The 183,748-nt window shown below is 31.5% G+C and carries 165 protein-coding genes and 3 pseudogenes; 153 read left to right on the plus strand and 15 right to left on the minus strand.

Annotated features, from left to right (window positions below; all coding sequences use genetic code 11):
* The first annotated feature begins 19 nt into the window (after positions 1–19).
* From HMPREF3131_RS08785 to HMPREF3131_RS08955, 35 genes are all read left to right on the plus strand, one after another.
* Complete coding sequence (locus tag HMPREF3131_RS08785; protein WP_070436685.1) at positions 20–154, plus strand: beta-class phenol-soluble modulin; 135 nt, start codon at positions 20–22, stop codon at positions 152–154.
* A 42-nt stretch (positions 155–196) separates the two neighbouring features.
* Positions 197–331 (plus strand): beta-class phenol-soluble modulin, encoded by a 135-nt coding sequence (locus HMPREF3131_RS08790; RefSeq protein ID WP_002488710.1) that lies wholly within the window; start codon positions 197–199, stop codon positions 329–331.
* Positions 332–456: 125 nt separating this feature from the next.
* Entirely contained in the window at positions 457–1,146 is a 690-nt protein-coding gene (locus HMPREF3131_RS08795) for a YjjG family noncanonical pyrimidine nucleotidase (RefSeq protein WP_002448764.1), read from the plus strand.
* A 380-nt stretch (positions 1,147–1,526) separates the two neighbouring features.
* Positions 1,527–3,140 (plus strand): bacillithiol biosynthesis cysteine-adding enzyme BshC, encoded by a 1,614-nt coding sequence (gene bshC, locus HMPREF3131_RS08800; RefSeq protein WP_049379535.1) that lies wholly within the window; start codon positions 1,527–1,529, stop codon positions 3,138–3,140.
* A 142-nt stretch (positions 3,141–3,282) separates the two neighbouring features.
* Positions 3,283–3,714 (plus strand): division/cell wall cluster transcriptional repressor MraZ, encoded by a 432-nt coding sequence (mraZ, locus tag HMPREF3131_RS08805; protein WP_017174536.1) that lies wholly within the window; start codon positions 3,283–3,285, stop codon positions 3,712–3,714.
* A gap of 14 nt (positions 3,715–3,728) precedes the next feature.
* Positions 3,729–4,664 (plus strand): 16S rRNA (cytosine(1402)-N(4))-methyltransferase RsmH, encoded by a 936-nt coding sequence (gene rsmH, locus HMPREF3131_RS08810; protein WP_017174537.1) that lies wholly within the window; start codon positions 3,729–3,731, stop codon positions 4,662–4,664.
* A 13-nt stretch (positions 4,665–4,677) separates the two neighbouring features.
* Positions 4,678–5,079, plus strand: coding sequence for a cell division protein FtsL (ftsL, locus tag HMPREF3131_RS08815; RefSeq protein WP_017174538.1), 402 nt, complete (start codon positions 4,678–4,680; stop codon positions 5,077–5,079).
* Complete coding sequence (locus HMPREF3131_RS08820; protein ID WP_048762358.1) at positions 5,060–7,306, plus strand: penicillin-binding protein; 2,247 nt, start codon at positions 5,060–5,062, stop codon at positions 7,304–7,306. Before ftsL ends, HMPREF3131_RS08820 begins: the two co-directional genes overlap by 20 nt.
* A 174-nt stretch (positions 7,307–7,480) precedes the next feature.
* Positions 7,481–8,446: a phospho-N-acetylmuramoyl-pentapeptide-transferase gene (mraY, locus tag HMPREF3131_RS08825; protein ID WP_017174540.1), complete on the plus strand. Its 966-nt coding sequence runs from the start codon at positions 7,481–7,483 to the stop codon at positions 8,444–8,446.
* Between the two features lies 1 nt (position 8,447).
* Complete coding sequence (murD, locus tag HMPREF3131_RS08830; RefSeq protein WP_017174541.1) at positions 8,448–9,794, plus strand: UDP-N-acetylmuramoyl-L-alanine--D-glutamate ligase; 1,347 nt, start codon at positions 8,448–8,450, stop codon at positions 9,792–9,794.
* Positions 9,795–9,812: 18 nt separating this feature from the next.
* A complete protein-coding gene (locus tag HMPREF3131_RS08835) occupies positions 9,813–10,958 on the plus strand; it encodes a cell division protein FtsQ/DivIB (protein WP_019835559.1) in 1,146 nt (381 codons plus the stop codon).
* A gap of 103 nt (positions 10,959–11,061) precedes the next feature.
* Entirely contained in the window at positions 11,062–12,495 is a 1,434-nt protein-coding gene (gene ftsA / locus HMPREF3131_RS08840) for a cell division protein FtsA (RefSeq protein WP_019835560.1), read from the plus strand.
* A gap of 29 nt (positions 12,496–12,524) precedes the next feature.
* The gene (ftsZ, locus tag HMPREF3131_RS08845; RefSeq protein WP_017174544.1) at positions 12,525–13,703 is read left to right on the plus strand and encodes a cell division protein FtsZ; all 1,179 of its coding nucleotides are present in this window, start codon (positions 12,525–12,527) and stop codon (positions 13,701–13,703) included.
* Positions 13,704–13,857: 154 nt separating this feature from the next.
* A complete protein-coding gene (gene pgeF, locus HMPREF3131_RS08850) occupies positions 13,858–14,688 on the plus strand; it encodes a peptidoglycan editing factor PgeF (protein ID WP_048685142.1) in 831 nt (276 codons plus the stop codon).
* A 62-nt stretch (positions 14,689–14,750) separates the two neighbouring features.
* On the plus strand, positions 14,751–15,425 hold the full coding sequence (locus HMPREF3131_RS08855; protein WP_017174546.1) for a YggS family pyridoxal phosphate-dependent enzyme: 675 nt from the start codon (positions 14,751–14,753) through the stop codon (positions 15,423–15,425).
* Positions 15,426–15,430: 5 nt separating this feature from the next.
* Positions 15,431–16,021 (plus strand): cell division protein SepF, encoded by a 591-nt coding sequence (gene sepF / locus HMPREF3131_RS08860; RefSeq protein WP_002455458.1) that lies wholly within the window; start codon positions 15,431–15,433, stop codon positions 16,019–16,021.
* A 22-nt stretch (positions 16,022–16,043) separates the two neighbouring features.
* The gene (locus HMPREF3131_RS08865) at positions 16,044–16,340 is read left to right on the plus strand and encodes a YggT family protein (protein WP_002455457.1); all 297 of its coding nucleotides are present in this window, start codon (positions 16,044–16,046) and stop codon (positions 16,338–16,340) included.
* 75 nt (positions 16,341–16,415) lie between these two features.
* A complete protein-coding gene (locus HMPREF3131_RS08870; protein ID WP_029376746.1) occupies positions 16,416–17,189 on the plus strand; it encodes a YlmH family RNA-binding protein in 774 nt (257 codons plus the stop codon).
* A 63-nt stretch (positions 17,190–17,252) separates the two neighbouring features.
* A complete protein-coding gene (locus tag HMPREF3131_RS08875; protein WP_049382509.1) occupies positions 17,253–17,933 on the plus strand; it encodes a DivIVA domain-containing protein in 681 nt (226 codons plus the stop codon).
* A gap of 219 nt (positions 17,934–18,152) precedes the next feature.
* On the plus strand, positions 18,153–20,903 hold the full coding sequence (gene ileS, locus HMPREF3131_RS08880) for an isoleucine--tRNA ligase (protein WP_070436687.1): 2,751 nt from the start codon (positions 18,153–18,155) through the stop codon (positions 20,901–20,903).
* A 196-nt stretch (positions 20,904–21,099) separates the two neighbouring features.
* A complete protein-coding gene (locus HMPREF3131_RS08885; protein ID WP_070436746.1) occupies positions 21,100–22,515 on the plus strand; it encodes an NAD(P)H-binding protein in 1,416 nt (471 codons plus the stop codon).
* Between the two features lie 192 nt (positions 22,516–22,707).
* Positions 22,708–23,502, plus strand: coding sequence for a VOC family protein (locus tag HMPREF3131_RS08890; RefSeq protein WP_017174552.1), 795 nt, complete (start codon positions 22,708–22,710; stop codon positions 23,500–23,502).
* A 4-nt stretch (positions 23,503–23,506) separates the two neighbouring features.
* Positions 23,507–23,983 carry a CHAP domain-containing protein gene (locus HMPREF3131_RS08895; protein ID WP_070436689.1) on the plus strand — a complete coding sequence of 159 codons (477 nt, stop codon included), beginning with the start codon at positions 23,507–23,509 and terminating at the stop codon, positions 23,981–23,983.
* An 84-nt stretch (positions 23,984–24,067) separates the two neighbouring features.
* Complete coding sequence (gene lspA, locus HMPREF3131_RS08900) at positions 24,068–24,544, plus strand: signal peptidase II (protein WP_048762366.1); 477 nt, start codon at positions 24,068–24,070, stop codon at positions 24,542–24,544.
* Positions 24,545–24,555: 11 nt separating this feature from the next.
* Positions 24,556–25,473: an RluA family pseudouridine synthase gene (locus HMPREF3131_RS08905; RefSeq protein ID WP_017174554.1), complete on the plus strand. Its 918-nt coding sequence runs from the start codon at positions 24,556–24,558 to the stop codon at positions 25,471–25,473.
* Positions 25,474–25,740: 267 nt separating this feature from the next.
* Entirely contained in the window at positions 25,741–26,268 is a 528-nt protein-coding gene (pyrR, locus tag HMPREF3131_RS08910) for a bifunctional pyr operon transcriptional regulator/uracil phosphoribosyltransferase PyrR (protein WP_017174555.1), read from the plus strand.
* Between the two features lie 224 nt (positions 26,269–26,492).
* Positions 26,493–27,806 (plus strand): uracil-xanthine permease family protein, encoded by a 1,314-nt coding sequence (locus tag HMPREF3131_RS08915; protein WP_048680024.1) that lies wholly within the window; start codon positions 26,493–26,495, stop codon positions 27,804–27,806.
* 25 nt (positions 27,807–27,831) lie between these two features.
* Positions 27,832–28,725: an aspartate carbamoyltransferase catalytic subunit gene (locus HMPREF3131_RS08920; protein WP_017174557.1), complete on the plus strand. Its 894-nt coding sequence runs from the start codon at positions 27,832–27,834 to the stop codon at positions 28,723–28,725.
* Between the two features lie 2 nt (positions 28,726–28,727).
* Complete coding sequence (locus HMPREF3131_RS08925; protein ID WP_070436691.1) at positions 28,728–30,002, plus strand: dihydroorotase; 1,275 nt, start codon at positions 28,728–28,730, stop codon at positions 30,000–30,002.
* Between the two features lies 1 nt (position 30,003).
* On the plus strand, positions 30,004–31,110 hold the full coding sequence (locus tag HMPREF3131_RS08930; RefSeq protein WP_017174559.1) for a carbamoyl phosphate synthase small subunit: 1,107 nt from the start codon (positions 30,004–30,006) through the stop codon (positions 31,108–31,110).
* Positions 31,103–34,276, plus strand: a complete 3,174-nt coding sequence (gene carB / locus HMPREF3131_RS08935) for a carbamoyl-phosphate synthase large subunit (protein WP_048762369.1) — start codon at positions 31,103–31,105, stop codon at positions 34,274–34,276. Before HMPREF3131_RS08930 ends, carB begins: the two co-directional genes overlap by 8 nt.
* Before the next feature lie 100 nt (positions 34,277–34,376).
* The gene (pyrF, locus tag HMPREF3131_RS08940; protein WP_017174561.1) at positions 34,377–35,069 is read left to right on the plus strand and encodes an orotidine-5'-phosphate decarboxylase; all 693 of its coding nucleotides are present in this window, start codon (positions 34,377–34,379) and stop codon (positions 35,067–35,069) included.
* A gap of 1 nt (position 35,070) precedes the next feature.
* Positions 35,071–35,679: an orotate phosphoribosyltransferase gene (pyrE, locus tag HMPREF3131_RS08945; RefSeq protein ID WP_017174562.1), complete on the plus strand. Its 609-nt coding sequence runs from the start codon at positions 35,071–35,073 to the stop codon at positions 35,677–35,679.
* Between the two features lie 14 nt (positions 35,680–35,693).
* On the plus strand, positions 35,694–35,918 hold the full coding sequence (locus HMPREF3131_RS08950) for a hypothetical protein (protein WP_231103763.1): 225 nt from the start codon (positions 35,694–35,696) through the stop codon (positions 35,916–35,918).
* A 319-nt stretch (positions 35,919–36,237) separates the two neighbouring features.
* Complete coding sequence (locus HMPREF3131_RS08955; protein WP_017174564.1) at positions 36,238–36,642, plus strand: VOC family protein; 405 nt, start codon at positions 36,238–36,240, stop codon at positions 36,640–36,642.
* A 61-nt stretch (positions 36,643–36,703) separates the two neighbouring features.
* Here the strand turns inward: HMPREF3131_RS08955 and HMPREF3131_RS08960 are convergent, their stop codons facing one another.
* A complete protein-coding gene (locus HMPREF3131_RS08960) occupies positions 36,704–38,407 on the minus strand; it encodes an Rqc2 family fibronectin-binding protein (protein ID WP_019835569.1) in 1,704 nt (567 codons plus the stop codon).
* A gap of 158 nt (positions 38,408–38,565) precedes the next feature.
* On the opposite strand from HMPREF3131_RS08960, the gene gmk reads away from it, so the two are divergent.
* The 4 genes from gmk to priA all read left to right on the plus strand — a co-directional run bounded on the left by gmk (position 38,566) and on the right by priA (position 43,275).
* Positions 38,566–39,189 carry a guanylate kinase gene (gmk, locus tag HMPREF3131_RS08965; RefSeq protein WP_002448723.1) on the plus strand — a complete coding sequence of 208 codons (624 nt, stop codon included), beginning with the start codon at positions 38,566–38,568 and terminating at the stop codon, positions 39,187–39,189.
* Positions 39,189–39,401, plus strand: coding sequence for a DNA-directed RNA polymerase subunit omega (gene rpoZ / locus HMPREF3131_RS08970; RefSeq protein ID WP_002448867.1), 213 nt, complete (start codon positions 39,189–39,191; stop codon positions 39,399–39,401). Before gmk ends, rpoZ begins: the two co-directional genes overlap by 1 nt.
* A gap of 257 nt (positions 39,402–39,658) precedes the next feature.
* On the plus strand, positions 39,659–40,867 hold the full coding sequence (gene coaBC, locus HMPREF3131_RS08975) for a bifunctional phosphopantothenoylcysteine decarboxylase/phosphopantothenate--cysteine ligase CoaBC (protein WP_019835570.1): 1,209 nt from the start codon (positions 39,659–39,661) through the stop codon (positions 40,865–40,867).
* Positions 40,867–43,275, plus strand: a complete 2,409-nt coding sequence (gene priA, locus HMPREF3131_RS08980; RefSeq protein ID WP_049420303.1) for a primosomal protein N' — start codon at positions 40,867–40,869, stop codon at positions 43,273–43,275. The genes coaBC and priA overlap by 1 nt, the downstream gene beginning before the upstream one ends.
* A 59-nt stretch (positions 43,276–43,334) precedes the next feature.
* Here priA and HMPREF3131_RS08985 read toward each other — a convergent pair whose 3' ends face one another.
* Entirely contained in the window at positions 43,335–43,538 is a 204-nt protein-coding gene (locus HMPREF3131_RS08985; RefSeq protein WP_002448731.1) for a TM2 domain-containing protein, read from the minus strand.
* A 176-nt stretch (positions 43,539–43,714) separates the two neighbouring features.
* Here HMPREF3131_RS08985 and HMPREF3131_RS08990 point away from each other — a divergent pair, with 176 nt between their 5' ends.
* From HMPREF3131_RS08990 to HMPREF3131_RS09030, 9 genes are all read left to right on the plus strand, one after another.
* A complete protein-coding gene (locus HMPREF3131_RS08990) occupies positions 43,715–44,203 on the plus strand; it encodes a peptide deformylase (protein WP_048762375.1) in 489 nt (162 codons plus the stop codon).
* Positions 44,196–45,128 (plus strand): methionyl-tRNA formyltransferase, encoded by a 933-nt coding sequence (gene fmt, locus HMPREF3131_RS08995; RefSeq protein ID WP_029376748.1) that lies wholly within the window; start codon positions 44,196–44,198, stop codon positions 45,126–45,128. The genes HMPREF3131_RS08990 and fmt overlap by 8 nt, the downstream gene beginning before the upstream one ends.
* Positions 45,125–46,432 carry a 16S rRNA (cytosine(967)-C(5))-methyltransferase RsmB gene (rsmB, locus tag HMPREF3131_RS09000; RefSeq protein WP_070436693.1) on the plus strand — a complete coding sequence of 436 codons (1,308 nt, stop codon included), beginning with the start codon at positions 45,125–45,127 and terminating at the stop codon, positions 46,430–46,432. The genes fmt and rsmB overlap by 4 nt, the downstream gene beginning before the upstream one ends.
* A gap of 1 nt (position 46,433) precedes the next feature.
* Positions 46,434–47,528 carry a dual-specificity RNA methyltransferase RlmN gene (gene rlmN, locus HMPREF3131_RS09005; RefSeq protein WP_017174571.1) on the plus strand — a complete coding sequence of 365 codons (1,095 nt, stop codon included), beginning with the start codon at positions 46,434–46,436 and terminating at the stop codon, positions 47,526–47,528.
* A 5-nt stretch (positions 47,529–47,533) separates the two neighbouring features.
* Complete coding sequence (locus tag HMPREF3131_RS09010) at positions 47,534–48,277, plus strand: Stp1/IreP family PP2C-type Ser/Thr phosphatase (RefSeq protein WP_019835576.1); 744 nt, start codon at positions 47,534–47,536, stop codon at positions 48,275–48,277.
* The gene (gene pknB / locus HMPREF3131_RS09015; protein WP_048762376.1) at positions 48,274–50,298 is read left to right on the plus strand and encodes a Stk1 family PASTA domain-containing Ser/Thr kinase; all 2,025 of its coding nucleotides are present in this window, start codon (positions 48,274–48,276) and stop codon (positions 50,296–50,298) included. The genes HMPREF3131_RS09010 and pknB overlap by 4 nt, the downstream gene beginning before the upstream one ends.
* Positions 50,299–50,596: 298 nt before the next feature.
* A complete protein-coding gene (gene rsgA, locus HMPREF3131_RS09020) occupies positions 50,597–51,472 on the plus strand; it encodes a ribosome small subunit-dependent GTPase A (protein ID WP_017174574.1) in 876 nt (291 codons plus the stop codon).
* The gene (gene rpe, locus HMPREF3131_RS09025) at positions 51,472–52,116 is read left to right on the plus strand and encodes a ribulose-phosphate 3-epimerase (protein ID WP_019835648.1); all 645 of its coding nucleotides are present in this window, start codon (positions 51,472–51,474) and stop codon (positions 52,114–52,116) included. The genes rsgA and rpe overlap by 1 nt, the downstream gene beginning before the upstream one ends.
* A gap of 4 nt (positions 52,117–52,120) precedes the next feature.
* Positions 52,121–52,762 carry a thiamine diphosphokinase gene (locus HMPREF3131_RS09030; RefSeq protein ID WP_017174576.1) on the plus strand — a complete coding sequence of 214 codons (642 nt, stop codon included), beginning with the start codon at positions 52,121–52,123 and terminating at the stop codon, positions 52,760–52,762.
* A gap of 51 nt (positions 52,763–52,813) precedes the next feature.
* Here HMPREF3131_RS09030 and rpmB read toward each other — a convergent pair whose 3' ends face one another.
* Positions 52,814–53,002 carry a 50S ribosomal protein L28 gene (gene rpmB, locus HMPREF3131_RS09035; protein WP_002448748.1) on the minus strand — a complete coding sequence of 63 codons (189 nt, stop codon included), beginning with the start codon at positions 53,000–53,002 and terminating at the stop codon, positions 52,814–52,816.
* A 269-nt stretch (positions 53,003–53,271) separates the two neighbouring features.
* Between rpmB and HMPREF3131_RS09040 the strand changes: the two genes are divergently transcribed.
* From HMPREF3131_RS09040 to rplS, 17 genes are all read left to right on the plus strand, one after another.
* On the plus strand, positions 53,272–53,646 hold the full coding sequence (locus HMPREF3131_RS09040) for an Asp23/Gls24 family envelope stress response protein (protein ID WP_002448841.1): 375 nt from the start codon (positions 53,272–53,274) through the stop codon (positions 53,644–53,646).
* 14 nt (positions 53,647–53,660) lie between these two features.
* Complete coding sequence (gene fakA / locus HMPREF3131_RS09045; protein WP_017174577.1) at positions 53,661–55,319, plus strand: fatty acid kinase catalytic subunit FakA; 1,659 nt, start codon at positions 53,661–53,663, stop codon at positions 55,317–55,319.
* Between the two features lie 583 nt (positions 55,320–55,902).
* On the plus strand, positions 55,903–57,954 hold the full coding sequence (gene recG / locus HMPREF3131_RS09050; RefSeq protein ID WP_070436695.1) for an ATP-dependent DNA helicase RecG: 2,052 nt from the start codon (positions 55,903–55,905) through the stop codon (positions 57,952–57,954).
* Between the two features lie 138 nt (positions 57,955–58,092).
* Entirely contained in the window at positions 58,093–58,662 is a 570-nt protein-coding gene (gene fapR, locus HMPREF3131_RS09055) for a transcription factor FapR (protein ID WP_070436697.1), read from the plus strand.
* Positions 58,655–59,641, plus strand: coding sequence for a phosphate acyltransferase PlsX (gene plsX / locus HMPREF3131_RS09060; protein ID WP_017174580.1), 987 nt, complete (start codon positions 58,655–58,657; stop codon positions 59,639–59,641). The genes fapR and plsX overlap by 8 nt, the downstream gene beginning before the upstream one ends.
* The gene (gene fabD, locus HMPREF3131_RS09065) at positions 59,634–60,560 is read left to right on the plus strand and encodes an ACP S-malonyltransferase (RefSeq protein ID WP_017174581.1); all 927 of its coding nucleotides are present in this window, start codon (positions 59,634–59,636) and stop codon (positions 60,558–60,560) included. The genes plsX and fabD overlap by 8 nt, the downstream gene beginning before the upstream one ends.
* Positions 60,553–61,287 carry a 3-oxoacyl-[acyl-carrier-protein] reductase gene (gene fabG, locus HMPREF3131_RS09070; protein ID WP_017174582.1) on the plus strand — a complete coding sequence of 245 codons (735 nt, stop codon included), beginning with the start codon at positions 60,553–60,555 and terminating at the stop codon, positions 61,285–61,287. Before fabD ends, fabG begins: the two co-directional genes overlap by 8 nt.
* A gap of 128 nt (positions 61,288–61,415) precedes the next feature.
* A complete protein-coding gene (locus tag HMPREF3131_RS09075; RefSeq protein WP_001830184.1) occupies positions 61,416–61,649 on the plus strand; it encodes an acyl carrier protein in 234 nt (77 codons plus the stop codon).
* 81 nt (positions 61,650–61,730) lie between these two features.
* A complete protein-coding gene (gene rnc, locus HMPREF3131_RS09080) occupies positions 61,731–62,462 on the plus strand; it encodes a ribonuclease III (RefSeq protein WP_002448736.1) in 732 nt (243 codons plus the stop codon).
* A gap of 69 nt (positions 62,463–62,531) precedes the next feature.
* Positions 62,532–66,101, plus strand: coding sequence for a chromosome segregation protein SMC (gene smc, locus HMPREF3131_RS09085; RefSeq protein ID WP_017174583.1), 3,570 nt, complete (start codon positions 62,532–62,534; stop codon positions 66,099–66,101).
* Positions 66,098–67,327 (plus strand): signal recognition particle-docking protein FtsY, encoded by a 1,230-nt coding sequence (ftsY, locus tag HMPREF3131_RS09090; protein WP_017174584.1) that lies wholly within the window; start codon positions 66,098–66,100, stop codon positions 67,325–67,327. The genes smc and ftsY overlap by 4 nt, the downstream gene beginning before the upstream one ends.
* Positions 67,314–67,646, plus strand: a complete 333-nt coding sequence (locus tag HMPREF3131_RS09095; protein WP_017174585.1) for a putative DNA-binding protein — start codon at positions 67,314–67,316, stop codon at positions 67,644–67,646. The genes ftsY and HMPREF3131_RS09095 overlap by 14 nt, the downstream gene beginning before the upstream one ends.
* Positions 67,647–67,666: 20 nt before the next feature.
* Complete coding sequence (ffh, locus tag HMPREF3131_RS09100; protein ID WP_002448737.1) at positions 67,667–69,037, plus strand: signal recognition particle protein; 1,371 nt, start codon at positions 67,667–67,669, stop codon at positions 69,035–69,037.
* Between the two features lie 261 nt (positions 69,038–69,298).
* Entirely contained in the window at positions 69,299–69,574 is a 276-nt protein-coding gene (rpsP, locus tag HMPREF3131_RS09105; protein ID WP_002448807.1) for a 30S ribosomal protein S16, read from the plus strand.
* 131 nt (positions 69,575–69,705) lie between these two features.
* A complete protein-coding gene (rimM, locus tag HMPREF3131_RS09110) occupies positions 69,706–70,206 on the plus strand; it encodes a ribosome maturation factor RimM (protein ID WP_017174586.1) in 501 nt (166 codons plus the stop codon).
* Complete coding sequence (trmD, locus tag HMPREF3131_RS09115) at positions 70,206–70,943, plus strand: tRNA (guanosine(37)-N1)-methyltransferase TrmD (protein WP_017174587.1); 738 nt, start codon at positions 70,206–70,208, stop codon at positions 70,941–70,943. The genes rimM and trmD overlap by 1 nt, the downstream gene beginning before the upstream one ends.
* A gap of 104 nt (positions 70,944–71,047) precedes the next feature.
* Positions 71,048–71,398, plus strand: coding sequence for a 50S ribosomal protein L19 (gene rplS / locus HMPREF3131_RS09120; RefSeq protein ID WP_002448843.1), 351 nt, complete (start codon positions 71,048–71,050; stop codon positions 71,396–71,398).
* A 74-nt stretch (positions 71,399–71,472) separates the two neighbouring features.
* On the opposite strand, the pseudogene HMPREF3131_RS09130 reads toward rplS, so the two are convergent.
* From HMPREF3131_RS09130 to HMPREF3131_RS09140, 3 genes and pseudogenes are all read right to left on the minus strand, one after another.
* A pseudogene (locus HMPREF3131_RS09130) lies at positions 71,473–71,946 on the minus strand (transposase); the annotation flags it as partial.
* 390 nt (positions 71,947–72,336) lie between these two features.
* Entirely contained in the window at positions 72,337–74,961 is a 2,625-nt protein-coding gene (locus HMPREF3131_RS09135; protein WP_049379254.1) for a YfhO family protein, read from the minus strand.
* Positions 74,951–77,557 (minus strand): YfhO family protein, encoded by a 2,607-nt coding sequence (locus tag HMPREF3131_RS09140; RefSeq protein ID WP_048682491.1) that lies wholly within the window; start codon positions 77,555–77,557, stop codon positions 74,951–74,953. The genes HMPREF3131_RS09135 and HMPREF3131_RS09140 overlap by 11 nt, the downstream gene beginning before the upstream one ends.
* A 255-nt stretch (positions 77,558–77,812) precedes the next feature.
* Between HMPREF3131_RS09140 and ylqF the strand changes: the two genes are divergently transcribed.
* The 43 genes and pseudogenes from ylqF to rny all read left to right on the plus strand — a co-directional run bounded on the left by ylqF (position 77,813) and on the right by rny (position 127,904).
* The gene (ylqF, locus tag HMPREF3131_RS09145; RefSeq protein WP_017174591.1) at positions 77,813–78,697 is read left to right on the plus strand and encodes a ribosome biogenesis GTPase YlqF; all 885 of its coding nucleotides are present in this window, start codon (positions 77,813–77,815) and stop codon (positions 78,695–78,697) included.
* Positions 78,681–79,448: a ribonuclease HII gene (locus tag HMPREF3131_RS09150; protein WP_017174592.1), complete on the plus strand. Its 768-nt coding sequence runs from the start codon at positions 78,681–78,683 to the stop codon at positions 79,446–79,448. Before ylqF ends, HMPREF3131_RS09150 begins: the two co-directional genes overlap by 17 nt.
* A 126-nt stretch (positions 79,449–79,574) precedes the next feature.
* A complete protein-coding gene (gene sucC, locus HMPREF3131_RS09155) occupies positions 79,575–80,741 on the plus strand; it encodes an ADP-forming succinate--CoA ligase subunit beta (protein ID WP_002448800.1) in 1,167 nt (388 codons plus the stop codon).
* Positions 80,742–80,762: 21 nt separating this feature from the next.
* Entirely contained in the window at positions 80,763–81,668 is a 906-nt protein-coding gene (gene sucD, locus HMPREF3131_RS09160; protein WP_037540990.1) for a succinate--CoA ligase subunit alpha, read from the plus strand.
* Positions 81,669–81,925: 257 nt separating this feature from the next.
* Positions 81,926–82,798: a DNA-processing protein DprA gene (dprA, locus tag HMPREF3131_RS09165; protein ID WP_019835580.1), complete on the plus strand. Its 873-nt coding sequence runs from the start codon at positions 81,926–81,928 to the stop codon at positions 82,796–82,798.
* Positions 82,799–82,936: 138 nt separating this feature from the next.
* Positions 82,937–85,006, plus strand: a complete 2,070-nt coding sequence (gene topA / locus HMPREF3131_RS09170) for a type I DNA topoisomerase (protein WP_017174596.1) — start codon at positions 82,937–82,939, stop codon at positions 85,004–85,006.
* A gap of 23 nt (positions 85,007–85,029) precedes the next feature.
* A complete protein-coding gene (gene trmFO / locus HMPREF3131_RS09175; RefSeq protein ID WP_002455420.1) occupies positions 85,030–86,337 on the plus strand; it encodes an FADH(2)-oxidizing methylenetetrahydrofolate--tRNA-(uracil(54)-C(5))-methyltransferase TrmFO in 1,308 nt (435 codons plus the stop codon).
* Positions 86,338–86,474: 137 nt separating this feature from the next.
* On the plus strand, positions 86,475–87,368 hold the full coding sequence (gene xerC / locus HMPREF3131_RS09180; RefSeq protein WP_070436701.1) for a tyrosine recombinase XerC: 894 nt from the start codon (positions 86,475–86,477) through the stop codon (positions 87,366–87,368).
* A complete protein-coding gene (gene hslV, locus HMPREF3131_RS09185) occupies positions 87,369–87,914 on the plus strand; it encodes an ATP-dependent protease subunit HslV (protein ID WP_002448739.1) in 546 nt (181 codons plus the stop codon).
* 66 nt (positions 87,915–87,980) lie between these two features.
* Entirely contained in the window at positions 87,981–89,381 is a 1,401-nt protein-coding gene (hslU, locus tag HMPREF3131_RS09190; RefSeq protein ID WP_017174599.1) for an ATP-dependent protease ATPase subunit HslU, read from the plus strand.
* Positions 89,382–89,402: 21 nt separating this feature from the next.
* Positions 89,403–90,179 (plus strand): GTP-sensing pleiotropic transcriptional regulator CodY, encoded by a 777-nt coding sequence (codY, locus tag HMPREF3131_RS09195; protein WP_017174600.1) that lies wholly within the window; start codon positions 89,403–89,405, stop codon positions 90,177–90,179.
* Between the two features lie 220 nt (positions 90,180–90,399).
* Positions 90,400–91,188 (plus strand): 30S ribosomal protein S2, encoded by a 789-nt coding sequence (gene rpsB, locus HMPREF3131_RS09200; protein ID WP_070436703.1) that lies wholly within the window; start codon positions 90,400–90,402, stop codon positions 91,186–91,188.
* Positions 91,189–91,448: 260 nt separating this feature from the next.
* Positions 91,449–92,327, plus strand: coding sequence for a translation elongation factor Ts (gene tsf, locus HMPREF3131_RS09205; RefSeq protein WP_017174601.1), 879 nt, complete (start codon positions 91,449–91,451; stop codon positions 92,325–92,327).
* 138 nt (positions 92,328–92,465) lie between these two features.
* Positions 92,466–93,188, plus strand: coding sequence for a UMP kinase (pyrH, locus tag HMPREF3131_RS09210; protein WP_017174602.1), 723 nt, complete (start codon positions 92,466–92,468; stop codon positions 93,186–93,188).
* 16 nt (positions 93,189–93,204) lie between these two features.
* On the plus strand, positions 93,205–93,759 hold the full coding sequence (gene frr, locus HMPREF3131_RS09215) for a ribosome recycling factor (RefSeq protein ID WP_017174603.1): 555 nt from the start codon (positions 93,205–93,207) through the stop codon (positions 93,757–93,759).
* A 185-nt stretch (positions 93,760–93,944) separates the two neighbouring features.
* The gene (locus HMPREF3131_RS09220) at positions 93,945–94,715 is read left to right on the plus strand and encodes an isoprenyl transferase (RefSeq protein ID WP_017174604.1); all 771 of its coding nucleotides are present in this window, start codon (positions 93,945–93,947) and stop codon (positions 94,713–94,715) included.
* Positions 94,716–94,718: 3 nt separating this feature from the next.
* Positions 94,719–95,501, plus strand: coding sequence for a phosphatidate cytidylyltransferase (locus HMPREF3131_RS09225; protein ID WP_017174605.1), 783 nt, complete (start codon positions 94,719–94,721; stop codon positions 95,499–95,501).
* A gap of 212 nt (positions 95,502–95,713) precedes the next feature.
* Positions 95,714–97,000: an RIP metalloprotease RseP gene (gene rseP / locus HMPREF3131_RS09230; protein WP_017174606.1), complete on the plus strand. Its 1,287-nt coding sequence runs from the start codon at positions 95,714–95,716 to the stop codon at positions 96,998–97,000.
* 16 nt (positions 97,001–97,016) lie between these two features.
* Entirely contained in the window at positions 97,017–98,717 is a 1,701-nt protein-coding gene (locus tag HMPREF3131_RS09235; protein ID WP_070436705.1) for a proline--tRNA ligase, read from the plus strand.
* Between the two features lie 168 nt (positions 98,718–98,885).
* Positions 98,886–103,196: a PolC-type DNA polymerase III gene (locus HMPREF3131_RS09240; RefSeq protein WP_141708538.1), complete on the plus strand. Its 4,311-nt coding sequence runs from the start codon at positions 98,886–98,888 to the stop codon at positions 103,194–103,196.
* 145 nt (positions 103,197–103,341) lie between these two features.
* Entirely contained in the window at positions 103,342–103,809 is a 468-nt protein-coding gene (gene rimP, locus HMPREF3131_RS09245; RefSeq protein ID WP_017174609.1) for a ribosome maturation factor RimP, read from the plus strand.
* A gap of 20 nt (positions 103,810–103,829) precedes the next feature.
* Positions 103,830–105,056, plus strand: coding sequence for a transcription termination factor NusA (nusA, locus tag HMPREF3131_RS09250; RefSeq protein ID WP_019835114.1), 1,227 nt, complete (start codon positions 103,830–103,832; stop codon positions 105,054–105,056).
* A 29-nt stretch (positions 105,057–105,085) separates the two neighbouring features.
* Positions 105,086–105,370: an RNase P modulator RnpM gene (gene rnpM, locus HMPREF3131_RS09255; RefSeq protein ID WP_002448835.1), complete on the plus strand. Its 285-nt coding sequence runs from the start codon at positions 105,086–105,088 to the stop codon at positions 105,368–105,370.
* Positions 105,367–105,684 carry a YlxQ family RNA-binding protein gene (locus tag HMPREF3131_RS09260; protein WP_017174611.1) on the plus strand — a complete coding sequence of 106 codons (318 nt, stop codon included), beginning with the start codon at positions 105,367–105,369 and terminating at the stop codon, positions 105,682–105,684. Before rnpM ends, HMPREF3131_RS09260 begins: the two co-directional genes overlap by 4 nt.
* 4 nt (positions 105,685–105,688) lie before the next feature.
* Positions 105,689–107,785, plus strand: coding sequence for a translation initiation factor IF-2 (infB, locus tag HMPREF3131_RS09265; RefSeq protein ID WP_019835113.1), 2,097 nt, complete (start codon positions 105,689–105,691; stop codon positions 107,783–107,785).
* 94 nt (positions 107,786–107,879) lie between these two features.
* Positions 107,880–108,230, plus strand: coding sequence for a 30S ribosome-binding factor RbfA (gene rbfA / locus HMPREF3131_RS09270; RefSeq protein WP_002448740.1), 351 nt, complete (start codon positions 107,880–107,882; stop codon positions 108,228–108,230).
* 211 nt (positions 108,231–108,441) lie between these two features.
* On the plus strand, positions 108,442–109,359 hold the full coding sequence (gene truB / locus HMPREF3131_RS09275; RefSeq protein ID WP_048762395.1) for a tRNA pseudouridine(55) synthase TruB: 918 nt from the start codon (positions 108,442–108,444) through the stop codon (positions 109,357–109,359).
* A 17-nt stretch (positions 109,360–109,376) separates the two neighbouring features.
* Entirely contained in the window at positions 109,377–110,348 is a 972-nt protein-coding gene (gene ribF / locus HMPREF3131_RS09280; RefSeq protein WP_002448787.1) for a riboflavin biosynthesis protein RibF, read from the plus strand.
* A 110-nt stretch (positions 110,349–110,458) separates the two neighbouring features.
* Positions 110,459–110,728 (plus strand): 30S ribosomal protein S15, encoded by a 270-nt coding sequence (rpsO, locus tag HMPREF3131_RS09285; RefSeq protein ID WP_017174614.1) that lies wholly within the window; start codon positions 110,459–110,461, stop codon positions 110,726–110,728.
* Between the two features lie 136 nt (positions 110,729–110,864).
* Positions 110,865–112,961, plus strand: a complete 2,097-nt coding sequence (gene pnp, locus HMPREF3131_RS09290) for a polyribonucleotide nucleotidyltransferase (protein ID WP_019835109.1) — start codon at positions 110,865–110,867, stop codon at positions 112,959–112,961.
* Positions 112,962–113,166: 205 nt separating this feature from the next.
* Positions 113,167–114,840, plus strand: coding sequence for a ribonuclease J2 (gene rnjB, locus HMPREF3131_RS09295; RefSeq protein WP_017174616.1), 1,674 nt, complete (start codon positions 113,167–113,169; stop codon positions 114,838–114,840).
* Between the two features lie 336 nt (positions 114,841–115,176).
* Positions 115,177–115,849, plus strand: a pseudogene (locus HMPREF3131_RS11645) (cell division protein FtsK); the annotation flags it as partial.
* 77 nt (positions 115,850–115,926) lie between these two features.
* Positions 115,927–117,600 (plus strand): annotated as a pseudogene (locus tag HMPREF3131_RS09300) (DNA translocase FtsK); the annotation flags it as partial.
* Between the two features lie 2 nt (positions 117,601–117,602).
* On the plus strand, positions 117,603–118,319 hold the full coding sequence (locus tag HMPREF3131_RS09305; RefSeq protein WP_048762400.1) for a GntR family transcriptional regulator: 717 nt from the start codon (positions 117,603–117,605) through the stop codon (positions 118,317–118,319).
* A gap of 93 nt (positions 118,320–118,412) precedes the next feature.
* Positions 118,413–119,612: an EF-P 5-aminopentanol modification-associated protein YfmF gene (gene yfmF, locus HMPREF3131_RS09310; RefSeq protein WP_371089566.1), complete on the plus strand. Its 1,200-nt coding sequence runs from the start codon at positions 118,413–118,415 to the stop codon at positions 119,610–119,612.
* A complete protein-coding gene (yfmH, locus tag HMPREF3131_RS09315; protein ID WP_070436709.1) occupies positions 119,612–120,898 on the plus strand; it encodes an EF-P 5-aminopentanol modification-associated protein YfmH in 1,287 nt (428 codons plus the stop codon). Before yfmF ends, yfmH begins: the two co-directional genes overlap by 1 nt.
* 2 nt (positions 120,899–120,900) lie before the next feature.
* On the plus strand, positions 120,901–121,605 hold the full coding sequence (gene ymfI / locus HMPREF3131_RS09320; RefSeq protein WP_019835106.1) for an elongation factor P 5-aminopentanone reductase: 705 nt from the start codon (positions 120,901–120,903) through the stop codon (positions 121,603–121,605).
* Between the two features lie 118 nt (positions 121,606–121,723).
* Positions 121,724–122,566 carry a DUF3388 domain-containing protein gene (locus tag HMPREF3131_RS09325; RefSeq protein ID WP_002448864.1) on the plus strand — a complete coding sequence of 281 codons (843 nt, stop codon included), beginning with the start codon at positions 121,724–121,726 and terminating at the stop codon, positions 122,564–122,566.
* 20 nt (positions 122,567–122,586) lie between these two features.
* Positions 122,587–122,979: a helix-turn-helix domain-containing protein gene (locus HMPREF3131_RS09330; protein ID WP_017174622.1), complete on the plus strand. Its 393-nt coding sequence runs from the start codon at positions 122,587–122,589 to the stop codon at positions 122,977–122,979.
* A gap of 32 nt (positions 122,980–123,011) precedes the next feature.
* Positions 123,012–123,587: a CDP-diacylglycerol--glycerol-3-phosphate 3-phosphatidyltransferase gene (gene pgsA, locus HMPREF3131_RS09335; RefSeq protein ID WP_017174623.1), complete on the plus strand. Its 576-nt coding sequence runs from the start codon at positions 123,012–123,014 to the stop codon at positions 123,585–123,587.
* A gap of 132 nt (positions 123,588–123,719) precedes the next feature.
* Positions 123,720–124,859: a CinA family nicotinamide mononucleotide deamidase-related protein gene (locus HMPREF3131_RS09340; protein WP_019835105.1), complete on the plus strand. Its 1,140-nt coding sequence runs from the start codon at positions 123,720–123,722 to the stop codon at positions 124,857–124,859.
* A 175-nt stretch (positions 124,860–125,034) separates the two neighbouring features.
* Complete coding sequence (gene recA, locus HMPREF3131_RS09345) at positions 125,035–126,081, plus strand: recombinase RecA (RefSeq protein WP_002448773.1); 1,047 nt, start codon at positions 125,035–125,037, stop codon at positions 126,079–126,081.
* Positions 126,082–126,344: 263 nt separating this feature from the next.
* On the plus strand, positions 126,345–127,904 hold the full coding sequence (gene rny / locus HMPREF3131_RS09350) for a ribonuclease Y (RefSeq protein WP_070436712.1): 1,560 nt from the start codon (positions 126,345–126,347) through the stop codon (positions 127,902–127,904).
* 73 nt (positions 127,905–127,977) lie between these two features.
* On the opposite strand, the gene HMPREF3131_RS09355 is transcribed toward rny, so the two are convergent.
* Positions 127,978–128,193, minus strand: a complete 216-nt coding sequence (locus HMPREF3131_RS09355; protein WP_002448781.1) for a hypothetical protein — start codon at positions 128,191–128,193, stop codon at positions 127,978–127,980.
* A 153-nt stretch (positions 128,194–128,346) separates the two neighbouring features.
* Between HMPREF3131_RS09355 and HMPREF3131_RS09360 the strand changes: the two genes are divergently transcribed.
* From HMPREF3131_RS09360 to hfq, 17 genes are all read left to right on the plus strand, one after another.
* Positions 128,347–129,141, plus strand: coding sequence for a TIGR00282 family metallophosphoesterase (locus tag HMPREF3131_RS09360; protein WP_017174625.1), 795 nt, complete (start codon positions 128,347–128,349; stop codon positions 129,139–129,141).
* Positions 129,142–129,250: 109 nt separating this feature from the next.
* Positions 129,251–131,011 (plus strand): 2-oxoacid:acceptor oxidoreductase subunit alpha, encoded by a 1,761-nt coding sequence (locus tag HMPREF3131_RS09365; RefSeq protein ID WP_070436714.1) that lies wholly within the window; start codon positions 129,251–129,253, stop codon positions 131,009–131,011.
* The gene (locus HMPREF3131_RS09370; RefSeq protein WP_017174627.1) at positions 131,012–131,878 is read left to right on the plus strand and encodes a 2-oxoacid:ferredoxin oxidoreductase subunit beta; all 867 of its coding nucleotides are present in this window, start codon (positions 131,012–131,014) and stop codon (positions 131,876–131,878) included.
* A gap of 146 nt (positions 131,879–132,024) precedes the next feature.
* Positions 132,025–132,645, plus strand: coding sequence for a poly-gamma-glutamate hydrolase family protein (locus tag HMPREF3131_RS09375; protein WP_017174628.1), 621 nt, complete (start codon positions 132,025–132,027; stop codon positions 132,643–132,645).
* Between the two features lie 63 nt (positions 132,646–132,708).
* Positions 132,709–133,005, plus strand: coding sequence for a thiamine-binding protein (locus HMPREF3131_RS09380; RefSeq protein WP_002448768.1), 297 nt, complete (start codon positions 132,709–132,711; stop codon positions 133,003–133,005).
* 184 nt (positions 133,006–133,189) lie between these two features.
* Entirely contained in the window at positions 133,190–134,734 is a 1,545-nt protein-coding gene (miaB, locus tag HMPREF3131_RS09385) for a tRNA (N6-isopentenyl adenosine(37)-C2)-methylthiotransferase MiaB (RefSeq protein ID WP_048681039.1), read from the plus strand.
* A 1-nt stretch (position 134,735) separates the two neighbouring features.
* Positions 134,736–135,104: a YlbF/YmcA family competence regulator gene (locus tag HMPREF3131_RS09390; RefSeq protein ID WP_017174630.1), complete on the plus strand. Its 369-nt coding sequence runs from the start codon at positions 134,736–134,738 to the stop codon at positions 135,102–135,104.
* Between the two features lie 20 nt (positions 135,105–135,124).
* Positions 135,125–135,613 (plus strand): energy coupling factor transporter S component ThiW, encoded by a 489-nt coding sequence (gene thiW / locus HMPREF3131_RS09395; RefSeq protein WP_017174631.1) that lies wholly within the window; start codon positions 135,125–135,127, stop codon positions 135,611–135,613.
* Between the two features lie 201 nt (positions 135,614–135,814).
* Complete coding sequence (gene mutS, locus HMPREF3131_RS09400) at positions 135,815–138,436, plus strand: DNA mismatch repair protein MutS (protein WP_017174632.1); 2,622 nt, start codon at positions 135,815–135,817, stop codon at positions 138,434–138,436.
* Positions 138,437–138,448: 12 nt separating this feature from the next.
* Complete coding sequence (mutL, locus tag HMPREF3131_RS09405; protein WP_049379243.1) at positions 138,449–140,473, plus strand: DNA mismatch repair endonuclease MutL; 2,025 nt, start codon at positions 138,449–138,451, stop codon at positions 140,471–140,473.
* A gap of 15 nt (positions 140,474–140,488) precedes the next feature.
* The gene (locus HMPREF3131_RS09410; protein WP_017174634.1) at positions 140,489–141,022 is read left to right on the plus strand and encodes a glycerol-3-phosphate responsive antiterminator; all 534 of its coding nucleotides are present in this window, start codon (positions 140,489–140,491) and stop codon (positions 141,020–141,022) included.
* A 250-nt stretch (positions 141,023–141,272) separates the two neighbouring features.
* Positions 141,273–142,091, plus strand: coding sequence for an MIP/aquaporin family protein (locus tag HMPREF3131_RS09415; RefSeq protein WP_048682785.1), 819 nt, complete (start codon positions 141,273–141,275; stop codon positions 142,089–142,091).
* A 95-nt stretch (positions 142,092–142,186) separates the two neighbouring features.
* Positions 142,187–143,686, plus strand: a complete 1,500-nt coding sequence (gene glpK, locus HMPREF3131_RS09420) for a glycerol kinase GlpK (protein WP_002448786.1) — start codon at positions 142,187–142,189, stop codon at positions 143,684–143,686.
* Positions 143,687–143,835: 149 nt separating this feature from the next.
* Positions 143,836–145,506: a glycerol-3-phosphate dehydrogenase/oxidase gene (locus HMPREF3131_RS09425; protein ID WP_017174637.1), complete on the plus strand. Its 1,671-nt coding sequence runs from the start codon at positions 143,836–143,838 to the stop codon at positions 145,504–145,506.
* Positions 145,507–145,711: 205 nt separating this feature from the next.
* A complete protein-coding gene (locus tag HMPREF3131_RS09430) occupies positions 145,712–146,647 on the plus strand; it encodes an alpha/beta hydrolase (RefSeq protein WP_070436716.1) in 936 nt (311 codons plus the stop codon).
* Positions 146,648–146,650: 3 nt separating this feature from the next.
* Complete coding sequence (miaA, locus tag HMPREF3131_RS09435; protein ID WP_002448817.1) at positions 146,651–147,649, plus strand: tRNA (adenosine(37)-N6)-dimethylallyltransferase MiaA; 999 nt, start codon at positions 146,651–146,653, stop codon at positions 147,647–147,649.
* A complete protein-coding gene (gene hfq, locus HMPREF3131_RS09440; RefSeq protein ID WP_002448741.1) occupies positions 147,603–147,845 on the plus strand; it encodes an RNA chaperone Hfq in 243 nt (80 codons plus the stop codon). Before miaA ends, hfq begins: the two co-directional genes overlap by 47 nt.
* A gap of 189 nt (positions 147,846–148,034) precedes the next feature.
* Here the strand turns inward: hfq and HMPREF3131_RS09445 are convergent, their stop codons facing one another.
* Positions 148,035–148,511, minus strand: coding sequence for a glutathione peroxidase (locus HMPREF3131_RS09445; protein WP_002448833.1), 477 nt, complete (start codon positions 148,509–148,511; stop codon positions 148,035–148,037).
* Between the two features lie 109 nt (positions 148,512–148,620).
* Here HMPREF3131_RS09445 and hflX point away from each other — a divergent pair, with 109 nt between their 5' ends.
* From hflX to glnA, 5 genes are all read left to right on the plus strand, one after another.
* Positions 148,621–149,859, plus strand: a complete 1,239-nt coding sequence (hflX, locus tag HMPREF3131_RS09450) for a GTPase HflX (RefSeq protein ID WP_017174638.1) — start codon at positions 148,621–148,623, stop codon at positions 149,857–149,859.
* A 25-nt stretch (positions 149,860–149,884) separates the two neighbouring features.
* Positions 149,885–151,123 carry a methionine gamma-lyase family protein gene (locus HMPREF3131_RS09455; RefSeq protein ID WP_017174639.1) on the plus strand — a complete coding sequence of 413 codons (1,239 nt, stop codon included), beginning with the start codon at positions 149,885–149,887 and terminating at the stop codon, positions 151,121–151,123.
* A 140-nt stretch (positions 151,124–151,263) separates the two neighbouring features.
* A complete protein-coding gene (locus HMPREF3131_RS09460; protein ID WP_049379239.1) occupies positions 151,264–152,238 on the plus strand; it encodes a tRNA dihydrouridine synthase in 975 nt (324 codons plus the stop codon).
* A gap of 224 nt (positions 152,239–152,462) precedes the next feature.
* Positions 152,463–152,831: a MerR family transcriptional regulator gene (locus HMPREF3131_RS09465; RefSeq protein WP_161800247.1), complete on the plus strand. Its 369-nt coding sequence runs from the start codon at positions 152,463–152,465 to the stop codon at positions 152,829–152,831.
* A gap of 20 nt (positions 152,832–152,851) precedes the next feature.
* Positions 152,852–154,192: a type I glutamate--ammonia ligase gene (gene glnA, locus HMPREF3131_RS09470; RefSeq protein WP_017174642.1), complete on the plus strand. Its 1,341-nt coding sequence runs from the start codon at positions 152,852–152,854 to the stop codon at positions 154,190–154,192.
* Between the two features lie 374 nt (positions 154,193–154,566).
* Here the strand turns inward: glnA and HMPREF3131_RS09475 are convergent, their stop codons facing one another.
* Entirely contained in the window at positions 154,567–155,592 is a 1,026-nt protein-coding gene (locus HMPREF3131_RS09475) for a threonine aldolase family protein (RefSeq protein ID WP_017174644.1), read from the minus strand.
* A 224-nt stretch (positions 155,593–155,816) separates the two neighbouring features.
* On the opposite strand from HMPREF3131_RS09475, the gene HMPREF3131_RS09480 reads away from it, so the two are divergent.
* The 6 genes from HMPREF3131_RS09480 (at position 155,817) to HMPREF3131_RS09505 (ending at position 160,967) form a co-directional block, all read left to right on the plus strand.
* The gene (locus HMPREF3131_RS09480; RefSeq protein ID WP_070436719.1) at positions 155,817–156,011 is read left to right on the plus strand and encodes a hypothetical protein; all 195 of its coding nucleotides are present in this window, start codon (positions 155,817–155,819) and stop codon (positions 156,009–156,011) included.
* 32 nt (positions 156,012–156,043) lie between these two features.
* Positions 156,044–157,525 (plus strand): cardiolipin synthase, encoded by a 1,482-nt coding sequence (cls, locus tag HMPREF3131_RS09485; protein ID WP_017174646.1) that lies wholly within the window; start codon positions 156,044–156,046, stop codon positions 157,523–157,525.
* A gap of 142 nt (positions 157,526–157,667) precedes the next feature.
* Entirely contained in the window at positions 157,668–158,546 is an 879-nt protein-coding gene (locus HMPREF3131_RS09490) for an ABC transporter ATP-binding protein (RefSeq protein ID WP_049379236.1), read from the plus strand.
* Entirely contained in the window at positions 158,539–159,273 is a 735-nt protein-coding gene (locus HMPREF3131_RS09495; RefSeq protein ID WP_070436721.1) for an ABC transporter permease, read from the plus strand. Before HMPREF3131_RS09490 ends, HMPREF3131_RS09495 begins: the two co-directional genes overlap by 8 nt.
* Positions 159,274–160,368 (plus strand): sensor histidine kinase, encoded by a 1,095-nt coding sequence (locus HMPREF3131_RS09500; RefSeq protein WP_070436723.1) that lies wholly within the window; start codon positions 159,274–159,276, stop codon positions 160,366–160,368.
* Complete coding sequence (locus HMPREF3131_RS09505; RefSeq protein WP_070436725.1) at positions 160,365–160,967, plus strand: response regulator transcription factor; 603 nt, start codon at positions 160,365–160,367, stop codon at positions 160,965–160,967. The genes HMPREF3131_RS09500 and HMPREF3131_RS09505 overlap by 4 nt, the downstream gene beginning before the upstream one ends.
* A 105-nt stretch (positions 160,968–161,072) precedes the next feature.
* Here the strand turns inward: HMPREF3131_RS09505 and HMPREF3131_RS09510 are convergent, their stop codons facing one another.
* Positions 161,073–161,264, minus strand: coding sequence for a hypothetical protein (locus HMPREF3131_RS09510; RefSeq protein WP_017174651.1), 192 nt, complete (start codon positions 161,262–161,264; stop codon positions 161,073–161,075).
* Positions 161,265–161,432: 168 nt separating this feature from the next.
* Here HMPREF3131_RS09510 and HMPREF3131_RS09515 point away from each other — a divergent pair, with 168 nt between their 5' ends.
* Complete coding sequence (locus tag HMPREF3131_RS09515) at positions 161,433–161,978, plus strand: thermonuclease NucI (RefSeq protein WP_049382339.1); 546 nt, start codon at positions 161,433–161,435, stop codon at positions 161,976–161,978.
* A gap of 51 nt (positions 161,979–162,029) precedes the next feature.
* Here the strand turns inward: HMPREF3131_RS09515 and HMPREF3131_RS09520 are convergent, their stop codons facing one another.
* The gene (locus tag HMPREF3131_RS09520) at positions 162,030–162,887 is read right to left on the minus strand and encodes a hypothetical protein (RefSeq protein WP_049382340.1); all 858 of its coding nucleotides are present in this window, start codon (positions 162,885–162,887) and stop codon (positions 162,030–162,032) included.
* Positions 162,888–163,205: 318 nt separating this feature from the next.
* Between HMPREF3131_RS09520 and HMPREF3131_RS09525 the strand changes: the two genes are divergently transcribed.
* Positions 163,206–163,787, plus strand: a complete 582-nt coding sequence (locus HMPREF3131_RS09525; RefSeq protein WP_070436727.1) for a hypothetical protein — start codon at positions 163,206–163,208, stop codon at positions 163,785–163,787.
* Between the two features lie 51 nt (positions 163,788–163,838).
* Here the strand turns inward: HMPREF3131_RS09525 and HMPREF3131_RS09530 are convergent, their stop codons facing one another.
* Positions 163,839–165,218, minus strand: coding sequence for an aspartate kinase (locus HMPREF3131_RS09530; RefSeq protein ID WP_070436729.1), 1,380 nt, complete (start codon positions 165,216–165,218; stop codon positions 163,839–163,841).
* Positions 165,219–165,417: 199 nt separating this feature from the next.
* Between HMPREF3131_RS09530 and HMPREF3131_RS09535 the strand changes: the two genes are divergently transcribed.
* Genes HMPREF3131_RS09535 through HMPREF3131_RS09550 form a run of 4 tightly spaced genes read left to right on the plus strand, consistent with a single transcriptional unit; the run spans position 165,418 to position 169,535 of the window.
* Complete coding sequence (locus HMPREF3131_RS09535) at positions 165,418–166,695, plus strand: homoserine dehydrogenase (RefSeq protein WP_070436731.1); 1,278 nt, start codon at positions 165,418–165,420, stop codon at positions 166,693–166,695.
* A 5-nt stretch (positions 166,696–166,700) separates the two neighbouring features.
* Positions 166,701–167,762, plus strand: a complete 1,062-nt coding sequence (thrC, locus tag HMPREF3131_RS09540) for a threonine synthase (protein ID WP_070436733.1) — start codon at positions 166,701–166,703, stop codon at positions 167,760–167,762.
* A 1-nt stretch (position 167,763) separates the two neighbouring features.
* A complete protein-coding gene (gene thrB / locus HMPREF3131_RS09545) occupies positions 167,764–168,681 on the plus strand; it encodes a homoserine kinase (protein WP_070436735.1) in 918 nt (305 codons plus the stop codon).
* 50 nt (positions 168,682–168,731) lie between these two features.
* A complete protein-coding gene (locus HMPREF3131_RS09550) occupies positions 168,732–169,535 on the plus strand; it encodes a Cof-type HAD-IIB family hydrolase (RefSeq protein ID WP_070436737.1) in 804 nt (267 codons plus the stop codon).
* Between the two features lie 83 nt (positions 169,536–169,618).
* Here HMPREF3131_RS09550 and HMPREF3131_RS09555 read toward each other — a convergent pair whose 3' ends face one another.
* Both HMPREF3131_RS09555 and HMPREF3131_RS09560 read right to left on the minus strand, forming a co-directional pair.
* Positions 169,619–169,933 carry a hypothetical protein gene (locus HMPREF3131_RS09555; RefSeq protein ID WP_070436739.1) on the minus strand — a complete coding sequence of 105 codons (315 nt, stop codon included), beginning with the start codon at positions 169,931–169,933 and terminating at the stop codon, positions 169,619–169,621.
* 136 nt (positions 169,934–170,069) lie between these two features.
* The gene (locus HMPREF3131_RS09560) at positions 170,070–171,518 is read right to left on the minus strand and encodes an amino acid permease (protein WP_019835492.1); all 1,449 of its coding nucleotides are present in this window, start codon (positions 171,516–171,518) and stop codon (positions 170,070–170,072) included.
* A 249-nt stretch (positions 171,519–171,767) separates the two neighbouring features.
* Here HMPREF3131_RS09560 and rpmG point away from each other — a divergent pair, with 249 nt between their 5' ends.
* From rpmG to HMPREF3131_RS09580, 4 genes are all read left to right on the plus strand, one after another.
* Positions 171,768–171,917, plus strand: coding sequence for a 50S ribosomal protein L33 (gene rpmG / locus HMPREF3131_RS09565; RefSeq protein ID WP_001265708.1), 150 nt, complete (start codon positions 171,768–171,770; stop codon positions 171,915–171,917).
* Positions 171,918–172,088: 171 nt separating this feature from the next.
* Positions 172,089–172,358 carry a 30S ribosomal protein S14 gene (gene rpsN / locus HMPREF3131_RS09570; RefSeq protein ID WP_070436741.1) on the plus strand — a complete coding sequence of 90 codons (270 nt, stop codon included), beginning with the start codon at positions 172,089–172,091 and terminating at the stop codon, positions 172,356–172,358.
* A 194-nt stretch (positions 172,359–172,552) separates the two neighbouring features.
* On the plus strand, positions 172,553–173,530 hold the full coding sequence (gene guaC, locus HMPREF3131_RS09575) for a GMP reductase (protein WP_017174662.1): 978 nt from the start codon (positions 172,553–172,555) through the stop codon (positions 173,528–173,530).
* A 14-nt stretch (positions 173,531–173,544) separates the two neighbouring features.
* Positions 173,545–174,570 carry a CAP domain-containing protein gene (locus HMPREF3131_RS09580; protein WP_170076286.1) on the plus strand — a complete coding sequence of 342 codons (1,026 nt, stop codon included), beginning with the start codon at positions 173,545–173,547 and terminating at the stop codon, positions 174,568–174,570.
* A gap of 205 nt (positions 174,571–174,775) precedes the next feature.
* Here the strand turns inward: HMPREF3131_RS09580 and lexA are convergent, their stop codons facing one another.
* Entirely contained in the window at positions 174,776–175,396 is a 621-nt protein-coding gene (lexA, locus tag HMPREF3131_RS09585) for a transcriptional repressor LexA (protein ID WP_002449099.1), read from the minus strand.
* Between the two features lie 143 nt (positions 175,397–175,539).
* On the opposite strand from lexA, the gene sosA reads away from it, so the two are divergent.
* The 7 genes from sosA to sbcC all read left to right on the plus strand — a co-directional run bounded on the left by sosA (position 175,540) and on the right by sbcC (position 183,684).
* Positions 175,540–175,773, plus strand: coding sequence for a DNA damage-induced cell division inhibitor SosA (sosA, locus tag HMPREF3131_RS09590; RefSeq protein ID WP_017174664.1), 234 nt, complete (start codon positions 175,540–175,542; stop codon positions 175,771–175,773).
* A gap of 185 nt (positions 175,774–175,958) precedes the next feature.
* Positions 175,959–176,198, plus strand: a complete 240-nt coding sequence (locus tag HMPREF3131_RS09595; protein ID WP_017174665.1) for a DUF896 domain-containing protein — start codon at positions 175,959–175,961, stop codon at positions 176,196–176,198.
* 101 nt (positions 176,199–176,299) lie between these two features.
* Complete coding sequence (tkt, locus tag HMPREF3131_RS09600; protein ID WP_070436743.1) at positions 176,300–178,288, plus strand: transketolase; 1,989 nt, start codon at positions 176,300–176,302, stop codon at positions 178,286–178,288.
* 231 nt (positions 178,289–178,519) lie between these two features.
* A complete protein-coding gene (locus tag HMPREF3131_RS09605) occupies positions 178,520–178,762 on the plus strand; it encodes a YneF family protein (RefSeq protein WP_037541068.1) in 243 nt (80 codons plus the stop codon).
* Between the two features lie 132 nt (positions 178,763–178,894).
* Positions 178,895–179,362, plus strand: coding sequence for a CcdC family protein (locus HMPREF3131_RS09610; protein WP_002449105.1), 468 nt, complete (start codon positions 178,895–178,897; stop codon positions 179,360–179,362).
* 160 nt (positions 179,363–179,522) lie between these two features.
* Positions 179,523–180,647, plus strand: a complete 1,125-nt coding sequence (gene sbcD / locus HMPREF3131_RS09615) for an exonuclease subunit SbcD (RefSeq protein WP_017174667.1) — start codon at positions 179,523–179,525, stop codon at positions 180,645–180,647.
* 1 nt (position 180,648) lies between these two features.
* Positions 180,649–183,684, plus strand: a complete 3,036-nt coding sequence (gene sbcC / locus HMPREF3131_RS09620; RefSeq protein ID WP_070436745.1) for an exonuclease subunit SbcC — start codon at positions 180,649–180,651, stop codon at positions 183,682–183,684.
* Positions 183,685–183,748 lie beyond the last annotated feature (64 nt).

Here is a 183,748-nt window from a genome sequence, read left to right on the forward strand (position 1 = left end):
AAAGAATGGAGAAATTCAAATGACTAAATTAGTAGAAGCAATTAAAAATACAGTAGACGCAGCACAAAGCCAAGATTGGACAAAATTAGGTACAAGTATTGTTGACATCGTATCAAATGGTGTAAGCATTCTAGGTAAATACTTAGGATTCTAATGTAATAACATTTAAAAATAAAAAAAGAATGGAGAAATTCAAATGACTAAATTAGCAGAAGCAATTGCAAATACTGTAACAGCAGCACAAAATCAAGATTGGACAAAATTAGGTACAAGTATTGTTGACATTGTATCAAGTGGTGCAAGTGTATTAGGTAAAGTATTTGGTTTCTAATACTTAATAGCAAGTATTCAACACTTAAGGATTAATCCTTAAGTGTTTTTATTTTTTGGCATTATTTAATGAATCATGACAAATCTGCTAAAATAATATACATATTATAATTTAGGAGTATAAAAATGAAATACGATACTATTTTACTTGATTTTGATGATACAATTGTGGACTTTTTTGATGCAGAAGATCGAGCATTTCATCAAATGGCACATCATTTCGGTCATTATCCAACTGAAGAAGATTTTCAATATTTTAAGAAAGTAAATCAAAATCATTGGGAAGCATTTCAAAAAAATGAACTATCTAAAGAAGAAGTATTAACACATCGTTTTATTAATTATTTTAAAGAGTATGGCATAGACGTAGATGGTAAAAAAGCCGATGTTTTATTTAGAGACGAACTAGCTAAAGCACCATTAAAATTCTTCAACTCTACTTTAGAAACAATTGATCGATTAAGCCAAGAATGTGAATTGTTTATTGTGACTAATGGTGTTACAGATACTCAAAAACGTCGTATTGCTCAATTAGAGTTTAAAGATATCTTATCTGGAGTATATATATCAGAAGAAACAGGATATCAAAAACCTATGAGTGAATTTTTTGATTATATCTTTGAGAGAATTGGTGAAGAAAAAAGAAAGACTTCAATAATAGTAGGAGATTCTCTTACATCAGATATACTAGGTGGAAAAAATGCTGGTATTACAACATGTTGGTTTAATTATCGTAATAAAGAAAATAACAGTGATATTGTACCGGATTATGAAATACAATCTTTGTATGAATTGGTTAATTTAGTGGAAGAATGATTAATAACAGACCTGAGCTAAATGGCTCAGGCTTATTTATGCAAATAGCGTTTATAGCTTAATGATTTGGAAACCATACTAGTATATTGAACCCTTATGCAAATCTTTATTATTAATTTCTTTTTCTTTAAATTCCTCAAATAATTCAACAGTTTTTTTAATTTATTTAAAGATGTTGAACTTTGCTCATGTTTTCATTATCATTTAAATTCTTTATATATATTGTATCGTCATTAATATACGATTTTCATTTAATAACATATTAATTACTTATAATCTGATAAAATGGATTTGAATTTCAATATTTAAGCCGTAAAATTGTCATCTAAGGATATAATCTTTATACTGAATAAGTAATGTTATATTGAAGGAGTAAGGGAATGAACTGTAAAGTAACTAATTTTCAAGAAAAAGATTCATTTATTACTAAGTTAGAAAACAGTGATGAAACATTATTGAAATTTTATCAATATAATCCAGTCAAACCATCTAGTTTTAATCAAAGAATGAATCGTCCTAATAATGGTAGAGAGCAACAACTTGCTCAAGTGATTAAATCATATATGTCAGATTTGAATATAACAGAAATTCAACAGACTCATCTTACTGCACTCAGTGAAGGAGCTAAAGTGGTAATTGGGGGCCAGCAAGCTGGTCTTTTTGGTGGACCTTTATATACGTTTCATAAAATTCTTTCAATTGTTAATTTAAGTCGTGAGTTAACTGAAACATACCAACAAACAGTTGTACCTGTTTTTTGGATTGCTGGTGAAGATCATGACTTTGAAGAAGTAAATCATACGTATGCTTATAATGCAAAAGACGCTCAATTACATAAAGTAAAATATCATACAATGACATCGCCTGAAACAAGCGTCTCTCGCTATATTCCAGAAAAGGAACAGATGATTGAAGCACTTAATCAATTTTTTAAAGAATTAAAAGAAACGAAACATACTAACGCACTTTATCAAGTATGTTTAGAGATTATAGAAAAGTACAATAATTGGACTGATATTTTTAAAGGGTTACTTCAAGAAGTATTTAAAGATTACGGTGTACTATTTATTGATGCTCAATATGAAAAAATTCGTGAATTGGAGAAGCCATTATTAAAAAATATTATTCAAAAACATAATGAAATTAACCAGGCGTTTAGAAAAACACAAAAATTAACTACGCAATCAGGTTTAAACAAAATGATTGAAACAGATACCAATGTCCATTTGTTCCTTCATGAAGATAGTATGCGTCAACTAATTATTAAAAAAGATGATGTATTCAAATTGAGTAAATCAGATATTACATATAATAAAGATGAATTGTTAAAATTAGTTGAAAAAGAACCAACTCGTTTTTCTAATAATGTTGTAACTAGACCAGTAATGGAAGAATGGCTATTTAATACGGTAGCTTTTATTGGAGGACCAAGTGAAATTAAATACTGGGCTGAATTGAATGAAGTATTTAAAATTTTAGATGTTGAAATGCCTATTGTTTTACCAAGAATGAAAATCACTTATTTACCAATTAGAATAGAAAAGCTAATTAATCAGTATAAGTTAAATGCTGAAAATGTTATTATGAACGGTATAGAAACGGATAGAGAAAACTTCGTTCGTAGCAAAGCCTCAGATACATTTATTAAAAAAGTAGAGTCTTTAAAAGAGAATCATGCCAAAATATACGAATTACTTCTTAAAGAAGTGAATGATAATCATGACAATATCAATTTAGTAAAGAAAAATTATGACATTCATAATAAACAATTTGAATATTTATTAAACCGATATTTACTTAACATTGAAAGAGATAACGATATAAGTATGAAACATTTTAGAGAGATTGAACATGTATTGCATCCAATGGGTGGTCTACAAGAAAGAATTTGGAATCCACTTCAAATGATGAATGAATTTGGGATAGATGCGTTCAGTCCCTCCACTTATCCTCCACTTAAATATACATTTAATCAAATAGTTATAAAACCTTAATTTGTAAGGGAGAGACCCATATTATTTAAATAGATAATATGGGTCTTTTTATGTCAAATTAAAGAATTTTAAGATATTTTACATAATTAGTGGAGGATAGTGGTGAGATGTGGTAAATTATTAATAAGGTGAGGTGGTAATAATGTTCATGGGAGAATACGAGCATCAATTAGATGCTAAAGGACGTATGATAATTCCATCTAAGTTTAGATATGACTTAAATGAACGTTTTATTATCACACGAGGCCTTGATAAATGTTTGTTTGGCTACACGCTTGAAGAATGGCAACAGATTGAAGAGAAAATGAAAACCTTACCTATGACAAAAAAAGACGCACGTAAGTTTATGCGTATGTTCTTCTCTGGAGCTATCGAAGTAGAGCTAGATAAGCAAGGGCGTATTAACATTCCTCAAAATTTGAGGAAATACGCAAATTTAACAAAAGAATGTACGGTAATAGGTGTCTCAAATCGTATAGAGATTTGGGATAGAGGAACTTGGAATGAATTTTATGAAGAATCAGAAGAAAGTTTTGAAGATATTGCCGAAGATTTGATAGATTTTGATTTTTAATGGAGGAATTTATAGTGTTTCATCATGTAAGCGTTATGCTAAAAGAAACAATAGATGAATTAGACATCAAAGAGGATGGCATATATGTAGATTGTACGCTTGGTGGAGCCGGTCATGCACTCTATTTATTAAATCAATTAAACGATGACGGTAGGTTGATTGCAATCGATCAAGATACTACTGCCTTAGAAAATGCTAAAGAAGTACTAAAAGATCACTTACACAAGGTCACGTTTGTACATAATAACTTTAGAGAATTAACTGATATTTTGAAAAATTTAGGAATTGAAAAAGTAGATGGTATTTACTATGACTTAGGTGTTTCAAGTCCACAACTTGATATACCTGAAAGAGGATTTAGTTATCATCATGATGCAAAGTTAGATATGCGTATGGATCAAACGCAAGAATTAACTGCATATGATGTTGTTAATGATTGGTCTTATGAAGCATTGGTTAAAATCTTTTATCGTTATGGAGAAGAAAAGTTTTCTAAACAAATAGCGAGAAGAATAGAAGCACACCGTGAACAACAACCTATTGAAACAACATTAGAGCTTGTAGATATTATTAAAGAAGGTATTCCAGCTAAAGCTCGAAGAAAAGGTGGTCATCCTGCTAAACGCATTTTTCAAGCGATAAGAATAGCAGTGAACGATGAACTATCTGCGTTCGAAGATTCAATTGAACAAGCCATTGAGCATGTTAAAGTAAAAGGTAGGATTTCAGTCATTACTTTCCATTCTCTGGAAGATAGACTATGCAAGCAAATTTTCCAAGAATACGAAAAAGGACCTGACGTGCCTAGAGGGTTACCAATTATTCCTGAAGCTTATACACCTAAGTTAAAACGAGTAAATCGTAAACCAATTACTGCTACAGATGAGGATTTAGACGAAAATAATAGAGCACGTAGTGCAAAATTACGTGTTGCTGAAATATTAAAATAAGGAGTAATTGAGGATGGCTGTAGAAAAAATTTACGAACCATATGAACACATTCAGCACACTAGCATACCGAAAGAACAACCAAAAACACAATCTGAGACGAAAACAGTAACTAAAAAGGTTGTTGTTCAACTTACGCGATTTGAGAAATTTTTATACATAACGCTTGTCACAGCAATTGCTGTTCTAGCAATCTATATGCTATCTTTAAAAATGGATGCATACGATACAAATGATAAAATTGCCGAGTTAGATCAAAAGATTGAACAACAATCTAATGAAAACAATGCAATTCAATCTGAAATTAAGAAAAATTCTTCTTATGAGCGCATTTACGATCAGGCTAAAAAACAAGGTATGAGCCTAAAGAACGATAATGTAAAGGTAGTGCGTACTAATGGCGAAGCGAAAAATTAAAATTAGAAAAAATAAATTAGGAGCAGTCCTCCTTGTTGGATTATTCGGACTGCTCTTTTTTGTATTGGTTTTAAGATATTCATATATCATGATAACTGGACATTCAGATGGACAAAATTTAGTGATGCGCGCTAATGAAAAATATCTCGTAAAAACGCAAGAACAGCCTGAAAGAGGGAAAATTTACGATAGAAACGGTAAAATTTTAGCCGAAGATGTTCAACGATATAAATTAGTAGCTATTATTGATAAAAATGCTGGAGAAGTTGGTGATACACCAAGGTATGTTAAAGATAAAAAGAAAACAGCAAAACAATTATCAAAAATTATTGATATGAAACCTGATGAAATTGAAAAACGTCTTAATCAAAAGAAAGCCTTTCAAGTTGAATTTGGACAGAAAGGGACAAATTTAACATATCAAGATAAAGTTAAACTCGATAAAATGGACTTACCAGGCATCACCTTATATCCAGAAACTGAACGATTCTATCCTAACGGTAATTTTGCTTCTCATTTAATTGGTATGGCTCAAAAAAATCCTGATACCGGGGAATTAAATGGTGCATTAGGTGTAGAAAAGATTTTTAATAGTTATCTAAATGGACAGAAAGGTTCGCTATCTTATATACATGACATTTGGGGTTATATTGCACCAAACAGTAAAAATGAAAAAGCGCCAAAACGTGGTGATGACGTTCATTTAACCATTGATTCAAATATACAAGTATTTGTCGAAGAGGCCCTTGATGATATGGTGAAACGATATGAACCAAAAGATTTATTTGCAGTGGTTATGGATGCGAAAACAGGAGAAATTCTTGCATATAGTCAACGTCCAACGTTCAACCCCGAAACGGGTAAAGACTTTGGAAAAAAATGGGCGAATGATTTATATCAAAATGCCTATGAGCCTGGGTCAACATTTAAATCATATGGATTAGCAGCTGCCATTCAAGAAGGTAAATTTAATCCTAAAGAAAAATATGAATCTGGTCATCGTGATATTATGGGTTCAAGAATTTCTGACTGGAATAAAACCGGTTGGGGAGAAATTCCAATGTCATTAGGTTTCACTTACTCATCTAATACATTGATGATGCATCTTCAAGATTTAGTTGGTGCTGACAAAATGAAATCTTGGTACGAGCGCTTTGGTTTTGGTAAATCAACAAATGGCATGTTTGACGGAGAATTAAAAGGAAATATTGCTTGGTCAAATGAATTACAACAAAAAACATCAGCATTCGGTCAATCGACTACAGTGACACCTGTACAAATGATACAAGCACAATCAGCTTTCTTTAATAAAGGAAATATGTTAAAACCTTGGTTTGTTCAAAGTATAGACAATCCAATTTCAAAGAAAACATTCTATAAAGGTGAAAAGAAAATAGCTGGAAAACCTATTACTTCAGAAACTGCGGATAAAGTTGAAACAGAATTAGATAAAGTAGTAAATAGTGATAAAAGTCATGCTTCCAATTATCGTATTGATGGTTATGATATTGAAGGGAAAACAGGTACTGCTCAGGTCGTTAATGAAAATGGTAGTGGATACGTTAAAGGAGCAAATCCCTACTTTGTAAGCTTTATGGGAGATGCGCCAAAAAAACATCCAAGAGTTATTGTTTATGCCGGTATGAGTCTTGCTCAGAAAAATGACCAAGAAGCATATGAATTAGGGGTAAGTAAAGCTTTTAAACCTATCATGGAAAATACACTTAAGTATTTAAATGTAGGCTCTAAAAAAGATGAGACTCAATCAGCACAGTATAGTAAAGTGCCAAATGTTGTAGGGCAACCAAGTCAAAAGGCACAAGATAGTCTTAAAGGAAAAGATTTACAACCTGTCATTATTGGTAATGGTAATACAATAAAAGCTCAATCTACTAGAGCTAATACAAAATTATTACCGAATAGTAAAGTGTTAGCAGTGACAGACGGCGATATTACTATGCCCAATATGAAAGGTTGGACAACAGACGATGTCCTAGCCTTCCAAGAATTAACTGGAATCAATGTTACGACTAAAGGCAGTGGATACGTAACAAAACAATCTGTAGCGAGTGGGTCAACACTCAAAAGTAATAATAAAATTGAAATAGAATTATCTACTGATGATCCTAATGATAGTACATCCTTAACTGATTCGAGTGGCTCTGATTCAAATAACACTTCAGATAATTCAACTGATACAACGTCTAATGATAAAAACGATTCATAAGAACAAATGACGTCGTTTTAAATGATAATAAATAAGGTGTCATATATTATGTATACCTTATTTATAATCTCATTTTCTTACATAATATATATAAAATTAGTTTGAAAATTGATAAGATTATAAAGGAAATAAAGTGAAAAACGAATAAATTTAAAATACATAAAGGAGATTACCATGCTTTTTATATTTGCGATTATCGCATTACTTATCACATTTATTTTAGTTCCTGTACTTATACCGACACTTAAAAGAATGAAATTTGGGCAAAGTATCCGCGAAGAAGGCCCTCAAAGTCATATGAAAAAAACGGGTACACCAACCATGGGTGGTTTAACATTTTTAATTAGTATTATTATTACATCTATTATTGCTATATTTTTCACAGATCATTCCAATCCCATTATTCTATTACTCTTTGTCACAATAGGATTTGGACTCATTGGCTTTATTGATGATTACATTATTGTAGTTAAAAAAAATAACCAAGGACTTACAAGTAAGCAGAAATTTTTAGCTCAAATTGCAATAGCAATTATATTTTTCATTCTAAGCGATGTTTTTCATTTAATAGAATTTTCAACAAGTATAAATATTCCATTTACTAATTTTGGAATTCCATTGTCGTTTGCGTACGTTATTTTTATTGTTTTTTGGCAAGTTGGGTTTTCAAACGCAGTTAATTTAACTGATGGATTGGATGGATTAGCAACTGGCTTATCAATTATTGGATTCACTATGTATGCAATTATGAGTTTCATGTTAAATGCCCCTGCAATTGGTACTTTTTGTATTATTATGATTTTTGCATTACTCGGTTTCTTACCGTATAACTTAAATCCAGCCAAAGTATTTATGGGAGATACAGGAAGCTTAGCATTAGGAGGTATTTTTGCTACAATTTCAATCATGTTAAACCAAGAATTTTCATTACTTTTTGTAGGTTTAGTATTTGTTATCGAAACATTATCAGTAATGTTGCAAGTATCATCTTATAAATTAACTAAAAAAAGAATCTTTAAAATGACACCAATTCATCATCATTTTGAACTTAGCGGATGGAGTGAATGGAAAGTTGTTTCAGTATTTTGGCTTGTGGGCTTAATTTCAGGATTAATTGGATTATGGATAGGAGTGCATTAGAATGCTAAATTATACAGGATTAGAGAATAAAGATGTTCTTGTAGTTGGATTAGCAAAAAGTGGTTATGAAGCTGCTAAGTTATTAGTTAAATTAGGTGCAAATGTAACTGTAAATGATGGGAAAGATTTATCTAAAGATCCCCATGCAAAAGACTTAGAAACATTAGGTGTGAAAATTGTTGATGGTGGTCATCCATTATCATTACTTGATAGCAACCCGATTATTGTTAAAAACCCAGGTATACCTTATACAGTTTCAATTATTGATGAAGCATATCAACGAGGCCTTAAAATTTTAACTGAAGTAGAATTAAGTTATTTAATTTCTGAAGCTCCAATTATCGCTGTGACTGGTACAAATGGTAAAACAACAACAACTTCTCTCATTGGAGATATGTTTAAAAAAAGTAGATTAACTGGAAGACTTTCAGGAAATATTGGGTATGTTGCTTCTAAAGTAGCTCAAGAAACGTCACCTGATGAATATCTAATCACTGAATTATCTTCATTCCAATTACTTGGCATTGAACATTACAAACCTCACATTGCCATCATTACAAATATCTATTCTGCTCATTTAGATTATCATGAGTCATTAGAAAATTATCAAAATGCGAAGCGACGTATTTACAAAAATCAAACAGAAGATGATTATTTGATTTGTAATTATCATCAACGTCATTTAATTGAAACTGAAAATTTAAAAGCTAAAACATTATATTTTTCTACTCAACAAGAAGTAGATGGCATCTATATTAAAGATAATTATATCGTTTATAATGATGTTAACCTTATTAATATTGATGATTTAGTTTTACCAGGAGAACATAACTTAGAAAATATTTTAGCTGCTGTTTTAGCTGCGATACTTGCAGGCGTACCAATTAAGGCTATCGTAGATAGTTTAACAACATTCTCAGGTATTGAACATCGATTACAATATATTGGAACGAATCGAACAAATAAATACTATAATGACTCTAAAGCAACCAATACATTAGCAACACAGTTTGCTTTAAATTCATTTAAACAACCTATTATCTGGTTATGTGGTGGTTTAGATCGAGGTAATGGATTTGATGAATTAATTCCTTACATGAAACATGTTAGAGTAATGGTAGTTTTCGGTGAAACTCAAGATAAATTCGCTAAATTAGGTAATAGTCAAGGTAAAGAAGTAATCAAGGCAGTTGATATAGAAGATGCAGTAAAAAAAGTTCAAGATGTCATTGAACCTAATGATGTTGTTTTACTTTCACCAGCATGTGCAAGTTGGGATCAATATAAAACATTTGAAGAACGCGGCGAAAGATTTATTGAAAGTTTCCGTGCATACCTACCATCTTAATTAAAGGATGTGAAGTAATTGGATGATACAAGGGGCAATAGAAATAAAAAGATTCGTTCTATCAAGCGTTCATTTGATAAAGACAAAACTGAATTAGAAAATGATAAAAATAAAAAAATTAAAGATGATGTTAAATCAAAAGATAGACTCCAAAAAGAAAAGAATCTTTCAAATGATAGAAGGTCAAATAAATCTTTAAATTCTTCGAAAAATAAAGGTGAAAATTTAAAGAAAGAAGTAAAAACAAGGTTAAGAGAAAAGCGCAATAAATTTCAAAATGATAAATATAGTCACTTAACGGTAGCTGAAAAACGAGAACAACAAAAGATAGATAAAAGAAAGCGACAAAAACGTATCCAATATATTATTGTTACTACTTTAATACTTTTAATTATATTATTTCTACTATATATGTTTACACCATTAAGTAGAATTTCTCATGTTAATATTAGTGGTAATCATAATGTAAGTGATAGCCAAGTTGAAAAAGAATTAAATATCAAAAAAGGATCACGCATTTATACTTTTAGTAAAAGCAAAGCTATCAATAATTTAAAGAAAAATTCATTAATCAAAGATGTTCAGATTAATAAACAGTTGCCTAATACTTTAAATGTTAAAATTATTGAAAATAATTTAGTAGGTATTGTAAAAGATAAAAATAAATATGTGCCAATAATTGAAGGAAATAAAAAATTAGACAATTATAATGGTGATATTGCGAATAGTGCACCTGTATTAGAAGATTTTAAAGGTGACAATTTAAATCGTATCACGAAAGCATTATCTAAAATGTCTAATGAAACGAGAGATATGATTTCAGAAATAAAATATGCACCTTTGCAGAATCAACAAAATCGAGTCCTTTTATATATGAAAGATGGCATGCAAGTAGTAGGAGACATCAATACTCTAGCTAACAAAATCGAGTATTATCCTCAAATGTCTCAATCTCTTGCAAAAGATAGTTCAGGTCAATTAAAAACACAAGGATATATTGATTTATCTGTAGGAGCATCATTTATTCCATATAATGAAAATAGCAGTATTAATTCTAAGTCCGATCAAAATGTTCGTCAAAAAACACAGCAAGAAACAGAAGCAAAAAATGAATTACAAAGTGCATTAAATAAAATAAGCGAACAATCGGATACAAATAATTAAAAAATTTCGATAATAATATGTGTTTATAGTTCACAAGCTAAACGACGTATTGTAAACTAAATATAGTGTATTTTAATAGTATTTTGTCAGGAGGTGCCTATCTATGGAGGAACATTACTATGTAAGCATAGATATTGGTTCATCAAGTGTTAAAACAATAGTAGGCGAAAAATTTCACAATGGTATTAATGTGATAGGTACAGGGCAAACCTACACTAGCGGTATTAAGAATGGATTGATTGATGATTTTGATATTGCGAAACAAGCAATTAAAGATACAATTAAAAAAGCTTCTATCGCATCAGGTGTGGATATAAAAGAAGTTTTCTTAAAATTACCTATCATTGGTACTGAAGTGTACGATGAAGAAAACGAAATTGATTTTTACGAAGATACAGAAATTAGTGGATCACATATTGAAACAGTATTGGAAGGTATACGTCAAAAAAATGATGTACCTGATACAGAAGTTATTGATGTGTTTCCGATTAGATTCATTGTAGATGGAGATAACGAGGTTTCGGATCCTAAAGAACTCATTGCAAGACACTCGTTAAAAGTAGAAGCAGGTGTTATTGCAATTCACAAGTCAATTCTAATTAATATGATTAAATGTGTAGAATCTTGTGGAGTAGATGTATTGGACGTCTATTCAGATGCTTATAACTATGGCTCTATTTTATCTGCAACTGAAAAAGAATTAGGTGCATGTGTAATTGATATTGGTGAAGATCTCACTCAAATCGCCTTTTATGAACGCGGTGAACTTGTAGATGCCGATTCAATTGAATTAGCTGGACGTGATATTACAGATGATATCGCAGAAGAATTAAACACTACATATGAAACAGCTGAAAAAATTAAACATCAATATGGACATGCTTATACACAATCAGCGTCTGATCAAGACGTTTTCAGTGTTGATCAGGTAGATAGTGACGAATTAGTAGAGTATACTCAAAAAGATTTAAGTGCAGTTATTGAAAGAACAGTGCAAGATATCTTTGATGAAGTATTTGATGTGTTGGTAGATTTAGGATTAACTAAAGTAAATGGTGGATTCATTGTTACAGGTGGTTCTTCAAACTTATTGGGCATTAAAGAATTACTAAGTACAATGGTTAATGAAAAAATAAGAATCCATACACCTTCTCAAATGGGAATTAGAAAACCTGAATTTACTTCAGCGATTTCTACAATATCTAGTAGTATCACATTTGATGAATTATTAGATTATGTTACAATAAATTATCAAGATAATGATGAATTTGAAGAAGAAGTCATTGAAAATGACGAACACAATCATACTTCAAAATCAGGTGGCTTTGACTGGTTTAAACGTAAATCTAATAAAAACGAAGACACTGACGAAAATCATCAGCCGGAAGTACGTGAAAAAGCGGAGAAACATGATGATTATGAAACGTATGATGAAAACAACCATCAAGATGGAACACATCATTATGATGATGAACATGAAAAATCTGATAAAGAAGAAAGCAAATTTAAAAAGCTTATGAAATCTCTATTTGAATAATTGGCCATTAAGACTAGGAGGAAAAATAAATGTTAGAATTTGAACAAGGATTTAATCATTTGGCGACATTAAAAGTCATCGGTGTAGGTGGCGGCGGTAACAACGCTGTTAACCGCATGATTGATCATGGAATGAACAATGTTGAATTTATTGCAATTAACACTGATGGGCAAGCTTTAAACTTATCTAAAGCAGAATCTAAGATACAAATCGGTGAAAAATTAACACGTGGTTTAGGTGCAGGTGCAAATCCAGAAATTGGAAAAAAAGCTGCTGAAGAATCACGCGAACAAATTGAAGATGCTATTCAAGGCGCTGATATGGTATTTGTTACTGCTGGTATGGGTGGCGGTACTGGTACAGGTGCTGCACCAGTAGTTGCTAAAATTGCTAAAGAAATGGGAGCATTAACAGTAGGTGTTGTAACTCGTCCATTTGGCTTCGAAGGACGTAAACGTTCTACACAAGCAGCAGCAGGTGTTGAAGCAATGAAAGCGGCAGTTGATACATTAATTGTTATTCCTAACGATCGTTTATTAGATATTGTTGATAAATCAACTCCTATGATGGAAGCATTTAAAGAAGCAGATAATGTTTTACGTCAAGGTGTTCAAGGTATCTCTGATTTAATCGCTGTATCAGGTGAAGTGAACTTAGACTTTGCTGACGTTAAGACAATTATGTCTAACCAAGGTTCTGCATTAATGGGTATTGGTGTATCTTCAGGCGAAAATAGAGCAGTGGAAGCTGCTAAAAAAGCTATTTCATCTCCATTACTTGAAACATCAATTGTTGGTGCTCAAGGTGTGTTAATGAACATTACAGGTGGAGAATCTTTATCTTTATTCGAAGCCCAAGAAGCAGCTGATATTGTACAAGATGCAGCAGATGAAGATGTAAATATGATTTTTGGTACTGTAATTAATCCAGAATTGCAAGATGAAATTGTTGTAACAGTAATCGCAACTGGATTTGAAGATAAACCAACATCTCAAGGACGTAAAGCGTCAAGTACTGGTTTTGGTTCAAGTGCAACTTCTAGTACATCAACTCAAAGTGCACCAAAAGAAGACTCATTCACACATAGTACATCTAATTCACGTCCTTCTGATGGTCTAAGCGAAAGAAGTCATACTACTAAAGATGATGATATTCCTAGCTTTATTCGTAATAGAGAAGAAAGACGTTCTAGAAGAACTAGACGCTAATATTAAAGTATAAATATAAAGAAAGGAGCAGTGATTTCTGAGGAGAATGCTGCTCTTTTTGTTTTGTTTAATTTAAAAAGAAATATGTTATATAATACATTTATCTACATCTTTTAATCGAAATGCTGATAAAATATAAAACAATAGTCTAGGTATGACTATTCTTAAAAGTGAAGGTGGTTTTCACAACGTGGAAAAATTTATAAAACAGCCACATTATTTGAGTTATACATCACAATATGATCAGTTAACACTTGGTTTTACTACACGCGAAGATGGAAAGAGTCCATATCCAAGAGATGCATTTAATATGGCACGTTATATTGATGATGAACCTAGTTATGTGACGCATCATCAAGAGATATTAGCTAATGCTATCAACTTTCCTACACAACAATGGGTTTTTCCTATTCAAACACACGAAAATAATATCGCTCACATTACTAAAGCACATTGTGGCGCTAATATTAAGACATTAGGTAATGAATTATATGGAATTGATGGTATGTATACTTATGATTCAGATATATTATTAACGATGTGTTATGCTGATTGTGTACCTGTATATTTTTATAGTGAAAAACATCATTTTATCGCTCTAGCTCATGCGGGGTGGAGAGGAACATATGGTCAAATAGTAGTAGAAATGCTTAAATATGTAGAATTTGACTATCAAGATTTAAATGTAGTCATAGGTCCAGCGACTTCTTCAACCTATGAAATAAATGATGATATTAAAAAGAAATTTGAAACATTGCCTATTAATTCTGACAAATATATTGAAACACGAGATACTGATCGACATGGTATTGATTTAAAATTAGCCAACGCTTTATTATTAATAAATAGTGGCGTACCAGCTGAAAATATTAACATTACAAAATATACTACGTCAGAAGACTTATCGCTTTTTTTCTCTTATCGTGTTGAAAAAGGTAAAACTGGCAGGATGCTAGCATTTATAGGTCAAAAAGGAGAAGTGTAGTGTAATGCAGTTATATCACTATAATCCTTTATGTCATTACAAAGTTAAGAGGTTGATATATAATGAAAGTGACAGAAAATTTAGAAAAAATACAAACGGAAATTAATCATCATCTTGAAAAAAGTGTGATTAAGACCGCTCCAAACGTGATTGCAGTAACAAAATATGTTACAATAGACCGAGCAAAAGAAGCGTATGATGCTGGTTTAAGACACTTTGGAGAAAATAGAGTAGAAGGTTTTCTAGAAAAAAAACAAGCCTTACCTAAAGATGTTACAATGCATTTTATCGGTTCACTACAGTCTAGAAAAGTAAAAGATGTGATTAATGACATCGATTATTTACATGCACTAGATCGTTTGAATTTAGCAAAAGAAATTAATAAAAGAGCAACTCACACTATTTCATGCTTTATCCAAGTGAATGTTTCTGGTGAAGAAACTAAACATGGTATTGCGCTTAGTGAAGTTAATGATTTTATTGAACAAATTAAAGCATTCGACAATATTAAAATTGTTGGATTAATGACAATGGCGCCTTATACCGATGATAAGGACTACATACATCAGTTATTTAAACAATTGAGATTAAAACGAGATGAAATTAAAAACCTTAAATTAAATTATGCACCATGTGAATATTTATCTATGGGAATGAGTAATGATTATACTATTGCTGTAGAAGAAGGTGCTACATTTATAAGAATAGGGACTAAACTTGTTGGAGAAGAGGAGTGAGCCCCGTGGCTATCAAGGATTTATTTAATAATTTTTTCCTAATGGAAGATGAAGAAGAAGTCGAAAGCCCTGCTGAAAGACAACAGCGTGTAACACAAAATGAAGAAAATCAAAATCGTAATATGCAACAGCAACCTATTGAAAGAACACAGAATAATCAAAATCACTTAAAAACTGTACCTCAAAAGAAAGTATCAAAAAATTACAATACTGAAGAAAGGAATTATCGTATGGGAAATACATCAAATAAGTCTAATTCAAAAAATGTTGTTACTATGAATCAATCAGCTGGTACAGGTTATAGTAATTACGAAAATTCAAAAATGTGCTTATTTGAACCTCGTGTATTTTCAGATACTCAAGACATTGCAGATGAACTTAAAAATCGTCGTGCGACATTAGTTAACTTACAACGTATTGATAAAGTATCAGCGAAACGTATTATTGACTTCTTAAGTGGAACAGTTTATGCCATTGGCGGAGATATACAACGTGTAGGTGCTGATATCTTCCTTTGTACACCTGATAATGTTGAGGTGGCAGGTAGTATTACCGATCACCTTGAACAGATGAATACACAACAACATTACGAATAATTTAAGGAGTAGAATATAATATATGGATGTTGGTATATTAGCTAGTATATTTAACTTTATATTATTACTAGTTCAAATTTATTATTGGGGAATGATTATTTATTTCTTTACTTCATGGGTTCCAACAATTAGAGAATCTAAATTTGGATCATTTTTAAGTAAGATATATGAACCTTTCTTAGAGCCATTTAGAAAGATTATTCCACCCATTGGTATGATTGATATTTCATCAATTGTAGCATTATTTGTACTTGTATTATTTCAATATGGATTGAAAAGTATTTTTGATATGATATTAAATTATTTAATACTAAAATAATTTTATAATAAGTTAGTAGAGCCTGTGATATGCATAATGTCTCAGGCTCTTTAACACTTAAAAGAGGAGGCGTTAATCATCGATATTTATCAGCACTTTAGAAATGAAGAACAACCACTTATTGATCAATTATTAGATAAATGTGAACAAGTTAATCAACAATATGCACCTGTATTGACTTCATTTTTAGATCCTAGAGGACAATATATATTAGAAGTCATCGTCGGTAGTTTTGAAGATATGAAAGTGAGCTATTTCGGTGGTCAATCGGCAGAAAGAAAGAGAGCAATTATTGCGCCTAGTTATTTTGAACCTACTGAAGGTGATTTTGAAGAAGTATTAATCCAAATTAATTATCCTGAGAAATTTGTGTCTATTCAACATCAACATGTACTTGGAACTTTAATGTCTTTAGGTATAGAAAGAGAACAAGTAGGAGATATACTTGTTGGTGATACGATTCAGTTTGTTTTGACAAAGCAATTGGAATCATATATTATGATGGAATTAACAAAGATTAAAGGTGCTACAGTCAAACTTGATTCTATTCCATTTAAAGATATGATACAATCAAAAGAGAATTGGAATATTCATCATAGTACAGTCAGTGCTTTAAGATTAGATGTCGTTTTAAAAGAAATGATTCGAAAATCTAGATCAATTGCTAAACAATTAATTGAAAAAAAACGGGTAAAAGTGAATCATACTTTAATCGATTCTCCCGATTTTCAACTTCAAAACAATGATTTGCTCTCTATTCAAGGATTTGGACGTGCTCGAATTATTGATATAGGTGGCAAAACTAAAAAAGAAAAAGTTCATATAACGTATCAAACACTATTTAAGTAAATGATATTGATTGATAAATAATAAAAACACCTTTATGATGGTTTGTTTTAAGGAGGATAACAGATGGCTTTTACACCTAATGAAATAAGAAATAAGGAATTTACAAGAGTGAAAAATGGTTTGGAGCCTGCTGAAGTTAGCGACTTTTTAACTCAATTAAGTAATGAGATTGAAAGACTTAAAGAAGAAAAAAAACAACTTGAAAAAGTGCTTGAAGAGAGAGATACTAATATTAAATCTTATCAAGATGTTCATCAATCAGTAAGTGATGCGCTTATTCAAGCTCAACAAGCTGGAGAACAAACAAAAATTGCTGCCACAAAAGAATCAGAAGCAATTATCTCTAAAGCAAAAGCGCAAGCTGATGTGATTGTAAATGATGCTATTGAAAAAGCACGTCATTTATCTTTCCAAACTGAAGATATGAAACGTCAATCTAAAATATTTAGATCAAGATTTCGTATGCTTGTAGAAGCACAGCTGGATTTATTGAAAAATGATGATTGGGATTACTTATTAAATTATGATTTTGATGCAGAACAAGTGACACAAGAAAATATACAGCATTTAAATCCACAAGATGTAAATCCAAATGCGAATAATGAAACTCCAACGAGTGAAACAACTGAGACAGTATCAAATGAGGAAAATCAGTCAATCAATTCTAATGAAACAACTAATACAAGTAAGTCTACATCTGAAAATAAGGATGTTTCAAGTAGCGAATCATCATCAAATAAATAGTTAATAAAATGTCAAACACGTAAAAAATAATAAACTTTTCACAGCGAGTTAGGAGACGGTGCAAGCCTAATATAAGTCTATTTTTTATATCACTGACATATTAAAATTTTATAATATTAAGAAGAGAACTCTAAGTTGAGTTAAGAAGGGTGGTACCGCGGATTTCCCGTCCCTATTAATTGAACTTAGAGTTCTTTTTATATTTAAGGAGTGGAAAATATGAATTACAAAGAAACGTTATTAATGCCAAAAACCGACTTTCCAATGCGAGGAGGTTTACCTAATAAAGAGCCAAAAATTCAAGAGCAATGGGAAGCAAATAATCATTATCAAAAAGCTTTAGAGAAAAATGAAGGAAATCAATCATTTATTTTGCATGATGGCCCACCTTATGCAAATGGTAATCTTCACATGGGACATGCATTAAATAAAATTATTAAAGATATTATTGTACGTTATAAAACGATGCAAGGATTTTACTCACCTTACGTTCCAGGATGGGATACACATGGTTTACCAATTGAACAAGCATTGACTAAAAAAGGCGTTGATCGCAAAAAAATGTCAATTGCTGAGTTTAGAGAAAAATGTAAAGAATTTGCTTTAGAACAAGTTGAACTTCAAAAACAAGATTTTAAACGTTTAGGTGTACGTGGGGACTTTAATAATCCTTATATTACTCTTAAACCTGAATATGAAGCAGCTCAAATTCGTTTGTTCGGTGAAATGGCTGATAAAGGATTAATTTATAAAGGTAAAAAACCTGTTTATTGGTCACCATCAAGTGAATCTTCACTTGCTGAAGCTGAAATTGAATATCACGATAAACGTTCAGCATCTATTTATGTAGCCTTTGATGTTAAAGATTCAAAAGGTACTATCGATGAGGATGCTCAATTTATTATCTGGACAACTACACCTTGGACATTACCTTCTAACGTAGCAATTACAGTTCATCCAGATTTGAAATATGGTCAATATAATGTAAATGGTAAGAAATACGTGATTGCTGAAGCTTTAGCTGAAAGTGTTTCTGAAGCATTAGGCTGGGATAAAGATACTATTCAATTGGAAAAAGAATTTACAGGGAAAGAATTAGAGTATGTTGAAGCACAACATCCTTTCTTAGATCGAGTGTCATTAGTCATTAATGGTGGTCATGTAACAACTGATGCTGGTACTGGTTGTGTACACACTGCCCCTGGTCACGGGGAAGATGACTATATTGTAGGTCAAAAATACGATTTACCTGTCATCAGTCCTTTGGATGATAAAGGTGTCTTCACAGAGGAAGGCGGACAATTTGAAGGTATGTTCTATGATAAAGCAAATAAAGCTGTAACAGACCTTTTAACTGATAAAGGTGCCTTATTAAAATTAGACTTTATTACGCATAGTTATCCGCATGATTGGCGTACTAAAAAACCAGTTATTTTCCGTGCAACACCTCAATGGTTTGCTTCAATTAATAAAGTGAGACAAGATATCTTAGATGCGATTGAAGAGACTGATTTTAAAGTGGATTGGGGTAAAACACGTATTTATAATATGATTCGTGACCGTGGTGAATGGGTGATTTCTCGTCAACGTGTATGGGGTGTACCATTGCCTGTATTTTACGCTGAAAATGGCGATATTATTATGACAAAAGAAACAGTCAATCATGTAGCTGATTTATTTGAAGAATATGGCTCAAATGTTTGGTTTGAAAGAGAAGCTAAAGATTTATTACCAGAAGGATTCACACATCCTGGAAGCCCTAATGGAGAATTTACTAAAGAAACAGATATTATGGATGTTTGGTTTGACTCTGGTTCATCTCATAGAGGCGTGTTAGAAACTCGTCCAGAATTGCATTTCCCATCCGATTTATATTTTGAAGGTAGTGACCAATATCGTGGTTGGTTTAACTCTTCAATTACTACAGCAGTTGCGACTAGAGGACAAGCACCTTATAAATTCTTATTGTCACATGGTTTCGTAATGGATGGCGAAGGTAAAAAAATGAGTAAATCTTTAGGTAACGTTATCGTTCCTAATCAAGTAGTAAAACAAAAAGGTGCAGATATTGCACGATTATGGGTAAGTAGTACAGACTACTTAGCAGATGTACGTATTTCAGATGAAATTTTAAAACAAACGTCTGATGTTTATAGAAAAATCAGAAATACTTTAAGATTTATGTTAGGTAATATTAATGACTTTAATCCTGAAACAGACAGTGTACCTGAACATGAATTATTAGAAGTAGATCGTTACTTATTGAATCGCTTACGTGAATTCACTGCTAGTACTATTAATCACTATGATAACTTTGATTACTTAAATATTTATCAAGAAGTTCAAAACTTTATCAATGTTGAATTAAGTAACTTCTATTTAGATTATGGTAAAGATATTCTTTATATTGAACAAAAAGACGCACATAAACGTCGTAGTATGCAAACAGTGTTGTACCAAATTTTAGTAGATATGACTAAATTACTTGCTCCTATTTTAGTACATACTGCCGAAGAAGTATGGTCTCATACACCACATGTTAAAGAAGAAAGTGTTCACTTAGCAGATATGCCAAAAGTTGTTGACGTTGATCAAGAATTATTAGATAAATGGAATCAATTTATGTCATTACGTGATGATGTAAACCGTGCATTAGAAGCAGCACGTAATGAAAAAGTTATCGGTAAATCTCTTGAAGCTAAAGTAGTGATTGGAAACAATGATCACTTTAAAGCTGCAGAATTTTTACAACAATTTAATGACTTACAACAATTATTTATCGCCTCTCAAGTTGAAGTGACTGAAAAAGTAGACAATGGAAATGAATACCAACATGGTGACATTCGTATTGAACATGCTTCAGGTGAAAAATGTGAAAGATGTTGGAATTATAGTGAAACATTAGGATCTGTTGGTGAACTTGATCATTTATGTCCACGTTGTCAAGAAGTCGTAAAAACTTTAGTTTAATTCAATAGAGATAGAACGCTTGTAACCTAATTAAGGGTTACGAGCGTTTTTTTATAAAGTATATAAATATTAAATAATAATAATTTGAAAATATATCTGAATAGAGTGTCAAGTTTAGATAAAAACGGATGAGGTTATATCAAATAATAAGTGATAGAATGTTTCTCGTAAGTAATATAGGAAGAGAGATAAAATGATGGGTAAGATTTTACTAACAGAGGCTTCTGGATATATTGGTAGTCACTTAAAAGATAAATTAAAAGTTAATCATGAGATTATCGCAATATCAAGAAATGCTCAAAATAAAAAAAATGAAAAAAATGTAACTTGGAAATCAGCAGATTTATTTGATTTAGATGCTATAACTGAAGTAATGAAAGGTATAGATACTGCGATTTATCTTGGTCATTCAATGAAGACAAGTGCTAAACTTACACAGGCTAATTTTGAAGATATGGATGCACTACTAGCTGATAATGTTGGGCGCGTAGCGAAAAAACATGGGGTCAAACACATTATATTTATGAGTGGTATTATCACGAATGATAGTCATTTGTCACTTCACTTAAAAAGTCGGTTAGAATGTGAAAAAATATTAAGATATTATGGTGTCCCTGTAAGCACATTACGTGCTGGGTTAATTATAGATTCAAACGGTAGTTCATATCCTATTTTTAAAAGAATGATAGAGCGTTTGTCAGCAATGATTCTACCGAACTGGGCTTACAATATGATTGCGCCAGTATCTATGGATGATGTTATTGATAAATTAGCTATGTTAGTCGAACGTTCTCCTAAAGAAAATGAAGTATTTAATATTACAAGGCCTAAGGTAATGAATTATCAAGAATTATTTGAACGTATAGCGACTACTCTTGATAAACGTTTGTTTATATTGCACTTACCAACCATCCTTATTCGGTTAAGTCGATGTTGGATTAAAGAGAAAATGAATGGTAAAGAAAATGTGAAAAAAGCACTTAAAGAAAAACAAGATGAACAACAAATAATAACTACAAAACAATCTAAATCTAAATCAAATCAAAATAAGAGAGATGAAGTTAAAGATGTTAGAGCAATGACGCGTTTTAGAATTCCGGAAAGTTATTCGATACAGGATGTAACAAGAGAATATGCAGAATTTATTAATAATATCACGCTCCATTTAGTAAATGGTACCATTAATGAGCATGAATTTAATATTCAATTACCATTAATAAGGAAATGTATTTTAAAAATGAAAAGAGATAATCATGATTCTATTAATGAAATGAGTGTGTATAAAATTGTTGGTGGAGATTTAGCTATGGTTAAAGACAGTAGTAATGCACGATTTGAATTTAGACGTATATTAGATACCAACGAAGGTATTGCAGCGTTGCAAGGATATGAACCAACATTACCATGGGGAGTTTATAAGTTTACTCAAGCCATTGCACATAAGTTTGTGATGGGTGTATTCAAACAGTATATGAATCATTTAGCTAGTTATGAAAAAGATAAACAAGATTTCGTTAATAAAATTTTTACTAATCTTGCTATGACTACTGGTGTAATGTTTGGTGCATGTGTTGGTACAAGAATCTACAATAAAGTTTTAGCTAAAAAATAATGTACTTTATATATATTTAAAAGTTTTCGATGGAAACGCAATGAAGTTCTCTCTATCGAAAGCTTTTTTAGTCTAAATAGTTGAATATTACGCATTAAGACTGATAAAATTTTAAATATTTTATTATAGAATAATCATTAATCATAGCTTTTTTAAATTGAAAGAGAGATTTTAAAATTTAGGAGGTGTCCTATGTTTCATGATAATGATGCACATTTTATTAATGGTATCACTTTAAATGTAAGAGATTTACGTACTTTACAACCGTTCTATGAAGAATTATTAGGGTTTAAAAAAGTGGAAGAGACATTAACCGCTGTCAAATATCAAGTTGGAGACAGTCACCATTATATTACTTTAAGAGAGATAAAGTCTGGACGAAATCCTTTATCTCAAGAAGCTGGTTTATTTTATATAGGAATTCAATTATCCAATAAACAACATCTGGCAGATCTAATTGAAAAGTTAAATGATTATGAGTTACCAATTAATGGTGGAGAACAAAATGTATGTACATTTATTTTTGTCGAAGATCCAGAAGGTCATATGTTTAAATTTTATGTTGATAAAGCGATTTCTGATTGGAAACAAGAAAGTGAATGGATTAGACTCAATATTAAGCCGCTCGATGTTTCTTCATTATTACCATATGCATCCACCATCGGATGGCAAGGTTTACCTAATGATAGTAAAATTGGGAATATTAGTTTAAAAACCATTCGATTAAATGAAGTAAGAGAGTATTATTTAAACCATTTTGGACTAGTACCTTCTGCATATTTAGATGATGAATCGTTTTATTTAGCTTCTGAACAATATTATTGTCATCTTTCAATGAATCAATGGAATTCAAAAATAAAGCGAATAGATAATGAACATACTTATGGTTTATCTATCGTTGACTTTCATTATCCAGAAACACATCATATCAATATAAAAGGTCCAGATGGTATCCAGTTTAGATTTAATTTTATAGAGGTAGAGTGATGAAATGAAAAAATGGATTTTTTTAATGGTGTTTGTGTGCATGATATTTACGGCCGGTGCAGTTTTTGATGGTCTAGACAATCAAGATATGACTGAACCTACAATTCATTTTTGGGAAAAAAATCCTATGAAATATAACACATACGCTAAAGGTCAATGTACTTACTATGTATTTGATCGAGTAAAAGAAGACCATCATTTAATAAGTAACCAATGGGGTGACGCTAAACATTGGGCAAATAAGGCTAAGAAACAAGGGTATACAGTCAATGAAAATCCAACTAAGGGTTCTATTTTACATTATCCAAAAGGAAAACATGGACATGTTGCTTATGTAGAACAAGTCAATAATGATGGCTCTTTAATAGTCTCTGATATGAATTTCAGAAAACCTTACGAAATTACAACACGTTTTGTAGATGTTGATCAAGTCAATCAATTTAATTATATTCATCCTAAAAGTAACACAAATATGACATAGAAGATTGTAGCTTTTTTTATACTAAGTAGTAGGCTATAATGTAGAGTGTTGTCAAAGAGTTGAGGGCTGAATGGAGGCACATGAATGAAAAAGAAATATTATATTGGTTTATCTTTAATAGTAGCCATCGTGATTTTAATTATAGACCAATTAACTAAAAAAATAATTACAGCAATCATGAACATTGGTGATTCTTATGAAGTGATTCCTCATTTTTTAAATATTACATCACATAGAAATAATGGTGCAGCATGGGGGATTTTAAGTGGTAAAATGGGATTTTTCTATATTATTACTCTTATTATTTTAGCTGTACTTATTATATTTTATATTAAAGAAACTAAATATAATGCGTTTATGCAAGTTGCAATTAGCTTATTATTTGCTGGTGCATTAGGTAACTTTATCGATCGTTTATTCAATGGTGAAGTTGTTGATTTCATTGATACAAATATTTTTGGATATGATTTTCCAATTTTTAATATCGCAGATTCAAGCTTAACAATTGGTGTTATTTTTGTCATTATTGCATTGGTTAAGGATGCAACTAAAAAAGAATAGGAGGGCACGTAGTGGAAACGTATGAATATAAAATAGAAGATGAAGCACTCGTAGGTCAGCGTATTGATAAATTATTATCTGATTTCAATAGTGAGTGGTCTAGAAGTCAACTTCAAGATTGGATTAAAAATGATTTAGTCACTGTTAATGGTAAAATAATCAAATCAAATTATAAAGTTAAATTAAATGATGAGATTCAAGTGACTGAAAAAGAAGTGGTTGAAGCCGATATTTTACCGGAGAACCTCAATTTAGATATTTATTATGAAGATGAAGATGTAGCCATTGTTTATAAACCTAAAGGCATGGTTGTACACCCTTCACCAGGTCATTATACAGGTACATTAGTTAATGGGTTAATGTATCAAATTAAAGATTTATCAGGTATCAATGGAGAGATACGTCCTGGTATTGTTCATCGTATTGATAAAGATACGTCTGGTTTACTTATGGTAGCTAAAAATGATATAGCACATCGTGGTCTAGTAGAACAACTTATGGATAAAACAGTAAAGCGTAAGTATACAGCTTTAGTACATGGTAATATCCCTCATGATTATGGAACAATTGATGCTCCAATAGGCAGAAACAAAAAAGACCGTCAATCTATGGATGTTGTTGATGATGGAAAAGAAGCAGTGACTCATTTTAATGTAATAGAACATTTCAATGACTATACATTAATTGAATGTCAATTAGAAACAGGTCGTACTCATCAAATTCGTGTTCATATGAAATATATTGGGTTCCCACTTGTTGGAGATCCTAAATATGGTCCTAGAAAAACATTAGATATTGGTGGACAAGCTTTACATGCTGGAGTTATTGGTTTTGAACATCCTGTCACTCATGAATATATTGAACGTCATGCTGAGTTACCTCAAGAGTTTCAATCGCTATTAGAAGATATTCGATTAAGAGAATCATAAAATTAGAGAACAAAGTCGTAAATTAAAAGAAAGCATATTGACTTATGAACTAAAAAGATTTAAGCTAATAACAGTTAAAATTAAACAAAACAGTGTCTTTTAAAAAGAGTCCAGAGAGGCTCAAAAGACAGGGTGACTAATGATATAAATATGATTAACTTTAATTGTTCGATTGTTATCAGACGAATCATATAAAATATTTTTATATACATTAAACCTCATGTCTTTGTAAAAGGCATGAGGTTTTTTCTTTTAAGAGGTGTAATCATGTCAGAACGTATTATTATGGACGAAGCAGCTATACAACGTACTGTTACACGTATAGCACATGAAATTCTAGAATATAATAAAGGAACTGAACAACTTGTTCTTTTAGGTATTAAAACAAGAGGCGAATTTTTAGCACGTCGTATTCAAGAAAAAATTAAACAAATTGAACATCATGTAGTTCCAACAGGTACGATTGACATTACTCATTTTAGAGATGATATTGAAAACTCGAAAAAGCCTATCACTAAAGATGCCATTGAAATTGATCAAGATGTTACAGATAAGATAGTGATCATTATTGATGATGTACTTTATACTGGACGAACAGTTAGAGCATCTTTAGATGCAATTTTATTACATTCTCGACCTATAAAAATTGGCCTCGCTGCCCTTGTGGATCGTGGCCATCGTGAACTGCCAATTAGAGCAGACTTTGTTGGAAAGAATATACCTACTGCAAAAGATGAAGCAGTATCTGTTTATCTTGAAGAAATAGATGATAGAAATGCAGTAGTAATTGAATAACTAACCTTTTAAACCAGTACGAGAGACTGAAAAAGGTAAAGTATTTAATGGTGAGCGTGTAATGTATTTATTAATTGGATAGATGATATGTCTCACTTAAATTAAATACTTTTCCTATGTCATGTTATAAAAAACTTAAAGAAGCTTTTTATAATATTTCATTAATTTATTTTAGTCTCTTTACCATAGTGTAAAGAGACTTTTTTAGAAAGGAAGAACATTTCATGGAAAATGAGCAAATGTTTAAACGTACTGTCAAACCAGTACTAGATGTAAAAGATAAACCAAAACCAGCACAATGGGCGTTTTTAAGCTTACAACATCTATTTGCAATGTTTGGTTCAACTGTCCTTGTTCCATTTTTAACAGGGTTACCTATTTCTGCAGCATTATTAGCATCTGGGATAGGAACATTACTATATATATTAATTACTAAAGCAAAGATACCTGCCTATTTAGGTTCAAGCTTTGCATTTATTACTCCAATTATTACGGGGTTAAGTACACACAGTTTAGGAGATATGCTTGTCGCATTATTCGCTAGTGGCGTAATGTATATCGTTATTGGTATCTTCATAAAATTAAGTGGTACCGGTTGGTTGATGCATCTTTTACCACCAGTTGTTGTTGGTCCAGTTATTATGGTCATTGGTTTAAGTCTCGCACCAACAGCAGTAAACATGGCAATGTATGAGAATTCAGGAGATATGAAGGGTTACAATTTAAGCTATTTATTAGTAGCATTAGTAACTTTACTAGTAACTATTATTGTTCAAGGATTCTTTAAAGGCTTCCTTTCTCTTATTCCTGTGTTAATAGGAATTATTGTAGGTTATATTGTGTCAATTTTTGTAGGCATTGTTAATTTCAAACCAATTGCTAAAGCCAGTTGGCTAGATTTTCCAGATATATATTTACCATTTAAAGATTATGTTCCATCGATACATATCGGACTTATTTTAGTCATGTTGCCTATAGTATTTGTAACAGTCAGTGAACATATTGGCCATCAAATGGTAATTAATAAAATTGTAGGACGTAATTTCTTTGAAAATCCAGGTTTACATCGTTCAATTATAGGTGATGGTGTTTCAACAATGTTCGCTAGTATTATTGGAGGACCGCCTAGTACAACTTATGGCGAAAATATTGGTGTACTCGCAATTACAAAAATATATAGTATCTATGTCATTGGTGGCGCAGCAGTGATTGCAATTATCTTATCATTTATAGGTAAGTTCTCAGCATTAATTTCATCAATTCCTACACCAGTTATGGGTGGTGTATCTATCTTATTATTCGGTATTATTGCAGCAAGTGGACTTAGAATGTTGGTAGAAAGTCGTGTTGATTTTGCTAGTAATCGTAATTTAGTTATTGCATCAGTAGTACTAGTAGTTGGTATTGGAAATTTACTTATCAATTTAAAAAGTCTTGGTGTGAACCTACAAATTGAAGGCATGGCTTTAGCAGCATTATCAGGAATCATATTAAATCTTATTTTGCCAAAAGAAAAAGAAGAATCAGACATTAAATAAAAGAGGATCTTTTAGGAGGCAGGTCATGAAAAATTTATTTTCAATGGAATATTTAACAAACGACGATATTTTTAATCTTATTCAAACAGCGAGTCGTTTTAAATCAGGAAAAGAAATTGTCCCTCAGTATGAAGGAAAATATGTATCTAACTTATTCTTTGAAAATTCAACACGTACAAAATGCAGTTTTGAAGTAGCTGAACTTAATCTTGGATTGAAACAAGTTAACTTTGAAACAAGCACTTCTTCAGTACAAAAAGGAGAATCACTTTATGACACTTGTAAAACGTTAGAGAGTATTGGCGTCAATTTATTAGTCATTAGACATCCTCAAAATGCATATTACGAAGAACTAGAAAATTTAAATATTCCGATTGCAAATGCTGGAGATGGTAGTGGTCAGCATCCTACTCAAAGCTTATTGGATATAATGACGATTTATGAAGAATACGAAACGTTTGAAGGATTAAATATTTTAATATGTGGAGATATTAAAAATTCTCGTGTAGCAAGAAGTAATTATACAAGTTTAACCTCACTTGGCGCTAAAGTAATGTTCTCAAGTCCTAATGAATGGGTAGATGAAACATTAGATGCTCCCTATGTAAATATTGATGATGTGATTGATAAAGTTGATATCATTATGCTTTTAAGAGTTCAACATGAAAGACATGGTATTACTGATGAAGCAAACTTTAAAGCTGATCATTATCATGAACAATATGGGTTAACTAAAGAAAGGTATCGTCGTTTAAAAGATGATGCGATAGTGATGCATCCTGCTCCAGTAAATCGTGGCGTAGAAATCGATAGTGAACTAGTTGAAGCACCTAAGTCAAGAATCTTTAAACAAATGGAAAATGGAATGTATTTAAGAATGGCTGTAATAGATAAACTTTTATCAAGAAAAGGAGAATAATTATGAAACTTATAAAAAATGCTAAAATTTTAGACAATGGTGAACTTAAATCAACGTCAATTTTAATTGATGGACAATATATCAAGGAAATGAATGAAAATATTAATATTGATGAAGGTACTGAAATCATTGATGCAAATGGTCAGTTTGTAGCACCAGGACTAGTAGATGTGCATGTACATTTAAGAGAACCAGGTGGAGAACATAAAGAAACAATTGAAACTGGAACAAAAGCAGCTGCACGTGGCGGGTTTACAACAGTATGTCCTATGCCTAATACACGTCCTGTACCTGATACAGTAGAACACATGGATCAGTTGCAATCATTAATTAAAGAAAATGCACAAGTCCGTGTCTTACCTTATGCATCAATTACAATTCGTCAAGCTGGTAAAGAGCATGTTGATTTTGAAGCACTTTCAAAAGAGGGTGCATTTGCATTTACAGATGATGGTGTAGGTGTTCAGGAGTCAGCAATGATGTATGAAGCGATGCAACAAGCTGCAAAATTAAATAAAGCAGTTGTTGCTCATTGTGAAGATAATAGCTTAATTTATGGTGGTGCAATGCATCAAGGTAAACGTAGTGAAGAATTAGGTATTCCTGGCATTCCAAACATTTGTGAATCTGTACAAATTGCACGAGACGTTTTATTAGCAGAAGCAGCAAATTGTCACTATCATGTGTGCCACGTTTCAACAAAAGAAAGTGTAAGAGCAATTCGTGATGCTAAAGCAGCAGGCATTCATGTTACTGCTGAAGTGACACCACATCATCTGTTATTAACTGAAGATGATGTTCCAGGTGATAATGCCATTTTTAAAATGAATCCACCATTAAGAAGTAAAGAAGATAGAGATGCATTATTAGAAGGATTACTAGATGGTACCATTGATTGTATTGCTACAGATCACGCGCCTCATGCCAAAGAAGAAAAAGCTCAGCCAATGACAAAAGCACCATTTGGTATTGTAGGAAGTGAAACAGCCTTCCCATTATTATATACTCATTTTGTTAAAAATGGAGACTGGTCATTACAACAACTTGTTGATTACTTAACAATTAAACCAGCACAAATATTTGATTTACCTTATGGAAAATTAGAAGAAGGCAGCTATGCAGACTTAACAATCATCAATTTAGATGAAGAAAGAGAAATTCGTGGTGAAGACTTCTTATCTAAAGCAGATAATACACCATTTATAGGATATAAAGTATATGGTAACCCTGTTTTAACAATGGTTGAGGGTGAAGTTAAATTTAAGGAGGACAAGTAAAATGTTTGAACGTAGATATCTTGTATTTGAAGATGGTTCATATTATGAAGGATATAAATTAGGGTCAGATCAATTATCAATCGGTGAAATTGTATTTAATACAGCGATGACTGGATATCAAGAAACGATTTCTGATCCATCATATACTGGTCAAATTGTTACATTTACTTATCCTTTAATTGGAAATTATGGTATTAATAGAGACGATTTTGAATCACTTACACCTACATTAAATGGGGTAGTGGTTAAGGAAGCAAGTACGCATCCAAGTAATTTTAGAAAACAAAAAACATTACATGAAGTGCTTGTTCAATATCAAATTCCTGGTATTTCAGGGGTAGATACACGCAGTATTACTAGAAAAATTAGAAAATATGGTGTATTAAAAGCAGGATTTACTGACAATAAAGAGGAAATTGAATCACTTGCAGCTAACTTAAAAACTGCAGAATTACCTCGTGATGAGGTAACTACTGTGTCAACAAAAACACCGTATGTATCAACAGGCTCAGATTTAAGCGTCGTGTTATTAGACTTTGGTAAAAAGCAAAATATTGTTAGAGAGCTTAATTCAAGAGGATGTAATGTTACTGTAGTACCTTATGATACTTCAGCAGAGGAAATATTAGCAATGTCACCAGATGGTGTCATGCTTTCAAATGGACCTGGAGATCCAGAAGAAGTTAATGTTGCCTTAGATATGATTAAAGGTGTTTTAGGAAATATACCATTCTTTGGCATTTGTCTTGGTCATCAGTTATTTGCATTATCTCAAGGTGCCAAAGCATTTAAGATGAAGTTTGGACATCGTGGTGCGAATCATCCTGTAAAAGATTTACGCACAGGTAAAGTAGATATCACAAGTCAAAATCACGGTTATGCTATTGATAAAGACTCATTAGAAAATACAGATTTAGAAGTGACACATATTGCTTTAAATGATGGTACGGTTGAAGGATTAAGACATAAAACATTACCAGCCTTTTCAGTGCAATATCATCCAGAGGCAAGACCAGGCCCAAGTGACTCAAATTACTTATTTGATGAGTTCTTAGACATGATGAGAGATTTTAAAGATAATAAAAAGGAGAGTAAAACGAATGCCTAAACGTGACGATATTAAAACGATTTTAGTAATTGGTTCAGGTCCTATTATTATTGGACAAGCTGCAGAATTTGACTATGCTGGAACACAAGCGTGTCTTGCTTTAAAAGAAGAAGGATACCGTGTTATTTTAGTAAACTCAAATCCTGCAACCATTATGACTGATAAAGAAATTGCAGATAAAGTATATATTGAACCTTTAACTCATGACTTTATTGCACGTATCATTCGTAAAGAACAACCTGATGCATTATTACCTACATTAGGTGGACAAACAGGTTTAAATATGGCAATACAATTACATGATAGCGGTGTATTAAAAGCAAATAATGTAGAGTTATTAGGTACAAAATTAGAATCTATACAACAAGCAGAAGATAGAGAATTATTCCGATCATTGATGAATGAATTAGATGTTCCGGTACCTGAAAGTGATATAGTAAATACTGTAGAACAAGCATTTGCATTCAAAGAACAAGTAGGATATCCATTAATTGTACGTCCTGCCTTTACAATGGGGGGTACTGGTGGTGGTATCTGTCATAATGATGAAGAATTAAAAGAAGTTGTAAGTAATGGATTACATTATAGTCCAGCGACTCAATGTTTAATTGAAAAATCAATAGCAGGATATAAAGAAATTGAATATGAAGTGATGCGTGATAAAAATGACAATGCCATTGTAGTATGTAATATGGAAAATATTGACCCAGTAGGTATCCATACTGGAGATTCAGTTGTTGTAGCTCCTAGTCAGACACTATCAGATGTTGAATACCAAATGTTACGTGATGTATCGCTTAAAGTGATTCGTGCTTTAGGTATTGAAGGTGGTTGTAATGTACAGCTGGCTTTAGATCCATATTCATTAAATTATTACATTATTGAAGTTAATCCACGTGTGTCTCGTTCATCTGCACTAGCATCAAAAGCAACAGGCTATCCAATTGCTAAATTAGCGGCTAAAATTGCGGTTGGTTTAACATTAGATGAGATGCTAAATCCTATAACTGGAACATCTTATGCTGCGTTTGAACCAACACTTGATTATGTCATTTCAAAAATTCCACGTTTCCCATTTGATAAATTCGAAAAAGGTGAACGTGAATTAGGAACACAAATGAAGGCTACTGGTGAAGTGATGGCTATTGGTCGTACATATGAAGAATCATTATTAAAAGCGATTCGTTCATTAGAATATGGTGTCCATCATCTTGGTTTACCAAACGGTGAAAGTTATGACTTAGACTACATTAAAGAACGTATTAGTCATCAAGATGATGAGCGTTTATTCTTTATTGGTGAAGCGATTCGACGTGGCACATCATTACAAGAAATTCATGAAATGACTAAAATTGATTATTTCTTCTTAAATAAATTCCTTAATATTATTCATATTGAACATGAACTTAAAGCGCATCCAGGAGACTTAGAATATCTTAAATATGCAAAAGATTATGGTTTCAGTGATAAAGTGATTGCTCATCGCTTTGATATGACTGAAGAAGAAGTATATCAATTACGTCAAGATAATGATATTAAACCTGTGTATAAAATGGTAGACACGTGTGCAGCAGAATTTGAATCATCTACACCATACTATTACGGAACATATGAAACAGAAAATGAATCTATAGTTACAGATAAAGAGAAAATTTTAGTATTAGGTTCTGGACCAATACGTATCGGACAAGGTGTAGAGTTTGATTATGCGACAGTGCATGCAGTTTGGGCAATTCAAAATGCCGGATATGAAGCAATCATTGTTAATAATAATCCAGAGACAGTATCAACAGACTTTTCAATTTCAGATAAATTATATTTTGAACCGCTAACTGAAGAAGATGTAATGAATATCATTAATTTAGAGCAACCTAAAGGTGTAGTAGTTCAATTTGGTGGTCAAACAGCAATCAATTTAGCTGATAAATTAGCTAAACATGGTGTGAAAATCTTAGGAACATCATTAGAAGATTTAAATCGTGCAGAAGATAGAAAAGAATTTGAAGCACTTTTAAGAAAAATTGATGTGCCACAACCTAAAGGTAAAACAGCCACTTCTCCTAAAGAAGCATTAGAAAATGCACGCGAAATTGGTTATCCAGTAGTTGTACGACCTTCTTATGTATTAGGTGGTCGTGCCATGGAGATTGTAAATAGTGATGCAGAATTAGAAGACTATATGGAACAAGCTGTTAAAGCAAGTCCAGAACATCCAGTATTAGTGGATAGATATTTAACAGGTAAAGAAATAGAAGTCGATGCAATTTCTGATGGTGAAACAGTTATTATTCCTGGTATTATGGAGCACATTGAACGTGCAGGTGTTCATAGCGGTGATTCAATTGCAGTGTATCCACCACAAACATTGAGCGATAAAGAAATAAAAACTCTCGAAGATTATACAATTAAATTAGCTAAAGGATTAAACATTGTGGGTCTCATCAATATTCAATTCGTTATTGCACATGATGGTGTGTATGTATTAGAAGTTAATCCACGTGCAAGTCGTACAGTGCCTTTCTTAAGTAAAATTACTGATATTCAAATGGCACAACTTGCCATGCAAGCAATAATGGGTACAAAGCTTAAAGATTTAGGCTATCAACAAGGTATTCAACCATATTCAGAGGGTGTGTTTGTTAAAGCACCGGTATTTAGTTTTAATAAATTAAAAAATGTTGACGTGACACTTGGACCTGAAATGAAATCTACCGGTGAAGTGATGGGTAAAGATTTAACACTTGAAAAAGCTTTATATAAAGGTTTAACAGGTAGTGGTGTAGAAGTAAAAGATCATGGTACCGTATTAATGACAGTAAGTGATAAAGATAAAGAAGAAATCGTTGATATTGCGCACCGTTTAAATGAAGTAGGTTATAAAATCTTAGCTACACAAGGTACTGCACAAAAATTAGAAGCGCACAATATCCCTGTTGAAGTTGTTGGTAAAATCGGTGGAGAAGATGATTTATTAACACGTATCCAAAATGGGGATGTACAAATTGTTATTAACACAATGACAAAAGGTAAAGAAGTTGAAAGAGATGGCTTCCAAATTCGACGTACTACTGTAGAAAACGGAGTGCCATGTTTAACTTCATTAGATACTGCAAGTGCATTAACAAATGTCATTGAAAGTATGACATTTTCAATGAGAAATATGTAATGCCGTAATTATAAGCGACTTATGTGTTAACTTGCTTTATGTTTAAGCACAAGTCGCTTCTTTTTAAAATAAAAGTGAGTTATTTAAAGGAGTTTAATGAATGAGAGATTTACCAATTATAGCTTTAGATTTTGATTCTGAGGATCATGTTCTTGATTTTTTAGATCAATTTGATGAACCACTTTTTGTAAAAGTAGGAATGGAATTATATTATCAAACTGGACCAGCTTTAATTAAGAAAATAAAAGAACGTGGACATGATATATTTTTAGACCTTAAGTTACACGATATTCCTAATACAGTTCAAAAAGCTATGGAGGGTTTAGGTAAGTTAAATGTTGATTTAGTTAACGTGCATGCTGCTGGTGGAACTGAAATGATGAAACATGCTGTAAAAGGGTTACGTAAATATAATGAAACTACTAAAATAATAGCAGTGACTCAATTAACATCAACGACTGAAGAAATGCTACATCAAGAACAAAATATCCAAACGTCTATTGAAGAAGCAGTGTTGAATTATGCAAAATTAGCGCAGGAGTCAGGATTAGATGGCGTAGTATGTTCACCATTAGAAGCTAAATTACTGACAAAGTCTCTAGGTTCTGACTTTTTAAAGGTGACGCCTGGTATCAGACCTAAAGGTGCAGCGGTGAATGATCAAAAACGTATTACAACTCCAGAAGACGCGAAACAATTAGGTTCAACTCACATTGTAGTGGGTCGTCCAATAACTCAAAGTGAGCATCCACAAGAGAGTTATACAAAAATAAAGGAAAGTTGGTTAAGTTAATATGTCAAAACACATAGCAAAATCATTATTAGATATTGAAGCAGTAAGTTTATCACCCAATGACTTATTCACATGGAGTTCAGGCATAAAATCACCTATTTATTGTGATAATCGTATTACATTAGGTTACCCTAAAGTACGTCAAGACATTCGTGATGGATTAAGTGAACTTATTACAGAACATTTTGATAATGTAGAGGTTATTTCAGGAACAGCAACTGCTGGTATTCCACATGCTGCTTATATTTCTGAAAAACTAAACTTACCAATGAACTATGTACGATCTAAAAGTAAAAGTCATGGTAAACAAAATCAAATTGAAGGCGCACAAAGTAAAAATAAAAAAGTCGTTGTCGTGGAAGATTTAATTTCAACAGGGGGATCGTCAATTACTGCAGTGGAAGCTTTAAGAGAAGCAGGGGCTGAAGTCGTAGGTGTAGTTGCAATCTTTACTTATGGTCTAGCTAAAGCAGACGACATGTTCAAACAAGCGAATCTACCATTCTATACGCTAAGTAATTATAATGAACTTATTGAAGTAGCTAAAGAAGAAGGCAAAATTTCAGAAAATGATATTCAAACATTAGTGGATTGGCGCGATAATCTCTAAGTTTCGCTTAAAGGGTGATAAAGTTGTCTAAAGACAAAGATAATAATGCATTTTATAATCAGTTAAAACATGTGAATCAATTTTTATACAGTGAAAAAGAATTTAAACAAACAGCACATGTGTTAACTATTAAAGAAAGTATTAAACATATGCATCACGCACAAATGGAATCTTTTGAGCATACAAGTGACTTCTTTAAAAAAGCCAAAGCACGTTTACGTCAAAAAGATAAAATCTAAATATAGAAAGAAAGATACATATAAATATGAATCAACATATTTATATGTATCTTTTTATATCAATCTATAATTAACTTAACGTATAAAGATTTTAATTAACACCCATCCGATTAATAAAACGATGACCATTGCTAATAGTGGTAGAATATAATGCATCATATTAAATGCCTCCTATTATACTTTTATTTAATTTTAACTGTTTATGGAAAGTTTTCAAAATTAAAGCTACTTTTAATTCAAAGTTCTTAATAGCTAACTTTTTATTATTTTTAAAAATAGTTTAAAATAGACATTAATTATAAATTATAGGAGGATTACAATGGAAATACCTAAAGTAACACCATTTTTAATGTTTAATAATCAAGCTGAAGAAGCAGTCAATTTATATACAAGCTTATTTAAAAACAGTGAGATTTTAACAATGGTAAAATACGGAGAAGATGGTCCTGGGGAACCTGGGACAGTTCAACATTCTATTTTCACATTAAATGGTCAAGTATTCATGGCGATAGATGCCGATAATGGTGAAGAATTACCAATGAATCCTTCCATCTCTTTATATATCACTGTTGAAGATGCTATGGAAATGGAACGTTTATTTAATGGTCTAAAAAAAGAAGGTGCTATACTGATGCCTAAAACTTCTATGCCACCATTTCGTGAGTTTGCATGGGTGCAAGATAAATTTGGAGTAAGTTTCCAACTTGCATTACCAGAAAAATAGACACTATGATATATAAAATCCGTAGATGACTTAAAAAAAGCATCTACGGATTTTTATTTTTTTAATTTTTATCCTGCTTCATACGCTGGATTTGGTCATAATCAGGTGTTGCATATAACGTTTTTTGATTATCATATGTGACAAATCCTGGTTTAGCGCCAGAAGGTTTATGGACATTTTTGATTTCTGTATAGTCTACCGGTATCTGACCAGAATTTCCAGCTTTAGAGAAATATCCCGCAAGCATTGCTGCCTCTTTTATCGTAGTCTCACTCGGTGCATCATTTAAAATGACAACATGCGAACCTGGAATATCTTTAGTATGGAACCATATATGTGATTTTTGAGCTTTACGATTTGTTAAATAATCATTTTGCTTGTTATTTTTACCTACTAAAATCGTGTCTCCATCTGAAGAGATATATGTTTGTAAATGGATTTTATCTTGTTTTTTCTTTTTAGTATTTTTACGTTGTTTCATAAATCCTTGTTCTGCCAATTCATCACGAATGTCATCAATTTCATCAACTGTAATATGTTCTAATTGCTGTTCAATATTGGCAAAATAGTCAATATTTTCACGTGTAAGAGCAATTTGAAGATCGAGTTCTTTTTCTCGTGTCTTCATTCGATTATATTGCTTATAGTAGTATTGAGCATTCACAGATGGTGATTTAGTAGGGTCTAATGGAATCGTTACTTCTTCATTAGTATAATAATTTAGAACGTTTATAGACGCGTCACCTTGTTGAATACGATAAATATTAGCAGTAATGAGTTCACCGTATAATTGTTGTGTGTCTTTATCTTTAGCACTTTCGTATTCGTCTATAAGTTTACTTAACTTGTGTTGATATTTTTGTAATTGTTGTTGTACGAAGCGTACTAGATCATTCGCACGTTGTTTTACACGTTCTCGCTCACCTCTAGCATCATAATAACGATCTAACAAATCATGTAATGAATCATAGATAACAATATCATCCGAGAATTGTTTTAATTTCATAAAATAGAAATCTTCTTTACCTGTTTCATGATTTTTATGAAATACTGGTACGGGTACTTTTAATGTTTGGTCAATCACTTCTTCAAAAGCTTGAGGAAGAGTATCTTGATTCATAAATTGGTAACGATTTGTAATTTCATTTGTAATTAGAGGACTAAAGCCTTCAAACGCATTGAGTAATTGTTTAGCAATTTTTCCGGCATTAAAGTCAACGAATTTGAGCACCTCATCACTTGAAATATCATATGGATTTCGTTTGTTTTGAGTAGGAGGAGCTTCATATTTGAAACCAGGCATCACTGTACGATACTGATTTGTATTTGGCGTCAAGTGTTTAAAGCCTTCTATAATTTTATATTGATCATCTACTAGTATTAAATTACTATGTTTACCCATGATTTCCAATATCACTGTTCGATATATCGTATCGCCAATTTCATCTTTACTTTCAATGTCAATTTCTACTCTACGATCATTACCGATTTGTCGTATTGATTTAACAATACCTCCCTCTAAATGCTTACGAAAGACACGTGCAAACATTGGTGGGTCAAAGGGATTGTCGTACTTTTTATTGGTGAGATGCATTCTTGAAAAATTGGGATGAATAGATAACAATAGATGATGGTTTTTACGATTTTGACGAATAATCATAATGATTGTGTCATTTTCTGGTTGATTAATTTTGTGAATTCTACCTGTTACTAAAAATTGTAGTGATTCTATTATCTTTTTTGTAAATAAGCCATCATAAGCCATAATTTTTTCCACCTTCAGTTTTGTCATTCATTATATTGTAACATGGTAACAATAGAGCGTCATGAGTTAAGTTTATCCTAGTACACTCTATACAACGTAAACAACAATGTGATATCATATTTAAATAATAGAAGAATAGCTTAGAGAGGTCGTAAGGCATGGATAATGAAAAAGGATTACTAATTGTTCTTTCAGGTCCTTCAGGAGTAGGTAAAGGAACTGTTCGTAAAGAGATATTTGACGATCCAACTACATCATATAAATACTCAATCTCGATGACTACGCGTCAAATGCGAGAAGGAGAAGTTAACGGTGTAGATTACTTTTTTAAAACGAAAGAAGAATTTGAAGCATTAATTCAAGAAGATCAATTTATTGAATATGCCGAATATGTAGGAAATTACTATGGGACACCCGTACAATATGTTAAAGATACAATGGCTGAAGGTCATGATGTGTTTTTAGAAATTGAAGTTGAAGGTGCGAAACAAGTAAGAAAAAAATTTCCTGACGCATTATTTATCTTTCTTGCACCGCCAAGCTTAGATCATTTGAAAGAACGTCTTATTGGTCGCGGTACAGAAACAGATGAAAAGATTCAAAGTAGGGTAAATGAAGCACGTAAAGAAGTAGAAATGATGAATCTTTATGATTATGTCGTTGTTAATGATGAAGTTCATTTGGCTAAAGAAAGAATTCAATCAATTGTAGAAGCCGAGCACTTAAAAAGAGAACGCGTTGAAGCGATATATAGAAAAATGTTATTGGAGGCAAAGAAATAATGTTAAACCCACCGTTAAATCAATTACAATCACAAATTAATTCAAAATATTTAATTGCAACAACAGCTGCTAAACGTGCACGTGAATTAGACGAAAAGCCTGAAACTGCATTACTAAATGGTTATCATTCAGCAAAACCTGTAGGTGAAGCACTAGAAGAGATCGCAAGCGGAAAAATTTCACCTGTTGTACCTGAAGAGTTTCAAGCATAAATAAAATTATTTCGTTATCAGTTAAGTTGTTGTTCTGAAATATAAGTTACCATGTATTTCAGACTTTTAAACATTTTTGCAATCTCTGATTCAATTGAAAATGTACTTATATAAGCGTTTTTAGAATCAGTTAATCTTGCGGGAGTAGAACAGTGAATTAAAAATCTGTTCTACTCCCGTGTTTTTAGTTTTTCATCTTAGTTGTGTATAATAAATTTAAAAGTGAAGACTATAAATATAACTAAAGGAGTCGAATCATGAAGAACATTCTATTAGCTGTTACAGGAGGCATTGCTGCTTATAAAGCAATTGATTTAACTAGTAAACTTACGCAAGCGAATTATGATGTAAGAGTAATGCTCACTGATCATGCACAAGAATTTGTTACACCTTTAGCCTTTCAAGCCATTAGTAGAAACCCTGTATATACCAATACATTTATTGAAGAAAATCCTGAAGACATTCAACATATAGCATTAGGTGATTGGGCAGACTGTATCGTTGTTGCACCTGCTACCGCTAATACTATTGCCAAATTAAGTGTAGGTATTGCTGATGATATCGTCACATCAACGCTACTTGCTACAGAAACCCCTAAATTTATTGCTCCAGCTATGAATGTTCATATGTATGAAAATAAACGTACGCAACATAATATTTCTGTATTAAAAGACGATGAATATCATTTTATTGAACCTGGAGATGGTTTTTTAGCATGTGGGTACATTGCAAAGGGACGTATGGAGGAACCTCTTCAAATTGTCAAAATCATAAATGATTATTTTAAAGATAAGAATGAACTATCACACATATCTCATACTTCTTTTGAAGGGAAACATGCTTTAGTTACTGCCGGTCCTACAATTGAAGTAATTGATCCAGTAAGGTTTGTATCTAATCGTTCCTCTGGAAAAATGGGATATGCAATTGCAGAAGCTTTAGCTAAAAGAGGTGCAAAGGTGACGCTTGTGGCAGGACCAACGCAACTTGATAATCCAGAGAATGTAGAAGTCATTCATGTAGAAAGTGCAGAAGAAATGTTTAATGCAGTTACAAGTCGATATGAAGAACAAGATATTGTTGTTAAAGCAGCAGCCGTCTCAGATTATACGCCGGCTGATGTATTGAATCATAAAATGAAAAAACAAGATGGCAATCTTTCTGTCACTTTTAAGCGAACAAAGGACATTTTGAAATATTTAGGTGAACATAAAACACATCAATACTTGGTCGGATTTGCAGCTGAAACCCAAAATATTAATGCTTATGCACAAGATAAATTAAAACGTAAAAATGCGGATGTCATTATTTCGAATAATGTAGGAGATCAGACCATTGGATTTCAATCTGATGATAATGAACTCACTATGCATTTTAAAAATGGACAACGTATTAATATAAAAAAAGGAAAGAAAGTGCAACTTGCACAACAAATTTTAGATGAACTGGAAACTAGGTGGCAATAATGATTGCGAAGGTCATTGTAGATATTCCTTCTAAGAGTGTTGATTTTAAATTCGATTATCTCGTACCTGACCATTTAAAAGATTTTATAAAAGTGGGTGTAAGAGTTGTTGTACCGTTTGGTCCACGTACCATTCAAGGATATGTTATGGATATACAACAACAACCAAGTGAAGATGTCAATATAGATAAATTGAAAGCAATTAAAGAAATTAGAGATATTCGACCAGAATTAACACCTGAACTTATCCAATTAAGTGAATGGTTGAGTCATTATCATATTTCAAAACGCATTTCTGTGTTAGAGGCAATGCTTCCAAGCGCGATTAAAGCAAAATACACTAAAGTATTTAAAATAGTCCGTCACAATGATATTGAAGAAGATATATTAAAATATTTTGATAACAACGGATATTATAAGTATAAAGATGCGCAAAAAAATAATCATTTAAATATATTAAACCGTTTACTTGAACAACATTTAATAGAAGAAGAAACCATATTATCTCAACATACAAAAAGAAAAACACAGCGTGCAGTACGAGTTGTTGAAGGATACAATCCAGATGATATATTAGCTTTACTAGAAAAGAAATTAAAACAATATGATGTGTATGCTTATCTTTTAGAAGAACATCATAGAAATGTATTTTTAAAAGAACTTGAAGAAATGGGGTTTTCTAAATCAAGTATAGAGGGTCTCGTCAAAAAAGGTTTCCTTGAAAAATATGATGCTGAAATTGAACGAGATCCTTTTGCAAATCGTATCTTTGAAAAAGAAGAAAAACGAATGTTAACCCCTGCTCAAAATAACGCATTTCAACAAATTAAAGAAAAAATAGATCACAACGCACAACGTACATTTTTATTACACGGCGTCACAGGTTCAGGTAAAACTGAAGTCTATTTGCAAGCCATTGAAGAAGTATTAAAAAAAGATGAACAAGCCATGATGCTTGTTCCAGAAATTGCGCTGACACCACAAATGGTTTTACGCTTTAAGCGACGTTTTGGTGATGATGTAGCTGTCTTACATTCAGGTTTGTCAAATGGTGAACGATATGATGAATGGCAAAAAATTAGAGATGGAAGAGCACGTGTAAGCGTAGGTGCGAGATCAAGTATCTTTGCACCATTTAAAAACTTAGGCATTATTATTATTGATGAAGAACATGAATCAACATATAAGCAAGAAGATTATCCACGTTATCATGCTAGAGACATAGCAGAATGGAGAAGTCAATTTCATCAATGTCCATTAGTATTAGGAAGTGCGACACCAAGTCTTGAATCTTATGCACGGGCAGAAAAAAATGTATATCAATTACTTACTTTACCTGAAAGAGTTAATCAACAAGCTTTACCTTCAATAGATATCATTGATATGAGAGCAGAACTAAGTTCAGGTAATCGTTCCATGTTCTCAGAAGAATTAAGACAAGCGATTCAAGATAGACTGAATAAAAATGAACAAATCGTTTTATTTTTAAATCGACGGGGTTATGCTTCGTTTATGTTATGTCGAGATTGTGGATATGTTCCACAATGTCCACATTGCGATATTTCGTTAACTTATCATAAGACGACAGACCAACTAAAATGCCACTATTGCGGCTATCAAGACTTGCCTCCTAACCTGTGTCCTAATTGTGAAAGCCCGCATATCAGACAGGTTGGTACAGGTACACAAAGGGTAGAAGAAATTTTACAACAAGAATTTGAAGAGGCACGTATTATTCGTATGGATGTAGATACGACGTCAAGAAAAGGTGCACATGAAAAGCTATTGACTGATTTTGAAAAGGGAAAAGGCGATATTTTATTAGGCACACAAATGATTGCAAAAGGTTTAGATTATCCAAATATAACATTAGTTGGTGTGCTTAATGCCGACACAATGTTAAATTTGCCCGACTTTAGAGCGAGTGAAAGAACGTATCAGTTACTTACACAAGTTTCAGGTCGTGCTGGTCGTCATGAAAAACCCGGTAAAGTGATTATTCAAACATATAATCCAACTCATTATGCAATAGAAGATGTTCAAAAAAATGATTATTTAACGTTTTATCATAAAGAAATGCAATTTAGAAAATTAGGTAAATATCCACCTTATTATTATTTAATTAATTTTACTATTGCGCATAAAAATATGAAAAAAGTAATGGAAGCTGCTAAACATGTACATCAAATTTTACTGCAACATCTTTCAGAAAGAGCACTCGTACTTGGACCTTCTCCAGCGGCAATTGCTAGAATTAATAACGAACATCGTTTTCAAATATTGGTTAAATACAAGAGTGAGCCAGAATTAATTCATGCATTACAGTACTTAGATGATTATTATCATGAAGCATATATTAAAGATAAATTATCGTTAAGGATTGATATCAATCCTCAAATATTAATGTAAAAAAAGAGTTGCACCGTTTGCGTTTAACTGCGTGGTGTAACTCTTTTTGTATTTACATGTTACATTGTTACGTTTCCATTTTCATCTGCTGGTCTTAGTAATGTCAGAATCGCACTGATGATTGCAATAATATGAGGAATTCCTGTCCAACAGAATAATAAATGAAGAAGACCAGACATCATTTTACCAGCATAAAATTTGTGTACGCCAAAGCCACCTAAAAAGACAGCTAGGATAATGTAAATCACTTTATTGACTTCCATTCTTTATACCTCCTTAGTCTATTTAATATATTAATTGTCTTTATAATTATTTTAAATATGAAAAAAACTAAAAGCAATTAAAGTTATCTGAGAAGAGTGAAGATAAGACTAAGGTCGCATTTTAAATTGAATTACGTTATAATAATATGATGAATTTTTTTCGGGAGGCGTTCTAAGTGGCAATAAAGAAATTAGTTCCATCGACTCATCCTGTTTTATCTAAAAAAGCAAAAAAGATAACAACTTTTGATGAAAATTTAAAACGTTTATTATTAGATATTGAAGACACTTTATATTCTGAAGAAGCATCAGCTTTATCAGCGCCACAAATTGGTGTAAGTCAACGTGTTGCTATAATTGACATGGAAGCAGAAGGACTCTTGCAATTAATCAATCCTAAAATCAAAACAGAATCTAATGAGAAAATCATTGATTTAGAAGGTTCGGTTAATCTTCCTAATGTATTTGGGGAGGTAGAACGTAGTAAAATGATAACTGTAGAAGCAAGTGATTTAGAAGGTCACGAGATTGAATTAACTGCTTATGATGATGTGGCTAGAATGATACTGCACATCATTGATCAATTAGATGGTATTCCATTTACCGAACGTGCTACAAAAATATTGACTGAAAAAGAAGTGGAGGCATATTTTGACAATGAGTAAGATAATTTTTATGGGAACACCAGATTTTTCAACAAAAGTACTAGAGATGTTAATCGCTGAACATGAAGTCATCGCAGTAGTTACTCAGCCAGATAGACCAGTAGGACGTAAGCGTGTATTAACCCCTCCTCCTGTAAAGAAAGTGGCAGAAACATATCACATTCCAGTATATCAACCTGAAAAGTTAAAAGATTCTAATGAGTTAAATGAACTTATGGATTTAAATCCTGATTTAATTGTAACGGCAGCATTTGGACAATTATTACCTGAAAGTCTATTAAATCTTCCTAAGTTAGGTGCTGTAAATGTACATGCCTCATTATTGCCAAAATATCGTGGTGGAGCACCTATTCACCAAGCCATTATAGATGGTGAAGCACAAACGGGTATTACAATCATGTATATGGTGAAAAAGTTAGATGCAGGTAATATTATTTCTCAAAAGGCCATCGACATTGAAGATGATGATAATGTAGGATCAATGCACGATAAATTAAGCTTTTTAGGTGCAGATTTATTAAAAGAAACATTACCTTCTATTATAGATGGTTCAAATGAAAGTATTCCACAAGATGATTCAAAAGCAACGTTTGCGTCTAATATTAGCAGAGAAGACGAACGTATCGATTGGACTAAAAGCGCTAAAGAGATACACAATCATATTCGTGGATTATCACCATGGCCAGTGGCTTATACAACTATGAATGATAAAAATTTAAAACTATATCAAGCTCATATTGAAAAAGGAAAAAACGGAGAACCAGGTGAAATTATAGAAATCACTAAGACTGCAATTATTGTAGGAACTGGCTCTTTGGATGCTATTGCATTAACAGATATTCAATTATCTGGGAAAAAACGAATGCTTGCTGCTCAATATTTAAGTGGTGTACAAGATTCATTAGTGGGGACTAAATTAGTATGACACAATCAGTAAGAGACCTTGCATTTCATACCATTCAAGATATTTTAAACGATAATGCTTATAGCAATTTAAAAATTAACGAAGTCATTAACCAATATAATATTGCAACTGTCGATAAAGCATTGTTTACAGAATTAGTTTATGGAACAATAAAGCGTAAAATGACTTTAGATTTTTATTTAAAACCCTTTGTTAAGACTAGAATTAAAGGTTGGGTACGTCAATTATTATGGATGAGTTTATATCAATATGTCTTCCTAGATAAAATACCTAATCATGCAATTATAAATGAAGCAGTTAATATTGCTAAACGTCGTGGTGGCCAGCACAATGGGAACATCGTTAATGCTATACTTCGTCACATATTTAAAAGTGACTTACCGACATTGGAAACAATTAAGAATGAAAAGCAACGTATGACGATTGAGTATAGTATACCAAGATGGATTATTGAGCATTGGATTACACATTACGGAATAGAAACGACACATAAGATTGCAAAATCATTTCTAGTACAATCTGCAAGTACAGTAAGAGTGAATACAAGTCGTACGGATGTTGAAACAATAAGTAAGGAGCTTTTACAAGAAGGTTATCATGTGGATATTGATCAACTCATTCCATATTGTTTACACCTTACAGGTAAACCAGTGATTGAATCTCGAGCTTTTAAAGATGGACTTATTTCCATCCAAGATAAAAGTTCAATGTTAGTAGGGTATTTAATGGATGTTCAAAAAGGCGATACCATATTAGATGCATGCAGTGCTCCTGGCGGTAAGGCTTGTCATATGGCAGAATTACTAGCATCCACAGGCCATGTAGATGCTACAGATATTCATAAGCATAAAATTGGTTTAATTAAAGAAAATATCAAAAAGTTAAAATTAAAGAATGTGTCCACTTTCGATCATGATGCAACACAACCATATTCAGAACTATATGACAAAATTTTAGTAGATGCACCTTGTAGTGGATTAGGTGTATTAAGACATAAGCCTGAAATTAAATATGTACAATCTAAGGATAGTATTAATGATCTTGTAGAAATTCAATTAAGTATATTAGATAATGTTAAACATAACTTGAAACCAGGCGGTTCACTTATTTATTCAACTTGCACAATTGAACATATGGAAAATGAAAATGTAATTTATACATTTTTAAAAGAAAATAAAGATTTTGAATTTGAATTGATGACGCATCCTGTTACTGGTGAAAAAGTAAAAACACTACAAATTTTGCCACAAGACTTTAATTCAGATGGCTTTTTCATTACTAAAATAAAAAGAAAGGAAAGTTAAGATGATAACTGCTGAAAAAAAGAAAAAAAATAAATTCTTACCAAATTTTGAAAAACAATCAATATATTCGTTAAGATATGATGAAATGCAAAATTGGTTAATTGAGCACGGACAACAAAAATTTAGAGCTAAACAAATTTTTGAATGGTTATATCAAAAGCGTGTAGACACTATTGATGAGATGACTAATTTATCTAAAGACTTAAGACAATTGTTAAAAGATAACTTTGTTATGACAACGTTAACTACCGTAGTTAAACAAGAAAGTAAAGATGGAACAATTAAGTTTTTATTCGAATTACAAGATGGTTATACCATTGAAACGGTATTAATGAGACACGATTACGGTAATTCTGTATGTGTAACGACTCAAGTTGGCTGTCGAATTGGTTGTACATTTTGTGCTTCAACTTTAGGTGGTTTAAAGCGTAACTTAGAGGCTGGCGAGATTGTATCTCAAGTACTCACAGTTCAAAAAGCACTTGATGCTACTAATGAACGTGTATCACAAATTGTTATTATGGGAATTGGTGAACCCTTCGAAAATTATGATGAAATGATGGACTTTTTAAAAATAGTCAATGATGATAATAGTTTAAACATTGGGGCGCGACATATTACAGTATCAACGTCAGGAATTATCCCACGTATTTATGACTTTGCTGATGAACAAATTCAAATTAATTTTGCAGTAAGTTTACATGCTGCTAAAGATGAAATTCGTTCAAAATTAATGCCAATTAATAGAGCGTATAATGTTGAAAAATTAATGGAAGCAATCAAATATTATCAAGAAAAAACGAATCGTCGAATTACATTTGAATATGGATTATTTGGAGGCGTAAATGATCAACTTGAACATGCAAGAGATTTAGCACATTTAATTAAAGATTTAAACTGTCATGTAAATCTTATACCAGTCAATCATGTTCCTGAACGTAATTATGTTAAAACACCAAAAGATGATATTTTTAAATTTGAAAAAGAATTGAAACGTTTAGGCATCAATGCAACAATTAGAAGAGAACAAGGCTCAGATATAGATGCAGCATGTGGACAATTAAGAGCTAAGGAACGACAAGTAGAAACGAGGTAATCATCATGCTTAACGCACAGTTTTTCACAGATACTGGACAACATCGAGAAAAGAACGAAGACGCGGGAGGTATATTTTATAACCAAACACATCAACAATTGTTAGTGTTGTGTGATGGAATGGGTGGTCATAAAGCAGGTGAAGTTGCAAGTCAATTTGTTACTAATCAATTACGAGACTATTTTGAAATAGAAAACTTTATTGAATTAGACCAAGCTGAATCATGGTTAAGTAAAACATTAAAAGATATTAATCTCGAATTATTTGAATATGCTACAACGAATGAAGAATATCGTGGTATGGGCACAACGTGTGTATGTGCCCTCATATTTGATAATAAAATTGTAGTAGCAAATATTGGTGATTCTAGAGCATACGTGATTAATTCAAGAGAAATTGAACAGATTACATATGATCATTCATTTGTTAATCATTTGCTTATGACCGGACAAATTACTGAAGAAGAAGCGTTTAATCATCCTCAACGTAATATAATCACTAAAGTAATGGGTACTGATCGCCGAGTAAGTCCTGATATTTTTACAAAGCGCATCAGTTACTATAATTATTTATTACTTAATTCTGATGGACTGTCAGATTATGTAAGAAATCATGAAATAGAAACGTTAATGAATCAGTCTACATCATTAAATGAACTTGGAGAAGCACTAATACAAGCTGCCTTAGATCATCAATCTAAAGATAATGTGAGTGTACTATTAGCTGAAATTGAGGGTAATAATGTATGAATGGCAAGCTAATTAATGATCGCTATCAACTCTTAGATAAACTTGGTGGCGGAGGAATGAGTATTGTTTATCTTGCTGAAGACACTATACTTGAACGTAAAGTAGCTATTAAAGCAATTTCTATTTCACAAAACGAAAAAGATGAAACTATGAAACGTTTCTACAGAGAGGTAAATAGTGCTACACAAATTGTTCATGAAAATATTGTGGAAGTATATGATGTTGAAGAAGATGATGATAATTTCTATCTTATTATGGAATATATTGATGGACCGACACTATCTGAGTATATACATAGCCATGGTCCATTGAATATAGAAACAGCTATTGATTTTATTAAGCAAATTTTAAATGGAGTAAAACAAGCACATGAGCAACGTATTATACATAGAGATATTAAACCTCAAAATGTACTAATTAATAAAGATAAAATTTTAAAAATTTTTGATTTCGGCATCGCAAAAGCGTTAAGTGAGACATCAATGACTCAAACAAATCATGTGCTTGGAACGGTTCAATATTTATCTCCTGAACAAGCTAAAGGAGATAAAACGAATGAAACAACCGATATCTATTCAATTGGTATAGTGTTGTATGAAATGTTAGTTGGTGAACCTCCTTTTAGGGGAGAGACAGCTGTAAGTATTGCTATTAAACATATTCAAGAAACAGTTCCTAATATTACTGAAAAACATCCAAATATTCCACAATCTTTAAGTAATGTGGTACTTAAGGCGACTGAAAAAAACCCTAAAGATCGTTATCAAACGATAGAAGAAATGTATAATGATTTGAGTAGTGTGCTTGTTACAAGCAGATTAAATGAAGAAAAGCATACGCGTATAAGTGATACCACCCAAACAGTACCCATTGATAAAAAAGAAATAAAAAACAAACTTGATGAAGAAAATCATAAAAAAGATATAGCGCAAACGATGCAAATTCCTATTATCAATCATCATAAATTTCAAGCAAGTGAAAATAATGTGTACACACCTCAACGTAAAAAACGTTCTAAAAAGAAAAAGGTCGCTATTATTTTTATTCTAGCGCTTTTATTATTAAGCTTGATTGGGTTTATCGCTTGGGGCATGCTTGGTGATAAATATGCAGAAATGCCTGATTTAACGGGTAAAACTGAAAAAGAAGCAGAAAAAGTATTAAAAGCTTCGCATTTAGAAATAGGACATATATCTAGAGAATATAATGATGACTATCCCGAAAATAAAATTATTAACTCCAATCCTAAAGCAGGAGAACGTGTTAACCAACAAGAAAAAGTAGATGTTGTATTATCAAAAGGTCCAGAAAAGATAAATATGCCTAATGTGATAGGGATTAAAAAAGAAGATGCTATAAAAAAACTTAAAGATCATAAATTAAATCATGTGACAATTAATCAAGAATATAATAGTCAAATGCCAAAAGGATATATTTTCAAGCAAAATATTAACCCTAATGAATCGGTGAAAATTAACGATCATCATATTGTACTGACTGAATCGTTAGGTGTAAAAAAAGTTTACGTCAAAGACTATGAAAATAAAAACTATCAAAATGCTAAAAAAGAATTAGAGTCGAGGGGTCTAAAAGTACAAGTTAAGACGACTAATAGTGATACTAAAGATAAGGATATCATTATTTCACAATCTCCAAAACAGACTGAAGTAAATGAAGGAAGTACAGTAGAACTTATGGTTTCTAAGGGGAAAGATAAAAAAAAAGATTCAAAAGAGGACTCGGATTCTTCTGATGATAAGAAAGATAATCATACAACAAGCGTAAAAAATTATACGGAAACTTATCATATTCCGTATACTGGAAATGATGGAGAAAGCCAAAAGGTAAAGATTTATATTAGAGATAAAAATAATAGTGGTACACAGGTAAGTCAAACATACAATATTCACAAGGATAAAATCATTACTATTCCATTAAAAATTGAACAAGGTGATTCTGCTGGATATACGATTGAAGTAGATGACAATGTTATTGCAGATAAAGATATTGACTACGAATAAATTTCAAATATCAGAATAAGAGTAAGATAGTAATGATAAGTTATTCATCGTTTACTGTTTATACATTAACGTGTATTCTATGATATAAATGATGTTAATTTTAAAAGACAATTTCTATTGAAATAATATAGAAATTGTCTTTTTAACAACTATAATTTTATTATGTAAAGTTAATTTTTTAAGTGATTTCAATGTCTTTCTATCCTTATCTTTATGATGAGGGTATAGAATATATATATTATTAATTCTATGTTTGCTATAATAACGTAAACATAAATACTTAATTTGAGGTGTTAATTTGGAAACAGGACGTATTGTTAAACTAATTAGTGGAGTATATCAAGTAGATGTAGGTGGAAAAAAATATAATACTAAACCTCGTGGTCTTTTTAGAAAGAAAAAATTTTCTCCTGTAGTAGGAGATATCGTTGACTTTGACATTCAAAATGAAGATGAAGGTTATATTCACCACGTGCATGAACGCCACAATGCATTAAAGCGTCCTCCAGTAAGTAATATTGATGGTCTGATTATTGTAATGAGTGCGGTTGAACCTAAATTTTCAACACAATTGTTAGACAGATTTTTAGTGATTGCACATTCTTACAACTTATCTCCTAGTATATTAGTCACTAAAAAAGATATTGCTAGTGAAACGCAAATCAATCATATCGAAACAATACTAAATACATATAAGGAAATAGGATATTCTGTTCAATTTGTAGGTAAAAAAACTGATAAAGTTGATATTGTGAATACTTGGCCCAATGGTCTAATTGTGCTAAGTGGACAATCTGGTGTTGGAAAATCAACATTTATAAATACGTTTAAACCAGAACTAAATCTTGAAACCAATGATATCTCTAAATCACTTAATCGAGGCAAACATACGACAAGACATGTAGAGCTATTTGAAAGAGAAAATGGTTTTATAGCAGATACACCTGGTTTTAGTGCACTTGATTTTGATCATATTGAAAAAGATGATGTAAAGTATTACTTTAAAGAAATTAATACTTTTGGAAATGATTGTAAATTTAGAAATTGTAATCATATTAAAGAACCTAAATGCAATGTTAAACATCAATTAGAAAACAATAATTTAGCACAATTTCGTTATGAACACTATTTACAATTAGTTAATGAAATTTCGAATAGAAAGGTTAGATATTAATGAGACACATTTTTCCTTCTTTATTATCAGTCGATTTTTTGAATTTAAAACATGAAATACAATTATTAGAAGAAGCGGGCGTTGACGGTCTACATTTTGATGTTATGGATGGTCAATTTGTACCTAATATATCAATTGGATTACCCATATTAGATGCAGTAAGATCAACTACACAATTACCAATTGATGTACACCTCATGATTGAGAATCCTGAAAACTATATTGAGACATTTGCAAAACATGGTGCAGACATGATTTCAGTCCATATTGAATCAACTCCTCATATTCATCGTGCTATTCAACTTATCAAAAGTCTAGATAAAAAAGCAGGTGTAGTAATTAATCCTGGCACCCCTGTAGATAGGGTCGTACCTGTTCTTTCCATGGTGGATTATGTTTTAGTAATGACGGTTAATCCTGGTTTCGGTGGACAAACATTTATCGACATGTGTGCTTCAAAAATTAAGTTATTAAATGATTTGAAGTCATCTTTTAATTTAAATTTTGATATTGAAGTCGATGGCGGTATAAATGATAAAACGATAGATATTTGTGCAAAACATGGGGCTAACCTTTTTGTTACAGGTTCATACTTTTTTAACCATGATGATTATAAAACAGTGACTAAAATATTGAGAGGTTGAGATAATGAAAATTAATTTACTATGTGGAGATCGTCATTTACCACCTCATATTTTTTCAAAATTATCAACTGAACCTTGGGGTGGAATAGATCGTGGGACTTTAATTCTTTCTGAACACAGTATTGTACCTGTTTTTTCAGTGGGCGATTTTGACTCCGTCAATGATGAAGAAAGAGAAATTTTAAAAAAAACATTAAATATTCATCCAGTTAAAGCTGAAAAGGATGACACTGATTTAGCATTAGGCGTAGAACAAGCTATTCAAAAGGGATATACAGAAATAGATATCTACGGAGCAACGGGTGGAAGATTAGATCATTTTATGGGAACATTACAAATTCTTTTCAAGTCAGACTATATAAAAAAAGAAATTATAATTAAAGTAATAGATAAGCAAAATGAAATCATGCTACTTAATACCGGAACACATCAACTTCATAAATCTGATAAATATCAATATGTTTCATTTATTCCAGTAAATGGAGAAGTGATATTATCTTTATCTGGGTTTAAATATAATTTAAATCATCAGCACTTAGAAATAGGCTCTACACTGACAATTTCTAATGAAGTCAATCGATCAATGGCAATTATCGAAGTTGAAAAAGGTCAAGTACTGCAAATGAGAAGTAGAGATTTAGAGTAATAAAAAAATGCCTTCACCACATATGAAGGCATTTTTAGTGCATTATATTTATTAAACTCTAGTAACTTTACCAGATTTTAAAGCACGAGCAGAAACCCAAACTTTTTTAGGTTTACCGTCAACTAAAATTCTAACTTTTTGAAGGTTAGCGTTAAATCTGCGTTTGTTCGCATTTAAAGCGTGTGAACGATTATTACCAGTCGTAGCTTTACGACCTGTTACGTAACATTGTTTACCCATCAAAGTACCTCCTTTAATAAATATAAATACACTTAACTACTTATATACTTAAATAAGATACCATATATCAATATTTAAAGCAATAAAATCATATGTAATTTATGTTAATTGTTTTGAAAATGTAAATCTATGGTATAATTAACTATTGTGGAGTTATTATAATATATTTTTATGTAGATTGGCTTATTTATAAAATAGTTATCTTTATCATATATGTATACATCATTTATTAAATATGATTTTAACCATAATTCAGGAGGATAATGAAGATGACATTAGAAATCTTAAATGACTATGGCAAAATTGATATCTCAAATGAGGTCATTGCTTCTGTTGTAGGAAGTAAAGCTGTAGAAAGTTATGGCATTGTTGGCATGGCATCTAGACAACAAGTAAGAGACGGTATTGCTGAAATATTAGGACATGAGAATTATGCTAAAGGCATTGTTGTTAAAGAAGATAATGGTGTGATTGATATAGATATGTACATCATTGTAAGTTATGGTGTCAAAATTTCTGAAGTAGCTAACAATGTACAATCATCAGTAAAATATACACTCGAAAGTTCACTTAATATTAAAGTGAATTCTATTAATATTTTTGTACAAGGTGTAAGACTTAATAACAAGGGCAAGAAGGTATAGGAGGACAAAGCACGATGATTAGCAAAATTAATGGTAAATTATTTGCCGATATGATTATACAAGGGGCACACAATTTATCTAATAATGCAGATTTAGTTGATTCCCTTAATGTATACCCGGTACCTGATGGTGATACAGGAACAAATATGAATTTAACAATTACCTCAGGTCGCGAAGAAGTTGAAAATAATTTATCTCAAAGTATTGGTGAATTAGGTAAAACTTTTTCTAAAGGACTTTTAATGGGAGCACGTGGTAACTCTGGTGTTATTTTATCTCAATTATTTAGAGGATTTTGCAAAAATATTGAAGATGAAAAGGAGATTAATGCTCAACAATTTGCTAGTAGTTTTCAAGCAGGTGTAGATACAGCTTATAAAGCAGTCATGAAACCAGTTGAGGGAACTATTTTGACTGTTGCCAAAGATGCAGCAAGTGCAGCTATGACTAAAGCAGAAGAAACAGATGACTGCATCGAAGTAATGGAATATACAATCGAAAAAGCTGAGCAATCTTTAAATAATACGCCAAATTTATTAGCAGTTTTAAAAGAAGTAGGCGTAGTGGATAGTGGCGGTAAAGGTTTATTATGTGTATACGAAGGCTTTTTAAAAGGACTAAAAGGCGAAAAAGTTGAAGCTAACAAACAAAAATTAGACACAGAAGATTTGGTTCATGAAGAACATGATTTTCATGGGGTTATTAATACAGAAGATATTAAGTACGGTTATTGTACTGAAATGATGGTACGCTTTGGAAAAGATAAAAAAGAATTTAATGAACAAACATTCAGAAATGATATGAGCGAATTTGGTGATTCATTATTAGTTATTAATGATGATGAAATAGTTAAAGTCCATGTACATACAGAAACACCAGGTGAAGTGTTCAATTATGGACAACAATATGGTGAACTTATTAAATTAAAAGTAGAAAATATGCGTGAACAACATCGTGAAGTAATTAGAAAAGAACAAAGTCATCAACAAGCAACAGCTTCGCAACAACCTAAAACAGTTGAAACAGCAGTAATTGCCATTTCAATGGGTGAAGGTATCTCTGAGTTGTTCACTTCAATGGGTGCGACACACATTATTAGTGGTGGGCAAACAATGAATCCTTCTACAGAGGATATTGTTAAGGTGATTGAACAGTCTGAATGCCAGCGTGCAATTATCTTACCAAATAACAAAAATATTAGAATGTCTAGTGATCAAGCAGCACAACTTGTTAAAGCTGACACAGTAGTCATTCCAACTACATCTATTCCTCAAGGTATTGCAGCACTTTTCCAATATGATGTTGCATCTACGTTAGAAGAAAATGCGTCTCATATGAATACAGCGTTAGAAACAGTTAAATCTGGATCAATTACATTTGCTGTCAGAGATACTAAGATTGATGGTGTAGATATTAAAAAAGATGAATTTATGGGATTAGCTGAAAGTAAAATTGTGACTAGTAATGCAGATGAATTTAAAACTATTACTGGCTTATTAAGTACATTGTTAAATGAAGAAAGTGAAATATTAACAGTGATAACTGGTGAAGATGCACAATCTGATATGACAACTCAATTAGAAGAATGGATAGAAAATGAATATCCAGATGTTGAAATAGAAATCCATAAAGGTGATCAACCAATTTATCCATATTTATTTGCTGTAGAATAAAGTGAGATTTAATAGTGGGAGTGATAACGATGAAATAATTGTCGTTGTCACTCCCCATTTTATATTTAAGAAAAGTATTGAAAAATATGACAATGGAGAGCTTAATTTAATAGATTTTTCAAGACATAATGACCAATCAATATATAGTAAAATAGAAAGATATGCTATCAGTAATGAACTGTAAAATAGAGGAAGATATAACAATTAAGAAGATATCTAATACTCAAAGAGTGATTAAAAATATCATATAATTCAGCAGTAATAATAACTGGGAATATATGTATAAATCGTTCTTGATTTGGACCTTGATGAAATATAAAATATTTCGTACTTCTAAAATTTAAATAAGATGAAGAGCTAATGCAAAATCAATTAAAATAGATTGAAACATTGTAGGATCTCTTTTTATTGGTTAAGTATGATAATTGATATTAGTGTTAAAAGTGAATGTTGTACGTTTATACGTTTAAATGAAGCGAGTGATATTCATTTGTCGAGTGAGCTATAGTAAGATGGTATCACTAAATATTTATAATAAACGTGATAAAATATAAATAAGATTAAAAATATTAGGTGAGAAATAATGTCGAAAGTTAGTTTAATTGAAAGTCCATATCCGCTTCAATCTATAAAAGGACTTGGACCAAAGAGAATTGCTTTACTACATGAATTAAACATTCACACAATAGAAGATTTAGTGTTATATTTACCAACACGTTATGAAGATAATACTGTCGTAGATTTAAACTTAGCTGAAGATCAATCTACTGTGACAGTAGCAGGAGAAATTTATTCTGTACCCACGGTAGCCTTTTTTGGCCGGAATAAATCAAAATTAACTGTCCATTTAATGATTGATAATATCGCAGTTAAATGTGTATTTTTTAATCAACCGTATTTAAAAAAGAAAATTGAGTTAAATCAAATAGTAACAATAAAAGGTAAATGGAATCGTGCTAAACAAGAAATTAATGGCAATCGTATTTTTTTTAATGACACTCATACCTCTACTGAAGAAGTGAGATTAGAACCGGTATATCGACTTAAAGAAGGTATTAAACAAAAACAGATGCGTGATATGATTCATCAATCTCTTAATGATGTCACTATACATGAATGGATTACAGAGGAATTAAGACAAAAGTACAAATTGGAATTACTAGATTATACTATTAAAACGTTGCATCTACCTAAAGATAAACAAACGCTTATGCGTGCGAGACGTACATATGCTTTTACTGAATTATTTATGTTTGAACTACGTATGCAATGGTTAAATCGCGTAGAAAAAGCTTCAGATGAAGCCATTGAAATTAATTATGATATTAATAAAGTAAAGTCATTTATCCAGTCGTTACCTTTTGAATTAACAGATGCACAGAAATCGAGCGTTAATGAAATATTTAGAGATTTGAAAGCGCCAATACGCATGCATCGTTTATTACAAGGTGATGTTGGGTCAGGGAAAACAGTTGTAGCAGCAATTTGTATGTATGCACTCAAAACTGCTGGATATCAATCTGCACTGATGGTACCTACAGAAATTTTGGCTGAACAACATGCAAACAGTTTAACAGAACTTTTCGGTGACCATATGAATGTGGCTTTAATAACTGGATCGGTAAAAGGAAAAAAAAGACGTGTATTGCTAGAACAATTAGAGAATGGAACGATCGATTGTTTAATTGGTACACATGCATTGATTCAAGATGATGTACAATTTAAAAATGTAGGGTTAGTGATTACTGATGAACAGCATCGTTTTGGTGTGAATCAACGTCAATTACTAAGAGAAAAAGGTGCTATGACCAACGTATTGTTTATGACTGCGACGCCTATACCGAGAACGTTAGCCATTTCAGTATTTGGAGAAATGGATGTGTCCTCAATTAAACAACTACCTAAAGGTCGAAAGCCAATTATTACACATTGGGCGAAACATGAACAGTATGACCAAGTGTTAGCTCAAATGACAAGCGAACTAAAAAAAGGATGCCAAGCCTATGTGATTTGTCCACTAATTGAAAGTTCTGAACATCTAGAAGATGTACAAAATGTTGTTGAACTTTTTGAGTCACTACAAGAATTTTATGGTAAAACACATGTAGGTTTATTACATGGGAAAATGTCAGCAGACGAAAAAGATGATGTAATGGCACGTTTTAGTCATCATGATATTGATATCTTAGTGTCGACAACCGTAGTTGAAGTAGGCGTTAATGTTCCTAATGCTACATTCATGATGATTTATGATGCTGATCGCTTTGGATTATCTACATTACATCAACTTAGAGGTCGTGTTGGACGTAGTGAACATCAAAGTTATTGTGTATTAATTGCATCACCTAAAACAGAAACTGGCATAGAAAGAATGACCATTATGACACAAACTACAGATGGATTTGAATTAAGTGAACGTGACTTAGAAATGAGAGGCCCTGGTGATTTCTTTGGAGTTAAACAAAGCGGGTTACCAGATTTTATGGTTGCTAATATAGTAGAAGATTATCGTATGCTAGAAGTAGCTCGTGATGAGGCTGCAGAACTCATTCAATCCGGGGAGTTCTTTACTGAGAAATATGAACGTTTAAGAGCATTTATCAACGACCATTTACTTAACATAAGTTTTGATTAACATCAGTAAACTGATATTTAATTCAAATTATTTATTATATGAACATGTAATATTTGTTGAGGATAATAAATAGAAAGTGTTATGATATGTGAGGAATGATTAAGACTTGGTACTAAAATATTTAAAGGGGAGGAAAGTATGAAATTAAAAAAAACAGAACGTCGTCATGAGATTAAGAAGGCGATTAATGAAAACCCCTTTATTACGGATAGTGAATTGTGTGAATTATTCAACGTAAGTATTCAAACTATCCGTCTGGATCGCACACAACTTAATATTCCTGAATTACGTAAACGTATTAAATCTGTAGCTAAACAAAATTATGAATATATCAAAGGATTGGAAGCTAATGAAGTGATTGGGGATCTTATTCAAGTTAAACCTAATTATTCTGCCCAATCTATTATAGAAATTACAGAAGAGTATGTGTTTCAAAAAACATGTATTGCACGGGGGCATATTTTATTTGCTCAAGCTAATTCATTATGTGTAGCCCTAATACATAACTCTACTGTGTTAACTCAAGAAAGTAATTTGAAATTTATTGAAAAAGTAAAGTTGCATGATAATGTTAGAGCAGAAGCAACCGTAATCAATAGAACAAATCGACATTATGATATAAAAGTGGAATCTTTTGTAAAAGATACACGCGTTTTTACAGGCATATTTAAAATGTTTTATATAAGTGAGGATGAAAACCATGGTTAAAATTGCTGTAGATATGATGGGTGGCGACAATGCACCAGGAATCGTATTAGAAGCTGTAGAAAAAGCAATCAATGATTTTAAAGATTTAGAAATTATTTTATTTGGTGATGAAAAACAATATACATTAAATCATGAGCGTATAGAGTTTAGACATTGTTCAGAAAAAATTGAGATGGAAGATGAGCCTGTACGTGCCATTAAAAGAAAAAAAGACAGTTCAATGGTACGCATGGCAGAAGCGGTTAAATCTGGTGAGGCAGATGGCTGTGTATCTGCTGGTAATACAGGTGCTTTAATGTCAGCAGGGCTATTTATCGTCGGACGTATTAAAGGCGTAGCTAGACCAGCACTTGTTGTCACATTACCTACTATCGATGGTAAAGGATTTGTCTTTTTAGATGTTGGAGCCAATGCAGATGCAAAACCTGAACACTTATTGCAATATGCACAGCTAGGTAATATTTATGCTCAAAAAATTAGAGGTATTCAACAACCTAAAATATCATTGTTGAATATCGGAACTGAACCAGCAAAAGGAAATGCTTTGACTAAAAAAACATATCAATTATTAAAAGATGAAGCGACTATTCGATTTAATGGAAATATTGAGGCTAAAACATTGATGGAGGGTGACACAGATGTAGTTGTCACTGATGGTTATACTGGAAATATGGTACTAAAAAACATCGAAGGTACTGCTAAATCAATTGGAAAAATGTTAAAAGGTACACTATTAGCTAATTTAAAAAATAAGCTTGCTGCGGCGATATTGAAAAAAGATATCAGTAAGTTTGCGAAAAAATTAGATTATGCAGAATATGGTGGATCTGTTCTTTTAGGGTTAGATGGTACTGTAGTAAAAGCACATGGCAGTTCAAATGCACGTGCATTCTATTCTGCAATTCGACAAGCTAAAATTGCTGGTGATGAACAAATAGTAAAAATTATGAGAGAAACGGTAGGTAGTGACAATGAGTAAAACTGCAATTGTTTTTCCTGGACAAGGTGCACAAAAAGTCGGAATGGCTAAAGATTTATATCAAGTTAATAAAGATGCGACTTCTATTTTAGAATTAGCGCAAACAACGGTTGATTTTGATTTATTAGAAACGATGTTTACAGATAAAGAGGAAAAATTAGGAGAAACTGAGAATACTCAACCTGCATTGTTAACACATAGTATTGCATTACTAAAAGCACTAAACCATATAGATGCTGACTATACAATGGGGCATAGTCTAGGTGAATATTCAAGTTTAGTGGCTGCTGGTGTACTAAAATTTGAAGATGCAGTGAAAATTGTGCGTAAGCGTGGCGAATTAATGACTCAAGCTTTTCCAAATGGTGTAGGAAGTATGGCTGCTGTTTTAGGGCTAAGTTATGAAGAGGTAAATGAAATTTGTAAAGAAATTTCATTTGGAGATCAATTAATTGAACCTGCCAATATTAATGCACCAGGTCAAATCGTTGTATCTGGGCATAAAGCGCTGATTGATAAATTAACTAAAGAAGGAAAATCTTTAGGTGCGAAGCGTGTGATTCCTTTAGCAGTATCAGGTCCTTTCCACTCTTCAATGATGCAAGTAATTGAAGAGAATTTCGCTTCATTTATTGATCAATTCACTTGGAATGATGCTCAATTTCCTATCGTTCAAAATTACAATGCTCATGGAGAAACAAAAGCAGAAACGATTAAACAAAATATGGTGAAACAACTCTATTCACCAGTACAATTTATTAAATCGACAGAATGGTTAATAGACCAAGGTGTGGATCATTTTATTGAAATTGGACCTGGTAAAGTATTATCTGGTTTAATTAAAAAAATTAATCGAGATGTTAAAATTACATCGATTCAAACATTAGAAGATGTGAAAGGATGGAATGAAAATGACTAAAAGTGCATTAGTAACTGGTGCTTCTAGAGGAATTGGACGTAGTATTGCATTGCAATTAGCAGAAGATGGATTCAATGTAGCAGTTAATTACGCGGGTAATAAAGAAAAAGCAGAAGCAGTGGTTAAAGAAATTAAAGAAAAAGGCGTAGAAAGTTTTGCAATACAAGCAAATGTTGCTGAAGGTGATCAAGTCAAAGTTATGATTAAAGAAGTTGTAAATCAATTTGGCTCTTTAGATGTTCTTGTAAACAACGCAGGTATTACAAAAGACAATTTATTAATGCGAATGAAAGAGCAAGAATGGGATGACGTTATTAATACTAACTTAAAAGGGACATTTAATTGTATTCAAAAAGCTACGCCACAAATGTTACGTCAACGTAGCGGTGCTATTATTAATTTATCTAGTATTGTAGCGGCTATGGGTAATCCTGGACAAGCTAATTATGTTGCGACAAAAGCAGGTATTGAAGGACTGACAAAATCAAGTGCACGTGAACTTGCTTCACGTGGTATTACTGTTAATGCAGTTGCGCCTGGGTTTATCGTCTCAGATATGACAAATGCATTAAATGAAGATCTTAAATCACAAATGTTGGAGCAAATTCCATTATCACGTTTTGGAGAAGATAAAGATATTGCCTATGCAGTGTCATTTTTAGCATCTGATCGTGCAAAATATATTACAGGTCAAACGTTATCAGTTAATGGTGGCATGTATATGTAATATATACGTCATGTATTTAAAAGGATAAATAGTCATTACATCCTTTTAATAAATACTTGTGTTTTAGCCCTTAAAATGGGAAAATATAATAGTCTATGGATAGACACTTTTAAAGGAGGTGAATCGACGTGGAAAACTTCGATAAAGTAAAAGATATCATCGTTGACCGTTTAGGTGTAGACGCTGATAAAGTAACAGAAGATGCATCTTTCAAAGATGATTTAGGCGCTGACTCACTTGATATCGCTGAATTAGTGATGGAATTAGAAGACGAATTTGGTACTGAAATTCCTGATGAAGAAGCTGAAAAAATCAACACTGTTGGTGATGCAGTTAAATACATCAATAGTCTTGAAAAATAAAAACTTACATCTGAGTCGTCGTCATGATGGCTCAGATTTTTTTCATAGGACATCAATAACATGAACGGAGGTTTATCAATCATGCACCCGAAACAATCAGAAATGATTAAAGACTTTCAATATCAATTTGATAAAAAAATGAAAATGCTTGGTCTTAGTTATACTCATTTAGATGTGTACCAACAAGCGTTTTCGCACTCTAGCTTTATTAATGATTTTAATATGGATCGATTAGCTCATAACGAGCGTTTAGAATTTTTAGGAGATGCGGTATTAGAATTGACGGTTTCACGTTACCTTTTTGACAAATATCCTAATTTACCAGAAGGAAATTTAACTAAAATGAGAGCGACAATCGTATGTGAACCCTCACTTGTAATATTTGCAAATAAAATTGAATTAAATCAACTCATTTTACTTGGAAAAGGTGAAGAAAAAACAGGTGGTAGAACAAGACCTTCATTAGTATCAGATGCTTTTGAAGCGTTTATTGGGGCTTTATACTTAGACCAAGGCTTAGAAGTAGTCTGGAAGTTTGCTCAAAAAGTCATTTTTCCATATGTAGAACATAATGAATTAATTGGCGTGGTCGATTTTAAAACACAATTCCAAGAATATATTCATAGTCAAAGTAAAGGGGATGTGACGTATCATTTGATTAAAGAAGAAGGTCCAGCACACCATCGTTTATTTACATCTGAAGTGATTTTAGAAAATAAAGCAATCGCAAAAGGACAAGGCAGAACAAAAAAAGAATCTGAACAAAAAGCAGCTGAAAGTGCTTATCATAAGTTAAGAGATGAGAACAAATAATAATGAACGCATTTCATATATTATCTTCTTTTCAACAAGAATGAGTATGAATGAATTAAGGAGAAGAGTATGGTTTATTTGAAATCTATAGATACCGTTGGCTTTAAGTCATTTGCAGATCGTACGAATGTACAGTTCGATAAAGGCGTGACAGCAATTGTTGGTCCAAATGGTAGTGGGAAAAGTAATATTACTGATGCGATTAAATGGGTTTTAGGAGAACAATCTGCTAAGTCGCTTCGTGGCTCTAAAATGGAAGATATTATTTTCTCAGGGGCAGAACATCGTCAAGCACAAAATTATGCAGAAGTACAATTAAAATTAGATAATTCTACAAGAGAGTTGCAGATTGAGGCTGATGATGTGATTGTAACACGTCGTCTTTATCGTAGTGGAGAAAGCGAATATTATTTAAATAATGATAGGGCACGTCTACGCGATATTACAGAGTTATTTTTAGATTCTGGTTTAGGAAAAGAAGCGTTTAGTATTATTTCACAAGGTAGAGTAGATGAAATTTTAAATGCTAAACCTGTTGACCGACGTCAAATCATAGAAGAATCAGCGGGTGTTTTAAAGTATAAAAAAAGAAAAACGGAATCTTTACAAAAGCTAGGTCATACAGAAGATAATCTATCTCGAGTAGAGGATATTTTATATGATTTAGAAGGGCGTGTTGAACCTCTAAAAGCAGAAGCATCTATTGCTAAAGAATACTTACAATTATCAAAAGAGATGGAGCATAGTGATGTTGTCGTAACTGTACACGATATTAATCAATATGATGAAGAGAATCGTCAACTCGATGAACGATTGAATCATCTAAAAAGCCAACAAGCTGAAAAAGAAGGTCAACAAGCTCAATTAAATCAATATTTACAAAAACAAAAAACGCAACGTCAAAAACTTGAAAGAGATACCGACCACACTAATATAGATTTAATTACTACAACTGAGGAATATGAAAAATTTATTGGAAAATTAAATGTACTTGAAGAGCGAAAAAGAAATCAATCAGAAACGAATGCACGATTTGAAGAAGAATTAGATAATTTACAGTATGAATTAAAGAATGTTCAAGATGAAAGAGAACTTTCTGTAGAACAAGTATCTAAACTTAAAAAACAGCATCAATCGCTTAATAAAGAGATTAAACAGTTAGAATCAAAACTTAATCTTACAGATGCACAACATGATGAAAAATTAGAAACTATTAAAAATGAATATTATGAATTAATGTCCGAGCAATCTGAAGTGAATAATGATATTCGTTTTTTAGAACGTACTATTCAAGAAAATGAAACCAAAAAAACACGTCTCGATGCAAGATTAATAGAAGTATTTGATCAACTTAAACATATTCAAAATGACATACATCAAACAGAACAAGCGCATACTACTACATCACAAAAAATGAACATAACAGAGAAAGACATGCGTGATGTTGAAGATCGTTTATCTGAAGCAAAACGTATAGAAGCGACATATGAAGATAAGTTATATCAAGCATATCGATATACTGATAAAATGCGCGTGCGTATGGAAAGTTTAGAAACACAAGCAGAAGACTATTCCTACTTTTTTAATGGAGTAAAACATATATTAAAAGCAAAAGAGAATACTTTAAGTGGTATTCATGGTGCAGTAGCTGAAGTCATCAAGGTACCATCAAAATTGACACAAGCGATTGAAACAGCGTTAGGAGCCTCATTACAACACATTATTGTAAATAATGAAAAAGATGGTCGCCAAGCGATAAAATTTTTAAAACAACGAGGATTAGGAAGAGCAACATTTTTACCACTAAATGTAATTAGAGCAAGAAGTTTATCTCATCATATTCAAAATATAGCTCGAAATTTTGATGGTTTTATTAATATTGCATCGGAAGCGGTTGAAGTTAATCAAACGTATCAAGCTGTGATAGATAATTTGATGGGTACTACAATTATAGTGGAGAATCTTAAAATTGCGAATGAACTTGCAAGAGCGATTCAATATAAAGCACGAATCGTTACCTTAGAAGGAGATATCGTTAATCCAGGAGGAGCAATGACAGGTGGCGGAATGCGTCAATCAAAAAGTATTTTAGCTCAAAAAGATGAATTGGCAACAATGAAAATACAATTAAACGACTACGAAGAGAAAACAAAAGAATTCGAACAACAATTGCAAAAGCAAAAAGAGAAAGTTGAGACATTAAGTAATAAGTATGTAGAGTTAAGCCAACAATATCATCAATTAAAAGATACCGCTCACGAAGAAACATTGACTTTAGATCGATTGAAAAAACAAGAAACACATATAAAAAGTGAACATGAAGAATTTGAATTTGAGAAAAATGATGGCTATCAAAGTGAAAAAAGTCGTCACACATTAAAGCAACAACAATTGCGTTTATCTGAAATTCAAGAGCAACTAAAACAACTTGAAAATGACATAGAGGTATATTCAAAACTCTCTAAAGAAGGTAAAGAAAATGTATCGCAAGTTGAAAAAGAATTAAATCAAAAACGTTCTGATGTTGCAGTCGTTAAAGAAAAAATAAGTCATCAAATTATGTCATTGGAAAGAATAGATAAGCAACTTGCACAAATTAACCAACAAATCATTGCAACTAAAGAGAAAATAGAATTATTTAATTCTGACGATATGATGGGCGAAAAAGCATTTCAACAACTTCAATCAAGTATCCAAGATAAAGCGTCTCAACGTGATAAATTAAAACAAAAACTTGATACTTTAAAAGAACAGAAAGATTCTATAAATGAAGATATTGAAATTCATGAGTACAAACTCGAACAATGCCATCAAGATTTATTATCTATTGAAAGTTTTTATCAAGATATTAAGGCCCAACAGTCTAAATTAGATGTTCTTATTAATCACGCAATGAATCATTTAAATGAAACGTATCATCTTACACTTGAACGTGCGAGAGAAACTTATCAATCAGATGTTTCAATAGAAACATTAAGAAAAAAAGTAAAATTAACTAAGATGTCAATTGAAGAATTAGGTTCAGTTAATGTTAATGCTATTGAACAATTTGAAGAATTAAATGAACGTTATACATTTTTGAATGAACAGAGAAATGATTTAAGAGAAGCAAAACAGACTTTAGAACAAATCATTAATGAAATGGATCAAGAAGTAAAAGATCGTTTCAAAGCTACATTTTTTGAAGTACAAGATTATTTCACAACTGTCTTTCAATCACTTTTTGGTGGTGGTCATGCCAAGTTAGAGCTTACGGATGATGATTACTTGTCTGCAGGAGTAGATATTATTGTTCAACCACCAGGTAAAAAATTACAAAATCTTTCTTTATTAAGTGGTGGCGAACGCGCATTAAGTGCTATTGCATTACTGTTTGCTATTTTAAAAGTAAGATCAGCACCATTTGTTATACTAGACGAAGTGGAAGCAGCTTTGGATGAAGCTAATGTTATTCGTTACGCACAGTTTTTAAATGATTTATCGGAAAAAACACAGTTTATTGTCATTACGCATAGAAAAGGTACCATGGAGTATTCGGATCGTTTATATGGTGTTACAATGCAAGAGTCAGGCGTTTCAAAATTAGTAAGTGTAAATTTAAATACAATAGATGAGGTTATGAAGGAGGAAAATGCATGAGTTTTTTCAAACGACTAAAAGATAAATTTTCTACAAAGTCGACTGAAGATATTGAAAAGGAATTAACGGAAGATGAGGAATTAGATCAACCATCAACAAAAGACAATGAACAAGAAAATGAAGAACCTGCACCAAAAAAGAAAAAACCACGTAAATTAAGCGAAGCTGACTTTGACGAAGATGGGTTAATTTCAATTGAAGATTTTGAAGAAATTGAAGCTCAAAAAATGGGAGCGAAATTTAAAGCAGGTTTAGAAAAATCAAGAGAAAACTTCCAGGAGCAATTAAATAACTTGATTGCACGTTATAGAACTGTAGATGAAGATTTCTTCGAAGCTTTAGAAGAAATGTTGATTACTGCGGATGTAGGTTTCAATACGGTTATGCAATTAACGGATGAATTACGTACAGAAGCACAACGTCGTAATATCAAAGAAACTGAAGGTTTAAGAGAAGTTATCGTTGAAAAAATTGTAGAAATTTATCACCAAGAAGATGATCATTCAGAAGCAATGAATATCGAAGATGGCCGATTAAATGTCATTTTAATGGTTGGGGTCAATGGTGTAGGTAAAACTACAACGATTGGTAAATTGGCACATCGTTATAAAATGGAAGGTAAAAAAGTTATGTTGGCTGCTGGTGATACTTTCAGAGCAGGTGCAATTGAACAATTACAAGTTTGGGGCGATCGTGTAGGCGTAGAGGTAATCAGACAAAGCGAAGGTTCTGATCCTGCAGCAGTGGTTTATGATGCAATCAATGCGGCTAAGAATAAAGATGTAGATATATTAATTTGTGATACAGCAGGTCGTTTACAAAATAAATCAAACTTAATGCAAGAATTGGACAAAATGAAACGAGTCATTAGTCGTGCTGTTCCAGATGCACCACATGAAGCATTATTATGTTTAGACGCAACCACTGGTCAAAATGCACTATCACAAGCACGTTCATTCAAAGAAGTAACCAACGTTTCAGGGATTGTGCTCACTAAATTAGATGGCACAGCAAAAGGTGGTATTGTACTTGCTATTCGAAACGAATTGCATATTCCAGTAAAATACGTTGGTTTAGGTGAAAAACTAGATGATTTACAACCATTTAATCCTGAAAGTTATGTATATGGATTGTTTGCTGATATGATTGAGCAAAATGATAATATCCCTGATGAAATGCAAAGCTTAACAGATAATAATGAGGAACACCAAAATGGGGAAAAATGATTTAGTTAAAACGTTAAGAATGAATTATCTATTTGATTTTTACCATTCTTTGCTTACTGAAAAACAAAAGAATTATCTTGAGTTATTTTATCTAAATGATTACTCATTAAGTGAAATTGCTGAAACGTTTAAAGTGAGTAGACAAGCGGTTTATGATAATATAAGAAGAACTGGCGATTTAGTAGAAGACTATGAAACTAAATTAAAGTTATATGAGAAATTTGAACAACGTCAAATGATTTATAACGAAATGAAACAATCTATTCATGATACTAAAAAACTGGAACATTTAATCCAAAAATTAGAAGAACTAGAATAATTTATAAGGAGGTTGTTAATATGGCATTTGAAGGATTATCCGATCGTTTACAAGCCACGATGCAAAAAATTCGCGGTAAAGGTAAAGTAACAGAAGCGGATATTAAAACAATGATGCGTGAAGTTAGATTAGCATTGTTAGAAGCCGATGTTAACTTCAAGGTAGTCAAAGACTTCGTTAAAACAGTTTCCGAACGTGCTTTGGGATCAGACGTTATGCAGTCTTTAACACCTGGACAACAAGTTATAAAAATAGTACAAGATGAATTAACACAATTAATGGGTGGAGAAAATACATCTATTAAAATGGCTAATAAGCCACCCACAGTTGTAATGATGGTTGGTTTACAAGGGGCAGGTAAAACAACTACCGCTGGTAAATTGGCATTGTTAATGCGTAAAAAATATAATAAAAAGCCAATGTTAGTAGCAGCCGACATATATCGTCCAGCTGCGATTAATCAATTACAAACAGTAGGTAAACAACTTGATGTACCTGTTTATAGTGAAGGTGATCAAGTTAAACCACAACAAATTGTAGATAACGCATTAAGATATGCTAAAGAAGAACATTTGGACTTTGTAATTATCGATACTGCGGGACGTTTACACATTGATGAAACATTAATGAATGAATTAGCTGATGTTAAAGAAATCTCAAAACCAGATGAAATTATGCTTGTTGTAGATGCAATGACAGGACAAGATGCTGTGAACGTTGCGCAATCATTTGATGAGCAATTGGATGTCACTGGTGTGACTTTAACTAAATTAGACGGAGATACTCGTGGTGGTGCGGCACTTTCTATTCGTGCAGTAACACATAAACCAATTAAATTTGTTGGTATGAGTGAAAAAATGGATGGTTTAGAATTATTCCATCCAGAGCGTATGGCATCTCGTATACTAGGTATGGGTGACGTATTAAGTCTTATTGAAAAAGCGCAACAAGATGTGGACCAAGAAAAAGCTAAAGATTTAGAAAAGAAAATGCGTGAGTCTTCATTTACATTAGATGACTTCTTAGAACAATTGGATCAAGTGAAGAATTTAGGACCACTGGATGATATTATGAAAATGATTCCAGGTATGAATAAAATGAAAGGTTTAGATAAGCTAAATATGAGCGATAAACAAATTGACCATATTAAAGCTATTATTCAATCAATGACACCTAATGAAAGACAAGATCCAGCAATTTTAAATGTTTCAAGAAAGAAACGTATAGCAAAAGGCTCAGGCCGTTCATTGCAGGAAGTGAATCGTTTAATGAAACAATTTAATGATATGAAAAAAATGATGAAACAATTTACGGGTAATGGTCGTAAAGGTAAAAAAGGTAAACGTAGCCAAATGGAAAATATGTTAAAAGGCATGAATTTACCATTCTAAAAAGTAATGAAAGCGGAATAACATCCTAAGTGTTATTCCGCTTTTTCATAAATAAGTAAAGGAATGCATGTACATTGGCACATGCATAACCAAAATGAATAAAGGTAAGCTCTAGTTAAAGCTAGTACATAATCAAATCTACAATTTATTTCATAAATCTAGATTTGGTAAAGAAAAAAGTCTTTACAAAGTTGGAGGTTCCTGTTATTATTATTTCTTGTAGAAAATAAAAATTAAAAGATTTAAAGGAGAGTTTTATAAATGGCAGTTAAAATTCGCTTAACTCGTTTAGGTTCAAAAAGAAATCCATTCTATCGTATCGTTGTAGCTGATGCGCGTTCACCACGTGATGGTCGTATCATCGAACAAATCGGTACTTACAATCCAGCAAGTGTAAATGCACCAGAAGTTAAAATCGATGAAGAATTAGCTTTAAAATGGTTAAAAGACGGTGCAAAACCAACTGATACTGTTCACAATATCTTATCAAAACAAGGTATTTTAAAAACATTTGATGAACAAAAACGTTCAAAATAATTGATAATAATATCAATATCATATAATAACAGGTCTGTGGCATAAGGTATGTCACAGGCTTTTATTATATTCTCACTTTATAAGAAACATGTTAATATGTATAAATAAACGACTATGTAAGGAGGATAAGGATGCAAGTAGAAGTAGGACAAATTGTAAATACACATGGGATTAAAGGAGAAGTAAAAGTAAAATCTAATTCTGATTTTACTGATACACGTTTTCAACCTGGAGAAGTCCTTATCGTGAATCACCACCATAATGAAATAGAAATGACTATTACATCATATCGTATACATAAAGGATTTCACATGCTTAAATTTGAAGGTATTAATAATATTAATGACGTCGAACAATATAAAGGCGACTACTTATTCCAAGAACGTGATCATGAGGATATTGAATTGAATGAAAACGAATTTTACTATTCTGATATTATTGGGTGTACGGTTTTTAATAATGATACACCAATTGGAAGAGTCATTAATATTTTTGAAACAGGTGCCAATGATGTATGGGTTGTTAAAGGTGACAAAGAATACCTTATTCCATATATAGCAGATGTCGTTAAAGAAGTAGATGTTGAACATAAAACAATTCGTATTACGCCAATGGAAGGATTATTAGAATAATGAAAATAGATTACCTAACATTATTTCCAGAAATGTTCGACGGCGTTCTAAATCATTCGATTTTGAAGCGTGCGCAAGATAAAAATATTATTGAAGTTAATACTGTAAACTTTAGAGATTACGCTGAAAATAAACATAATCAAGTGGATGATTATCCGTATGGTGGCGGTCAAGGAATGGTTTTAAAACCAGAACCAGTGTTTAATGCAATGAAAGATTTAAAACGTACTGATAAAACGCGTGTCATTCTCATGTGTCCTCAAGGACGACCATTCTCTCAAGCAATTGCTGAAGAATTGAGTGAAGCGGAACATATTGTATTTATTTGTGGACACTACGAAGGATATGACGAAAGAATTAGAGAAAATTTAGTAACCGATGAAATTTCAATGGGGGATTATGTATTGACTGGCGGAGAATTACCAGCTATGACTATGACTGATGCTATCGTTAGATTAATTCCTGGAGTACTTGGTAATGAACAATCCCATCAAGATGATTCTTTCTCCGATGGTTTACTTGAATTCCCACAATATACACGTCCAAGAGAATATAAAGGTATGACTGTACCTGACGTATTGTTATCTGGAAATCATGCAAATATAGAAAAATGGCGACATGAACAAAAATTAATACGTACTTTGCATAAACGTCCGGACTTACTAGAAAAGTATCAATTAAGTGATAAGGATAAAGAATTTTTAGAAAGCTATAAAAACCAATTGAAAAACAATTAGGAGTATGCTAATATATATCAAGTGTGAAAAGACACTAAAAATCACTATGATCCGCTGCTATATGAATGTCTAGGCAAGAACATAGGTTGAAGGAGAGTATAAAAATGAGTAATCATAAGTTAATCGAAGCAGTTACAAAATCACAATTACGCACAGACTTACCAACTTTCCGTACTGGTGACACTTTACGTGTACACGTACGTATCGTCGAAGGTTCACGTGAACGTATCCAAGTTTTCGAAGGTGTTGTAATTAAACGCCGCGGTGGAGGAATTTCTGAAACTTTCACAGTTCGTAAAATTTCTTCAGGTGTAGGTGTGGAACGTACATTCCCATTACACACTCCAAAAATCGAAAAAATCGAAGTTAAACGTCGCGGTAAAGTACGTCGTGCTAAATTATACTACTTACGTAGTTTACGTGGTAAAGCTGCAAGAATTCAAGAAATTCGCTAATCAGTATATAGAAAACTATACTAAAAAATGGGTAAGTTAATACGCATTTAAAAAAGAGTCTTGGATATAAAGTTTCAAGATAAGTAAAAAAAGACAATTTCTATTGAAATAATATAGAAATTGTCTTTTTTATAATTTTTTTGATTATTTTCAGCTCGTCGAGCTGTTACTTTTCTTAAATTAAGTGTCATTAGCTCAAATCCTAGTTATCTTTTGTCTTTATTTATCCCTCGAACGGCCATTCGAGTGGAACTCAAAATAGCCTTTATAAATCTAAAAACAGACGCCACATCAATTTTTCTTTGACTATAGATGGTTTTTGTTTTTGAAAGCTTTTTATTAATTTGCGCTTTAAAATATTCCCAATTATAATTCTTCATTACTTTTTTATTTGTTTTTGAATTGAAGTTCATACATGGGTGTTTCAGAGGACATTCTGAATCATCATCACATTCATATAATTTAAAATCTCGTTTAAAGCCATATTTATCATGGTGATAGGTATATTTTTTAAATACTAGTCTTTTATTGTTCGGACAAATAAATTCAGTCTTAGTATTTGTTTCTACAATATCATTTACATGTCGTGAAATATCATGTATGGGAATGAGAACTGAAATTACCATTGGTAGAGTAAGATGAATCATATTATAATCTTTATACATAAGACATCTCGTTGATTTAGTTTAGTGATGTTTATTAAATTGTACGAATATGCCTTATTTTCTTAAGTATTTCAATGTAAAATTATATATAAATACAAAGTATTTTGGCAAGACTCTTGAGAGAACAGAACAAGCTGAAGACTGCAGGCTGAAGCTATTCCCTAAAAAAGCGAGCCAACAATACGCAGTATTGTAAATAAAGAAGCCAGTAAATGAATTTATAATAAACTCATTTACTGGCTATTTTGCTAGTAATTATGACTCAGGCTCTTTTTATTTTAATTGATTTTTTCGTTTTAAATATCTGCTAAATATTATACTGCTTATTATTCCGATAACGCTCAAAATTAATAGTATATAAAAATGTGGTGGTGTATAAGATAATTCAATATGAGTATCATTTTTCTTGACTGGAATAGCTGTCATAATACCGTTAGCTTGTTTTACATCTACATCGTGTCCATTAACACGTGCATGCATACCATTAGCATAGGCGATTGGTACCACTAAGTATCCAGAAGTTCCTTTAGGTTTAGTGAATGTATAGCCACTTCTAAATTGTGAAATAGTCACAGGTTTAAGTGATTTAGAAGCTTGTTTCAATGTATGATAATCTTCTCCATAGATACCTTTAATAGATAATCGATAATGTCCTTTAGTAAGACGAATCTTTAATTGATCCGAAGCTTTTACTCTCATTGTTACAGGCGTTACAAAACGTCGATATTTATAACTTAGCATATTACGATTTTGAGCATATTCATTTACTCCTATAGAATGCTCAATATCGGGAGCTAACAATTCTACATCCATTTCGACATACATATCTTTATATTGATTAGCTAACGTTTTAGGTAATGTTAATGTGATACCACCATTATTTTTTTCTACGTTTAAATGAGTTTTATCTTTCCAAGTAGCATTATTTGTAGATTGATATGCTTTACTTAATAGGTTTTTATTTTGAGTGAAAGAAGTATTCGCTTTTATTGAATCATCATCTAATACTACACCTTGTAGCATCGCTTGCTCACGATCTAATGGCGATTTGAGATCATGTTTATTAAAAATCTTATTAGTAATATGCGTGGCTGGATAATTAATAGTATTTTCTGAATGAATTAATTTATCTGAACCATTATTGATAGTATCTACCTTTTTAAAACCATAAGGCATATTCAGATCATTAGGATGTCGGAATCGATCTTGAACATCCCACATGGCTTCTAAATTTGCTCGATTCCCTAAGTATCGATATGTACTATTTTTATCAACAGGCATATTAATTTGCATTTCTTTATCATAGTATTTTAATATGTCACCATCAAAAATACTTGAGTAAAGTGAAATGCCATTATAATGGTAAATAAATGGTGAATTGAGTGCATAGGCTGACATGTAATCGATACGATGGAAAGGATTTTTATTATCTTTTTGTTTCTTAATATTATTAATTTTTTTAGCAAGTTTATGATTATAATAACTTGAATCTGTTAATGTTTTCGTAGTCGTTGCATATGGATCAATAGTACGGGCTCGTGAATCGTGTGTCATTATAATTTGTTGTACAAAGAATAGTAATACAATAGCTATTAGTATATAAGGTTGATATAACCATTGTTTTTTCCATACTACAAAGATTAAAACGATGATTAAAAATAATGGTACAATCATCCAATTGACATAAGCACTTGCAAATATATAGTGATATAAACCAAATATAAATACCGGAATTGCTACAAGTAAATATTGTTTTAATGTAAGTTCAGATAAATATTGAATATATAATGCAATTAAGATACTAGTTGAAATAGATAAAAAGTATACCCATCGACGTTGTGGTAATGAAAAGCCATTAAATGCACTATCAAAGTATTGTGATAACGATCCAATAAGTAAAAACCAAGTGATGATAGCAAAAATTTTATAATAGTAGTGACGATATAACTTAAACGTAAATAAAGCCATTAATGCAATAATCGAAACTGTGATATAAAAACCATCAGAAAAAATATGATATTTACTTTGTGTTAAATCTGTAAACAATGTAATATTAAAGTCATCATTTTGGGCTCTATCATTGTTTAGGAATGAAGATACACCTGTATAGAATCCTAAAATACTAGATAAAAGCGCAAGTATTGCACCAATAACGAGTAAATAAAATTTTTCCCATCTTGATACGATATCACAACGATATTTAAAAATGACTCTTAATATGAAATAAATCCCTAATACAATAGCTTGGTAGTAACTGAAATAAAAATTAGAAAATAAGGTCAGAGCAACTGAAAAGATAAATAGCCCTATTCTTCTTTTTTGGAAGAAACGTTCCATTCCCCATAAAGATAAAGGTAATAAAATCAATAAGTCTCCATAAAATGACCATGTATAGTTATAGTAAAGCACAAGAGTGGATGCACCATATAAAATAGTAGCGATAAGCAATGGCGCTGTTTTCAACTTTAACCATTTTAAATAGTAAAATACAACAATAATTGTAATAATCGTTCTAGCGTAAGCGATTATTAATTGGTTAGTTGCCCAAAAGGCGATATGACTCGTTTGCCAATGAAATAAAAAATGACTTACCCAGATTATAAAAAAATTAATCCACATTATGGGAGATAAAGAATAATAATAGGCCAACCCCTTAATGTAATCTCCGCCTAATCCAAAAGATTGATCATAGGCTCCTTTGAACTTACTGTAATGTTCATATAAGTACATTTGAAATGGCATCATTTGTCTAAAACCATCTCCAGAACCACTAAATACAAATCCTTCTTTGAAATAATCTCGAATAAATGGATAATAAATTGCTAAAGAAATGATATTAGCAATTATAAATATAGATAAAAAGGTCAATAATCGATTGGACCGAATTTTATTGATCAATGTTTTTCCTCAACTTTCTCTTTTTGGTATTCACAAATCTAACAAATACAACACTTATTACTATACTGATGAGTGAGATTAAAATCATAGTATTCCAATACGGTGGTTGATATTTAATAATTATTTTTTTAGCAGATGAATTAACAGGAACGCCTGTCATCATGTAATTAACTTTCATAGGTTTAATACGGTGTCCATCAACATACGCTTGCATCCCTTCTCTATAAGGAATATTAATTGAAGCAATCCCTTTATCATGTTTAGCTAAGTTGACTTCAACGCCGTTTTTAATATCTTTATATTTGTTATTAAAATCAGCTTTTTTATGCATTTGTTTTAACATTTTATAGTTTTCACCATTTAATTGTTGAAGGTTTAAATAAAATGTTCCTTTAGGAGATAAAGTGATATTAATGTTTCCCTTATTATCAGGTTGTGTTCGATAAAGTTGAGTATCAATACCAGTACGATAAGTAGAATTGTTAAATAATCGGTGATTTGCATAATTATTTACAGAGACTGTGTAATTACTATCAGGATTACCACGCTTTATTTTCATCGTAACGTAAAAATCATCATACTTTTGGCGTAATGATTGAGGTAAGTGTATCGTTAATGTTCCACCTTTATCTCCAATTACTTTATAGACATTACCATTTAAATGTTTTAAATTTTTATAACTCAATGATGATTGATTTAATAAATTAGGAGCTTTAGCTTTATAACTTGTGCCTTCATTGTTTAAAATCACACCTTTTAACATTGCATGTTCTCTATCAATTGCAGTCGTCAATTTTTTACTATTGTATATAGAATCAGTTACTTTAACAGATGGTAAGTTAAGTGTATTTTCATAAATACCATATTGTCCGCTTGATTTTATTTTTTTGAAGTAGGAAGGTAAGTTATTTTGATAATTTTTTAGCATCATATAACGCACTGAAAATAGACTCGCGATATTTTGTCGTCCATTCGTTGATTGATATCTACTCAATGACTCCTCAGCTAAATTAATTTTTAAAGCATCGTAATAATAATCGAGTATATTATGATGAAAAATACTTGAATATAAACTTAACCCTTTAAAATGTTGATACATCGGTGTATTATCTTGCTCGTTGACTCTCCAATCGATACGTTCATCTTCATGCTTATTTTGATTCATTTCTTGAACAAGTGCACGTTGTAAGTCGGAACTATATAAACTGGAATTAATATAAAACGTATTTCCACGATCAGTGTGATCTTTATAGTAAATTTGATTTTTAATAAATACTATAGAGACCAAGATACTTAATAATATAATTGAAACACTATATAAATAACTTAATTTAAAACGATATGTACGATCTTTAATGATAAGAACCATCAATCCAATCAAAGATACAATAGGGACTAATATGAACCATGCTAAAAATTTATGATATATCATAGCACTTATAAATATAACTAATTCTGCAATAATATTACTTATTAGATAAGATTTTGTAGTTAGTGTTTTGAAATATTTTAAAAATAATCCGATTAATAGTGTGGAATTAAAAGCTAAAATAAAATGCCAACGCTTTTGAGGCGCTGAAAAACCATTAAATACTTGGTCGATGAAAGGTATAAAACTAAATATAATAAATACAAAGGTAAGGATAGCAAATAAACGATAATAATAATGTTTATATAATTTAAAACTTAAAAGAGCTTGAATGGTAATAAATAATAATACAATTAAATAATTATCAAAGAAAATATTTGTATTAATATCTAATTTTTCAAATGTATCAACTGCTCCAGAAAAAGGTACACGACGGTTATTTAAAAAGCTTTGAGCACCATGAAAAAAGATAAATAAACTATTACCTAAACCTAACAGGGCACTAATGATTAAAGTTAAAAATGCTTTACTTCTTGAGAGAATATCTTTTGGATGTCTAAATATTATACGAATCAGTATATAACCCGCACCTATTAAACAAAGATAGTATGCAAAATAAAAGTTATTAATTAGTATTAAAGAAACAGTAACAATGAATAGTCCAAACTTCTGTTTTTGTAAGACTCTTTCAATAGAGAGTAATAATAACGGCATCCAAACAAACACATCACTAAAGAAGGGCCAATACACTGTAAAGCGATAATATAAGGGTGACATAACAAATAAAAACGCTACAACTAAGCTTAACCATTTGTTATTTGAAATGTATTTACTATATAAATAAGTGCAATACATGGCAATCATTGCTTTAATCATGGACATAATCAGTGCATTAATCATCCAAAATAATACATTATGCGTATGTAAAGGAATAAAAATTTTAATAAGTGCAATAAATACTACATTTATTATAAATAAAATATTTGTGGAGAAGTAGTAACTAAGATCTGTAAAGAAATCGCCACCTAATCCAAAATCAGTGGAATAAAACAAATTGCCACTACTCCATTTATCAAATAAATACATTTGAATTGGAACCATTTGTTCCATTCCATCATTTGGACCTGTAAATAAAATGCCATCGTGAATAAAACGATAAATGACATAACTATGTCCTATGATGGACAGTGCTATAAAAAGTCCTAGATAAGTAAAGAATTTTTTCATATTAAACCTCTATAGTTAGAATGTACTATTCATAATTAAAAAATGACTACATACTAAATTGTAGAGTATTAAACTTCTTAATAAAAGTATTTATATGTTTTATAAAAAATTAGAAATTTGTTTTTAATATTAGCGATTTAATGAATATGAAATAGCATGTTAAAATATAATAGAATTGATAATAGTAGTGAAGATTTTAAATATTGATTATAATCGAACAGTTGAAATAAATTTAATGAAAGTAGGGTGAATGTCATGGTGATTCAATGGTATCCAGGGCATATGGCAAAGGCCAAAAGAGAAGTGACAGAACAACTTAAGAAAGTAGATGTGGTATTTGAACTTGTTGACGCACGTATACCGTATAGTTCAAGAAATCCAATGATTGATGATGTCATTAAACAAAAACCACGCGTAGTTATTTTAAATAAAAAAGATATGTCGAATTTAAATGAAATGCAAAAGTGGGAACATTTCTTTACTGATAAAGGTTTTTATCCTGTAGCAGTTGATGCGAAACACGGCAAAAATTTAAAAGGTGTAGAATATGCTGCAATTGAAGCGACTAAAGAAAAATTTGAGAAAGAAAAAGCGAAAGGACTTAAACCTAGAGCAATACGTGCCATGATTGTTGGTATACCTAATGTGGGGAAATCTACATTAATTAATAAGTTAGCTAAAAAAAATATTGCTCAAACAGGAAATAAGCCGGGAGTAACGAAACAACAACAATGGATTAAAGTAGGTAAAGCATTACAACTACTAGATACGCCAGGTATTTTATGGCCTAAATTTGAAGATGAAACTGTAGGTAAAAAACTAAGCCTTACTGGTGCCATTAAAGATAGTATCGTACACTTAGATGAAGTAGCAATATACGGTTTACACTTCTTAATTAAACATGATATTGAAGGATTGAAGAATCATTACAATATTGATGTAGAAACTGATGCAGAAATTTTAGAATGGTTTGATGCTATTGGACGTCGACGTGGGTTATTACAAAAAGGAAATGAAGTCGATTACGAGGCTGTCATCGAATTGATTATTAATGATGTGCGTAATGCTAAAATTGGAACTTATTGTTTTGATATTTATTCAGAAATGAAAGGGGACTTAGATTATGCCTCAAACAATTAAAGAGATTAAAGCATTATTAGACACAATTGATTCAATTGAAGCACTTGAACAACATGAATTAATGAGTGATACAAGAAAAGGGGTACAGCAAAATATAGTACGACGTCGTAAACAGCTTTTAAAAGATCAAGAAACACGAGAACATTATCAACAAATGAATAAATATGAAAATGAAATATTAAAGGACAATCCTAATGCTTTAATATGTGGGATTGATGAAGTAGGTCGTGGTCCACTTGCTGGGCCTGTTGTAGCTTGTGCAGTCATTTTAAATAAAGAACATCAATATTTAGGATTAGATGACTCGAAGAAAGTTTCAGCAACAAAGCGAAAAATACTTAACGAACAATTAAAAGAAGGCGTTTATGATTATGCTTACGGGATAGCAAGCGCTGAAGAAATTGATGAGTTCAATATTTACAACGCAACCAAATTAGCTATGAAACGTGCTATTAATCAATTAACAGAACAACCTAACCATTTACTTATTGATGCTATGACATTGGATAATGCAATTCCTCAAACTTCTATTATTAAAGGAGATGCTAAAAGTGTTTCTATTGCTGCTGCTAGTATCATGGCAAAAGAATATAGGGATGGTTTAATGGCGGAAGTAGCACTGAAATATCCTGGTTATGATTTTGAAAAAAATGTAGGATATGGCACTAAATCACACCTTCAAGGATTAAAACAATTAGGCATAACGCCATATCATCGTAAAACGTTTGAGCCTGTTAAATCAATGATATAATTAAATAAAAATAAAATTATTTGAATTTAAAAACTATTGCAAAAAGTATAACACTTTCAGTTTACAAAAGCGCTTACATTTTCTATAATTAAAGTGAATTTAACCTAAGAAACAGGAGGATGGAAGATGAATATCCACGAGTATCAAGGTAAAGAAATATTTCGTGCTATGGGTGTAGCCGTTCCAGAAGGACGTGTAGCATTTACTGCTGAAGAAGCGGTGGAAAAGGCAAAAGAATTAAATTCAGATGTTTATGTAGTGAAAGCACAAATTCACGCTGGGGGTAGAGGTAAAGCAGGTGGAGTTAAAATTGCTAAATCACTGTCTGAAGTTGAAACTTATGCTAATGAATTATTAGGCAAGCAATTAGTAACGCATCAAACTGGACCTGAAGGTAAAGAAGTTAAACGCTTATATATCGAAGAAGGTTGTGATATTCAAAAAGAATATTATGTAGGCTTTGTCATTGATCGTGCTACTGATCGTATTACATTGATGGCTTCTGAAGAAGGTGGAACTGAAATTGAAGAAGTTGCAGCTAAAACGCCAGAAAAAATCTTTAAAGAAACAATCGATCCAGTGATAGGGTTATCACCTTTCCAAGCACGTCGTATTGCATTCAATATTAATATTCCAAAAGAATCTGTAAATAAAGCAGCAAAATTCTTACTTTCTTTATATAATGTTTTTGTTGAAAAAGATTGTTCTATTGTTGAAATTAATCCACTTGTAACAACGGGTGATGGTGATGTTTTAGCTTTAGATGCGAAATTAAATTTTGATGATAATGCATTATTCAGACATAAAGATATTTTAGAATTACGCGATTTAGAAGAAGAAGATCCAAAAGAAATTCAAGCATCTAAATATGATTTATCATATATTGCCTTAGATGGTGACATTGGTTGTATGGTTAATGGTGCCGGATTAGCCATGGCTACAATGGATACAATTAATCATTTCGGTGGTAATCCAGCTAACTTCCTAGACGTTGGTGGCGGTGCTACAAAAGAAAAAGTAACTGAAGCATTCAAAATCATCTTGGGTGATGATAATGTTAAAGGTATTTTTGTAAATATCTTCGGTGGAATTATGAAATGTGATGTGATTGCAGAAGGTATTGTAGCAGCAGTTAAAGAAGTCGAATTAACTTTACCTTTAGTTGTTCGTTTAGAAGGCACAAACGTTAAACGTGGTAAAGAGATTTTAAATGAATCCGGTCTAGCAATTGAACCAGCAGCAACAATGGCTGAAGGTGCACAACAAATTGTTAAACTTGTTAAAGAAGCGTAAGGAAAGGATGGGAACACTAAAATGGGTGTATTTATAGATAAGAATACTAAGGTAATGGTGCAAGGTATTACAGGGTCTACTGCCCTTTTCCATACAAAACAAATGCTTGATTATGGCACACAAATTGTCGCAGGGGTAACACCAGGTAAAGGTGGACAAGTTGTTGAAGGCGTGCCAGTGTATAATACAGTAGCGGAAGCTAAAAAAGAAACAGGTGCTAACGTATCAGTAGTTTACGTACCAGCACCATTTGCTGCAGATTCAATTTTAGAAGCAGCTGATGCAGAATTAGATATGGTGATCTGTATTACTGAACATATTCCAGTTGTTGATATGATTAAAGTGAAGCGTTATTTAGAGGGTAGAAAAACACGTTTAGTTGGACCGAACTGTCCTGGTGTAATTACAGCAGATGAATGTAAAATTGGTATCATGCCAGGTTATATTCATAAAAAAGGACATGTAGGTGTTGTTTCTCGTTCAGGTACTTTAACATATGAAGCAGTACATCAACTAACTGAAGAAGGTATTGGTCAAACCACAGCAGTAGGTATCGGTGGGGACCCAGTTAACGGTACAAACTTTATCGATGTACTTAAAGCATTTAATGAAGATGAAGAAACAAAAGCTGTTGTTATGATTGGCGAAATCGGTGGTACTGCTGAAGAAGAAGCAGCTGAATGGGTCAAAGCAAACATGACTAAACCAGTGGTTGGTTTTGTTGGTGGACAAACAGCACCTCCAGGAAAACGTATGGGCCATGCAGGTGCAATCATCTCAGGTGGTAAAGGAACTGCTGCAGAAAAAATTAAAACGCTTAATGAATGTGGTGTTAAAACAGCAGATACACCATCAGAAATTGGTACAACACTAATTGAAGCGGCAAAAGAAGCAGGCATTTATGAAGAACTATTAACAGTGAAGTAGCAATTATGTAATTAATAATTGAATTCAAACTGTCAACAATTACTGAAATTTGTTGGCAGTTTTTCTTATATATATCGTAGACTACAATATATTATAAATGACTGAACGCTCTATTTTTCACATGTTATGAAATCAAAAAGTATACATAATCTTTTAATATTATTACTCCTTACATTTATATATCAAATTTGTCTTATAAATGAAATTTTACTGTTAATGATTCACGGTATAATAAATTAAAAGGAGACATTTACTTCATGAATGATTTTATTTTATTAAAAATGAGATGGATAGGGTATACGACCCAACATATTCATCATTTACTCAATGTATTTCCAAAATTTTTCAATGTTAATGAACATGATCAATTTGAAATGATCAATGAATGGGAATCTCTATATTTAAAAAAGAAGCGTTTTACTCAATTAACAGAGATTTCTTACGATTATATTCAAACCCAACTTTCTAGATATCAGGTTAACTATGTTACTTCATTTTCTTCTCAATATCCTTCATTGCTTAAAACTATTTACGACTATCCTTTTATATTATTTTATCGTGGAAATATACATTTATTATCATCTACGTATACTTTAGGTGTTGTAGGTTCACGTGAGGCCACAAATTATTCTAAGTGTGCACTAGATTATCTATTTCCTCACTTTATAAATATTCCACTAACGATTGTATCCGGTTTAGCGAAAGGTGCTGATAGCATAGCTCATCAATTCGCATTAAAACATCATCTTCCAACTATTGCAGTTCTAGGTTTTGGTCATTTAAATCATTATCCAAAGGAAACACGAAAGTTACGCAATATAATTGAAGAAACTGGTTTAGTCATAAGTGAATATCCTCCTTTAACAAAAATAAACAAATATCAATTCCCTGAAAGAAATCGTCTGATAAGCGGGTTGTCTCGTGGTGTATTAATTACTGAAGCTAAAATTAAAAGTGGTAGTCAAATTACAATAGATTGTGCTTTAGATCAAAATAGAAATGTTTATGTACTGCCTGGATCGATGTTTAATCCTTTGACAAAAGGAAATTTATTACGTGCTCAAGAAGGTGCAATGATTGTTTCAGAAGCAGAAGATATATTATATGATTATCGCTTTTTAAACGATTAAATATATAAATAATTAATTGTGAAAATTCAAAGGATATTTCACAAAAAAATATCTATATTGGATTAAAATATTGACAAAAACAAAATTAACCGTTTATCATTTATCTTTAGTAATTGAAAAAGCAAGGGGGAATTCACTTTGGCAGATAATTTAGTCATCGTTGAGTCGCCTGCAAAAGCGAAAACCATTGAAAAATATTTAGGTAAACGATATAAAGTTATTGCTTCTATGGGACACGTACGAGATTTACCAAGAAGTCAAATGGGTGTAGACGTAGAAGATAACTATGAACCAAAATATATAACTATTCGAGGTAAAGGTCCTGTTGTTAAAGATTTAAAAAAATATGCGAAAAAAGCTAAAAAAGTTTTCTTAGCTAGTGACCCTGACCGCGAAGGTGAAGCGATTGCTTGGCATTTATCAAAAATTTTAGAACTTGAAGAATCAAAAGAAAACAGAGTTGTATTTAATGAAATCACTAAGGATGCAGTAAAAGAAAGTTTTAAACATCCTCGTGGTATTGAAATGAATTTAGTTGATGCACAACAAGCGCGTCGTATTTTAGATAGACTTGTAGGTTATAATATTTCTCCAGTACTATGGAAGAAAGTAAAAAAAGGATTGTCAGCTGGTCGAGTACAATCAGTTGCTTTAAGATTAGTCATTGACCGTGAAAATGAAATCCGTAATTTTAAACCAGAAGAATATTGGTCAATTGAAGGTGAATTTAGATATAAAAAATCAAAGTTCACTGCTAAATTCTTACATTATAAAAACAAACCGTATAAATTAAAAACAAAAAAAGATGTTGAAAAAATTACATCCGAATTAAATGGTGATGAATTTGAAATCACTAATGTAAATAAAAAAGAAAAAACGAGATACCCTGCAAATCCATTTACAACGTCTACGTTACAACAAGAAGCAGCACGTAAACTTAATTTTAAAGCACGTAAGACTATGATGTTAGCACAGCAATTATATGAAGGTATCGATTTGAAACGACAAGGTACAGTTGGATTAATCACATATATGAGAACAGATTCAACACGAATCTCACAAACTGCTAAAGATGAAGCAAAATCATATATTGAAGAGAAGTATGGTACTGAGTATACTTCAAACCGTAAAACAAAAGGTAAACAAGGGGATCAAGATGCCCATGAAGCTATTCGTCCAACAAGTACATTACGTACACCAGATGAAATGAAAGCATATTTAACACGTGATCAACATCGCTTGTATAAATTAATTTGGGAACGTTTTGTAGCAAGTCAAATGGCTCCTGCAGTTTTAGATACTGTGGCTTTAGATGTAACACAAAATGACATTAAATTTAGAGCAAATGGACAAACAATCAAATTTAAAGGCTTTATGACATTATATGTTGAAGCAAAAGATGACAAAGATAATGATAAAGAAAATAAATTACCAAAATTAAATCAAGGTGACAAAGTAACTGCAACACAAATTGAACCGGCACAACATTTCACTCAACCACCTCCACGATACACAGAGGCACGATTAGTTAAAACATTAGAAGAATTAAAAATTGGTAGACCTTCAACATATGCTCCAACGATTGACACAATTCAAAAACGTAATTATGTTAAACTTGAAAGTAAACGTTTTGTACCAACTGAACTAGGAGAAATCGTGTATGAGCAAGTGAAGGATTACTTCCCAGAAATTATTGATGTTGAATTTACAGTTAATATGGAAACCTTGCTCGATAAAATTGCTGAAGGTGATATCGGTTGGAGAAAAGTTATCGATAATTTCTATGGTAGTTTTAAATTAGATGTTGCACGTGCAGAGGAAGAAATGGAAAAAGTTGAAATTAAAGATGAACCAGCCGGCGAAGATTGTGAAGTATGTGGAGCTCCTATGGTAATAAAAATGGGACGTTATGGTAAATTTATGGCGTGCTCGAATTTCCCAGATTGTCGAAATACAAAAGCTATTGTTAAAACTATTGGTGTCACTTGTCCAAAATGCAAAGATGGCGATGTAGTTGAGAGAAAATCTAAGAAAAATAGATTATTTTATGGTTGTTCGAATTATCCAGAGTGTGATTTTATTTCTTGGGATAAACCAATAGGAAGAGATTGTCCAAAATGTAATCATTACTTGATGCAACATAAAAAAGGACGTAGTTCTCAAGTGATTTGTTCTAATTGTGACTATAAAGAAGAAGTACAAAAATAGAGTTTTATTAAAGGAGAATGTATATGAGTCAAACTGTTAATGTTATAGGCGCAGGATTAGCTGGTTCAGAAGCAGCTTATCAATTAGCAGAACGTGGTATTAAAGTGAATTTAATCGAAATGCGTCCTGTTAAACAAACGCCTGCCCATCATACAGATAAATTTGCTGAGTTAGTATGTTCTAATTCACTACGTGGTAATGCATTAACAAATGGTGTAGGTGTGCTTAAAGAAGAAATGCGACGTTTAGATTCATTAATCATCGCAGCAGCTGATAAAGCTAGAGTTCCAGCTGGTGGTGCATTAGCAGTAGATAGACATGACTTTGCTGGTTATATTACAGATACATTGAAAAATCATCCTAATGTAACTGTTTTGAATAAAGAAATTCACAGTATTCCAGAAGGACATACAATCATTGCAACAGGCCCGTTAACAACTGAACATTTAGCTAAAGAAATTGTAGAAATTACAGGTAAAGATCAACTATATTTCTACGATGCAGCAGCTCCAATCATTGAAAAAGATTCAATTGATATGGATAAAGTCTATTTGAAATCACGCTATGATAAAGGTGAAGCAGCATATTTAAATTGCCCTATGACTGAAGAAGAATTCAATCGTTTTTATGATGCGGTATTAGAAGCTGAAGTTGCACCTGTAAATGAATTTGAAAAAGAAAAATATTTTGAAGGATGTATGCCATTTGAAGTGATGGCTGGTAGAGGTCGTAAAACATTACTATTTGGTCCAATGAAACCAGTAGGATTAGAAGACCCTAAAACTGGTAAACGTCCATATGCAGTAGTGCAATTACGTCAAGATGACGCGGCTGGTACGCTTTATAATATTGTCGGCTTTCAAACACATTTAAAATGGGGCGCTCAAAAAGAAGTCATTCAATTAATTCCAGGTTTAGAAAATGTTGATATTGTTAGATATGGTGTGATGCATAGAAATACCTTCATTAATTCACCTGATGTTTTAAATGAAAAATATGAATTAATTAATAATGATAGAATTCAATTTGCAGGACAAATGACAGGTGTGGAAGGATATGTTGAAAGTGCAGCAAGTGGACTTGTAGCAGGTATCAATTTAGCGCATAAGTTACTTGGAAAAGGAGAAGTGATTTTTCCAAGAGAAACAATGATAGGCAGTATGGCTTATTATATTTCTCATGCTAAAAATGAAAAAAACTTCCAACCAATGAATGCTAACTTTGGTTTATTGCCGTCACTTGATCGCCGCATTAAAGATAAAAAAGAACGTTATGAAGCACAAGCATATCGTGCACTAGACTATTTAGAAAATTTCAAAAAAACGTTATAGATTTAAATTATAATAAAATATTTTGAAGGAATTTTTAAATTATTCACAAATTCTCAAAAGATTTTGAATTCTATAGCTAATTATTTTAGTCCCCCTCAGTTTATATGCTACAATGCATATGATGGAGGGGATTTTTAGTGGAAGAAATCCAAAAGAAATTTTTGAATATGCTTAAAGTTGAAAGAAATTTCTCCGACCATACATTAAAAGCGTATCATGACGATTTAGCTCAATTTAATCAGTTTTTAGAACAAGAACTGTTAAATTTAAGAACGTTTGAATATAAAGATGCAAGAAATTATCTAAGTTATTTATATTCCAATAATTTGAAACGTACTACTGTATCAAGAAAAATATCAACATTAAGAACATTTTATGAGTTCTGGATGACTCAAGATACATCTGTAAATAATCCTTTTATACAACTTGTACATCCTAAGAAAGAGCAATATCTTCCTCAATTTTTTTATGAAGAAGAAATGGAAGCATTATTTAATACTGTTTCAAACGATGCAAAAAAAGGATTAAGAGATAGAGTAGTAATTGAATTATTATATGCAACAGGCATTCGTGTTTCAGAACTTGTGAATATAAAGGGTATGGATTTAGATATGAATCTTCCAGGGGTAAAGGTATTGGGTAAGGGAAATAAAGAACGATTTGTGCCTTTTGGAGAGTTTTGTAGACAAAGTATTGAACAATATTTAGAAAAATTCAAACCACTTAAAGGTAAAAGTCATCCTTATTTAATTGTTAATATGAAAGGTGATCCTATTACTGAGAGAGGTATTAGATATCTTCTCAATGATGTAGTTAAACGTACAGCGGGGGTAACTGAAATCCACCCTCATAAATTAAGACATACATTTGCTACACATTTATTGAATCAAGGTGCAGACCTAAGAACAGTTCAATCTTTATTAGGACACGTTAACCTTTCTACAACTGGTAAGTATACACATGTATCTAATCAACAATTGCGCAAAGTGTATTTAAATGCACATCCTCGAGCAAAAAAGGAGAGTAAATAAATGAGTAAGACATCATTACATGCTACAACGATATATGCTGTAAGACACAATGGAGAAGCGGCAATGGCTGGAGACGGTCAAGTTACACTTGGTGAACAAGTAATTATGAAGCAAACAGCTAGAAAAGTAAGACGCTTATACGAAGGTAAAGTGTTAGCAGGATTTGCAGGAAGCGTAGCCGATGCATTTACATTATTTGAAAAATTTGAAACTAAATTACAACAATTTAGCGGTAATTTAGAACGCGCTGCTGTAGAACTTGCTCAAGAATGGCGTGGAGATAAGCAATTACGTCAACTGGAAGCCATGCTTATCGTAATGGATAAAGATGGTATTTTAGTGGTAAGTGGTACAGGTGAAGTCATTGCGCCTGACGATGATTTAATCGCTATTGGTTCAGGAGGAAACTATGCATTAAGTGCAGGAAGAGCACTTAAACGTCATGCTTCACATATGACTGCTAAAGAAATGGCATATGAAAGCTTAAAAGTGGCTTCAGATATTTGTGTATTTACAAATGATAATATTATTGTTGAGACTTTATAAATAACATATATAAACAAAACGGAAATGAATTGATATGGACATACATTAAGGTGGAGGTAATAGTAAATGGATGCAAACGGTATAAAATTAACACCTAAAGATATCGTATCTAAATTGGACGAATATATTGTAGGTCAAGAAGATGCAAAACGTAAAGTAGCAATCGCGTTAAGAAATAGATACAGAAGAAGTCTTCTTGATGAAGAAACTAAGCAAGAAATTGCACCCAAAAATATTTTAATGATTGGCCCAACTGGTGTAGGTAAAACAGAAATTGCACGCCGTATGGCAAAAGTCGTAGGTGCACCATTCATTAAAGTAGAAGCTACAAAATTCACTGAAGTTGGATATGTTGGACGTGATGTAGAAAGTATGGTTAGAGACTTGGTGGACGTGTCTGTAAGACTCGTAAAAGAGCAAAAGAAATCATTAGTTGAAGATGAAGCAACACAAAAAGCTAATGAAAAATTAGTAAAATTACTTGTTCCTAGTATGAAGAAAAAAGCAGCTCAAAATAATAATCCACTTGAATCTCTTTTAGGTGGTGCTATTCCTAATTTTAATCAGAATGACGAGGAAGAAGAAGCCCCTACAGAAGAAATCAAAACAAAACGGTCAGAAATAAGACAACAACTTTTAGCAGGTAAGCTAGAAGAAGAAAAAGTTAGAATCAAAGTTGAACAAGACCCTGGCGCATTAGGAATGTTAGGCACGAGTCAAAATCAACAAATGCAAGATATGATGAATCAATTGATGCCTAAACGAAAAGTAGAAAGAGAAGTACCAGTAAAAACAGCACGTAAAATTCTTACTGATGATTTTGCAGATGAATTAATTGATCAAGAAACTGCTAATCAAGAAGCTTTAGAATTAGCAGAACAAATGGGAATTATCTTTATCGATGAGATTGATAAAGTCGCTACAAACAATTCCAATAGTGGTCAAGATGTATCAAGACAAGGTGTTCAAAGAGATATATTACCAATCCTTGAAGGTAGCATGATTCAAACTAAGTATGGTACTGTAAATACTGAGCACATGCTATTTATTGGTGCTGGCGCTTTCCATGTTTCTAAACCAAGTGACTTGATTCCTGAGTTACAAGGGCGTTTTCCAATTCGAGTTGAACTTGAAAGCTTAACAGTCAATGATTTCTATAGAATATTGACTGAACCTAAGTTATCTCTTATAAAGCAGTATGAAGCACTGTTAAAAACTGAAGAAGTTACGGTCAACTTCTCTGATGAAGCGATAACACGATTAGCTGAAATGGCATATCAAGTGAATCAAGATACAGACAATATTGGTGCACGTCGATTACACACTATTTTAGAAAAAATGTTAGAAGATTTATCTTTTGAAGCACCAAATATGCCAAATGCAGTAGTAGATATAACACCACAGTATGTTGATGATAAGTTGAAATCTATTTCAACAAACAAAGATTTAAGTGCATTTATTTTATAATATAAATAAAGGAGAAATTTTATGAGCTTATTATCTAAAACTAGAGAATTAAATACATTATTACAAAAACATAAAGGCATTGCGGTAGACTTTAAAGATGTTGCTCAGACTATTAGTAATGTAACTGTTACAAATGTCTTCATCGTTTCTCGTAGAGGTAAAATTTTAGGTTCAAGTTTAAATGAACTTTTAAAGAGTGAACGAATTAGTAATATGTTGACTGAAAGTAAACATATTCCAAGTGAATACACTGAACTACTTATGCAAGTTCAACAAACTGAAGCGAATATTGATATTGATTCAGACTTGACAGTATTCCCTCCAGAACACAGAGATGTATTTATTAATAGTAGAACAACCATCTTCCCGATTTTAGGGGGAGGCGAACGCTTAGGTACACTGATTCTAGGAAGAGTTAAAGATGACTTTAATGAAAATGATTTAGTGCTTGGCGAATACGCTGCAACTGTTATTGGTATGGAAATTTTACGTGAGAAACATAATGAAGTTGAGAAAGAAGCACGTGATAAAGCTGCTATTACAATGGCAATCAATTCATTATCTTATTCTGAAAAAGAAGCGATTGAACATATTTTTGAGGAACTTGGTGGTAATGAAGGTCTATTAATTGCATCTAAAGTAGCAGATAGAGTAGGTATTACACGTTCTGTAATTGTAAATGCGTTACGTAAATTAGAAAGTGCTGGTGTAATAGAATCACGATCGCTTGGCATGAAAGGTACATTTATTAAAGTTAAAAAAGAAAAATTCTTAGATGAACTTAATCGAAGTGAATAAATATTTTTTAAAACTACTATCTATCTATTAAAATTAAGATAGTAGTTTTTTATTTTATGCAGTTAAAAAATGTTGCGTAATGATTCTAGATATGATATTATTATTGACGGCTATAAAGCCAATACACACGTAGTGAATGTAAATATAAAGGGTGCAGTCTTAAGTATTGTCTTTATATTAGTTTACTATGGAGGTAATTAACCAATAGGAGGAATTTAACATGGCAGTAATTTCAATGAAACAATTACTAGAAGCCGGTGTTCACTTCGGTCACCAAACACGCCGTTGGAACCCAAAAATGAAAAAATATATCTTTACTGAAAGAAATGGTATTTATATCATTGACTTACAAAAAACAGTAAAAAAAGTTGAAGAAGCTTATAACTTCTTAAAACAAGTATCTGAAGATGGCGGTAAAGTCTTATTCGTAGGTACTAAAAAACAAGCACAAGAATCAGTTAAAGCTGAAGCAGAACGTGCTGGTCAATTCTACGTTAACCAAAGATGGTTAGGTGGAATCTTAACTAATTATAAAACAATCTCAAAACGTATTAAACGTATTTCTGAAATTGAAAAAATGGAAGAAAACGGTTTATTTGACGTTTTACCTAAAAAAGAAGTTGTTGAACTTAAAAAAGAATATGACCGTTTAATCAAATTCTTAGGCGGTATTCGTGATATGAAATCTATGCCTCAAGCATTATTCGTAGTTGACCCTCGTAAAGAGCGCAATGCGATTGCTGAAGCACGTAAATTAAATATCCCTATCGTTGGTATCGTTGACACTAACTGTGATCCTGATGAAATCGACTATGTTATCCCAGCGAATGATGATGCTATTCGTGCCGTTAAATTATTAACTGGTAAAATGGCTGACGCTGTCTTAGAAGGTCAACAAGGTATTTCAAACGATGAAGTAGCTGCAGAACAAAACATCGATTTAGATGAAAGTGAAGAAACTCAAAAAGCAGAATCAACTGAAGAAAATACTACTGTTGAATCAAACTAAGATATAGTTTAAATGGGTGATAAGATGTAATGCTTATCGCCCTTTTTTTAAAATATTTATTTAAAATGGATAGTAAATTGGGTATAAATATAAAAGATAAATATTCAATTATACTTTTAAATCAGATTTTATTTTTAAAATAACCTTAATTTAAAAAATTATTAATAAATCGTAATAGAGTATTGGAAATAATAGTACCTTTAATGGTAATATTTAAATATCATCTATTATTACAATTAGACATATTGGAGGAATAATTAATGGCAATTTCAGCAAAACTTGTTAAAGAATTACGTGAAAGAACTGGCGCAGGTATGATGGATTGTAAAAAAGCGCTAACTGAAACTGATGGAGATATCGATAAAGCAATCGACTACTTACGTGAAAAAGGTATTGCTAAAGCAGCTAAAAAAGCTGATCGAATCGCTGCTGAAGGTTTAGTACATGTAGAAGTAAAAGGTAATGAAGCAGCAATCGTTGAAATTAACTCTGAAACTGATTTCGTTGCTCGAAACGAAGGATTCCAAGAATTAGTTAAAGAAATTGCTAATCAAATCCTTGAAAGTAAAGCTGAAACAGTAGAAGCTTTATTAGAAACTAAATTAGCAAGTGGTCAAACAGTTGATGAAAGAATGAAAGAGGCTATCTCAACAATCGGTGAAAAATTAAGCATCCGTCGTTTTGCTATTAGAACTAAATCTGATAACGATGCTTTTGGTGCATACTTACACATGGGTGGACGTATCGGTGTATTGACTGTTGTTGAAGGTTCTACTGATGAAGAAGCAGCTAAAGATGTAGCAATGCACATCGCTGCAATTAATCCTAAATATGTTTCTTCAGACCAAGTAAGTGACGAAGAAATTAATCACGAAAGAGAAGTATTAAAACAACAAGCATTAAATGAAGGTAAACCTGAAAATATCGTTGAAAAAATGGTTGAAGGTCGTTTACGTAAATATCTTCAAGAAATTTGTGCTGTTGACCAAAACTTCGTTAAAGACCCAGATCAAACAGTTGAAGCTTTCTTAAAATCTAAAGGCGGTAAATTAGCTGACTTCGTACGTTATGAAGTAGGCGAAGGTATGGAAAAACGCGAAGAAAACTTTGCTGATGAAGTTAAAGGTCAAATGAAATAATTTGTTCACATTATTCTAACAAGAAAGAAGACACCTTTAAGGAATTCTATATAATAAAATTCTTTTATTATAGAAGACCATTAGTGTCTTCTTTACTTGTATATATTACATATCATTAATCATAGAGAGGAAAAAATAATGGCGCAGACTTCTAAATATAAACGTGTAGTACTGAAACTTAGTGGTGAAGCACTTGCAGGTGAAAAAGGTTTTGGTATCAATCCTATCATCATTAAAAGTGTAGCAAAACAAGTCGCTGAAGTAGCTAAAATGGATTGTGAAATAGCTGTTATCGTTGGTGGCGGTAATATTTGGAGAGGTAAAACAGGTAGCGATTTAGGCATGGACCGTGGTACAGCTGATTATATGGGCATGCTTGCTACTGTAATGAATGCATTGGCATTACAAGATAGTTTAGAGCAATTAGATTGTGATACACGAGTATTAACTTCAATTGAAATGAAACAGGTTGCTGAGCCTTATATTCGTCGTCGCGCAATTAGACATTTAGAGAAAAAACGCGTAGTTATTTTTGCAGCTGGTATTGGTAATCCATACTTCTCTACTGACACAACTGCAGCACTACGTGCAGCTGAAGTAGAGGCCGATGTCATTTTAATGGGTAAAAATAATGTTGATGGTGTGTATTCTGCCGACCCAAAAATTGATAAAAATGCTGTAAAATATGATCATCTAACACATATTCAAATGTTACAAGAAGGCCTACAAGTTATGGATTCAACTGCTTCTTCATTCTGTATGGATAATAACATTCCATTAAATGTATTCTCTATTATGGAAGAAGGCAATATTAAACGTGCCGTTATGGGCGAAAAAATTGGTACATTAATTACTAAATAATTAGAGGTGTAAATGTATGAGTGAGATAATTCAAGATACAAAATCTAGAATGAAAAAATCAATTGAAAATTTATCACGTGAATTAGCTAATATTAGTGCGGGTAGAGCGAATTCTAATTTATTAAACGGAGTAAATGTTGATTATTATGGTGCCCCAACACCAGTTCAACAGTTAGCGAGTATAAACGTGCCTGAAGCACGCTTACTTGTCATTTCTCCATATGATAAATCATCTGTAGCTGATATTGAAAAAGCGATTATTGCTGCTAACCTAGGTGTGAACCCTACTAGTGACGGTGAAGTTATTCGTATCACTGTTCCTGCTTTAACTGAAGAACGTCGTAAAGAATTAGTTAAAAATGTTAAAAAAATCGGTGAAGATTCAAAAGTTTCAATCCGTAATATTCGTCGTGATATCAATGATCAATTGAAAAAAGACGAAAAAAATGGAGACATTACTGAAGATGATTTAAGAAGCCAAACAGAAGATGTTCAAAAAGTAACAGACAATTCAATTAAAGAAATTGATAATTTAGTTGATGAAAAAGAAAAAGATATTATGTCTGTTTAATATTTCATCATACTCTTCTATGACAAGATTATAAATTGTTTTAGTCTAAACTGTGCCAAGTCAGACTTTGGTACAGTTTTTTAATTTGCTTATTCAATGCCATTATTTAGTATGATAAAATGATAGATGATTTCTTAAATAACCTATATAATATAACAGAAATGATCAGGCTCGGAGGAAAGACCATGTTTAGAAAGCTAATAAAAAGAAATAAGACTAAAATCAATCAAAATGATGATTTAGATATACATAATTTACCTGAACATATAGCAATTATCATGGACGGAAATGGTCGTTGGGCAAAAAAGCGTAAAATGCCTAGAATTAAAGGTCACTATGAAGGTATGCAAACCATAAAAAAAGTGACACGTGAAGCAAGTCATTTAGGTATTAAATATTTAACTTTATACGCTTTTTCAACGGAAAATTGGTCAAGACCTGAAAGTGAAGTTAATTATATCATGAATTTACCTGTGAATTTTTTAAAAACATTTCTACCAGAACTTATAGAGAAAAATGTTAAGATAGAAACTATTGGTTTTTTAGATGCAGTACCCCAATCAACAATTGAGGCGATTAATTATGCTAAAGAAAAAACCAAAAATAATACAGGCTTGAAATTAGTATTTGCCATTAATTATGGTGGACGAGCTGAACTTGTTCAAAGTATGAAATCAATTTATGATGAACTTCAACGTAATGGTCAAAACAGTGATGATATTGATGAATTGATGATTTCCAAACATTTAATGACCCATCCAGATCCAGATCCAGATTTATTAATACGTACATCTGGAGAACAACGCCTTAGTAACTTCTTAATTTGGCAGGCTTCGTATAGTGAATTTATTTTTAATGAGAAGTTATGGCCAGACTTTGATGGTGAAGAATTAAAACAATGTATAAAAATATATCAATCTCGCCAAAGACGTTTTGGAGGATTAAGTGAGGAGTAAATTATGAAAGTAAGAACATTGACCGCGATTATAGCATTGCTTATTTTTCTACCTATATTATTAAAAGGTGGAACTATTTTAATGCTTTTTGCTTATTTGCTGGCGCTCATTGCTTTAAAAGAATTGTTAAATATGAATATGATTAAATTTTTATCAATTCCAGGTATTTTCAGTGCTATAGCGCTTATTATTATTATGCTTCCTCAGTCTGCCGGAGATTGGGTGAGTGATGTTCAATTAAAAAGTTTAATTGCAATGAGCTTCATACTATTAAGTTATACTGTACTTTCGAAAAACAGATTTAGCTTTATGGACGCTGCATTTTGTTTAATGTCTGTAGCATACGTTGGAATAGGATTTATGTATTTTTATGCTACACGTTCTTATGGTTTACATTATATACTTTTTGCATTTTTAATCGTATGGTTAACAGATACTGGCGCATATATATTTGGACGATTAATGGGGAAACACAAACTATGGCCAGTTATTAGTCCAAACAAAACGATTGAAGGTTTTATTGGAGGACTCATTTGTAGTTTAATTGTTCCACTTGTAATGATGTTTTTTGTAGATTTTCATCTAAATATTTGGCTGTTATTATTAATTACAATTATTTTAAGTGTATTTGGTCAATTAGGTGACTTAGTAGAATCTGGTTTTAAACGTCATTTTGGTGTTAAAGATTCAGGCAGAATCTTGCCAGGACATGGCGGTATTTTAGATAGATTTGATAGCTTTATGTTTGTTTTACCACTGTTAAACATTCTATTACTACAAATGTAATAAAAAATTAACGTTTTTTTTATTTATGAAAAGCATATAATGATATAATTGAGGAGTTATTGAGTTCACATTTGATTAATATTATATAATCGTGTACTTTATAGCTCTTTTTTTAAAACTGTTTTTTTATACTAGAAATTATTATAAAATTTAAAATCTAAAATCTTATATTCTAGATAATTTAAATATTAAAATTAATTGAGGTGTTGTAAGTGAGTTATTTAATCACAATCGTCTCATTTATTATCGTATTTGGTGTACTCGTTACAGTACATGAATATGGACATATGTTTTTTGCAAAACGTGCAGGTATTATGTGTCCAGAATTTGCGATTGGAATGGGACCCAAAATTTTCAGTTTCCGTAAAGATGAAACGTTATATACAATACGTTTACTTCCAGTTGGTGGGTATGTAAGAATGGCAGGAGATGGATTAGAAGAACCACCCGTTCAGCCAGGAATGAATGTTAAAATAAAACTAAATGAACAAGATGAAATTACACATATTATTTTAGATGATCAACATAAATTCCAAAAAATTGAAGCGATTGAAGTTAAACGATGTGATTTTAAAGATGATTTATATATTGAAGGTATTACAGCATATGATAATGAAAGACATCATTTTAATATTGCTAAAAAAGCTTACTTTGTTGAAAATGGTAGTTTAATTCAAATTGCACCAAGGCATCGTCAATTTACACATAAAAAACCATTACCTAAGTTTTTAACTTTATTTGCGGGCCCATTATTTAACTTTATTTTAGCTCTCGTACTATTTATTGGCTTAGCTTATTATCAAGGTACGCCTACCCCTACAGTAAAACAATTAGCAGACAATTATCCAGCACAAGAAGCTGGATTAAAAGCTGGAGATAAAATTGTTCAAGTTGGACACTATAAAATTAACGATTTTAGCGATATTCAAAGTGCACTTAATAAAACGAAAGACCATCAAACAACAATTAAAATTGTACGAGATGGTCACACCAAATCACTAGATGTTACACCTAAAAAACAAGTGATTAAACAGACAAAATTAAATTCTAAAACTTCTTATGTATTAGGTTTTCAACCTGCGAATGAACATTCACTATTTAAGCCATTAGCATTAGGCGTACAACAATTTTTAGATGCAAGTGTACTTATTTTTAAAGCAGTTGGAACAATGATTGGAAGTATTTTCACAGGTGGCTTTACTTTTGATATGTTAAATGGTCCAGTGGGTATTTATCACAATGTAGATTCTGTAGTAAAACAAGGTATTATTGCATTAACATACTATACGGCATTGCTGAGTGTTAACTTAGGGATTATGAACTTATTACCTATTCCAGCTTTAGATGGTGGTAGAATTTTATTTGTTATTTATGAAGCGATATTTAGAAGACCAGTAAACAAAAAAGCTGAAACTGCAATTATTGCTGTTGGAGCTATATTTGTAGTGATTATTATGGTCTTAGTCACTTGGAATGATATACAACGTTATTTCTTATAATTTAGGAGGATAAAAAATGAAACAATCGAAAGTCTTTATACCAACAATGAGAGAAGTCCCTTCTGAAGCTGAGGCTTTAAGTCATCAGTTGTTATTAAAAGCAGGTTTAATTAAACAAAGCACAAGTGGTATTTATAGTTATTTACCCTTAGCAACACGTGTACTAAATCATATTTCTAAAATCATTCGTGAAGAAATGGAAAATATTGATGCAGTTGAGATTTTAATGCCAGCATTGCAGCAAGCAGAACTTTGGGAAGAGTCGGGACGTTGGGGCGCTTATGGTCCTGAATTAATGCGATTAAAAGACCGTAATGGAAGAGAATTTGCTTTAGGACCTACTCACGAAGAAGTAGTGACTTCTATCGTTAGAGACGAATTAAAGTCTTATAAACAATTACCATTAACATTATTCCAAATTCAATCTAAGTTCCGTGATGAAAAACGTCCACGTTTTGGTTTATTACGTGGAAGAGAGTTCATCATGAAAGATGCTTATTCTTTCCATGCTGATGAAGCATCATTAGATCAAACATATCAAGAGATGTACAATGCTTATAGTCGTATTTTTAAACGTGTTGGAATTAATGCGCGTCCAGTAGTAGCTGATTCAGGTGCTATTGGCGGTAATCATACACATGAATTTATGGCTTTAAGTGAAATTGGTGAAGATACGATTGTGTATAGTGAAAATAGTGATTATGCAGCAAATATTGAAAAAGCTGAAGTTAAGTATTATCCAAATGAGAAACATACAGACATTAAATCACTAGAAAAAATAGAAACGCCAAATATTAAAACAGCTCAAGAATTGGCTGACTTTTTAAATCGTCCAATTGATGAAATTGTAAAAACAATGATTTTCAAAGTGGATGGAGAATTCATGATGTTTTTAGTAAGAGGCCATCACGAGCTCAATGATGTGAAGGTGAAAGCATACTTTGAAACTGATAATGTGGAAATGGCGACTCAAGATGAAATTGTAAATTTACTTGGAGCAAATCCTGGTTCATTAGGACCTATTCATAATAAAGACATTAAAATTATTGCTGATAATTTTGTTAAAGATTTAAATAACATAGTGGTAGGTGCTAATGAAGATGGCTATCACTATATTAATGCAAATGTTGAGCGTGATTTTAATATCGATGAATACGGAGACTTTAGATTTATTTTAGAAGGTGAACCGTTAAGTGATGGTTCTGGAAATGCAAAATTTGCAGAAGGTATTGAAGTTGGACAAGTATTTAAACTGGGAACGAAATATTCTGAAGCAATGAATGCTAAATTTTTAGATAATCAAGGTAAAGCGCAACCTTTAATTATGGGTTGCTATGGTATCGGAGTGTCTAGAACATTAAGTGCGATTGTTGAGCAAAATAATGATGAAAATGGTATTATTTGGCCAAAGTCAGTCACTCCATTTGATTTACATTTAATTACAATCAATCCTAAAAAAGAAGAACAACTTGAATTAGGAGATAAATTATACTCAGAATTACAATCTAAATATGATGTACTTTATGATGATCGTAAAGAGCGTGCAGGCGTTAAATTTAATGACGCTGATTTAATTGGTTTACCGATAAGAATTGTTGTAGGTAAAAATGCAAGTGAAGGTATTGTTGAAGTTAAAGGGCGTCAAACGGGTGAAAGTGAAGAAGTTCATGTTAATGAATTAGACAATCACATTGCTTCACTCTATGAAAAACTATAGGTGCACATGAATAAAAATGGTTGGAACATTTTGTTGTTTCCAACCTCTTTTATTGTTTTTATTAGTTAAACTGTAATCATGAAAAATAAATGTGAAAGTAGTATAATATAAATCAAGTTTTTTAAAGTAAATGATAAGTTCGAAATAAGGTGGTTATTCTTTGTGGCAATGACAAGTCAGGAAAAATTTAGAGTACTTGCCGATCAAATTAAGATTTCAAATCAATTGGATAAAGAAATACTTGAAAAAGGTGAACTCACACGAATAGATGTATCAAATAAAAATAGAAGTTGGGAATTTCAGATTACGTTACCTTATTTTCTTTCAAATGAAGATTATTTAATCTTTACTCATGCAATTAAAGAAGAGTTTAAAGATATTGCACATGTGGACTGGCATTTTACAATTCAAAATACATCGAATCAAGATGAACATGTGATTAAATATTTTGGACATTGTATTGAACACACAGCTTTATCACCAAAAGTGAAGGGTCAACTTAAACAAAAACGTTTAATTATGTCAGGTAATGTTTTAAAAGTAATGACTTCAAATGATATTGAAAGAAATCATTTTGATAAAGTATGTAATGGTAGTTTAGTAAAAGCATTTCAAAAATGTGGCTTTGATATAGATAAAGTAATATTTGAAACTGATGATTCGAATAGAGATGAAGATCTTGCTTCATTAGAGGCACATATTCAAGAAGAAGATCAACAAAGTGCTAAAGAAGCTACAGAAAAAATTGAAAAAATAAAAGCTGAAAAAGCAAAACAACAAGATAATAACGGCAGTAGTGTTGAAAAATGTCAAATAGGAAAGCCAATTCACGTTGAAAATATTAAACCTATTGAAACAATTATTGAAGAAGAATTTAAAGTAGCCATTGAAGGGGTTATCTTTGATATTAACATTAAAGAACTAAAAAGTGGACGTCACATTGTTGAACTTAAAGTGACAGACTATACAGATTCTTTAGTATTAAAAATGTTTACTAGAAAAAATAAGGATGATTTAAATCACTTTAAAGCCTTAAGTGTAGGTAAATGGGTACGTGCACAAGGTCGTATAGAAGAAGATACGTTTGTACGTGATTTAGTCATGATGATGTCAGATATTGAAGAAATCAAAAAGACACCTAAACAAGATAAAGCAGAAGAGAAACGTGTCGAATTTCATTTACATTCATCAATGAGTCAAATGGATGGTATTCCAAACATCAGTGCGTACGTTAATCAGGCTGCAGCATGGGGACATAAAGCAATAGCTGTTACTGATCATAATGTGGTTCAAGCTTTTCCTGATGCTCATAGTGCAGCGGAAAAAAATGGAATTAAAATGATTTACGGGATGGAAGGCATGTTAGTCGATGATGGTGTGCCTATTGCCTATAAACCTACTGATAGAGATTTAAAAGAAGCTACATATGTAGTGTTTGACGTCGAAACAACAGGTTTATCTAATCAATATGATCAAATTATCGAACTTGCTGCTGTCAAAGTTAAAGACGGCGAAATTATAGATAAATTTGAAAGATTTAGTAATCCACATGAAAAATTATCAGAAACAATAATTAATCTGACACACATTACAGATGACATGCTAGTGGATGCACCAGAAATTGAAGAAGTACTAACAGAATTTAAGGAATGGGTAGGAGATGCCATTTTTGTAGCGCATAATGCTTCATTCGATATGGGCTTTATTGATACAGGGTACGAACGATTAGGTTTCGGTCCATCAACTAATGGAGTGATTGATACTCTTGAATTATCACGTACCATTAACACTGAATATGGTAAACATGGATTAAATTTCTTAGCTAAAAAATATGGCGTTGAACTTACTCAACACCATAGAGCGATTTATGATACTGAAGCAACGGCTTATATTTTCATTAAAATGGTTCAACAGATGAAAGAACTAGGTGTGACTAATCATAAAGATATTAATAAAAAGTTATCAAATGAAGATGCCTATAAACGTGCACGACCAACCCATGTCACACTCATAGTTCAAAATCAAGATGGACTCAAGAATTTATTTAAAATCGTAAGTGCTTCTTTAGTAAAATATTATTATAGAACACCTAGAATTCCACGAACATTATTAAATGAATATCGAGAAGGCATTCTAGTAGGTACAGCTTGTGATGAAGGGGAATTATTTACAGCTGTGATGCAACGTGATCAATCTGAAGTTGAAAAAATAGCAAAGTATTATGATTTTATAGAAGTACAACCACCTAAACTTTATCAAGATTTAATTGATCGTGAATTAATTCGTGATACTGAAACATTGTATGAAATATATGATCGTATTTTAAAAGCAGGAGAAAGTACAGGAATACCTGTGATAGCTACTGGTAATGCTCATTACTTATTTGAGCATGATGCTATTGCTCGTAAAATTTTAATTGCATCACAACCAGGTAATCCATTAAATCGTTCCACACTTCCAGAAGCACATTTTAGAACAACAGATGAAATGTTAGATGAATTTCATTTCTTAGGAGAAGATAAAGCCTATGATATTGTTGTTAAAAATACGAATGAATTAGCAGACCGAATTGAGAAAGTAATTCCAATTAAAGATCAATTATTTACGCCACGTATGGAGGGCGCTAACGAAGAAATACGTGAATTAAGCTATACAAATGCGAAAAAATTGTATGGTGATGACTTACCGCAAATTGTCATTGATCGTCTCGAAAAAGAATTAGATAGTATTATTGGTAATGGCTTTTCAGTTATCTATCTCATATCACAACGGTTAGTTAAAAAGTCATTAGATGATGGATATTTGGTAGGGTCACGTGGTTCTGTAGGTTCGAGCTTTGTTGCAACGATGACAGAGATAACAGAAGTGAATCCGCTCCCTCCACACTATATATGTCCACATTGTAAGACGAGTGAATTTTTTGATGATGGGTCGGTAGGTTCAGGATTCGACTTACCTGATAAAACATGTGAAACATGTGGTGGCGAATTAATTAAAGAAGGTCAAGATATTCCATTTGAGACTTTCTTAGGATTTAAAGGAGATAAAGTACCAGATATTGACTTGAACTTTAGTGGTGAATATCAACCGCATGCCCATAACTATACGAAAGTACTTTTTGGAGAAGATAAAGTATTCCGAGCAGGTACAATTGGTACAGTGGCTGAAAAAACGGCATTTGGCTTCGTTAAAGGATATCTAAATGATCAAGGTATTCATAAACGTGGTGCGGAAATCGATAGACTTGTCAAAGGATGTACAGGTGTTAAACGTACAACTGGACAGCATCCAGGAGGAATTATTGTAGTTCCTGATTATATGGATATTTACGATTTTACACCGATACAATATCCAGCAGATGATCAAAGTGCATCTTGGATGACCACACACTTTGATTTCCACTCGATTCATGATAATGTGTTAAAACTCGATATACTTGGACACGATGATCCTACAATGATACGGATGTTACAGGATTTATCGGGTATCGATCCTAAAACGATTCCTGTTGATGATAAGGAGACAATGCAAATATTTAGTAGTCCGGCTTCTTTAGGTGTAACAGAAGAGGATATTTTATGTAAGACAGGCACATTTGGTGTACCTGAATTTGGTACAGGTTTCGTTCGTCAAATGTTAGAAGACACTAAGCCAACAACATTTTCTGAACTTGTACAAATTTCAGGTTTATCACATGGTACCGATGTGTGGCTTGGTAATGCACAAGAGTTAATTCGCTCAGGCATCTGCGATTTATCCAGTGTAATTGGTTGTCGTGACGATATTATGGTATATCTTATGTATGCTGGGCTTGAACCATCAATGGCCTTCAAAACAATGGAGTCTGTGCGTAAAGGTAAAGGACTTACGGATGAAATGATAGATGCGATGAAAGCGAATGATGTACCTGATTGGTATTTAGATTCATGCTTAAAAATTAAATACATGTTCCCTAAAGCTCACGCAGCTGCTTACGTACTTATGGCTGTACGTATTGCATACTTTAAAGTGCATCATCCGTTATACTATTATGCAGCATATTTTACAATTCGTGCATCAGACTTTGATTTAATTACAATGATTAAAGATAAAGAAAGTATTAAGAACACAGTTAAAGATATGTATTCTCGTTATATGGATTTAGGAAAAAAAGAAAAAGATGTATTAACAGTATTAGAAATAATGAATGAAATGGCACATCGTGGATTTAAAATGCAGCCGATTAGCTTAGAAAAAAGTCAAGCTTTTGATTTCATTATTGAAGATGATACATTGATCCCACCATTTATTGCTGTGCCAGGATTAGGTGAAAACGTAGCTAAACGTATTGTTGAGGCACGTGAAGACGGTCCATTTTTATCCAAAGAAGACCTTAATAAAAAAGCAGGTTTATCTCAAAAAATTATTGAATACCTTGATGATTTGGGTTCATTACCAGATTTACCAGATAAAGCACAATTGTCCATTTTTGATATGTAAATGGACAACTTAGAAGTATTAATAGTAGCTTCATTTGTTTAAGCATATAAAGTATGTTATAATTAGTTTGTGTAAAAATTTAGACTCAGGCAGAAAGAGTGGGCATATACCCGCTCTTTTCTATTTGCCAAAAAAGGAGGCCTGTATGAGTAAAATTACTGAAGAAGTAGAAACTATCATTACTCCCATTTTAGATGATTTAAACTTTGAATTAGTTGATGTTGAATATGCAAAAGAAGGCAAAGATCGTTTTTTGAGAATCTCTATTGATAAAGAAGGTGGCGTGGATTTAAATGATTGTACGCTTGCTTCTGAAAAAATAAGTGAAGCAATGGATCAAAATGATCCTATTCCTGAAATGTATTATCTTGATGTAGCTTCACCTGGAGCTGAACGTCCACTAAAAAAAGAAAAAGATTATCAAAATGCGATAGAGCAACCTATATTTGTATCTCTTTATGCGCCAATTGAAGGTGATAAAGAATGGTTAGGCATTCTGAAGTCTGTCGATGATGACACAATAACTATGGAAGTTAAAGAAAAAGCAAAGAAAAAAACAATTGAGATACCAAGAAATAAAATTGCAAAAGCACGTCACGCTGTAATGATTTAACGTGATGAGGAGGAATAATTGTGGCAAGTAATGAATTATTATTAGCAACTGAATACTTAGAAAAGGAAAAGAAAATTCCAAGAGAAGTTTTGATTGATGCAATTGAAGCAGCTTTAATTACTGCATATAAGAAAAATTATGATAGTGCTAGAAACGTCCGTGTAGAATTAAATATGGATGAAGGCACATTTAAAGTCATCGCACGTAAAGAAGTTGTAGAAGAAGTATTTGATGATCGTGAAGAAGTTGATTTAAGCACAGCTTTAGTTAAAAATCCTGCTTATGAAATAGGTGATATTTACGAAGAAGATGTCACACCTAAAGACTTTGGTCGTGTGGGCGCACAGGCTGCTAAACAAGCAGTAATGCAACGTCTAAGAGATGCTGAAAGAGAAATTTTATACTCTGAGTTTATTGATAAAGAAGAAGATATTTTAACAGGTGTGATTGATCGTGTTGATCATCGATATGTGTATGTTAATTTAGGTAGAATCGAAGCGGTTTTATCTGAAGCTGAAAGAAGTCCTAATGAGACATACATTCCAAATGAAAGAATTAAAGTCTATGTTAATAAAGTAGAGCAAACAACAAAAGGTCCACAAATTTATGTGTCAAGAAGTCATCCGGGTTTATTAAAACGTTTATTTGAACAAGAAGTTCCAGAAATTTATGATGGAACTGTTATTGTGAAATCAGTTGCACGTGAAGCAGGAGATCGTTCTAAAATTAGTGTATACTCTGAAAATCCAGATATAGATGCAGTGGGAGCTTGTGTAGGTGCAAAAGGTTCACGTGTTGAAGCGGTTGTTGAAGAATTAGGTGGAGAAAAAATCGATATTGTTCAATGGGATGAAGATCCAAACGTTTTTGTACGTAATGCTTTAAGCCCATCACAAGTTTTAGAAGTTATTGTTGATGAAGATAACCAATCTACTGTAGTGGTAGTACCTGATTATCAATTATCATTAGCTATTGGTAAACGTGGACAAAATGCGCGCTTAGCTGCCAAACTTACAGGATGGAAAATTGATATTAAATCTGAAACAGATGCTCGCGAAGCAGGGATTTATCCTGTAATTGAATCTGAAGAAAAAGCTGATGAAATAGTATTTTCTGAAGATAAAGATATTGAAATTGATGACATAAATTTAGAAGAAACAAACTTAACAACAGCTGAATTATCAGCGGAAGTTGATGAAACTTCAAATGAAGCACAAGACGCTTCAGATAATAAAGAAGAACATTAATACGTTTAAGCATATGGGGTGAGTAGTAAATGAAGAAGAAGAAAATTCCAATGCGCAAATGCATCATCACGAATGAAATGCGTCCTAAAAAAGACATGATTCGAGTAGTAATTAATAAAGAAGGCGAAATTTTCGCTGATGGTACTGGAAAACAACAAGGTAGAGGTGCATATGTTTCAAAAGATGTTAAAAGCGTAGAAGATGCTCAAAAAAATGGTGTACTCGAGAAGTACTTTAATGAAAGTCCTGAAAAATTAGATCCTGTATATAAAGAAGTAATTCGATTAATTTATAGAGAAGAGATTCCTAAATGATAAAAGAACAGATATTTAATTTTTTAGGCTTAGCGATGAGAGCTAGAAAAGTTAAAGTTGGAGAATCAGTACTCATATCTGAGATAAAAAAACGTAATATTAAACTTGTGATTTTATCTACTGATGCTTCAGATAACGCTAAAAAGAATATAAAGAATAAATGTGACACATATCATGTTCCGTTTAGAGTTTTCGGTACGAGAGTAGAATTAGGACAATCATTGGGCAAAGAAGAACGTGTAAATGTTGGCGTGACAGATTCAGGTTTTGCTAAAAAACTTATGTCGATGATTGATGAATATTGTAAGGAGTGATTATATGAGTAAAAAGAGAATTTACGAATATGCGAAAGAATTAAATGTTAAAAGTAAAGAGATTATAGATGAGTTAAAGAAAATGGACGTTGAAGTATCCAATCACATGCAAGCATTAGAAGATGGCCAAATTAAGATGCTTGATAAAAAGTTCAAATCATCACAAAATGAAGAAAATAAAAAACAAAACACTCAAAATAATCACCAAAAACAACAAAGTAAAAAAGATAATAATCAAAACAAATCTAATTCAAAGAAAAAAAACAATAAAAATAGCAAAAACAATAAAAACAACAAAAATAATAATAAAGGTAAGAATAACAAATCTGCTGCTGAACCTAAAGAAATGCCTTCAAAAATCACGTATGAGGAAGGTATTACAGTAGGAGAACTTGCTGATAAATTAAATATCGAATCATCTGGCATTATTAAAAAATTATTCTTGTTAGGTATTGTTGCTAATATTAACCAATCATTAGATGAAGAAACATTAGAACTTATCGCAGATGATTATGGTGTTGAAATTGAAAAAGAAGTTGTTGTTAATGAAGAAGACCTAACAACTTATTTTGATGATGAAGAAGACGATCCAGATGCAATTGAACGACCAGCAGTTGTAACAATTATGGGACACGTTGACCATGGTAAAACAACATTACTAGACTCAATTAGAAATACTAAAGTCACAGCAGGAGAAGCAGGCGGTATCACACAACACATTGGTGCATATCAAATTGAAAATAATGGTAAAAAAATTACTTTCTTAGATACACCTGGACATGCAGCTTTCACAACAATGCGTGCACGTGGTGCTCAAGTAACAGATATCACTATTTTAGTAGTAGCAGCAGATGATGGCGTTATGCCTCAAACAATTGAAGCAATTAACCATGCTAAAGAAGCGGATGTACCAACAATTGTTGCGGTCAACAAAGTTGATAAACCAACTGCAAATCCAGACCGAGTGATGCAAGAGTTAACTGAATATGGTTTAATTCCAGAAGATTGGGGTGGCGACACAATCTTTGTACCACTTTCAGCATTAAATGGTGATGGTATTGATGACTTATTAGAAATGATTGGTTTAGTTGCCGAAGTACAAGAATTAAAAGCTAATCCTGATAAGCAAGCAGTAGGTACTGTTATTGAAGCAGAATTAGATAAATCACGTGGACCAGCTGCGTCATTATTAGTTCAAAATGGTACGTTGCATGTAGGTGATTCAATTGTAGTTGGTAATACGTATGGTCGCGTAAGAGCTATGGTAAATGATTTGGGTCAAAGAATTAAAACAGCTGGGCCTTCTACACCGGTTGAAATTACTGGTATTAACGATGTACCTCAAGCAGGTGATCGCTTCGTTATTTTCAAAGATGAAAAACAAGCGCGTCGTATTGGTGAAGCTCGTCATGAAGCAAGTGTGATTCAACAACGTCAAGAAAGCAAAAATGTTTCATTAGACAATTTATTCGAACAAATGAAACAAGGAGAAATGAAAGATCTTAATGTCATTATTAAAGGTGATGTACAAGGTTCTGTAGAAGCTTTAGCTGCATCTCTTATGAAAATTGATGTTGAAGGCGTAAATGTTCGTATTATTCATACAGCTGTAGGAGCAATCAATGAATCAGATGTTACATTAGCTAATGCTTCAAATGGTATTATTGTTGGATTTAACGTACGTCCTGATGCAGGTGCGAAACGTGCAGCAGAAGCTGAAAATGTTGATATGCGTCTTCATAGAGTCATCTATAATGTTATAGAAGAAATTGAATCAGCGATGAAAGGTTTATTAGATCCTGAATTTGAAGAACAAGTTATCGGACAAGCTGAAGTACGTCAAACATTCAAAGTTTCAAAAGTTGGAACCATTGCTGGTAGTTACGTGACTGAAGGTAAAATCACTCGTAACGCAGGCGTACGTGTCATTCGTGATGGTATTGTTCAATTCGAAGGTGAACTTGATACGTTAAAACGATTTAAAGATGACGCTAAAGAAGTATCACAAGGTTACGAATGTGGTATTACAATTGCAAACTTTAATGACATTAAAGAAGGCGACATTATTGAAGCATTCGAAATGGTAGAAATTGAAAGATAACTAATTTGTAAGAGGCTAAAGTGTATATGATATAGGTAGGCACTTTAGCATTCTCTTCTAATCATATGTTAAATAATAAAGAGGTGACATATCCATGAGTAATATGAGAGCTGAACGTGTTGGCGAACAAATGAAAAAAGAAGTTATGGATATCATTAATAATAAAGTAAAAGATCCAAGAGTAGGATTTATTACTATTACTGACGTTGAATTAACAAATGATTTATCACAAGCCAAAGTTTTCTTAACAGTGCTTGGCAATAAGAAGGAAGTTAATGATACGTTTAAAGCTTTAGATAAAGCAAAAGGATTCATTAAATCTGAGCTAGGTTCAAGAATGAGATTACGTATAGTACCAGAGTTATTCTTTGAATATGATGAATCAATTGAATACGGTAATAAAATTGAAAAAATGATTCAAGATTTACACAAACAAGATAAATAATACTTTATCATTGTTATTAATCAGTGACATTCAATCAAATAACTTCAGAAAAAGAAGTTTAGATGCAACATATAATGGGGGTAGGACGATAACATTTACATGAATTCAGTCCTACTCCTTTTTATATGATTAATACTGATAAAATATGGATAAGACATTAAATGATTTAATAATACATAGTGAGACATAATAAACTAAAGGGTGTGAAAAAATGTACAACGGTATATTACCAGTGTATAAAGAACGTGGTTTGACCAGTCATGATGTTGTATTTAAACTTAGAAAAATCTTAAAAACTAAAAAGATAGGTCATACTGGAACATTAGATCCTGAAGTTTCAGGTGTACTACCTATCTGTATAGGGACAGCAACTAAGGTGAGCGACTATGTCATGGATATGGGAAAATCTTATCAAGCAACCATTACATTAGGTGAAAGTACGACAACTGAAGATCAAACTGGAGAAGTAATAGAAAAAGTAAATATATCATCGAATACGATTACTTCTATAGAAGTTGATCGTGTTTTAGAAGAATTTAAAGGAGTAATAGAGCAGATTCCTCCAATGTATTCCTCTGTAAAAGTAAATGGAAAAAAATTATATGAATATGCTAGAAAAGGAGAAACTATTGAACGGCCAAAACGACAAGTTAAAATTGATGAAATTGAACGAATATCTGATTTAACATTTATAGAACAAACATGTCATTTTGATATAAAAGTAACGTGTGGAAAAGGTACCTATATCAGAACGTTAGCAACAGATATTGGCAAAGCTTTAGGCTATCCTGCTCATATGTCGTTGTTAACTCGTATAAATTCGGGTGGATTTAATATAAATGAAAGTTTATCACTTGAAAAAATTTCTGAATTACATGAGCATGAAACATTACAACATTATCTATTTCCTATAGAATATGGTTTGAAAAGTTTACAATATGTAGTCATTGATGATGACACTTTAAAGTATAGAATCTTAAATGGTCAAAAACTCCTAAAAAAAGATTTTACTCTATCATTAGAAAAGCAATTTGTGTTTATTGATAAGATAAGTGAAAAAGCATTAGCCATTTATGAACATCATCCTGACAAAATTAACGAAATAAAACCTAAAAAAGTATTTAATTAAAGGAGCCTTTGATTGATATGAAAGTGATAGAAATAACACATCCAATACAAAATGAACAACTCATAAAAGAAGATGTTGCAATGGCATTTGGTTTTTTTGATGGTATGCATCGTGGTCACAGTAAAGTATTTGAAGCATTAGATATACGTGCAAAAGAAAAAAATTTAAAAAAGGCAGTAACAACATTTGATCCGCATCCATCAGTAGTATTAAATCCTGAACGTAAACGTACAGATTACTTAACGCCACTATCTGATAAATTAGAAATGATAGAACAGCATGATATTGATTATTGTATTGTTATCAATTTCTCATCACGTTTCGCTAACGTCACAGCTGAAGAGTTTATCAAAGACTATATTATTAATAATCATGTTAAAGAAGTTGTTGCAGGATTTGATTTTACATTTGGTAAATTTGGTAAAGGAAATATGGCCGTGTTAAATGAAATAGATGAATTTAATACTACAATAGTCGGTAAATTAGATTTAGATTCTGAAAAAATTTCAACAACATCAATTAGACAAGCGTTACATGAAGGCAATCTACAAAAAGCTAATGATGAATTAGGGTATTTATATCGAATTAAAGGCACAGTTGTTCAAGGAGAAAAAAGAGGTCGAACAATCGGTTTTCCAACAGCTAATGTCCAACCTAGCGATGATTATGTCCTTCCTAAAAAAGGGGTATATGCGGTAAGTATTGAAATAGGTGCCGAACACAAAATATATCGTGGGGTAGCTAACGTAGGTGTTAAGCCGACATTTCACGATCCATCTAAAGCAGAAGTGGTGATAGAAGTAAATATTTTTGATTTTGAAGAAAATATTTATGGAGAACGTGTAATCGTATATTGGCACCATTATTTAAGACCAGAGGTAAAATTTGATGGTATAGATGCTTTAGTAAGTCAAATGAATGACGATAAAGAACGTGCAAAATATCTTTTAGCAGTTGATTTTGGTGATGATGTATCGTATAATATCTAAAGTTGAGTTTTCGAAAAACTTATTACTATTGAATCCTTTATCTTGGCAGGTTGAAACTCCGACGCCTTGCTCAGATTAAGGTGTAAACAAAAATTAGGAGGAATTTAATTATGGCTATTACTCAAGAACGTAAAAATGAAATTATTAAAGAATATCGTGTACACGAAACAGATACTGGTTCACCAGAAGTACAAATCGCTGTTTTAACTGCAGAAATCTCTGCATTAAACGAACACTTACGTGAACACAAAAAAGATCACCATTCACGTCGTGGATTATTAAAAATGGTTGGTCGTCGTAGACACTTATTAAACTACTTACGTAGTAAAGATATTCAACGTTACCGTGAATTAATTAAATCATTAGGTATTCGTCGTTAATTTTAAATATATTGAAGGGAAAGCACCATTTAGATTGGTACTTTCCTTTTTTTGTATTTTTATCATAAACACTAATATAAAAATATATAAATAAATGATATGATGTAAGTATTAGATTTCAGAGAGGAGATTCATAATGTCTCAAGAAAAGAAAGTGTTCAAAACTGAATGGGCTGGAAGATCGTTAACGATTGAGACAGGTCAATTAGCGAAACAAGCTAATGGTGCAGTTTTAGTACGTTATGGTGATACTGTTGTATTATCTACAGCAGTTGCTTCTAAAGAGCCACGTGATGGTGATTTTTTCCCCTTAACAGTTAACTATGAAGAAAAAATGTATGCGGCTGGTAAAATTCCAGGTGGATTTAAAAAACGCGAAGGTCGTCCTGGAGATGAAGCGACACTTACTGCACGTTTAATTGATAGACCAATTAGACCATTATTCCCTAAAGGTTATCGACATGACGTTCAAATTATGAATACTGTATTAAGTGCGGATCCAGACTGCTCCCCAGAAATGGCAGCAATGATTGGATCGTCAATGGCATTGAGCGTGTCTGATATTCCATTCCAAGGACCAATTGCCGGTGTAAATGTAGGATATATTGATGGAAAATACGTGATTAATCCAACACTTGAACAAAAAGAAGTATCTCGTTTAGATTTAGAAGTTGCTGGTCATAAAGATGCTGTAAATATGGTTGAAGCAGGTGCGAGTGAAATTACAGAACAAGAAATGCTTGAAGCGATTTTCTTTGGTCATGAAGAGATAAAACGCTTAGTTGCTTTCCAAGAAGAAGTTGTTGAGCATATTCAACCTGTAAAAAAAGAATTTATTCCTGTTGAACGTGATGAAGAATTAGTACAACGAGTAAAATCTTTAACGGAAGAAAAAGGATTAAAAGAAACTGTATTAACATTTGACAAACAACAACGTGATGAAAATTTAGATGCACTTAAAGCAGAAATCGCTACTGAATTTGTAGACGAAGCGGATCCAGAAAATGAGTTGCTTATCGATGAAGTATATGCGATTTTAAATGATTTAGTAAAAGAAGAAGTTCGTCGATTAATTGCAGATGAAAAAATTAGACCTGATGGACGTAAACCAGATGAAATTCGTCCGCTTGAATCAGAAGTTGGTTTATTACCACGTGCACATGGTTCTGGATTGTTTACCCGTGGACAAACTCAAGCATTATCTGTACTTACTTTAGGAGCATTAGGAGACTATCAACTTATTGATGGATTAGGACCTGAAATTGAAAAACGTTTTATGCACCACTATAATTTCCCTAATTTCTCAGTAGGTGAAACGGGTCCAGTGAGAGCGCCAGGTCGTCGTGAAATTGGTCATGGTGCACTAGGTGAAAGAGCGCTTAGATATATCATTCCTGACACTACAGAGTTCCCTTACACAATTCGTATTGTGAGTGAAGTATTAGAGTCAAATGGCTCATCTTCACAAGCTTCAATTTGTGGATCAACATTAGCGTTAATGGATGCTGGTGTGCCTATTAAAGCTCCAGTAGCTGGTATTGCTATGGGTCTTGTCACTCGTGAAGATAGTTATACAATTTTAACTGATATTCAAGGTATGGAAGATGCTTTAGGTGATATGGACTTCAAAGTTGCTGGAACTAAAGAGGGAATTACTGCGATTCAAATGGATATCAAAATTGATGGTTTAACACGTGAAGTGATTGAAGAAGCTCTTGAACAAGCTCGTCAAGGTCGTTTAGCAATTATGGATCATATGTTACAAACAATCGATCAACCACGTAGTGAATTAAGTGCATATGCACCTAAGGTAGAAATTATGCATATCAAACCTGAAAAAATTCGTGATGTCATTGGTCCAGGTGGTAAAAAAATTAATGAAATTATTGACGAAACTGGCGTTAAGTTAGATATTGAACAAGATGGCACTATCTTTATTGGCGCTGTTGATCAAGAAATGATAAATAGAGCTCGAGAAATTATTAATGAAATTACCCGCGAAGCTGAAGTTGGCCAGGTATACCATGCAAAAGTTAAGCGTATTGAAAAATATGGTGCTTTTGTAGAATTATTCCCAGGTAAAGATGCTTTATTACACATTTCTCAAATTTCTAAAGATAGAATAAATAAAGTTGAAGACGTTTTAAAAATCGGTGATACGATTGAAGTTAAAATTACAGAAATTGATAAACAAGGCCGTGTAAATGCGTCTCATAAAGTTTTAGATGAATAAATGAATGAAGTTAAGGTTAGGACAAAATGAAGTCCTAACCTTCTTTATATATATAAAGAATGATTTTATGAAAGTATATATATTTTTATTAAAGGTCTTTTACTCCTTAGTTACAACACACTTTAATAGTGTACATCCTTCGTAAATTAAATTATAATAAATTATGAGTTTATATGGACGGGAATTAATTATAGGAGGTAACATTTTGAGTTTAGTAAAGAAAAAGAATGACGATATTCGCATTATTCCACTTGGGGGCGTAGGCGAAATCGCTAAAAATATGTATATCGTCGAAGTAGACGATGAGATGTTTATGTTAGATGCAGGATTAATGTTTCCTGAAGATGAAATGTTAGGAGTAGATATTGTTATTCCTGACATCCAATATGTAGTAGAAAACAAAGATAAATTAAAAGGGATATTTTTAAGTCATGGTCATGAACATGCAATTGGTGCAGTGAGTTATATTTTAGAGCAAGTTGATGCACCAATTTATGGATCAAAACTTACTTTAGCTTTAGTTAAAGAAAGTATCAAAGAAAGAAATATAAAGAAAAAAGTACGATATTATACTGTAAATCATGATTCAGTGATGAGATTTAAAAACGTCAATATTACTTTCTTTAATACATCACATAGTATTCCAGATAGTTTAGGTATCTGTATTCATACTTCACACGGTTCAATTGTATATACAGGTGAATTTAAATTTGACCAAAGTTTACAAGGGCATTATGCTCCTGATATGAAACGCATGGCTGAAATTGGAGAAGAAGGTGTTTTTGCTTTGATTAGTGATTCAACTGAAGCAGAAAAACCTGGTTATAATACTCCAGAAAATGTCATAGAATCGCATATTTATGATGCATTTGCTAAAGTAAAAGGACGCTTAATTGTTTCATGCTATGCATCGAATTTTATTAGAATTCAACAAGTATTAAATGTTGCTAGTAAATTAAATCGTAAAGTATCTTTCTTAGGAAAATCTCTTGAAAGTTCATTTAATACTGCACGCAAAATGGGATATTTTGATATTCCTAAAGATTTATTGCTTCCAATCAATGAAGTTGAAAACTATCCTAAAAATGAAGTCGTTATTATAGCAACAGGTATGGAAGGCGAACCTATTGAAGCGTTGAGTCAAATGGCCCAACATAAACATAAGATTTTAAATATTGAAGAAGGCGATTCAGTTTATTTAGCCATCACTGCTTCAGCAAATATGGAAGTTATTATAGCCAATACGTTAAATGAACTTGTTCGAGCAGGTGCACATATTATTCCAAATAATAAAAAAATTCATGCCTCTAGTCATGGTTGTATGGAAGAATTAAAAATGATGATTAATATTATGAAACCTGAATACTTTATTCCTGTTCAAGGTGAATTTAAAATGCAAATTGCGCATGCAAAATTAGCAAATGAAGCAGGCGTTGCACCTGAAAAGATTTTCCTTGTCGAAAAAGGGGATGTGATTCATTTCGATGGCTCACACATGGTATTAAATGAAAAAGTAAATTCAGGTAATATTCTCATCGATGGCATAGGTGTAGGAGACGTTGGAAATATTGTGTTAAGAGATCGTCATCTTCTTGCAGAAGATGGTATCTTTATTGCAGTAGTAACATTAGACCCTAAAAATAGACGTATAGCTGCTGGACCTGAAATTCAATCACGCGGATTCGTTTACGTACGTGAAAGTGAAGAATTAATGCAAGAAGCGGAAGATAAAGTTCGAGAAATTGTGGAAGCTGGACTACAAGAAAAACGTATAGAGTGGTCTGAAATTAAACAAAATATGCGCGACCAAATTAGCAAGCTTTTATTCGAAAGTACAAAACGTCGCCCAATGATTATTCCAGTTATTTCTGAAATTTAAAAGATATACATTTAATAAAGAGGTCGGGACAATATCACTTTTATAAAATAATTAAAAATATAAACGTTTATCATTCTTATTTATAGATTCATTGATGTATTAAATTGAAAGTATATAAAAGATAAGACATTTACCCTAACTTTTATAGTGAACTCTATAATTTTAAAAGATGATTTGACTCATTTATTTTTAATTATTTAAAAATGGGCTTAAGAGTCTATGTGATACATATTGTCTCAACCTCTTTCATACTTTTAACTCTAAAACATAACTTACATTTTTTTATATTTTTGAAAATGTCATTATTATAATTAAAAATAAAAGAAGGTGTAACATTTGCCACGAACTAAGAAAAAAACAACGACTAGAAAAACCAATTCAAAGACGAAAACGAAAGCACGCCAAACTAAAAAGAAAAAGCAACAAAAAACAGATAGTTCTATAAGGTATATTATTGCTATTGTAATTGTGATTATATCTATTTTAGGAATATTTCAATTAGGGCTTGTTGGTAGAATGATTGATAGCTTTTTCAATTATTTATTTGGCGCAAGTCGTTACCTTACATATATTTTAGTAAGTTTAATTACGATTTATATTGCAATGCAAAGACATTTTCCAAAAACACGTCGTACATTCGGTCTCATTTTATTACAATTTGTATTACTGATTGTTTCTCAACTCATTTATTATTTTTCTAAAGGAGAAGTTGCGAAAAGAGAACCGGTATTGTCTTACGTCTATAAATCTTATGAACATACTCATTTTCCAAATTTCGGTGGAGGTATTATAGGCTTTTATTTATTAAAATTATTTGTACCTTTAATCTCTATTGCTGGGATTATCATTGTGACTTTGATTTTACTGATATCGAGCTTTATCCTATTACTAAAATTACATCATAGAGATGTGGCGAGAAACACAATTGATTATTTTAAACGTTCTACTCAGAGTGCCTCATCTACTTTAAAAGAAAAAAGAGAAGCAAATAAAATTAGAAGAGAAGAACGATTACGTGAAAAAGAAGAACAGCGTCAAGCATTGGCACACCAAAGAGAATTAGAAGAACAACAAAGGAAAGATGAAGTCATGAAAGATGTGAGTGACTTCCCAGAAGTGAAACAGCAACATGAAGATATTCCTATATATAGCCATCATGCAGCAACGGATGAAGAAAAAGTACGATCTAAACGTAAAAAACGTCAATTTGACATAGACCATCAAGATAAAGAACCTACGCATGTGTCTGCGTCAAATTCTATGAAAAAAGATAAAATAAAACACGTTTCTAATGATGACGATACGAATAATAGTTCGATCATAGAAGCAGGAGAAGTTGGCAATGTAGCCTATCACATTCCTCCTTTATCATTACTTAAACAGCCAACAAAACAAATGACAACTTCAAGAGCTGAAGTACAACGTAAAGGTCAAATATTAGAATCAACCATGAAAAATTTTGGAGTTAATGCTAAAGTGACTCAAATTAAAATTGGACCGGCTGTCACTCAATATGAAGTTCAACCAGCTCAAGGTGTTAAAGTAAATAAAATCGTTAATTTACATAATGATATAGCTTTAGCACTTGCTGCGAAGGACATTCGTATTGAAGCGCCTATACCTGGACGTTCAGCTGTAGGCATTGAGGTTCCAAATGATAAAATTTCTTTAGTTACGCTAAAAGAAGTTTTAGAATCTAAGTTTCCAGCAAAAAATAAATTAGAAGTCGGTTTAGGACGAGACATCTCCGGAGAACCAATGACTATTGAATTGAATGAAACACCTCACTTATTAGTGGCTGGTTCTACAGGTAGTGGTAAGTCAGTATGTATCAACGGTATTATTACGAGCATTTTATTAAACGCTAAGCCACACGAGGTAAAATTAATGTTAATTGATCCTAAAATGGTAGAATTAAATGTATATAATGGTGTTCCACATTTATTAATACCTGTAGTAACAAATCCTCATAAAGCATCACAGGCATTAGAGAAAATTGTAGCTGAAATGGAACGTCGTTACGATTTATTTCAACATTCGTCTACTAGAAACATTGAAGGATACAATCAATTTATAAGACGTCAAAATGAAGAACTTGATGAAAAGCAATCAGAACTTCCTTATATCGTTGTCATTGTTGATGAATTAGCAGATTTAATGATGGTGGCAGGAAAAGAAGTTGAAAATGCAATACAGCGTATCACACAAATGGCCCGTGCAGCCGGTATACATTTAATTGTAGCAACACAACGTCCTTCTGTAGATGTTATCACGGGGATTATTAAAAATAATATCCCTTCAAGAATTGCATTTGCTGTAAGTTCACAAACAGACTCTAGAACAATCATAGGCTCTGGAGGAGCAGAGAAATTATTAGGCAAAGGCGACATGCTTTATGTTGGTAATGGTGAATCCACACAGACACGTGTTCAAGGTGCATTTTTAAGTGATCAAGAAGTACAAGAAGTTGTAAATTATGTAGTTGAACAACAAAAAGCAAATTACGTAAAAGAAATGGAACCTGATGCTCCTGTAGAGAAATCAGAAATGAAAAGTGAAGATGCACTATATGATGATGCATACGCTTTTGTAATTGAGAAACAAAAAGCAAGTACGTCGCTTTTACAAAGACAATTCAGAATTGGATATAATCGTGCATCAAGATTAATGGACGATTTAGAGAGAAATAATGTTATTGGTCCACAAAAAGGCAGTAAACCAAGACAAGTTTTAATAGATTTTGAGAATGAAGAGGTGTGAGTATGACTGAATTGAACTCAGTTTTTAAAGTAAAAGAATATATTTTTAAAAAAATAAAAAATCATTCTTTAAAACCTGGTGATAAACTTCCTAGCAATTTATCTATTGCTAGAGAAGTTAACGTTAAAACAGATGATGTCTATGAAGCGATTGGAGAACTTATTATTGAACAAGTTTTAACTGATAATTTTGAAGAAGGAACAAGTATAAAGGCTCTACAGCCCTTTTATTATCCTTTAAATAAATTATTTAGTATTAGTGAAATGATTAAAAAAGCGGGATATGAAGCAAGTACAGAATATTTGAGTTTAGAGCAGCAACCCGCTTCTTTATTAGATGCAAAAATGTTAGATATTGAAGATAAGCAGCCTATAACAATTATTGAAAGACTACGTACTGCGAATCATCATCCAGTTATTTATTGTTTAGATAAGATTGCTGAACATCATTTAACTTGTACCGAATATCAAGAAAGTGATGGATCGATGCTTAATGCAATTGAACTTAATACTGGGCATAAGGTAGCTTCTGCTGAAACTGAAATTGAAGCAATCAGTTATGAACCTCATATTTCTAGCATATTGAATGCTGAACCACATGAGGGATTAATGTTATTAAAGGTTGTCCATTATGATGAAATGGGTAAACCTATTTTATACTCATTAAATTATATAAAAAGTAGCCTAGTGAAGTTTAAATTAACACGCACAAAAATTTAATAACAGGTAAAGGAGTGATTGATTATTTTGAAACAATATACTAATCATCAAATACATATTGATATTCTTCCAACTGAGAAATTTAAAACAACGATGATCACATTTAAATTTATGGCACCACTTGATTACGAAACAATTACTGCTCGTTCATTACTAAGTAAAGTATTGGTTCGTGCCACAAAAAAATGGCCAACAGATAAATCATTTAATAAACAATTATCAGAGCTTTATGGAGCTTATATTAATAGCTTTGTTTCTAAATTTAAAGATAAACATGTCATTACTATTTCTTTAGAAATTGTAAATGAACGTTATCTTAAAGATACTACACCATTATTTGAAAAAGGTTTGAATTTATTAAAAGAAGTCATCATGAATCCACTTGTTGAGAATAATTCATTCAACTCTACATTTGTTACTCAAGAAAAATCATTATTACATAAAAAAATAGAAGCGATGATTGACAATAAAGCGCAATATTCATTTATTAATTTATTAAAATATATGTTCAAAAATGAAGCTTATCGTTATTTAGCTATAGGTCAAATAGAAAATATTGCGCGTATTACAAATGAAAGTTTGTATGATACATATAAATCTATGATAAATAATGACATGTGTTCAGTGTATGTAGTGGGAAATGTAAATGAAAAAGAAGTTACATCACTCATAGAAAATTCATTTAGTCTTAGCTCAACGACGTTTGACTTTAATCATAATGTAAATACTGACTGTACCGACCAATCTACTGAAACAATCATTGAAAAAGATACCGTTGACCAAGCTAAATTAAATTTAGGTTATCGTTTTCCAACTCATTATGGAAACGAAGATTACTATGCACTTGTCGTATTAAATACTATGTTTGGCGGTGATCCTTCTTCAGTACTATTTAATGAAGTACGTGAAAAACAAAGTCTAGCTTATTCTATTCATTCGCAATTAGATGGAAAAAATGGCTATTTATTTGTATTAAGTGGTGTATCTGTTGAAAAATACGATATTGCAAAAACTACAATTATTGAAGAATTCGAGAAGTTTAAAGTAGGAGATTTCTCTGAAGAAAAATTAGCATTAGCTAAAAAAATTATCATTTCACAACGACAAGAAATTGCAGATAGACCTAAAGGTATTATTGAAGTCATGCAAAATCAACTACTTTTAAATCAGCCTCAATCAGATAAAGAATACATGGAATTAATTAATAAAGTGACTAAAGAAGATGTCGTTAAAATGGCAAATCAAGCCTATTTAGATACGATATATGTATTAACGAAGGGAGGTCAATCATAGTGCAAGAACAATATTATGAATTAATTGATGAACGCGTCTATAAACATGAACTAAATAATGGATTACGCTTATTTGTAATTCCTAAAAAAGGATTTCAAAAAACATATGTGACCTATACAACTCAATTCGGTTCGTTGGATAATACATTTAAACCTCATCATAAAGATCAATATGTGACTCTACCAGATGGAGTAGCACATTTTTTAGAGCATAAGTTATTTGAAAAAGACGATGATGAAGATTTATTTACTGCTTTTGCCAATGATAATGCTCAAGTCAATGCATTTACAAGTTTTGATCGTACGAGTTATTTGTTTAGTGCAACTGATCAAGTTGAACGAAATATTCTACGTTTACTTGATATGGTGGAAACACCCTATTTTTCAAAAGAAACAGTAGACAAAGAAAAAGGGATTATTGCTGAAGAAATTAAAATGTATCAAGAACAACCAGGATATAAAATTATGTTCAATACATTACGCGCAATGTATCATCATCATCCAATTAAAGTAGATATTGCAGGTAGTGTTGAGAGTATTTATAGTATCACTAAAGATGATTTATACTTATGTTATGAAACGTTTTATCATCCATCCAATATGGTATTATTTGTCGTAGGAGATGTGGATCCTAAACGTATTTGTAATGTTATTGAAGAACATGAAAATCGTCGTCATAAAACAAATCAACCTTCTATTCAAAGAGGAGCAATAAAAGAACCAAATGAAGTAGTTCAATCATTTGTATCTGAAAAAATGAAATTACAGTCTCCACGTTTAATGCTAGGGTTTAAAAATGAACCTTTGGATGAAGCCCCTGAGAAATATGTTCAAAGAGATTTAGAAATGACTTTATTTTTTGAACTCGTATTCGGTGAAGAAACAGATTTCTATCAATCTCTTCTTAATGATGATTTAATTGATGATTCATTTGGATATCAATTTGTTCTTGAACCTACTTATAGTTTCTCAATTATTACAAGTGCTACTCATGAACCGGATCAATTAAAGGATAGGTTACTTACTGAATTAAAGAAATATAGAGGAAACTTAAAAGATTCAGAAGCATTTGAATTATTGAAGAAGCAGTTTATTGGTGAATTTATCTCTAGTTTGAATTCCCCAGAATATATTGCAAATCAATATGCAAAATTATATTTTGAGGGTGTAAGTGTATTTGATATGTTAGATATTGTAGAAAATATTACTTTAGATAGTATTAATGAAACTGCCAAACAATATCTAAATATTGACCGTCTTGTTGATAGTCGCTTGGAGATAGATTAAATATGAAGGCATTAGTATTTGGTGGTTCTGGTAGTATTGGTAGTGCGATTGTAGATCGTTTATTAAAAGAGGGATATGAAGTAGTACTTCAATATTATCAATCTGATATCTCATCCTTAGAAAAAAAGTATAAAGGTGAAGCCGTAGAATTCATTCAAATGGATTTGACTCATGATATTGATTTAAATGATATATTTAGTCATATAAAACAGTTAGACTGTTTAATTTATAGTAGTGGTACATCATTATATGGCATGCTACAAGATATGAAAGATAAAGAGATAGATGAATGTTATCATATTCATGTCAAACAGTTGATTCGATGCTGTCGATATTTCATAGACCTATTGAGAAAAAGTACAAATGGTAGAATTATTGTTATCTCATCAATTTGGGGCGAGACGGGAGCAAGTATGGAAACTATTTATTCAGCAATGAAAAGTGCTCAAATTGGATTTGTAAAGGCCCTCAGTCAAGAGCTAGCATTGACGAATGTCACTGTGAATGCTATAGCACCTGGTTTTGTTTCAGGACGTATGGCTAAAGCATTCAGTGATGAAGACAAAGCAGTTATCTTATCTGAACTACCACAACAAAGAATGATAGCTCCACAAGAAGTAGCACATGTGTGTGCTTATTTATGCCATCCTAATGCTAAGAGTATTACAGGAACAGTCCAAAAGGTTAATGGTGGTTGGTATATTTAAAAAGTATCCTAAATTTTAAATGCAGATTTGACGATTCGTTTTTTATAATCAATGATATAATAAATTTAATTATATAAGGGGAATATTTCAAATTGTATTTAAACAAGGGGTTGGTTAGATGACTGTTGCTAAAAAAAAGGAATGGTATTTAGAATACGAGATAATTGTTAATCGGGCTGGACTTTTAGGCGACGTATCGAGTTTACTTGGTATGTTAGGAATTAGTATTATTACTATAAATGGTGTTGATCAAGGGCGTCGTGGATTACTTATTAAGACAGATAGTCTTGAAAAAGTCACACGTTTTGAAAATATCATTCATGAATTGAAAGAAATAGAAATAACAAAGTTAAGAATTCCAGAGTTACGTGATCGTTTAGCAGTGCGTCATGGTCGCTATATTGAACAAGATGCTGGTGACAAAAAAACATTTCGTTTTGAACGTGAAGATTTAGGTTTACTTGTCGACTTTTTAGCAGAATTATTTAAAGAAGATGGTCATAAATTAATAGGTATTAGAGGGATGCCTCGTGTTGGAAAAACAGAATCGATTGTCGCAGGTAGTGTCTGTGCGCATAAACGATGGCTATTTATAAGTTCAACATTAATTAAACAGACAGTTCGTAGTTCTCTTATAAAAGGTGAATATGATGCTAATCATGTTTATATTATTGATGGTGCGGTAACTGCTAGAGAAACAAATCCTAAACATCAACAGTTAGTTGAAGAAGTGATGACTTTACCGTCAATAAAAGTAGTTGAGCATCCAGATTTATTTATAGAAACAAATCAATATAGCATCGATGATTTTGATTATATTATCGAGCTACGTGAACATGAGAATCAAAAAATTGAATATGATCACATGAAACAACAAGTTAAACAACAAGCAATTAAAAGCAAAAACACATTAGATTTTGGAGAAGATGTGTTTGGCGGTGGCTTCGGTTTTTTTGAGTAATGAAGGTGGAGGCGTCAAAAGTGAAAACAATTGGTGAAACCTTAAAAGGTAGAAGAGAAAGATTAGGAATGACATTAACAGAATTAGAACAACGTACACAATTAAAGCGAGAAACGTTAAAATATATTGAAGAGAATAAATTTGATCAACTTGCCAAAGTGGATTACGCTGAAGGTTTTATTAGACGTTATGCAAGTGTAGTTAATATGGATGTAAATCAACTCATTAAAGTGCATCATGAAGAAATTCCTAATCAACATAATCAACTCGATACACTTTTACATCATTATCGACACAACGAAGTGCCCGAATATCGTACTAAAAATAAAGAACCTATTCAATTATTGATTATGATTAGTATTGTTATAATTATTACTTTTATTATGTGGGTATTAGCAGTATTATTAATATAATATACATATAAATTAAGAAATGAGGTATTAAAATGAATATACCTAACCAGATTACAGTTTTTAGAGTGATTTTGATTCCAGTATTTATATTATTTGCTCTAGTAAACTTTGGTTTTGGAAGTGTATCTGTATTAGGTGGATATGACATAAGAATAGAGCAACTTATTGCTGCTATTATTTTTATTGTAGCTTCTTTAAGTGATTTTTTAGATGGTTATTTAGCAAGAAAATGGCAACTTGTGACAAATATGGGTAAGTTTTTAGATCCATTAGCGGATAAATTATTAGTTTCTAGTGCTCTTATTGTTATGGTTCAATTAGGGCTAACTAATTCAGTTGTAGCAATTATTATCATTGCTCGTGAGTTTGCGGTTACAGGTTTACGTTTACTTCAAATTGAACAAGGATTTGTGAGTGCAGCAGGCCAATTAGGTAAAATTAAAACAGCTGTTACAATGGTAGCAATTATTTGGATTTTACTTGGTGATTTATTCTCAAACTGGATTGGATTCCAATTAGGACAAGTATTATTATACATTGGCGTATTCTTTACAATATTATCAGGAATTGAATATTTCTATAAAGGTAGAGATGTGTTTAAGCAATAAAAGTATAATCAAATAAAGTGAAATGTAATGAGAGTCGCATAAAATGACTCTCATTTTTTTGAGTTATTTTTTAGATTATATAATAGATTAAGTATAAAATATGAATTAAGACTATATAAGGGAGAGGGACATATGAATATATCTATCATAGCAGTAGGTTCAGAATTATTATTAGGTCAAATAGCAAATACAAATGGCCAATATTTATCAAAACTTTTCAATCAAATTGGAAAGAATATAGTTGAACATACAGTTATCGGTGATAATCCTGATCGTTTAGAATTTATTATTAGAGAAGGACTAAAAAGATTTGACACATTAGTGCTCACTGGTGGATTGGGCCCAACTAAAGACGATTTAACTAAACAGACAGTAGCAAAAGTATTAAATAAAAACTTAGTGACTAATGAAGAAGCATTAAATTATATTGAAGATTTTTTCAAAGAACAAGGGCAAGAAATGACACCTAATAATAAACAACAAGCACTTGTAGTAGAGGGAGCGAAAGTATTAAAAAATCATTATGGTATGGCTCCAGGTATGTTTATTGAAATGGATAATAAAAAAGTAATTCTGTTACCTGGTCCTCCGAGTGAAATGCAACCTATGGCTAAAAATGAGTTGCTTCCATTACTTATAGATAATGACAATACTATTTTTTCAGAGCAACTGAGATTTGCAGGAATTGGAGAATCGAAAGTTGAAACAGAACTTATGGATTTAATTGAAAAACAAACTAATCCTACGATAGCTCCGTTAGCAGGGAAACATGAAGTATATATTAGATTAACAGCAAATGCTTCTACACAAAGTGAATGTAAAACATTGATTCAACCTATAAAAGAAGAAATACTAGAACGAATTGGTCAATTTTATTATGGTTCAGATGACACATTGTTAGAACAATCTGTAATGGAACAAATGAATTCTACAGTAAGTATATATGACGGGGTAACGGATGGAGCGATTTATACTCGTTTAAAACGCTTTGATAAACAAAATATATTAAAAGGAATATTACCAGATAATGATATATTTTTAAATCATCATTCAAGTATTGAAATGCAATTAAGAGACGCCTCTTCATATGTAAAAGATTTATATAAAACTGAAATGGGTATAGCAATATTACATGAGAAAGAGGAAGTTTATCTAGCAATTAATACAAAAGATGATTTTAAAATGACTACATTTAAGATAACACAATCAAGAAATATACTGCCCAACAGAAGTCAAAATTATGTATTAATAAGATTATTAAATTGGCACTAAAATGTACTTAAATTAAAAAATGGTTATAATTTTCGGGCACATTTGTTCGATTTTGTATTCATTGTTCTTTTTTATACGAACAAATATTCGCAAAATACTTGTGTTTGAATATGGTTAAGAGTATAATATATATATAATATTAAATAGATAACTATCTCATATAGGAGGTTTCGCTTTGGATAATGATCGTCAAAAAGCTTTAGATACAGTTATAAAAAATATGGAAAAATCCTTTGGTAAGGGTGCAGTAATGAAATTAGGCGATAATAAAGGTCGTCGTGTATCTAGTGTATCAAGTGGTTCAGTTACTTTAGATAATGCACTAGGTGTAGGTGGTTATCCTAAAGGAAGAATTATTGAAATATATGGTCCTGAAAGTTCCGGTAAAACAACAGTAGCACTTCATGCCATTGCTGAAGTACAAAAAAATGGAGGCGTTGCTGCGTTTATCGATGCTGAACATGCACTTGATCCAGTATATGCTGAAGCATTAGGTGTTGATATAGATAATTTATATCTTTCTCAACCCGACCATGGTGAACAAGGTTTAGAAATAGCAGAAGCTTTCGTAAGAAGTGGAGCAGTTGACATTGTTGTTGTAGACTCAGTTGCTGCTTTGACTCCTAAAGCTGAAATTGAAGGTGAAATGGGAGATACACATGTTGGTCTTCAAGCACGTTTAATGTCTCAGGCTTTGCGTAAACTTTCAGGTGCAATTTCAAAATCAAATACTACAGCTATATTTATTAACCAAATTCGTGAAAAAGTTGGAGTAATGTTTGGTAATCCAGAAACTACACCAGGTGGTAGAGCATTAAAATTCTATAGCTCAGTACGTTTAGAAGTGCGTCGTGCAGAACAATTAAAACAAGGTCAAGATATTGTAGGTAACAGAACTAAAATTAAAGTTGTTAAAAATAAAGTAGCACCACCATTTAGAATTGCTGAAGTAGATATCATGTATGGTCAAGGTATTTCAAAAGAGGGCGAATTAATTGACTTAGGTGTAGAAAATGATATTGTCGATAAATCTGGTGCTTGGTACTCATATAATGGTGAGAGAATGGGTCAAGGTAAGGAAAATGTTAAAACATATCTTAAAGAAAACCCTCAAATTAAAGATGAAATCGATCGCAAATTACGTGAAAAATTAGGCATTTTCGATGGTGATGTTGAAGAAAATGAAGATAAATCATCACAAACATTATTCGATGAAGAATAATGTTAAATTTTTAATGCTTTAACTAGAATATACTTAAAAATATTAAAATTATTTTGTGTGAGAGTGAATGATGAGTTCGAAATGAATTCAATGTCACTCTCTTTCTTTTATAAGTATGTGTAGTGAAATTGAAGTGAAATTTCATATCTTGACACTACTGAGTACATAAACGTACAATTAATATGTATATTATTTATACAATTTATAAAAAATCATAGAGATTTTAATATACAAGCAAATACCTAGAAAAAGGAGGTGTTTATGTGAATTTATTAGACCTCCTACTCATTTTGCTGGGGATTATTCTAGGGGTTGTTGTAGGGTATTTTTTAGCCCGAAATATATTACATCAAAAGCAAATTCAAGCTAGACAAACTGCTAATGATATTATCAAACAAGGACAAAAAGAAGCAGATAATATCAAAAAAGAGAAATTATTAGAGGCAAAAGAAGAAAATCAAATCATTAGAGAACAAGTTGAAACAGAGCTACGTGAAAGACGTAGTGAGCTTCAAAGACAAGAAGCCCGAAATCTTCAAAAAGAGGAAAATTTAGATCGTAAATCAGAATTATTGGATAAAAAAGATGAGATTTTAGATCAAAAAGAATCCAAAATTGAAGAAAGACAACAACAAGTAGATGCAAAAGAGAGTAGTGTTCAGACGTTAATAATGAAGCATGAACAAGAATTAGAACGCATCTCCGGTCTCACTCAAGAGGAAGCAGTTAATGAACAACTTCATAGAGTGGAAGAAGAACTGTCACAAGATATTGCAGTGCTTGTTAAGGAAAAAGAAAGAGAAGCTAAAGAAAAAGTTAACAAATCAGCAAAAGAATTGTTAGCTACTACTGTACAAAGATTAGCTGCTGATCATACAACGGAATCTACTGTTTCAGTAGTTAATTTACCAAATGATGAGATGAAAGGTCGAATTATTGGTAGAGAAGGTAGAAATATTCGTACTTTAGAAACGTTAACAGGTATCGACTTGATTATTGATGATACTCCTGAAGCAGTGATTTTATCTGGATTTGATCCAATTAGACGTGAAATCGCTAGGACTGCATTAGTGAATTTGGTCTCTGATGGAAGAATTCATCCAGGTCGTATCGAAGAAATGGTAGATAAAGCTAGAAAAGAAGTAGATGACATCATTAGAGATGCAGGTGAACAAGCAACATTTGAAATCAATGTTCACAATATGCATCCAGATTTAGTGAAAATTTTAGGCCGTTTAAACTATAGAACAAGTTACGGCCAAAATGTCTTAAAACATTCTATGGAAGTCGCACATCTTTCTGGAATGTTAGCTGCTGAATTAGGCGAGGATGTTAGTTTAGCAAAAAGAGCTGGATTACTACATGATGTAGGTAAAGCAATTGATCATGAAGTTGAAGGTAGCCATGTTGAAATTGGTGTTGAATTAGCTAAAAAATACGGTGAAGTTGAAACTGTTATTAATGCGATTCATTCACATCATGGAGATGTTGAACCAACATCTATAATTTCAATTCTAGTAGCTGCTGCAGATGCATTATCGGCCGCGCGTCCAGGAGCACGTAAAGAAACACTTGAAAATTATATTCGTAGATTAGAACGCTTAGAAACTCTTTCAGAAAGTTATGAAGGTGTTGAAAAAGCGTTCGCAATTCAAGCTGGTAGAGAGATTAGAGTTATTGTTTCTCCTGAAGAAATAGATGATTTAAAATCTTACCGATTAGCTAGAGATATAAAAAATCAAATTGAAGAAGAATTACAATATCCAGGACATATTAAAGTGACAGTTGTTAGAGAGACTAGAGCAGTAGAGTATGCGAAGTAATTTTTAAAATTAAATAGGGACTCACTGAGTACTAAAAAACCTGAGACATATTTAAAATGTCTCAGGTTTTTCATTATTTAAGTTGTAAATCAGTTTTTTTGATTTCAGAAAGAATTTCAGCTGTATCATAACAATTTGTAGCAATATTAGAATATCTTTCTGCTAAACGGTATGCGTTAATATATAATTCTAAGCTTTCTTTGGCCATATCTTCTGCATCTTCTGATTTTGATGGGTTTGCTTTTACAACTAGTTCTGCAAATTTTTCTGGATCGATATTAATAGACATTTAATTATACAACTCCTAAATTTTTATAATATTATAATAACATATGCTGTATGCATGCTAAAGTTAAGACTGTGTAATTTTAAAAAATATGAAACTCTACCTTTAATTATATAGTTATTTCAATTACACTATATTGTGAGAGGATGAACATTAATGCGAATTTTATTTATTGGAGATATCGTAGGAAAAGTAGGGAGAAATACCATTGCTGAATATTTGCCTAAATTAAAGCAAGCTTATAAGCCTACGTTGAGCATTGTTAATGCAGAAAATGCTGCTCATGGAAAAGGTTTAACTGAAAAATTATATAAACAATTGCTTAGAGATGGCGTGGATTTTATGACAATGGGTAATCATACTTATGGTCAAAGAGAAATTTATGACTTTATTGATGATGCTAAAAGAATGATAAGACCTGCTAATTTTCCGAGTGAAGCGCCAGGTGTTGGCATGCGTTTTATTCAGGTTAATGATATTAAAGTTGCCATCATTAACTTGCAAGGACGTTCATTTATGCAAGATATTGATGATCCATTTAAAAAAGCAGATCAATTGATTGAAGAAGCTAAAAAAGAAACTAATTATATTTTTGTAGATTTTCATGCAGAAACTACTTCAGAGAAAAATGCAATGGGTTGGTATTTAGATGGAAGAGTCAGCGCTGTTGTAGGCACACATACTCATATTCAAACATCTGATGAGCGTATTTTGCCCAATGGTACAGGCTATATTACAGATGTAGGTATGACTGGTTATTATGATGGAATACTAGGGATTAATCGCGAGGAAGTTATTAAGCGTTTTATTACAAGTTTGCCACAACGACATGTAGTGCCTGATAATGGTAGAAGTGTACTTTCAGGTGTTATTATAGATTTAGATAAAAATGGAAGAACCAAACTCATAGAACGCATTTTAATCAATGAGGATCATCCTTTTGATAAATAGTGTATAGTCCATTAGTATGAATTTAAATAAAAGCCACTGTTGACATAGTAAGACGGTGGTTATTTTTGTTATGATTTAGTATGAATTAATTCCACAGGAGGCTAATGATATGAAACCACAAATATCATGGAAAGTGGGCGGACAACAAGGTGAAGGTATTGAGTCAACTGGAGAAATATTTGCTACTGCAATGAATCGAAAAGGTTATTATTTATATGGATATCGACATTTCTCAAGCCGAATTAAAGGCGGTCATACAAATAATAAAATAAGAGTCTCAACTTCTCCAGTTCATGCAATTAGTGATGATTTAGATATTTTAGTTGCATTTGATCAAGAGACAATTGAATTAAATCATCATGAAATGAGAGAAGATAGTATTATTATTGCAGATGCTAAAGCTAAACCTTCTAAACCAGAACATTGTCGCGCTCAACTGATTGAATTACCGTTAACATTAACAGCTAAAGAATTAGGTACTGCACTGATGAAAAATATGGTAGCGATTGGTGCAACTTGCGCAGTAATGAAATTAGATACAACAACTTTCAAAACGTTAATTACAAATATGTTTACTAAAAAAGGTCAAAAAGTTGTTGAAATGAATATAGAAGCGCTTCATCAGGGTTATGAGTTGATGAAGGATAAATTAGATACAGTAAATGGTGATTATTTACTAGAAGATAGTGAGGGTACACCACATTTATACATGATTGGTAACGATGCAATTGGATTAGGCGCGATTTCGGCTGGTTCAAGATTTATGGCAGCTTATCCAATTACGCCCGCTTCAGAAATTATGGAGTATATGATTGCAAATGTTCCAAAAGTAGGAGGAACTGTAGTACAAACTGAAGATGAAATTGCTGCAGCGAATATGGCAATTGGTGCGAACTATGCAGGAGTTAGAGCATTTACTGCGAGTGCGGGACCAGGTTTATCTTTAATGATGGAAGCCATTGGTTTATCAGGTATGACTGAAACACCACTAGTTATTGTTAATACGCAACGTGGAGGCCCTTCAACTGGATTACCTACAAAACAAGAACAGTCAGATTTAATGCAAATGATATATGGAACACATGGAGATATTCCTAAGATAGTAGTAGCACCAACTGATGCTGAAGATGCTTTTTATTTAACTATGGAAGCTTTTAATTTAGCTGAAGAATATCAATGTCCAGTTATCGTATTAAGCGATTTGCAATTGTCATTAGGTAAACAAACAGTAAAACAACTCGATTACAATAGAATTCAAATTAAACGTGGAGAGCTTATTCAATCAGATATTGAACGTGATGAAGGTGATAGATCATACTTTAAACGTTATGCACTTACAACATCTGGAATTTCACAACGTCCAATCCCTGGTGTTAAAGGTGGTATTCACCATGTTACTGGTGTTGAACATAATCAAGAAGGTAAGCCAAGTGAAGCTGCTGACAACAGACGTGAACAAATGGAAAAACGTATGAGTAAAACTGCGAACTTACTTATTGAAACACCTGTTGATTATGATGAGAAACATGAGAAAGCAGATATTTTATATATTGGATTTATTTCAAGTAAAGGTGCAATTGAAGAAGGAAGTAAACGATTAAATAATAATGGTATTAAAGTTAATACGATGCAAATTCGCCAACTTCACCCATTACCAAAAGATATTATTCAACAAGCTATTGATAAAGCTTCAAGCGTCATAGTAGCTGAGCATAACTATCAAGGCCAATTATCAAATATCTTAAAAATGAATACTGCCATTCAAGACAAATTAGTTAATCAAACTAAATATGATGGTACACCTTTTTTACCACATGAAATAGAAGAAAAAGGACTTTCAGTAGCTAAAGATATGAAGGAGATGATGTAATTGGCTACATTTAAAGATTTTAGAAACAGTGTGAAGCCAAACTGGTGCCCAGGGTGTGGAGACTTTTCAGTACAAGCTGCAATCCAAAAAGCGGCAGCAAATTTAGGTTTAGAACCTGAAGAAGTGGCATTAATTACTGGAATAGGTTGTTCAGGTCGTTTATCAGGTTATATTAACTCTTATGGGGTACATGGTATTCATGGTCGTGCATTACCTCTTGCACAGGGAGTGAAAATGGCTAATAAAGACTTAACAGTCATTGCTTCAGGTGGCGACGGAGATGGTTATGCGATTGGCATGGGTCATACAATTCATGCATTACGTCGCAATATGAATATTACTTATATTGTTATGGATAACCAAATTTATGGCCTAACTAAAGGTCAAACGTCCCCATCTTCTGCTGTTGGATTTGTAACTAAATCAACACCTAAAGGAAATATAGAAAAAAATGTTGCGCCATTAGAATTAGCACTATCATCAGGTGCTACATTTGTAGCACAAGGTTTTTCAAGTGATATTAAAGCATTGACGAAATTAATTGAAGATGCAATTAATCATGATGGTTTTTCATTTGTAAATGTGTTTTCTCCATGTGTAACATATAATAAAGTGAATACGTATGATTGGTTTAAAGAACACTTAACTAGTATAGAAGATATTGAAAATTATGATCCAACAGATAAACAATTAGCGATGAAAACTGTATTAGAACATGAATCACTAGTTAAAGGTATTGTATATCAAGACACAACAACACCTTCATATGAATCACAAATTGAAGAATTAGATGAAAGTGCATTAACTAAAAGAGATATCCGTCTTTCTGAACAAGAGTTTAATGACTTAACTGCTCAATTTGTATAATTTTTTTAAAGGCATTCTTGAAAGTATCATATGACTTCAAGAATGTCTTTTAATTTAAGTTTAAATTTATAAAAATCTTGTTAAACTTCATTTATTTATTTTTATTAGGGAAGAAAATAATATAGTAAATAAAAGGAGTGGGGATGTTGGACAAATTTAAATCAATGCAAGAATTGGAAAAAGAAACGATAGAAAATGAAGACTGGAAAATAATAACTAGAAATCGAAATAGTAGTGTTTCAATATTAGCAATTCATGGTGGAGGCATTGAACCTGCTACAACTGAATTAGCAAGTATAATTGCTGATGAAGGAGGATATAATTACTTTATTTTCGAAGGTTTACGTAGTAAAGGAAATAAAGAATTGCACGTAACTTCTACACGTTATGATAATAAAGATGCAATGAATCTGGTAACTGAAAGTAACCAAGCTATTGCTATTCATGGTTGTGAAGGGAACGAGAGCATTGCTTATGTTGGTGGAAAAGATGAACGTCTAAAATCACTCATCAAAGAACAATTAAATCATATTGGTATAAAAGCAAAAGAAGCACCAAGCCATATTTCAGGTCAACAGGATAATAATATTGTTAATTGTACAACTAGAGGTAGAGGTGTACAAATTGAGTTAACTACCTCATTACGTAAGGCTTTTTTCAAAAATAATAAAATAAATCGAAAAAGTAGAGAAAATCAGTCAAATTGGGATAAATTAATGTACGACTTTGCAAAAGCCATAAAATCTGCAATAGAAAATATAGAATAACTCAGATTTATAAAGATAATCATGATAAAATAAAATTATAAATAAATCATAGAGGTGAAATTTATGCAAGATACGTTAATGAGTGTACAAATAGTTCCTAAAACACCTAATAATGATGATGTTATTCCTTATGTAGATGAAGCTATTAAAATTATCGATCAGTCGGGGCTACATTACAGAGTAGGTCCTCTTGAAACGACTGTCCAAGGTGATATGAGTGAATGCTTAATTTTAATTCAAAAATTGAATGAAAGAATGGTTGAATTAGAATGTCCTAGTATTATTAGCCAAGTGAAGTTTTATCATGTGCCAGAAGGGATATCTATTGAAACTCTAACTGGTAAATATGATGAAGCATAACATATGTTAAAGTTAAATGAAGTTTAGTTAAAGTGGAGTAAGATTCAATATGACATCTATTCCACTTTTTTATTCAATATTTAATAATAGAATATATTAATTTGTAAACTCTTTTTGCACTTTAATGCTAATTTTAATATAATGTACTAATGATATTAGGGCATATAGAAAGGATTTTTGTAAAGTGAATGAAGAGCAAAGAAAAGCTGGTACGATAGATATTTTAAACGAACGTAATAAAAAAGCAGAAAAAGACTATAGTAAATATTTCGAACATGTTTATCAACCACCTAATCTTAAAGAAGCAAAAAAGCGTGGTAAACAAGATGTTCAATATAATCGAGATTTTCATATTGAAGATAAATATAAAGGTATGGGGAAAGGACGAACATTTTTAATTAAAACATATGGTTGTCAAATGAATGCACATGATACTGAAGTAATGGCAGGAATTTTGCAAGCTTTAGACTATCAAGCAACTGATGATATTAATGAAGCGGATGTTATATTAATTAATACATGTGCTATTCGTGAAAATGCTGAAAATAAAGTATTTAGTGAAATAGGTAATTTAAAACATTTAAAGAAAAATAGACCTGAAACATTAATTGGTGTATGCGGTTGTATGTCACAAGAAGAATCTGTTGTAAATAAAATCTTAAAATCATATCAAAATGTGGATATGATTTTTGGAACGCATAATATCCATAAATTACCTGAAATTTTAGAAGAAGCATATTTATCAAAAGCCATGGTCGTTGAGGTTTGGTCTAAAGAAGGCGACGTTATTGAAAACCTACCTAAAGTGCGTGAAGGAAGTACAAAAGCATGGGTTAATATTATGTATGGATGTGATAAATTCTGTACATATTGTATTGTACCTTTTACACGAGGAAAAGAACGCAGTCGTAGACCACAAGATATCATTGAAGAAGTTCGATGTCTCGCTCGTGAAGGTTATAAGGAAATTACGCTTCTAGGACAAAACGTTAATTCATATGGAAAAGATATTAAAGATTTAGATTATGGTCTAGGTGATTTATTAGAGGATATTTCTAAAATTGACATTCCACGTGTACGTTTTACAACGAGTCATCCTTGGGATTTTACAGATAGAATGATTGAAGTGATTGCAAAAGGTGGAAATATCGTTCCTCACATTCATTTACCTGTGCAATCTGGAAATAATGCTGTATTAAAAATAATGGGACGTAAATATTCACGTGAAAGTTACTTGGATTTAGTTGATAGAATTAAAGAAGCTATTCCTAATGTCGCCCTTACTACTGACATAATAGTAGGATATCCTAACGAAACAGAAGAACAATTTGAAGAAACACTTTCATTATACGATGAAGTTCAATTTGAACATGCTTATACGTATTTGTATTCACAAAGAGATGGTACGCCTGCTGCTAAAATGAAAGATAATGTTCCAACTGAAGTGAAAAAAGATCGCTTGCAACGTTTAAATAAAAAAGTTGGTCAATATTCAGAAAAAGCAATGCAACATTATGAAGGACAAGTTGTTACTGTTTTATGTGAAGGAACAAGTAAAAAAGATGAAACAGTTCTAGCAGGTTATACTGAAAAAAATAAATTAGTTAACTTTAAAGGACCACGTGAAGCCATTGGTCAACTTGTTGATGTTAAAGTTAAAGAAGCAAAACAATACTCATTAAATGGTGAATTTTTACATTTTCATAATCAAGTTATGGTGACTAATTAATATGTATGAGAAAGAAGATATTCTAAAACAAGCAGATAGTGTATCGAACAAAATAAAGGGACTAGAATTGATTAAACAATATCAAAATGTAGAGCAACAAATTCATGAGAATTCATCAATTGACCAAAAAATGAAACAATTAAAATTGCAACAAAAACAGTCAGTAAATTTTCAAAATTATGGCAAGCATCAGGCTTATCAAAAATCTGAAAAAGAAATTTCTCAACTTGAAAAAGAAATCAATGCATTACCTATTGTTGAAGAGTTTCGGTCAGCGCAATTTGAAGCAAATGAGTTGTTGCAATTGATGGTTTCTACTATGGAACAAAGTTTAAATAAGCATAATGAAAAAGCACATCATGACTCATAAACAGAAGGGAATATTCAAAGATGAAAACTAAAAAACTTACCATTACAGCTTTACTCATTGCTTTTAATGTCGTATTTAGTAGTTTTATTATTATACCTTTAGGTCCAGTAAAAGCAGCCCCAGTACAACATTTTGTAAATGTACTATGTGCTGTTTTTGTAGGACCATGGTATGGTTTAGCACAGGCTTTGATTTCTTCTTTAATAAGAATAATATTTGGAACTGGCAGTGCATTTGCCTTTCCTGGTAGTATGATTGGTGTGTTTCTAGCTAGCATCTTCTATATGTATAGAAAGCACATATTTATGGCTGCAGTTGGAGAAGTGATTGGAACTGGAATCATTGGTAGTTTAATGTGCATTCCACTATCTTGGATATTAGGTTTGCAACATTTCTTTATCAAACCATTAATGCTTGTATTTTTAGTTTCAAGTTTCCTTGGTGCGGCGATTAGTTATATCTTACTTATAGTGTTAAAAAAACGTGGATTATTAGATAAATTCAAATAAATATTTTATTTAAGATTATCATTTCATATGCTTAATAAGTTTAGTGTTTATTAAGCGGAATAAAGAGATGATAATCTTTTATTTTTAAGTTGTAGAATAATATTCTAATTTAGATAACGAGCGCTTCAGTATGACATATGTTAAAATATACAAGTTAAAATGTGAGAAACAAGTATATATCAGTAAGGTTGTGAAAAAAATATGGCTAATGTGACACCTATGATGCAACAATATTTAAAAATAAAATCTCAATATCAAGATTGCTTATTGTTTTTTAGATTAGGTGATTTTTATGAAATGTTCTTTGAAGATGCTAAAGAAGCATCTAGAGTATTAGAAATTACTTTAACTAAAAGAGATGCTAAAAAAGAAAATCCAATTCCAATGTGTGGTGTTCCGTATCACTCAGCAAATAGCTATATTGAAACACTTATTAACAATGGATATAAAGTTGCTATTTGTGAACAGATGGAAGATCCAAAACAAACTAAAGGCATGGTTAAAAGAGAAGTAGTTAAAGTAGTCACACCTGGAACAATGATGGAACAAGGCGGAATGGATGAAAATCAAAATAATTATATTCTTAGCTTCATTCAGAATGAAAATGGATACGCATTAAGTTATTGTGATGTTTCTACTGGTGAATTAAAAGCTACCAATTTTGAAGATGAAAGCACGTTAATTAATGAAATCATTACGATTAACCCAAATGAAATTGTAGTACGAGAAGACATAAATGAAGATTTAAAAAAACAAATTTCACTTACTACAGAAACGATTACAGTTAGAGAAGAAATTTCTGATATGGAATATAGTGTCAATACATTAGAAAATAATTTAATGTTTTTGACAACACAATTATTGTTAGATTATATTCATCATACTCAAAAAAGAGATTTGTCTCATATTGAAGACGTGATAACCTATGCGGCGATTGACTTTATGAAAATGGATTATTATGCAAAACGCAATTTAGAGCTTACTGAAAGCATACGTTTAAAAAGTAAAAAAGGAACATTGTTATGGTTAATGGATGAAACAAAAACACCTATGGGTGCAAGACGCTTGAAACAGTGGATTGATCGCCCACTTATTCATAAAGACAATATTGAACAACGATTAGATATCGTAGAATCATTTATTGATCATTTTATAGAAAGAGATACTCTAAGAGGTTACCTTAATCAAGTATATGATATTGAAAGATTAGTAGGACGAGTAAGTTATGGAAATGTAAATGCTCGTGATTTGATTCAACTCAAACATTCTATTTCTGAAATTCCAAATATTAAATCACTTCTTGAACAAATGAATAGTGTGACAACAACGCAGTTTAGCACATTAGAACCATTAGAAGATTTACTGACAGTCTTGGAAGATAGTTTAGTAGAAGAACCACCTATTTCAGTTAAAGATGGGGGGCTGTTCAAACAAGGATTCAGTAAACAACTAGATGAGTATTTAGAAGCATCTAAAAATGGAAAAGATTGGCTCGCACAACTTCAAGCGAAAGAACGTGAAAGAACAGGTATCAAATCTTTAAAAATTAGCTACAATAAAGTTTTTGGTTACTTTATTGAAATCACACGTGCTAATCTTCAAGGATTCGAACCAAGCGAGCATGGCTATCATCGTAAACAAACTTTATCTAATGCAGAAAGATTTATTACAGACGAATTAAAAGAAAAAGAAGATATTATTTTAGGTGCAGAAGATAAAGCAATTGAATTAGAATATCAACTGTTTATTCGATTGAGAGAGCATGTTAAATCATATACTGAAAGATTACAAAGACAAGCAAAAGTGATATCAGAGCTTGATTGTTTACAAAGTTTTGCAGAAATTGCACAAAAATATAACTATGTTAGACCAAAATTTAGTGATGATAAAACATTGAACTTAGAAAATTCTAGACATCCTGTTGTAGAACGTGTGATGGATTATAATGATTATGTACCAAATGATTGTTATCTTGATCAAAATAACTTTATTTATTTGATTACTGGCCCAAATATGTCCGGTAAATCAACTTATATGCGACAAGTGGCAATCATTAGTATCATGGCACAAATGGGAGCTTATGTACCATGTGATAATGCAATATTACCGATTTTTGATCAAATTTTTACAAGAATTGGTGCAGCAGATGATTTAGTATCCGGTAAAAGTACCTTTATGGTTGAAATGCTAGAAGCACAAAAAGCATTAACATACGCAACAGCAGATAGTTTAATCATCTTTGATGAAATCGGACGAGGAACGTCAACATATGATGGCTTATCTCTAGCGCAAGCTATGATTGAATATGTATCTGAAACATCACATGCTAAGACGCTTTTTTCAACCCATTATCATGAATTAACAACATTAGATCAACAGCTATCTAGTTTAAAAAATGTACATGTAGCAGCAGATGAGTATCAAGGTGAACTTATTTTCCTTCATAAAGTTAAAGAGGGTGCCGTTGATGATAGTTATGGTATTCAAGTTGCTAAATTAGCAAATCTTCCTGAGAAAGTAATTGAAAGAGCTCAAGTTATTTTAAATGCGTTTGAACAAAATGGAGTATTAGATGAGAATGTCCATCGTCAACATTATAATGACAACTCTAAAGATATTGAAAATAAGAATCATTTAAATAATAAGGAAGAACACTCAACTATTAAACAAACAGATGTGTTTGAACAAACAAGTTTTGACTTATTTAATTCGAATGAAACACAAAGTGAAATAGAAGCACAAATTAAAAATTTAAATATTTCAAATATGACACCTATTGAAGCATTACTTAAGTTAAGCGAATTACAAAATCAGTTAAGATAGAGGTGTTAATACATGGGTAAAATTAAAGAATTACAAACATCTTTAGCAAATAAAATTGCTGCAGGAGAAGTGGTTGAACGTCCTAGTTCAGTAGTAAAAGAATTACTTGAAAATGCAATTGATGCTAAGGCGACTGAAATTAATATAGAAGTAGAACAATCAGGTATTTCCTCAATTCGTGTAGTCGACAATGGAACTGGAATTGAGCAAGATGATTTGCAACTTGTTTTTCATCGCCATGCTACCAGTAAAATAAATGATGATGACGATTTGTTTCATATCAGAACATTAGGGTTTCGAGGTGAAGCACTGGCCAGTATTTCATCTGTAGCTAAAGTGACACTTAAAACGTGTACAGATAATGAAAATGGTCACGAAATTTATGCTGAAAATGGTGAAATATTATCTCAAAAACCAGCAAAAGCCAAAAAAGGAACAGATATTAAAGTAGAATCATTATTTTATAATACGCCAGCTCGGTTAAAATATATTAAAAGTTTATATACAGAATTAGGAAAAATTACAGATATTGTTAATCGAATGGCAATGAGTCATCCAAACATTCGCTTTTCACTTATATCTGATGGAAAAACGATGTTAAAAACGAATGGTTCTGGAAGAACAAATGAAGTGATGGCTGAAATATATGGTATTAAAGTTGCAAAAGATTTAGTTCACATTTCTGGCGATACTAGTGACTATCATTTAGAAGGATTTGTTGCTAAACCGGAACATTCTCGTAGTAATAAACATTATATTTCAATTTTTATTAATGGTCGATATATCAAAAATTTCGCTTTAAATAAAGCTATTACTGAAGGATATCATACACTTCTAACCATAGGTCGTTACCCTATTTGCTATATCAATATAGAAATGGATCCAATTTTAGTAGATGTCAATGTGCATCCAACGAAACTTGAAGTTAGACTTTCAAAAGAAGAACAACTTTATAATTTAATTATTGAAAAAATTAGACATGCATTTAAAGATAGAATATTAATTCCTAAAAACGATTTAGATCGAACACCTAAAAAAAATAAAGTATTGCATACATTTGAACAACAAAAAATCGATTTTGAACAAAAACAACAAAATATTTCAAATGAGACAAAACAATTAGAAAATAAAAATGACCCCAACATTTCGACTAACAATATCTTTTCAACAATAAGTCATCAATATGATGAAGCACATACCTCTGATGATTCTTACACTAGAGAAGATAACGAAAATTCTAGTGTCTATAATAATAAACGTAGTATGGATAAAGATTACTTCGACATTCAAAAAGATATTTTAAATAGTTTAGATCGTGCCGAATCTTCAATCGATAACACTCGACATGATGAAACCAATATTTATAATTATGATGAAAATGATGACTTTCAAGAGAATGTTACAAATCAAGAAGAACAAGATATTAAAGGTAAAGTAAGTTCAACACCGTCTCGACGTGTGCCATATATGGAAGTAGTTGGCCAAGTACACGGTACCTATATTATTGCTCAAAATGAAAATGGAATGTTTATGATAGATCAACATGCTGCACAAGAACGTATTAAATACGAATATTTCAGAGAAAAGATAGGCGAAGTATCAAATGAAGTACAAGATTTGTTAATTCCTTTAACATTTCACTTCTCAAAAGACGAGCAATTAATTATTGATCAATATCGAGAAGAACTTGATAAAGTAGGGGTCCATTTAGAACATTTTGGTGGATATGACTATATTGTAAATAGTTATCCAGTATGGTTTCCTAAAGTGGAAGCAGAGGAAATTATTAAAGATATGATTGAACTCGTATTAAATCATAAAAAAATTGACGTTAAAAAAATGCGTGAAGACGCAGCTATTATGATGAGTTGTAAGAAGTCAATTAAAGCAAATCATTATTTAAAAAAGAATGAAATGGCAGATTTAATTGATCAATTAAGAGAAGCGGAAGATCCATTTACTTGTCCTCATGGTAGACCAATTATTATTAACTTTTCAAATTATGAATTAGAGAAATTATTTAAACGAGTAATGTAGAAGGGATGCATAGAAATGAAAGAACACGTACTACCAGCAATTCGAAATATGAAAGATTTAGAGAAATTAATTCAAACGGATTATAAAGTGTGTGTCCTTTTAGATATGCATGTAGGTCATTTAAGAAGCATTATAGAGTTACTTAAAAAACATGACATTGAAGCATATATTCATATTGATTTAATTAAAGGAATGGCACATGATGAATATGCATGTGAATATATCATTCAAACTTATAAACCAAAAGGGATTGTTTCAACAAAAACAAAAGTTATTCAAAAAGCAAAATCATTAAATGTACTTACTATTTTTAGAGTTTTTATTATTGATAGTCAAGCACTCAATCGTAGTATACAACTCATAAAGAAAGTGGACCCAGATTATGTTGAAGTACTACCAGGTATTGCTCATAAAATTGTTGAAAATGTAAGAGAAGCAACGACTGCTAAAATTATAGCAGGTGGGCTAATCGAAGAAGAAAAAGAAGTGAATGATGCAATTAATAGTGGTGCAAGTTATGTAACCACAAGTAACAGAAAATTATGGTAGAAATTATATTTTTAACCTGAGACAAAATTGATGTCTCAGGTTTTTTTATGTATTGATAAAAAATAATTATAATACGCTCTTTTAATCTATAAAATAAATTGTGACAATTTTTTTACAAAAATCATTGACAACGCTTACAATTATTTTGTATGATTTATACAAGTTAATATTTGAATGAGAGATGAAGAGATTTCTGCAACCCTAATTATATAGTTTGTAGAAGTCTCTTTGCCTTGTAGGAGGTTAAAACATGAATGCTTATTTAGCAGAGTTTTTAGGCACGGCCATTCTTATTTTGTTCGGTGGAGGCGTATGTGCAAATGTAAATTTAAAACGTAGCGCTGGACAAGAATCTGATTGGATCGTTATTGCCGCTGGATGGGGCTTAGCTGTAACTATGGGAGTTTATGCAGTAGGACAATTTTCTGGAGCCCATTTAAATCCAGCTGTGTCAATTGCTTTAGCAGTTGAGGGAAGTTTTAGTTGGATAAAAGTACCAGGATATATTGTTTGTCAAATGTTAGGAGGAATTGTAGGAGCTACACTTGTTTGGTTAATGTATTTACCACATTGGAAAGCAACTAAAGATCAAGGTGCAAAATTAGGCGTATTCTCTACTGCACCTGCTATTAAAAATTATTTTGCTAACTTTTTAAGTGAAATTATTGGAACTGCTATTTTAAGTTTAGGGATTTTATTTATTGGGGTAAATAAAATTGCAGATGGATTAAACCCATTAATTGTGGGTAGTTTAATTATTGCAATAGGTTTAAGTTTAGGTGGGCCTACAGGTTATGCCATTAATCCAGCTCGTGACTTAGGACCAAGAATTGCACATGCGATTTTACCAATTGCTGGTAAAGGAGGATCTAATTGGTGGTATGCTATTGTACCAGTACTAGGACCAATTGCTGGCGGTATGCTAGGTGCTGTGATTTATCAGGTTTTTTATAAAAATGAATTTACTTTTATGAGTGGTGTTAGCATTGTAGTTTTGATTGTTACATTACTGATTGGTTTAGCGCTTAATAAATCAAATAAACATAAAGATATTGAATCGATTTATTAAAAGAAAAATTTTAGTTTTAAATCATATAATATATTGACTATGTGATTCAAAGGATACTTAACACATACAGTCAGAATGAAAGAAGGAGAAAAATTATGGAACAATACATCATGTCAATAGACCAGGGCACAACTAGCTCTAGAGCAATTTTATTTGATAAAGAAGGACAAATTCAAGGCGTTGCGCAAAGAGAATTTAAACAATATTTTCCTAAATCTGGTTGGGTAGAGCATGACGCTAATGAAATTTGGACATCAGTATTAGCAGTAATGGCTGAAGTGATAAATGAAAATGAAATTGATCCTGAACAAATTAAAGGTATTGGTATTACTAACCAACGTGAAACTACGGTCATTTGGGATAAGAAAACAGGTCGCCCAATTTATCATGCAATTGTTTGGCAATCTCGTCAAACACAACATATTTGTAATGAATTAAAAGAACAAGGCCACGAAAAAACATTTCGTAATAAAACAGGTTTATTATTAGACCCTTACTTTTCTGGAACAAAAGTAAGATGGATATTAGATAATGTTAAAGGTGCAAGAGAGAAAGCCGAAAATGGGGATTTATTATTCGGAACTATCGATACTTGGTTAGTGTGGAAACTATCTGGTGGAGAAGCACATATTACAGACTATTCAAATGCCAGTCGTACATTAATGTATAACATTCATGAACTTAAATGGGATGATGAATTATTAGAATTACTAGACATTCCTAAAGCAATACTTCCAGAAGTTAAAGAATCTAGTGAAGTTTATGCACATACTAAAGATTATCACTTCTTTGGTCAAGAAGTACCAATTGCTGGTATTGCTGGTGACCAACAAGCAGCATTATTTGGTCAAGCTTGTTTCGAACGTGGTGATGTGAAAAATACGTATGGTACTGGCGGATTCATGTTAATGAATACTGGTGAAGAACCTGTAACGTCTGAAAGTGGATTGTTAACTACAATTGCTTATGGTCTTGACGGTAAAGTAAATTATGCCCTTGAAGGATCAATTTTCGTATCTGGATCAGCAATTCAATGGTTACGTGACGGTTTAAGAATTATTAATTCTGCACCGCAAACTGAAAACTATGCAACACGTGTTAATTCTACTGATAATGTCTACTTTGTTCCTGCATTCGTAGGTCTTGGTACACCATATTGGGATTCTGAAGCACGTGGCGCGATTTTCGGATTAACTCGTGGTACTGAAAAAGAACATTTCATTCGTGCAACATTAGAATCTTTATGTTATCAAACACGTGATGTTATGGAAGCAATGTCTAAAGATTCAGGAATTGAAGTAAATAATTTACGTGTTGATGGTGGCGCAGTAAAAAATAACTTTATAATGCAATTCCAAGCAGATATTGTTGATACATCAGTTGAACGTCCGGAAGTTCAAGAAACAACAGCACTTGGAGCTGCTTATCTAGCAGGTTTGGCTGTAGACTTTTGGGAAGATAAAAAAGACATTGCTGATGGATGGAAATTAGAAAAAGAATTTAATCCAGAAATGTCTGAAGAAACAAGAACTAAGTTATATAAAGGTTGGAAGAAAGCAGTAGAGGCTACTCAGGTCTTTAAATTAGAAGATTAATTTTTAATTATGGCTTAGTTACAAAGAATATGTTATGATGTAGTTAAGTTAATACATTAGTCGAGATTTGAGAGACCTGTTATCATGCAGTATGCTTCTGTGTGTGTATAGGTTTCTCTTTTTTTAATATAAATTTTGGAGGGTATATTATGGCATTATCTACTTTTAATAGGAACTTAATTAAAAAGAATTTAAGAAATAAAGAATTTGACGTTGTAGTTATTGGTGGAGGAATTACTGGTGCAGGTATTGCATTAGATGCTACACAACGTGGTATGAAAGTAGCTTTAGTAGAAATGCAAGACTTTGCGCAAGGTACAAGTTCTCGCTCAACTAAATTAGTACATGGTGGTTTACGTTACTTGAAACAAGCACAAATCAAAGTTGTTGCTGAAACAGGTAAAGAACGTGCAATAGTCTATGAAAATGGTCCCCACGTAACAACTCCTGAATGGATGTTATTACCGATGCATAAAGGGGGGACATTTGGTAAATTCACAACTAACATCGGGTTAACAATGTATGATCGTTTAGCAGGCGTTAAACGTCATGAACGTAAAAAAATGTTATCAAAACAAGCTACTTTAAATAAAGAACCTCTTGTGAAAAAAGATGGTTTAAAAGGTGGCGGATACTACGTAGAATATCGTACTGATGATGCTCGCTTAACAATTGAAGTGATGAAACGTGCTGCTGAAAAAGGCGCTGAAGTCATTAATCACACTAAATCTACTGACTTCGTATACGATGCTAAAAATAAAGTAAGTGGTATTAAAGTAAAAGATATGCTTACAGGTGAAGAGTATCAAATCAATGCTAAAAAAGTAATCAATGCTGCTGGTCCATGGGTAGACGAAGTGAGAAAGAAAGATTATACACGTAACAATAAACAATTACGTTTAACAAAAGGTGTTCACGTAGTTATCGATCAATCAAAATTCCCATTACGTCAAGCGGTTTACTTTGATACTGAAAAAGATGGTCGTATGATTTTTGCTATTCCTCGTGAAGGTAAAGCATATGTAGGTACTACTGATACATTCTATAATAATGAAAAAACAAAACCTTTAACTAATCAAGAAGATAGAGACTATTTAATTGATGCAATCAATTATATGTTCCCTGATGTACATGTTACTGATGCTGATATTGAATCAACTTGGGCTGGCGTACGTCCATTAATTTTAGAAGATGGAAAAGATCCTTCAGAAATTTCACGTAAAGATGAAATTTGGGAAGGTAAATCAGGATTATTAACCATTGCTGGTGGTAAATTAACTGGATATCGTCATATGGCATTAGAAATTGTTGATTTATTAGCTAAGCGTTTAAAACAAGAATATAGTCTAAAATTTGCGGATAGCAAAACTAAAAATACACCTATTTCTGGTGGAGATGTTGGTGGTAGTAAAAACTTTGAAAATTACGTAAATCGTAAAGTTCAAGAAGGTAAAGCACTTGGATTAAGCACAGATGTGGCACATAATTTAGCTTCAAAATACGGTTCAAATGTAGATAAATTATTCGCAATTGCACAATTAACGAATGAAAAAGATTTAAATATGCCATTAGAATTATACGTTCAATTAGTTTATAGTGTACAAAACGAAATGGTATATAAACCAACTGATTTCTTAATTCGTCGTACTGGTAAATTATACTTTGACATCAATACAGTTAAACAATATAAACAAGCAATTATTGATGAATTAGATAAATTATTAAATTATACTGCTGAACAGAAAAATGAATTTTCTAAAGAAGTTGATGAAGCTATTGAAGAAGCAACACATGGTAATCATCAACCTGCAGAAAAATAAATATAGTTAAAATAGTATAGCAACTGAGATTGGGTAAAAGCACTCAATCTCAGTTTTTTATATTTTGATAAAATTTTTAAATTTAAAGTATATATAACCTATTAAAAAGTAACAAACTATTTGATAACATTAAAGAGTATAGGTATATTAGTAGGAATAGTACGTTGTTAACATACCATTATAGAAAGAGATTGGAGGCATATCTATGGGGCAAAGTGCTTATAAAATAACTGTAGAAGATGGAACAACTTTAGAAGTTAAAGTAGATAAAGCAAACATAGCGACTTATGGTATTATACATATATTTCATGGTATGGCTGAACATATGGATCGATACGAAACACTTGTTAATGCTTTAACGCATCAAGGCTATGATGTGATTAGACATAATCATAGAGGACATGGGAAAGAGATTGATGAGAAAGAACGTGGACATTACGACAGTATGAATCAAGTTGTTCAAGATGCGTTTGAAATTGCACAAACATTATATGATAGTGAGAAAGGATTACCCTATATTGTATTAGGCCATTCAATGGGATCTATTATTGCACGTTTATTTGTTGAAACTTATCCAAATTTTGCTAATGGATTGATATTAACTGGAACAGGACAATATCCGAAATGGAAAGGAATTCCTGCAGGGATCAGTTTGAAATTAATTTCTATTTTTACTGGGAAGCGCAAGCGTTTAAAATGGGTCAATCAACTCGTTTACAAATCATTTAACAAAAAGATTGATCAACCAAGAACTGAAAGTGACTGGCTTTCATCACAGTCTACAGAAGTTGATAAATTCGTAAACGATGAGTATACCGGCTTTTTAGTTTCAAACCAATTAATTTATGAAACAGTAAAACATATGACACGTACTGCAAATTATAGTCAATTAAAAAAAATAAATAAACAGTTACCAATATTGATGATTTCTGGAAAAAATGATCCTTTTGGAGAGTATGGCAGAGGTATTAAATCCTTGGCCAGAAAATTTAAAAAAACTGGTATTAAACATATTACGGTACAACTTTATGCAAATAGAAGACATGAAATATTATTTGAAGTTGATCAACAAATGATATGGAATCATATGTTTGATTGGATTCAAAAACAAGTATTGAAAAATAATCAGAGTGAGGCGTAATCATTGCAAGCATCAAAAAAACCTTTTCTAGTAGTCATTGTAGGGCCGACAGCTTCGGGTAAAACAGAATTGAGTATCGAATTAGCTAAAAAAATGAATGGAGAAATCATTAGTGGCGATTCGATGCAAGTATACCGTCAAATGAATATAGGTACTGCAAAGGTAACAGAAACAGAAATGGAAGGGATCCCCCATTATTTAATAGATATCTTAAATCCTGATGAATCATTTTCTGCATACGAATTTAAAAAAAGAGCAGAAGTGCTTATTGAAGATATTACAAAAAGAGGTAAAGTACCTATTATTGCAGGAGGTACAGGTTTATATATTCAATCTTTAATTTACGATTATCCATTTGATGATGAAAATATATCAGTAGAAAAAGAATTAAGAGTAAAAGAAAAAATAGATGTATTAAATCAATTAAATAATGATGACTTACATCGCTACTTAGCATCGTTTGATGAAACATCAGCTAAAGATATTCATCCAAATAATAGAAAAAGAGTACTTAGAGCGATTGAATATTACTTAAAAACAAAAAAACTTTTAAGTTCTCGAAAGAAAGTTCAACAATTTACAGAAAATTATGATACATTATTAGTAGGGATTGAAATGTCGCGCAAAACATTATATACAAGAATAAATAAACGTGTTGATATTATGTTGGGCCACGGATTATTTAATGAAGTGAAAGCACTAGTTGAACAAGGTTTTGAATCTAGTCAGAGTATGCAAGCAATTGGTTACAAAGAACTTGTCCCTGTTATAAAAGGAGAAATGGAATTAGAACCAGCTATAGAATTATTGAAACAACATTCAAGGCAATATGCGAAAAGGCAACTCACATGGTTTAAAAACAAAATGAATGTTCAATGGTTTGATAGAGAGACAATGTCACTTCAAATGATGTTAGATGAGATTACAACCCAAATAAATAAAAGGAGTTCTAAACATGATTGCAAACCAAAACATCCAAGATCAAGCACTAGAGAACTTTAAAGCAGAACAAACGGAAATTACTGTATTTTTCTTAAATGGTTTTCAAATGAAAGGCGTTATCGAAGACTTTGATAAATACATGATTAGCTTAGTTTCTCAAGGCAAACAACATTTGATTTACAAACATGCGATCAGCACTTTCACTGTGGATACAGAATCTACTGATTCAGAAGCTACAGGTGAAGGTGAAGAATAAGTTGTAATTAAAGTGCCAAGTTACTGACTTTTAGAGCGTAGTCCACGGTCAAAATGTATACGTAGCTTGCAAAATTCTCATCAATTTTTGCACTTTTGAACAAATAGAAGAAATGTTTGTAATAAAACAAAGCTTCAATATAGAACGATTGTCTATGACATAGTCATCTATATTGAAGCTTTTATTTATTTATAGAAGTTTTTCAATATCTTTTTCAATTTGAGCAGGTTTTTTCTGAGGTGAGAAGCGTTGAACAATATTACCTTCACGGTCTACTAAAAACTTAGTAAAATTCCATTTAATTTTTTCACTTAACATACCTTTAGCTTGACTTGTTAAATAACGAAACAATGGATGTTGGTTATCGCCTTTAACGTCAACTTTTTCGTGAATAGGGAATGTGACACCGTAGTTAATTTTACAATTTTGATTTGCTTCAGCACCAGAACCAGGTTCTTGACCACCAAACTGATTGCATGGGAAACCTAAAACAATAAATCCTTGGTCCTTATATTTATTATATAGTTCTTGTAATCCTTCAAATTGTGGTGTAAATCCACATTCACTCGCTGTATTAACGATAAGCATAACATCGCCTTTATATACATCTAATTTATAATTTTCACCATTAGATTTTTGAACTTCAAAATCATAAATATTTTCCATACTATCACCCTTTCAACTTAGCTTTAATTTAACATAGTTTTAGTCGTTAGTCTTTAAACTTGCTCTATGATAGAATATGTAAGACATGTTAAAAAAGGAGATGTATATCATGGCTCAGCAACACACTTATGATACTAAGAAAAAGCTAGAAACTGCTGTATTAGTTGGTGTACATGCTCAAAGTGATCATCAATATAATTTTGAATCTACAATGGAAGAATTAGAAGCTTTAGCGTTGACTTGTCAATTAGATGTTATAGGACAAGTCACTCAAAATAAAGATCAATTTGATTATAAATATTATGTTGGCAAAGGTAAGATTGATGAAATTAAAGCTTTTATAGAATTTCATGACATCGATGTTGTTGTGACAAATGATGAATTAACAACAGCACAATCGAAAACATTAAATGATAATTTGGGCATTAAAATTATCGATAGAACACAGCTCATTCTTGAAATTTTTGCTTTAAGAGCGCGTAGTAGAGAAGGTAAATTACAAGTTGAATTAGCTCAACTCGATTACTTACTCCCTAGATTACAAGGACATGGAAAAAGTTTATCTCGTTTAGGCGGGGGAATTGGTACGCGTGGTCCTGGTGAAACAAAATTAGAAATGGATAGACGTCATATTAGAACACGTATGAATGAAATTAAACATCAACTTAAAACAGTGGTCGAACATCGTGAAAGATATCGTAATCAACGCGAACAAAATCAAGTATTTCAAATTGCACTTATTGGCTATACCAATGCTGGAAAATCTTCTTGGTTTAATGTTTTAGCAAACGAAACGACTTTTGAAAAAGATTTACTATTTGCCACACTTGACCCTAAAACACGACAAATACAAATTAACAATGGGTTTAATTTAATTATTTCTGATACCGTAGGCTTCATTCAAAAGTTGCCTACAACGTTAGTAGCAGCATTTAAGTCGACATTAGAAGAAGCGAAAAGTGCTGATTTACTTCTACATGTCGTTGATGCAAGTCATCCAGAATATCGTGCTCAATATGATACGGTTAATCAATTGGTAAAAGACTTAGATATGGATGACCTTCCACAAGCAATCATTTTTAATAAAAAAGATCAATGTTCTGAAGAAACTGATGTACCGGTATCAGGCCATCCGTCTGTATTTGTATCAAGTCGTAATAGTGAAGATAAATTAAAAGTGAAGCAGTTACTGTTTGATCAAATAAAAGCGACTTTGTCATATTACGTAGAAACTGTATCTAGTGAAGATGCAGATAGATTATATTTTTTAAAACAACATACACTTATCGAAGAAATGAAATTTGATGAAAATAATGAAAGCTATATCGTTAAAGGATATAGAAAATAATTATATATAAAGGAAGATAAATTGCATGTCAGATATTCAACACATCGTTTCTAAAGTAGAAGAAACGTTAACACCCTTATTTAAAGAAATTGAAGAAACTGCTTATATCAATCAGGAAAAGGTTCTTAATGCATTTCATCATGTTAAAGCGAGCGAGAATGATTTAGTAGGTTCTACAGGATATGGTTATGATGATTTTGGACGTGATCATTTAGAAGAGATATATGCTCATACGTTTAAAGCAGAAGATGCACTTGTTAGACCTCAAATTATTTCGGGTACTCATGCAATTACATTAGCATTGCAAAGTACACTCAAATATGGCGATGAACTGATGTACATTACAGGTAGTCCCTATGACACCTTACTTGAAGTGATTGGTGTTAATGGTAATGGTATTGAAAGTCTCAAAGAGCATGGCGTGACATATAAAGAAGTTGCATTAAAAGATGGAATGATTGATGTTGAAACTGTTTTAAATACTATTTCGAAACAAACGAAAGTTATTGCTATTCAACGTTCAAAAGGGTATGGACAACGACCTTCAATTACAGTAGATGAAATAGAAACTGCTATTTCTCAAATTAAACAACGATATCCCAATGTAATTATTTTTGTGGATAATTGCTACGGAGAGTTTGTAGAGCGTCGAGAACCAATAGAAGTGGGTGCAGATTTAATTGCAGGGTCATTAATAAAAAATCCTGGTGGTGGATTAGCAAAAATTGGTGGTTACATTGCAGGACGAAAAGATTTAATCGAACGATGTGGTTATCGTTTAACTGCACCTGGGATTGGTAAAGAAGCGGGTGCTTCATTATTTTCATTGCAAGAAATGTATCAAGGATTTTTTTTAGCACCGCATGTAGTGGGTCAAAGCTTAAAAGGCTCACTATTTACAAGTTTACTTCTTGAAAAAATGAATATGAACACAGTTCCCAAGTACGATGCTAAGCGTACAGACTTAATTCAAACCGTTCAATTTGATACAAAAGAACAGATGATTGCATTTTGTCAAAGTATTCAACATGCTTCACCAATTAATGCACACTTTAGTCCTGAACCTAGTTATATGCCTGGTTATGAAGATGATGTCATCATGGCAGCAGGAACGTTTGTGCAAGGATCCTCTATTGAATTATCAGCAGATGGTCCGATTCGTCCGCCTTATGAGGCATATGTGCAAGGTGGTCTAACTTATGAACATGTTAAAATTGCAGTAACACGTGCGGTTATGAATTTAAAAGAACAGAATTTAATTTAAGTAGTATAACACAATATTCAAAAATAGATAGTAATAAACATAATGAGAGTGAATTTCCTTTTGTATATGGATTTTTTTTATGATAATATATCATGGTTAATTATACGAGATACTAATGAATAAGAAGGTTTAAATCAATTATGAAAGAAAATTTTTGGAATGAATTACCACGTCCATTTTTCATTTTAGCGCCGATGGAAGACGTGACAGACATTGTTTTTCGACATGTAGTAAGTGAAGCAGCGAGACCGGATGTATTTTTTACTGAATTTACAAATACGGAGAGTTTTTGTCATCCAGAAGGGATACATAGTGTACGAGGACGTTTAACATTCAGTGAAGATGAACAGCCTATGGTTGCTCATATATGGGGTGATAAGCCAGAGCAATTTAAAGAAATGAGTTTTGGTTTAGCAGATATGGGCTTTAAAGGTATTGATTTAAATATGGGCTGTCCTGTCGCAAATGTTGCCAAAAAAGGTAAAGGGTCTGGGTTAATTTTACGACCAGAAAGAGCAGCTGAAATTATTCAAGCAGCCAAGGCAGGTGGACTACCTGTTAGTGTTAAAACACGTCTAGGTTATTATAATATAGAGGAATGGAAAGAATGGTTAAGACATGTGTTTAAGCAAGACATTGCAAACTTATCTATCCATCTTCGTACACGTAAAGAAATGAGCAAAGTCGATGCACATTGGGAATTAATTGAAGCCATTAAAGAAATGCGCGATGAAGTGGCGCCTCAAACATTATTAACTATCAATGGTGATATTCCAGATAGACAAAAAGGTATGGAACTTGCGACGAAATATGGTATTGATGGAGTTATGATAGGAAGAGGCATTTTCCATAATCCTTTTGCATTTGAGAAAGAGCCACGCGAACATACAAGTAAAGAACTCTTGGATTTATTTAGATTACATTTAGAGTTATTTGAAAAGTATTCAAATGAAGAAACACAACAATTTAAAAGTTTACGACGTTTCTTTAAAATTTATGTGCGAGGTATTAGAGGTGCAAGTGAATTACGGCATCAATTAATGAGTACAGAAACTGTGGATGAAGCTCGAGCATTACTTGATGACTTTGAAGCAAATATGGAAGATAACCATTAATGAAACTTAAATTTTCAAAACTTAACAATAAGAATACGCTATCGTATTGATGTCTTGAAAAATAATTTTTAAATAGTAAAAAGCCTGTAGATAACTGTATCTATGGGCTTTTACGTTTATATGTAAGAAATATTTAATTTTCATGTCAGAAAACCTAACATATTTTTGTATTTCATATTAATCTATGCTAAATTATAGACAAGTTCAAAAGTAGAGGTGAGGTTATAGTGTCTAACGATACAATAAGACGTAATATGGCCGTGTTCTCTATGAGTGTTGTTTGTAAATTGACAGAACTCACAGCAAGACAAATACGTTATTATGAAACACATGAACTCATTAAGCCCGAACGTACCGAAGGAAATAAAAGGTTATTCTCGATGAATGACTTAGAGAGACTGTTAGAAATTAAAACGTTAATTGAAAAAGGTTTTAATTTAAAAGGTATTAAACAAATAATTACAAATAATCAAGGGCACTTAACTACTGATGAACAAGAGACGAGAAAAAGAATGATTGTAGATGCAACTCAGAAACCGCACAGTGAAGCTTTACCGATAAACCGTGGCGATTTATCACGATTTATTAATTAATAACTTGGAGGATGTCTACCATGCCAAAACATACTTTTACAAAAGAGGATATTCGCAAATTTGCAAAAGAGGAAAACGTAAGATATTTAAGATTACAATTCACTGATATCTTAGGTACAATTAAAAATGTTGAAGTTCCAGTAAGCCAATTAGAAAAAGTGTTAGATAATGAAATGATGTTTGACGGATCTTCAATCGAAGGTTTCGTACGTATTGAAGAATCAGATATGTATTTATACCCAGATTTAGATACTTGGGTTATCTTCCCTTGGACAGCAGGTCAAGGCAAAGTAGCACGTTTAATTTGTGATGTTTATACAACTGATGGTGAACCATTTGCTGGGGACCCACGTACGAACTTAAAACGTATATTAAAAGAAATGGAAGACTTAGGTTATACAGATTTCAACTTAGGGCCTGAACCAGAATTCTTCTTATTCAAATTGGATGAAAAAGGTGAACCAACATTAGAATTAAATGATAATGGCGGTTACTTCGACTTAGCACCAACTGACTTAGGTGAAAATTGTCGTCGTGACATCGTCCTTGAATTAGAAGATATGGGCTTTGATATCGAAGCAAGTCATCATGAAGTAGCACCAGGTCAACACGAAATTGACTTCAAATATGCAGATGCAATTTCAGCATGTGACAACATTCAAACATTTAAATTAGTTGTTAAAACAATTGCACGTAAACATAATTTACATGCGACATTTATGCCAAAACCATTATTTGGTGTAAATGGAAGTGGTATGCACTTCAACGTATCTTTATTCAAAGGTAAAGAAAATGCATTCTTTGATCCAAACGGCAAAGATCAATTAACTGAAGATGCTTATCACTTTACTGCAGGTATCTTAAATAATGCACGTGGATTTACGGCAGTATGTAACCCATTAGTCAATTCATATAAGCGTTTAGTACCTGGTTACGAAGCACCATGTTACATTGCTTGGAGTGGTAAAAACCGTTCTCCATTAGTACGTGTACCTACTTCAAGAGGTCTATCAACTCGTATTGAAGTACGTTCAGTTGACCCGGCTGCTAACCCATATATGGCTTTAGCTGCGATCTTACAAGCTGGTTTAGACGGTATTAAAAACAAAACTAAAGTACCAGAACCAGTAAACCAAAATATCTATGAAATGAATCGTGAAGAACGTGAAGCAGTAGGTATTCAAGATTTACCATCTACACTTTACACTGCATTAAAAGCAATGCGTGAAAACGATACAGTTAAAAAAGCATTAGGCAATCACATCTATAATCAATTTATTAATTCTAAATCTATCGAATGGGACTATTACAGAACTCAAGTTTCTGAATGGGAACGCGATCAATATATGAAACAATACTAATCGCTAAGCAAAAAGGGGAAAGACTTAGGGATATAAGAAGTTAAGGCATTTGCCTTAGCTTCTTTTTTATTTGAAAATAATCTATTTTTACTTGACCACTTTCTTCAAAAGTAGTGAATTGGTCAAGTTTTGGTCAAGTAAGTTAAAAAATATTCTTTATATACTTCTCGAAATTTTCTAGTTTGATCATAGATTGTTTAGCTTTTTTTGTTTTTTCATGTTCGTCTACCACTAAATATTTTTTCATAATATATAGCTCCTATTTTTATTAAATATATCAATAAAACCTATATGAATTATAAAAATATTATGTAAACATAAAAATATAGACCCGAAGTATGTCACCTTAAGGTCTATATTAAATAAGTTTATAATTAAATTAATTCTAAAAGTTTGTCAACATTTTCCTCAGTTGTGGCCCAACTTGTTGCGAATCTAACAACGCGATGTGTATCATCGTATTTTTCCCAAATTGCAAATTTCACTTTACTCTGAAGATCTTTAATCTTATCATCATTTAATACGAAAAACTGTTGATTAGTAGGAGAATCAAAATATACTTTATATCCTTTATTGATAAATCCTTGCTTCATTTTATTCGCCATATTAATAGCATGTCGACTAATATCAAAATACAAGTTATTAGTAAATAATTCTAAAAATTGAATACCAACTAAACGTCCCTTAGCTAGTAGGGCACCATGCTGTTTAATACGTGTAGTGAAGTGTTTAGGTTCATTATTGTTTGTAAATACAATCGCTTCACCACATAGTGCACCAATCTTTGTACCACCAATATAAAAAATATCACAGTAATTAGCAATATCTTCAATTGTGACATCTGTTTCATTACTCATCAAACCATAACCTAATCGGGCGCCATCCATAAATAATGGAATATGATGTTCCTTACAGACTTCTGATAAATTCCTAAGTTCTTCTTTACTATAAAGCGTTCCATATTCAGTAGGATGAGAAATATACACCATACCAGGAAATACCATATGTTCACGTTTGAAATCATTATAAAAAGTTTCAAGATAGGTATTTACTTCTTTAGGTGAAATCTTACCTTCATGAGATGGTACTGCTAATACTTTATGACCACTAAATTCTATAGCGCCCCCTTCATGTACTGCCACATGACCTGTATCTGCTGAAATAACCCCTTCATATGGCTCTAATACAGTATTAATAACAACTTGATTTGTTTGTGTACCACCAATTAAAAAGCGAACAGTGGCTTCAGGACATTGAATCGTTTTTCGAATTTGATCAGCGGCTTGTTTTGAAAATTGGTCATCCCCATAACCCGAAGCTTGAATATAATTTGTATCAATAAAACGTTGTAAAACTTTTGGATGTGCACCTTCTAGGTAGTCATTTTCAAAAGATATCATCGAATTCCTCCCTAACTTCCTTATGCTTATTCTAAACTGATTATTCTGAAAATTTGAATAGAATGTATTTAGTATACACTACCTTTTTAGTAATGTGAATTTAAGAGAATAAAAATAAATATGTAAACGCTTTTAAAAGACGTCCTATTATCATTGCAATTTAGTTGATAAACACATGTAAAAAGACTATGATTTAAACAAATATATGAAATGGAGTGTTATAAATGAGTAAAGTAAAATTTAAAAGAATTCAAGAACAAACAATTGAAGAATTGGAAAATGAAATTAATCAATATTTAGCAAGTGAAGAAGGTCGTCGCTATGAATTATTAAATGTTTTAATTGATAAAATTGAAGAACGCCAATTTCCTAACAATGAAGAAATATTAAGTGCCTTTTTAATATTAGCCGATAAATAAAAGTTGAATTTGAGAAGTAGGAGTTTAGAATTATGATAAGTCTTTTTGGCCCTAAAATTGGCACAATATTGAATATAATTTTAGTGCTTGGATTTTTAGGCAATTTAGTGTTGGCTTTTATTTTAATTTTTTTAGAGCGTAACAGACGTAGTGCATCTTCAACATGGGCCTGGATATTTGTATTATTTGTATTACCAGTGCTTGGATTTATTCTTTATCTATTTTTCGGTAGAACTGTTTCAAAAAGAAAAATGGAAAAAAATAATGGTAAAGAGCTAGATGTTTATAAAGATTTGATTGATGAACAAGCTCATAAAATTGATCATTACAACTATCATACAGAAAACAAGCAGCTACAAAATCATCAAGATATGGCAAGAATGCTATTAAAGAAACAAGATGCTTTTATTACTGAAGACAATAAAATTGATTTATTTATTGATGGTCATGAATTATATGACAAAGTACTCGAAGATATTTATAATGCGAAAGATTACATACATTTAGAGTACTTTGGATTTGAAATCGATGGTCTAGGAAAACGAATTATCGATGCCCTAGAAACAAAGTTAAAAGAAGGTTTAGAAGTTAAATTACTTTACGATGATGTGGGTTCAAAAAATTTAAAACGTCACAAATTTAAACATTTTGAATCATTAGGTGGAGAGGTAGAAGCATTTTTTGCATCTAAACTACCAATTATTAACTTTAGAATGAATAATCGTAACCATCGTAAGATTATTGTTATTGATGGTCAAATCGGGTATATTGGTGGATTTAATGTAGGTGACGATTATTTAGGTTTAGGTAAACTAGGATACTGGAGAGATACGCATTTAAGAGTACAAGGTGATGTTGTAAATGCACTTCAAATTAGGTTTATTCTTGATTGGAACTCTCAAGCACATCGTCCACAATTTGAATATGATGATAAGTATTTTCCTAAAAAGAAAGTACAGGATGGTCATTCAGCCATTCAAATTGGTTCAAGTGGACCTGCATATGAATTACACCAAATTGAGTTTGGATATACCAAAATGATTATGAGTGCGAAAAAATCTATTTATATTCAAACACCTTACTTTATACCAGATCGATCTTACATTAATGCATTGAAAATGGCAGCAAATACTGGTGTTGATGTTAACATAATGATTCCATGTAAACCGGATCATCCATTTGTCTACTGGTCTACATTTTCAAATGTTGCTGAATTGCTTGAATATGGAGTAAAAGTGTATACGTATCAAAATGGATTTATACATTCTAAAATGTTAATGATTGATGATGAAGTCAGTAGTGTAGGTTCATCTAATATGGACTACAGAAGTTTTGTATTGAACTTTGAAGTTAATGCATTCGTATATGATGAACAATTAGCTAAGAAGTTAAAAGAGGCGTATAAAGAAGATATAAAAAAATCTAAACAACTTACACTTGAGAAATATAAAAAACGACCTTTATCAATTAAATTCAAAGAAGATATTGCCAAATTATTATCACCAATCTTGTAAAAATAATAAAACCGACAAAGCTTTGTGCTTTGTCGGTTTTATTAATGTGACAAATGTCATTTGAAAATAGTGACATTTTTATCTGAAATTATAACTTGTTTGTTGATAAATTATTTATATTAACAAAAGGAAGTGATGAGTTATGATTCAAATTCGACATTTATCCAAAAAATATAATGGAAAAACAGTATTGAAAAATATATCACTAAATATAGAAAAGGGTATGAGTACTGCATTAATAGGAAAAAATGGAGCCGGAAAATCAACTTTAATTAATATTTTAATTAATCATTTGAAAGCAGAAACGGGAGAAATTATAGATATAGATCATTTATTAAATTTAAATCATATTGGTGTATTATTTCAAAAAACGTCTTTTCCTAGGTTAATAAAAGTAAAAGAATTATATAAATTATTTTGTCAACTATACAAGGATGCAATTTCGATAGATGAATTTAAAAAAATTACAAAATTGAATGATAGCCAATTGAATCTGTATGCAAATCACTTATCTGGTGGACAACAACGAATATTAGATTTTGGGTTATGTTTAATAGGAAAACCAAAGCTTCTCATTTTAGATGAACCTACTGCAGCTATGGATGTTGAAATGCGAGAACATTTCTGGACAATGATAGGGAAATTAAAAAAAGAAAATGTATCTATTTTTTATACTTCTCATTATATTGAAGAAGTAGAACGAATGGCAGATAAAGTTATATTTCTTGATCAAGGCATTATTAAGTTAAATGATTCACCTAGAAATATATTAACCAACCAACAATATTCAATAATTAAAGTACCAAATACAGTAGACAATAATTTACAGAATTTAACAAATTATTTTGATGTAAAAATTGAAGATACTATTTTAAAAATTAAAACATCTGATGTTAAGAAAGTAATATATTATTTGGAAAAATTAAATATAAATTTAAATGACATGACTATTGAAAAGCAAACATTGTTAGAAACAATTTTATTTGCTGATGTAAAAGGGGGAGGGACTAAAAATGAATAATATCACTTTATTAAAAACAGAATTTAAAATTATTTTTCGAAAGAAACTAACAACATTCTTATCAATCATATTACCGGTAGGCTTTTATTTATTATTTACTTCTTTACTAGACTTACCAGAAGAGGCGAAACAGCAGTTCTATAAAGAATATATGTATAGTATGACAGTGTTTAGCTTGATGAGTTTTTGTTTAATGCAATTTCCTATAGAGATTATTGAAGAAAGAAACACAGGTTGGTTTAAACGATTAATGGTAACGCCTTTATCTAGTAAAACCTATTTTACTACTAAAATGATAAAAACAATATTGTTATTTTTATTGGCTATTATTTTGATTTTTACTGTTGCTCATCTATATAAACACGTAAATATGAGTATACAACAATGGTTGCTTTCAGGTGTTTCATTATGGATAGGTGCAAGTTTATTTTTAACATTAGGACTAATCATTGCTCAATTTAATGAAACACAAAAAGCAAGTAGTATAGCCAATATAGTTAATATGGTATTAGCGATATTAGGAGGATTGTGGTTTCCAATTCAAACATTTCCGAGTTGGTTACAAAGAATTTCAAATATTACTCCAACATATCATTTGAAAAATTTTGCATTAGAGTTAGCTAAAAATCAAGGTTTAAATATTACTTCATTATTTATTTTAATTGTATATAGTATACTATTTTTAATTATTACAGTGTGGATCAATCACAGAAAAGAAGTGAGTTAGATGAAAAAAAGAAAATGGAACGTTAGATTAGGAGAGCTATCAACGCTTATATATTTGTTATTTCCAATTATAAGTATCTTTAATGAAAAACGAGGTTCTCAAACTGTATATTTAATTGTTTTAGCTATTTTTATTGTGTCATATCTTATGTTAGTAATATATTATTATCGATTTAACAATAACGTAATATATAGCCTATTAGTGGTTCATTATGTAGGAATTATATATTTTGTTTATGCAATTAATCCAATGAATAGCTTATTCTTTTTCTTTAGCGCATTTGCATTACCTTTTATGTTTGAAGTAACAATTAAGTCAAAAGAATTTATCACATTTATAATTGCAATATTTTTATGTCTTATAATTACAAGTATTTATCAAATACAATATATAACTGTATTAGTTATCTTTTATTTAGTTATTTTAATTATTACTTTAGGAAATTTTAAAACTAAAAAAGATGAAGCATTAAAAAAAGAAATAGAAGAGAAAAATAAGTATATTAATACATTAATTGCAGAACAAGAACGTCAACGTATAGGGCAAGATTTACATGATACACTAGGTCATGTATTTGTAAGTCTTAGTTTAAAATCAGAATTGGCATATAAGTTGATTGATAAAGATCAAGAAAAAGCTAAAAATGAAATATTGGCGATTAATCAGATATCTAAAGATACCTTAATTAAGGTAAGAAATATTATTGAAAATTTAAAATCTCAAAGTTTTGAAGAGGAAGTTCAATCCATAAAAAATGTTTTAAAAGATGCAAACATTCAATTTGAATTAAAAAATATAAGAAAGGTAAATGTTTTAACTCCAACAAAGCAATCGATACTATCAATGATTTTGAGAGAAGCAATCAATAATGTCATTAAACATGCAAAGGCTAGTAAGATTTATTGTGAAATGATACAAGAAGATAATAATCTATACCTAATTATTCAAGATAATGGAAAAGGTTGTAACACCACTGAAGACTTTAAATTAAAAAGTATAGAAAATAGAGTTCAACTTCTTAAAGGAAAATTAGAAATTAAATCTAAAAATGGTATGCATATACGTATTATGATACCAAGAGAGGATATTAAATGATTAGCATTATAATAGCTGAAGATCAATATATGTTGAGAAAAGCGATGGTTCAACTGATTGAATTTAACGATCAAATGAAAGTAGTTAATGATTGTGATAATGGGGGTGACGCATTTAAGTTTATTGAAAAATATCATCCAGATATTGCAATTTTAGATATCGAAATGTCAGGGCTAACAGGTTTAGAAGTATTATCTAAAATAAGAGAATTTAAAATTGATACTAAAGTAATAATTGTAACTACATTTAAAAGACCAGGTTATTTTGAAAAAGCTGTGGCAAATGAAGTAGATGCTTATGTATTAAAAGAACGTTCCGTAGAAGATTTAATACAAACTATTAAACATGTCATGAATGGTGAAAAGGAATATAGTACTTCATTAATGACTACTTTATTCAAAGAATCTAATCCCTTAACACATAAAGAACAAGTGGTATTACGTGAAATTGGAGATAATTTAAGTAGTAAAGACATTGCAGAAAAACTTTATCTTTCAGATGGGACAGTGAGAAATTATACGTCTAATATAATTGATAAATTAAATGCAGAGAATCGATTTAATGCTTGGAAGAAAGCAAAGGAAAAAGGCTGGATATAAAAAGTAAGAAAAATATTTAAATAATGTATAAAAAAGACTGAATTGAATGATATTTAATGTTTTCAATTCAATCTTTTATTGAGAGTGACATTGTATGATACTCCCTTATTTACCTTTTCGTTTACGTATAATACTTTGAATAATATAAACAATAAATCCAACTAAAATGCCTAACAATACTGCTATAACAACCGAAACAATAATAGGCAGTTTATAAACGATTTGTAAAATAACGCCAACGATAATAGCAATTACGACAGCAATCATCGTGACTAAATTTTCATTACGTTCGCTCATGTATTTCACTCCTAACATGTATAATTATATCATGTTGAATATCAATTAATCATTTTTTGAAAATAAATTCAATATAGGTAGACTTTTTAGGTCGAAAGTATTGATTGATTATTAAATGCATATTATATATTATATTTGAGTATTAAAAATATAATATAGGAGGCACCTATGAATTCAAAGAAAAATTTAACAATAATTGTTCTTGCTATCATTGTTATTGGCGTATTAGCATTTCAATTTTTAAATCATACAGGGCCATTTAAAGACGATAGTCAACATTCTTCATCTAATTCAACACAGACAGAACTTAAAGGAAAAGAGAAAGTCCACGTTGATCGGGTTGTAGATGGAGATACATTTGCGGCTAAGAAATCAAATGGTGAGCAAATTAAGGTACGTTTAATTGGTGTTGATACACCAGAAACGGTTAAACCTAACACACCAGTTCAACCTTATGGGAAAGAAGCTTCTAATTACAGCAAACAACATTTAAATAATAAAGATGTGTACTTAGAATATGATAAGGAAAAAGAAGACCGTTATGGTCGTACATTAGCCTATGTATGGTTAGATGAAAAAACAATGTATAACGAAGAATTAGTTAAAAAAGGATTAGCTCGTGAAAAATACTTCTCACCTAATGGTAAATATAGAAGTACATTTGAAAAAGATGAACAGCAAGCTAAAAAAGATAAAGTGAATCTTTGGAGTTAAAAAATGAGTATGGGAGAACATTCTTGACGAATGTTCTCCCATACTCATTTTTTAGTTATGAAAGTTTTCAACAATAGTATTAACTTGAGTTTCAGATAGAGGGTGTTTAGATAATTCAATAGCATTATTAATAACAGATTCTAAAGAAGATTTAGTGGATACTGTATCAATATATTTCTCTCTTTCTTCAGCACCTTCAATTATATTAACACTACCATCACTAAAATAAATGACACCAATACTTTGAACTTTATGATTAAAATATTTTTCAATGCCATCTTTTAAGATTTTTGCGTTAATAGCGGCTTGTTCATAAGGGTCATGTTGATAAAACTCATAGATAACTCGATTGTTTTGAATTTTTTCAATAAAAGTATATATTTCATTACGATTTGAATCAAATTGACTATGATATTGTTTACTAATATAATGCCCTACAATTTGTTCTACACTTTGATTATCACCCTCTAAGTGATCAGAAGTAGGTAAATCAAAATGATAAAATGTTTTTTGTTTCCAACTTTTAACGTCAATATTAATAAGACCTACGTCAGACACAACTATATAGTCAAATGTTCTTGCATACTCAAACAGTGGATGTTTAGTAGCTAAATTACTAGTCGTAATAATATTATAATATTTTAATTTTCCTGAAGCTTTAAAACGGTCTAAGATATCTTGTAATTCACGTTTAGCATTACGTTTGGAATGAGGACTAATCTCGTTATTAGAACTTAATATTTTATTTTTAAGTTCTAAATTTTCTTTACTGAGTAAAGAATTTTTAGAGACCATTTGATTTTTAGCGTAAACTTCAGTATCTATTCTATCTTGCATGTATCTTTGATTGAGTACAAATGCAAGTATAAGAATAACAATAATAATAATTAGAATAATCGTATGTGTCATATGCTCACCTCCTGTTTAATATTTGTAAATTAGAAGATTAATGATTAAATTAATTTTCTATAGAAATCAATAATTAATTATAAACAAAATATATTTATTGTTCAATAAACAAAAAATGATAATTTAAGTTGAAAAAGAACATAATAACAGGATATAATTTATTCATTATTATAAATATAAAATTGTGTAAAATTATATCTCATACCCTAAAGAAGAGTTAGAAGGTTTACAAATTTTTCACAAATTAAAAATTGAAAACATTAAATTGTGTCTGTATAATTAACTTATGAAAGCGTTCCCTTTAAGGAGGACAGTTGTATGTATCATCACCAAAATCATGTAGAAGAACTAGTTGGAATATTAAAAAATCAATGCCGTACAGCATTCAAATTTCACGGTGAAGTTGCTATTCAACTATTTTTAAATGAACTTTTTGAATTACCTTCGAAAGTCGATATTTGTGTAGAAAGAAAACGAATAGTAGAGGTTTTAAAAGTTATTCCTTCAAGTTATACATTTAAATATTATGATACGTCCAATCATAACATGGATAAAGATAATTTAGATATTCCATCTATTTCTCATATAAACGTTGTTAATAATGATAAAGTTATTTTAAGTATTTTTATTTATGATGTTATAAATGAGGAATGGATATTTAGACTAAACACTAATATCCGATTACCTAAAAATAGTATTTATTTTCATTCATTAACCTGGGATGTCGATTATATCAAACCTGAAATCGTATTAATGTATGATTTACTAGATTATCAACAAAACAATTCAGAAGCCAATTATAAGTCAGTTTTAGATGCTTTAAGCTATTATCAATTTGTAATTTTAAAAATGGTAGTGGGAGAGCATAAAATTAAAAAAGCACTTACACAAAAAGTTTAATATAAAAAAATCTGAGACAAAATAGATGTCTCAGATTTTTTTATGTAATTGTTATTTAGGACATAAATTTTTTAAGCATACACCATGATAGCAATACTCATAAGTTGATAACACAGCTTTATCTGCATTTTCTCTTGAAATACCAAACATCATAGAAATTTCAGAAGCACCCTGATTAATCATTTTTAGGTTGATCTTTGATTCTGCTAGAGCATGTGTGATTTTGTTAGCAGTTCCGACAGATTGAGTCATTCCTTCACCGACAATCATTAAGATGGCAAGGTCATGGTCAATGCTTAATTCATCAATATCACATTTTTTTCTAATCGCACTCAATACTTCATTCTCTTTGTTTTTAATTTGATTAGAACGCATTATAATACTAATATTATCAATACCTGATGGCATATGATCGAAAGAGATATGATAGTCTTCTAATATTTCTAAAATTCTTCTTGTAAAACCAATTTGTCTATTCATTAAGTATTTCTTAATATTTATAACTGTGAAATCTTTATCGCAACTAATGCCAATAATTTGATTTTTATCTGTAACTTCACGATCATGACGAATAAAGGTTCCTTTGTCCTCTGGATGATTTGTGTTTTTAGTGACTACGGGTATTCTATGTTTATATAAAGGCTGTAATGCTTCATCGTGAAATACACTAAAGCCGGCATATGATAACTCACGCATTTCTCTATATGTAATTTCTTCAATAAGTTCAGGATTTTCAATTACATTTGGATTTGCCTTAAAAATACCAGAGACATCTGTAAAATTCTCATATAATGATGCTTTAATACCACGCGCTATGATTGCACCTGTGATATCCGAACCGCCTCTCGGAAATGTAACAACATAGTTATGTTTAGAAACACCAAAGAAACCTGGAATAATAATTTTTCCTTCAATTTCTCTTAATTTATAAATTTTATCATAAGCGTCTTCTAAAATTTGTGCTTGTTGTGGTAAGTCAGTTACTAAGATACCAGCATCTTTTGGTGAGAGATATGTTGTTTTAATGCCTTGTGAATCGTTGTATTTAGCGATAAGTTGAGCATTAAAATTCTCACCACATGATAACAATGCATCGTATAAACGATCATGCTTATCGTTTAATTGTTTAATGATTGTTTCAAGTGTTTCATCTATTGTTTCTAAGAGTGTAGACTCCATATGTAATTCTTCTAAAATATCTGCATAACGTTGAATAATCTCTCTTTTTTTATCTTGATAATCCAATTGATTGATTACTTTTTCATATAAACGAATAAGTAAGTCAGTCGTTTTAACATCATTCTTATGTCTTTTACCAGGTGCAGATACAATAATAATTTTTCTGTCTGGGTCATCATTGACAATATTTAGGACTTTTTTAATTTGTGTTGCATTTGAAACTGAACTTCCACCAAACTTAGCAACTTTCATAAAATTTACCAACCTTTCTAAAAAATCAGAAAATTCTATTTAATTTCCTGATACTACATGATAATATATATCTACATATTCACTTTTTCTTTTAAAAGTCCTATTCAACTAATTTGATTTAATAGTATAATAAATTTAAGTGTTTTTCAATAAAACAATTGTACTTCTCAATAATACAAATGGGAGGAAGATAAAAATTATGAAGGAATTAAACGTCGCGTTACTAGGGTTAGGAACAGTAGGCTCAGGTGTAGTAAAAATTATTGAAGAAAATCGACAACAAATTAAAGATACTCTAAATAAAGATATTGTTATTAAACATATTTTAGTAAGAGATACCACTAAAAAAAGACCTATTAATATTAGTCAATATCATTTAACAGAAGACATTAATGAAATTTTAAACGATGATGATATTGATATCATTATAGAAGTAATGGGAGGAATTGAACCAACTGTTGATTGGTTAAGAGAATCTTTAAAAAGAAAAAAACATGTCATTACAGCAAACAAAGATCTACTTGCTGTGCATTTAGAATTACTAGAGAACCTAGCAGAACAACAAGGCGTAGCCTTAAAATTTGAAGCAAGTGTTGCAGGTGGTATTCCCATTGTTAACGCGATTAATAATGGGTTAAATGCTAATAATATCTCTAAATTTATGGGAATTTTAAATGGTACGTCAAATTTTATTCTTTCAAAAATGACGAGAGAACAAACTTCATTTGAAGATGCACTTGCTGAAGCACAAAGATTAGGATTTGCTGAAGCAGATCCTACTGATGATGTAGAAGGTATTGATGCAGCTAGAAAAGTAGTGATTACGTCTTATTTATCATTTAACCAAGTAATTAAGTTAAATGATGTGAAAGTAAAAGGTATCAGTAAAACAACATTATCTGATATTAATGTAGCTGACAAATTAGGTTATAAGATTAAATTGATTGGTAAAAGTACATATCATCATAGAGAAGTTAATGCATCCGTTGAACCAACCTTAATACATAAATCACATCAGCTTGCAGCAGTAGAAAATGAATACAATGCAATTTACGTTATTGGAGATGCTGTAGGGGATACAATGTTTTATGGTAAAGGAGCAGGTAGCTTAGCTACTGGTAGCGCAGTAGTGAGTGATTTATTAAATGTAGCACTCTTCTTTGAATCAAATTTACATACACTTCCACCTCATTTCGAATTAAAAACAAATAAAACTCGAGAATTAATGGATAATGGTGACGCAATTGCTATTGGAGAAAAATTAAATTACTATGTTGTCATTCATAGTGATGAATCAATTGATAAACTTAAAGATCAACTTAAATCAGATTTACCATTCCACAAATCACTTCAAATAGAACAACGTGATTCTAGTTCTTATGGAGTTGTGGTTATCGGATTAGACCAATCACCTGAATCACTACTTAGTAAAGCAAATTACAACATTGAAAAAATTTATCCAGTTGAAGGAGTTTAATAATTATGAAAAGATGGCAAGGTTTAGTAGAAGAATTTAAAGATTATTTACCGGTGAATGAAGATACACCTAAACTTACTTTAAATGAAGGACATACACCACTGATTCACTGTGCTAATATATCAGAAATGCTAGATATTGATTTATATGTTAAATATGAGGGTGCTAATCCAACCGGTTCTTTTAAAGATAGAGGAATGGTAATGGCTGTAACAAAAGCGAAAGAACAAGGTAAAAAAGTAGTGATTTGTGCTTCAACAGGAAACACTTCTGCCTCAGCAGCAGCTTATGCTGCACGTGCAGGTTTAAAAGCAATTGTAGTGATTCCCGAAGGAAAGATTGCTTTAGGTAAACTTTCGCAAGCGGTCATGTATGGTGCAGAAATTGTCTCAATTGAAGGTAACTTCGATGAAGCATTAGAAATCGTTAAAGAGATTGCACAAAATGATGATGATATTGAATTAGTAAATTCTGTTAATCCATTTAGAATAGAAGGACAAAAAACAGGTGCGTTTGAAATTGTGGAGCAATTAGAAGAAGCTCCAGACGTTCTAGCAATCCCAGTAGGAAACGCAGGAAACATTACTGCTTATTGGAAAGGCTTTAAAGAGTATCATGAGAAAAAAGGAAGTCAACTTCCTCAATTATTTGGTTTCCAAGCAGAAGGAGCCTCACCAATTGTTCAAAATAAAGTTATTAAAAATCCTGAAACAATCGCTACAGCAATCCGTATCGGTAATCCAGCAAGTTGGAAAAAAGCAACTGTTGCGTTAGAAGAATCAAATGGCCTCATTGATAGTGTGACTGATGATGAAATTTTAGAAGCATATCAATTAATGACATCTAAAGAAGGTGTATTTAGTGAACCAGCAAGTAATGCTTCAATTGCTGGTTTAATCAAATTACAACGTGCTGGAAAATTGCCGAAAGGTAAAAAAGTAGTAGCAATATTAACTGGTAATGGACTAAAAGACCCAGACACTGCTATCTCAATTTTAGATAATCCAATTCAACCGCTTCCAAACAATAAAGAAAGTATTATCAATTATATTAAAGGAACATTTTAATATGAAGCCATCACTTCACCTGAAAATACCTGCATCAACTGCTAACTTAGGAGTAGGATTTGATTCTATTGGTATGGCAATTAATAAATATTTATACCTATATGTTGAGGAAGCGGAAGGCAGTAACTGGGAATTTAAATATTTAAATGAAGAGTTAGACTCATTACCGAAAGATAAAAGTAATTATGTCTATAAAGTTGCACAACAAGTAGCTGAAAAATATAATGTAACTTTACCTAATTTAAAAGTGTCGATGAGAAGTGAAATTCCATTAGCAAGAGGATTAGGATCATCTGCATCCGCTTTAGTTGGAGCATTATATATCGCTAACTACTTCGGTAATATTCAATTATCTAAGTATGAATTACTACAACTAGCTACTGAAATAGAAGGGCACCCTGATAATGTAGCACCTACAATTTATGGTGGATTACTCGCAGGATATTATAATCCTGAAACCAAAGAGACAAATGTGGCACATATTGATATACCTGATGTAGATGTAATTCTTACTATCCCAACATATGAACTCAAAACAGAAGACTCACGTAGGGTACTTCCAGATAATTATTCTCATGAGAAGGCAGTTCAAAATAGTGCGATTAGCAATACAATGATTTGTGCATTAATTCAACATAATTATGACCTTGCCGGAAAAATGATGACACAAGATGGTTTTCATGAACCTTATCGTCAACACTTGATTCCTGAATTTGAAAAAGTAAAAGTACTATCCCAAAAATATGATGCTTATGCTACAGTGATTAGTGGAGCAGGTCCAACGATATTGACATTGAGTCGTAAAGAAAAAAGTGGAGCACTTGTGAGAACATTAAAATCAGAAATAACAACTTGCGATTCTGAACATGCAACAATTAATAATGTAGGTGTTATTGAAGAAGTTGTGTATCCTTCATAAAATTATTGTAAAATAGATAAGAGCAAAAATGAAAGGAGAGCAACTAAGAAATGAGTAACTATAAAATGATTGTTATGGATATGGATGACACTTTAATGACAAGTGATAATGTTGTTAGTCCTGAAACCAAAGACTATTTAATTCAACTACAAGAAGAAGGATATAAGATTGTTTTAGCTTCTGGAAGACCAACTGAAGGAATGATTCCAGTAGCTAAAGAATTAAAGTTAGATCATTATCAAAGCTATATCGTTAGTTATAATGGTGGTAAAACAATTAACGCTAAAACAGAAGAAATTGAAGTAAGTAAAAGTGTAACTAAAGATCATTTTGATAAAATTACAGATTATTGTCGCGAAAAAGGCTTTTTAACATTAACGTATCAAGACGGACAAATTATCTTTGATACAGAACATGAATATCGTAAAATTGAATCAGAATTAACTGGTCTACCTATGAAACAAGTGGATGATATTAAAGCGTATATTCAGTCTGATGTACCTAAAGCAATGGGCGTTGATTATGAAGAAAATATTTCAAAAGCACGTAACGAATTAAATGGAACATTTAATTCTGATATTGATGTGACGACGAGCAAACCTTTCTTCTTGGAATTCATGGCTAAAGATGTTTCTAAAGGTAATGCAATTAAAGCTTTATGTGAAACGTTAAATATTTCATTATCAGAAGTGATTTGTTTTGGAGATAGCCTCAATGACCAATCAATGTTTGAAGTTGTAGGATATGCTGTAGCAATGGGAAATGCGAGTGAAGAATTAAAAAAGATTGCAGATAAAGTTACATTAGATAATGATTCTAATGGTATACCAGTAGCACTTAAAGAATTGCTATAAAACATTTATATAAATTAAAAAGGAAGCGGAATGAATTCGTATTGAATCATGTTTCGCTTCCTCTTTTTTATTATCATAACTAATTATTTAGCAGTATGTGTCCAGTCATGTTTACCTTTATTTCTTTTTACATGAGCATATACTTGATCAGCTGCATAATCTAAATTTGTATATACTGTTATTGTATATGCAGATTGGTTATCGTGAAATGGCTCATCTCGAAATACATCTTTTAAATGTGTAAATAAGTTTTCCATTTGATCATGAGTTAGACTAGGATACTCACGCAATGTACGTTTCAGTAATTGTCCATTTCTTTCTTCTAAAGATTGTACGACAATAACAAAACGTTCATCACTCTTTATTACGTCATCAAATAAATTTGTTTGACCTACCATACTCAGTCACCTCTAAGTCGTTATCGTTATACTCATTATACAAAATAAACGATTATTAGAAAATATACATATTATGTTTAGTAATAAAAATAGGAGTAGAATTGTATTTAATTCTACTCCTAAATAAACGATGATATTAATCATGATAATGATGGGTTGTAAGATCCATGTGATCTAATTTTACAAATTTAGTTTTACGAATCAATTTATGCACGATAAAGATAATTGCTAAGACAATTAAAGGCATGATATTAACAAAAAAATCGCCTATATTACCATTAAATAAATCACCGATAGAATTACCAAGGTATAAGAAAATTAATGTAGCAAACACAATGATAGGGCCTAGAGGGAAAAGTGGTGATTTGTAAGGCAATAATGTGTTAATATCTTTGCCTTGACGTTTAATACCTCTACGTAAACGTATTTGAGCCCATGCACTTATTGCCCATACAATAATTACTAAAGAGCCAATGATATTTAACAAGCTAAATACTGCATTAGCATAGAAATTAGCTAGAATAATAATTGCTACTACTAAAATGTAAGTAGTGACTATTGAACGCATCGGTAATTTCGTTTTATTATTTAATTTACTTAAAAACTTTGGTGCTTGCTTTTCATCACTCAAAGAGAAAAGCATTCTACTTGTTGTATACATTCCAGAATTCGCTGCAGATAGTAACGATGTAAGAATGACAGCATTAATAATTGATGCTGCAAATGCTATACCGATTCGATCGAAAACTATAGTAAATGGACTTTGAGATACCGATTGATTTTTATTTAATAATAAAGGATCAGTATAAGGAATAATAGCTGCAATGACGACAATAGATAAAACATAAAACAATAAAATTCTCCAAAATACTTGCTTAACAGCTCTTGGCATAGTTTTTTCAGGATTATCAGATTCACCTGCAGTGACAGCTACAACTTCCGTACCACCCACAGAAAATCCTGCTACAAGTAATACTGCTAAGAAACCAGATAAACCACCTACAAAAGGTGCTTCACCTTTGGTATAATTCTCGAATCCATATGTATGTCCACCAAGAATACCAAAAATCATTAATATACCAACAACAATAAATACAATAATTGTGATTACTTTAATTAATGATAACCAAAATTCTGTTTCGCCAAATGCTTTAACAGTAAAGATATTTAATAGGAATATAATCGTTATAAAAATTAAACTCCATACCAGAGGACTGAAAATTTTAAATACATCCCAATAAAATAAAACATTAGAAGCTACCATTACATCAACGCTTGATACTAAAGACCATAGAATGTAATACAACCATCCCATTGTAAAACCGATAGACGGATCAATGAAACGGGTAGCATATGAACTAAACGAACCAGATACAGGATAAAATGTAGCAAGTTCTCCAATAGACGACATTAAAAAATAAAGCATGATTCCTATCAATAAATAAGCTAAGATAGCTCCTCCAGGTCCTGCCTGAGAAACGACACTACCTGTAGCAACAAAAAGTCCAGTACCTATTGCGCCTCCGATAGCAATCATAGATATGTGTCTTGACTTAAGACCGCGTTTCATATTGTTATCTTCCATATAATATCTCCTAAATTAAAATTTAAAATATACAAATCATTTTAATCGTTTTAGGTCAAGTATTCAATAACTTTTGAACAATTTGTTTTAAAAATTTTAAATTTTCTGATTTTTTAAAACGATTAGTTTTTGGTACGTAGAAGGAAACTGATTAAATTAAAAGAAACTTATTGCGTAAAAATAAAGGATATGATAGAATTTTAAATCGTAAGAATTCCTAATTATATATAACAAGAAAGGATGTTATTGATGCGCGTTAATGTAACTTTAGCTTGCACTGAATGTGGCGATCGTAATTATATTACAACAAAAAATAAACGTAATAACCCTGAGCGTATTGAAATGAAAAAATATTGCCCAAGATTAAATAAATACACGCTACACCGTGAAACTAAATAATTCCTTATCTTTTAAATACGACAAAAAGATAAACTATTATAGACTCATACATGTTTAAGATGAATAACATGTGTGAGTCTTTTAATTTTAAAATAATTGTCTTTGTAATTTTTTAAAAGTATGTTAAGATATAAAACGTAATTATTACGATTTATAAAAAGGAGATATTATATGGCTAAAAAATCTAAAATAGCTAAAGAATTAAAAAGAGAAAAATTAGTAAATCAATATTATGAATTACGTAAAGAACTGAAAGAAAAAGAAGATTATAAAGCATTAAAAAAATTGCCAAGAGATTCATCTCCAACTCGTTTAACAAGAAGATGCAAAGTTACAGGACGCCCAAGAGGTGTAATGAGAAAATTTGAAATGTCTAGAATTGCATTTCGGGAACATGCTTATAAAGGTCAAATTCCTGGTGTGAAAAAATCTAGTTGGTAACTGAAACTAATACTTTAGTCCATTTACATTGTATTTAAAAAATTGTAAAGTATATAAGGATATAAATAATAAGAGCGAGGAAAAGGTGATTTCTCGCTCTAGATTACGTTATAAATGATTTTTTAAAGCGTCAGATATTTTATTTATGTCTACAGTGTCTTTTTAATTTTTAATGTATAGGGGAAATTTAAAGTATGAAAATTTTTGATTATGAAGATATTCAATTAATTCCAAATAAATGTATTGTTAATAGTAGATCTGAATGTGATACAACTGTACAATTTGGACCTAAAACTTTTAAGTTGCCAGTGGTTCCTGCTAATATGCAAACAGTTATGAATGAATCTTTAGCTGAATGGTTTGCAGAAAATGATTATTTTTATATTATGCATCGTTTTGATGAAGCAGGTCGCATACCTTTTATAAAAAAAATGCAAAATAAAGGACTTTTCGCTTCTATTTCAGTGGGTGTAAAGGAAACTGAATTTGAATTTATAGAAAAATTAAAAACTGAGCATTTAATACCTGAATATATTACAATTGATATCGCCCATGGTCATGCTAATTCGGTTATTAATATGATTAAACATATTAAAAAACATATTCCTCAATCATTTGTTATTGCTGGTAATGTAGGAACGCCTGAGGGAGTAAGAGAATTAGAAAATGCTGGTGCAGATGCTACTAAAGTTGGTATAGGACCAGGACGAGTGTGTATTACTAAAATTAAAACTGGATTTGGTACAGGAGGATGGCAATTAGCTGCATTAAACATTTGTAGTAAAGCTGCACGTAAACCAATTATTGCTGATGGAGGTATTAGAACACATGGTGATATCGCGAAATCTATTCGTTTTGGAGCCACTATGGTTATGATTGGTTCATTATTTGCAGCGCATGAAGAATCTCCTGGCAAAACAGTTGAGTTAGATGGTAAACGTTATAAAGAATATTTTGGTAGTGCTTCCGAATTCCAAAAAGGAGAACATAAGAATGTTGAAGGGAAGAAAATGTTTGTGGAACATAAAGGTTCATTAAAAGATACCTTAGTTGAAATGCAACAAGATCTTCAAAGTTCAATTTCCTATGCTGGTGGCAAAGATTTAAAATCACTAACTACTGTTGACTATGTTATTGTAAGAAACTCAATTTTTAATGGTGATAGAGATTAATATATATTTAGTAGGTGAAGTTTATTAAAAGGTTCCTTTTATTTACTGCAATATTTCTGTTATTTATCATTATAAAGCCTATCGAAGAAAACCAGTTTTTTATTCATTTGCAAAATAATGTAAGAGATAAAGTAGAAGTTTTATTAAATGAAGATACAAGCTATAAAAATAATGTGCTTAAAGTTCCAAAAAAACAAGAATTCGCAGTTAATAATATTCAATTAAATATGTCACAAAAGGAAGTAGAAAATAAGATAGGGCGACCAAAAAGAGTGACTTCAAATGAATATGGTACAAAATGGTACACTTATTATAATGATGATTATCAAAATTTTTTAATGGTAAGTTATATTAATAATAAAGTTAATGCTTTATTTAGTAATCAAAACATTATAACTTCTAAATCTAAAATTAAATATAATACCCCTAAAAAAGTGGTTGAACAACGTCTTGGTAAACCAGTAGATAAAATTGCAAAAGGACGTTATCGTTTTGTTGTAAAAAATGATGAATATGATGTTTTTTATAAAGATCACATTTATACAACTGCATTTTACGATAAACATAATAAAAATAACTTAACAGGGTTGTTGCAAGTGAGTGAATCGATGGAAAACCGATTACAAAAGCAATATGGTGCACCATCTACAACGCTAGAAAAAAGCTTTGAATATCAAAACTTTGATTTAGTTAATGCAGAAAGAAAACAACACGGATTAAATACATTGGATTACTCTAAAAAAATATCTAATACTGCAAGAAAACATAGTGAAGATATGGTTAAAAATAATTATTTTGAGCATACTGATTTAAATGGTCATTCACCTTTCGATAGAATGAAACGTGATGGTATACAATTTAATGCTGCTGCTGAAAATTTAGCTTATGGTCAACAAAGTAGTATTTATGCTCACGAAGGACTTATGAATTCTCTAGGACATCGGGAAAATATTTTAAATACGCACGTTAATACATTAGGTGTAGGTGTAGATTTTAATAATAAGCGACAACCATTTTGGACAGAAAACTATGCTGGATAATGTTTGATTTATAATATATAGGGGTATGTTCTTTTTGCAAGGAAGTTGATATTATGCCTACAAAGAAAAATAAGAAAAAAGATATACTTGATAAAGTTAAAGAGATTTTAAATAAAAAATAAAACTAGAAGTGCTTAGGCACTTCTAGTTTTTTGTATATTAAACATATATATAAGAGATTTTAACGTAACAAACAAGAGATAAACTACAATTCTCTATAAAGACCAATAACTTTACCGATAACTGTTACATTATCTAAGTAAATAGGACTCATAGCACTATTTTCTGGTTGTAAACGATATCGATTTTTTTCTTTAAAAAAACGTTTTACAGTAGCTTCATCATCTTCAGTCATTGCTACGATAATATCTCCATTTTCAGCAATAGTTTGGCTTCTTACAATTACTTTATCTCCGTCTAAAATACCCGCTTCAATCATACTTTCACCGATAACATTTAAAATAAACACATCACTATTGTGTGTGGATGTTAAATGTTCTGGTAATGGAAAGTATTCTTCTATATTCTCTACTGCTGTAATTGGAACTCCAGCTGTAACTTTACCGATAACAGGAACATAGATAGTTTCTTCTCTAGTCATATCATTATTTTGATCACTCACGATTTCAATTGCTCTAGGTTTAGTAGGATCTCTTCTAATATATCCTTTTTCTTCTAATCTAGATAAATGACCATGCACAGTTGAACTTGAAGCAAGACCAACAGCTTCACCAATCTCTCTTACACTTGGTGGATAACCTTTTATTTGAACAACATGTTTAATATAATCATAAATCTCACTTTGTCTTTTAGTTAACTCTCTCATATATAGGCACTCCCTAAGTTTATTTTAATATAGTATAGCATTTTTTGATTTTTTAAACAAACATTTGTTCGTAATACTATTGACTAGGACCACTCGTTCTGTTAAAGTATTTATACAAACAAATGTTCTAGGAGTGAAAATAAATGCTTAGTAATTATACTAGTAATATCATTAAAAATATAATTGTTCTAGTAGTATCTTGCATCGTTTTTCTGGTGTTTTTTACTAACTTATATCAGAACGCTCATACGGAACACATGTACGAAATTACCGATCATACGATCCCTAAAAAAGCGATTTTAAACGATGATTATAAGAACGATATACCCGATAATACAGAACAAACAGACTATAAAGTGTTCGCCTTAGTTAAATAAATATTTAAGAGATATAGATAAAAAGTTATTACTTCTAAGAAATGGGAATATGAAGTATTATATAAAAATACTTCATTTATTTTAGAAAGAGTTTATGATGCTTAGATTTTTTATCTATGTCTCTTTTTGTTATATTAATTAAGTATTTTATATGTATTAAAGAAAAGAATAGGAAGTGTGATGACATGTCAAATAATAATTTAAATATAGATAGAATTAATGAATTAGCAAAAAAGAAAAAAGAGCAAGGTTTAACAGAAGCTGAAGCAAAAGAGCAATCTAAGTTGCGTAAACAATATTTAGATTCTTTTAGAGAAGGATTTAAACAACAAATTGAAAGTACCAAAGTCATTGATCCAGAAGGTAACGATGTAACGCCGGAAAAACTTAAAAAAATTCAAGAAAGTAAAAAGAATGATCAATAGTTAATAACATTTTAATCATTAACATTATAATCTTATCATTTACTATATTTTTAAGTTATAATATAAAAAAGATGATTAATTCTAGAAGGGAAGTATGTAAGATGTTTAATGAAAAAGACCAATTAGCTATTGATACTATACGTGCATTAAGTATTGATGCAATTGAAGAAGCAAATTCTGGTCATCCTGGTCTGCCTATGGGAGCTGCACCAATGGCCTACACGCTTTGGACTCGCCACTTAAACTTTAATCCACAATCTAAAGACTACTTTAACAGAGATAGATTTATATTATCTGCAGGTCATGGTTCTGCTTTACTATATAGTTTATTACATGTCTCTGGAAGCTTAGAATTAGAAGAATTAAAGCAGTTCAGACAATGGGGTTCTAAAACACCTGGACATCCTGAGTTTCGTCATACAGATGGTGTTGAAGTTACAACAGGTCCATTAGGACAAGGATTTGCTATGTCTGTGGGAATGGCTTTAGCTGAAGCGCATTTAGGTGGTAAATTTAATAAAGATGATATTAACGTTGTAGATCATTATACTTACGTGTTGGCTTCAGATGGAGATTTAATGGAAGGTATTTCTCATGAAGCAGCTTCATTTGCTGGTCATAATCAATTAGATAAACTTATTGTATTATACGATTCAAATGATATTTCACTTGATGGTGAACTTAACAAATCTTTCTCAGAAGATGTAAAACAACGTTTTGAAAGTTATGGATGGAACCATATTTTAGTAAAAGATGGCAACAATTTAGAAGAAATTGATAATGCGATTACTAAAGCTAAACAGCAAAATGGTCCTACGTTAATTGAAGTTAAAACAATTATTGGTTACGGCGCGCCAAACGTTAGCGGTACAAATGGTGTTCACGGAGCGCCACTTGGTACTGATGAAAGAAAACTTACATTTGAAGCATATGGATTAGATCCAGAAAAACGTTTCAATGTTCCAGAAGAAGTATATGAAATCTTCCAAACAACAATGCTAAAACGTGCAAATGAGCATGAAGATGAGTGGAAAGAAAAATTAGAAACATATACAGAAAAATATCCAGAGTTAGCTGAAGAATTTAAATTGGCAATCAGTGGTAAATTACCTGAAAATTATAAAGGTGAATTACCAAAATTCAGTAGTGATCATAATGCAGCTACTCGTGCAGATTCTGGAGAAATCATTCAAGCAATTAGTAAATCTGTTCCTTCATTCTTTGGTGGTTCTGCAGATTTAGCAGGATCTAATAAATCAAATGTTAAAGAAGCTACAGATTACAATCCTAATACTCCAGAAGGTAAAAATGTTTGGTTTGGTGTAAGAGAATTTGCTATGGGTGCTGCAGTAAACGGTATGGCAGCACATGGAGGTTTACATCCTTATGGTGCTACATTCTTCGTATTTAGTGATTACTTAAAACCAGCATTACGCTTATCTGCAATTATGGGATTGAATGCAACATTTATCTTTACACATGATTCAATTGCTGTAGGTGAAGATGGTCCAACACACGAACCGATTGAACAGTTAGCAGGTTTAAGAGCTATTCCAAATATGAACGTCATTCGTCCAGCAGACGGTAATGAAACAAGAGTAGCATGGGAAGTTGCATTAGAATCTAAACAAACACCAACATCTCTAGTTTTAACTCGTCAAAATCTTCCTTATTTAGATGTAGATGAAGAAACGGTTGAAGAAGGCGTACGAAAAGGTGCATATGTTGTATTTGAAACTGAAACTAAACCTGAATATCTATTACTAGCAACTGGCTCAGAAGTAAGCTTAGCTATTGAAGTAGCTAAAGATTTAGATAAACAAGGTAAAGGTGTAAGAGTCGTTTCTATGCCAAACTGGTTCGCTTTTGAGCAACAAACAGACGAGTATAAAGAATCAGTTATTCCAAAAGAATTAACTAAACGTGTTGCAATTGAAATGGCTTCACCACTCGGTTGGCATAAATATGTAGGCACTGAAGGTAAAGTAATTGGAATCGATGGTTTTGGTGCAAGTGCACCAGGAGACTTAGTTGTCGAAAAATATGGCTTTACTAAAGAAAATATTTTAAATCAAATTCGCACTTTTTAATATTATGATTTAGTCAACATAGAGAGAGCGGGGAATGAATTCAAAATGAGTTCTTTCCTGCTCTTTTTTATTTTGTGCATAGCACTTTATATGAAGTTATTTATAAATATTAGTATTCGTGTTAAACAGTTTGTTAATATAAAAGCGAAGAGGTGTTATTCTAAAACTAACTCTTGAAATCAAGGTAGTTATTTAGTAAAATTCAGTAGGATATAGAAAGTGGGTGAAACAATGGCAACTTGGTTAGCAATTTTATTAATCATTGTAGCACTTATCATCGGACTAGTTGGTGGTTTCTTCTTAGCAAGAAAATATATGATGGACTATTTGAAAAAAAACCCACCTATCAATGAAGAAATGTTACGTATGATGATGATGCAAATGGGACAAAAACCGTCTCAAAAGAAAATCAATCAAATGATGACGATGATGAACAAAAACATGGATCAAAACATGAAGAGTTCAAAAAAATAATAGTTATTAAAGGATTGTATGCCATAAGGGTTTACAATCCTTTGTTTTTGTTGTAAAACATTTTTAGTTGGAGTATTTAAGAAGTATAATAGTATTAAACTTTTAGTTATGTGAGTATAAGAAGGTGTAAATTTGGCATATTTAGTTTTTTCCATAGTATTTGCATTGTTTATGGGGATTGTTGTCATAGTTATTCGTATGAAAGCACAAAAGTTCCCTGTAAATGAAAAGAAAATTATTTTACCTCCTATCTTTATGTCGACAGGGGCTTTGATGTATGTTATTCCATATTTTAGATTAACTGGGGCTGAAATTTTAGAATCTATCATTTTAGGTGTGATATTTTCATCTGTACTTATCTGGACAAGTCATTTTGAAGTTCAAGGCGCTGAGGTATATATGAAACGATCAAAAGCGTTTCCAATCATTTTAATTTCACTTTTAATTATTAGAACAATCATAAAAATATTTATTAGTAGCTCTATTGATCCAGGAGAAATCGGAGGCATGTTCTTTTTATTGGCATTTAGTATGATTGTTCCTTGGCGTTTAGCTATGTTATATAAATATAAAAATGTTAAAAAATCTTTAGTCTCATAATAGAGATTAATATTATTAGCTTATCTAAAATTAAATAAAATATTATTTTTTGATATTAAATTGAATTGAAGTTTAGAGCGAGTATGTGAGTTCATTGAGAATTCAATCTCGCTCTTTTTTAAAATTAAAGTATAATGCTTTAAAAAGTAAGGGGAATGTTATGAAAATTATACATACTGGAGATTGGCATTTAGGAAAGATACTTAACGGAAAACAATTTCTTGAAGACCAATCATTTATTTTAGAACAATTTATCCAATGTTTAAAAGATGAGAAACCTGATGTAGTTGTGATTGCTGGGGATATTTATGATACAACTTATCCAAGTAAAGAAACTATTCATCTTTTTGAAAATGCTATTCATACTATTAATATAGATATGAATATCCCTATGATTATTTCTAATGGTAATCACGATGGTAAAGAACGATTGAATTATGGAGCTTCATGGTTTGAACATTCCAAACTCTTTATTCGTACAAAATTAAAACATATGAATCAACCTATCGAATTTAATGATGTACATTTCTATGTACTTCCATTTGCTACTATTAGTGAAGTAAAAGAATTTTTTAAAGATGCTTCTATTCAAACTTATCAACAAGCAACAGAAAAATGTATTAATTATATAGTAGAAAATTTGAATAAAGAGAAAATAAATATTTTAATTGGTCACTTAACGATAAATGGAGGAAAAACATCGGATTCAGAAAGACCTTTAACAATTGGGACTGTTGAAAGTGTTACTAAATCATGTTTTAACGTATTTGATAAAGTGTTATTAGGACATTTACATCATCCATTTAGTATTAAAGATGACATTATTGATTATTCTGGTTCACTGTTACAATATTCATTTTCAGAAATAAACCAGCCTAAGGGATATAAACGTTTAGTGGTTCAAGATAAAAATGAACTATCAACATCATTTGTGCAACTTAAACCTTTAAGAGAGCTTGAAGTGGTTGAGGGCGAGTATGATGAAGTGATTCAAGGACATATTCAACCTAAAAATAAAGATAATTATATACATTTCAAACTTAAAAATATGTCGCATATTAGTGATCCAATGATTCATTTAAAACAACTATTCCCCAATACTCTTGCGCTTAGCAATATTACTTTTGAAAATGAGGGGCCTTTACATCAGACACAAATACAACAACAAGACGACCAAACTATTATTAAGCAATTTTATAAGATGATTACAGATAATGAGATGACCAAGTATCAGGAAGAAAAAATAAATAATTTAATCACTTTGGTATCGAATAAGGAGGTCTAAAATGAAACCAATAAAATTAACGTTAAATAATTTTGGCCCATTCTTACATGAAAAGATAGATTTTACTCAAATTAAAAATGATCAGCTTTTTTTAATTAGTGGTAAAACTGGTTCGGGAAAAACCATGATATTTGATGCAATTGTATTTTCGTTATTTGGAAAAGCTTCTACAGAAGGCAGAAGTGAAGCGGGATTAAGAAGTCATTTTGCAGAGGCAAAATCTCCTATGTGGGTTGAATATGAATTTCAACTTAATGAAAAATATTTCAAAATTATTCGTCAAGGTGCTTTTACTAAAGAGGGAAACACTAGTCAAACACCAGGAAAACTAGATGTGTATGAATATGATTCTAAAAGTGAAACATATGAATTAAGAGAAAGTAAAATCAGTGCTGGAAATCAATATATTAAGTCATTACTAGGCGTTAATGCTGAACAATTTAGACAGTTATTTATTCTTCCACAAGGTGAATTTAAAAAATTTTTAGTATCCAATAGTACAGATAAACAGGGGATATTAAGAACTTTATTTAATAGTATACGTTTTGAGGAAATTCAAAATTTGCTCAAAAATGAAATGAAAGAAGAGAAAAAACAAATTGAAAAAAGATACGATCAAATTAAATTACTATGGGAAGATATTGACGCATTTGATGATGAGCAATTAATTCAATTGAAACAAATCCATCATATAAAAACTCAAGAATTATTGCAGGCTATTCCCAACTTCAAAACGATAGGTCATCAACTCGAAGAACAAAGACTACATATAAAAAATGAGCAAAAAGAACAATTACATTCTATAATACAACGCATTGATTTAAATAAAAAGTTAGAACAACAACTGATTGAATTAGAAGAATATTATCAATTAAAACATCAACTAGATGAACAGATTGAAGACATACAAGCATTAAAAGTAAAATTAAATCGATTAAAAGATACTGGCATGCTATTTAATTTATATGATCAACAAGGTTTGAAAGAAGAAAAGTATCAAATAATAAAAAACAAAATAATAGAGACTGAAAATAAAATATCGCAAATAAATAATAAAATAAACATACTTGAAAAAGAACATAAACAATTAAACAAGATGAGTGACTCATACCACTTGAAAAGTGAGAATTTAGAACAATCGAAGCCTTTCTATCATCAATTGGACAAATATCAACAAGCATTTGAAGAGCAAGAACATATTATTCATAATTATAATGAAATGAGGATAGAAAAAGAGCAGTTAATTAATAAAGAACATAAAATGAGTCAATCTATTGATAGCTATAAAGTGGATAATAAAGCTATTGATGAGCTAACTGAACAAATATATCAATTACAAAAACAATTAGATGAACAACAGAATTTAAAAGATAAGTATGAAAAACAAGTTTCCCTAAAACGACAATATCATCAACATTCAAAAGAGGTACAAAATTTAAAAAATGACATTGATACACTTAATCAACAGTTAGAAATCATTGATAAACGTAATATTGATTTAAATGATAAACAAACCTTTATTATTGAAATACAATCAGCGTTACGTATTGGCGATACATGTCCAATATGTGGAAATGAAATTGAATCTTTAAATCAGCATATTGATTTTGAAACTATTAATCAAAATCATCAATTACTTGATAAACTTTCTAATGAAATTAATGAAAAAAAACAGCATTTAAGTAAATGCGAAACGACGTGTGAATTACTTTCTCAAAACATATCAGATTTAGGAGAGATAGAGTATAAATCAATTAATTTAGACCAAATCAAAGAAAAGTTACAAAGTGCAAAGTCTGAAAAAATACAATTACAACAACAATTAGAAGAGTTAGATAAATTACAACAAAAATTTCATGCGTTACAGCAAGAGAAGCATCAGCAAGAACTTAAATTAGAGAAATTAGCTTCTCAAAAACGTCAGAATCAAACTTTAATTCAAGATTTTGAAATAAATACAGGATATTCAAGTATTGAAACTTTTAAAAATTATTACTTAAGTCTTCGAAAAGAGATTGATGAATATCATCAACATGTTGATGATACTAATAAAAACATGCAATCATATCAAAATGCGCTAGCTTTAGAAAATAATAGTGTTGATAATTATTTAGCTACGAGTAAAGAACTACAAAAAGAATTAGATTATTTTGCAACAACTATCCAAAAAGAAATGAAACGATTAGGTTTAGAAAATGAAGATGAAATAAAAAAATTAAAGCAGGAACTTCAAAATAAAGAACATATTGAGAAAAGAATTAATCAATTCGATAAGGAACAACATAAATATAACGTTGAAATAGAACGATTAACACGCCTTACAAGTGAAAAAGAACTTGAAGATATATCTAATCTTGAAATGCAAAAAGAACATATCGAAGAAAAATATAATCAGTATGTTAATGATGTTGTATCAATACAATATAAAATTAAGAAGAATGATGAAAAATTTGCAAAAATAGAAAAACATATTCACTATTTAGATGAAGAGTTAAAAGAGCAGCAACAAATTTTTAATTTATCTGAGGTTTTATCTGGAAAGAATCATCAAAAATTATCGCTTGAAAACTATGTATTAATTTATTATTTAGAAAGAATTATACATCAAGCAAATATTAGATTAGATATAATGAGCGGGCGAAGATACCAACTTAAACGAAGAGAATCAATATCACAAGGATATAGTGGATTAGAAATCGATGTATTTGATTTATATTCTAATAAGTCAAGACATATTAGTTCATTATCAGGGGGAGAAACGTTTCAAGCATCCCTGGCTCTAGCATTAGGATTAAGTGAAGTCGTACAACAAGAATCTGGAGGTATTACGTTAGAATCAATGTTTATCGATGAAGGATTCGGCACACTTGATCAAGAAACTTTAGAAACATCTCTTGATACATTATTAAATTTAAAGACATCTGGACGGATGGTAGGAATTATCTCTCATGTGAGTGAATTAAAACAACGAATTCCATTAATACTTGAAGTAAATACAAATCAGTATCAAAGTTACACAAAATTTAAATGGAAATAACAAAAAGAGTCCGGAACATAATTCCTAAAAAGTAGCCAGTAAATGAGTTTTTTATAAATTCATT

Source organism: Staphylococcus sp. HMSC14C01 (genome assembly GCF_001808085.1).
In the GTDB taxonomy this organism is placed as follows: Bacteria; Bacillota; Bacilli; order Staphylococcales; family Staphylococcaceae; genus Staphylococcus; species Staphylococcus hominis.

Excerpts from the sequence above, each read along its gene's own strand:
- coaBC (WP_019835570.1), top strand. The coding sequence starts at position 39,659 with ATGAAGAACATTCTATTAGCTGTTACAGGAGGCATTGCTGCTTATAAA.
- HMPREF3131_RS09500 (WP_070436723.1), top strand. The coding sequence starts at position 159,274 with ATGAAAAAAAGAAAATGGAACGTTAGATTAGGAGAGCTATCAACGCTT.
- HMPREF3131_RS09495 (WP_070436721.1), top strand. The coding sequence starts at position 158,539 with ATGAATAATATCACTTTATTAAAAACAGAATTTAAAATTATTTTTCGA.
- sucC (WP_002448800.1), top strand. The coding sequence starts at position 79,575 with ATGAATATCCACGAGTATCAAGGTAAAGAAATATTTCGTGCTATGGGT.
- HMPREF3131_RS09220 (WP_017174604.1), top strand. The coding sequence starts at position 93,945 with ATGTTTAGAAAGCTAATAAAAAGAAATAAGACTAAAATCAATCAAAAT.
- pgsA (WP_017174623.1), top strand. The coding sequence starts at position 123,012 with ATGAATATACCTAACCAGATTACAGTTTTTAGAGTGATTTTGATTCCA.
- lexA (WP_002449099.1), bottom strand. The coding sequence starts at position 175,396 with ATGAGAGAGTTAACTAAAAGACAAAGTGAGATTTATGATTATATTAAA.
- mutL (WP_049379243.1), top strand. The coding sequence starts at position 138,449 with ATGGGTAAAATTAAAGAATTACAAACATCTTTAGCAAATAAAATTGCT.
- rnc (WP_002448736.1), top strand. The coding sequence starts at position 61,731 with ATGCACCCGAAACAATCAGAAATGATTAAAGACTTTCAATATCAATTT.
- rpmG (WP_001265708.1), top strand. The coding sequence starts at position 171,768 with ATGCGCGTTAATGTAACTTTAGCTTGCACTGAATGTGGCGATCGTAAT.
- HMPREF3131_RS08790 (WP_002488710.1), top strand. The coding sequence starts at position 197 with ATGACTAAATTAGCAGAAGCAATTGCAAATACTGTAACAGCAGCACAA.
- hfq (WP_002448741.1), top strand. The coding sequence starts at position 147,603 with ATGATTGCAAACCAAAACATCCAAGATCAAGCACTAGAGAACTTTAAA.
- HMPREF3131_RS09525 (WP_070436727.1), top strand. The coding sequence starts at position 163,206 with ATGTATCATCACCAAAATCATGTAGAAGAACTAGTTGGAATATTAAAA.
- smc (WP_017174583.1), top strand. The coding sequence starts at position 62,532 with ATGGTTTATTTGAAATCTATAGATACCGTTGGCTTTAAGTCATTTGCA.
- HMPREF3131_RS09430 (WP_070436716.1), top strand. The coding sequence starts at position 145,712 with ATGGGGCAAAGTGCTTATAAAATAACTGTAGAAGATGGAACAACTTTA.
- rnpM (WP_002448835.1), top strand. The coding sequence starts at position 105,086 with ATGAAGAAGAAGAAAATTCCAATGCGCAAATGCATCATCACGAATGAA.
- HMPREF3131_RS09305 (WP_048762400.1), top strand. The coding sequence starts at position 117,603 with ATGACTGAATTGAACTCAGTTTTTAAAGTAAAAGAATATATTTTTAAA.
- HMPREF3131_RS09240 (WP_141708538.1), top strand. The coding sequence starts at position 98,886 with ATGACAAGTCAGGAAAAATTTAGAGTACTTGCCGATCAAATTAAGATT.
- HMPREF3131_RS09225 (WP_017174605.1), top strand. The coding sequence starts at position 94,719 with ATGAAAGTAAGAACATTGACCGCGATTATAGCATTGCTTATTTTTCTA.
- HMPREF3131_RS09560 (WP_019835492.1), bottom strand. The coding sequence starts at position 171,518 with ATGGAAGATAACAATATGAAACGCGGTCTTAAGTCAAGACACATATCT.
- ribF (WP_002448787.1), top strand. The coding sequence starts at position 109,377 with ATGAAAGTGATAGAAATAACACATCCAATACAAAATGAACAACTCATA.
- ftsY (WP_017174584.1), top strand. The coding sequence starts at position 66,098 with ATGAGTTTTTTCAAACGACTAAAAGATAAATTTTCTACAAAGTCGACT.
- HMPREF3131_RS09490 (WP_049379236.1), top strand. The coding sequence starts at position 157,668 with ATGATTCAAATTCGACATTTATCCAAAAAATATAATGGAAAAACAGTA.
- HMPREF3131_RS09550 (WP_070436737.1), top strand. The coding sequence starts at position 168,732 with ATGAGTAACTATAAAATGATTGTTATGGATATGGATGACACTTTAATG.
- tsf (WP_017174601.1), top strand. The coding sequence starts at position 91,449 with ATGGCAATTTCAGCAAAACTTGTTAAAGAATTACGTGAAAGAACTGGC.
- rimP (WP_017174609.1), top strand. The coding sequence starts at position 103,342 with ATGAGTAAAATTACTGAAGAAGTAGAAACTATCATTACTCCCATTTTA.
- pgeF (WP_048685142.1), top strand. The coding sequence starts at position 13,858 with ATGACTATTCTTAAAAGTGAAGGTGGTTTTCACAACGTGGAAAAATTT.
- mutS (WP_017174632.1), top strand. The coding sequence starts at position 135,815 with ATGGCTAATGTGACACCTATGATGCAACAATATTTAAAAATAAAATCT.
- fapR (WP_070436697.1), top strand. The coding sequence starts at position 58,093 with ATGAAATTAAAAAAAACAGAACGTCGTCATGAGATTAAGAAGGCGATT.
- trmD (WP_017174587.1), top strand. The coding sequence starts at position 70,206 with ATGAAAATAGATTACCTAACATTATTTCCAGAAATGTTCGACGGCGTT.
- sbcD (WP_017174667.1), top strand. The coding sequence starts at position 179,523 with ATGAAAATTATACATACTGGAGATTGGCATTTAGGAAAGATACTTAAC.
- infB (WP_019835113.1), top strand. The coding sequence starts at position 105,689 with ATGAGTAAAAAGAGAATTTACGAATATGCGAAAGAATTAAATGTTAAA.
- frr (WP_017174603.1), top strand. The coding sequence starts at position 93,205 with ATGAGTGAGATAATTCAAGATACAAAATCTAGAATGAAAAAATCAATT.
- HMPREF3131_RS09260 (WP_017174611.1), top strand. The coding sequence starts at position 105,367 with ATGATAAAAGAACAGATATTTAATTTTTTAGGCTTAGCGATGAGAGCT.
- HMPREF3131_RS09095 (WP_017174585.1), top strand. The coding sequence starts at position 67,314 with ATGGGGAAAAATGATTTAGTTAAAACGTTAAGAATGAATTATCTATTT.
- rpsP (WP_002448807.1), top strand. The coding sequence starts at position 69,299 with ATGGCAGTTAAAATTCGCTTAACTCGTTTAGGTTCAAAAAGAAATCCA.
- HMPREF3131_RS09410 (WP_017174634.1), top strand. The coding sequence starts at position 140,489 with ATGAAAGAACACGTACTACCAGCAATTCGAAATATGAAAGATTTAGAG.
- pyrF (WP_017174561.1), top strand. The coding sequence starts at position 34,377 with ATGAGAGATTTACCAATTATAGCTTTAGATTTTGATTCTGAGGATCAT.
- HMPREF3131_RS09595 (WP_017174665.1), top strand. The coding sequence starts at position 175,959 with ATGTCAAATAATAATTTAAATATAGATAGAATTAATGAATTAGCAAAA.
- HMPREF3131_RS09030 (WP_017174576.1), top strand. The coding sequence starts at position 52,121 with ATGAAAATTAATTTACTATGTGGAGATCGTCATTTACCACCTCATATT.
- rplS (WP_002448843.1), top strand. The coding sequence starts at position 71,048 with ATGAGTAATCATAAGTTAATCGAAGCAGTTACAAAATCACAATTACGC.
- HMPREF3131_RS09235 (WP_070436705.1), top strand. The coding sequence starts at position 97,017 with ATGAAACAATCGAAAGTCTTTATACCAACAATGAGAGAAGTCCCTTCT.
- HMPREF3131_RS09535 (WP_070436731.1), top strand. The coding sequence starts at position 165,418 with ATGAAGGAATTAAACGTCGCGTTACTAGGGTTAGGAACAGTAGGCTCA.
- HMPREF3131_RS08795 (WP_002448764.1), top strand. The coding sequence starts at position 457 with ATGAAATACGATACTATTTTACTTGATTTTGATGATACAATTGTGGAC.
- HMPREF3131_RS08930 (WP_017174559.1), top strand. The coding sequence starts at position 30,004 with ATGTTTGAACGTAGATATCTTGTATTTGAAGATGGTTCATATTATGAA.
- sbcC (WP_070436745.1), top strand. The coding sequence starts at position 180,649 with ATGAAACCAATAAAATTAACGTTAAATAATTTTGGCCCATTCTTACAT.
- bshC (WP_049379535.1), top strand. The coding sequence starts at position 1,527 with ATGAACTGTAAAGTAACTAATTTTCAAGAAAAAGATTCATTTATTACT.
- cls (WP_017174646.1), top strand. The coding sequence starts at position 156,044 with ATGATAAGTCTTTTTGGCCCTAAAATTGGCACAATATTGAATATAATT.
- murD (WP_017174541.1), top strand. The coding sequence starts at position 8,448 with ATGCTAAATTATACAGGATTAGAGAATAAAGATGTTCTTGTAGTTGGA.
- thiW (WP_017174631.1), top strand. The coding sequence starts at position 135,125 with ATGAAAACTAAAAAACTTACCATTACAGCTTTACTCATTGCTTTTAAT.
- rpsN (WP_070436741.1), top strand. The coding sequence starts at position 172,089 with ATGGCTAAAAAATCTAAAATAGCTAAAGAATTAAAAAGAGAAAAATTA.
- HMPREF3131_RS09460 (WP_049379239.1), top strand. The coding sequence starts at position 151,264 with ATGAAAGAAAATTTTTGGAATGAATTACCACGTCCATTTTTCATTTTA.
- HMPREF3131_RS08955 (WP_017174564.1), top strand. The coding sequence starts at position 36,238 with ATGGAAATACCTAAAGTAACACCATTTTTAATGTTTAATAATCAAGCT.
- mraZ (WP_017174536.1), top strand. The coding sequence starts at position 3,283 with ATGTTCATGGGAGAATACGAGCATCAATTAGATGCTAAAGGACGTATG.
- ymfI (WP_019835106.1), top strand. The coding sequence starts at position 120,901 with ATGAAGGCATTAGTATTTGGTGGTTCTGGTAGTATTGGTAGTGCGATT.
- rpe (WP_019835648.1), top strand. The coding sequence starts at position 51,472 with ATGAGACACATTTTTCCTTCTTTATTATCAGTCGATTTTTTGAATTTA.
- rsmB (WP_070436693.1), top strand. The coding sequence starts at position 45,125 with ATGACACAATCAGTAAGAGACCTTGCATTTCATACCATTCAAGATATT.
- HMPREF3131_RS09380 (WP_002448768.1), top strand. The coding sequence starts at position 132,709 with ATGCAAGATACGTTAATGAGTGTACAAATAGTTCCTAAAACACCTAAT.
- HMPREF3131_RS09425 (WP_017174637.1), top strand. The coding sequence starts at position 143,836 with ATGGCATTATCTACTTTTAATAGGAACTTAATTAAAAAGAATTTAAGA.
- thrB (WP_070436735.1), top strand. The coding sequence starts at position 167,764 with ATGAAGCCATCACTTCACCTGAAAATACCTGCATCAACTGCTAACTTA.
- HMPREF3131_RS09480 (WP_070436719.1), top strand. The coding sequence starts at position 155,817 with ATGAGTAAAGTAAAATTTAAAAGAATTCAAGAACAAACAATTGAAGAA.
- rpsB (WP_070436703.1), top strand. The coding sequence starts at position 90,400 with ATGGCAGTAATTTCAATGAAACAATTACTAGAAGCCGGTGTTCACTTC.
- pyrR (WP_017174555.1), top strand. The coding sequence starts at position 25,741 with ATGTCAGAACGTATTATTATGGACGAAGCAGCTATACAACGTACTGTT.
- HMPREF3131_RS09515 (WP_049382339.1), top strand. The coding sequence starts at position 161,433 with ATGAATTCAAAGAAAAATTTAACAATAATTGTTCTTGCTATCATTGTT.
- fmt (WP_029376748.1), top strand. The coding sequence starts at position 44,196 with ATGAGTAAGATAATTTTTATGGGAACACCAGATTTTTCAACAAAAGTA.
- glpK (WP_002448786.1), top strand. The coding sequence starts at position 142,187 with ATGGAACAATACATCATGTCAATAGACCAGGGCACAACTAGCTCTAGA.
- recG (WP_070436695.1), top strand. The coding sequence starts at position 55,903 with ATGTCGAAAGTTAGTTTAATTGAAAGTCCATATCCGCTTCAATCTATA.
- ftsZ (WP_017174544.1), top strand. The coding sequence starts at position 12,525 with ATGTTAGAATTTGAACAAGGATTTAATCATTTGGCGACATTAAAAGTC.
- HMPREF3131_RS08865 (WP_002455457.1), top strand. The coding sequence starts at position 16,044 with ATGGATGTTGGTATATTAGCTAGTATATTTAACTTTATATTATTACTA.
- rimM (WP_017174586.1), top strand. The coding sequence starts at position 69,706 with ATGCAAGTAGAAGTAGGACAAATTGTAAATACACATGGGATTAAAGGA.
- HMPREF3131_RS08855 (WP_017174546.1), top strand. The coding sequence starts at position 14,751 with ATGAAAGTGACAGAAAATTTAGAAAAAATACAAACGGAAATTAATCAT.
- HMPREF3131_RS09445 (WP_002448833.1), bottom strand. The coding sequence starts at position 148,511 with ATGGAAAATATTTATGATTTTGAAGTTCAAAAATCTAATGGTGAAAAT.
- thrC (WP_070436733.1), top strand. The coding sequence starts at position 166,701 with ATGAAAAGATGGCAAGGTTTAGTAGAAGAATTTAAAGATTATTTACCG.
- truB (WP_048762395.1), top strand. The coding sequence starts at position 108,442 with ATGTACAACGGTATATTACCAGTGTATAAAGAACGTGGTTTGACCAGT.
- HMPREF3131_RS09365 (WP_070436714.1), top strand. The coding sequence starts at position 129,251 with ATGAAACCACAAATATCATGGAAAGTGGGCGGACAACAAGGTGAAGGT.
- fakA (WP_017174577.1), top strand. The coding sequence starts at position 53,661 with ATGATTAGCAAAATTAATGGTAAATTATTTGCCGATATGATTATACAA.
- pyrE (WP_017174562.1), top strand. The coding sequence starts at position 35,071 with ATGTCAAAACACATAGCAAAATCATTATTAGATATTGAAGCAGTAAGT.
- pknB (WP_048762376.1), top strand. The coding sequence starts at position 48,274 with ATGAATGGCAAGCTAATTAATGATCGCTATCAACTCTTAGATAAACTT.
- sucD (WP_037540990.1), top strand. The coding sequence starts at position 80,763 with ATGGGTGTATTTATAGATAAGAATACTAAGGTAATGGTGCAAGGTATT.
- mraY (WP_017174540.1), top strand. The coding sequence starts at position 7,481 with ATGCTTTTTATATTTGCGATTATCGCATTACTTATCACATTTATTTTA.
- fabG (WP_017174582.1), top strand. The coding sequence starts at position 60,553 with ATGACTAAAAGTGCATTAGTAACTGGTGCTTCTAGAGGAATTGGACGT.
- ftsL (WP_017174538.1), top strand. The coding sequence starts at position 4,678 with ATGGCTGTAGAAAAAATTTACGAACCATATGAACACATTCAGCACACT.
- HMPREF3131_RS08885 (WP_070436746.1), top strand. The coding sequence starts at position 21,100 with ATGGGTAAGATTTTACTAACAGAGGCTTCTGGATATATTGGTAGTCAC.
- rpsO (WP_017174614.1), top strand. The coding sequence starts at position 110,459 with ATGGCTATTACTCAAGAACGTAAAAATGAAATTATTAAAGAATATCGT.
- HMPREF3131_RS09530 (WP_070436729.1), bottom strand. The coding sequence starts at position 165,218 with ATGAAAGTTGCTAAGTTTGGTGGAAGTTCAGTTTCAAATGCAACACAA.
- HMPREF3131_RS08890 (WP_017174552.1), top strand. The coding sequence starts at position 22,708 with ATGTTTCATGATAATGATGCACATTTTATTAATGGTATCACTTTAAAT.
- HMPREF3131_RS08920 (WP_017174557.1), top strand. The coding sequence starts at position 27,832 with ATGAAAAATTTATTTTCAATGGAATATTTAACAAACGACGATATTTTT.
- HMPREF3131_RS09455 (WP_017174639.1), top strand. The coding sequence starts at position 149,885 with ATGTCAGATATTCAACACATCGTTTCTAAAGTAGAAGAAACGTTAACA.
- HMPREF3131_RS08875 (WP_049382509.1), top strand. The coding sequence starts at position 17,253 with ATGGCTTTTACACCTAATGAAATAAGAAATAAGGAATTTACAAGAGTG.
- hflX (WP_017174638.1), top strand. The coding sequence starts at position 148,621 with ATGGCTCAGCAACACACTTATGATACTAAGAAAAAGCTAGAAACTGCT.
- HMPREF3131_RS08895 (WP_070436689.1), top strand. The coding sequence starts at position 23,507 with ATGAAAAAATGGATTTTTTTAATGGTGTTTGTGTGCATGATATTTACG.
- HMPREF3131_RS09505 (WP_070436725.1), top strand. The coding sequence starts at position 160,365 with ATGATTAGCATTATAATAGCTGAAGATCAATATATGTTGAGAAAAGCG.
- tkt (WP_070436743.1), top strand. The coding sequence starts at position 176,300 with ATGTTTAATGAAAAAGACCAATTAGCTATTGATACTATACGTGCATTA.
- codY (WP_017174600.1), top strand. The coding sequence starts at position 89,403 with ATGAGCTTATTATCTAAAACTAGAGAATTAAATACATTATTACAAAAA.
- ffh (WP_002448737.1), top strand. The coding sequence starts at position 67,667 with ATGGCATTTGAAGGATTATCCGATCGTTTACAAGCCACGATGCAAAAA.
- yfmF (WP_371089566.1), top strand. The coding sequence starts at position 118,413 with ATGATCACATTTAAATTTATGGCACCACTTGATTACGAAACAATTACT.
- lspA (WP_048762366.1), top strand. The coding sequence starts at position 24,068 with ATGAAAAAGAAATATTATATTGGTTTATCTTTAATAGTAGCCATCGTG.
- HMPREF3131_RS08925 (WP_070436691.1), top strand. The coding sequence starts at position 28,728 with ATGAAACTTATAAAAAATGCTAAAATTTTAGACAATGGTGAACTTAAA.
- rbfA (WP_002448740.1), top strand. The coding sequence starts at position 107,880 with ATGAGTAATATGAGAGCTGAACGTGTTGGCGAACAAATGAAAAAAGAA.
- HMPREF3131_RS08820 (WP_048762358.1), top strand. The coding sequence starts at position 5,060 with ATGGCGAAGCGAAAAATTAAAATTAGAAAAAATAAATTAGGAGCAGTC.
- HMPREF3131_RS09340 (WP_019835105.1), top strand. The coding sequence starts at position 123,720 with ATGAATATATCTATCATAGCAGTAGGTTCAGAATTATTATTAGGTCAA.
- carB (WP_048762369.1), top strand. The coding sequence starts at position 31,103 with ATGCCTAAACGTGACGATATTAAAACGATTTTAGTAATTGGTTCAGGT.
- priA (WP_049420303.1), top strand. The coding sequence starts at position 40,867 with ATGATTGCGAAGGTCATTGTAGATATTCCTTCTAAGAGTGTTGATTTT.
- HMPREF3131_RS09415 (WP_048682785.1), top strand. The coding sequence starts at position 141,273 with ATGAATGCTTATTTAGCAGAGTTTTTAGGCACGGCCATTCTTATTTTG.
- ileS (WP_070436687.1), top strand. The coding sequence starts at position 18,153 with ATGAATTACAAAGAAACGTTATTAATGCCAAAAACCGACTTTCCAATG.
- HMPREF3131_RS09360 (WP_017174625.1), top strand. The coding sequence starts at position 128,347 with ATGCGAATTTTATTTATTGGAGATATCGTAGGAAAAGTAGGGAGAAAT.
- pnp (WP_019835109.1), top strand. The coding sequence starts at position 110,865 with ATGTCTCAAGAAAAGAAAGTGTTCAAAACTGAATGGGCTGGAAGATCG.
- glnA (WP_017174642.1), top strand. The coding sequence starts at position 152,852 with ATGCCAAAACATACTTTTACAAAAGAGGATATTCGCAAATTTGCAAAA.
- HMPREF3131_RS08785 (WP_070436685.1), top strand. The coding sequence starts at position 20 with ATGACTAAATTAGTAGAAGCAATTAAAAATACAGTAGACGCAGCACAA.
- HMPREF3131_RS09140 (WP_048682491.1), bottom strand. The coding sequence starts at position 77,557 with ATGAAAAAATTCTTTACTTATCTAGGACTTTTTATAGCACTGTCCATC.
- HMPREF3131_RS09325 (WP_002448864.1), top strand. The coding sequence starts at position 121,724 with ATGACTGTTGCTAAAAAAAAGGAATGGTATTTAGAATACGAGATAATT.
- HMPREF3131_RS09150 (WP_017174592.1), top strand. The coding sequence starts at position 78,681 with ATGCCTCAAACAATTAAAGAGATTAAAGCATTATTAGACACAATTGAT.
- dprA (WP_019835580.1), top strand. The coding sequence starts at position 81,926 with ATGAATGATTTTATTTTATTAAAAATGAGATGGATAGGGTATACGACC.
- rpoZ (WP_002448867.1), top strand. The coding sequence starts at position 39,189 with ATGTTAAACCCACCGTTAAATCAATTACAATCACAAATTAATTCAAAA.
- hslV (WP_002448739.1), top strand. The coding sequence starts at position 87,369 with ATGAGTAAGACATCATTACATGCTACAACGATATATGCTGTAAGACAC.
- sosA (WP_017174664.1), top strand. The coding sequence starts at position 175,540 with ATGCTTAGTAATTATACTAGTAATATCATTAAAAATATAATTGTTCTA.
- HMPREF3131_RS09355 (WP_002448781.1), bottom strand. The coding sequence starts at position 128,193 with ATGTCTATTAATATCGATCCAGAAAAATTTGCAGAACTAGTTGTAAAA.
- HMPREF3131_RS09555 (WP_070436739.1), bottom strand. The coding sequence starts at position 169,933 with ATGGTAGGTCAAACAAATTTATTTGATGACGTAATAAAGAGTGATGAA.
- trmFO (WP_002455420.1), top strand. The coding sequence starts at position 85,030 with ATGAGTCAAACTGTTAATGTTATAGGCGCAGGATTAGCTGGTTCAGAA.
- guaC (WP_017174662.1), top strand. The coding sequence starts at position 172,553 with ATGAAAATTTTTGATTATGAAGATATTCAATTAATTCCAAATAAATGT.
- rlmN (WP_017174571.1), top strand. The coding sequence starts at position 46,434 with ATGATAACTGCTGAAAAAAAGAAAAAAAATAAATTCTTACCAAATTTT.
- HMPREF3131_RS09010 (WP_019835576.1), top strand. The coding sequence starts at position 47,534 with ATGCTTAACGCACAGTTTTTCACAGATACTGGACAACATCGAGAAAAG.
- HMPREF3131_RS09390 (WP_017174630.1), top strand. The coding sequence starts at position 134,736 with ATGTATGAGAAAGAAGATATTCTAAAACAAGCAGATAGTGTATCGAAC.
- HMPREF3131_RS08985 (WP_002448731.1), bottom strand. The coding sequence starts at position 43,538 with ATGGAAGTCAATAAAGTGATTTACATTATCCTAGCTGTCTTTTTAGGT.
- HMPREF3131_RS09605 (WP_037541068.1), top strand. The coding sequence starts at position 178,520 with ATGGCAACTTGGTTAGCAATTTTATTAATCATTGTAGCACTTATCATC.
- rpmB (WP_002448748.1), bottom strand. The coding sequence starts at position 53,002 with ATGGGTAAACAATGTTACGTAACAGGTCGTAAAGCTACGACTGGTAAT.
- HMPREF3131_RS08915 (WP_048680024.1), top strand. The coding sequence starts at position 26,493 with ATGGAAAATGAGCAAATGTTTAAACGTACTGTCAAACCAGTACTAGAT.
- HMPREF3131_RS09475 (WP_017174644.1), bottom strand. The coding sequence starts at position 155,592 with ATGATATCTTTTGAAAATGACTACCTAGAAGGTGCACATCCAAAAGTT.
- HMPREF3131_RS09520 (WP_049382340.1), bottom strand. The coding sequence starts at position 162,887 with ATGACACATACGATTATTCTAATTATTATTATTGTTATTCTTATACTT.
- HMPREF3131_RS09510 (WP_017174651.1), bottom strand. The coding sequence starts at position 161,264 with ATGAGCGAACGTAATGAAAATTTAGTCACGATGATTGCTGTCGTAATT.
- ftsA (WP_019835560.1), top strand. The coding sequence starts at position 11,062 with ATGGAGGAACATTACTATGTAAGCATAGATATTGGTTCATCAAGTGTT.
- HMPREF3131_RS09040 (WP_002448841.1), top strand. The coding sequence starts at position 53,272 with ATGACATTAGAAATCTTAAATGACTATGGCAAAATTGATATCTCAAAT.
- plsX (WP_017174580.1), top strand. The coding sequence starts at position 58,655 with ATGGTTAAAATTGCTGTAGATATGATGGGTGGCGACAATGCACCAGGA.
- fabD (WP_017174581.1), top strand. The coding sequence starts at position 59,634 with ATGAGTAAAACTGCAATTGTTTTTCCTGGACAAGGTGCACAAAAAGTC.
- pyrH (WP_017174602.1), top strand. The coding sequence starts at position 92,466 with ATGGCGCAGACTTCTAAATATAAACGTGTAGTACTGAAACTTAGTGGT.
- HMPREF3131_RS08960 (WP_019835569.1), bottom strand. The coding sequence starts at position 38,407 with ATGGCTTATGATGGCTTATTTACAAAAAAGATAATAGAATCACTACAA.
- gmk (WP_002448723.1), top strand. The coding sequence starts at position 38,566 with ATGGATAATGAAAAAGGATTACTAATTGTTCTTTCAGGTCCTTCAGGA.
- hslU (WP_017174599.1), top strand. The coding sequence starts at position 87,981 with ATGGATGCAAACGGTATAAAATTAACACCTAAAGATATCGTATCTAAA.
- ylqF (WP_017174591.1), top strand. The coding sequence starts at position 77,813 with ATGGTGATTCAATGGTATCCAGGGCATATGGCAAAGGCCAAAAGAGAA.